This window comes from Pseudomonas sp. RT4P38 (assembly GCF_054897765.1).
Genome location: NZ_CM142703.1, coordinates 4523027 through 4751344, shown reverse-complemented (window position 1 = coordinate 4751344; position 228318 = coordinate 4523027). Strand labels below are relative to the sequence as shown.

Below are 228318 nucleotides of genomic sequence, written 5' to 3'. Positions count from 1 at the left end.
TATCTGCTGTTCGAGGCGGGGTATTGCAGCGAATTGATTGATTTGGGGCGGCGGGATGCGTTGGCCAAGCGGGATGAGTTGTCCCGGTTTTTGGGATTGTCATAAAGCAAAAGATCGCAGCCTTCGCCAGCACCTATCCCGGATGCGCACGTCCATAGGCGCTGGCAAAGGCTGCAATCTTTTGGTTTTACATCAGAAGTGGAGCTTCACCAGGAAGCTCGTAGTGCTCTGATCGGTCTTGAAGACTTGGCTGTCTTTGATCCCGTACTTGTCCGACCAGTAGTCGTATTCCACACCCACATACAACTGCTTCTCACCGAAATTCAGCGCTTTGCCCAGGTCGTATTTGACCTGCGGGTTGAAGTGCAGGTTGGCGTGGTAGTCGCCTTTGGAGGTGGAATCGTTGTCGACCACCCAATCCATGAAACCATCGATCAGGATGTTCGAGTCACCGACCGGAATGGTGTAGGACCAGACCGGGGTGATCTGCCACACGTTGTCACCTGGACGGCTGCCTTCAGTGTGACGCTGGTAGAAGTTCAGCTGGAAGTAGTCGAAGCCCGGGATCGCCAGGTCGAAACCGGGGCCGATCAGGTAGGACTCGGTATCGCCTTCACCGAACTCGTAGGTCATGGCCAGCAGGACATCTTTGATCGGGCCGAATTCGATTTTCTGATCGAGGACTTTGCCCAGAGAAATACGCGGCTGGAACTCACCGTAATAGGTGTTCGGGCCGACGTTGAAGTCCTTGTCGCCGTTGTAGAAAATCTTGTCGACGAAGAAGAAGTTGTCCCCATATTTCCATGCGTCGGCATGCTCGAAGGTGACGGTCTGCTGAATGCGTGGATTGACCTGGAAGTCCTTGCCATACAGGTAGGTCAGGCTGTTGTTCTGCCATTGCAGCAAGTCGCCGGCCATTGCCTGGCCCCCGGCCAGCAAAGATCCCGCCAGCATCAGGCTAGTGCACGTACGTTTCATTCGGTTGCTCCCAAAAAGTAGGTGGTTCCACATTATTTTTTTAAGGTCGGCGCTCTGGTGTGGCGCCTTTTTCTGTCGCTGTAAAAATCATCCAATCGGTCAGCTTCAGTGCTGTTAGCAAGAGCTGCGCCAAGGCTTTCTAAAAGCCAAAAAACGCCCGTTCGGCTGCTCAAGAGCAGTCGATTGAGAGAGGTTTTGGAGTGCCTTGGTACCGTCCAGAGCCGGGATAAGTTGGCTTTCTGGTCAGGAATTAAATCCGGGCTTTTTTTTTGTCCGGATTCGGGCGGCCGCGGAGAATACTGACTCCTTGGCCAGGTCTCAAGTGCCCCGCAACAGCGCACCGACGACAGGTTTGGAGCACGGTTGCGGGCCATCTTAAAAGTGCACCTTCACCAGCAGGCTGGTGGTGTTCTCATTAGTGTCGAGGTTGGCGTTGTTTTCGATGCCGTATTTGTCTTTCCAGTAGCTGTATTCGACGCCGACGTACACCTGTTTCTCCCGCCAGCCCAAGGCCTTCCCCAGGTCATATTTGATCTGCGGGTTCAAGTGCAGGTTGGCGTGGTAGGTGCCATGTGAGTTCTGGTCGTTATCCACGACCCAGTCGATGTAGCCGTCGATCAACAGGTTCGAGTTGCCCAATGGCAGGGTGTAGGACCAGGCCGGAGTGATCTGCCAGACATCGTCGCCGGGACGTGAGCCTTCGGTCTGGCGGTAGTAGAAGTTCAAGGTGAAAAAATTGAAGCCCGGTACCGCGAGGTCGAAACCGGGGCCGATCAGATAGGCCTCGGTGTCGTCTTCGCCATTCTCGTAGGTCATGGCCAGCAACACGTCCTTGATCGGGCCGAATTCGAAACGTCGGTCGAGAATTTTTCCGAAAGATAGGCGCGGACTGAACTCGCCGTAATAGGCGTGAACGCCTTTGTTCCGGTCTTTCTCGCCGTTGTAGTAAGTGCTGTCGACGAACAGGAAGTTGTCGCCGTACTTCCAGCGGTCGGCGTGTTCAAAGGTTATCGTTTGCTGGATCGACGGGTTGACCGCGAAATCCTTGCCATACAGATAGCTCAGGCTGTTGGTCTGCCACAGCAGCAAATCGCCGGCCATGGCTTGGCTGGCAGCCAAAAGACCACCGCCCAACAGCATGTTTGTCTGTGTCCGAATCATCTGTTGCTCCCTCTTGTTTTTATTGTTTGAGGCGCAGGTGTGGCGACTGTGGGAGCAACTGCTCCCACAGGTTGTATGGCTTTTAGTGTGTCAATGCGGGTGGGCGTGGCAGTCGTTGATGGCCGCGCGTTCGGCGCCGCCGAGGATGTTGAACAGCAGGTTCAGCGACAGCGCACTCAGCCAGAATCCGGCGGCGAAACTGGCGCCCATCATCACCGGCATGCGGATGCCCCTCGGGCCTATCCCTAACGATTGCACGATGGTAGCGACCAGGATCAGTTGCAAAAGGGGTAAACGCTGAATGGCGGGTGCGTCGGGGATGCGCGCTTCGGAGAGCTCAGACATGCAACACCTCGGATCTTTTTTATTCTTGTGATTTTGTGCGACAGGGGAACGCGGCGCGGCCAATCGCGAGCAAGCTCGCTCCCACAGGTCCTGCGTAATCCTGTGGGAGCGAGCTCGCTCCGGGCGGCGTTCCGACGATGCTTTTGCTACTTAATTGGTTGGAGCTCCGTGAACAATCCACGCGCCAATCAGGTCACGTTCCTGCTGGGTCATCTGGGTGATGTTGCCCAGCGGCATGATCTGGCTGGTGACGGCTTGAGCCTGGATGCGTGCGGCGTTCTGACGGATCTGCTCGGGAGTGTCGAACATCACGCCACCCGGTGCAGCGCTGAACAGCGGGCTGGTCGGTTTGGCGGAATGGCAAACCGAGCAACGTTCCTGAATCACGCTGTGCACCTTGTCGTAACTTGGTCCGGCGTTCGCAGCCTGAACCGGCGCTTCAGCAGGCTTCGCGGCGGCAGGTTTGGCACCTCCACCGAGGGCGGTTTCCGGCAGCGGCTGGTACTCGATGGTGCCAGGTGCCTTGGCTACTTCAGGTGCACTGGACATCTGCGCCGGGCCAGTCACGTACGCCAGGCAGATCATGCCCACTGCTGCGACGGGCATGGTCCAGGCGAACTTGTGGCTGTCATGACGGGTGTTGAAGTAATGACGCACCAACACCGCCAATACCGCGATCCCGGCCAGGATCAGCCAGTTGTATTGGCTGCCGTAAGTGCTCGGGAAGTGGTTGCTGATCATGATGAACAGCACCGGCAGGGTGAAGTAGTTGTTGTGACGCGAACGCAGCAAGCCTTTGGCCGGCAGCGCCGGATCCGGCGTGCGGTTCTCGGCAATCGCCGCCACCAGCGCACGCTGGGCCGGCATGATGATGCGGAACACGTTGCCGACCATGATGGTGCCGATGATCGCGCCGACGTGCAGGTACGCACCCCGACCACTGAACACTTTACTGAAGCCGTAAGCGGCGCCAATGATCAGCACGAACAGGATGAAGCCGAGCAGGGCAGGGCGTTTGCCCAGGGCCGAGTCGCAAAGGAAGGAGTAGACGAACCAGCCGACGAACAACGAGGCAATGCCCAGGGCAACACCTTCAGGGCCGGTCAGGCTGCTGCCCGGTGCCAGCAGGTAGAGCGTCGGGTTGGAGTAGAACACCACGCACAGCAGCGCGATCCCCGACAGCCAGGTGAAATAGGCTTCCCATTTGAACCAGTGCAGGTTGTCCGGCATGGTCGGTGGGGCCAGTTTGTATTTTTCCAGGTGATAGATACCGCCGCCGTGGATCGCCCACAAATCGCCCGCCAAGCCACTTTTCGGGTTGACCCGATTGAGGTTGTTTTCCAGCCAGACGAAATAGAACGACGCGCCGATCCAGGCCACGCCAGTAATCATGTGAACCCAGCGTACGCTCAGGTTCAGCCATTCCAACAGATGTGCTTCCACAGTCTTTACCTCTCGCCTGTCACTCTGTCGTCGAGTGATCAGACCTTCTCTTATTGGTGGGGGGCAAGGATCAAACGCTCATCCTCTTTGAAAAAATGCTCATCGCAGTTGTTGCCTGTGCCACTGCGATCAACCACCAGGAAGTCATCCCGCTTTTCGATCGTCAGCACCGGATGGTGCCAAACGCCGCGATGGTAATTAATGCCCTGCCTGCCGTTGGTGACGAAGGCGCGGACCAAGCCTGATACAGGTTCATCGCCAAGTGGCGCGACCACGATCAGAAAGGGGTTGCCGAGCAGCGGAATGAAAGCCTGGCTGCCCAGCGGGTGACGCTCCAGCATGCTGACGGTCAGCGGCATGTCCTGCGCGTCGGCGCGGAAGATGCTGATGATCGCTTTATCCTCTGGCGTGGCGGTTTCAACCGTCGCCAGTTTATGGAAGCGCATGGTCGAACCGTTGTTGATCATGAAGTGATCGCTACCGTCGGTTTCGATAACGTCACCGAAAGGGGCGAAGGCTTCTTTGGTCAGCGGTTCAATCGTCAATGTGCGCATGCTGGTCTTCTTTTCGTTGAGTTCTGTGTTGTCTGTTCTATTGCTATCGCGAGCAAGCTCGCTCCCACATTTGACCGCGTACCCCTGTGGGAGCGAGCTTGCTCGCGATTGGCCTCAGCGCTTATTTAGCGACCTTGCCCAGGACGCGCAGGCGGCTCACACCACCATCCGGGAACACATTGAGGCGGATGTGGGTGATCGGCCCCAGAGCCTTGATCTGCTCGGCGAAGGTGTGTTCGGCGTGCATTTCCAGTTTCTGCGCCGGCAGCAATTCGCGCCAGAACAGCGATTGGGTTTCGATCTGGCTGTCGGTGCCGCCCTTCACGAACGCGCCCTGGATCGAGCACGTGTCCGGGTAGTTGCCCTTGAAGTGCAGGGTGTCGACGATGACTTTCTCGATCTCGCCGGCATGACCCAGCGCGACGATGACCCAGTCATTGCCTGGCGTGCGACGACGTGCGGTTTCCCAGCCGTCGCCCATGTTGATGCCACGGCCCGGGTTGAGGATGTTGCTCATACGACCGAAGTGTTCGTCGGAGCAGGCGAGGGCGCGGCCGCCGTTCAGCGCTGCAGCCAGGTCAACCTGTTCGTTGTCGCCAACAGCGGACCAGTCGCGGAACGGAATACCGTAAACACGCAGGCGGGCCACGCCACCATCCGGGTAGATGTTGAAGCGCAGGTGACTGAACGCCTGGTCGTTGTTGATTTCGTGGAAGTGGTGGCTGTTGCCTTGCAGCTCGACGGCCGACAGCACTTCAGTCCACTGGGTGCTTTCGTCCGGCTCGCCCGAGGCCAGGAAGCACGCTTCCAGGGAGGCCGATGGCGGGAAGTTGCCGGTGAAGAATGAAGTGTCGATGTCCACGCCTTTGATCGAGCCTGGAACGCCTAGGCGGATTACCGCGCTGTCGTAGCCTTCGAAGCGCTTGCGGCGCGACTCCCAGCCGTCCATCCACTTGCCGTTGTCATCGAACACGCCCTCCTTCCACACAGCCGGGGTCGGTTGAAACAGGCGGTTGGCATCAGCGAACCAGTCATCGGTGACCGAGATGATTTTGGTGCCCAGACGGGCGTCGGCCAGGTTGACGAACTTCTCGAAAGGTACGGCGTAAGCTTTCATTCTTCTTGTCTGCCTTTAATAAGTTGGCTTGGGATGCTCTCAGGGCCCTGGGCTCGTTCTGCGTTCGGAAAACTTGCTCGGACCAAGGTCGCTATAGGGTCAGTAATCGGAACAACGCAATCTTGTTGATCTGCGCCAGCGCGCATTTGAATTCGGTATCCGCCGAATTGTGAATGCGCGTTTCGAACGCTGCGAGGATCTGATGCCGGTCGCTGCCTTTTACCGCCATGATGAAGGGAAACTTGAACTTGGCTTTGTAGGCGTCGTTCAGCTCGGTGAAGCGAGAAAACTCTTCGGCCGTGCATTGGTGAATACCCGCGCCAGACTGTTCTTGAGTGCTGGCTGCGGTAAGCTGGCCCTGAACGGCGGCTTTGCCGGCCAGGTCCGGGTGAGCGTTGATCAATGCCAGCTGGTTGACGTGATCGGCGCTCAACAGGATGTCGCTCATGCGCTGGTGCAGGGTTTCGATCTCGTCGATCGACGCGTCCTGCCCCAGGTCGAAGGCCTTCTCGGCCACCCATGGCGAATGTTCGTAGATGTCGGCGAAGGCGGCGACGAAGGCATCGCGGCTCAGGGTCGAGGGCTTCAGGGTTTGGAAGTGACTCATTTTGCGGCCCCTTGGTACGGGTGGGTTTCGTGCCAGTGGCGAGCGATGTCGACGCGACGGCTGAACCACACCTGTTCATGACTTTTAGCGTACTCGATAAAGCGTTTGAGCGAGGCCAGACGCGCCGGACGGCCGATCAGACGGCAGTGCAGGCCGATCGACAGCATCTTCGGTGCTTCGGCGCCTTCGGCATACAGCACGTCGAACGCGTCTTTGAGATATTCGAAGAAATCGTCGCCCTTGTTGAAGCCCTGGACCTGGGTGAAGCGCATATCGTTGGTGTCCAGGGTGTACGGGATCACCAAGTGCGGCTTGCCGGTCGGGTTGTTCGGTTCCCAGTAGGGCAGGTCGTCGTCATAGGTGTCGCAGTCGTAGAGGAAACCACCTTCTTCCATCACCAGACGACGGGTGTTCGGACCGGTGCGGCCGGTGTACCAGCCCAGCGGACGTTCACCGGTGATTTCGGTGAGGACGCGGATCGCTTCGAGCATGTGCTCGCGTTCCTGCGCTTCGTCCATGTACTGGTAGTCGATCCAGCGATAGCCATGGCTGCAGATCTCGTGGCCGGCATCGACCATCGCGCGGATCACGTCCGGGTGGCGCTGGGCGGCCATGGCCACGGCGAAGATGGTCAGCGGGATGTCGAACTCCTTGAACAGTTTCAGAGTCCGCCAGACGCCGGCACGGCTGCCATACTCGTAAAGGGATTCCATGCTCATGTTGCGCGCGCCTTGCAGCGGCTGCGCCGAGACCATTTCCGAGAGGAAGGCTTCGGATTCTTTATCGCCGTGCAGGATATTGCGCTCGCCACCTTCCTCGTAATTGAGCACGAAGGACAGGGCGATGCGGGCATTGCCCGGCCAGTGTGGGTGAGGAGGGTTACTGCCGTAACCGATCAGGTCGCGTGGGTAGTCAGCGCTCACTGCAGTCTTCCTTCTTATTCGTTCGACTTGTTCAAGGTCAGGGTTGTGTGGCGGCCTGGCAGTTTGATGACAGACTGGCGTCACAGCGATGGGATGATTGTATACAACTTTATATCGACTTTGTAAGCCTGATTTTTTGCATTTTTCACTGACTGTCATCTTCACATGTTATTGCAAGAAACCTGCCTGATTGGTCAGCTAATGGATGGAAGGTCCTTTGATCCTATGGTTCGACGCCAGATTCGGTACGAATCCATGAGTAGCGGACATTGCCGTAAAAATGTGATTTTTATTGTGTACAATTTTTTTGAAAAGTGTCTTAATTAGTCGCTCGCCGCAGCTTTTCGTGCTCCGAATCGGTGCGGTCTCCTTTCAACTGACTTCGGGAGGCGCGAGGTCTGACTGCTCTAAGCAGGCAGGCGCGCAGAATCAATGGGACGTTTGACTACACACGTTTTGGACGCTGCACATGGTTGTCCGGGCAGCTCGATCAAGGTCGAGTTGTATCGCGTTGAAGGTTCGCAGCTGGAACTGGTGGCCACGGCAGTCACTAACAGCGACGGCCGGGTCGATGCACCGCTGCTGCAAGGCGATGACTACCGTTCCGGGGTCTATCAGGTTCAATTTCATGCGGGCGATTACTACCGCGCCCGTGGCGTAAAGCTTCCGGAGCCGGCGTTCCTGGATGTGGTTGTGCTGCGTTTTGGCATCTCTGCCGAGCAGGACCACTACCATGTACCGCTGCTGATTTCGCCGTACAGCTATTCGACCTACAGAGGAAGCTAGGACTTTCCCCCCAAAAATCCTGCGCATATAGCTTCTTTGGTCTTTCGCCTGCTCACACTGCGGGCTTTTTTTCGTCCTTGAGAAAGTAGGTGCCTGGTCAGGCGCCATCGCGGGCAAGCCCGCTTCCACAGTGAGCTGTGGCGTTCACAGAACCTGTGGGAGCGGGCTTGTCCGCGATGCTTTTGCTCTTCAGCGGCTCAACAAGGAGGCCGTGCCCGCACCACTGAACAACCCCGCACTGATGCGGTTAAACCAGTTCTGGCCCTTGCCACTGCGCAAATACCGCGCCGCCCCGTGGGCACTCAGCCCATAAGCCAATTTGCACAACAGATCCAGCACGGTCCAGGTCACAATCATCACCAGCAACTGCGGCAGGAACGGATGCTCGGCGCTGAGGAACTGCGGCAGGAAAGCAGCAAAGAACAGAATGTCTTTCGGGTTGCTCGCGCCCAGCACAAACGCGCGACCGAACAGTGCACGAAAGCGTGGAGCCGGTGCAGCCTGGGGTACTTCAGCGCCGTGTGAGGGTTGACGCGATTGCTGCCAGCTCTGCCAGGCCAGGTAGAACAGGTACAGCGCACCGACGATTTTCAGCGCGCTGAACAGCTGTTCCGACGCCAGCAGCAAGGCGCCCAAACCCAACGCGGAAGCACTGAGCAAACAGATCGACGCAATCACGCCTCCCAGAAACGCCGGGTATGAACGGCGCAAACCGTAATTCAGACTGTTGCTGATCATCAGCAAAGACAGTGGCCCGGGGATCAGGATCACCACCAGCGCAGCGCCACTGAACAGCAGCCAGGTTTCCAGACTCATCACTTTCCTCCATTTGTGCAAAAGCCCCACCCGACGGGGTGAGGCTGTTTTGAAACACTGTTTTTGAAACGTAGACGGCTTACAGGAAAATGAACTTGGCGATGAAGATCGCGCAGAGCACCCACAGACTGATGGAAATTTCCTTGTGCTTACCGGTACAGGCCTTAAGTACCACGTAAGTGATAAAGCCCAGCGCGATGCCGTCGGCGACCGAGAAGGTCAGGGGCATCATGATCGCAGTGACGATCGCCGGAATGCTGTCGGTCGCTTCGTCCCATTCGATGTGAGCCATGCCGCCCATCATCAGCATCGCCACATAAATCAGCGCACCGGCGGTAGCATATGCGGGGATCATGCCAGCCAGCGGTGCGAAAAACATGGCGGCAATAAATAGCACACCTACGGTCACGGCGGTAAGACCAGTCCGACCACCAGCGGCTACACCCGCGGCACTTTCCACATAGCTGGTGACCGGCGGAACGCCGACCACCGCACCGAACACGCTGGATGCACTGTCGGCTTTGAGGGCGCGGGAAAGGTTTTCGATCTTTCCATCAGCGTTCACCAGACCGGCGCGCTGGGCAACGCCCATCAAGGTGCCGGCGGTGTCGAACATATGCACGAAGAGGAAGGCCAGCACCACGCTGATCATGCTGATGTTGAACACGCCGGCGACATCCATGGCCATCCAGGTCGGAGCCAGGCTCGGCGGGGCTGACATGATCCCTTCGTAATGCACCAGGCCCAGACCCCAACCGGCCAGGGTGACGGTGATGATGCTGATGAGAATCGCGCCGAACACTTTGTGGTAGCTGAGCACGGCGATCATCAGGAAGCAGATGGCGGCGAGCAGCGGGCCAGGCTCGCGCAGGGAGCCGAGTTTGATCAGGGTGGCCGGGCTATCGACGACGATGCCAGCGGTTTTCAAGCCGATCAGCCCGAGGAACAAGCCCACACCGGCGCCCATAGCGTAGCGCAAGCTGACCGGGATGCTGTTGAGCAGCCATTCGCGAATCCGCGAGAAGGTCAGGAACATGAACAGCACGCCTGAGATAAACACCGCGCCGAGGGCGGTTTCCCAGTTGTAGCCCATGGTGCCAACCACGGTATAGGTAAAGAAGGCGTTCAAACCCATGCCTGGCGCCAGGCCGACCGGCCAGTTGGCGTAAAGGCCCATCAACAGGCAACCCAGCGCGGCGGCGATACAGGTGGCGACAAACGCGGCACCGTGATCAATCCCGGCATCGGCCATGATGTTGGGGTTGACGAAGATGATGTAAGCCATGGTGATGAAGGTTGTCAGACCGGCAATCAGCTCGGTCTTCACCGTGGTGCCATGCAAGCTGAGTTTGAAGATGCGCTCCAGCCAGCCATTACGTAACGGCGGCGAGAGTTCCAGCGACGGGACTTCGGATTTGCGGCTTTCCACAGCGAGTACTCCTCAAGAGTTTTGTTTTTATTTCCAGGGCCGGACCCATGAGGGCGGCAGCGGCCCTTTGAGGCACTTGCGAATTTGTTGACCGGTTGGTCAAGAACTCGCACGAAGTGGATTATGCTTTTGTATACAAATAAAGCAAATAATGTTTTTGATTTTGTAGACGAAAAGTTTGTTGATCGGGATATATCGGCTATAGACGATCGTTCCCACGCTCTGCGTGGGAATGCATCCGGTGACGCTATGCGCCACTTTCAGGAGCGGACGCACAGCGTCCATGGCGGCATTCCCACGCGGGAGCGTGGGAATGAGAGTGACTCGGCTGGCACTTGGGTTTTTCCCAACGCCATGTCCATCGCCAGCGAAGGGCTGAAACGGCTGGCAGCAGTGGTGCGTCAGGCCCAGGCAGCGGAAGCGGTCTGAGGGCAGAGACAAAAAAACCGCGCAGGGGGCGGTTTGTTTTTGTCCGAGATTTTTGGTGCAAGGGCCGGCCTCATCGCGAGCAAGCTCGCTCCCACAGGGGATCAGTGTTGATCACAGATCTCCATCACCCCACACAACCACTGTGGGAGCGAGCTTGCTCGCGATGAGGCCATCAGCACCAGCACAAAACCATCAGGCCGCGGCAAACCGCTTGTCCAGATAATCAATGATCACCTTGGACTCGTACATCCAGGTGGTCTGGCCATTCTCTTCGATGCGCAGGCACGGAACCTTGATCTTGCCACCTTGTTCCAGCAAGGTCTGGCGATCCTGCTCGTTGTTCTTTGCATCGCGCAACGCCACCGGCACGTTCAAGCGGCGCAGGGTGCGGCGGGTTTTCACGCAGAACGGGCAGGCGTGGAACTGATACAGGGTCAGGCCCTTGGCAGCCGTGTTGACCTGAGCCTGAACCTCGGCAGGACGCTGTTTTTTGCCGGGGCGGGTGATGAAGTCGATGAAGATGATCAGTTGGCCAAGGCCGACACGAAGCGCTTTTACGAACACGGTATAAGCCTCACAGGGGCAAACGAAGGCGCGCAGCTTACCTGATTTTCGCGGTCGAAAAAAAACCGGCGATGAATGCCGGTTTTCTTCGTGCTGCAAATTACTTGATCAGGCTGAGAAACTCGCTGCGGGTGGCCGCGTTTTCGCGGAACTCACCCAGCATCACCGAGGTGATCATCGACGAATTCTGTTTTTCCACACCGCGCATCATCATGCACATGTGCTTGGCCTCGATCACCACTGCAACGCCCAGGGCGCCGGTGACTTGCTGGACCGCATCGGCGATCTGGCGGCTGAGGTTTTCCTGGATCTGCAGGCGACGGGCGTACATATCGACGATCCGCGCGACTTTCGACAGGCCCAACACTTTGCCGCTCGGAATGTAAGCGACGTGGGCCTTGCCGATAAACGGCAGCAGGTGGTGTTCGCACAACGAGTAGAGCTCGATGTCCTTCACCAGCACCATTTCGCTGTTATCGGAGCTGAACAAGGCACCGTTGGTGACCTCTTCCAGCGTCTGTTCATAACCGCGGCAGAGGTACTGCATGGCTTTGGCGGCACGTTTTGGCGTGTCGAGCAGGCCCTCGCGGGAAACGTCCTCGCCCAATTGGCCGAGAATCGCGGTGTAATTCTGTTCCAGGGACATGAAACTACCTGTGGGATTTTACGCAAAGGGCAAGGGTACGGTGGCGGACACGACGCTGCAAGCGTGACGCGACGGCTTTACTCGTCGCGACCTTCCATCATGGTCCGTTTGAGCATCACATAAACCGCTCCGGCGCCGCCGTGTCTGGCCTGGCACGAGGTGAAGCCGAGTACCTGTGAATGCTGGCGCAGCCAGGTGTTGACGTGGCTTTTGATCATCGGCCGCTTGCCGTCCAGACGCACGGCCTTGCCGTGGGTGACGCGCACGCAACGGATTTCGAATTTGGTCGCTTCGGCCAGAAACGCCCAGAGGGTTTCCCGGGCCTTTTCCACGCTCATGCCATGGAGGTCGAGGCTGCCTTCGAACGGAATCTGTCCGATCTTGAGCTTGCGCATCTGGCTTTCCTGAACACCGTCACGCGCCCACATCAGCTCGTCTTCGGGGCCAACATCGATGACGAACTGATCAGACAGCCCGTCAACGGTGGTGGCATCGGTGCGCACGGTGGCGGCCTGACGCAGTTTGGCGATGTGTGCGCGGTCAGCTTTGGGTTTGCCGGTTTCGGCGCGATCGTGTTTGATCGGCTTGACGCCTTGGATCGCGCTTTTGAACAGGGAAAAATCGTCGTCTTGCATGTCAGCCTCCGCGAAGGGCGGCCAGTTTACCCAACTCGAGACAAATCGGGGCGCGAGAAAACGCGAAGCGCACGGCTCAGTCGTGTTTTTTCATCAGGTGCGGGGAGATGTTCAGCTCACGCGACTGACGCGAGCGACGACGGCAGCGACGCCATAGCCACACGCCGATGTACAGCACGAACAGGCCAATCGCCAGAATCACTGCCGACCCGGCCGGGCTGGCATTCAGCTCGCCCAAGGCGGGCGCGTGGCCGAGCAGGCTGGCTATGCCTGCCATCGCCAGCAACACGCCGCACATCGCCAGCAAGGCAGCAAATGCCGCGCCGATTCGAAAACGCCAGTTGCGTTGGCCTTTAGGCCGCAGGCGGCGTGCGTCAAAACCATCGGATAACTTCATTCCGACCTTCCTCAATGGGTATCGGCCCTTCGACCGGGAGTTGACCGGGATGTTCCTGAGGCTAAGACAATTACAGCAAATGATAGGCTTTTGCGGATGAGCGGTGGCATGGACCGCTCATCGTAGGTCGATCAGATCAACTCTTGAGTCAGGGCAACGACCGCGAAATTGTCTGCCATGATCGCCATTTCGGTCTGATGAACATGCTCGGCACTGAGGACTCCGCCCTTATAGGGCAAATCGCGAGTGGCGCAGGCGTCTTCTACAAGCGTGCAGCGAAAGCCCAGGTTTTTTGCCGCACGCACGGTGGTGCTGACGCTGGAGTGGCTCATGAAGCCGCAAACGACCAGATCCACCGAGCCAAGTTCTTCCAAACGTTTTTTCAAATCCGTGCCATGGAACGCACTCGGCAGTATTTTTTCAATTTTGATTTCGCCGGGCAGCGGCTCCAACCCAGGAATGAACTGCCCGCGCTCGCCACGCGGGTCGAACAGTCCACCGACGGTGCCGAGATGGCTGACATGCACAATCGGCCGACCGGCTGCACGGGCAGCGGTCACCAGTTGCTTGATGTTCGCGACGGCAGCATCCATGCCGCTCAAGGCCAATGGGCCGCTGAGGTATTCTTTCTGGGCATCGATGATGACAAGGGTCGCATGGCTCAGTTTGGCTGCTGCGTAACCGCGGCCGCTGAGTTGAAACATCGTTTGTGTAACGGACATTCTGGGGCTCCTTCGGATGGGGCTTTTGCGACATTGTCCTCTGGCTGAGCGCTTCTGTGAATCGCTACCATCGCAGGCGCCGTCTTTGCTGGCTCGCAGCCTTGTCAATATGCGCGTTTTGTTCAATCACCAGCCGAAAAAATAGAATAGTCCTACATTTGCCCCGGTAGTTTTCCCGCGTCGTCGTGACGCGTTTTGGCTGTTAGAATCGCCAGTCGTTTTTCTTGGAGTTTGCCCCCCGTGATCACTTCCCGACTTCGTACCCTGCGTGACCATATTCGTTGGGCCGTCAGCCGCTTCCATGGGGAGGATCTGTTTTTCGGCCATGGGACCGACAACGCCTGGGACGAAGCTCGTCAGCTGGTGTTGGGTGCCGTGCACTTGCCGTGGGAAATCGCCGACAGCTACCTCGACTGCAATCTGGAAGAAGACGAGCTGGTCAACCTGCAACGCCTGCTCAAACGCCGTATCGAAGAACGCATTCCTACCGCGTACCTGTTGGGGGAAGCGTGGTTCTGCGGCATGTCGTTCATCGTCGATGAGCGCGTCTTGATCCCGCGTTCGCCGATTGGCGAACTGATCGAAAAGCGTTTCGAACCGTGGCTGGGCGCCGAACCTGCGCGAATTCTCGACCTGTGCACCGGTTCCGGCTGCATCGGTATCGCTTGTGCCTACGAGTTCCAGAACGCCGAAGTGGTGCTGGCCGACCTGTCGTTCGAAGCACTGGAAGTGGCCAACCAGAACATCGAGCGCCATGGCGTCGATGAGCGGGTGTACACGGTGCAGGGCGATGGTTTCGATGGTTTGCCGGGTCAGCGTTTCGACCTGATCGTGTCGAACCCGCCTTACGTCGATGCGGAAGATTTCGCCGACATGCCGGACGAATACCAGCATGAGCCGGAGCTGGGCCTGGCCTGCGGTGATGATGGCTTGAACCTGGTGCGTCGCATGCTCGCCGAAGCGGCGGATCACCTGACCGAGAAGGGCTTGCTGATTGTCGAAGTAGGCAACAGCCAGGTTCACGTTGAGGCACTGTACCCGGAAGTCGACTTCGCCTGGCTCGATTTCGAGCGCGGTGGGCATGGCGTGTTCATGCTGACCGCAGAGCAGTGCCGCGATCATCAGGCACTGTTCGCTTCCCGCGTCTGACTGAACTGGCTTCTGTGGCGAGGGGATAAATCCTCTCGCCACAAAAAGCCGTTAACGTTGTGTCGCAATCCAGATCAGCAACCCGGCCTGAAACACCGCAAACGCCACCAGACACGTAATGGTAAAGCGCAGCCCGGCGTCTTCGCGCTTGTACTTACTGACCTTTTCTTCGTGCTTCTTGAGTTTGACTTCCTGCTCGGCGAGATTTTGCTCGGCTTGCTGGAGCATCTGCGCCGCCTCAAGAATTTCCACGACCTGCAATTTTTCCGTGTTCCAGTCAGCCAGCAGGTCACCGACCTGTACCTCTTTGACGCTGCCCTTCAAATGCTGGGCATCGGCGTAGATCACATCGAAACCGTGCATGCGCAAAAAGTGATCGCGGCGCAGGCGAGTGTCTTCGTTCAGCGCATCCTTATTGTTCAGGTCGGTGCCGTCGACGGTGTAACCGGGCCAGCGCTTTTTCGCCCAGGTAATGCCCTGGGCCGCCATATAACGCCCGATGCCACGGTTCATCGGTTCGATCTGCAAACCGCTGTCAGGCCCGAAATGCACGCGCTTGGTGGCGTGATCGACCCACACGTCCAGATGATTCTGTTCCTTGCGCACGCGCTGGCCGGGCAGCGAAATGCTCATGCGCATCAGGCTGCGTTCCTTGTTATTGCGTTCGGCGTAACCGAACTCAACAAAGCGCAGCGGCCGTCCACCGGTGTTGCGGTCGGTCTGCAACGGCGCCAGACGGAGCATCTTGTGGTGCTCGACGTGGACGTCCGCCCATGGCAGCTCGACCGCTGGCGGTGCGTCTTTTTCAGCGGTGGTGTCGGGTGAAGTCTGGGTATCAGTCATAACGGCGAGATCCTGTCCAAGCTCTGCTTGCCGCCAGTCATAGCGCTGGCGACAAAGGCTTATCGGCCGTTTTTTTCAGGACTGGAGGGCAAACAGCCCTTAACTGGTGCGAAGTCCGTCAATAAACCCGAGGATTCGCGTGCCGAGTTCGGCCGCCAGTGGCAATTGCGGATCTTTGTAAGAGGCCAATTGCCGTTTTACATCGTTGGGCACGATGCGCATCACGTGGTTCATGCCTTCGATCAGCGCCAGTTCGGCATCCGGTTTGGCGGCTTTCAGCATCTTGGCGTCACCGACGCCGACCTGAATGTCGTTGCTGCCCTGAATGATCAGCGCCGGCATCTTCAACTTGGCGAACGCCGCTGCCGGGTCCTGGCGGAACAGTGAAATCAGATACGGCTGCACGCTCGGGCGGAAAATCACCTGCAACTGCGGTGGCACGTTGTCGTCGGTGTGGCCGGCCTTGAGGCTGTCGAGCAATTCATTGCTGCGCAGCATCAGCGGTGGCGGCAGGCGATTGCTCAATTGTTGGCGCAGCACCTGATCGATCGGCCGGGCGCTGCCGGACATGGAGATGACCGCGGCGGCATCAAGGCTCGGCGCCGCCAGGCTGGCGATCAAGGCACCTTCGCTGTGGCCCAGCAGGATCAGCTGGCCAAAGCGCGGATCGGTTTTGAGCTTCCGGCCCCAGGCCTCAGCGTCGGCCGCATAGGCTTCAACCGACAGATTGCGTTCGTCCGGGGTCGCCGCAAGGCTCGCCGCCACGCCGCGTTTGTCATAACGCACGCTGGCGATGTTGTGTTTGGCCAGTACCCAAGCGAGACGCTTGAGACTGTCGTTGCGTCCGCCGTCGGGGTTGTTTCCGTCACGATCCGTAGGGCCGGAGCCAGAAATGATCAGGACAACCGGTACCGGCGTGTCGGACTTGGGCAGCAATAACGAGCCGAAAAGCTCGCCGCTGCCCGTGTCTAAAGTGATCGGGCGTTGCAGGACAGTGGCCTGGACAAAGCCGGTAAACAGGGTAAGGCTCAAGGCTATAACTCGCAGCATCATCACGCCATCATGAACAAGATGCCGGTTGGACTCGCAGGCACCCATAAGGTTCGAGGATGAACTAGTTGGGTAGCCTGCGTATACTGGCGCGCATTACGTATTTGGTTCGATTTCACGGAGCGTCCTGCATGTCCGGCAATACCTACGGCAAGCTGTTCACTGTCACCACCGCGGGCGAAAGCCATGGTCCGGCGTTGGTCGCCATTGTCGACGGCTGCCCGCCGGGCCTGGAGATCTCTCTGGAGGATCTGCAGCGTGACCTGGATCGCCGCAAACCCGGTACCAGCCGCCACACCACCCAGCGCCAGGAAGCCGACGAAGTCGAAATCCTCTCCGGCGTGTTCGAAGGGCGCACCACCGGTTGCTCCATCGGCCTGTTGATCCGCAACACCGACCAGAAGTCCAAGGATTACTCGGCGATCAAGGACCTGTTCCGCCCGGCCCACGCCGATTACACCTACCATCACAAATACGGCGAGCGCGATTACCGTGGCGGCGGTCGCAGTTCGGCGCGTGAAACGGCCATGCGCGTGGCCGCCGGTGCGATTGCGAAGAAATACCTGGCCACTCAGGGCATCGTCATTCGTGGCTACATGAGCCAACTCGGCCCGATCGAAATCCCGTTCAAGACCTGGGATTCGGTGGAAGAGAACGCCTTCTTCAGTCCTGATCCGGACAAGGTCCCGGAGCTGGAAGCCTATATGGACCAGTTGCGCCGCGACCAGGATTCGGTGGGCGCGAAGATCACCGTGGTCGCTGAAGGCGTGATGCCGGGCCTCGGCGAGCCGATCTTCGACCGCCTGGACGCCGAACTGGCCCATGCGCTGATGAGCATCAATGCGGTCAAAGGCGTGGAAATCGGCGCCGGTTTCGCCAGCGTTGCCCAGCGCGGCACCGAGCACCGCGATGAAATGACCCCGCAAGGGTTCCTCAGCAACAACGCCGGCGGGATTCTCGGCGGCATTTCGTCGGGTCAGCCGATCGTCGCGCACCTGGCACTCAAGCCAACCTCGAGCATCACTACGCCGGGTCGTTCCATCGACATCCATGGCAACCCGGTGGAAGTCGTCACCAAGGGTCGTCACGACCCGTGCGTCGGCATCCGTGCCACGCCGATTGCCGAAGCGATGATGGCCCTCGTGCTGATGGATCACCTGCTGCGTCACCGTGGGCAGAACCTGGACGTGCGCGTGAGTACGCCGGTGCTGGGTCAGCTTTAATGGCTGACCTCATAGCCGCTGCGGTCTGGTGACTGTGGCGGCGCTCCCGTACTGGCGGCTCTCCAGTTTCTATCTGTTCTATTTCGCCTTGCTGGGTTCGACTGCGCCGTTTCTGGCACTGTACTTCGATCATCTGGGCTTTTCCAGCGCACGCATCGGCGAGCTGGTGGCGATCCCGATGCTGATGCGCTGTGTGGCGCCGAACATCTGGGGCTGGCTCGGCGATTACACCGGCCAGCGCCTGGCGATCGTGCGTTTCGGTGCGGTCTGTACGCTGCTGACGTTCTCACTGATTTTCGTCAGCAAGACTTACGCCTGGCTGGCGATGGTCATGGCCTTGCACGCGTTCTTCTGGCACGCGGTGTTGCCGCAGTTCGAAGTCATCACGTTGGCGCACTTGCAGGGCCAGACTAATCGTTACAGCCAGATCCGCCTGTGGGGTTCCATCGGGTTCATCATCACCGTGGTCGCACTCGGCAGGCTGTTCGAATGGCTCAGCCTCGATATTTATCCTCTGGCGCTGGTGCTGATCATGGCCGGCATTGTCGTCAGCAGCCTGTGGGTGCCCAACGCTCAACCGGTTCAGGGTGAGCGACCGGCGGGGGACGGTTTCCTCAAACAGTTGCGCAGTCCCGGAGTGTTGGCGTTTTACGGTTGTGTGGCGCTGATGCAGGTGAGCCACGGTCCTTATTACACCTTTCTGACCTTGCACCTGGAGCGACTTGGTTACAGCCGTGGGCTGATCGGCATGCTCTGGGCGGTCGGCGTGGTCGCCGAAGTTTTGATGTTTCTGGCCATGAGCAAGATCCTTGCGCGTTTCTCCGTGCGACGGGTGTTGCTGGCGAGTTTTCTGCTGGCGGCGTTGCGTTGGTTGTTGCTCGGTTCGTTCGCTGAATTTCTTTGGGTGCTGTTGTTTGCCCAGGTGCTGCATGCGGCGACTTTTGGCAGCTTTCACGCGGCTGCCATCCAGTTCGTGCAACGTAGCTTCGGCGCGCGTCAGCAAGGTCAGGGCCAGGCGTTGTACGCCGCACTGGCCGGCGTCGGTGGCGCATTGGGCGCGTTGTATTCCGGCTATAGCTGGAATGCACTCGGCGCCACATTGACCTTTAGTATTGCCAGCCTCGCGGCCCTGGCCGCTGCCGTTATCATTGCCACATGTATGCAAGAGGACAGGCCATGAGCCTCACCCGTGAACACCTCGCGCGCATGAGCGATGCTCTGCGGCAGATTGAAGCCTTTGAATTTTTCGCGTGCGAGTTGAAGGCGCGCTCGGTTTTTAACCTTGAAGCATGAACCGTTAAGGAGTTGCCCTGATGAGCAGCCTGTCCGTTTACCACGTCTCAAGCCCTGACTTGCCAAACAAGGTGCTGACGCATTTCGAAGACATCGCCTCGACTCTGGCCGAACAGGGCGTGCGTTTCGACCGTTGGCAAGCCACGGCGAAGATCCAGCCCGGCGCCAGCCAGGAGGAAGTAATCGCCGCGTATCAGGAGCAAATCGACACGCTGATGACCGAACGCGGTTACATCACCGTCGATGTGATCAACCTGAACAGCGATCACCCGCAAAAAGCTGAGTTGCGCGCCAGGTTTCTCGACGAACATCGACATGGCGAAGACGAAGTACGGTTTTTCGTCGCCGGTCGTGGCTTGTTCACCCTGCACATCGACGATTACGTCTACGCGGTGCTTTGCGAGAAAAACGACCTGATCTCGGTCCCGGCCGGCACCCCGCACTGGTTTGACATGGGCGAGCATCCGCATTTCGTCGCGATCCGTCTGTTCAACAACGCCGAAGGCTGGGTGGCCAACTTCACCGGCGAAGACATCGCCAGCCGCTTCCCGCGTCTTGAGGACTGAGCCCATGCCGATCAAAGCGATTCTCACCGACATCGAAGGGCGTATTACCCAAGCGGTCATACTCTGTAGGAGCAGAGCTTGCTCGCGAAAGCGGTATATCAGGCAACAGCAATATGGAATGGCACACCGCTTTCGCGAGCAAGCTCTGCTCCTACAGGGATTGCGCAACTCCACAAATAATTCAGGCCGTGAAGCGAAAGCTTTCACGGCCTGATCGTTTACAGCGTCGATACGGTTTTATACCGAGTGATACGTCGGCAGGGCAAACCGCTGCTGGCTTTGCAGCATGGAAATTTGCGGCAGTTCGCTGGCCTGTTCAGCAATGTCACGGCGAATCGCGCTGATCACCCAAGACAACTGATCACCGGCATGCAATTGCTGGTAGGAAATCGAGCGTTTGAAGACTTTGCCGTCGGTGCTGCTCAAGGTCAGCAGAATGCCGCCGTCCGGACGTGGCTGGGTGGTCACGTCGAAGTTGGAGAACAGGGACGAAAATTTTTCTTGGATCAGGTTCATGTCTATCAGCTCCGTTAGCTCTTGAATGGCAAGCATGCAGAGGTAGTTGCAGTGATTGTGCCAGCACCTGATTTTTTAAAAATCTTTACATATCAATTAGTTAGTTTTTCAGTATTTTTACACTTTCGTGCAATCTGCATGAAGGGCCATCGTGCATCCTGCATTTTGCGTGGTCGACATCGATTCGATGGAACCAATTGCCCGGCGCAAGCTCTCGATTTCGAATGCCGCAGACGTGGATACAAATCATTTCAAAAACCGCGTGTACAGCTCAGGAACCGCTGACGTATTTTCGGCCTCAATCAACGCCGCCCGAACAATAAAAAGATCGACCGGGAGCAACCATGAGCCGCACGCCGAACGACACAATTACCTGGGGCATGATGCTCCGCAAGCTGCCTTCCATTGCCAAAGCCATTCCTCGCGTGGTGAAGGGCATGAAAGTTGCCAACGTCAAGGACCCGACCCAACCGTGTGGCCTGGGCTGGTGCTTCGAGCAAGCGACATTGCGCAATCCCGATGGCCCGGCATTGCTGCAGGGCGAGAGGGCGCTGACGTATGCTCAGGTCAACCAGTGGGCGAACCGCATCGCCCATCATCTGATTGCCCAAGGCATCCGCAAGGGCGATGGGGTGGCGATCTTTATCGAAAATCGCCCGGAACTGTTGGTGACGATTCTGGCGGTGGCCAAGGTCGGCGCGATCAGCGCCTTGCTCAATACCTCGCAAACCCGCGATACCCTGGCTCACAGCCTCAACCTGGTGGCACCCGCGGCGATCATTGTCGGAGAAGAGCTGGTCCCGGCGTTTTCGGCGGTGCGCGAACGGGTGTCGATCGAGGCGGCGCTCACCTGGTTCGTCGCCGATCAAGACACCTTCACTCAACCGGGCATTGCGCCCGACGGGTTCGTTAACCTGATGACGGCCAGTGCCGACGCTGCCAGCGACAATCCTGACAGCAGCCAACAGATTTTCTTCGACGACCCTTGTTTCTATATCTACACCTCGGGCACCACCGGCTTGCCCAAGGCCGGGGTGTTCAAGCACGGTCGCTGGATGCGCAGCTGCGCAAGCTTCGGGCTGATCGCCTTGGATATGCGCCCGGAGGATGTCGTCTATTGCACCTTGCCGCTCTATCACGCCACCGGGCTGTGCGTGTGCTGGGGCTCGGCGATCAGTGGCGCCTCGGGCTTTGCCATTCGCCGCAAGTTCAGCGCCAGTCAATTCTGGAACGATGTGCGCCAGTACCGCGCGACCACCCTCGGTTACGTCGGCGAGTTGTGCCGCTACCTCGTGGATCAACCGCCCAGTGCCGACGACAGCAAGCACGGCGTGACCAAGATGATTGGCAATGGCCTGCGCCCCGGCGCATGGGGCGAGTTCAAGACGCGATTCGGGGTAAATCATATCTGTGAGCTGTACGCCGCCAGCGACGGCAATATCGGTTTCACCAACATCCTGAACTTTGATAACACCGTCGGTTTTTCCCTGATGTCATGGGAGTTGGCGGCCTACGACCACGACAGCGGCGCACCGATTCGGGATGCCAAGGGCTTCATGCGCAAAGTCGCCAAAGGCGAGAAAGGGCTGTTGCTGGCGAAGATTGACGACAAGGCACCGCTCGACGGTTACACCGATCCGCAGAAGACCGAAAAAGTTGTGCTCCATGACGTGTTCGAGAAGGGCGATCGCTATTTCAATACCGGTGACCTGCTGCGCAACATCGGTTTTGGCCATGCTCAGTTTGTTGACCGTTTGGGTGACACCTACCGCTGGAAGGGCGAAAACGTCTCGACCACCGAAGTCGAAAACATCCTTCTGCAACACCCGAATATTTCCGAGGCCGTGGCCTACGGTGTGGAGATCCAGAACACCAACGGGCGTGCCGGGATGGCGGCGATTACGCCGGCCGAGTCCCTGGCGACCCTGGATTTCAGTGAGTTGCTGGCTTTCGCCCGCGAGCAATTGCCCGCTTATGCAGTGCCTTTGTTTCTGCGAGTGAAAGTGAAAATGGAGACCACCGGGACCTTCAAATACCAGAAGACTCGCCTCAAGGATGAAGCCTTCGACCCCGGAAAAACCGGCGACGATCCAATCTATGCCTGGCTGCCGGGGACCCTGACTTATGTGCAGGTCACTCCGCAGTTGCTGGCGGATATTCACGGCGGTGCTTTTCGTTATTGAATGCAGCGCTATTGAATGTGGCTATGGCCGGCCATGAGAAAAAAGAAGTGACAGCCTCGGGGCGGCTCGGGAAACTGTCGGCTTTGCGATTAACAGAAAGTGGAGTCCCCAATGTCAGACCAAAGCCGCCAGATGACCCCCGAAGAAGCCGCTGAATTTGCCGAACAGGTATTCAACAAAGCGCGCGAGGGCGATGCGGCCATGATGGCTGCGCTATTGACCAAGGGCCTGCCGCCGAACCTGCGCAACCACAAGGGCGATACCTTGCTGATGCTGGCGGCGTACCACGGCCATGTGGAGACGGTAAAAGTCCTGCTCGAACACAAGGCCGACCCGGAAATCCGCAACGACAACGGCCAGAGCCCGATTGCCGGCGCGGCGTTCAAGGGTGATCTGGCGGTGGTCAAGGCGCTGGTCGAAGGCGGCGCGCAAGTGGAAGGCTCGTCCTTCGATGGCCGTACCGCGCTGATGATGGCGGCGATGTTCAATCGCGTCGAAATCGTCGATTACCTGATCAGCAAAGGCGCCGACCCGAAAGCCAAGGACGCCAATGGCGTATCGGCGCTGGATGCCGCCAAGACGATGGGCGCGGTGGACACCACGGCGCAGCTTGAGAAATTGCTTGGCTGATTGGGCGGATGGTCCCGGAACCCTTGTGGGAGCGAGCTTGCTCGCGATGGCGGCCTGATAGTCGACCGGTGTTTTGTGTACATATCCATTCCTGCGGTTACGGCAGAAACGGATATGTACAACAAACTCCGCCACTCAATACACCCAAACCTCAACCCGCCGATTCTTGATTCGCCCCTCATCCGCGCTATTGGCCGCCACTGGCATTTCGGCGCCAAAACCACGAATCTCGCGAAACACCACGCCGCTTTTCACCAGTTCCCGCCGCACCGCCATGGCTCGCAGTTTCGACAGCAGATCGGCCCGGGCCGGATCACTCTTGGCGTCGCCAAACCCCACCAGCGTCACCTGCCGATTGGTTTTGTCACGCTGCTTTATATAGTCGAGCACCCGCGACAGGTCCTGCCGGGCCTTGTTGTCCAGCGTCGCACTGCCTTCTTCGAAACGGAAATTCACGGTCAGTCGCTGGGCGTGTCGGCTGAGCGCCTGATAACCCTCCGGCATCAACGCATTCGGCGTGACAGTCATGGCTTGGACGGTCTGGGCGATAAAACCATTGGCCGCGACAATCGCCTGACCCTTGCTGCTTTGGGCGAACACCACCAATGCATCGGCCCAGGGATTCTTCCCATTGGGCGGCAGGTAAAAGAACAGCCGACGCGACAACGGATAGTCTTCCGTAGCAATAAGGCTATTGAGCGGCAACATGGCTTGGGATTGGCCATCGGCAATCGCCACGGCTTTGGCCTGACGCACATAAGGCAGGCCGATGAAGCCGATGCCTTGCGGGTCGAGGCTGACCGCGTCGGACAATTGCTCGCTGGATTCGAAACGTTTTGCAGCGCTACTCAGCGTTTTCCCACGACGGCTGAGGACCAATTCCTTGAACGTGTCGTAGGTGCCCGATTGGTCATCCCGCGCATAGAGATGAATTGTCCCACCGCTGCCGCCGAGTTCTTCCCAGGTTTTTGCCTCGCCGCTGAAGATTCGCGCCAGTTGTTCGGTGTTCAGTTCACTCAACGGATTTTGCGGATGAAGGATGATCGCCAGGCCATCGATGGCGATGACCTGCTCGGCGCCGGGGCTTTTAAAGTCGCCCAAGGGTTTGAGGTCCACGCGTTCGCTGTCCTTGATCGGGCGCGAGGAGGCGGCAAGATCGGCAGTGGCGGTTTTCAGGGCGGTGAAACCAGTACTGGAGCCGTGGGCCGCGACGTCCACCACGACCCGGCGGCCCTGAACGGTTTCGCCGACGACGCGCAATTCGTTGGCTTTGTCCGGAGCCTCGCTGTGAACCTTGAGTAGACCTTGTTCGCGCATCAACCCCTCAACCAGCGCCGGGCCCAATGCCGCGCCGATGGTATTGGAGCCCTGGATGCGCAGCAGCTGGCCAGATTCGGGCGTCGGCAAAGCGCCAGCCGACGCCGTCAGCGGCAGCCAGGCGCACAGCATCAACAGGAACAACACGCGCAGCGTCATGCCGGCACCTTACAAAGCCAAAGGGAGTGCCGGGAGAATAAGTCAGTAAGATTTCTGAAAGATGACAGTTACCAACAATGTGGGAGCGAGCTTGCTCGCGATGACGGCTTAACATTCAACTTGGATGTTGAATGTGAATCCGCTATCGCGAGCAAGCTCGCTCCCACAATAGATGGGCGCAAACCTTAGGGATCAACTCAACTCAAGCCAGATCGGCGCGTGATCCGACGGTTTTTCCATCCCGCGCAGTTCGTAATCCACACCCGCATCCTTCACGCGTGGCAACAACCCGTGGGACGCCATGATCAAGTCAATCCGCAGCCCACGCTTGGGCTCATCCTCAAAACCGCGGCTACGGTAGTCGAACCAGCTGAAACGGTCGGTCACCTGCGGGTTCAGGTGACGGAAGCTGTCCACCAGGCCCCAGTTCTTCAAGCGGGCCATCCACTCGCGTTCTTCTGGCAGGAAGCTGCATTTGCCGGTTTTCAGCCAGCGCTTCATGTTGTCCGGGCCGATACCGATGTCGCAGTCTTGCGGGGAAATGTTCACGTCACCCATCACCACCACCGGCTGATCGTTGCTGAACTGGCTTTCCAGCAGTTGCTGCAGATCGCTGTAAAAGCGCTCCTTGGCCGGGAACTTGGTCGGGTGATCGCGGCTTTCGCCCTGTGGGAAATAGCCGTTCATGATGGTCACCGGTACGCCATTGGCGTCGGCGAAAGTGCCCCAGATGAAGCGGCGCTGTGCATCTTCTTCATCGGTGGCGAAACCTTTGTGCAGCGCGATAGGTTCCTGACGCGAGAGCAGGGCGACGCCGTAGTGACCCTTTTGCCCGTGGAAATACACGTGATAACCCAGCGCCTGAACCTCGGCCAGCGGGAATTGGTCGTCGTGGACCTTGGTTTCCTGCAGTCCGATCACATCTGGCTGATGCTTTTCGATCAGCGCCGCCAGCTGATGGGGGCGAGCGCGCAGCCCGTTGATGTTGAAGGAGACGATCTTCATGGTCGGCAGTCCTGGCAAAAGGGCGATGCTAGCTGACATGTAGGAATGGGGCCAGCGTGGCAGTAGTCCGAATGCGCTGCTAATGTCTGGGGGCGTGGGAACGATCGCGACTGCGCAAGGCTCGTACCAATGAGAGCGCCGTCATTTGAACAGCGCCCCGGGGAGAACTACCGTTATGCCCGAAACCTCGACCGTCATCGCCGATATTCACATGCTCGACGGCGGCTATTCCCGCGAAGCACGTTCGCTGTTGTACCAGGCTTACCGGCATGAGCCGACGTTCGGCTACCTGTTCGAAGCGGAGCGTCCCGGTTATGAACAGCGGGTCCGCGCCACCGTGCGCGAACTGGTCAAACAACACTTTCTTCAGGACTTGCCGGCCATCGGCCTGCTGGTCAACGACCGGTTGATCGGCATCGCGCTGATTGCGCCGCCGCAACGTCGCCTGGGCATCACCGAAAGTTGGGCCTGGCGTCTGCGCATGGTGCTCAGCACCGGGTTTCGCTGCACCCGTCGCTATCTCGAGTATCACGATGCCGTAATGGCTTGCGTGCCGTCCGACTCGGTGCACGTGCTGCCGTTGCTGGGGGTTCATCCGCAATTCCAGGGCAAACACTTCGGCGAACAATTGCTGCAAGCGGTGCACAACTGGTGCGCGGTGGATGAGCACTCCGAGGGCGTGATTCTCGATACCGGGAATCCTCGTTATCTGGACTTCTATAAGCGTCAGGGTTATGAGGAAATCGGTGAGGTCGCCGTAGGACCGATTCGCGAACACGTGTTTTTCCACGCCAACCCGCAGGTGTTACAAACAGCAACGGCATAAAGGTAGAACTTTCACGGCACACCAGGCTCTATCACGCTCCCAAGCTCGTGATAGCATCCGCGCCTATGAAGTTTCCAGGAAGAATTACCAGTGGCGTGCTGATGCTGATTACCAGCTGCGCGGCGCTGGCGCAAAGTGAATTGGATGTTCGGATCAAACCGTCCAACGATGAACTGAAAGCCAATATAGAGGGCTATATCGGCAGCCTCGGCGATCGTGACGAGGAAGCCTTGCTGCGCTTCAGTCGTGGCGCCGAAGAACAGGCGCGCAAGGCCGCCCAGGCCTTGGGTTACTACCAGCCGCAGATCGACACGGAAGTGAAGGGCGGCAAGACACCTCGCCTGGTGCTGAACGTCGAGCCCGGCGAGCCGGTGCATTTGCGCAACGTCATTGTTCGCATCGACGGCCCGGCAGCCTCCTTCAAATCCTTTCGTGTACCCAAAAGCAATGCGCTGAAAACCGGCGCAGTGCTCAACCATGGCCATTACGAAGACGCCAAGCGCCTGATTCAGAATCAGGCCTCGCGCTATGGCTTTTTCAGCGGGCACTTCAGTAGCCAGAAATTGTCGGTCGACCCGCGAGCCGGCGTTGCCGACATTGAACTGATCTATAACAGCGGCCCGCGCTATTCACTGGGTAAGGTCAGTTTCGAAGGTGACACGCCGTTCGACGAAGACCTGCTGCGGCGCATGGTGCCGTTCAAGGCCGGCGCGCCTTATGACTCCGAACTGATCGCCGAACTCAGTCAGGCCATGCAATCGAGCGGCTATTTCGAAAGCGTGCGGGTGGATGCGGCGCCGACGGCGTCCAAGAACGACGTGATCCCGGTGGACGTCAAACTCGAAACGCGCAAACCACGGACCATGGGTCTGGGGCTGGGTTATTCCACCGACGTCGGCCCACGGGTCAAGGCCAACTGGACCCGGCACTGGGTCAACCCTCAGGGGCACAGCTATGGCTGGGAAACCGAAGTCTCGGCACCACGACAGAACGTCGGTGTGTTCTACGACATTCCCCTGGACCCGCCACTGACTGACAAGCTGCGGTTTGCCGGTGGCTATCAGAATGAAGAAATCGCCGACAAGGACTCCCTCAGCAAACTGCTGACCGTCGGTCCCGAGTGGCATAGCAAGCTGCCCAGCGGTTGGCAGAGGGTGGTGTCGCTCAAATGGCAGCGCGAGGAATACAGGCTCGGCGACGACTCGGGGCTCAGCACGTTGCTGATGCCTGGCGTCAGCTATTCCTACCTGAAAAGCGACAACCGCATCGACCCGCACAATGGTTATCGCCTGGAATTCGAGACCAAAGTGGCCAAGGAAGGCTTGGGTTCCGACACCAACCTGCTTTACGGCACCGCGCTGGTGAAAGGCTTGACCACGGTCTTTGACAAACACCGCTTCCTCGGGCGGGTGCAGGTCGGCGGCAGCGCCACCAACGGCTACAAATCGGTGCCGCCGTCGTTGCGCTTCTTCGCCGGTGGCGATCAGAGCGTGCGCGGCTACGACTACCAGAGCCTGTCCCCGGAAAACTCCGAGGGCGACCGCATCGGTGGCCGCTACATGATCGCCGGCAGCGTCGAGTATCAGTACTCCGTCGCCGAAAAATGGCGGGTGGCGACTTTCATCGACCAAGGCAACGCCTTCAACACCCTCGAACTGCCGAACCTCAAGACCGGTGTCGGTATCGGCGTGCGCTGGGTCTCGCCGGTGGGGCCGATACGCCTCGACCTGGCCCATGCGATGGACGACAACGGCGGCATTCGACTGCACTTTTCCATGGGGCCTGAGCTGTGAATCGTGGTTTGAAAATAACGCTGTCGGCGATTCTGGCGCTGTTGATGCTGGTCATCCTGGCGCTGGCCACGGTGCTGGGAACTGCAGCGGGCAGCCGCTGGGCGCTGGGGTTTGTGCCGGGGTTGACCGTGGACAATTTCCAGGGCCGTCTGGGCGGACAGTGGAGTGCCGACCATTTGGTGTGGCAGCAGGACAGCAGCCGGGTTGAGCTGAACAAGGCGATTTTCGCCTGGTCGCCGTTGTGCCTGACGCGTATGACCCTGTGTATCTCGCAATTGAAAGCCGATCAGGTCAGCCTGCAATTCCCGCCCGGTACGGAAGAAGAAAGCAGCGGGCCGATCAGTCTCCCGGATCTGAAATTGCCCTTGGCCATCGAGCTGGGCGATGTCCAGGTCGGCAGCCTGCTGTTCAACGGCAGCGAAGAGCTCAAGGGTTTGCAACTGGCGGCGCACTGGACGGCCAAAGGCTTGCAGATCGACTCTGTTCATTTGCAAAGGGATGATCTGAGCCTGAATCTTTCAGGCCTGCTGCAACCCAGCGGCAACTGGCCGCTGACCGCCGAAGGCAAACTGACCCTGCCGGCGCCTGGCACCGAGCCTTGGACGCTGACCCTGAAGGTCGACGGCGATCTGCTGAAAACCCTGAACCTGAAAGCCGACAGCAGCGGTTACCTGAACGGCCAACTGACCGGTGAACTGCAACCGCTGGTGGAAAACCTGCCGGCCAAGGTGCGGATCACCGCTGACGGCTTCAAGCCCAGCACCGATCTGCCGGACACCCTGCAGCTCAATCAACTGGAACTCACCGGCGAAGGCGACCTGAAAAACGGTTACCAGTTGCTCGGCAAAGCCACGTTGCCCGCAGAACTGGGCCCGGTTGCGCTGTTGTTGCAAGGCAAGGTCGACGCCAATGGCGCTCAGATCGCCGGGTTGGACCTCACGGCCAACGACAAGCAAAGCCTCAAACTCACAGGGCTTTTGGACTGGAGCAAAGGCCTGAGCGCTGATGCAAAAATCGACTGGCTGGATTTTCCGTGGCATCGCCTCTATCCGCTGATCGACGAGCCAGAAGTGGCGTTGCGCAGCTTCAACGGTGAAGTTTCCTACACCGACGGTAAATACCTCGGCAACTTCAAAGCCGCACTCGACGGCCCGGCCGGAGCGTTCAGCCTGACCAGCCCGTTCAGCGGTGACCTGACGAAAATCTACCTGCAACACATTCAACTCGAAGCCGGGCAGGGCAAGGCCGAAGGGCACCTGAACCTGCAATTCGCCGAGGGCATTGCCTGGGACACCGCGCTGGACCTGTCGGCAATCAACCCGGCGTACTGGGTCGCGGAGTTGCCGGGCACGCTGGCCGGACCGTTGCGCAGCAAGGGCGAGATGAAGAGTGAAAAACTCAGCCTGACCGCCGACCTCGATCTCAAAGGCAAACTGCGCGGTCAACCGGCTGTTCTGCAAGCAAAAGCCGGTGGCGGCGGCGAGCAATGGAACCTCAACGCGCTGCAAATTCGCCTCGGCGATAACAGCATCAATGGCAAAGGCAGCCTGCAACAGAAACTCGCCGGCCAGATCGATATCAAGCTGTCGCGCCTGGCCCAGCTTTGGCCGCAACTGCGCGGTCAGCTCAATGGTCGCATCGATGTCGCCGGGACGCTCAAGGCGCCCCAAGGTAAGCTCGGGCTGCAAGGCACGCAACTGGCGTTCGAAGACAATCGCCTGCAAAGCCTGAAACTGGAGGCAACCCTCGACAGTGCACAGCGCGCGAAAATCGATCTCAAGGGCAGTGGCATTCAGGCCGGTGAGACGTCACTGGGGACGCTGACTGCCAGCGGCCAGGGCGATATCAAAAACCAGAAACTCGCCCTTGATCTGCAAGGACCGAAGCTGAAACTTGCGCTCGGCTTCGATGGCAATCTGGACAAAGGCAATTGGCGTGGGCGGCTGGCCAGCGGCGATATCCAGGCCGGCGGTCAAGACTGGAAGTTGCAAGGTCCGGCAAAGCTTGAACGGCTGGCGGACGGCAAGGTTAATTTCGGCGCCCATTGCTGGACGTCCGGCCCGGCCAGCCTGTGCGGCGAGGATCAGCGCCTGATGCCTGAGCCGAAGCTGCGTTATCACCTCAAACAGTTCCCGATCGACAGCCTCGCGCAATGGTTGCCGAAAGATTTCGCCTGGAAGGGCCGGCTCAACGCCGACCTGCAACTGGACCTGCCGGCCAGTGGCCCGAACGGCCAGATCAGCGTCGATGCCAGCGGCGGCACGTTGCGTATAAAGGAAAAGGACCAGTGGCTGGACTTCCCGTACCAGACGCTGACACTCACCAGCAAACTTACGCCCAAACGCATCGACACTGACCTCAACTTCGTTGGCGGCAAGCTCGGTGAGCTCATGGTCCAGGCGCAGATCAATCCGCTGCCGAACAACAAACCACTGACCGGCTCGTTCCGCTTGAGTGGTCTGGACCTGTCCGTGGCGAGGCCGTTCGTGCCGATGGTCGAGAAATTGACCGGTCGTTTGAATGGCAGCGGCACGCTTGCAGGCACGCTGCTGGCGCCGCAGGTCAACGGCAATCTGCTGCTCAGCGACGGCGAGATTTCCGGGGCTGAACTGCCGATGGATCTCGAAGCGCTGCAACTTCAAGCCGTGATTGCTGGTGAAACCGTGCAGTTGAACGGCGGTTGGAAAAGCGGCAAGAGCGGGCAGGGCACCTTGAGCGGCAACATCGCCTGGGGTCAGGCGCTGGTGGTGGATCTGGCGCTCAAAGGCACGCAATTGCCCGTCACCGTCGAGCCGTATGCCAAGTTGGAAATGGCGCCAGACCTGAAGATCTCGATGAAGGACGATAAACTGGCGATCGCCGGCAAGGTGCTGGTGCCAAAAGGCGAGATCACCGTGCGCGAGTTGCCGCCGTCGACGGTCAAGGTGTCCGATGACACGGTGATCGTCGGCCAGCAGACCGAAGAGGGCAAGCCGCCGATGGCCATGGCAATGGACATCGATGTGGTGGTCGGGCAGGACAAGCTCAGCTTTGCCGGTTTTGGCCTGACCGCCAATCTGCAAGGTCATGTGCACATCGGCGACAACATGGACACCCGTGGCGAGCTCTGGCTCAACGATGGGCGTTATCGCGCCTACGGTCAGCGATTGACCGTGCGCCGTGCGCGTTTGCTGTTTGCCGGCCCGATAGACCAGCCGTATCTGGACATCGAGGCGATTCGCCAGACCGACGACGTGATCGCCGGCATTCGCCTGAGCGGCAGCGCCGAGCAGCCGACAACACAGATCTTCTCGGAACCGGCCATGAGCCAGGAGCAGGCGTTGTCCTATCTGGTGTTGGGGCGTCCGTTGAGCACCAGCGGTGAGGACAACAATATGCTCGCTCAAGCCGCGCTGGGGTTGGGGTTGATGGGCAGCTCGGGGGTGACCAGCGGGTTGGCCAAGGACCTGGGCATTCAGGACTTCCAACTCGACACCCAGGGCAGCGGCAACGCAACCAGCGTGGTGGCCAGCGGCAATATCTCCGAGAAGCTCAGCTTGCGTTATGGCGTTGGCGTATTCGAACCGGCCAACACCATTGCCTTGCGTTACAAGCTGAGCAAGAAGGTTTACCTCGAAGCCGCCGGCGGGGTGGCCAGTTCGCTGGACATCTTCTACAAGCGGGATTTCTAACCCCGTTCCTTCAGAAAAACCGAGTCGCTCCAATCGCGAGCAAGCTCGCTCCCACAGGAATTACACCGATCCTGTGGGAGCGAGCCTGCTCGCGAAGACGGCGGAGTGGTCGCTGCAAAATCCGACGCCATTGATCAACTAAATAGCAAGCAACCTAACTATTACGTTGACATTCGCTGCCTAGGCAGTAACATCTCGACATACATTCTCTGCCTAGGCAGCTAATCGGTGGTCAGATGAAACATTTCACCTCATACGATTTCCATAATTGCCATCTCGGCCTCCTGCTCGGGCGCGCTGCGCTGCTCAAGGACCGGATCATCGACACGCACATGGAACCCCACGGCATCACCGCCGCGCAGTTCAAAGTGCTGATCATCATGGCCCAGTTCGGCGTCGATACCCCGGCCGAGCTGTGCCGTCACCTGTCGCTGGACAGCGGTTCGATGACCCGCATGCTCGATCGTCTGGAACAGAAAGGTTTCCTTGCCCGCCAACGCTCCGAGGCGGACCGCCGTCAGGTTCAGCTGGTACTGACCAAGCAAGGCCAGCAGTTGACTGACCGCCTGCCGGAGATCGGCGCCGACGCCATGAATGAGCTGGCAGGCGCGATCACCCCGGAAGAATTGAAAACCCTGGAACAGATCCTCAAGAAGATTTTGGTGGCAGCCGGTGACTCGATCACCCTGCTGCGGGTAGGTGGCAAATGAGCAGTAAAACCCTGCGTACCGGCCTGAGCCTGGTGCTGGCGGCCATGACCCTCGCCGGCTGCGCCAGCTACAGCGGCCTGACCACCGAAGGCGTCAGCCTCGATGCGAAAAACCTCAAGGCCGGGCAATCGCTCAACGGCGTGACCCTCTCGCCCGCGGCCTGGCCGAAAAGTGACTGGTGGAAAAGCCTCGGCGACCCACAGCTCGACGGCTTGATCCGCGAAGCCTTGCACGACAGCCCCGACATGCAAATCGCCGATGCTCGCGCCCACCAAGCGAGTGCCGCCGCCTATGCAGCGGATGCCGCGCGGATGCCGACCCTCGATGCCAGCGCTGGCGTCAGCCGTTCGCGTCTGGCCCGGGATCAGGACCCGAGCGGGCAGGGTGGGACTTATTCCACCGTGCGCAACATCAGCGCCAGTTTCAATTACAACTTCGACCTCTGGGGCGGTCAGCGTGATGCCTGGGAAGCCGCACTGGGCCAGGTCCGTGCTGCCGAAGTCGATCAACAAGCCGCTCAGCTGACCTTGTCCGCCGACGTGGCTCGCGCCTACAGCGACCTGGGTCAGGCGCACATCGTCTATGACCTGGCCAGTGAAGACCTCAAGCGCACCCGGCAAATGCTCGATCTGAGCCAGCGTCGTCTGAGTTCCGGAATCGACAGTCAATACCAGTTCCAGCAGACCGAAAGCCTTGAAGCCACGTCCGAAGCCAGCCTGATTGACGCCGAAAAACGCCTGCAAAGCGCGAAAATCGCTTTGGCCGTATTGCTCGGCAAAGGCCCTGATCGCGGCAATGAAATCGCCCGGCCGAAAATCCTTCAGGCCAGCGCCGTCGCGTTGCCCTCGGTGCTGCCGGCCGAGTTACTGGGTCGTCGTCCCGATCTGGTGGCCGCCCGTTGGCGGGTTGAGGCGGCGAGCAAGAACATTGACGCCGGCAAAACCCAGTTCTACCCCAACCTCAACCTGAGCGCCGCGGCGGGTGCCGAGTCGTTGCTGGGCGATGCGATGTTCGGTTCGGCCAGTCGTTTCTTCAACATTGCACCAACGATCTCGGTGCCGATTTTCGACGGCGGCCGCCTGCGCGCCGACCTCGATTCCCGCGACGCCGATTACGACCTCGCCGTGGCGCAGTACAACAAAAGCCTGGTGAAAGCCCTGGGCGATGTCAGCGACACCATCAACCAGTTGCGCGATATCGGCCGGCAGCTCGGCGCCCAGCAGCGCGCCACCGACATTGCCCAGGATTCTTACAACACCGTGGTCCAGCGTTACGGTTCCGGCATCGGAAATTACCTGGACGTGCTCAGCATCGAGCAGCAATTGCTCCAGGCCCAGCGTCAGCTGGCCAACCTGAATGCCGAGCAGATCGACCTGTCGATCCAACTGATGCAGGCGCTGGGCGGTGGCTTCCAGGGCGAAACCCTGACCGCAGCCAACGCAACCCCAGCCACGCAGCACAACTAATTCAAGGTACTTGTCATGGCCACTGCCGAAACGACAACACAAACCCCTGACAACGCTCAAGACACGAGCAACCCGCGCAAACGCAAAGTCATGCTGGTGGTGTTGGCGATCGTGGTGATCCTCGCCGGTGTCGGCGTCTGGGGTTATCACGAATTCTACGGGCGCTGGAACGAAAGCACCGACGACGCCTACGTGAACGGCAACGTGGTGGAAATCACTCCGTTGGTCACCGGCACCGTGGTCAGCATCGGTGCCGACGATGGCGACCTGGTCCATGAAGGTCAGGTGCTGATCAACTTCGACCCGAACGACGCCGAAGTCGGTCTGCAAAGTGCTCAGGCCAATCTGGCCCGCACCGTGCGTCAGGTTCGCGGCTTGTACAGCAACGTCGACGGCATGAAAGCCCAGGTCAACGCCCAGCAGGCCGAAGTGCAAAAAGCTCAGGACAACTTCAATCGCCGGAAAAACCTCGCCGCTGGCGGGGCGATTTCCCAGGAAGAACTGTCCCACGCTCGCGATGACCTGACCTCGGCGCAAAATGCCCTGGCCAACGCCAAACAGCAACTCAAGACCACCAGTGCGCTGGTCGATGAAACCGTGGTGTCGTCCCATCCGGACGTGATGTCTGCCGCCGCGCAATTGCGTCAGGCGTACTTGAACAACTCTCGCAGCACCTTGATTGCGCCGGTCACCGGTTACGTGGCCAAACGCTCGGTGCAGCTGGGCCAACGGGTCCAGCCGGGTACTGCATTGATGGCCGTCATTCCGCTGGATCAGCTGTGGATCGACGCCAACTTCAAGGAAACCCAGCTGCGTGACATGCGCATCGGTCAGCCAGTGGACATCGAAGCCGACCTCTACGGCAGCGATGTGAAATACAGCGGCACCATCGACAGCCTCGGCGCCGGTACCGGCAGCGCGTTTGCCTTGCTGCCAGCGCAGAACGCCACCGGTAACTGGATCAAGATCGTCCAGCGTGTGCCGGTGCGGATTCACATCAACGCCGAAGAGCTGGCCAAGCACCCGTTGCGGGTGGGCCTGTCGACTCAGGTTGATGTGAACCTGCGCGACCAGAGCGGTCCGGTGCTGGCGCAACAGCCGCCGCAAAAGGCCTCGTTCAGCACCAACGTTTACGAGCGCCAGTTGGCCGAGGCCGACGCGATGATCACCCAGTTGATCCACGACAACAGCGCAGCGGTCAGCAAAACCGTTCAACGCTGATTCGCCATCACACCGACCCTGTGGGAGCGAGCTTGCTCGCGATAGCGGTGGATCAATCAACAAAGATGTTGAATGTTAATCCGCCATCGCGAGCAAGCTCGCTCCCACAGGGTCAGCGGCGCCCGTTAAAAGGCGCCGCGCCAGCCCAGTTTCAAAGGATTTGCGATGAGCAGTAACGCCTCTTTTACGCCGCCCAGCCTGGTGCTCAGCACCCTCGGCTTGTCGCTGGCGACCTTCATGCAGGTGCTCGACACCACCATCGCCAACGTGGCGCTGCCGACGATTTCCGGCAACCTGGGCGTGAGTTCTGAGCAGGGCACCTGGGTGATTACCTCATTCGCCGTCAGCAACGCGATTGCGCTGCCATTGACCGGTTGGCTCAGTCGGCGCTTTGGTGAGGTGAAGCTATTTCTCTGGGCGACAGTCCTGTTCGTGCTGGCCTCGTTTCTCTGCGGTATCTCGACTTCGATGCCGGAGCTGATTGGCTTCCGCGTGCTGCAAGGTCTGGTGGCAGGTCCCCTGTACCCGATGACTCAAACGCTGCTGATTGCCATCTATCCGCCCGCGAGGCGCGGCATGGCCCTGGCATTGCTGGCGATGGTTACGGTGGTCGCGCCGATTGCCGGTCCCATCCTCGGTGGCTGGATTACCGACAGCTATAGCTGGCCGTGGATCTTCTTTATCAACGTGCCGATCGGGATTTTCGCGGTGATGGTGGTGCGTTCGCAGCTCAAGGCGCGGCCGGTGGAAACCAGCTACCAGCCGATGGATTACGTCGGTTTGATCACGCTGATCATTGGCGTCGGCGCATTGCAGGTGATCCTCGACAAGGGCAACGACCTGGATTGGTTCGAGTCGAACTTCATCCTCATTGGCGCGGCCATTTCGGTGATTGCGCTGGCGGTGTTCGTGATCTGGGAAATGACCGACAAACACCCGGTGGTCAATCTGCGGCTGTTCGCTTACCGCAACTTCCGTATCGGCACCATTGTGTTGGTGCTGGGTTACGCCGGGTTCTTCGGCATTAACCTGATCCTGCCGCAATGGCTGCAAACCCAGATGGGTTACACGGCGACCTGGGCTGGGCTGGCGGTAGCGCCGATCGGGATTCTGCCGGTGTTGATGTCGCCGTTTGTCGGCAAGTACGCGCACAAGTTTGATCTGCGGCTGCTGGCCGGTCTGGCGTTTCTGGCGATCGGCCTGAGTTGCTTCATGCGCGCCGGATTTACCAATGAAGTGGACTTCCAGCATATCGCTCTGGTGCAGTTGTTCATGGGGATTGGCGTGGCGCTGTTCTTCATGCCGACCTTGAGCATTTTGATGTCGGACCTGCCGCCGAGCCAGATCGCCGACGGCGCGGGCCTGGCGACGTTTCTGCGGACCTTGGGCGGTAGTTTTGCGGCGTCATTGACGACCTGGATCTGGATTCGCCGGGCGGATCAGCATCATGCCTATATGAGCGAAAGCATCAGCACTTATGAACCCGCGACCCGCGAGGCGCTGAATGCGTTGGGCGGGCCGAGCAACCCGGCCTATGCGCAGCTGGATCATGTACTGACCAGTCAGGCGTACATGCTCTCCACCGTGGATTACTTCACGTTGCTGGGGTGGGCATTCATGGGCTTGATTGTGCTGGTGTGGCTGGCGAAACCGCCGTTTGCGGCGAAGGCGGGGCCTGCTGCCTCCGGTCACTAAGTAACCCCTGTGGGAGCGAGCTTGCTCGCGATGGCGGATTAACATTCAACATCTTTGTTGGTTGATCTACCGCTATCGCGAGCAAGCTCGCTCCCACAGTGTTTTGTACTCGGCCTTCAGATGCCGGGTGCCGCCAGTTGTGGCGGCGGGGCGAAGTCGAATGGGGCAAGCGCAAACCCTTGCTCATCCACCTGCAACGCCCACCCCTGACGATCCCAATCCCCCAACACAATCCGCTTGGCCGCTTGCTCGCCAATCTGCAACTTGTGGATCGCCGGGCGATGGGTATGCCCATGGATCAAGGTCTTCACCCCAAAGGCCTGCATGATCCGCGGCACTTCTTCCGGCGTGACATCCACAATGTCATTGGTCTTCATCCGCGTCTGCGCGCGGCTTTCACTGCGCAGCTTGCGCGCCAGTTTATGGCGAGTCCGCAATGGCAAGTGCCGCAGGATGAACAGGGTGATCGGATTACGCAGATAGCGACGCAGCTTCATATAGGCTTCGTCGCGGGTGCAGAGGCTGTCGCCGTGCATCAATAGCACCGGCTCACCGTAAAACTGCACGACACTCGGGTCTTTCAACAACGTACAGCCGGCCTGTTTACAGAAGGCCTGGCCGAGCATGAAGTCGCGATTGCCGTGCATCAGAAAAATGGCCGTGCCGCTGTCGCTGAGTTCGCGCAGGGCTTGGCAGATGGAACGCTGAAAGGGCGTCATGGCATCGTCGCCAATCCACGCCTCGAAAAAGTCGCCCAGGATGTACAACGCACTCGCCGAGCGGGCGCGTCTGGCGAGCAAATCCAGAAACGCCCGGGTAATGTCCGGGCGCTCCTCTTCCAGATGCAAGTCTGAAATCAGCAGTATCACTCAATGATCTCGGCTTTCTCGATGATCACGTCTTCTGCCGGTACGTCCTGGTGGCCGGACTTCATGGTGGTGGAAACACCTTTGATCTTGTCCACTACGTCGGTGCCTTCAACGACTTTGGCGAATACCGCGTAGCCCCAGCCCTGAGTGGTCTTGGCGCTGTGGTTCAGGAAGCTGTTGTCAGCGACGTTGATGAAGAACTGGGCGGAAGCCGAATGCGGTTCCATGGTGCGAGCCATGGCCACGGTGTACTTCTCGTTCGGCAGGCCGTTGTCGGCTTCGTTCTGGATGCTGCCGCGCTTGTCTTTCTTTTCTTTCATGCCTGGCTCGAAACCGCCGCCCTGGATCATGAAGTTACCGATGACGCGGTGGAAAACCGTGTTTTCGTAGTGACCGGCTTTGACGTACTCGATGAAGTTGGCAACGGTCAGCGGTGCCTTTTCAGCGTTGAGTTCCAGGACGATGTCGCCATGGTTGGTGGTCAGTTTGACTTGGGTCATGATCGGTACTCTTTATATGAATTCGTGGGTTTCGGGGCTTTGCAGCCCTCAACCGGTCCGGCCAATTTTGGCCAAGATGCGCAGTTTAGCGTGCCGGGCGCGAATTTCGAGGCTGTTTTTCATTTGCATCCGATTAAATGCAGCCGTTTTTTAGCCTGCTCTGTCTGCGACTTGACGGCATCGGCTATGATAAGCCCCTTTGATTTAACAGCCGCTTTGATTTGGCCAACTGGCCGCGCACTTGTACGTTCAAGGATCCTATGAGCAAGCCCACTGTCGACCCTACCTCGAATTCCAAGACCGGCCCTGCCGTGCCGGTCAATTTCCTGCGCCCGATCATCCAGGCGGACCTGGACTCGGGTAAGCACACGCAGATCGTCACCCGTTTCCCGCCTGAGCCCAACGGCTACCTGCACATCGGTCACGCCAAGTCGATCTGCGTGAACTTCGGCCTGGCTCAGGAATTTGGCGGCGTCACGCACCTGCGTTTCGACGACACCAACCCGGCCAAGGAAGACCAGGAATACATCGACGCGATCGAAAGCGACGTCAAATGGCTGGGCTTCGAATGGTCCGGTGAAGTGCGCTACGCCTCGCAGTATTTCGACCAGTTGCACGACTGGGCCGTTGAACTGATCAAGGCCGGCAAGGCCTACGTCGATGACCTGAGCCCCGAACAGGCCAAGGAATACCGTGGCAGCCTGACCGAGCCGGGCAAGAACAGCCCGTTCCGCGACCGCTCCGTGGAAGAAAACCTCGACTGGTTCGCCCGTATGAAGGCCGGCGAGTTCAAGGACGGCGCACGCGTGTTGCGGGCCAAGATCGACATGGCCTCGCCGAACATGAACCTGCGCGACCCGATCATGTATCGCATCCGCCACGCTCACCACCACCAGACTGGTGACAAGTGGTGCATCTACCCGAACTACGACTTCACCCACGGTCAGTCGGACGCCATCGAAGGCATCACCCACTCGATCTGCACCCTGGAGTTCGAAAGCCACCGTCCGCTGTACGAATGGTTCCTCGAGAACCTGCCCGTGCCGGCGCAACCGCGTCAGTACGAGTTCAGCCGTCTGAACCTGAACTACACGATCACCAGCAAGCGCAAGCTCAAGCAACTGGTCGATGAAAAGCACGTTCTCGGTTGGGATGATCCGCGCATGTCCACGCTGTCCGGCTTCCGCCGCCGTGGCTACACGCCGAAATCGATCCGCAACTTCTGCGACATGATCGGCACCAACCGTTCCGACGGCGTGGTGGACTTCGGCATGCTCGAATTCAGCATCCGTGACGACCTCGACCACAGCGCCCCGCGTGCCATGTGCGTGCTGCGCCCGCTGAAAGTCGTGATCACCAACTACCCGGAAGGCCAGGTCGAGAACCTCGAATTGGCGTGCCACCCGAAAGAAGACATGGGCGTGCGCGTTCTGCCGTTCGCCCGTGAGATCTACATCGACCGTGAAGACTTCATGGAAGAGCCGCCAAAAGGCTACAAACGCCTGGAACCGAATGGCGAAGTGCGCCTGCGCGGCAGCTATGTGATTCGCGCCGACGAAGCGATCAAGGACGCCGATGGCAACATCGTCGAACTGCGTTGCTCCTACGATCCGGAAACCCTCGGCAAGAACCCTGAAGGCCGCAAGGTCAAAGGCGTCGTGCACTGGGTGCCGGCCGCTGCCAGCGTCGAGTGCGAAGTGCGTCTGTATGATCGCCTGTTCCGTTCGGCCAACCCTGAGAAGGCTGAAGACAGCGCCAGTTTCCTGGACAACATCAACCCTGACTCGCTGCAAGTCCTCACCGGTTGTCGTGCCGAGCCTTCGCTGGGCAATGCACAGCCGGAAGACCGTTTCCAGTTCGAGCGCGAAGGTTACTTCTGCGTGGATATCAAGGACTCGAAACCAGGTTCTCCGGTGTTCAACCGTACCGTGACCTTGCGTGATTCGTGGGGCCAGTGATTCAAGGAAACTAAAGTGCTTACGATCTACAACACGCTCACCAAGAGCAAAGAAGTTTTCAAGCCGCTGGATGGCAACAATGTGCGCATGTACGTCTGCGGGATGACCGTGTACGACTACTGCCACATTGGCCACGGCCGCAGCATGGTTGCGTTCGACCTGGTAACCCGCTGGTTGCGGTTCAGCGGTTACAACCTGACCTACGTGCGCAACATTACCGACATCGAAGACAAGATCATCAATCGAGCCAAAGAGAACGGCGAGCCGTTCGACGTGCTGACCGAGCGCATGATCACCGCGATGCACGAGGACGAGGCGCGCCTCAACATCCTCAAGCCGGACATGGAGCCGCGGGCCACCGATCATATCCCCGGCATGCTGAGCATGATTCAGACCTTGATCGACAAGGGTTACGCCTACGCACCGGGCAATGGCGACGTGTATTACCGCGTCGCCAAGTTCATGGGCTACGGCAAGCTGTCGCGCAAGAAAATCGAAGACCTGCGCATTGGCGCGCGGATCGAAGTTGACGAATCGAAGCAGGACCCGCTGGACTTCGTGCTGTGGAAGGGCGCCAAGCCGGGCGAACCGAGCTGGGAATCGCCGTGGGGCGCCGGGCGTCCGGGCTGGCACATCGAGTGCTCGGTGATGTCGACTTGCTGCCTCGGCGAGACCTTCGATATTCATGGCGGCGGCAGCGACCTCGAGTTCCCGCACCATGAAAACGAAATCGCCCAGAGCGAAGCGGCCACTGGCAAGACTTACGCCAACGCGTGGATGCATTGCGGCATGATTCGCATCAACGGCGAGAAGATGTCCAAGTCCTTGAACAACTTCTTCACCATTCGCGACGTGCTGGAAAAGTACCACCCGGAAGTCGTGCGTTATCTGCTGGTGTCGAGCCACTACCGCAGCGCGATCAACTATTCGGAAGACAACCTCAAGGACGCCAAAGGCGCGCTCGAGCGTTTCTACCATGCGTTGAAAGGCCTGCCTAACGTGGCGCCGGCCGGTGGCGAAGCCTTTGTCGAGCGTTTCACTCAGGTGATGAACGACGACTTTGGCACGCCGGAAGCGTGCGCGGTATTGTTCGAGATGGTTCGCGAAATCAACCGTCTGCGTGAGAGCGATCTCGAGGCGGCGGCAGGTTTGGCGGCGCGCTTGAAGGAATTGGCCAGTGTCTTGGGTGTGTTGCAGCTCGAAGCTGATGACTTCCTGCAGGCCGGTGCTGAAGGGCGGGTTGATGCGGCTGAGGTTGATGCGCTGATCCAGGCTCGTTTGACCGCTCGTGCCAACAAGGACTGGGCCGAATCCGACCGCATCCGCGACCAACTCACCGCCATGGGCGTAGTGCTGGAAGACGGGAAGGGCGGGACGACCTGGCGATTGGCTGACTGAGTGCTTCGCTGACTACAAAACAAAACCCGCCTTGTGCGGGTTTTTGTTTATGCGCAGGGGCGAAAATGCGGCGGTGCCCCGACCGACGTCATCGCGAGCAAGCTCGCTCCCACCTTGGTCGGAGGTGGAATCCGGTTTTGTGTACCACACAAATCCCTTGTGGGAGCGAGCTTGCTCGCGATGGCCTCAAGCCGAACACCGCCGGTGCGGCTCGCTCGTCATTCGGTCTGGCGCAACCGCTTATAAAGGGTATTGCGGCTAACCCCGAGTCTGCGGGCCAAGTGCGAGATATTGCCTCCGGCCGCCTGCAGCTGCCGATTCAAGTCCTCAGCGTCATTCAAATCCACCGCCAGCGGCTCCGGCGAATCCACCCGCTCCATCTCCATATCCACAAAAAAATCATCCGGCAAATGCTCCGGCCGCACCGGTTGTTCCTCGGCCATCGCCAGCGCCACCTGCATCACGCTGCTGACCTGGCGCAGATTCCCCGGCCACGGATGGCGGCTGAACAATTCCATCACCTCATGGCTCAATCCAGCCCACTGGCTCGGCTCACGGTGTTGCTCCCACAAGCGATTGAACAGTGCTTGTTTATCGCTGCGTTCCCTTAGCGGCGGTAACTCCAGCGTCAAACCACCAATCCGGTAATAGAGATCTTCACGAAACCGCCCGAGCTGAACCTGCTCGCGCAACGAGCGGTTGGTTGCCGAAATAATCCGGATATCCACCGGGAACAACTCGCTGCTGCCCACCGGTTGCACGCAACGCTCCTGCAACACTCGCAGCAGTCGAGCCTGAGTCGGCAACGGCATGTCACCGATTTCATCAAGGAACAGGGTGCCTTTGTCAGCCTTGCGGATCAGCCCGATGCTGCCTTTCAGGTTGGCGCCGGTGAATGCGCCTTTTTCGTAGCCAAACAGCTCGGACTCCACCAGTTCGGCGGGGATGGCCGCACAGTTGACGGCAATGAAAGGTTTTTTGCTCCGAGAGCTGGCCTGATGCAGGGCTTTGACGAAGACCTCCTTGCCGACCCCGGTTTCGCCGTGGATCAACAACGGAATGTCTTTTTCCAGCAAACGCTCAGCCTGGCGCACGGCTTTTTCCACGCGACTGTCGCCAAAATGCAGGGTGTTCAGGCTGATCACCGTCGGAGCCGAAACGGCAGGTTCGACAAACACCCGCGCCTGAATCACCGCCTGTTTCGGCCGCTTCAACAGGCACTGAAAGCGGTTGCGTCCCGAGGTTTGCAAGGCGAAGGGCAGGTCGTCCGGCTGGTTCAGCAACTCCAGCAGCGAGACTTTGAACAGGCTTTCGACGCTGCCCCGCGACAGGCTGATGCCCAGCAGATTGTCGGCCCGGCGGTTGGCCGACAGCACCTGGCCAGTCTCGTCGAAGATCAGCAGGCCGGCCCATTGGCTGTCCAGGTTGTTCAGTCCGGTGTTGAAGGTCAGTTGGAAATGCTGGCCATGGAACAGGTTGAGGATCAGCCGGTTTTCCACAGTCTGACTCATCATTTTGACCATGCCGAGGGTGTGGGACGGCGGCAGGTAGCTGTCGCTGGACACATCGAGCACCGCGATGACCTTGCGCTCGGCGTCGAAAATCGGTGCGGCGGAACCGGTCATGAAACGGTTGGCCTTGAGGAAATGTTCATCGTGCTCGATGTGCACCGCCTGCTCGCAGGCCAGCGCGGTGCCGATGGCATTGGTGCCGCTGCAACGTTCCATCCAGCTGGCGCCGGCGCTGAAACCGCGGGTCAGGCTAGGCTCGATGAAGCGCTGAGTGCCCCACGAGGTCAGCACTTGGCCCTGATTGTCGGCGAGCATGATCAGGCAATTTGAGTTGCTGAGGATGTTTTCGTAATACGGCAGGACTTCCTGATGAGTGGTTTGCACCAGTGAATGCTGGCTCTCCAGCAATTGCGCGATGCCCTCGGCCGGCAGTTGGTCGAACGCCGGGGCGCTTTGATGATTGAGACCGAACGCGCGGCAACGGGACCAGGAATCCTGGATGATGGCGTCGTGGGACAAAACGGGGGCAGGTGCGGCCATGACAGTCAGCCTCTGAACAACGCTTTTATTGTTGTTATAGGTGTTCCCTTGTGGGAGCGAGCTTGCTCGCGATGGCGGAGGGTCAGTCGACATCAATTTTGCCTGACCCACCGTCATCGCGAGCAAGTTCGCTCCCACAGGTTTTGCAATTCTTGCTTTGCTTCATGGAAGGCAAGGAACCGTGAACAGTCCGTAGAGTGTTGTTCACTATTGTTCATTGTCAACCGCCGGATTGTTCAATTGTTCAACCGCGGTTGTTCATTTCTGTTCAGCAACGAACGCGGTTGCTCCTCCACTAGAAGGATTTTCAATTCGTATCAAAGGCTTGGAATTTCTGGCACGAATGTCGCTCTGTAGCTCCGGTCGCTTGACTCCAATAATAAAAAGGCCGAGCCATGTCATTAACCCTGGAGCACGTCAGCCGCACCGTCGAGGGCCAGACCTGGATCGACGATGCGTGCCTTAGTTTCGAAGCCGGATCCTTCAACGTTTTGCTCGGGCGCACGCTGTCCGGCAAAACCAGTCTCATGCGCCTGATGGCCGGTCTGGACAAGCCCGACAGCGGCCGAATCCTGATGAACGGTGTCGACGTTACCCAGCGCCCGGTGCGTTTGCGCAACGTGTCGATGGTCTATCAGCAGTTCATCAACTACCCGACCATGACGGTGTTCGAGAACATCGCCTCGCCGTTGCGCCAGGGCGGTGTGTCCAATGAGCTGATCCAGAGCAAAGTGCTGGAAACCGCGAAGATGTTGCGCATTGAGAAGTTCCTCCAGCGCCATCCCCTCGAACTCTCCGGTGGTCAGCAACAGCGCACGGCGATGGCCCGGGCGCTGGTCAAGGACGCCGAGCTGATCCTGTTTGACGAGCCGCTGGTGAACCTCGACTACAAACTGCGCGAAGAACTGCGTCAGGAAATGCGCGAGCTGTTCAAGGCTCACCACACCATCGCCATCTACGCCACCACCGAACCCAACGAAGCCCTGGCCCTGGGCGGCACCACCACCATTCTTCACGAGGGCAGGGTGATTCAAAGCGGCAAGGCTTCCGAGGTTTATCACCAGCCGCAAACCGTGCTGGCGGCGGAGTTGTTCTCCGAGCCGCCGATCAACCTGATGCCGGGGCGTATCGCCGGCAACGAAGTCAGTTTCGCCAATTTCGTGCACTTCCCGCTGAACGTCGATCTGCGGCCGGTGGGCGAGGGCGAGTTCCGCTTTGGCGTGCGGCCCAGCCATATTTCGCTGGTGCCGAGCAACGACGATGATCTGGAGCTGGCGGTGACCGTCGAGGTGGCCGAGATCAGCGGTTCGGAAACCTTCCTGCACGTGCGCAACGAGCATTTCTTGTTGGTGCTGCACTTGCCGGGCGTCCACGAATACGACGTCGATGCGCCGATTCGCATCTATATCCCGACCCATAAATTGTTTGTGTTCGATAGTCAGGGACGGCTGGTCCAGGCGCCCGGTCGCCGTATCGCGAGGGTTGCCTGATGGCCGAAATTCGTTTGCAACACCTCGCGCACAGTTACACCCGCACGCCGAGCGGCCCCGAGGATTACGCGATTCGCGAGATGGATCACGTCTGGGAACAGGGCGGTGCCTATGCCTTGCTCGGGCCATCGGGTTGCGGAAAGTCGACCTTGCTCAACATCATCTCCGGGTTGCTCAGCCCGTCTCAGGGGCAGGTGCTGTTCGATAATAAAGTGGTTAATGACCTGACCCCGGAAAAGCGCAACATCGCCCAGGTTTTCCAGTTTCCGGTGGTCTACGACACCATGACGGTGTTCGACAACCTGGCTTTTCCGCTGCGCAATCAGGGCATGGCCGAGGCGAAAATTCACAGCAAGGTGCAGGAAATCGCCGAAGTACTCGACCTCCAGGCGTTGCTGAGCAAGAAGGCGCGCAATCTCACGGCGGATGAAAAGCAGAAAGTCTCCATGGGCCGTGGGTTGGTGCGCGATGACGTCTCGGCGATCCTGTTCGATGAACCGCTGACGGTGATCGACCCACACCTGAAGTGGAAGCTGCGGCGCAAGCTCAAGCAGATCCACGAGCAGTTCAACATCACCATGGTCTACGTCACTCACGATCAGCTCGAAGCCTCGACCTTCGCCGACAAGATCGCGGTGATGTACGGCGGGCAGATTGTGCAATTCGGTACGCCGCGAGAACTGTTCGAGCGACCGAGCCACACCTTTGTCGGCTATTTCATCGGCAGTCCGGGGATGAACCTGATCGAGGTTCAGCCGCAGCCAGGCGGTGTCGGTTTTGCTTCGACCCATTTGCCGCTGTCGGACGCCCAGCAGAAACGTGTCGCCGAGTCCGAGTGGCACACCCTGAAGGTCGGTATCCGTCCGGAGTTCGTCCATGTGTGGGACGAACCCTTTGATGACGCGATGCAGGCACAGGTCGTACACGTCGAAGACCTCGGGACCTACAAGATCATGACCCTGAACCTCGACGGCGCGCCGCTGAAAGTGCGCCTGGCCGAAGACAAGCCAGTGCCTGAGGGAACCGCCTACATCAGCTTCCCGGCCCAGTGGTTGATGGTGTATGCCGACGATTACCTGCTGGAGACGCAGCCATGAACAAGGTGCAGAACAACAAGGCCTGGTGGTTGGTGTTGCCGGTGTTTTTGCTGGTGGCGTTCAGTGCGGTGATCCCGATGATGACCGTGGTCAACTACTCGGTGCAGGACATCTTCGACCAGTCCAGCCGCTACTTTGTCGGCGCCGACTGGTACCGGCAAGTGCTGCTCGATCCGCGCCTGCATGACTCGTTGCTGCGCCAGTTCATCTACTCGGGCTGTGTGCTGCTGATCGAAATCCCGCTGGGTATCGCCATCGCCCTGACCATGCCGACCAAGGGCCGCTGGTCGTCGGTGGTGCTGATCATTCTGGCGATCCCGTTGCTGATTCCGTGGAACGTAGTCGGCACCATTTGGCAGATCTTCGGTCGGGCGGACATTGGTTTGCTCGGCGCAAGCCTCAAGGCCATGGGTCTGAACTACAACTACGCGTCCAACACCATGGACGCTTGGGTCACGGTGCTGGTGATGGACGTCTGGCACTGGACGTCGTTGGTGGCGCTGTTGTGTTTCTCGGGGCTGCGGGCGATCCCGGACGTCTATTACCAGGCGACACGGATTGATCGCGCGTCGGCCTGGGCAGTTTTCCGACATATCCAGTTGCCCAAGCTCAAGAGCGTGTTGCTGATCGCGGTGATGCTGCGGTTCATGGACAGTTTCATGATCTACACCGAGCCGTTCGTGCTGACCGGTGGCGGGCCCGGTAATGCCACGACCTTCCTCAGTCAGACTTTGACGCAGATGGCGATTGGGCAGTTCGACCTCGGCCCGGCGGCGGCTTTCTCGCTGGTGTACTTCCTGATCATCCTGTTGGTGTCCTGGCTGTTCTACACCGCCATGACTCACTCTGACGCCAACCGCTGAGGTCCGCCATGAGCAAAAGAAAGCTGATCCCATTGCTGATCTACATCCTGTTCCTGCTGGTGCCGATCTACTGGCTGCTAAACATGTCCTTCAAGAGCAACACCGAAATCCTCAGCGGGCTGACGCTGTTTCCGCAGGATTTTACCTTCGCCAACTACAAGGTGATCTTCACCGATCCGGCCTGGTACACCGGTTACCTCAACTCGCTGTACTACGTGAGTCTGAACACGGTCATCTCCCTGAGCGTGGCGCTGCCGGCAGCCTATGCGTTTTCACGCTATCGGTTCCTCGGCGACAAGCACCTGTTCTTCTGGCTCTTGACCAACCGCATGGCGCCACCGGCGGTGTTTCTGCTGCCGTTCTTCCAGCTGTATTCCTCGATTGGTTTGTTCGACACCCACATCGCCGTCGCGTTGGCTCATTGCTTGTTTAACGTGCCGTTGGCGGTGTGGATCCTCGAAGGTTTCATGTCCGGCGTGCCCAAGGAGATCGACGAAACCGCCTACATTGATGGCTACAGTTTTCCCAAGTTCTTCGTGAAGATTTTCGTTCCGCTGATTGGCTCCGGGATCGGTGTCACCGCATTTTTCTGCTTCATGTTTTCCTGGGTCGAACTGCTGCTGGCGCGAACGCTGACGTCGGTGAATGCCAAACCGATTGCGGCGGTGATGACGCGCACGGTCTCGGCGTCCGGCATTGACTGGGGCGTGCTGGCGGCGGCGGGGGTGTTGACCATCCTGCCGGGCATGCTGGTGATCTGGTTTGTTCGCAACCACGTGGCCAAGGGCTTTGCCCTGGGCCGGGTCTGAGGAGCTGATGATGGAATGGATGAGTTGGACCACCCCCACAGCAGCGTTCTTTATCGTCATTGGCCTGATTCTGGTGGGCATGACGACGTGGGAATTGCGTTCGCCGAGCATACTTCGGCGTGGTTTGTTGCCGATTGCCACCACCCGTGGCGATCGCTTGTTTATCGGTCTTCTCGGCAGCGCCTACCTGCATTTGCTGGTAATCGGCGTCACCGACTGGAGCATCTGGGTGGCGTCCGCGTTGTCCCTGGTGTGGCTGTTGGCTGTGATGCGTTGGGGCTAGTCGAATCGCTCGGCAAAGTTGCTCCGAAACTCAATAAGGAGGTCTCTATGTTCGACAAAAACAATAAGCTGCGACATAGCGTTTCATTGGCAGCCATGCTGGCACTCAGCGGTTTGAGCGCTTCGGCCTGGGCCGATGCCTATGAAGACGCCGCGAAGAAATGGATCGGCAGCGAATTCAAGCCGTCCACGCTGACGGCCGATCAACAACTGGAAGAGCTGAAGTGGTTCATCAAGGCGGCCGAGCCGTTTCGCGGGATGAACATCAAAGTGGTGTCGGAAACCATCGCCACCCACGAATACGAGTCCAAAGTGCTGGCCAAAGCCTTTACCGAGATCACCGGGATCAAGCTGACTCACGACTTGCTGCAGGAAGGCGACGTGGTTGAAAAGCTGCAGACCCAGATGCAATCGGACAAAAACATCTATGACGGCTGGGTCAACGACTCGGACCTGATCGGTACGCACTTTCGTTACGGCAAGACCGAATCGATCACCGATCTGATGGCCAACGAAGGCAAGGCTTACACCTCGCCGACGCTGGACATTAAAGACTTCATTGGCATCTCGTTCACTACCGCGCCGGACGGTAAGATCTATCAACTGCCCGACCAGCAGTTCGCCAACCTCTATTGGTTCCGCGCGGACTGGTTCGAGCGGGCGGATTTGAAAGCAAAATTCAAAGAAAAGTACGGCTACGAGTTGGGCGTACCGGTGAACTGGTCGGCCTATGAAGACATCGCCAAGTTCTTCAGCGAAGACGTCAAGGAAATCGACGGCAAACGCGTCTACGGCCACATGGACTACGGCAAGAAAGACCCGTCTCTAGGCTGGCGCTTCACAGATGCCTGGTTCTCCATGGCCGGTGCTGGCGACAAAGGCATACCCAATGGCTTGCCGGTGGACGAGTGGGGCATCCGCGTCGAGGACTGCCATCCGGTCGGTTCCAGCGTGACCCGCGGCGGCGACACCAACGGCCCGGCGGCAGTGTATGCGACCACCAAATACGTTGACTGGATGAAAAAATATGCGCCACCGGAAGCGGCGGGCATGACCTTCTCCGAGTCTGGCCCGGTGCCGTCCCAGGGCAACATCGCCCAGCAGATCTTCTGGTACACCGCGTTTACCGCCGACATGACCAAACCGGGCCTGCCGGTGATGAATACCGACGGCACGCCGAAATGGCGGATGGCGCCGTCGCCAAAAGGCCCGTACTGGGAAGAGGGTATGAAGCTCGGTTATCAGGACGCCGGTTCCTGGACCTTCCTCAAATCCACGCCCGAGAAGCAAAAACTGGCGGCCTGGCTGTACGCGCAGTTCGTGACCTCGAAAACCGTGTCGCTGAAGAAAACCATCGTCGGCCTGACTCCGATCCGCGAGTCGGACATCAACTCGCAAGCCATGACCGACCTGGCGCCGAAACTCGGTGGGCTGGTGGAGTTCTACCGCAGCCCGGCCCGCGTGCAATGGACCCCGACCGGCACCAACGTGCCGGACTATCCACGTCTGGCGCAACTGTGGTGGAGCCACATCGCGGAAGCCGCCAGCGGCGAGAAAACCCCGCAACAGGCGCTGGATGGATTGGCCAAGGATCAGGACGCGATCATGACCCGTCTGGAACGCTCGAAAGCGCAAGCCACCTGCGCACCGAAAATGAACCCCGAGCGCGACGCGCAGTACTGGTTGGACCAACCGGGTGCACCGAAGCCGAAACTGGCGAACGAGAAGCCTAAAGGTGAAACCGTGAGCTATGCCGAACTGCTGAAATCGTGGGAGGCGGCGCGTAAATAACATCTGAGTTGTGAAACGCAAACGGCACCGCAAGGTGCCGTTTTTGTTTGTGCCTGTCCCGCCGCCTTCGCGAGCAAGCTCGCTCCCACAGTAGTTCGGTGTTGTTCACAAATAGTGTGTTCACAGCTGATCCACTGTGGGAGCGAGCTTGCTCGCGATGGGGCCATCCCAGCCACAAAACTTCTCCAGCTCGATCAAACAACTGGGTGTGGAGCAAAAGCACTTTTCCTTAAGTGCCTTCGAAAGCACTGAGCATGTCATCCGGCAGTGGCGCATCAACATCTTCAGGAAGAACCAGCTTGCCTTTCATCGCTCCGATACGCAGGGAGCGTGGATTTCCAACAGGTAACAGGCGCTCAGCGGCCAAAGCATCGAAGCCTTCTACCAATTCTAAAAAAATGTCACGTTTCATTATTCGTTCTCGCCTCGATTGCTTTATCCAGCAGTCACTCAAGATAGAGCCAAGTGCTCAACGCTGGCTGTAGGACGCGGCGGATAGTCCGGCGAGAGCTTTCGGGGATTGCGAGAGGAGGGGAGTGCAGCGGTAACAAATCGTACAGATGCAAAAACGGCACCCGAAGGTGCCGTTTCTGTTTTCTACCGAGTGTCGCTTAAGCGATCAACCCGCCAACCCCGCCTGCTGAACCAGGATCAGCAACGGCTGCGGATACAGCCCGAGGAAGAACGCCAGTGCAGCGATTGCCAGCAGCATCACGCCGCCTGCACGTTGTTCCCAGTGCAGTTGCGCATCGTGGCGACGCAGGTTTGGTTCGATCAGGAACAGGGTGACCATGACGCGCAGGTAGTAGAAGACGCCGATGGCGCTGCCCAGTACCAGGGAACCGACCAGCCACCATTGTTGTGACTCGACACCGGTAGCGATGATGTAGAACTTGCCGATGAAGCCTGCGGTCAGCGGGATGCCGGCCAGGGACAGCATCATCACGGTCAGTACGGCGGTCAGGTACGGACGGCGCCAGAACAGGCCGCGGTATTCGTACAGGGCATCCGCATCACGGCCGTTGTACGGCGAGGACATCAGGGTGATCACGCCGAACGCGCCGAGGCTGGTAATCACGTAGGTGACCAGGTACACGCCGATGGCTTCCACGGCCAGACCCTTGCTCGCCACCAGGGCGATCAGCAGGTAACCGAAGTGAGCGATGGACGAGTAACCCAGCAGACGCTTGAGGTTGCTTTGGGTCAGTGCCAGCAGGTTACCGAACAGGATCGACGCAATGGCAATGATGGTCAGCACGTCGCTCAGTACACCGCTGCTTGCCGCCGGCGAGATCTGGAACAGACGCACCATCACCGCGAACACGGCGACTTTCGACGCGGTGGCCAGGAACGCCGCCACCGGTGCCGGAGCACCTTCGTAAACGTCCGGGGTCCAGAGGTGAAACGGTACCAGCGACAGCTTGAACGCCAGGCCGATCAACATCATGCCCAAGCCCAGTTGAGCCAAAGAACTTGGCAGGCCGGTGGCCGCCAGGGCCTGACCGATGCCGTTGAAGCTCAGGGTGCCGGCATCGGCGTAGAGCAGGGCCATACCGAACAACAGGAACGCGGAACCGGCGGCCGACAGCACCATGTACTTGATACCGGCTTCCAGCGAACGCTTGTTGAAGAAGGCATAAGCCACCAGACCGTAGACCGGTACCGAGAGCAGTTCCAGACCAATGAACAACCCGGCCAGGTGCTGCGCGCTGACCAGCACCAGGCCACCGGCGGCGGCCATCAGGATCAGCAGGTAAAGTTCTTCACGGTTGCCCGGGTAACCCGAGCCGCCATCGCCGAGGTAGGCGTGGGCGAGGGTCACACAAGCGAGGGTGGCGACCAGGATCAGCGCCATGTACAAGCAAGCGAAGGTGTCGATTTGCAGCAATGGAGTCACGGCCAGAGGCGCGACTTTCAGGGCTGGCAGGATCGACAGCAACGCCAGGTTCAGACCCGCCACGGAAATCAGGAAGGTCTGCGAGTGGTTGCGGCGCCAGGCGATCGCCAGCATCACCACGATGATCGTGACGCTGGTGATCAACAACGGCGCAAGCGCGATAAAGTGTTGAGTCGTGAATTCCATAGCGCTCTTACCGGGCCGAAGCGAGTTGAGTGAAGGCGGTGCCGAGCCATTGCTGCACGCCATGCATCGTCGCAGCAGAGGTATCGAGGAACGGTTGCGGGTACACGCCGATGTAAATCAGCAACGCTGCCAGACCGACCACCATGATCAGTTCGCGACTATCCATGCCATGCAGCACCACGTCCGATTTGGACGGGCCGAAGTAGGCACGGTGGATCATGATCAGCGAGTAGACCGAACCGAACACCAGACCGGACGTCGCGATGATAGTGATCCATGGGGCGGCTGGGAACGTGCCGATCAGGATCAGGAATTCGCCGACGAAGTTACCGGTCGCCGGCAAGCCCAGGGAGGCCGCCGCGAAGAACATACTGACGCCTGGCAGGTAGGCGATCTTCGACCACAGGCCACCCATTTCACGCATGTCGCGAGTGTGAGTTCGCTCGTAGAGCTGGCCACACAGGATAAAGAGTGCCGCGGCCGACAGGCCGTGCGCGAGCATCTGCATCACCGCGCCCTGCAGCGCCAGTTGGCTGCCGGAGTAGATGCCGATCAGCACGAAGCCCATGTGCGAAACACTGGAGTACGCGACCAGACGCTTGATGTCAGTTTGCGCGAACGCCAGGAACGCACCGTAGAAGATCCCGATCAGACCGAGGGTCATGGCGATCGGCGCAAACTCGGCCGAGGCATTCGGGAACAGCGGCAGGGCGAAACGCAGCAGACCGTAAGCCGCCGTTTTCAACAAGATACCGGCCAGGTCGACCGAACCCGCCGTTGGCGCCTGGGCGTGAGCATCAGGCAACCAGGAGTGGAACGGCACGACTGGCAACTTGACCGCGAAGGCGATGAAGAAGCCGAGCATCAGGATGTACTCGGTGGTCAGCGACATCTTGGTTTTCAACAGATCGGCGTAGTTGAACGTAATCACGCCGGTGTCGTTGAAGTTGACCAGTACCAGACCCAGGATCGCCACCAACATGATCAGGCCGGAAGCCTGAGTGAAGATGAAGAACTTGGTCGCCGCGTAGATCCGGGTTTTCTTGCCGTCCGAAGAACTGTGACCCCAGAGCGCGATGAGGAAGTACATCGGCACCAGCATCATTTCCCAGAAGAAGAAGAACATGAACAGGTCGAGGGCGAGGAACACGCCGACGACACCGCCCAGGATCCACATCAGGTTCAAGTGGAAGAAGCCAACGTGACGCTGGATCTCTTTCCACGAGCAGAGTACCGAGAGGATACCCAGCAGGCCGGTCAGCAGGATCATCAACAGCGACAGGCCGTCGAGGGCCAGGTGCACGCTGATGCCGAAGCGCTCGATCCAGAGGTGCTTGAACTCAAGCACCCAGGTCGGATCGGCGCCAGGCGCCGGGGCAAATGAATAGTCACCGTTAGCCCACAGCCAGAGGCCGAGGGAGAGCAACAGGGACATGGTGATCAGCGCAATCCAGCGGGGGAGGGTAGCGCCGAAGCGCTCACCCATCCAGCACAGCAGGCCGCCGATGAAGGGGATCAGGATTAGCCAAGGCAGAATCATGACGGGCTCAATTCCTTTCGCAAGTTCGCAAGGTTCATATCAGACCGCTACCAGCACGATGGCGCCGATGACCAGCACGGAGCCGGCAGCCATGGATGCCGCGTACCAACGCAGTTGACCGGTTTCGGTACGGCTCAGGGCGGTGTGGCCGCCTTTGGCCATACGCGGGATCAGACCGATAGTCTGGTCGAGCGGGTCTCTGCGCAGTCCGTGGGTGATCGCAAGGTAGGGCTTGACGAACAGTTTGTCGTAGATCCAGTCGAAGCCCCAGGCAGCGAACCACCAGGCCGAAAGGAAACGGCCGATGCCGCTGTTGGCGATTGCAGTGGCGAAACGACGCTTGCCGAGGAACAGCAAGGCGGCCAGCAGGATACCGGCCAGGGCGATGGCGCCCGAGGCGATTTCCAGACTGTGCTTGGCTTCGCCGCCGGCATGGCCGACGCTTTCCGGCAGCACGCCGTGCAGTGGTGGAACGATCATCGCGCCAATGGCGGTAGACAATACGATCAGCACCGACAGTGGCAGCCAGTGAGCGATGCCGTGACCGGCGTGCGCTTCGGTCTTCACTTCACCGTGGAACGCGATGAAGATCAGGCGGAAAGTGTACAGCGACGTCATGAACGCGCCGACCAGACCTGCGTAAAGCAGACCGTGGTTGCCGCTGGCGAACGCTTCCCAGAGGATTTCGTCCTTTGAGTAGAAGCCGGCGGTCACCAGTGGCAGGGCAGCAAGCGCCGCGCCGCCGACGATGAAACTGGTGTAGGCCAGTGGCAGTTTCTTCCACAGACCGCCCATCTTGAAGATGTTCTGCTCGTGGTGGCAGGCAACGATCACCGCACCGGACGCAAGGAACAGCAGCGCCTTGAAGAAGGCGTGGGTCATCAGGTGGAAGATCGCGCCATCCCAGGCACCTACGCCCAACGCCAGGAACATGTAGCCGATCTGGCTCATGGTCGAGTAGGCGAGGATACGTTTGATGTCGGTCTGGACCAGTGCAGCAAAACCTGCGAGCACCAGGGTCACGCCACCGACGATGCCGACGAGGTGCAGGATGTCCGGCGCCAACGCAAACAGACCGTGAGTACGGGCGATCAGGTAGACACCGGCGGTCACCATGGTTGCGGCGTGGATCAGTGCCGAAACCGGAGTAGGACCGGCCATCGCATCCGCCAGCCAGGTTTGCAGCGGCAGTTGCGCGGATTTACCGACAGCGCCGCCCAGCAGCATCAGGGTCGCCATGACCATCCAGAAGTCGCCGGCCTGGAATTTCTGCGGTGCCAGCACCAGCAGTTCCTGGATGTTCAGCGTCCCCAGCTGCGCGAACAGGATGAACAGGCCGATGGCCATGAACACGTCGCCGATACGGGTCACGATGAAGGCTTTCAGTGCCGCGTTACCGTTGTTACGGTTGCTGTAGTAGAAACCGATCAACAGGTACGAGCACAGGCCCACGCCTTCCCAGCCGAAGTACAGGAACAACAGGTTATCGCCCAGGACCAGGAACAGCATGCTGGCGATAAACAGGTTGGTGTAGGCGAAGAAGCGCGAGTAACCGGCTTCACCGCGCATGTACCAGGACGCGAAGAGGTGGATCAGGAAGCCGACGCCGACCACCACACCGAGCATGGTCAGGGACAGACCATCCAGGTACAGCGCGAAGTTAGGCGTAAAGCCCTCCACCGCCATCCACTGCCACAACACTTGCGTGTAGTGACCGCCTTCAGGTAGCGCAACGTTGAACTGCCAGATCACATAAGCAGTGACGATGGCAGACAAGCCAATGGAGCCGACGCCAATCAGCGCCGACAGGTTTTCCGAAAAGCGGCCGCGTGAGAACGACAGCAGCAGGAAACCTATGAGAGGGAATACGAAAGTCAGATAGAGAAGATTCATCCGCGCATCTCGCTGGCAGCGTCGATATCGAGAGTGTGGAAGCGGCGATACAGCTGCAACAGAATCGCTAGGCCAATACTGGCCTCGGCGGCTGCCAGGCTGATCACCAGGATGAACATGATCTGTCCATCCGGCTGCCCCCAGCGGCTACCGGCAACGATGAACGCCAGTGCGGAGGCATTCATCATGACCTCCAGGCTCATCAGCACGAAGAGAATGTTGCGGCGGACCATCAGGCCGACCAGACCGAGGCAGAACAGGATGCCGGCGACCGCCAGACCATGCTCCATAGGGATAGCAGGCATCGTCATTGCTCCTTGGCTTCGTTGCGGCCCAAGTGGAACGCCGTGACGGCTGCAGCAAGCAGCAGCATCGAGGCGAGTTCGACCACCAGCAGATAAGGACCGAACAGGCTGATGCCCACGGCCTTGGCGTCTACGGTGGTGTGGCCGATGGCCTGACCGCTGGCGTCGCTGAACAGCACGTACAGCAGTTCAACCAGCAGCAGGGCGCCGAGTGCGACGGGGCCCAGCCAGATGCCGGGTTTGAGCCAGACGCGCTCTTGCTGTACCGAGGCCGGGCCCAGGTTCAGCATCATCACCACGAACACGAACAGCACCATGATGGCGCCAGCGTAGGCGATCACTTCCAGCACACCGGCAAACGGCGCGCCGAGGGCGAAAAAGGTCATCGCCACGGCAATCAGCGAAATGATCAGGTAGAGCAGGGCGTGCACAGGGTTGGTGTTGGTGATCACGCGAAGCGTGGACACAACAGCGATACCCGATGCGAAATAGAAAGCGAATTCCATCTTTCTTCCTTAAGGCAGCAAGCTCTTCACGTTGATCGGTTCGGCTTCATTCTGCGCGGCGCCTTTCGGCTTACCGGCAATTGCCATACCTGCAACGCGATAGAAGTTGTAATCAGGGTTTTTGCCGGGGCCGGAGATCAGCAGATCTTCTTTCTCGTACACCAGGTCCTGACGTTTGAACTCGGCCATCTCGAAATCCGGTGTCAGCTGGATCGCGGTGGTCGGGCAGGCTTCCTCGCAGAGGCCGCAGAAAATGCAGCGCGAGAAGTTGATACGGAAAAACTCCGGGTACCAGCGACCGTCTTCGGTTTCAGCTTTCTGCAGCGAGATGCAACCGACCGGGCATGCCACGGCGCACAGGTTGCAGGCTACACAACGCTCTTCGCCATCAGGGTCGCGGGTCAGGACGATACGTCCACGAAAGCGCGGCGGCAGGTACACGGCTTCTTCCGGGTACTGCAGCGTGTCGCGCTTGCGGAAGGCATGGCCGAAGATCATCACCAGGCTGCGAAGCTGGGTGAAGAAGCCATGCACGATGTCAAAAATGTACTTCATGATTCTCTATCCTCACTGAGCCGCGACGGCGGGCGTGTTGAGCAACACGATCGCAGCGGTCACCAGCATGTTGACGAGGGTCAGCGGCAGGCAGAACTTCCAGCTGAAATCCATCACTTGGTCATACCGTGGGCGCGGAATCGAGGCGCGCAGCAGGATGAAGAACATGATGAAGAACGCAGTTTTCAGCGCGAACCAGATGAACGGGATCTGCGGCAGAATACCGAACGGACCGTGCCAGCCACCGAAGAACAAGGTCACCAGCAGCGCCGAAATCAACACGATGCCGATGTACTCGCCGACGAAGAACATGCCCCATTTCATGCCGGCGTATTCAATGTGGTAACCGTCGGCCAGTTCCTGTTCCGCTTCCGGCTGGTCGAACGGGTGACGGTGAGTCACGGCGACGCCGGCAATGAAGAACGTCAGGAAACCGAAGATCTGCGGAATGACGAACCACAGGTTCTGCGCTTGATACTCAACGATGTCGCGCATGTTGAACGAGCCGACCTGGATCACGATGCCCATCAGCGACAGGCCCATGAACACTTCGTACGACACGGTTTGCGCCGAGGCCCGCAAGCTGCCCAACAGGGCGAACTTGTTGTTACTCGACCAGCCGGCGAACAACACCGCATAGACCGACAGACCGGCCATGGCGAAGAAGAACAGAATGCCGATGTTGATATCCGCCACGCCCCAGGTCGGGGTGATCGGGATGATCGCGAAGGCAATCAACAAGGAACTCATGGCAACCACCGGCGCCAACGTGAAGATCACTTTGTCGGCGAACGGTGGGGTCCAGTCTTCCTTGAAGAACATCTTGATCATGTCGGCAGCGATCTGGAACGCGCCGAACGGACCGACGCGGTTCGGACCGTAACGGTCCTGCCAGAGGGCGAGCAAACGACGCTCGACCCAGCTCAGCAGTGCACCGCACACCACCACGGCGAGCAGAATCACGATGGCCTGGATGACCGCGATGATCACGTCGATCACTTCAGGAGTGAACAAGGTCATAGAGCTGCCTCCTGCAGACCGTCAACGGATTTGCCAAAGATCGCTGGCGGAATGCCGGCGATACCGGCCGGCAATGCGACCAGACCGGCACCCAGCTCTTCGTTGATGCGCAGTGGCAGACGCAGGGTCTGGCCAGCCACATTCAAGCTGAGCATGGCGCCGTCATTGACACCCAGGCGGTCGGCTTCGGATTTGGCCAGCGACACGTAGGCGGCCGGGATGCGCTCTTGAACCGGCGCGGCTTTGGAAGAGTTCTCTTCGCTGCCAAACAGGTGGAAGAACGGCACAACCTGCCAGGTGCCCGGAGCCGGGTTGAACGCGCGAGGAACACTGGCGAACCAGTTCAGCGAGTCACCGGTGCTTTCGATCAGGCGGGTGCCCGGGTCGCCAGCGCGGATATGACCACCGACTTCGTCCTGGAACTTGTTCCAGGCTTGCGGCGAGTTCCAGCCCGGAGACCAGGCGAATGGCACTTGCTGACGCGGTTCGACCGAGCCCGAGTAACCTTCCATGGAGAACGAGAACGCGGTGTCGTTGTCCTGGGAAGTACGCGGTTCGTGCACGCTGATGTCGGCGCGCATGGCGGTACGACCGGAGTAACGCAGCGGTTCGCGAGCCAGTTTCAGGCCTTTGATGCGGAACGCGGCGGACGGTGCAGCGCTGACGATGCCGGCCAGTTGCGGAGTGCTTGCGGCACAGGCAGCGGTGACGTGGTCCAGTTGGGTCCAGTCGATCGGCTGGTTCAACAGGGTGGCGCGCAGGGCATGCAGCCAGCGCCAGCCTTCGTGAACCATGATGCTTGCGTCGAGGTAAGTCGGGTCGAAGACCTGGAAGAAGCGCTGGGCGCGGCCTTCCTGGCTGACCAGCGTACCGTCGCCTTCAGCGAAGCTGGCGGCTGGCAGAACCAGGTGCGCGCGATCGCTGGTGGCGGTCTTCTGATGGTCCGCCACGATCACCACTTTCGCGGCGTTCAGGGCAGCATCGACACGGGCTTTGTCGGTACGGGTGTACAGATCGTTTTCCAGCACGACGATGGCGTCAGCTTTACCGTCGATCACGGCTTGCAGCGCGGCATCGACCGAGTCGCCACCGAGCATGGCCAGGCCGAGGCTGTTGGCCTCTGGCACGATCAGGCTGATTGAACCGTTCTTCTCGCGCAGCTTCAGGGCCTTGGCGATGTTTGCCGCGGCTTCGATCAGCGCCTTGGAACCCAGCGAGGTACCGGCAATGATCAGCGGACGCTTGGCGGCGAGCAGGGCGTCGGCAATGCGCTTGGCCAGTTCAAGGGCTTCAGCGTCCAGACCTTCAACGGCAGGTGCGCTGGCGTCAAGGGCGTGAGCCACGGCGAAACCGATGCGGGCCAGGTCGTCTGGTGCCGCGTGAACGCATTCTTCAGCGATGTCGTCGAGCTTGGTTTCAGCCAGGCTGGCGATGAACAGCGGGTTCAGCGCGTTCTGACCGATGTTCTTCACGGCGGCGTCGAGCCAAGGCTGAACGCGCATCGCGTCGGCCATGTCTTCAGCTTTGCCTTTGACCGATTGACGCAGGGACAGGGCCATACGTGCAGCAGTCTGGGTCAAGTCTTCGCCGAGGACGAAAATTGCATCGTGGTCTTCGATGTCGCGCATGTTCGGGATCGGCAGCGGGCTGTCTTTCAGCACCTGCATGACCAGACGAATGCGTTCCAGCTCGGCAGCTTCGATACCGGAGTAGAAGTGCTCGGCGCCGACCAGTTCGCGCAACGCGTAGTTGCTTTCGAGGCTGGCACGCGGCGAACCAATACCGACGATGTTGCGACCGCGCAGCAGGTCGGCGGCTTTATCCAGCGCTTCGTCGAGGGTCAGCTTGGCGCCGTTGGCCAGCAATGCCTGACGCGGGCGATCCTTGCTATTGACGTAGCCATAGCCGAAACGGCCGCGGTCGCACAGGAAGTACTGGTTTACCGAACCGTTGAAACGGTTTTCGATGCGACGCAGTTCACCGTAGCGCTCGCCCGGGGAGATGTTGCAACCGCTGGAGCAGCCATGGCAGATGCTCGGCGAGAACTGCATGTCCCACTTGCGGTTGTAGCGTTCGGAGTGAGTCTTGTCGGTGAACACACCGGTCGGGCAGACCTCGGTGAGGTTGCCGGAGAACTCGCTTTCCAGGGTGCCGTCTTCAACGCGACCGAAGTACACGTTGTCGTGGGCGCCGAATACACCGAGGTCGGTGCCGCCGGCGTAATCCTTATAGAAGCGTACGCAGCGGTAGCAAGCGATGCAGCGGTTCATCTCGTGGGAAATGAACGGGCCCAGTTGCTGGTTCTGGTGAGTACGCTTGGTGAAGCGATAACGGCGCTCGTTGTGGCCGGTCATCACGGTCATGTCTTGCAGGTGGCAGTGGCCGCCCTCTTCACAGACCGGGCAGTCGTGAGGGTGGTTGGTCATCAGCCATTCAACGACGCTGGCGCGAAACACTTTCGCTTCTTCGTCGTCGATGGAGATCCAGCTGCCGTCGGTAGCTGGCGTCATGCAAGACATGACGATCCGACCACGCTTGTCGTTTTCGTCGGTGTACTGCTTGACCGCGCACTGGCGGCAAGCGCCAACGCTGCCTAGGGCTGGGTGCCAGCAGAAATAAGGGATATCGAGGCCTAGCGACAGACATGCCTGTAACAGGTTGTCTGCCCCATCGACTTCGAGCTCTTTGCCGTCTACGTGGATAGTGGCCATGGTTCAAAGTTCTTCGTTGGCCCGGTGTCAGCGGGCGTGGCTAATGGAATCTTGTTATCCGCGCGAATCAAAACAGCCGTTAAAGGCGTCATCGCGCGAAAAGCGAACGGCACGGACCGTTCGCTTTTTTTAAAGCGTTAAGCGCCGACTACGTTCGGCCTTGCCAGAGGCGGGACGGCGGCGCTGGTAGGCGCGATGCCGGCTTCGAACTCATGGCGGAAGTATTTAATTGCGCTGCCCAACGGCTCCACGGCGCCCGGTGCGTGAGCACAGAAGGTCTTGCCCGGGCCGAGGAAACCGACCAGACCCAGCAGGGTCTCGATATCGCCGGCTTGCCCTTCACCGTTCTCGATGGCGCGCAGAAGCTTGACGCTCCACGGCAAACCGTCACGGCACGGGGTGCAGAAGCCGCAGGATTCGCGGGAGAAGAACTCTTCCATGTTGCGCAGCAGGGACACCATGTTGACGCTGTCGTCCACCGCCATGGCCAGGCCGGTACCCATACGGGTGCCCACTTTGGCGATGCCGCCGGCGTACATTTGTGCGTCCAGGTGCTCCGGCAACAGGAAGCCGGTACCGGCGCCGCCTGGCTGCCAGCACTTGAGCTTGTAACCGTCGCGCATGCCGCCGGCGTAGTCTTCAAACAACTCGCGACCAGTAACGCCGAACGGCAATTCCCACAGGCCCGGGTTCTTGACCTTGCCGGAGAAGCCCATGAGCTTGGTGCCCATGTCTTCACTGCCTTCGCGGGCCAACGATTTGTACCAGTCCACGCCGTCGGCAATGATCGCCGGCACGTTGCACAGGGTTTCAACGTTGTTCACGCAGGTCGGCTTGCCCCACACGCCAACGGCGGCAGGGAAGGGCGGCTTGGAGCGCGGGTTGGCGCGGCGACCTTCGAGGGAGTTGATCAGTGCGGTTTCTTCACCGCAGATGTAACGCCCGGCGCCGGTGTGGACGAACAGCTCGAAATCGAAGCCGCTGCCCAGGATGTTTTTACCCAAGAGGCCTGCAGCCTTGGCTTCTTCCACGGCACGGTTCAGGTGCTTGGCGGCGGTGGTGTATTCGCCACGCAGGAAGATGTAGCCACGGTAGGTTTTCAGCGCGCGGGCACTGATCAGCATGCCTTCGATCAGCAGGTGGGGCAGTTGCTCCATCAGCATGCGGTCTTTCCAGGTGTTCGGTTCCATCTCGTCCGCGTTGCACAGCAGGTAGCGGATGTTGATGGATTCGTCCTTGGGCATCAGGCCCCACTTAACACCCGTGGGGAAGCCTGCACCGCCGCGACCTTTAAGGCCCGAGTCTTTCACGGTCTGGACGATGTCGTCCTGAGCCATGTCGGCGAAAGCCTTGCGCGCAGCCGCGTAACCGTTCTTGGCCTGGTACTCGTCGAGCCATACGGCTTCGCCGTCGTCACGCAGACGCCAGGTCAGCGGGTGAGTCTCGGCCGAACGCTTGATGCGGTTGGCAGGACCGAAGGAAGTCAGGGTCATACGTAGCCCTCGAGCAATTTGGCAACGCCGGCAGGCTGCACATCACCGAATGTGTCGTCGTCGATCATCAACGCCGGCGCCTTGTCGCAGTTGCCGAGGCAGCAGACCGGCAGCAGGGTGAAACGACCGTCGGCGGTGGTCTGACCCAGGCCGATGCCCAGATTGCTCTGGATTTCGCTGACTACCGATTCATGGCCGCCGATGTAGCAGACCATGCTGTCGCAGACGCGAATGATGTGACGGCCAACCGGTTGACGGAAGATCTGGCTATAGAACGTCGCCACGCCTTCAACGTCGCTGGCCGGGATGCCGAGGATCTCGCCGATGGCGTAGAGCGCGCCATCAGGCACCCAGCCACGTTCCTTCTGGACGATCTTCAGGGCTTCGATCGACGCCGCGCGCGGGTCTTCGTAGTGATGCAGCTCGTGCTCGATGGCCGAGCGCTCGGTTTCGCTCAGGGCGAAACGGTCTGTCTGGATAAGCGTGCTGTTCATGCTTAGCGGTCCACGTCGGCCATAACGAAATCGATACTACCCAGGTACGCAATCAAGTCCGCGACCATGCTGCCTTTGATCACCGAAGGGATCTGCTGCAGGTGCGGGAAGCTTGGGGTGCGAATCCGGGTGCGGTAGCTCATGGTGCCGCCATCGCTCGTCAGGTAATAACTGTTGATGCCCTTGGTCGCTTCGATCATCTGGAAGGATTCGTTGGCCGGCATGACCGGGCCCCACGAAACTTGCAGGAAGTGCGTGATCAGGGTCTCGATGTGCTGCAGGGTGCGCTCTTTCGGCGGCGGCGTGGTCAGCGGGTGATCCGCCTTGTACGGGCCTTCCGGCATGTTGCGCATGCACTGCTCGATGATCTTCAGGCTCTGGCGCATTTCTTCGACACGCACGATGCAACGGTCGTAGGCATCGCCATTGGCCGCCAGCGGCACTTCGAATTCGAAGTTCTCGTAACCGGAGTACGGGCGAGCTTTACGCAGGTCGAAATCGCAACCGGTCGAACGCAGGCCGGAACCGGTGACGCCCCATTCCAGGGCTTCTTTGGTGTTGTAGGCGGCGACGCCGATGGTCCGTCCACGCAGGATGCTGTTGTCCAGTGCTGCTTTCTGGTATTCGTCCAGACGCTTTGGCATCCACTCGATGAAGTCTTTCACCAGTTTTTCCCAGCCGCGCGGCAGGTCGTGAGCGACGCCACCGATGCGGTACCAGGCCGGGTGCAGACGGAAGCCGGTAATGGCTTCGATCACCGTGTACGCCTTCTGACGGTCAGTGAACGTGAAGAACACCGGGGTCATGGCGCCGACGTCCTGGATGTAAGTCCCCAGGAACAGCAGGTGGCTGGTGATCCGGAAGAACTCGGCCATCATGATGCGGATGACGTCGACCTTCTCAGGCACCTTGATGCCGGCCAGCTTCTCGACCGAGAGCACGTACGGCAGGTTGTTCATCACGCCGCCGAGGTAGTCGATACGGTCGGTGTACGGAATGAAGCTGTGCCAGGACTGACGCTCGGCCATCTTCTCGGCACCACGGTGGTGGTAACCGACGTCCGGTACGCAATCGACGATCTCTTCACCGTCCAGCTGCAGAATGATGCGGAACGCACCGTGCGCGGAAGGGTGGTTAGGGCCGAGGTTGAGGAACATGTAGTCCTCGTTCGCCCCGGAACGCTTCATGCCCCAGTCTTCAGGCTTGAAGCGCGCGGCTTCTTCCTCAAGCTGTTGCTTGGCCAGGGTCAGGCTGAACGGGTCGAACTCGGTGGCACGGGCCGGGAAGTCCTTGCGCAGCGGGTGACCTTCCCAGGTCGGCGGCATCATGATGCGGGTCAGGTGCGGGTGACCGGCAAAGTTGATGCCGTACATGTCCCACACTTCACGCTCGTACCAGTTGGCGTTCGGCCAGATACCGGTAACGGTCGGCACGCTAAGGTCGCTCTCGGACAAGGCGACCTTGATCATTACGTCACTATTACGTTCGATCGACATCAAGTGATAGAACACAGTGAAGTCGGCGCCGCTTGGCAGCCCTTGACGCTTGGTGCGCAAACGCTCGTCCACGCCGTGCAGGTCATAGAGCATGACGTACGGCTTGGGCAGGTTGCGCAGGAAGGTCAGGACTTCGACGAGTTTGGCACGGGCAACCCAAAGCACCGGCATGCCGGTGCGGGTAGGCTGGGCGGTGAACGCCTCGGGGCCAAAACGGTTATTCAGTTCGACGACCACATCCTGGTCGTCTGCCTTATAAGGCGGGATGTACAGAGCACTGCCTGTAGTCATGGTTATTTATCGCTTTCGGTCAACGTAAAGAATGAAGCCAGTTTCTCGTTCTATAAAAGAAGCAGATCTGGATCAGACTTCGTCGGGGCTGCGCAGGTTGGTGACTGCGATTCGCTGTTCGCGGCGCTGTTCCTTTTGCGAAGGCATCTCGGCGCGGTACACGCCTTGATCGCCGACGACCCAGGAAAGCGGACGACGCTCCTGTCCAATCGACTCTTGCAAGAGCATCAAGCCTTGCAGAAAAGCTTCAGGGCGGGGCGGGCAGCCAGGCACGTAGACGTCCACGGGCAGGAACTTGTCCACCCCTTGAACGACGGAGTAGATGTCGTACATGCCACCGGAGTTGGCGCACGAACCCATGGAGATAACCCATTTAGGTTCGAGCATTTGCTCGTAGAGACGCTGAATGATCGGCGCCATCTTGATGAAGCAGGTACCGGCGATAACCATGAAATCCGCCTGACGCGGCGATGCCCGGATAACCTCGGCGCCAAAGCGCGCGATGTCGTGGGGCGCCGTGAAGGCGGTGGTCATTTCCACGTAGCAGCACGAAAGACCGAAGTTATACGGCCACAGGGAGTTCTTGCGCCCCCAGTTGATCGTGCCGTTAAGCACGTCTTCGAGCTTGCCCATGAAAATGTTTTTGTGAACTTGATCTTCTAACGGATCGGAAACGGTTTCCCGTTCGCCAATCGGATACTGCTCGTTAGGAGCATCGGGGTCGATCCTGGTGAGATTGTATTGCATTGCCAAAGCCTCATTGTTTCAGCTTCGCCTGCCGCTTGCGACGAGCTTCCGGAGCCCAGTCAAGAGCGCCCACTCGGAACAGGTAGACAAGACCTGCCAACAGAATTGCTATGAAAACGAGAGCTTCGACGAATCCGGTCCAGCCGCTTTCGCGGACGGACACAGACCAGGCAAAGAGAAAAAGGGCTTCGATATCGAAGATCACGAAGAGCATCGCGACCAGATAGAATTTGGCTGAGAGCCGCAAGCGGGCACCACCTGTAGGTAGCATGCCGGACTCGAACGGTTCGTTTTTGCTGCGGCCCCAGGCTTTTGACCCGAGGAGGCTGGAGACGCCGAGCATGAAGGCGCAAAGGCCGACGACGCCCAAAAGGAAAATGGCAAAGCCCCAGTTGTGGGCCATGAGTCCTGTCGCTTCGGGCATGCTGGTAATCCTTAACAGAGAGCAAAGGTCTCTGAGCTTGAAAAGAAACAAAGCAGTGACGATATGTCGCAGCAATCAATCCCGCTGATTTTATGGCACAACACCGTGCAAGTAAAATTCCTATAGCGAAATTATTTATAGGAATAAGGACATAGCGCACCTCCAAAGCCCCTCAGCCCATGCGTTGCGGGCATTAGCCGGGATTTCATCAAATATGTTTTGTAGGGAATGTAACGAGCATAGTTGCGGCCAAATGATAATCAATATTGTTTGTGGCTGTTTTTAAACTGTTTAACGGGTGGGTGGCCGGAAAGATGTCTTATATGCGCGTTACTGCAAGTAGCGCACGGGGTCGTTTTACCTTCTTTTCCTGATCGAAAAACTGCTCTGGATCAATGATTTTCAGCGCTTTTTGTGGGAGCGTGCGCGTGAAATCGCGAGCAAAAAAACGCCCCGAACCAGTCGGGGCGTCAGTTGTGCGACGTTGCGGTTAGCTTTCTATCCGGTCCGCAACGGCCGTTTGCTCAGGCAAATCAGATCAGTGGAACTGCTCTTCTTCAGTCGAGCCAGTCAGTGCGGTTACCGACGACGAGCCACCTTGAATCACAGTGGTCATGTCGTCGAAGTAGCCGGTGCCCACTTCCTGCTGGTGAGCCACGAAGGTGTAACCCTTGGCAGCGTCAGCGAACTCCTGCTCTTGCAGCTTCACGTAGGCAGTCATGTCGTTACGGGCGTAGTCGTGCGCCAGGTTGAACATGCTGTGCCACATGTTGTGAATGCCGGCCAGGGTGATGAACTGGTGCTTGTAACCCATGGCGGACAGTTCGCGCTGGAACTTGGCGATGGTCGCGTCGTCCAGGTTTTTCTTCCAGTTGAAGGAAGGCGAGCAGTTGTACGACAGCAGTTGGTCCGGGTATTCCTTTTTGATCGCTTCGGCGAAGCGACGAGCCTCGTCCAGATCCGGCTTGGCGGTTTCGCACCAGATCAGATCGGCGTACGGCGCGTAGGCCAGGCCGCGGGAAATTGCCTGGTCGAGACCAGCGCGCACTTTGTAGAAGCCTTCTTGAGTACGTTCGCCAGTCACGAACTCTTTGTCGTACGGGTCGCAATCGGAAGTCAGCAGGTCAGCTGCGTTAGCGTCGGTACGGGCCAGAATGATGGTCGGAGTACCGGCAACGTCAGCAGCCAGGCGAGCAGCGGTCAGCTTCTGTACAGCTTCCTGGGTAGGAACCAGTACCTTGCCGCCCATGTGGCCGCATTTTTTCACGGAAGCCAGTTGGTCTTCGAAGTGAACGCCGGCGGCGCCTGCTTCGATCATGCTCTTCATCAGCTCGTAAGCGTTCAGTACGCCGCCGAAACCGGCTTCGGCATCAGCCACGATCGGAGCGAAGTAGTCGATGTAACCTTCGTCGCCCGGGCCTTTGCCGGCTTTCCACTGGATCTGATCAGCACGACGGAACGAGTTGTTGATGCGCTTGACCACGGTTGGAACCGAGTCCACCGGGTACAGCGACTGGTCCGGGTACATCGATTCGGCGGAGTTGTTGTCCGCAGCGACTTGCCAGCCCGACAGGTAGATCGCCTGGATACCGGCTTTAACTTGTTGAACAGCCTGGCCGCCGGTCAGGGCGCCCATGCAGTTGACGAAATCTTTCTCAGGACGGAAGGACGGCTTGGCGCCCTGGGTCACCAGGTTCCAAAGTTTCTCGGCGCCCAATTTTGCAAAGGTGTGCTCAGGTTGAACCGAGCCACGCAGGCGGACGACGTCAGCAGCGGAGTAAGCGCGTGTCACGCCTTTCCAGCGTGGGTTTTCAGCCCAATCTTTTTCGAGGGCTGCAATTTGCTGTTCGCGTGTCAGTGCCATGGAGATAAACCTCGTCGCGTCTTTTACGGAAAGTTGTTCTGCGGTGGAAAATTCATGCGCTCGCTGACCAGAAGCTTAGGTGGTCAAGTCGGATTCGGCGGGGATGGCGACGGGATGAACGATGGGCTCGAGGGGAAGTGAGCAGGTAAGGGCGAACTGGCGGGCGCATTCGGGCGTCGTGGGCCTTGGTGCGAACTTCAGTGTGGAGCCGGGTTACCTAATTACGCTTCCGTCCCTCGGGACAACTTCGTTCCAGTCGGCAACCTCGTCAAACACACCTTGTGGGCGGTACAGACACGAAGCGGCTCGCGGGGTGGGTGCGAACGGCGCCTCGAAGGCCCTTGCCAGGGCCCCTGATTAGCGGGAGCGAGGCCATCATGCCTTCGCTTTTTTGTATCGTCAAACGTTTTGTAGTGCTTTTTTTTAAGCACTACATCTTTGGTCTAATACGACTGGTCAGTCAGTTTTCGGTGGTTTAGTCCAAAGTATCGACTTTCACCCGCAGGGTCATGTCGTCCCGTCCCTGAGTCGAGTAGCTGCGGGTCTGGCCCTGTTTGTCGGCCTGTGTCTGGCGATTTACGCCCGCCAGGGTGATCCACTCTCCGAGCCGGCCCGTGACAGTTGTGTCGGTACTTTGCACATTCACTACATCGGGACGTTCCTGGCTCATGCGGTCACGATTGGTGCTGATCGCCAGGTGAACGATGTCGCCGGTGACGCTGGCGGTGACGTAGAAACCCTGGGTGACGTTACGGTATTCGGTCTGGCTTCGCAGGTCGCCGTAAGAGTCGGTCTGAGTGCTGGTCAGCGGCACGCTCTGGCCGACCTGGATCAGGGCTGGTGCGCCTTCGCTGGCCTGAACCTGTTGGATTCCGCCATCACGGCTGTCGGTGCTGCGATTGATGATGCGGGTCTGGCTCGGTTTGGCACCGTTCACCGAATAACCCTGCTCGCCCTGAACGTTGTTTTCGTTGTTTTCGTTGGTGTCGACGGTGATCAGCAGGCGTTTGGGTTGGGTGTCGAGTTGCGCAATCAGGGCTTTAAGTTCGTCGATCTTGCGCTGATCGGCATTAACGATCAGTTGGTTGCCGTAGGCGCTGACCTGACCATCCTTACCGATGAAATCCTGGGCCATCGGCAGCATGTCGGCGCTGGTGTGGTAGTTCAGGGGCACGATCTCGGTGGCGGCCATAACCGAAAAACTGCAGGCCATCAGCAGCGTGGTGAGCAGGGTGCGTAGGGACATATCCGTTATCTCCGACATCTTGAAGTGGTGATATTGCCAGTTTGTCGGCCCGGCGTGGGGCAAGTTGAATCGTAGACAGCAAAACGCCCCGGCATCCGGGGATGGCGGGGCGTATTGTGGTGTTCTTGCGGGCCTCATCGCGAGCAAGCTCGCTCCCACAGTGGATCAATGGTGTTGCTGCAATCTGTGGCAACACCTAAAACCCTGTGGGAGCGAGCTTGCTCGCGATGGGGGCACCTCGGTCTCAAGCGGAATGCCGCACCATGTCCACATGCGGAATGCCTGCTTCCAGGAACTCCTCACTGACCAGGCTGAAGCCCAGGCGCTCATAGAACGCCGTGGCTTGTACCTGTGCGCTCAGCATCTGCTGCTTCAGCCCGCGTTTCTCGGCTTCACCGATCACCGCTTTCATCAGTGCATCGCCAACCTTCAAGCCGCGCCAGTCTTTCAGTACCGACACCCGGCCGACGTGGCCGTCGGGCAGTAGGCGAGCGGTGCCAATCGGAAAGTCGCCTTCGAAGGCCAGAAAATGCACCGCAGTTGCGTCATCAGCATCCCATTCCAGCTCGGGCGGAACGGATTGCTCGGCGATGAACACCGTCTCACGAATGCGCCGGATCTCGGCGTTGTCCTTTTGCCAGTCTGCGACACGTACGTGAATTTTATTCATCAGCAAACCCCAGGCTTCCTTGCTTGATCAGTTCACACAGCAGGCCTCGACCGTCTTCGTCGCTCAGCCAGTCGCCGAGGTTGTCGGTGTGCAGCGCGTCTGCGGCGCAAATCAACTTCAGCAGCTCGCGCAGTTTGCCCGGCAGGTAACGGCTCTGGCCGCTGGCGAACAGCAGCAGGTCGTCATCGACTTCGGACCAGGCCATGCGCGCGCTCGGGTTGCGGATCAGTACTGCGCCTTGCTCAAGGCTGGCGAGCAGGTCGTCTTCTTCGATCTCTTCCGGACCCACCACAAGTTCCGGGTAGCGTGGCTCGGTCATGAACTGGCCGAACCAGGTCAGCAGCAGACGCTCGTCGCTCATGTGCTCGGCAAGCAGGCCTTTCAAGCGATCAAGGGCGTCGTGCTGGATCTGATGTGGATCAGCCGCAGGCAGGGCGTCGGCGTCGGTGTAACGCTCTTCGTCTGGCAGGAACTGGCTGAGGAAGTCGGTGAAGTGGGTCAGCACTTCAGCGGCGCTCGGCGCGCGGAAACCGACCGAATAGGTCAGGCAGTCATCAACGGCAACGCCGCAGTGGGCCAGGCGCGGCGGCAGGTAGAGCATGTCGCCCGGTTCCAGGACCCATTCGTCGGTGGCCTCGAAGTCGGCGAGGATGCGCAGGTCGGCGTGTTGCAGCAGCTTGCTCTCGGAATCGCACATCTGGCCGATTTTCCAGTTGCGCTTGCCGTGACCTTGCAGCAGGAATACGTCGTAGTTGTCGAAGTGAGGGCCGACGCTACCGCCCGGGGCGGCGAAGCTGATCATCACATCGTCGATGCGCCAGCTCGGCAGGAAGCGGAAGTTTTCCAGCAGTTCGGCGACTTCCGGTACGAATTGGTCGACCGCTTGAACCAGCAGCGTCCAGTCGCGTTCCGGCAATTTGCTGAATTCGTCTTCGGCGAACGGGCCGCGGCGCAATTCCCAAGGGCGCTCGCCGTGCTCGATTACCAGGCGCGATTCAACTTCTTCTTCCAGCGCCAGGCCGGCCAGTTCGTCGGCGTCGATCGGGCTTTCGAATTCAGGAATCGCCTGGCGGATCAGCAGGGGTTTTTTCTGCCAGTAGTCGCGCAGGAATTCGCGCGCCGTGATGCCGCCCAAAAGTTGAAGAGGAATGTCAGGATTCATGTGTAACCTATTGAAAAAAAGCACTTTTCAGACGGGAATAAAAACGCCCGGCGCTGCCGGGCGTCTCAAACGGGTAAAGCGGTCGATCAGATGCGTTTGGCTTGCTCTACAGCGTTACCGATGTAGTTCGCCGGGGTGAGCAGTTTCAGCTCGGCCTTGGCCGCGGCTGGCATGTCCAGACCGTCGATGAAAGTTTGCAGCGCTTCAGGGCTGATGCCCTTGCCACGGGTCAACTCTTTCAGTTTTTCGTACGGGTTTTCGATGTTGTAGCGACGCATCACGGTCTGGATTGGCTCGGCCAATACTTCCCAGCACGCGTCCAAGTCGGCAGCAATTTTCTGAGCGTTGAGCTCCAGTTTGCTGATGCCTTTGAGGCTTGCTTCGTACGCGATCACGCTGTGGGCGAAGCCGACACCGAGGTTGCGCAGCACGGTGGAGTCGGTCAGGTCGCGCTGCCAGCGGGAGATCGGCAGCTTGCTCGCCAAATGCTGGAACAGTGCGTTGGCGATGCCCAGGTTGCCTTCGGAGTTTTCGAAGTCGATCGGGTTGACCTTGTGCGGCATGGTCGACGAACCGATTTCGCCAGCGATGGTGCGCTGCTTGAAATAACCCAGGGAGATGTAGCCCCAGATGTCGCGGTCGAAGTCGATCAGGATGGTGTTGAAGCGCGCGATCGCGTCGAACAGCTCGGCGATGTAGTCGTGCGGTTCGATCTGTGTGGTGTACGGGTTGAAACCCAGGCCCAGTTCGTCTTCGATGAAGGCGCGGGCGTTTTCTTCCCAGTCGATCTCAGGGTAAGCCGAGAGGTGTGCGTTGTAGTTGCCGACAGCGCCGTTGATCTTGCCCAGCAGCGGAACGGCAGCGACCTGGGTGATTTGACGCTCCAGACGGTAAACCACGTTCGCCAGCTCTTTGCCCAGGGTGGTCGGCGAGGCCGGTTGACCGTGGGTGCGCGACAGCATCGGCACGTCAGCGAAACGAATCGCCAGTTCGCGGATGGCTTCGGCAGTCTGGCGCATCAGCGGCAGCATCACGTCATCACGGCCTTCGCGCAGCATCAGGGCGTGGGACAGGTTGTTGATGTCCTCGCTGGTGCAGGCAAAGTGGATGAATTCGCTGACCTTGGCCAGTTCTGGCAGCTTCGCCGCTTGCTCTTTGAGCAGGTACTCAATGGCTTTTACGTCGTGGTTGGTGGTGCGCTCGATCTCTTTGACACGCTCGGCGTGCTCCAGAGCGAAGTTTTCCGCCAGGGTATTCAGCACTGCGTTGGCTTCGGCGGAGAACGCCGGCACTTCGCTGATGGCAGGATGAGCGGCCAGGCGCTGGAGCCAGCGCACTTCAACCAGAACGCGAGCACGGATCAAGCCGTACTCGCTGAAAATTGGGCGCAGGGCCTGGGTTTTGCCGGCGTAGCGGCCGTCAACAGGGGAAACCGCAGTGAGCGAAGAAAGCTGCATGGGGTGTTCTCGGACAGTCGGGCAACGAAATGGGGCGCGTATCATACATGAAAAAATCCGCCGGTCCGTTGCCAACTGACCAGCGTCTTACGCGTTACAAATTACAAAAGGTCTTGCGGGCGCGGTTCAGCTGCTGCGCATCAGCGGGTAAAGCTCTTTCAGCAACTTGCGACGGCTGATCACCAACTGCCAGCGATGACCGCCCAACTGCCGCCACAGGCGCGCCGATCGAATACCGGCCAGCAACAGGGCGCGGATTTTCGAAGCGTTGCTCGGTTGTTGCAGGTTGCGCATGTCGCCATGGACCTGAATGCGTTGGCGCAAGGTGCTCAAGGTGTCCTGGTACAGCGCACCGCAGGCCGCAATCACGTTTTCGTGAGCCGGGCCGAAGTGCTCGACCTGGGACTGAATCTGCGGCAAGCGCTTGCCGATCTCATCCAGCATATCGTTGCGCTTGGCCAGTTGACGCTCCAGACCGAGCATCGCCAGCGCGTAGCGCAGCGGTTCGCGCTGAAGGGTGCTCGGGTCGCGTTCAAGGGCGCCGATCAATGCGCGATAGCCTTCACGCAGATTGATGTCGTCGCCGCCGTAGACTTCCAGCGTGTCCTTGGGATCACGAATCAGCAGGCTGCCGAGCATGCAGGTCAGGCCGGCTTCGGTGGTCTGGCCGGTCTTGGCGATCTTGTCGACCAGCACGGCGGCGAGGAACACGCCGCCCAGTGCCGTCAGTTGCTCCTGAGTCGGGCTCATTGCTGCTTGCCTTGAGCAGTGCCTTTGCTGGTCCACGGTTCCGCAATTTCGATCACGCCGCCGCCGAGGCAGATTTCACCGTCGTAGAACACCACGGACTGGCCCGGGGTGACCGCGCGTTGCGGGTCATCGAAGGTGGCGCGGTAGCCGGTGGCGGTTTTCTCCAGCGTGCAGGGTTGATCGCTCTGGCGATAACGGACTTTGGCGGTCAACTTGCGCGGCTCAGTCAGATCAATCGGGTTGACCCAATAGATGTCCGAGGCAAGCAGGGCGCGGGAGAACAGATACGGATGATCATTGCCCTGGCCAACGATCAGTTCGTTGTTCTCAAGGTCTTTGATCAGTACGTACCACGGCTCGTCACCCGCGTCTTTCAAGCCGCCGATGCCGAGGCCCTGGCGCTGGCCGATGGTGTGATACATCAAGCCGTGGTGACGGCCGATGACTTCACCTTCGGTGGTCTTGATCTCGCCGGGCTGGGCCGGCAGGTATTGCTTGAGGAAGTCGCTGAAGCGGCGTTCGCCGATAAAGCAGATCCCGGTGGAGTCCTTTTTCTTCGCGGTGGCCAGATCATGTTTCTCGGCAATCGCGCGCACTTCGGGCTTTTCCAGTTCGCCGACCGGGAACAGGGTTTTGGCGATCTGTTCGCCGCCGACGGCGTGCAGGAAGTAGCTCTGGTCCTTGTTCGGGTCCAGGCCCTTGAGCAGCTCGGTGCGACCATCGATATCACGGCGGCGCACGTAGTGACCAGTGGCGATCAGGTCGGCGCCGAGCATCATGGCGTAGTCGAGGAACGCCTTGAACTTGATTTCGCGGTTGCAGAGGATGTCCGGGTTCGGCGTGCGCCCGGCCTTGTATTCGGCCAGGAAGTGCTCGAACACGTTGTCCCAGTACTCGGCGGCGAAGTTGGCGGTGTGCAGCTTGATGCCAATCTTGTCGCATACAGCCTGAGCGTCCGCCAGGTCATCCATGGCGGTGCAGTATTCCGTTCCATCGTCTTCTTCCCAGTTCTTCATGAACAGGCCTTCCACCTCATAACCCTGCTCGATCAGCAGGAGAGCGGAAACGGAAGAGTCCACGCCGCCGGACATGCCGACAATGACGCGCTTCTTTTGTGTGTCAGAAGGGGCTGGATCACGCATAGGGATTCAATGAGTGTCTTTAAAAAGGACGCGATTCTAACAGGCCCAAGCCCGCAAGGCTAAAGAGAAGGGCGGATCAGTTCGAGACCGAAGTGTTGACCGTCCAGATAATCATCAATACAGCGGATGATCAGCTCACTGCGCCAGTTTGCGCGCTGTGCCAGCAATTCGTCACGCGTCAGCCACTTGGCGCTGACGATGCCGTCGTCCAGTTGATAGTCGGGGTGATGCTTGAGCGGTTTTGCGGTGAAACAGACCCGCTGGTAGGTCACGCCGTTACTCGGGGCGGTATAGAGGTAAATCCCCACCACGCCCGTCGGCTCGACGTCCCAGCCGGTTTCTTCGAGGGTTTCACGCACGGCAGCGTCGATCAGGGTTTCGTCCGGGTCAAGGTGGCCGGCGGGCTGGTTGAGCACCGTTCGTCCACCCTTGGATTCTTCGACCATCAGGAAGCGGCCGTTGTCTTCGACGATGGTGGCGACGGTGATGTGGGGTAGCCAATCCATGAGACTTCCTCGATTCTTGATGTTGAAATACGGTCCCTGTGGGAGCGAGCTTGCTCGCGATGGCGGTGGGTCAGTCAGTATCAGTGTTGAATGATAAACCGCTATCGCGAGCAAGCTCGCTCCCACAGGTCCGGGTTCTGATAGATAAATATGTGTGAACGCCAGAAACACAAACCCCGGCACGGGGCCGGGGTTTGCGATGCTCCCTTACAACCTTAAACCAGCGCAGCGATCGCGGTGTTGAAAGTGTTGCTTGGGCGCATGGCTTTGCTGATCAGCTCGGCATTGGCGTGGTAGTAACCGCCGATGTCCACTGGCTTGCCCTGAACGGCGTTGAGCTCGGCAACGATGGTTGCTTCGTTCTCGGTCAGGGTCTTGGCCAGTTCGCCGAACTGCTCTTGCAATGCAGCATCTTCGGTCTGGGCAGCCAGGGCTTGAGCCCAGTACAGCGCCAGGTAGAAGTGGCTGCCGCGGTTGTCGATGTTGCCGACTTTGCGCGATGGCGACTTGTTGTTGTCCAGGAACTGGCCGGTGGCCTGATCCAGGGTCTTGGCCAGCACCAGTGCCTTAGGGTTGTTGTAGGTAACACCCAGGTGCTCAAGGGAGGCGGCCAGGGCCAGGAACTCACCCAGGGAATCCCAGCGCAGGAAGTTCTCTTCCAGCAGTTGTTGAACGTGTTTCGGTGCCGAACCGCCGGCGCCGGTTTCGAACAGGCCGCCGCCATTCATCAGCGGAACGATCGACAGCATTTTGGCGCTGGTGCCCAGTTCCATGATCGGGAACAGGTCAGTCAGGTAGTCGCGCAGTACGTTGCCGGTCACCGAGATGGTGTCCTTGCCTTCGCGAGTGCGGCCCAAGGTGAAGGCCATCGCGTCGACTGGCGACATGATGCGGATGTCCAGGCCAGCGGTGTCGTGATCCTTCAGGTACGCCTGAACTTTCTCGATCACTACACCGTCGTGGGCGCGCATTGGGTCCAGCCAGAAAATGGCTGGAGTAGCGCTTGCGCGAGCACGGTTGACGGCCAGCTTGACCCAGTCCTGGATCGGCGCGTCTTTGGTCTGGCACATGCGGAAGATGTCGCCCGCTTCAACCGACTGTTCCAGCAAGGTGCGGCCAGCGCCGTCGGAAACCCGAACTACGCCATTTGCCTTGATCTGGAAAGTCTTGTCGTGGGAGCCGTACTCTTCAGCTTTTTTCGCCATCAGGCCAACGTTTGGCACGCTGCCCATGGTGGTTGGATCGAAGGCGCCGTGCAGCTTGCAGTCTTCGATCACCGCCTGGTAGATGGTGGCGTAGCAGCGATCCGGGATCACAGCCTTGGTGTCGTGCAACTGACCGTCAGTGCCCCACATTTTGCCGGAGTCACGGATCATCGCTGGCATCGAGGCGTCGACGATAACGTCGCTCGGCACGTGCAGGTTGGTGATGCCTTTGTCGGAGTTGACCATGGCCAACGACGGACGAGCGGCGTAGACCGCCTGGATGTCCGCTTCAATCGCAGCTTGCTGCTCAGCTGGCAGGGCTTTGATGCGAGCGTACAGGTCACCGATGCCGTTGTTCAGGTTGAAGCCGATCTGTGCCAGCACGTCAGCGTGCTTGGCCAGTGCGTCTTTGTAGAACTCGGCAACGATCTGGCCGAACATGATCGGGTCGGAGACCTTCATCATGGTGGCTTTGAGGTGAACCGACAGCAGCACGCCTTTTTGCTTGGCGTCTTCGATCTCGGCAGCGATGAAGCTGCGCAGAGCGTTTTTGCTCATGACCGCGCAATCGAGGATCTCACCGGCTTGCACGGTGGTTTTTTCTTTCAGGACGGTGGTGGTGCCGTCTTGAGCGATCAGTTCGATTTTGACGGCGTCAGCGGCGTCGATCAGGGCAGCTTTTTCGCTGCCGTAGAAATCGCCGGTGCTCATGTGCGCTACGTGGGACTTGGAGTCCGCAGCCCAGGCGCCCATTTTGTGCGGGTGCTTGCGCGCGTAGTTCTTGACCGACAGCGGTGCACGACGATCAGAGTTGCCTTCGCGCAGAACCGGGTTCACGGCGCTGCCCTTGATCTTGTCGTAACGCGACTTGGCGAGCTTGTCGGCGTCGCTGGTCACGGTTTCCGGGTAGTCAGGCAGTGCGAAGCCCTGGGCTTGCAGTTCCTTGATCGCGGCTTGCAGTTGCGGAACCGAAGCGCTGATGTTCGGCAACTTGATGATGTTGGCTTCAGGCGTAACGGCCAGGTCGCCCAGTTCGGCGAGGTGGTCGGCTACGGCTTTGTCACCCAGTTGCTCGGGGAAGCTGGCCAGGATGCGCCCTGCAAGAGAGATATCGCGGGTTTCCACGGCGATATCAGCGGAGGCGGTGAAGGCCTCTACGATAGGCAGCAGTGAATAGGTGGCGAGGGCGGGAGCTTCGTCGGTGAAGGTATAGATGATCTTCGAGCGGGTGGGCATATTCGGATTAACTCTCTCTTCTTTGCTAAGCGTGCGCGGAAAGCTCGAGGGGCGCCGTGTGAGCGCGTTCGTTCAAAGTCATCCATGAGCCGAATGTCGAGGTTTCTTCGCGGTGATGTTGGGTGCATCAGTCGAGCGTCAAGCGGGTGGACTGCGGTAACAGTCCGGCTTTTTCGGGCCTGGAGCCTCGTAGTAGAGAGGTTTGGCCGTCGTGACTCTGTGGTCAGCGGGCGGCATTATACATAGGTAGCTGGCAATCTGCCGATGGTTCATAGGTAACGAATATCGTCCATTGGTCTAAAGGTCGCAGGGGCGAGCGGGGCGTAGAGTCTTGCACCGTGCTTGAGTTTGGCGCTTTTCCCTTTGCTTTCAGGCTTGTAGGCCGCGAACTGTGCAGCTTTGCGGCAGATGAATGGAACATAGGGTTTGCGTGCCGATTTAACTGGGGTACGCTCGAACGAAGCCAGATGTTCAATCCAAACAATGGAGTTCAGCATGGGATACAAGAAGATTCAGGTTCCAGCAGTCGGCGACAAAATCACCGTCAACGCGGACCATTCTCTCAATGTTCCTAACAACCCGATCATCCCCTTCATCGAAGGTGATGGTATTGGCGTTGATATCAGCCCGGTCATGATCAAGGTTGTCGATGCTGCTGTTAAGAAGGCTTACGGCGGCGAGCGCAAAATTTCCTGGATGGAAGTCTATGCCGGGGAGAAAGCGACTCAGGTTTACGATCAGGACACCTGGCTACCTCAGGAAACCCTGGACGCGGTCAAGGATTACGTTGTTTCTATCAAGGGCCCGCTGACCACGCCGGTCGGCGGCGGTATTCGCTCCCTGAACGTGGCCTTGCGTCAGCAACTCGACCTTTATGTCTGCCTGCGCCCTGTGCGCTGGTTCGAAGGCGTGCCTAGCCCGGTCAAGAAACCAGGCGACGTCGACATGACGATCTTTCGCGAAAACTCGGAAGACATTTATGCCGGTATCGAGTGGAAAGCCGGTTCGGCGGAAGCGACCAAGGTCATCAAGTTCCTTAAAGATGAAATGGGCGTCACCAAGATCCGTTTCGACGAAAACTGCGGTATCGGCATCAAGCCGGTTTCGCTGCAAGGTACCAAGCGTCTGGCGCGCAAGGCGTTGCAGTATGTGGTCGACAACGACCGCGACTCGCTGACCATCGTGCACAAAGGCAACATCATGAAGTTCACCGAAGGTGCCTTCAAGGAATGGGCCTACGAAGTGGCGGCTGAAGAGTTCGGCGCGACCCTGCTCGATGGCGGTCCGTGGATGCAGTTCAAAAACCCGAAAACCGGCAAGAACGTTATCGTCAAAGATGCCATCGCCGACGCCATGCTCCAGCAGATCCTGCTGCGCCCGGCCGAATACGATGTGATCGCCACCCTGAACCTGAACGGCGACTACCTCTCCGACGCCCTGGCGGCAGAAGTGGGCGGTATCGGTATCGCACCGGGTGCCAACCTGTCTGACACCATTGCGATGTTCGAAGCGACCCACGGTACTGCACCGAAGTACGCTGGCAAGGACCAGGTCAACCCGGGCTCCCTGATCCTGTCCGCCGAGATGATGCTGCGTCACATGGGCTGGACCGAAGCGGCTGACCTGATCATCAAAGGCACCAACGGCGCGATTTCCGCCAAGACCGTGACCTATGACTTCCACCGTTTGATGGAAGGCGCGAAGCTGCTGTCCTCTTCGGCGTTTGGTGATGCGCTGATTTCGCATATGTAAGCGACAGGTCATAAAAAACCGCCCGACTCAAGTGATTGAGTCGGGCGGTTTTTTTATAACTGGAGGGTGGGTGCGAATTCAAGCCGTGACGGTTTGTTGTCCGGTGGGAGCGACCACATTCTGAGTGTCCTGAGGCGCGCCGATATTGATGGCGTGCAGGCCTTTGGGGCCCTGAATGATCTCAAAGACGACAGCCTGTCCGGCCTTCAGGGTTTTATAACCGTCCATCTGGATGGCCGAGTAGTGGGCGAACAGGTCTTCGCTCTTGCCTTCCTCATTGATGAAGCCGTAACCCTTGGCATTGTTGAACCATTTGACCTTGCCGCTGACCTTGACACCTGACATACCCATATCCCTCTGCAACAGACTCCATCACTGGAGTATCATCCAGTACATCCGCAGTCAGTTCTCAGAAATAAGATTGACTCCGCGGACCTTTTTTACCCACTGTGGGCTCTATTGGTTGTAACACCGTTTTGCCGATAGTCAAGGTGACCAGGCAGTCGGAGTTGAAATCGGCGATGGTCGCCCCCACCACTGTATTTGCACAACTGACGAACCTTTCTTTCCATGCATGCAATCAGCCAGATTCGACTAACATTCAATCAGGATCGCCCGACTCTCCAAAAAGATCATCCGGAGGAACACGACGACGATTCCGCAGGCATTGCTGTTCAGGAGGCCAAGCCTGCTTTACAGGCGCCGCCGATGTACAAGGTGGTTTTGTTCAATGATGACTACACACCGATGGATTTCGTCGTCGAAGTACTCGAGGTGTTTTTTAACCTGAATCGAGAGCTGGCGACCAAGGTCATGCTGGCCGTCCACACAGAAGGACGGGCAGTATGTGGAGTGTTTACCCGCGACATCGCCGAGACTAAGGCCATGCAGGTCAACCAGTACGCCAGGGAAAGCCAGCATCCGCTACTCTGTGAAATCGAGAAGGACGGTTAATCGCCGACCACTTGGGTATGAGGTGAAGCTATGTTAAACCGCGAGCTCGAAGTCACCCTCAATCTTGCCTTCAAGGAGGCCCGATCGAAGCGTCATGAATTCATGACCGTCGAACACCTCCTGCTGGCCCTATTGGACAATGAGGCTGCCGCCACCGTTTTGCGTGCCTGCGGCGCAAACCTCGACAAACTCAAGCACGATCTGCAGGAGTTCATCGACTCCACCACGCCATTGATCCCCGTGCATGACGAGGATCGTGAAACCCAGCCAACCCTGGGCTTCCAGCGTGTTCTGCAACGTGCTGTCTTTCACGTACAGAGCTCGGGCAAACGCGAAGTGACTGGCGCCAACGTACTGGTCGCGATCTTCAGTGAGCAAGAGAGTCAGGCAGTGTTCCTGCTGAAACAGCAGAGCGTTGCGCGTATCGATGTCGTCAACTACATCGCACACGGCATTTCCAAAGTGCCGGGGCATGGCGATCACTCTGAAGGTGAGCAAGATATGCAGGACGACGAGGGCGGTGAGTCTTCATCTTCAGGCAATCCTCTGGATGCTTATGCCAGCAACCTCAACGAACTCGCGCGCCAGGGTCGTATCGATCCATTGGTAGGCCGTGAGCTGGAAGTCGAGCGCGTCGCACAGATCCTGGCGCGTCGTCGCAAAAACAATCCGCTGTTGGTGGGCGAGGCAGGCGTGGGTAAAACCGCGATTGCCGAAGGCCTGGCCAAACGCATTGTCGACAACCAGGTGCCGGACTTGCTGGCCAACAGCGTGGTGTATTCCCTCGATCTGGGTGCCTTGCTGGCCGGGACCAAATACCGCGGCGATTTCGAGAAACGCTTCAAGGCGCTACTCAATGAGCTGAAAAAACGTCCGCAGGCGATCCTGTTCATCGACGAAATCCACACCATTATCGGTGCGGGTGCCGCATCGGGTGGCGTCATGGATGCCTCGAACCTGCTCAAGCCGCTGTTGTCGTCGGGTGATATCCGCTGCATCGGTTCGACCACGTTCCAGGAATTCCGTGGGATCTTCGAGAAGGACCGTGCCTTGGCACGACGCTTCCAGAAGGTCGATGTGTCGGAACCGTCGGTGGAAGACACCATCAGCATCCTGCGCGGCCTGAAAGGGCGTTTCGAAACGCACCACGGTATTGAATACAGCGATGAAGCCCTGCGTGCAGCGGCTGAGCTGGCCTCGCGCTACATCAATGACCGGCACATGCCGGACAAGGCCATCGACGTCATCGACGAGGCGGGCGCCTACCAGCGTCTGCAGCCGATCGAGAAGCGCGTGAAACGCATCGAAGTGCCTCAGGTCGAGGACATCGTTGCGAAAATCGCGCGGATTCCGCCTAAGCACGTCAACAGCTCCGACAGAGAGCTGCTGCGTAACCTTGAACGTGACCTGAAGCTGACGGTATTTGGTCAGGATGCCGCGATCGACTCGCTGTCGACCGCGATCAAGCTGTCCCGTGCCGGCCTCAAGTCGCCTGACAAGCCCGTCGGTTCGTTCCTGTTCGCAGGGCCTACCGGTGTCGGTAAAACCGAAGCGGCGCGTCAGCTGGCCAAGGCGTTGGGCATCGAACTGGTTCGCTTCGACATGTCGGAGTACATGGAGCGCCACACCGTATCGCGTCTGATCGGTGCGCCTCCAGGCTATGTCGGGTTTGATCAGGGCGGTCTGTTGACCGAAGCCATCACCAAGCAACCTCACTGCGTGCTGTTGCTCGATGAAATCGAGAAGGCGCATCCGGAAGTCTTTAACCTGCTGCTGCAGGTCATGGACCACGGTACGCTCACCGATAACAACGGGCGCAAGGCGGATTTCCGTAACGTGATCGTCATCATGACGACCAACGCCGGTGCCGAAACGGCAGCTCGCGCTTCGATCGGTTTCACCCATCAGGACCACTCGTCCGATGCGATGGAAGTGATCAAGAAGAGCTTCACGCCGGAGTTCCGCAACCGTTTGGACACCATTATTCAGTTTGGTCGCCTCAGTCATGAGGTTATCAAAAGCGTGGTGGACAAGTTCCTTACCGAGCTTCAGGCGCAACTGGAAGACAAGCGCGTGCAGTTGGAAGTGACGGACGCTGCGCGTAGTTGGCTGGCAGCGGGTGGCTACGACACGGCAATGGGCGCTCGACCAATGGCGCGTTTGATCCAGGACAAGATCAAGCGTCCGCTGGCGGAAGAGATTCTCTTTGGCGAACTGGCCGACCATGGTGGTGTGGTTCACATCGATCTCAAGGACGGCGAGCTGACCTTCGACTTCGAGACCACGGCAGAGATGGCCTGACGGTTGTTGCTGTAAAGCAAAAGGCGCCGAAAGGCGCCTTTTTGCTGTCCGCCGGATCAACACAAGATCCCTGTGGGAGCGAGCTTGCTCGCGATAGCGGTGGATCAGGTTGCATCAATGTTGAATGTACTGCCGTCATCGCGAACAAGCTCGCTCCCACATTGTCCGTGTGCGGCATAAAATCACGCGCACACAAAAACGCCCGGCATAAACCGGGCGTTTTGTATTGACTTGATTAGCGAGCGCGGTAAGTGATGCGCCCTTTGCTCAAGTCATAGGGCGTCAGCTCGACGCGCACCTTGTCACCGGTAAGAATACGGATGTAGTTCTTGCGCATCTTGCCGGAAATATGCGCGGTTACGACGTGCCCATTTTCCAACTCCACACGAAACATGGTGTTGGGCAGGGTGTCGACGACAGTGCCTTCCATTTCGAAGCTGTCTTCTTTCGACATGCAGTAAAGCCCTCGGTGTCCAATGAATGGCCCGGTGCAACTGCGCCAGGCAAAAGCGGCGTGCATTGTGCCCGAAAAATGGGGTTTAAGCCAAGGGGTTTACGGCTTGCTCTAGTTCAGGATGACCCAGCGCTGATTAATCAGCAGTTCGATAGGACGATATTGCGTCTTGTAACTCATCTTTTTGCAGTTTTTGATCCAATAGCCCAGATAGACGGCTTCCAGCCCCAGACGCTGAGCCTCGGTGATTTGCCAGAGAATCGCATAACGCCCCAGGCTGCGGCGTTCTTCAGCGGGCTCGTAGAAGGTATAAACCGCCGACAGACCGTTCGGCAGTAAGTCGGTGACGGCCACTGCCACCAGTCGTCCTTCGAGGCGAAATTCGTAGAACCGGGAGAACGGCAAATCACGTACCAGGAACGTCGCAAACTGATCGCGACTCGGCGGGTACATATCGCCATCGGCGTGACGCTGTTCGATATAGCGCTGATACAGGTCGAAATACTCCTCGCTGAACCCTGGCCTGGCGGGACGTATCTGCAAGTCGGCATTACGCTTGAAGATGCGTTTCTGCTGACGGTTGGGCTCAAATTGCGCCACGGGGATGCGCGCCGGTACGCACGCATTGCAATTCTGGCAATGGGGCCGGTAGAGATGATCGCCGCTGCGACGGAAACCCATTTCAGACAGGTCTGCGTAGACATGCACATCCATGGGCTGACTAGGGTCGAGAAACAGGGTCGTGGCCTGCTCCTCGGGCAGATAACTGCAAGAGTGGGGCTGAGTGGCATAGAACTTCAAGCGCGCCAACTCGGTCATGATCAACCCTCGGGAATAAGCTTTGAATTAAGTGTAAGCCACGCGCGCAAAAGTCGCTCAGCAAACCCAGGTTGCGCGGCTGGGTTGGTCCAGATGCTGCGCAAGGTAGTCGGCAAATTCACCGCGTGGAATCGCTCGGGCGCCGAGGCTGTGCAGATGGTCGGTAGGCATCTGGCAGTCGATCAGCACAAAGCCAGAGTCTTTCAGGTGTCGGACCAGTGTGGCAAAGCCATATTTCGAGGCGTTGTCCGCGAGGCTGAACATGGACTCGCCGAAAAACAGCTGACCCATCGCCAGGCCATAGAGCCCGCCGACTAGTTCGCCCTGGTCCCAGACTTCCACCGAATGGGCGTAGCCACGCCTGTGCAGCTCGAGATAGGCGTTCTGCATGGCTTCTGTGATCCAGGTGCCGTCGGCGTAATCCCGAGGCGCGGCGCAAGCGCGGATGACCGCGGCAAAATCCTGATCAAAGGTCACTTGATAGCGTTGCTGGCGCAACAGTTTGTTCAGACTGCGCGAGACATGCAGTTCGTCGGGAAACAGTACGGTGCGTGGATCCGGCGACCACCAGAGAATTGGCTGGCCTTCCGAGAACCATGGAAAACAGCCGTGGCGGTAGGCCTGAATCAGACGATCGGCGGACAAATCGCCGCCCGCGGCCAACAGCCCGTTGGGATCGCGCATGGCTTTTTCCAGGGGCGGGAAGGTCAGAGTATTGCGTTGTAACCAAGTCAGCATGGCATCCGGGCTTACAGAAGGAGTGGGCAGTGGCGGGCGGGTGGGCCCACCCTGAAGTGTGCCGTCAAACGACTGGAATGTCGTCGAGATACTTCTCGGCGTCCAGCGCGGCCATGCAGCCGGCCCCGGCGGAGGTCACGGCCTGGCGATAAACGTGGTCGGCGACGTCACCGGCGGCAAACACGCCTTTGATTTCGGTGCTGGTAGCATCGCCTTCGCTGCCGCCCTTGACCAGCAGATAGCCGTCACGCATTTTCAGCTGGCCTTCGAACAAGTCGGTGTTGGGCTTGTGGCCGATAGCAATGAACACACCGGCCAGCGACAATTCACTGGTTTCGCCGGTGTGGCTGTCCCGCAGGCGGGCGCCGGTCACGCCGCTGGCATCGCCCAGCACTTCATCTAGATTCTGGTTCCAGTGCAGGCGGATATTGCCGTTGGCGGCTTTTTCAAAGAGCTTGTCCTGGAGAATCTTCTCCGAGCGCAACTTGTCGCGCCGGTGAATCAGGTGAACTTCCTTGGCGATGTTCGACAGGTACAGCGCTTCTTCAACCGCCGTATTGCCGCCGCCAACGACCGCGACCACCTGATTGCGGTAGAAAAAGCCGTCGCACGTCGCGCAGGCCGAAACCCCTTTGCCGGCAAATGCCTCTTCCGAGGGCAGCCCCAGGTATTGCGCCGAGGCGCCGGTGGCGATAATCAGCGCGTCACAGGTGTAAGTGCCGCTGTCGCCGATGAGTTCGAACGGGCGCTGTTGCAACTTGGCGGTGTGGATGTGGTCGTAAACGATCTCTGTATGAAAGCGCTCGGCGTGTTTTTGCATGCGTTCCATCAGCACCGGGCCGGTGAGGCCTTCGACATCACCGGGCCAATTGTCGACTTCAACGGTGGTGGTGAGCTGGCCACCTGCCTGTATGCCGGTAATGACAACGGGTTTGAGGTTGGCGCGGGCGGCATAAACGGCTGCGCTGTAACCGGCAGGGCCGGAACCCAGAATGATCAGGCGGGAATGCTTCGCTTCGCTCATAAAAACACCTCATAAGCCTTTGTCACAAAAGAGAATGCATGCTCAAATTGAACCGCGAGTAATGCGCTGTTGGCTATGCTACACCTTGGGTTTCAAGCATGGCATCGGACGAACAAACCCGTACAATGCCTGCCTGTTACAGTGCTTGTAATAAAATAAGCGGTGCGCTCCGTGTTTATAAAAACCGCAGCGTAGTGTTAAAAGTAGTCTCAGTTGCGCCTGTTAACTTTTTTACCTGCCTGGATTGGGCAGTTTTTTTAAGTCATTCAACAGATGGACGCGCCATGGGCGCAGGAAAAGAAGCGTTTTGAAGAAATCCACCGCAGCACCCAAAACAGTCGTTCCGCTCTGGCGCCAGCAATTGCACTACCGGCTCAAGGAAGGTGCATTGATCGCCATTGGCGGCTTGTGCCTGTTCCTGATGATGGCCTTGTTGACCTATGGCAAGGACGATCCGGGCTGGAGCCATAACAGCAAAATCGACGATGTGCAGAACTTCGGCGGACCGGTCGGCTCCTACAGCGCCGATATCCTGTTCATGGTGTTGGGTTACTTCGCCTACATCTTCCCGCTGTTGCTGGCGATCAAGGCTTTTCAGATCTTCCGTCAACGCCACGAGCAGTGGGAGTGGAGCGGCTGGCTGTTCTCCTGGCGCCTGATCGGCTTGGTGTTTCTGGTGCTGTCGGGCGCCGCCCTGGCCCATATCCATTTCCACGCCGCGACCGGTCTGCCGGCCGGTGCTGGCGGCGCTTTAGGTGAAAGTCTTGGCGATCTGGCCAGGAACGCCCTGAATATTCAGGGCAGCACGCTGTTGCTCATCGCGTTGTTCCTGTTTGGCCTGACGGTGTTCACCGACCTGTCGTGGTTCAAAGTGATGGACCTCACCGGCAAGATCACCCTCGACCTGTTTGAATTGTTCCAGGGTGCGGCCAATCGCTGGTGGGCCGCCCGCACGGAGCGCAAGCAACTGGTCGCCCAATTGCGTGAAGTCGACGACCGCGTCCATGACGTGGTGGCGCCGACCGTCACCGACAAGCGCGAGCAGGCCAAGGTCAAGGAACGCCTGATCGAGCGTGAGCAAGCCCTGAGCAAGCACATGTCCGATCGCGAGAAGCAGGTACCGCCGGTGATTGCGCCAGCTCCGCCCAAGCCAGCGGCTCCCAGCAATCGCGTGGAAAAAGAGAAACAGGCGCCGCTGTTCGTAGACAGCGCCGTCGAAGGCACCTTGCCGCCGATCTCGATTCTCGACCCTGCAGAAAAGAAACAACTCAATTATTCGCCTGAATCCCTGGCTGCGGTTGGCCACTTGCTGGAAATCAAGCTCAAGGAATTCGGCGTCGAAGTCTCGGTGGATTCGATTCACCCAGGCCCGGTCATTACCCGTTACGAAATCCAGCCAGCGGCAGGGGTCAAGGTCAGTCGCATCTCCAATCTGGCGAAAGACCTGGCACGTTCCCTGGCCGTGACCAGCGTTCGTGTGGTGGAAGTGATTCCGGGCAAGACCACCGTCGGTATCGAGATTCCCAACGAAGACCGCCAGATCGTGCGTTTCTCTGAAGTGCTGTCGACGCCTGAGTACGACAACTTCAAGTCACCGGTCACCCTGGCTCTGGGCCACGATATCGGCGGCAAGCCAGTCATCACCGATCTGGCAAAAATGCCGCATTTGCTGGTAGCCGGTACGACGGGTTCCGGTAAATCGGTAGGTGTGAACGCGATGATCCTGTCGATCCTGTTCAAGTCCGGCCCGGAAGACGCCAAGCTGATCATGATCGACCCGAAAATGCTTGAGTTGTCGATCTACGAAGGTATTCCGCACCTGCTGTGCCCTGTCGTGACCGACATGAAGGACGCGGCCAACGCCCTGCGCTGGAGCGTGGCGGAGATGGAGCGTCGCTACAAACTGATGGCGAAGATGGGCGTGCGTAACCTGTCGGGCTTCAATGCCAAGGTCAAGGAAGGCCAGGACGCCGGCACGCCGTTGACCGATCCGCTGTACAAGCGCGAAAGCATTCACGACGAAGCGCCGTTGCTGACCAAGCTGCCGACCATTGTCGTGGTGGTGGACGAATTCGCCGACATGATGATGATCGTCGGCAAGAAGGTTGAAGAACTGATTGCCCGTATCGCCCAGAAAGCCCGTGCTGCCGGTATCCACTTGATTCTTGCGACCCAGCGTCCGTCGGTTGATGTGATCACCGGTCTGATCAAGGCCAACATTCCGACCCGTATGGCGTTCCAGGTATCGAGCAAGATTGATTCGCGAACCATCATCGACCAGGGCGGCGCCGAACAACTGTTGGGCCACGGTGACATGCTCTACATGCCGCCGGGCACCAGTCTGCCGATCCGTGTCCACGGTGCCTTCGTGTCCGATGATGAGGTTCACCGGGTGGTCGAAGCCTGGAAACTGCGTGGCGCGCCGGAATACAACGACGAGATCCTTGCGGGTGTCGAAGAACCCGGTAGCGGCTTTGAAGGCGGTAGCGGCGGCGATGACGACAGTGAATCCGATGCGCTCTACGACGAAGCGGTGCAGTTCGTACTGGAAAGCCGTCGTGCGTCCATCTCTGCGGTTCAGCGCAAGCTGAAAATCGGCTACAACCGCGCCGCGCGCATGATCGAAGCCATGGAAATGGCCGGGGTCGTGACATCCATGAATACCAACGGTTCGCGTGAAGTCCTGGCTCCAGGTCCGGTGCGCGACTGATTTGATTTGCTGACCTGAATTGAAAAGCGGCGGCGCAGTGATGTGCCACCGCACCCCCCACGAATGTTATGAGGACTCCCATGCGTCTTATCCGCATGCTGTTGCTGCCGGTACTGGCTTTGACCACGCTTTCGGCCCACGCCGATGACAAGGACGTGGCGCGTCTGACCCAATTGCTGGAAAAATCCCAGACCCTGACCGCGAGATTCTCGCAGCTGACCCTCGACGGCAGTGGCACCCGGTTGCAGGAAACGGCGGGTCAAATGTCCCTGCAGCGTCCTGGCCTGTTCTACTGGCACACCGACGCACCGCAGGAGCAACTGATGGTCTCCGATGGCAAGAAGGTTTCCCTGTGGGACCCGGACCTGGAGCAGGTCACCATCAAGAACCTCGACCAGCGCCTGACTCAGACCCCGGCGCTGCTGCTGTCCGGTGACGTGTCCAAGATCAGCCAGAGCTTCGACATCAGCGCCAAGGAAGCCGGTGGCGTGATCGACTTCACGCTGAAGCCGAAAACCAAGGACACCCTGTTCGACAGCCTGCGTCTGTCGTTCCGCAATGGCTTGGTCAATGACATGCAACTGATCGACAGCGTCGGTCAGCGCACCAACATCCTGTTCACCGGTGTGAAGGCCAACGAGCCGATTCCGGCGTCCAAGTTCAAGTTCGACATCCCTAAGGGTGCCGACGTGATCCAGGAGTAAGACGCAAAACCTGTGGGAGCAAGCTCCCTCTCCACAGGATTTCGCCAGACTTAAGAACTGCGTAATAAAGCGAGGTTTCAACCGCACGTGATGGACCTGTTTCGCAGTGCCCCGATAGCTCAACCCTTGGCAGCACGCCTGCGTGCAGCCAATCTGGACGAGTACGTCGGTCAGGAACACCTGCTCGCTCGCGGCAAGCCTTTGCGCGAAGCGCTGGAGCAGGGTGCCCTGCACTCGATGATTTTCTGGGGCCCGCCGGGTGTGGGCAAGACCACCCTGGCCCGGCTGTTGGCGGAAGTCTCGGACGCGCACTTCGAAACAGTTTCGGCGGTACTGGCCGGTGTAAAGGAAATCCGCCAGGCGGTGGAAATCGCCAAGCAGCAGGCCGGGCAGTACGGCAAGCGGACCATCCTGTTTGTCGATGAAGTGCACCGTTTCAACAAGTCCCAGCAGGATGCGTTCCTGCCGTACGTTGAAGACGGCACGCTGATTTTCATCGGCGCGACCACTGAAAACCCCTCGTTTGAACTCAACAACGCGTTGCTCTCACGGGCCCGCGTCTACGTGCTCAAAAGCCTCGACGAAGCGGCCCTGCGCAAGCTGGTGCATCGAGCCCTCACCGAAGAGCGTGGTTTGGGAGCGCGGCAACTGACCCTCAGCGATGAAGGCTTCCAGATGCTGCTGTCGGCTGCCGATGGCGATGGCCGGCGTCTGCTCAATCTATTGGAAAACGCTTCGGACCTGGCTGAAGACAACAGCGAGATCGGCGTCGATCTGCTGCAAAGCTTGCTCGGTGATACCCGTCGACGTTTCGACAAGGGCGGCGAAGCGTTTTACGACCAGATTTCCGCGCTGCATAAATCCGTGCGCGGCTCCAACCCTGATGGCGCGCTGTATTGGTTTGCGCGGATGATCGACGGCGGTTGCGATCCGTTGTACCTGGCCCGGCGCGTGGTGCGCATGGCCAGCGAAGACATCGGTAACGCCGACCCCCGCGCCCTGAGCCTGTGCCTGGCAGCGTGGGAAGTGCAGGAGCGCCTTGGCAGCCCCGAAGGCGAATTGGCGGTGGCCCAGGCCATCACCTATCTGGCCTGCGCGCCGAAAAGCAATGCGGTGTACATGGGTTTCAAAGCCGCGATGCGCAGCGCCACCGAACACGGTTCGCTGGAAGTGCCGCTGCACCTGCGCAATGCGCCAACCAAATTGATGAAGCAACTGGGTTATGGCGACGAATACCGTTACGCGCACGATGAGCCGGACGCTTACGCCGCTGGCGAAGACTATTTCCCGGAAGAGCTCGAGCCGCAACCGTTCTATCAGCCGGTGCCGCGTGGCCTGGAGCTAAAGATCGGCGAGAAGCTCAATCACCTCGCGCAACTTGACCGTCTCAGCCCCCGGCAGCGGAGAAAATAGTGATTCCTTTGATCGTTGCCGTTTCTGTGGGCGGTATCGCCGGAACGCTTTTACGCTTTGCCACGGGGAACTGGATCAACGCTAATTGGCCGCGGCACTTCTATACCGCGACGCTGGCCGTTAATATCGTCGGCTGTTTGCTGATCGGCGTTCTATACGGTCTGTTTTTAGTACGCCCGGAGGTGCCGATTGAGGTGCGCGCCGGGTTGATGGTCGGCTTCCTCGGGGGGCTGACGACTTTTTCATCTTTTTCACTGGATACGGTGCGTCTGCTGGAAACCGGGCAAATGCCGCTGGCTTTTGTCTATGCTGCCATCAGCGTATTCGGCGGGCTGCTCGCTACCTGGGCTGGCCTGTCCTTGACCAAACTTTGATAACGAGAGACCGACATGCTCGATTCCAAACTGTTACGTAGCAACCTTCAGGACGTAGCGGACCGCCTGGCATCCCGTGGCTACACGCTGGATGTTGCGCGCATCGAAGCGCTGGAAGAACAGCGCAAGACCGTCCAGACCCGCACCGAAGCACTGCAGGCTGAACGTAATGCACGCTCCAAATCCATCGGTCAGGCCAAGCAGCGTGGCGAAGACATCGCCCCGCTGATGGCTGACGTCGAGCGCATGGCGAACGAGTTGAGTGACGGTAAAGTCGAGCTGGACGGGATCCAGACTGATCTGGACTCGATTCTGCTCGGCATCCCGAACCTGCCACACGAATCCGTGCCAATCGGTGATGACGAAGACGGTAACGTCGAAGTGCGCCGCTGGGGCACCCCGACCGCGTTCGATTTCCCGGTTCAGGACCACGTCGCCCTGGGCGAGAAGTTCGGCTGGCTGGATTTCGAAACCGCCGCCAAGTTGTCCGGCGCCCGTTTCGCCCTGTTGCGCGGCCCGATTGCTCGTATGCATCGTGCCCTGGCGCAGTTCATGATCAACCTGCACACCAGCGAACACGGTTACGAAGAGGCCTACACGCCTTATCTGGTTCAAGCGCCGGCGCTGCAAGGCACGGGTCAGCTGCCGAAATTCGAAGAAGACCTGTTCAAGATCACTCGCGAAGGCGAAGCCGATCTGTACCTGATCCCGACTGCTGAAGTGTCGCTGACCAACATCGTCGCGGGCGAAATCGTCGATTCGAAACTGCTGCCAATCAAGTTCGTTGCGCACACGCCGTGCTTCCGCAGTGAAGCCGGTGCGTCGGGTCGCGATACCCGCGGCATGATCCGCCAGCACCAGTTCGACAAGGTAGAGATGGTCCAGATCGTTGAACCGTCGACCTCGATGGACGCGCTGGAAGGCCTGACCGCCAACGCCGAGAAAGTCCTGCAACTGCTGGAACTGCCATATCGCACGATTGCACTGTGCACCGGCGACATGGGCTTCAGCGCGGTCAAGACCTACGACCTGGAAGTGTGGATCCCGAGCCAGGACAAATACCGCGAGATTTCGTCGTGCTCCAACTGCGGCGACTTCCAGGCCCGTCGTATGCAAGCGCGTTTCCGCAACCCGGAAACCGGCAAGCCTGAACTGGTGCACACCCTGAACGGTTCCGGCCTGGCGGTCGGTCGTACGCTGGTGGCGGTGCTGGAAAACTACCAGCAGGCCGACGGTTCGATCCGTGTGCCTGAAGTGCTGAAACCGTACATGGGTGGCCTTGAGGTCATCGGCTAAATGGACTATCTGCCGCTGTTCCATAACCTTCGCGGCAGTCGTGTGTTGGTCGTCGGCGGGGGGGAGATTGCCTTGCGCAAATCCCGCCTGCTGGCCGAAGCCGGTGCGCTGCTGCGGGTGGTCGCACCTGAAATCGAACCGCAACTGCGCGAGCTGGTTGCCGGCAGCGGTGGCGAGTGTCTGGTGCGTGGCTATGTCGAAGCGGACCTGGACGGTTGCGGGCTGATCATTGCCGCCACCGACGACGAACCGCTGAACGCGCAAGTCTCCGCCGATGCCCATCGGCGTTGCGTGCCGGTAAACGTGGTGGATGCGCCGGCCTTGTGCAGCGTGATCTTCCCGGCGATCGTCGACCGTTCCCCTTTGATCATTGCGGTATCGAGTGGCGGCGACGCGCCGGTGCTGGCGCGGTTGATCCGCGCCAAACTGGAAACCTGGATTCCTTCCACCTACGGTCAATTGGCCGGTCTGGCGGCGCGTTTCCGCAGCCAGGTCAAACGCCTGTTCCCGGATGTGCAGCAGCGTCGGGCTTTCTGGGAAGACGTGTTCCAGGGCCCGATTGCCGATCGACAACTGGCCGGGCAGGGCGCCGAAGCCGAGCGCTTGATGCTGGCGAAAATTGCTGGAGAGGCACCGAGTGCAACGGGCGAAGTCTATTTGGTGGGCGCCGGCCCGGGTGATCCCGACCTGCTGACCTTCCGTGCCTTGCGCCTGATGCAGCAAGCCGATGTGGTGCTGTATGACCGCTTGGTGGCGCCCGCGATTCTGGATTTGTGCCGTCGCGATGCCGAACGGGTTTACGTCGGCAAGCGTCGCGCCGATCACGCCGTGCCCCAGGATCAGATCAACCAGCAATTGGTGGATTTGGCCAAGCAAGGCAAGCGGGTCGTGCGATTGAAGGGCGGTGATCCGTTCATCTTCGGTCGCGGCGGTGAAGAGATCGAAGAGCTGGCGGCCCATGGCATTCCGTTTCAGGTGGTGCCGGGTATCACGGCGGCCAGCGGTTGCTCGGCGTATGCCGGGATTCCGCTGACGCACCGCGATTACGCGCAGTCGGTGCGTTTTGTCACTGGGCACCTGAAGGACGGTTCCACCGATTTGCCGTGGGCCGACCTGGTTGCGCCGGCGCAAACCCTGGTGTTTTACATGGGGTTGGTGGGCTTGCCGATCATCTGCGAGCAATTGATCAAGCATGGTCGCGCAGCGGATACGCCGGCGGCGTTGATCCAGCAGGGCACCACCGTCAATCAGCGGGTGTTTACCGGAACCTTGGCGGACCTTCCACGGCTGGTGGCGGAGCATGAAGTACATGCGCCGACGCTGGTGATCGTTGGGGAAGTGGTGCAATTGCGCGAAAAACTGGCGTGGTTCGAAGGGGCTCAGGCGCAGGTCTGAAGACCGAGTCGCCTCCTTCGCGGGCAAGCCTCGCTCCTACGGTCGGTGAGAACTGTAGGAGCGAGGCTTGCCCGCGAAGGGACCCTCAAAAGCTGCACACACCTTAGGCCCTGCGCCAAACCCCTTTCCCGCTCAACCGCTCCCGATCATGCGGCGCCGTGAAATCCTGCGCCGGCCCTTTCGGCACAACCCCCGTTGGGTTGATGGTCTTGTGGCTGCCATAGTAGTGATGCTTGATGTGCTCGAAATCCACCGTCTCGGCAATCCCCGGCCACTGATACATTTCCCGTAGCCAGTTCGACAGATTCGGATAATCGGCGATCCGCCGCAGGTTGCACTTGAAGTGGCCGTGATACACGGCGTCAAAGCGAATCAGCGTGGTGAACAGTCGAATGTCAGCTTCAGTCAGGTACTCCCCCGTCAGATAACGATTAGCGCCCAACAGCTGTTCCAGCCGATCAAGCTCGCCAAACAATCCATCGAACGCCTCCCCATACGCCTTCTGCGACGTGGCAAACCCTGCGCGATAGACGCCATTGTTCACCGCTGGATAAACCCGTTCGTTCAGCGCGTCGATCTCACCCCGCAGCGGCGCCGGGTAGAAATCCAGATCATTACCCGTCAAATCATCGAAGGCGCCATTGAACATGCGGATGATCTCCGCCGATTCATTGTTGACGATGCGATTCTGCTGTTTGTCCCAGAGCACTGGCACCGTGACGCGGCCGGTGTAGTCGGCAGAATCGGCGGTGTAGCGCTGGTGCATGAAGTCGAAGTGATCGAGTTTGTCGCCGGTCGATCCGAGGTTCCGGTCAAAGGTCCAGCCGTTTTCCAGCATCAACCAACTGACCACCGAGACGTCGATGAGGCTTTCGAGGCCTTTGAGTTTGCGCAGGATCAGCGTGCGGTGAGCCCATGGACAGGCGAGGGACACGTAGAGGTGATAACGACCGGCCTCGGCCGCAAAGCCACCGACACCGGTCGGGCCGGGTTTGCCGTCAGCGGTCAGCCAGTTGCGACGCTGCGCCTGTTCACGCTGGAACGCACCGTCCTTGCTGCTTTCGTACCACTGGTCATGCCAGCGACCTTCAACCAACAAACCCATGTTCAAGACTCCTCAACCAATAAGCGTTGGAGAGGAGTCTATTCGCATAGGTTCGATAAAAAAGCGCAAAGGTTGGGCGCTTATGATCGGTTAAATCGATCTGTCCCGAGCATCCCAGTATTGCTGGGCGGTTTCGAAGGCGTGTTCGCGGGTTTGACCGAGGCCGCGCAAGGCCAGGGCCATGGTCGAAATCAGCGCCATTTGCGGGTAGCTGTCGACCACGTCACCACGCCACACGGCTTTCAGGTGCCCGGGATCGAGCGCGGCCGGTTTGACGTGGCGCTGGCTCGACAGTTGCGGCCATTCCTCATCCCAGCTTTCACCCCCCGTGGTCCCATACAGGTGACTGTCGGCGTCCGGGTTAATCTCGATTTCGCCGCCGTCGCCTTTCACCACGATCGTGGTGTCGCCGAGCAAGCCACTGGCATCGCGATGCACGGCCTGGTAACCGGGGTGGAAAATGCTTTGCAGGCCACAGCGAGCACCCAACGGATTGAGAATCCGCGCCAGGGAGTGGATCGGCGAACGCAGGCCCAGGGTGTTGCGCAGGTCGATCATGCGCTGAAGTTGCGGCGCCCAATCCACCAGCGGCATAAAGGCCAGACCGCCGTTATCGAGCGCCACACCCACCTGCTGCCAGTCGCGGCACAACGGTATCTTCAACTCATCCAGCAATTGTTCGCTATAGAGCCGACCCGCCGTGTGCGCGCCGCCGCCGTGCATGAAGATGCGCAGACCATTTTGCGCCAGGCACTTGGCCGCCAGCAGATACCACGGCAGATGACGTTTCTTGCCGGCATACGTCGGCCAGTCCAGATCGACGGCCAATGCTGGAGAATTCAGACGTTCGCGCAACGCTTCGGTAAAGCCCGCCATCTCCTCGGCGCTTTCTTCCTTGTGCCGCAACAGCATCAGGAATGCGCCGAGCTGGGTGTCTTCGACCTTGTGGTCGAGCACCATGCCCATCGCTTCGCGGGCTTCCTCGCGGGTCAAGTCGCGAGCGCCGCGTTTGCCTTTGCCGAGGATGCGCACGAACTGGGCGAACGGGTGTTCGGCGGGTGTTTCGAGGGTCAGCGCTGGGTAATCGGTCATAAGCAATTCGTCGGTTTGGGCAGGCCCGCCAGTTTCGCGGCGAGTTTGGCAGGGGTGCCTTTGAACAGTCGGTTCAGGTGCAGGCTGTTGCCCTTGTCCGGGCCCAGCTTCAATGCGGTGTACTTGATCAGCGGACGGGTGGCCGGTGATAGCTGGAATTCGGCGTAGAAACTGCGCAGCAGTTCGAGGATTTCCCAATGTTCGGGGCTCAACTCGATGTCTTCGGCGGCGGCCAGGGCGCTGGCCACGTCGGCAGACCAGTCGCTCAGTTCGACCAGGAAACCGTCCTTGTCCAACTCGATGGCGCGTGCGCCGACCGTCAGGGAGTTCATAGCCAACTGTTGACCTTGTCGTAGTGAATCGACAGCTCGACGAAGGCCGGGTAATCGATGGCCTTGGCCGTGTCAGGAATCTCCAGCGCGCGAGCCTGGGCGTCTTCGGCCAGTACGAACAGTTTTAGATTGCGGGTGTTCAGCGCATTGAACGGCGCGGTGCCTGGTTGCAAGGCATAGACCGCGTCGCCAGTCAGCAGCAGCGCATCGTCAGCGCCAATCACGCGCAGGCAACTGGTCAGGCGGTCGTCGCCGAACGGGGAATGAGACAACACATGCAAAGTCGGCATCAGAGGGTGATCACCTGGTCGTAACGGTCAATAAGTGCGGTGATTTCGTGGGCGGCGAGCACTTGGGCTTCTTCCAGCGCTAAACCGGCCGGGTCCAGACCCCGTTCTGCAGCACTCTCGCCACAGACGAAAAGGTCTTCGACACCGAACATCGGCAAGGCTTGCAGGTTGGCGCTCAGGTCCTTCTGCTGGAGGGCCTTGGCGTCCTGTTTCGCGGCGAGCTGGAACACCCCGTCATCGAGAAACAGCAGGCCGATCGGCAGGTCGAACGCACCACCGGCCAGCACGATGTCCAGCGCTTCCCGCGCACTCGGTCCGGACCATGGCGCCTGACGGCTGATAATCAGCAAGGATTTAGGCATCTCACGCGCCTCCGAAACAGATCAGGCGGTCAGCGTCCTGCACCGCATCATGCAACTGGCCGAGGCCGGACAATTCCCACGGCGCGGCTACAGCAACGGCTTCACGCTGATAGCGTCCGGCTTCTTCTTCGTTCAACACGCCACGACGCAGGGCCGCGGCGATGCACACGACACCGTCCAGTTGATGCTCGGTGACGAAGTTGCGCCATTGCTTGGGCAAATCCAGCTCATCCTGCGGCGTGACCACGCTTGCGGAGGCGTTGTAGACGCCGTCCTGATAGAAAAACAGCCGGACAATTTCATGCCCGCCGGCCAGCGCGGCCTGGGCGAACAGCAAGGCGCGGCGCGAGGAGGGTGCATGGGCGGCGGAAAACAGCGCGATGGCGAACTTCATGACGGACTCGATCAGCAAAACTGCGGCCATGATAATGCTTTATCGGCGGGGCGGCGAAGGGCGTTTTCCTCGAGACCGAGTCGCCCCCATCGCGAGCAAGCTCGCTCCCACAGGTTTTGCGGTGAAGCTACAATCTTCAGGATCACACAAATCCCTGTGGGAGCGAGCTTGCTCGCGATGGCGGACTGACCGGTGCCGCTCAGCGTGGCATGTACCCCAACTGCCAACGCCGCGGAATTTTCAGCGACAGCAGCCCGATGGCGCCGGCCAGCAGACCGCTGACAAACAAGGCCCTGAGCCCCAGGTGATGTTCCAGCACGGCGCCGATGACCGCGCCAGCAAACATCCCGGTCCAGGGGATCAGTTGCACGCGCCAACCGTTGCGACGTTCGCCGAGCATCCAGCGTCCCAGTCCACGGCCGAAGCGCGACAGGGCGCCGGTGACGTAGGTCAGGCCGACCGGCAGGCCGTTCACTTCTTCCACGGCGGCATTGAGCATGCCCATGGCGATGATGGCCGCCAGCAACGCCGGCAATTGTTCCTCATAAGGCCAGGCCGCCGCCCCACACAGCAGCGTGGCGATGCACAGCAGCAAGGGCAGCGCCCGGCGGCCGCCGAGGCGGCTGACGACGATACCCAAGGCGTTGCCGACGATGAAGGTGCCAACGAGTATCATCAGGCGCAAGGTCAGGCCCAGGTCGCCATCGCTGATCGCCACGGCGAGGCGGGTGGTGTTGCCGCTCATGAACGAGACGAAATCGCCGCTGGCCATGAAGCCGATGGCGTCGGTCATGCCCGCGAGCACCGAGAGGCTGGCCACCAGCGACATGCCGATGCGCCCGCGCCATTTGCGGGTATGCAGATGGCCTGGGCTGGCGCGGTCAGTTGAGTGGGATGGCAACATCAGCGAAGGTCGTCCTCAGGCAGCGACCGTCGTGGTCACTTACTCAATCCACATAACTCGCAATACTGTAGTGGTCAACTAATTCCGGACACCTCGATAGGTGGTTTTGATGCCATCACCCGTTCGTAAACGGTTGGTGGCAAATAGCCTAGTTTCGAGTGCAGCCGTTTGTTGTTGTAAAACCCAACGATGTACTCAGTAATGTCGCGGATTGCTTCGCCGTGGTTTGCGTAGTCACGTCGCCACACTCGCTCCATTTTCAAGCTGAGGAAGAAGCGTTCCATTACCGCGTTATCCCAACAGTTACCTTTGCGGCTCATGCTTTGCTGCATGTCATTTCGCGCCAGCAACGCTCGATAGCTCGCGCTGGCGTATTGGCTGCCACGGTCTGAGTGAGCGATCAGGCCCGGTGGCGGTTGACGTTGCGCGATGGCCAACTGCATTGCGCTACACACCAACTCCGCCGGCATGTTCGGGGCCATGGACCAGCCGACGATTTTACGGGAGTACAAGTCCAACACCACCGCCAGGTATAACCAGCCGCTGCGGGTCCGGATGTAGGTAATGTCAGCCACCCAAGCCTTGTTCGGCGCCACGGGGTCAAACTGACGGTTGAGCACATTTTCGGCAATGGGCAGGTCATGGTTGCTGTCGGTGGTATGGACAAACTTGCGCTTCCAGGCCGAGCGCAGACCGTTGGCACGCATCAATCGGCGGATTTTATAAAGACCCACCACCATGCCCTTGCCACGCAACGCATTGCGTAACGGGCGGCTGCCGAAGCAGCCTCCACTTTCCTCAAACGAAGCCCTGAGCTGAACCGTAACCGGACAAATAGATGCCGGCGCAGCAACACGCTTGCGAGCCTCATAGAAACCGGATCGACTGACGTTGAGTACACGACAGACATGCGCTACGGAGTAAGCCTTCTGTTGCAACTGTTTGACCAGCCGATAAGTCACTTCAGCTCGCGGGCAAAGAAGGCTGTAGCCTTTTTTAAGATGTCATTGTCCATCTTGAGCTGGCGGTTTTCCTGCTCCAGCTGGCGAATACGTTGTTGCTCGGCGGTCAATGGCTTACCGATGCCGGTCTCTCCCAGTATCTCCGCATCGTACTGACGCACCCATCGGCGCACAGCCGTCTCACCAAGATTGAGATCCAGGCAGACCTGCGGAACGGTCACGCCTTGGTCCTTGATCATCTTCACGACTTGTAGCTTGAAGCTCTCGTCGAATGTTCTGCGTTTGTCGGTCATGAAAAACTCCTCGGTAGATGTATTTTCCACCTATCGGGGTGTCTGGGGAAATTAGACCACTGCATACTCCAGCCAGTCCATGCCGGCCATCTCGGCCACTTCCTTGTGCACTTCCAGGCGTTGTGCCTGATAGTCCTCGGCCGTCGCCGCGGTCAGTTGCAGCGTCAGCTCCCAGGCAAACAATCCCAGGCGCTCGGCCTCGGCTTCAAACGCTTCATGCAAGCGCTCCTCGCGGTACTGCGCCGCGGTCTCGCCCTTGGCCTGAGCCAACAGAGGGTTGAGGTTGTCGAGTTCGACGCGCAGTTCAGGGCGCTCATCGAGAAACTTCTTCAGCGCTTGCTCGTGTTGCTGTTCGGTTGCCGCCATGGTCGCTCCTTGAGGCCGGGTTACGAAGATTGCTTCTTGCTGGCCTTGGCCGCTGCTGCCAGGCACTCAAGGGCAAACTGCTCGGGATACGTCATTTGAATCGGCGTGGTTTCACCTTTGACGGTTCTTTCGCCGTCGAGGATGTAACGAATCCGCTTGTCGGTGACGCCAATTCGCTTGGCAATCCAGGACGGCGTCTGACCGATCTGACTGATCAGCTTGTCGGCATATTCAGCGGTCGGTTTGTAATATTCGGCGTTGGGTGTCATGGCCTTTCCAAAAAATGAGCCCGGAAAAATGGGCGATGCGGTGTTAATGGCGCGACAGGGTGCGCGAATCGTCACTCGGTGTCGCGGTATAAATGAAGTAAAGCAGAACGATACGCCGTGCCGCGGTGATACAGTCCGCTTTTTCTTGATGAGCGAACGCAATGCGAATTCTGATGGTGGCGCTGGCCGTAACGTTGCTGGCGGGATGCGCCGGCTCGGCGATGAACGATGCCCGCACTGGAACCCCGTACAAAACCCTGACGTCGGACAAACCGGAAAAAGTCGTCGCCCAGTGTGTACAGTTTTCCTGGCAGGACGAGGCGGTATTTGGGGTCGATGCGGGTGCGTATTTGCAGCCTGGCAAGAAGGGTGGTTCCACCGTTTACACGCGCTCGGCGGAGTCCTTTGTGGACGTGACGACTGACGCTTCCGCAACCGTGCTGAATTATTACGCGCAACATGACGACTTTGTGGCCAAGCGCCGACTGGCGGCGTTGGCAACCTGTTTGTAAGCAGGCTGATGAGCTGACACAGTCCCCTGTGGGAGCGAGCTTGCTCGCGATAGCGGTTTATCATTCAACGTAGATGTTGACTGACCCGCCGCTATCGCGAGCAAGCTCGCTCCCACAGTTGTTCAGTATCGATCATCAAAATGGGGTCTGCTCCCACCGGGTCAGGTGTTGTTCATCAGGCGCTTCTGGAAAAAGAAGCGCTTGTGACCCGGCGGATAGTCAGCGATCTGCCCGAACTCGCTGTAGCCCAGTTTCTTGTAGAACTCTGGGGCCTGGAAGTCGAAGGTGTCGAGCCAGATTCCGATGCATTCCTTTTCCCGTGCCAGGTCTTCAGCCATCTGCATCAGCTTCGTGCCCATGCCCTGTCCCCGGGCCTGCTCCGGTACCGACAGCAGATCGATGTACATCCATTGGTAAAACACTCGACCGTGAAGCCCACCGAGGATCTCGCCACTTTCGTCACGCACCAGCAAGGCAATGGGCTCCTGCGTCGAGACGCCGGCCTTTGCGGCGTTGTAGGCGCGCAACGGCAACAGGATCGCCTGGCGCTCTTCATCCGTGGGGTTTTGCGACCGTTCGATTCGCAGGGTCATCAGCTATTTCCTTATGGCAGGGGTGGAAAACATTTCCAAGCCTATCGCGGCCCTTGGTCGATGTTCCAGTCCTCAAGTGGAACCGTCGTTCGCGCGCAGATGTCTAGCCTAAACAGCGTCATTCCAGAACGCGACCTATGAGGACACTCCGTGAATATTTTCGAAGCCTTGCGCGAAAGCCACGACCGCCAACGCACCTACGCCGATGCACTGATCCAGACCAGCGGCGACACCGCCGAGCGGGTCGAGGCTTACAAGCAGCTCAAGTCCGAACTTCAGGCCCACGAAACCGCTGAAGAGCGCCATTTCTACATTCCGCTGATGGAGTTCGATAACGGCGTCGACCTCAGCCGCCATGCTATTTCAGAGCATCATGAGATGGACGAAATGATGGAGGAACTGGACGAGACCGAGATGTCCAGCCCAGCCTGGCTGGCGGCTGCGAAGAAGCTCGCCGAGAAGGTCAATCACCACCTGGAAGAGGAAGAGCAGAAGTTCTTCCAAATGGCCGGCAAGCTACTCGACGACAAACAGAAAGAGGCGCTGGCGGGGCAATATGTGAAGGAATACAAGGCCCAGCTTTCTTAGCGCCAGGCTTTCGTTTTCGCCTAACATGTGCGCCTTCCGACGAAAAAAGGGATGCGTTGTCATGTCGAACACAGCCGAGCGGGTCAACCTCATCGAGTCCCAGGTGTTGTCCCACGACTGGTACCTGCTCAAGAAAATCACCTTCGATTACCTGCGCAATAACGGCGAATGGCAGCGCCAGACCCGCGAGGTCTACGACCGTGGCAATGGCGCGGCGATTCTGCTGTTCAACCGTGAAAAGAAAACCGTCGTGCTGACCCGGCAATTCAGATTGCCGGTGTTCGTCAACGGCCACGATGGGTTGCTGATCGAAGTGGCGGCGGGGCTGCTCGAAGGTGCGGCGCCTGAAGAGCGCATCCGCGAAGAAGCGGAGGAAGAAACCGGTTATCGCGTGCACCATGTGCACAAGGTGTTTGAGGCCTACATGAGCCCCGGCTCGGTGACCGAAAAACTGCACTTCTTCATCGCTGAGTACGATGCCGCTTCCAAGGTCAGTGATGGCGGCGGACTGGAGGAGGAGACCGAGGAACTGGAAGTGCTGGAGTGGAAATTCGACGACGCGCTTGAGGCGTTTTATCGCGGGGAGATCTGCGATGCGAAGACCATCATGCTGTTGCAGTATGCGGCGATGAAAAATATCTTCGCCGACGCTTGAGCGTTAAATCAAAACAACTCCCCCGTCCTGCTGAGGCCTGACCACTCGCAACCTTCAAGCATCAGCAGCCGCTCCTTTGCCTCAAGCCCCCCGGCAAACCCCGTCAACTTCCCCGAAGCGCCAATCACCCGATGACACGGCGCCACAATTGAAATCGGATTCTTGCCATTCGCGGCTCCGACCGCCCGAACCGCACTGGGATTACCGATCTGCCTGGCAATCTCGCTATAGCTGCGTGTCTCACCAAATGGAATGGTCAGCAGCGCCGCCCAGACCTTCTTCTGAAATTCCGTCCCGGCAAACGCTAACTCCAGGTCGAATCGATTGCGTGTGCCCGCAAAGTATTCCCGCAACTGCTGAGCGGTGTGCATAAGGATCGGATTATCCGGCGCCTCGCTCATCGGCCCAAGTCGCACCCGACCGGGTTTGTCGTTTTCCCAGAGGATGGCTGCCAGTCGTGAGCCGTTCGCGACCAGCTTCAATTCGCCCACCGGGGATGCGAGGGTGGTGAAGGTGTAACTCATGCCGGTGGACTCCGCAAAAGTGCTGAACTGAGGGCAAGCATACTGCCTCGACGGGGAGGCGCAATACGCAATCCCAGCCATACTTGCCTCTGCTCTTGAAGCCTTCCCTCTGTTTTTGTACAGAGCCTAAAAACAAAAAGAGACCGACTCATGAAGTTCGAACCTTTTGCCAAATCGCTGATTGCGGCCTCATTGGCGCTCAGCTGCCTCAGTGCATATGCGGCCTCCGTGGCGCCGGTCGCGGCCGAAAACGGCATGGTCGTCACCGCGCAGCATCTGGCCAGTCATGTGGGCGTCGATGTGCTCAAGAACGGCGGCAACGCCGTCGATGCCGCAGTCGCGGTCGGTTACGCGCTGGCGGTGGTTTATCCCGCGGCGGGCAACCTGGGCGGCGGCGGTTTCATGACCATTCAGTTGGCGGACGGGCGCAAGACCTTCCTCGACTTCCGCGAAAAAGCACCGCTGGCCGCCACCGCAGACATGTACCTCGACAAGGAGGGCAACGTCGTCCCTGACCTGAGCACCCGTGGCCATCTGGCGGTCGGCGTGCCGGGCACCGTGTCCGGGATGGAACTGGCGCTGTCGAAATACGGCACCAAACCCCGCAAGGAAGTCATCGCCCCGGCCATCAAGCTCGCCGAAGACGGATTTGAGCTGGAGCAGGGCGATGTCGAGTTGCTGGAGTACGCCACCGACGTCTTCAAAAAGGACATGCGCGATTCCGGCTCGATCTTCCTGAGCAACGGCGAGCCGATGCAGGTTGGCCAGAAACTGGTGCAAAAAGACCTCGGCAAAACCTTGAGGGAAATTTCCGAGAAGGGTGCCGACGGTTTCTATAAAGGCTGGGTGGCCGACGCCATCGTCACCTCCAGTCAAGCTAACAAGGGCATCATCACCCAGGCCGACCTCGACAAATACAAGACCCGTGAACTGGCCCCGATCGAGTGCGATTACCGCGGCTACCACGTCGTATCGGCCCCACCGCCAAGCTCCGGTGGCGTGGTGATCTGCGAGATCATGAACATCCTCGAAGGCTATCCGATGAAAGACCTGGGCTATCACTCGGCCCAGAGCATGCACTACCAGATTGAAGCGATGCGCCACGCTTACGTGGATCGCAACAGCTACCTGGGCGACCCGGACTTCGTGAAAAACCCGATCGCCCACTTGCTGGATAAAAACTACGCGACCAAAATCCGCGCCGCCATCGACCCGCAAAAGGCCGGTGTGTCCCGCGAGATCAAACCCGGCGTAGCGCCCCACGAAGGCAGCAACACCACCCATTACTCCATCGTCGACAAGTGGGGCAACGCGGTCTCGGTGACCTACACCCTGAACGACTGGTTTGGTGCCGGCGTCATGGCCAGCAAAACCGGGGTCATCCTCAACGATGAAATGGATGACTTTACCTCGAAAATCGGCGTGCCGAACATGTACGGCCTGGTGCAAGGGGAGGCCAATGTCATCGCTCCCGGCAAGGCACCGCTGTCGTCCATGAGCCCGACCATCGTCACCAAGGACGGCAAAGTCGTGATGGTCGTCGGCACCCCCGGCGGCAGTCGCATCATCACCGCGACCTTGCTGACCATCCTCAACGTGATCGACTACGGCATGAACATTCAGGAAGCGGTCGATGCACCCCGTTTCCACCAGCAGTGGTTGCCGGAAGAGACCAACCTGGAGACCTTCACCACCAGTCCCGATACGGTGAAGATGCTCGAAAGTTGGGGGCACAAGTTTGCCGGGCCGCAGGACGCCAACCATGTGGCGGCGATTCTGGTCGGCGCGCCTTCGCTGGAAGGCAAACCGGTGGGCAAAAACCGCTTCTATGGGGCGAACGACCCACGTCGTAATACCGGGTTGTCGCTCGGTTATTGAGGGTTGTGTTTTAAAGGAGACGGATCTAGTTTCCGTCTCCTAATCCACCGACTTATCAGGAGGGAACCCATGGCCACTGCATTGCTGATCATCGACGTCCAACACGCCCTGTGCACCGGCGAGTACGAATGTTTTGATATCACACGCGTCATCGAGAACATCAACAGCCTGAGTGTCAAAGCCAGAGCAACAGGGATCCCGGTGATCCTGATCCAGCACGAAGAAAAGGGCGGCCTGCTGCAACATGGCTCCGCGGGCTGGCAACTGGCCAAGAGCCTGGAAATTTCACCGCAAGACCTGCGCGTGCGCAAAACCACGCGGGACTCGTTCTACCAGACCCACCTACAATCATTGCTGCATGAACAGGGCACTGACCGCCTGATCATCTGCGGCCTGCAAACCGACTATTGCGTCAACGCCACCGTCCGCCAGGCCCTGAAGCTTGGTTATGACGTGGTGCTCGCCGCCGACGCGCATTCCACCGTCGACAACGGCAACCTTGCCGCTCAGGACATCATCGCTGAGCACAACACAGACCTGGCGCACTTGACGGGGCCCGTGGCGCGAATCGACGTAATCCCGACCAGCGAAGTCCACATTTAAATGCCGAAGATATCGATCAACTCCGTTAGAAAGGCGCTCACCACATCACGCTGACGCGCCGAATGCCTGACCGCCGCATGAAAGCCGACCTCATAGCGCAACAGCTCCGGATTCAGCGGATGCAACTGCCCCAGCTGTTCATGCTTCGCCGCATAGTGTTGCGGCAGAAACCCCAAATGCTGGCCCGACAGAATGAGCAGGGCGGCGCCGTCCATGCTGTCCGTGAGTACCGTCAATCGTTCAATCGAGGTGGGCGCCGGCATTTCCGGCAAAGGATGGCTGGGCCATACCCAGTCGTAATCGCTGACGTCATCCCGGGTCAGCTCGCCCACTTGCTCGAACAGCGGATGAGTGGGGGCGCAGTAGGCGATCTGGGTTTCCTGGAATAACGCAAAGTAGTCAATGTTGGGCAGGCGGTGCCAGAAATAGCCGATCGCCAGATCGATATGGCCGTTGATGATTTTCTCTTCCAGCAGTGATGACGACAGCTCTGTGAAATGGAAATACAGCCCTTCATGTCGGGACCGTAATCGCGCAATGGCCAAGGCGATTTTCTTGTTGGCCACCGGGTCGATTTGACCGAGCAGGCCGATGTTGATGTTGCCCGACACCTTGCGATTGATGTGCTGGACTTCAACCCGGAACCCTTCGGCAGCCGCCAGCAATCGGCGCGCAGCTTCGACAAACTGGCTGCCCTTGGGCGTCACCGAAAATCCGCCGCGCCCACGCTCGCAGAGACGAAATCCCACCCGCGCTTCCAGCGTAGCCAGTTGCGCACTGATGGTGGGCTGCGTGGTGTTCAGCGCCGTTTGAGCAGCCGAAATCCCGCCCGCCTCAACGACGGTCAGAAAGACCCGGATCAAACGCAGATCCAGCTCCGATACAGTTCCCAGCATGCGTGCTCCCGATGCTCAATCACATAGACGTGGATCTATGTAAACAGTGTGTCTGCGATATTTTATAGCCCTGACCAACGCCCTACATTGCAATGAAACCGGCGCTTTGCCCATAAAAACAACAATTACCAGCATAGGAACATTCGTATGTCAGGGTCTCCTCATTCTGCGCACGCCGTCGAGGCGAGTGGCGGGTTGGCCATCGAAGGCCACTCGATCGATTACATTCCGCAAAACGAACGTCACGCCAAGCTCAGTAGCCAGGGCCCTTTCTGGTTTCTAGGCAACTTTCACTTCTTCACCATCTCCATCGGTTTTGTCGGCCCAAGCCTCGGCTTGTCGGCGCTGTGGACGATGCTGGCCGGCGCGCTGGGCATTATGTTCGGCACCATTTTCATGGCGTTTCATGGCTCGCAGGGGCCCGAGATGGGTCTGCCGCAGATGATCCAGTCGCGTGCGCAGTTTGGTTATCGCGGGGTGATTCTGGCCTTGATGGCGACGATGTTTGTGTTCGTCGGTTTCAACGTGGTGAACATCTCGTTGATCATGAACGGTCTCGAGCATGTGTTTGGCATCGACCCGACCATCGTCGCCGTAGCCGTGGTGTTGATCGGCGCGCTGCTGTCGATTTACGGCCATGACCTGATGCACAAAGCTTTCAAGTGGGCGTTGCTCGCAACGTTGCCGCTGTATGCGCTGGTCACCATCGCGTTGATGTTCGGCGCAGGCCAGGAGGGCGTCACTCCGGCGACCGACCTGGGTTTCAGCTGGATTGCCTTTGCCACGCTGTTTGCCATCGGTGCGAGCTACAACATTTCCTATGCGCCTTATGTCTCCGACTATTCCCGTTACCTGCCGAAAAACACCAGCCGGCCGAAGCTGATCGCCGCGGTGTTCATCGGCGCCTCGTTGTCGGGCGGCTGGATGATCGGCCTCGGTGCCTGGCTCGCGCAGCAGCTGAAAGCGGCGGATGCGTTGGTCGCGCTGAATCAGGTCGGCTCTTCGATGATTCCAGGCCTGGGCAATGTGTTGGTGATCGTCTCGGTGGCGGGCTTTCTGCCGATCATCGCGCTCAACACCTACAGCGCCATGCTGACGTTGCTGACGGGTGTGGACTCGATCAAAAAAATCACACCAACACCCCGTGCCCGAGTGATGTCGATCTCCGTGATCAGCGTCATTGTGTTGACCTGTGTGCTGTCGATCAAAGGCGATGGCATCGCCCTGTTGAACACCTTCCTGGTGCTGCTCCTGTACTTCCTTGTGCCCTGGACCGCGGTCAATCTGGTGGACTACTTCTTCGTGCGCAAAGGCCGCTACGCGATCCCGCATTTTTTCACGCCGAAGGGCATTTACGGCGCCTGGCAATTTCGCGGCATCCTCTCGTACCTGATCGGCTTCGCCGCCATGGTGCCGTTCTTCTACATATTCAATGCGGCGGCCGGCAAAGAGGTGTTCGTCGGACCGCTGGCGCGGATGCTTGAGGGCGTGGATATCGCCTGGCTGGTTGGCCTGGTCGTCTCGGGCCTGACGTATTACCTCCTCAGCCGTTCGATAGACCTTGAATACGAACGCCGGATCATCGATTCGATTACCGAGAGCGACATCGTCGCCATGGCCCATCAATCTGTGGAGGAGGGGCGTTGAACGGCGCAAAAAACATTGTGGTCGCCTGCTGCCAACTGGCGCCGAAAATAGGCGACCTCGCTTACAACCGGACGCTGACCGAACGCGCGATTCGTTCGGCGGCCTACCAGGGCGCTCAAGTGGTGGTGCTGCCCGAACTGATCCAGAGCGGCTACGTGTTTGCCGACCGCAGCGAAGCCCTGTCCTTGGCGGAAACCACCGAAGGGCCGACCTTGCGTCTGTGGACGGCATTGGCCCGGGAACTGAACATCGTCGTGGTGGGTGGATTTTGCGAGCGGCTAGCTGGCGATGAACTGGCAAATAGCGCGGCGATGTTCGATGCCCATGGCCTGCGCGCCGTGTACCGCAAGGCGCACCTCTGGGATGGCGAGAACGAAATCTTCAGCGCCGGCAACGACGCGCCGCCCGTTGTAGAAACCGTTCATGGACGGATCGGTATGCTGATTTGCTACGACCTGGAATTCCCCGAGTGGGTGCGACTCCCGGCACTGGCCGGCGCAGACCTGCTCTGCGCCCCGGTCAATTGGCCCGATGGGCCACGACCGCAAACCGAGCGTCCGGCGGAAGTCGTGCGGGTGCAGGCCAATGCGTCGGTCAACCGGATGTTCATCGCCGCGTGTGATCGGCATGGTCATGAACGTGGGGTCAGTTGGGTGCAGGGCTCGGTGATCGTCGATGCCGACGGTTACCCGCTGGCGGGGCCGGCGGAGCAAGGGGGCGAGCAGATTTTGCTGGCGACGCTGAACCTTGCTGAGGCGCGGAACAAACGGATTAGTGCGCGTAATGATTTGCATCGGGATCGGCGGTCGGAGTTGTATGGGTAAACCTTTCAGGCTCGCCATCTAGTGTCTTCACGCTGGACGTAATCGCCGCGCCTATGGCATGGTCAAAAAAACAATACGCCACGTAGCAATCAGGGTCAAAACAATGGAGGAGGGTGACGAAGTCGGCGCCAATACGTCGATGGCAACGCTGAAAGCATTCAATCTGTGCGTGCTCCAGCTGGGTCGTCTTGCCCGAGAGCGCGGCGCCTCCCAATTCATCGCCGACGGCCTGCAAGCCTTTCGCCCACTGGTGCCGTTCGCGTCAGCCTGGTGGGGCGAGATGTCCGCATCAGGCGCCGATGCTCCGCCCAAAAGCTGGATGCACGGGCGAATCAATCTGCCGGAGTCGTTTGCCGCCGAATGGCACAAGAGTGCGGGCAGCGACAAATTCTCCCATGACACCTTGAGCCAACCCGGCGAGGTCGTGCGCGACAGCGGGTTCACCGACCCGGATGAAGAAGTGGATGCGTTCGCTCGGCGCCACGACCTCTACCACCTGATGTGCATCACCTTCGAGTTGCCCGAAAGCGGTTTGATGTTCTTCGTCTGTCTCTACCGCGGCGCTGATGCTGCGGCGTTCACTGACAGCGAGGCCGGGTTGTTTTCAGCGTTCTGCGACCATCTGTTGCAGTTGTGGCGCTTTCAGGTGCAGGACATGATCCGCTTCGACACGGGCAACGGGGCCACTGACTTCGGCGTCGCGCGTATGGACGGCAGTTTGCTGTACGTGGGAGCAAGGCTGTGCGCCGCCATTCAGCGCGAGTTGCCTGGATGGAGTGGTTCAACGCTGCCCGTTGATGTGATCGCGCAGCTGCAAAAGGCACCCTGCGTCATGCGTCTGGGTCGCTGCGCACTGACACTGAGCCCTAACGCCGAGCATGTCATCCTGTCGCTCGAAACACAGTCGCGCGGGGCGGTGCTGGCGCCTCGCGAGCGTACGGCTGCGATGCTGTTCGCTGCGGGCCATTCCTATAAAGAGATTGCCAAAATCCTTGCCTTGAGTCCTGCGACGGTGCGCACTTATCTGCGCAACTGCTACTTGCAGCTCGGTGTGAGGAGCAAGGTGGAACTGGGTTTTGTCCTGCGTTCGCCGACCTCGCTTGTGGAGGCTGCGCGCCGCGATTAACCCGCGATATTTCCAAATAATCGCCTTACCCCTCCTCATTTGTGGAGGTCCATCCGACCGCCGTGCTCTATAGGGTATGCCCTGCATATCAGGGGTTTGCACGGCAGTCTGTTCGGGCACTTCTAAAACTATAAAAACAGAGGTGAGGCATTTGAAATTTTCCAGGCTATTTATCGCCGTTGCCGCGACAACGGTATTTTCCTGCGTGGCGCTGGTGGGGTGTCAGACGCAGGGTTCGACACCCGCGGACATGGTGATGCGCAACGGCTATGTCTACACCGTCGACGGCAAGAACTCCGTGCAGCAGGCGATCGCCGTCACGGGCGGGAAGATCGTTTATGTCGGCAGCGATGAAGGCGTTTCTTCGTACATCGGCAAGCAGACGCAGCTGATCGATCTGGCGGGCCGCATGGTGATGCCGGGCTTCATCGATGCCCACATGCATCCGGGGGACGGCGGCCGCGCCATGACGCTGTGCGACCTGAAATACCAGACGATGACCCGCAAGGTTTTCCAGGAAACCATTCAGGCGTGCCTGGATGCCGACAAAGGCAAAGGCCCCGATGTCTGGCTGGAAGTGGGCAGTTGGGATCGCATAGGCATGGACGGACTTGACGGCGACCCGGACAAATCGACGCTGGACGCGCTCAAGACCCATCGACCGATTCAGGTTCGTTCCACCGACTTCCATACCGTGCTGACCAACTCTCGCGGCCTGGAAGTGGCTGGCATCAACAAGCACACGGCCAATCCCGGTGATGGCAAGTACGTGCGCGACAGCGCCGGCAACCCGACCGGCATCTGCGAAGACGGCGCTGCCGATGCCATGGCCGCCGTGGTGCCGCCAGCCACCGACGCAGAGAAACTCAAGCAGACCCGCGCGGCGCTCGACGCCCTGCGCCAGCAAGGCATCACCAGTTTCTTCGATGCCTTGTCGGGGCCTGAAAATGGCAAAGCTTTCACCACGTTGCAACAGTCGGGCGAGCTGACCGCCCGGGCCTTGCTGGCGATCAAACTGGACCCTGCCGCCGCGGCTGCAGACCCGGGGAAAACCATCGCCGAAGCCAAGGCATTGGCCACGACTTACGACCAGGGCGAAGCGAAACCCGCGCCGGGCGTGAGCATGCGTCACGTCAAATTATTCATGGATGGCATCATCAACGCGCCGGCGGACACGGGTGCAATGTTGACGCCGTACCTGCGCAATGCGGGAACCGATGCAGCGCCCCAATGGACGTCAGGCAAGAATGTCGGTGAGCTGTATTTCCCGCCACAGGTACTCAACCCGCTGCTGCTGAAGGCCGTCCAGGCCGGCCTCGATCCGCACCTTCATGCCACCGGAGACCGAGCGGTACGTGATTCACTGAACGGCATCGAATTCGTGCGCCAGCAACTGCCTGAAAATGGCTTTCGCCCAGCCATTACGCACAACGAGTCGGTGGACCCTGCCGACTACGCGCGCTTCAAGGCGCTCGATGTGACCGCCAACATGTCCTTCCAGTGGGCGCAGCAGGCGCCGTCCACGGTCGACGGCACCAGCGATCACCTCGGGCCTGCGCGTTTCGCCCGCATGGAGCCCTCGGGCAGCATCGCTCGTGCCGGCGGCCGCGTTGCGTATGGCAGCGACTGGCCCGTCGACCCGCTCGACGAATTCCTCGCACTGAAGGTCGGGGTCACCCGCTCAGGCGATCCACTGAACCCGCACAGCTACGGTCCCAAGTATGCGGGCAGGCTGAATGCCGACCCGGCGCTGTCGCGCACTGAAGTGCTGCGCACCATCACCATGAACGCGGCCGAGCAGCTGAAACTGGACGCTGTCGTCGGTTCGGTCGAGGTCGGCAAGTTCGCCGACGTGATCGTCCTGGACAAGAACTTCATGCAAGTGCCCGAGGATGAGCTGGCACGCAACGAGGTGCTGATGACCGTGGTCGGTGGCAAGGTCGTGTGGGCCAAGGCGCCGTTCGTGGGTCTTGATCAGCGGCCGGCTCAAGTCGCCGTGACTGAGCAACAATAAAAGCAACAGTCAGCCCCAATGCCCGTCAGTTAAACGCTATCCCTGTGGGAGCGAGCTTGCTCGCGAAGAGGGAGTGTCAGTCGACACTAATGTTGCCTGACACACCGCTTTCGTCGGAACGCCGCCCGGAGCAAGCTCGCACCCACAGGTTCCGCGCCCTCAGAAGAGAACACCGCAAATGACCAAGGTCAGCGATAGTCAGCAGCGAAGTCCCCTGATCGAGACACGTTCGATCGATTACATTCCCGAGGCCGAGCGTCATGGCAGCCTCTACAGCCAGTTCACTCTGTGGCTCGGCGCCAACCTGCAGATCACGGCGATCGTCACTGGCGCCCTGGCCGTGGTGCTGGGCGGTGATGTGTTCTGGTCACTCATTGGTTTGCTGATCGGCCAAGTGCTCGGCGGTGCGGTGGTTGCCCTGCACGCGGCGCAAGGGCCGAAGCTCGGGCTGCCGCAGATGATCTCCAGTCGTGTGCAGTTCGGGGTCTATGGGGCGGCCATCCCGATTGTGCTGGTGTGCCTGATGTACCTCGGTTTCAGCGCCACCGGCGCGGTATTGTCAGGGCAGGCCATTGCCCAGTTGATCCATGTCAGCGACAGCGCCGGCATCCTGATTTTTGCCTCCTGCATCGCGTTTCTGACGATCTTCGGTTACCGGGTCATCCACCTGGTCGGCAGGTTGGCCAGCGTGCTGGGCATCATTGCCTTCGTGTATCTGTTTACCCGGTTGATGACGCTCAACGATATCGGCCTGTTGCTGGAGAACCGCCACTTCGGCTGGAGCACTTTCCTGCTGGCAGTATCCCTTTCCGCGTCCTGGCAGATCGCCTTTGGCCCTTATGTGGCTGACTACTCACGTTACTTGCCGAGCAAGACCTCGTCCTGGAAAACGTTTGCTGCCGTTGGCCTTGGCACGGTGCTGGGCGCTCAGGCGTCCATGGTGCTGGGGGTGTTCGCCGCAGCGTTGGCCGGTGCGAACTTCCGCGGTCACGAAGTGGCGACCATCGTCGGGTTGGGCAGCACCGGTGTGATGGCGTCCCTGCTGTACTTGAGCGTGGTGTTCGGCAAGGTCACGGTGTCCACGCTTAACGCTTATGGCAGCTTCATGTGCGTGGCCACGATCATCAGTGGCTTTCGCAGTCGTCTCGAGATCTCCGCCAGGCAGCGCATGGTGTTTGTGTTGGTGATTGTCGCGGCGTCCACCACGCTCGCGCTGCTGGGCCAGCACTCGTTTCTCAACACCTTCAAGTACTTCATCTTGTTTTTGCTGACCTTCTTCACGCCGTGGAGCGCGATCAATCTGGTGGATTACTACTTCATCAACAAGGATCGTTATGACATCCCGGCGTTGTCCGACCCGGCAGGTCGTTATGGCCGCTGGAACATGCGCGGGATCAGCGTGTATGTCATCGGCGTATTGATCCAGTTGCCCTTCGTCGATACTCACTTCTACTCCGGGCCGATGGTCGCGCAACTCGGCGGTGTCGATATTTCCTGGATTGTGGGTCTGGTGGTGCCGGGCATCTTCTACTACCTGCTGGCCAGGACCTCAGCGCTTGCTGTGTTGCCTGAACAGGGCTCAAAGGCCTGAGATCCGGAACAACGCTCACACTCTTCGCCGGGTGTGAGCGCGCGCTGTCCAGTTGCCGGGACAATTGAATACGCGGTGCTAGACTTTCAGGCTGATCAGCCCCAGGCACTTTCGACAGCTTTCGTACGGAGACGACAACCATGGATATCCAGGCCCTACGCGGCGACGCAACCCACATCGATAAAATCGCCAGCCTGTTCGACGCCTATCGAGGCTTCTACGGCCAGCCGTCGAACCTGCCGCAGTCTCGCGCGTTTATCGCCGAGCGCATCGCCCGGGATGAATCCGCGATTTTCTACGCCCAGGACACCCGTGGCGAAGCGCTGGGTTTCGTGCAGTTGTTCCCGACGTTCTCCTCCATCGACGCACACCGCACCTGGCTGCTTGGCGACCTCTTCACAACACCCGCCGCCCGAGGGCAAGGGGTAGGAACGTTGCTGATGAACACCGCGCGAGCCTTTGCGCTGTTGACCGGTGCCAAAGGCATGGTGCTCGAAACGGCCACGGACAATGTCGGCGCGCAAAGGTTGTACGAATCCTTGGGCTATGTGCGCGATACGGGTTACTACACCTACTGCCTCGATTTGAAGCAAGGCTGAGCCAACCGCTGCCGGTTACCTCAGTTCGTGCAGGAATGCAGCTTGGGCCTTGGGGCACGTGAGGATGCGGTAACGCGTGCTCCGTGACAGCCACTGGGTCTGGAGCTGGATCAGGATCAACTGGGCAATCCATGACCAATAGCTCACCTGCGGCATTCGTCAGCGCGATGACGTGAAACAAATGCAGCGTTACAAGCCGCAATGGAAGGCGCTCAAACCGCGTTTTTGAGTTCAGTCAGCAGGCGCTCAATCTGCGCCAGCTCCCAGGTGCTGAGCAAACTGACTGGGTCGGTGCCGTAACGTTGCCAGCTGTCGAACACGCCCTCACGGCCGTCCGGGCTCTGGCAACGTTGGCAGTGGCGCAGACGAATGCCATCGAAGTCGAGGGTCAGGCGCCAGCCCTCGATATCGACTTGTAACTGGCCGGGCTCGGATTGTTCATCGAGGCGCAGCAAAGGGCAGATGCCCATCGCGGCGTCGCGCAGTGGCTGGTAAACCTCGCGGGCGGTCAGAGGCGGCACGTGTGTCTCCGGTGAGTTCGTGGCGTAGAAACGGGGTGCACAGGATAGGCGATCATGGTGAAATCTCCGCGAGCTTCTGCTCTGGACACCCACTGATCTGGAACCCTACATGAAGAAAGCCGCCGTACTCACCTTCGCCCTGGTACTCAGTACGGGGCTGTTCAGCACGCAAGCACACGCGGCCGGCGATGCTGAAGCGGGTGCGACACTGTTCAAGCGGATATGCGGTGGCTGCCATCAAGTCGGGGAGTCGGCACGGGGTTCTTTCGGTCCTGAGCTCAATGGCATTTTTGGGCGCCATTGCGGCAGCACGACCGACTACCAATATTCCGACGCGATGAAATCAGCTGGCATCGTCTGGACCCGCGAAACGCTGACCGCGTACCTCGAAGATCCCAACGCAGTGGTACCCGGCACTCGCATGATTTTCTGGGGGCTAAGCGATTCGCAAAAGATCGAAAATCTGTTGGCGTACCTTCAGACGTTTCAGCCGCAGTAGGACTTTGCGACATTCGTCAGGCGCGGAACACGCGGTGGTTCCGATCTGATTTACAATCCCCCCTTTTTACAGAGGGCAGCCGTTCATGGATGTTTTCGCGCGTCTATATGGCTACCTGATCAAGTGGGTGATCGGGCCTGTCACGGACCAGTTTTTTGGCATTTTCGATCTGAACGGCCGCTTCGGCGTCGTGTTTCTCTGCTTGTCCTACAGCATCGCCTACAGCCTTTACCGATTCAGACAGTCTCGCGGGCTGACCGACGCACGTTCTTTCTGGCAGTTCATCGGCGGACGCCGGGTTCATTTTCATCGCTCGGCGTTGCTGGATTACCGGTACTACTTCGTGCGGGCCATCCTGAAAGTCGCGCTGGTGCTGCCGATTGTTGGCCTGGTTGACCCGTACGTCCTGCGCTCCGGCGACTATATCTCGTTTTTCACCCATCTTTGGGGCGCACGCGTGCAGGTGGGGGAGAACCTCTCACTCTCCTTGCTCTACGGGCTGGGCGTGTTTCTGGTGCAAGACTTTATCCATTACTGGGTCCACCGCGCCTTTCATTCCCGGTATCTGTGGGCGTTCCACAACGTCCATCATTCCGCGCCCGTCCTGGTACCGGCGACGGCAAGCCGGATTCACTTTGTGGAAAAAATTGTCGAAAAACTGATAGACACTGTCTGCCTCGGCGCCTTTGCCGGGGTCTTTTGGTACGCCTGTGGCGGAGAGATCAGCCGGTATACCTTGTTCGGCGTGACCTATATGGTCTTCATCCTCAATGCATTGGCGGCCAACCTGCGTCACAGCCATGTCTGGCTCTCATTTGGGCCCGTGGTCGAGCATGTGCTGAACAGCCCCGCGCAACACCAGATTCACCACAGTGACGCGCCCCGACACTTCAACAAGAACTTCGGTACCAACCTGTCACTCTGGGACTGGATGTTCGGTACGCTCTACGTCACACACTCGACCCCCGAGCCCATTCAGTTCGGCACCGGCAAACAGGATCACGACCGTTACCTGACGCTCTATAGCCTGATCGTCACCCCCTTTGTGGACATAGCCCGCAAGATTCCCACCAGACGCGCCAGGGAATGGTTGTCGCGTCTTTCCGAAAAACTCCCTTTGACGTTTTTCCGCCGACGTTGGCGTTCAATCCTCAGGCCTTGACCCAGCGTTGGCGGCTCCAACTGCTCAGCGTATCGACGGCTAACACCAGTAACAGCATGGTCAGAATAATAGTGCTGGCTTGAGCTTCCTGGAACAGGCTGAGGCTGACATAGAGCATCTGCCCCAAACCACCTGCGCCGACGAAGCCGAGCACGCTGGCCATGCGGATGTTGTTCTCCCAGCGGTACAGGATGTAGGCCAGCAGCTGTGGCAATAGATTGGGCAGTGTGCCGTAACAGAAAGCCCACACGGCATTGGCGCCTTGCAGGCGGATAGCTTCGGCCGGTTCTGGTGGGGTGTTTTCCAGCGCTTCGGCGAACAGGCGGCCGAGCACGCCGGTGGTGTGCAGGGCTAATGCCAGGGTGCCGGCATTCGGGCCGAGCCCGGCGGCAAGGACCATCAACGAGGCCCACACCAGTTCCGGAATCGCGCGCAGGGCGTTGAGCACAAGGCGCGACGCGCTCTGCAGCGGCCAGCCGAATCGCCCGGCCGCGGGCAGTGCCAATAGCAGACCGAGCACCGCCGCGAGCAGGGTGCCAAGGGCGGACATGGCGATGGTTTCCAGGGCGCCATGGCCGATGGCTTGCAGATGACCAGTGCTCAGGTCCGGGCTGAGAAAACGCTGCGCATAGGCACCCATCTGGTTCAAATTGCCGGTGTCACCCAATTCGGTGAGGTCGATGCCCAGATAGGTGAACGAGGCGGCGACCGCTGCGCCAATGCACAGGACCAGTACCAGGTTGAACAGGCGATTCACGCCAGCCTCCAGCGCAGCAGGCGGCTGAGTTGATCGGCGAGCAGCACCAGCACGAGAAACGTCAGTAACAGACTGGCCACTTCACCGCCGGCAAACATGCGCAGCGACAAATCCATTTGCTGGCCCAGACCGCCGGCGCCGACGAAGCCCATCACCACCGAGGCGCGGATGGCGCATTCCCAGCGGTACACCGTGTACGACAGCAGCTCCGCAGCGACATTGGGCAGGATCCCGTAGCAAAACGCCGCGAGCCGACCACTGCCGGCCTGGAGCAGCGCGTGGGCCGGGCGCTGATCAACCGACTCGAAGATCTCTGCGTAGACCTTGCCCAGCATGCCGCTGTAAGTAATGGCAATCGCCAGTACCCCGGCAGTCGGGCCGAGGCCGACGGCACGCACGAACAGCAGGGCCCAGACGATTTCCGGCACGCTGCGCAGGAAGATCAGTAAACCGCGTACCGGCCAACGCAGCAGCTGGCCCCAATAGCTCGGATGGCCGGCACGGGACGCAGCAGACAGCGACAGAGCCCGGCTGACCAGCAGGCTGGCGGGGACTGCCAAGAGCAACGCCAGAGCCATGCCGGCCGTGGCGATGGCCAGGGTCTGCAAGGTGGCTTGCAACAACAGCTTAATGAACGCCTCGTCATGAGCAGGTGGCCAGAAGGCTGATACAAATTTGCCGATCTCGCTCTGACTGTCACTTGCTACCAGTACGCTCAGGTCCAACTCGCTGTAGTGGATGCCAGGCCACAGCAGGGCAAGGGTCAGCAGAATGAGCAGCAGACGGGGGCGGGTGGCGGGGTCTCGGGTATCGCGCGTCAGCATCGGGGAATCTGCACACTCATGGGTGCCGGAGGAATGGGCGAGGCTTGCAGCTGTTCGTTGGCGTAGAGCTTGTCGAGCAGCTCGCGGTCGACAGCGCCGGCGGGCAGGTCGAACAGGATCTGTCCATCACGCAGGCCGATGATCCGCGAAAAATGCACCAAGGCCAGTTCCACCGCATGCAGGCTGGCGACCAGGGTGACGCTCTGCTCCCGGGCATGGCGGCAGAGCACCGAAAGCGTGTGCTCGGCGAGCACCGGGTCCATGGCCGATACCGGCTCATCAGCCAGCAACACTTCGGGCGCTTGATACAACACGCGGGCAATGCCCACGCGCTGTAGCTGTCCACCGGACAGCTGCTGGCATTGCGCGAACAACTTGTCGCTCAGGTCCAGCCTGGCCAATGCCGCGCGTGCGCCCGGAATATCCAATGGGTGCAGCAGGTTCAGCAGGCTCTTGCCAAGACCCCACTGGCCAAGCTTTCCGGCCAGAACCGCGGTGACCACGCGCAGGCGCGGTGGCAAGGGGGGCGATTGATGTATCAGACCGATGCGAGCGCGCAGACGCTGACGCTGACGGGCAGAAAGCTGCCAGGCTCGCTCGCCGAGCACCTGCAGCTCGCCGTTGTCCGGTCGCAGGGCGGTGGCCAGCAGGTTGAGCAGGCTCGACTTACCCGCGCCGGACGGGCCGATGATGGCGACCTGTTCGCTTGCACCGATGTGCAGGTCCACGCCACGCAGCGCCTGGACGCCGTTGGCGTGGGTAAGGCTGACCTGGGTCAGATGCAACGTCATTTGAGCAGGTCGGCGGCGCGTGCGGCGTCCTCGATACCCTTGTAGTTTTCAGGCTTGGTTTCGATGAAGCGGCTGGCGGCCTGCAGATCCAGAATCTCCTTGTCCTTCGGGTTCGCCGGATCAAGCGCAAGGAAGGCTGCCTTTATCTTGGCCGCCAGTGCCGGGTCGAGAGTCCCGCGCACCGTCCAGTTGTAGTCGTAGTAAGTCGGGGTGGTAGCAAACACTTTGACCTTGTCGGTGTCGACCTTGCCGGCGGCGACCAGTTTTTCCCACACGCTGGCGTTCAGCACCCCGGCGTCTACCTTGCCGGTCTGGACCCAGGCGACGGTGGCGTCATGGGCACCGGAGTAGCCCACGCGGCTAAAGTACGTTTCCGGCTTGATGCCGTCCTTCAGCATGAAATAGCGCGGCATGAGACTGCCTGAAGTGGATGACACCGAGCCGAAGGCGAAGGTCTTGCCCTTGAGATCGGCGAGGGACTTGATAGCTGGGTCGGCAGTGATGAACTTGCTGGTGAACTGGGCGTCCTGTTCGCGCTGTACCAGCGGAATGGCATTGCCGGTTTTCAGGCGTGCCTGCACAAACGTGAAGCCGCCCAGCCAGGCCAGGTCGATTCGGTCGGTGGCCAGCGCCTCGACCACGGCCGGATAGTCGGTCACTGGCACGAACTCGACTTTCATGCCTGTTTGTTGTTCCAGATAAGCGCCAAGCGGCTTGAACTTGCGGAGCAGTTCGGTCGGGGCTTCATCGGGAATGGCGCTGACTTTCAGGGTGTCGGCGGCCTGCGCCAGCAGGGTACAAAAAGACAGGGTTAAGCCAATGGCCAATGCCAGGTTACGCTTGAGCATGTAAGTTCTCCGTTTCATTAGCGCAAAAATGTCGCTGCGCTAGGCACACGCTGATTGCTGAATGACGCTTTGTGAGGGTAGACAAAACGCAGCGAATATTGAGCTCCTGCGTCGTTGGCCTGCTTTGCCGTGAGTGGGCGGGATTGAAGCGTGTAATGCCCCAATCCCGCCATTACTATTTTTTGCCACGCGACAATGGAGGGGTGCGAGGCGGGATCAATCGTTTTGTCCCAATCGACTCGAACGCCGACGCCAAGTGCAGCAGCGTCGAATCGTCATAGGCACGACCGGCAAAGGTCAGCCCGACGGGCATGCCGATGTCCGGCATGATGCCCATTGGCACGGTGACTGTGGGAACACCCAAGTGCCGGATGGCAAGATTGCCGTTGGCGACCCATACGCCGTTACTCCACGCTATATCCGCAGACTTCGGATCGACATCGGCATTCGCCGGCCCAACGTCGGCTACCGTCGGGAATATCACCGCATCGAGCCCCAGCCGATCCATCCAGTCCTCAAGATCGAGGCGACGCGTCTGTTCAAGTCCGCGCAGCCCGTCAGGCAACGTGGTGATCTGGTCCCACGGTGTGATGCCGCGCTCGGCCATCCTCACATATTCGTCCATGCCAGCGGCAAGGTCGTCCTCCCGGTTGGGGAGCGTCCCGGGGTCGTGCGGGAAAATCAGCGATCCATCGACATCGGCCAGACGGTTCAACTTGGGATCGTCATTGGCCCGCAGAAAATCATCGAACGCCCAGGCCGACAGGTCCCACAACTCATGATGAAGGAACTCTTTGGACACCAGGCCTCGAGTAAACACGGTCGGTGCACCGGGACGATCACCTTCGCAATTGGAGACCAACGGGAAATCGACTTCGACCACTTCCGCACCGGCAGCTTCGAGTGCCTGGCGAGCGGCTTCCCAGAGCCCGATCACGCAAGGACGGGTGATGATTTGCTGCCCCGTCGGACCACCGATGCCAGGCGCATCGCTCGTACCGGCATCCGGATCCGCGTTGATGTACATGCGGGGAACGCCAAATCGCTTTCCGGCGAGCGCATCAGTATTCGCGGCAAGCGACGCATAAGAGGCGGGACGTACCGAGGCGACACTCGGAATCGGCACCCAGGGTTGCATCCGCCACAGATCGCCCCGGGTATCGGGATCATCCGCCACCACCACGTCGAGCACCTCGAGGAGGTCGGCCATGGATCTGGCGTACGGCACGACAACGTCCATCGTCGGCGTCAACGGCCAGTTCCCGCGCACCGAGATCACCCCGCGCGAAGGCGTATAGGCACACAAGCCATTGTTCGATGCAGGACCGCGTCCGCTCGACCAGGTTTCTTCCGCGAGGCCGAATGCCGCGAAACTGGCGGCGGTGGCAGTACCGGCGCCGTTCGATGAGCCCGATGCGAAAGGAGCGGTGAGATAGTCACTGTTGTACGGGCTCTCCGCACGCCCGTAGACCCCGCGCTGCATGCCGCCGTTTGCCATGGGCGGCATATTGGTCTTGCCCAGGCAGATCGCGCCAGCGGCGCGAAGCCGCTCGATCGTGAACGCATCACGATAAGCAATCAGGTTCGCGAACGCGGGACTTCCCGAGGCGGCGGTGAGCCCCTTGACCAGATAACTGTCCTTGGCTGTGTAGGGAATACCATCGAGCGGACCCAGCGTCTCGCCCTTGGCCCGACGGGCATCGGACGCCTGCGCCTCGTTGAGCGCCTCGGTGTTTCGAACCACCACTGCATTGAGTGCGGTGGACGTGTCGGGTCCGTCGTAGGCATCGATCCTGGCGAGGTAGGCCTGGACAAGCTCAACCGCTGTGGTTCGGCCAGACTCGAGCGCGGCACGCAGTTCGGCAATGGAAACCTCGGTGACTTCGATCATGCTGTTACCACCGGCGGCTGATGGGGGAGGGGGTGAATGTTCCATCTCGCTGGGTCTTGGGCTCAGGGGCATCACTTATCTCAAAATGGGTATTCATCGGTGTTCTCGTTGCGCGGCTTTACGCGTTCTATTTAACACCAAGCCGGGGTCATCAGGCTTTGCTGGCCGCCAGGTAAGCGCCAAGGCGTTGTCCCATTTGCTCGCCCAAGGCTTGCAGGCCACTCAAGGGACGGACCATCACCTCAAACTCAATGATTTTTCCTTGTTCGTTGAAGCGGATCATGTCGATGCCCTTCAGCTCTTTTCCGCCGACTTTGGCGCTGAATTCCAGGACGACGTTCAACCCGTCGGCCGTCGACAGTTCCCGGTGGTAGACAAAATCCTCAAATACCTCGATGACCGTGTTGAGAATCATCGATACCACGGCCGCTCCCGGGTAAGGCGTGTGAGCCATCGGCGAGCGGAATATCGCCTGTGGGTCCAACAAACCGGGCAAGGCGCTCAAGTCACCCTTGCTGATCATGTCGTGCCATTGGTTCAGGGATTGTGCGGCGTTGGGATGCAGTTTCAGTTCAGACATTTTCAACTCCTGTATTTTTGTTGTTTTGCAAACGCTCATCGAGCAGCGACACACAGTTCCCCGGTGGCGCGTATCAGTGCCTGACCATGCAGACTATCCTTGATCAGGCCGGATCGTGCCTTGGCCAGCCAGTTCGCGCATTCCGGGTCATGGCGATAGGGCGCGAAGTCAGCGTATTGCTGCAACAGACGGTTTTGCAGCGCATCCAGCTGTGGCCGGATTTGATTGGCGAGGTCCGGCCTTGGCGTGTCAGGCGCCTTGCCAGCCGCTCGCCAATGAGCGATCAGTCCGTACTGCACCAGCTTGCTGGCTTCTATCTGTGCCGCGATCAATTCGGCCACTTCGTCCGGGTCCAGTTTGCGGTCAACGGCCATCTTCCTGGCGTTGGCGATGACTTGCGTTTCCCGGGCACTGTCCTGGATCGGTTTGCCACTGTCCCACTTGGTCAGCGCCACAAGATCACCCATGCTCAGGCGCTCGTTCAACGTCACCAGCAGCGGTTGCAAGCTATCGGGCGCCGGGGAGGGCGCGCTGGCTTGTGCGCTGCAGGCAAGTAAACCGAGGATGGCGCAGGTCAGTAGTTGCGGTAAGCGTGAGGAACGGAGCATCGGCAAACCTCATTGGGTACGGGACTCACAATCAGGTGTTATGTATCACAGGTGTGGCAGAGGCATTAAGTGGGGATTGATTTATTTTGTTCACGAAAAAGCCCGGCTTGTCAGGCTGGGCTTTTCGTTGAGTACTTCATTGAGTTTATGGTGACTATTGACGCCGGCAATGATCCTCCTGTCGTCGGCTGTACCGCTCAGCCAGAACCGCGGGGGTATGCTGGACCTCTTAAACTGTCGAGGCTCTCCAGGTCCGCAAGGATTTCTGTGAGATTCCATGCTCTGGTCGAGAGGATAAACCGATGCATGACTATTACGATTTGGGCACCTACAGCCGTCCGGTGACGACCCACTCGTCCCAGGCCCAGCGCTGGTTTGATCGTGGATTGTTATGGTGCTACGGCTACAACCACGACGAATCCATACGATGTTTCCACAAGGCGATCGAGCACGATCGCGATTGCGCGATGGCCTACTGGGGCATCGCCTACGCCTCGGGCCCGAACTACAACAAGCGCTGGGATGCCTTCATTGAACAGGAGTTGAAAGAGGCCGTGGCCCAGGCCCGACTGGCGACGCAAGCCGCGCTGGCACATCTCGACGGCGCAACAGCGGTGGAACAAGCGCTGATCCGCGCTCTGGAGCAACGCTACCAGGACGATCAGGCGACCAGCCTTGAGCAACTCTTCACCTGGAACGATGCCTATGCGGCGTCCATGCGCGATGTCTACAAAGCCTTTCCCGACGATCCCGACGTCACAGCGCTGTTTGCCGAAGCGATGATCGACCGCACACCCTGGCAATTGTGGGACCTGAAAACCGGTGAACCGGCGCAGGGGGCTGACACGCTTGAAACCGTGGCCGTGCTGGAACAGGCACTGCGGCGGATGGAGCAGCACGGCGATGCGCCGCACCCGGGCGTGTTGCACATGTACGTCCACACCCTGGAAATGTCGCCCTATCCGGAGCGGGCATTGCGAGCCGGCGATGTCCTGCGTGACTTGGTGCCGGACGCCGGGCATTTGCGCCATATGCCGTCGCACATCGACGTGCTCTGCGGTGATTACCGTGGGGCCATGGTCACCAATAGTCGGGCGATCCTGGCCGACAGCAAATACCTGGAACAGGAAGGGCCACTCAACTTCTACACCCTGTACCGAAGCCACAACTATCACTTCAAACTCTATTCGGCGATGTTCCTCGGGCAGTACCAACCGGCCCTGGAAGCTGCCGATCAACTGATCTCGAACATCAAGGAAGAACTACTGCGGGTGGAACAGCCGCCGATGGCCGACTGGCTGGAAGGCTTTGTGTCGATGAAGGTGCACGTGCAGATACGCTTTGGCAAATGGCAGGACATACTCGCCACCCCGCTGCCGAACGACCAGGCACTGTACTGCGTGACCACGGCGATGCTGCATTACGCCAGAGGCGTGGCGCATGCGGCCACCGGGTACATAGCCGCCGCAGAAGCCGAACAGCGTCTCTTCCTCGAAGCCTGGACCCAAGTGCCGGACACACGCTACCTCTTCAACAACACATGCACCGACATTTTGGCAGTTGCCGCGGGCATGCTGCGCGGGGAAATCGAGTACCGCAAAGGCAACTACGACGAGGCTTTTGCTCACTTGCGGGAGGCGTTATCACTGGACGACAACCTGCCTTACGACGAGCCATGGGGCTGGATGCAACCGGTCAGGCATGCGCTGGGCGCGCTGCTTCTGGAGCAGGGCAGGGTAGAAGAAGCCTTGCAGGCCTATCGGGCCGATCTGGGACTGGACAACACACTCAGCCGTGCGTCCTGGCATCTGGACAATGTGTGGAGCCTGCACGGTTATGTGGAATGCCTGAAACGACTGGGTCGGGACGCCGAGACTGCTGCCGCCCAGACTCGACTTGACCTGGCAATGGCCCGCGCTGATGTGGAAATCACGGCATCGTGTTTTTGTCGGGTTGGAAAGCGTTGTTGCAACTGACGCCCGAAAGATCACGTTGCTGGGGTCCGATCGGAAGGACTTGCTGCTGACCCAGCCCAGTCTGATTTTTCTGCCACGCCCAAGCCGGCATTAACTGTTCGCCGGTGAGCTCGAGAGGGCTCAACTCTTGTGCGCGTCAATGGAGTTTGAGGGCGGGGTCGATAACCCGTTGTCTGCTTCGTTACCCGATATTCTGGTGCTGTCCCTGGATGAGCTACCGCAACTGGCCGATACACTGAAATGGATGTTCAGTGAGGCGGCCTGAAAGCATCGAACTGCTTCAGGCCGTCCCAAGAGGAAAGTCATCGGTTTAACGGTTTGCATTCAAGCAGGCTGTCGTGAGGCGTGCGAATAGCGTCGAGACTGTTGCAGGTAAAACTTCCTTCGATCGGAATCGCCCTACTGTTGGGGGCACGAAACGCCCAGTCGTTGAACCGGCTTTCAAAATTGAGTTTCAAGCAGGGATGGTCAGCGAGTTCGCAAGGTTCGGCAGGCACGCCATGTGCTTCGAGATAAGTCGGGGAGGCGCACACAAGTCGCTCGTTGGAACTCAGTTCATGAGCGACAAGGCTTGGGTCGGATAACACACCGCTTCTTATCGCCACATCAATGCGTTCGTGCCTGATATCGATAATGGCGTCGGTCAGGGTCAAGTCTATTTTGCTGTTCTACTACCGGTGGCCCACGGCTCTTGAAGCGATGGGTATCACACTGATTGTCGTGGGTGTCGTTAAAGCCATTGGTGCGTTCCATGGCAACTCTGGCAAAGTTGCTGTGGCTTTTTGAGGATGCTGAGCGGTGAGAAGGCGTGAGTCCGGGCATTAGAAAGGCGGCTTTCGACCCAATATAGACGGCCAAGCTGAAGCACCGAACCTGGACGATTCGTATTGGCCAGTCATTCACTCATCTAAATCGAAAGGCCAAACCGATACTCGTGCTCTCCCCTGGCAGCTATGGGTCGCACAGTTTCCGGGGATACTTCGACGTCGTAGCGTCGCCGCGGCAAGGAATTTTATTGAGTTGGCATGGCTGGGGAATAGCAGTTGCGAGAGAAATAAATCTCATTCGCCATTTATCTGGCGCTCGTCTGAAAATCGTCGGATAAATGGCGTTTCGTGTTGTGCTTTTACCCTCCTGACCTAGGCTCAAGCCATGTGGGGAGGAGGTGCAGTCCATGCGCAAATTATTGATTGGCTCGTCGATGCTGGCCTGTCTGGTGGTGCTGGGCGGCTGGTTGAGTCGACCACAGCCGTTGCCGGTCAGGCTGCTAGAGGTTGAGCGGGGGCCGGTGGAGACGCTGGTGGCCAACACTCGCGCGGGTACGCTGAAGTCCTGTCGACGCTCGCATCTGTCCTTCAATGTCGGCGGCCAGGTTGCCGAGTTGCTGATCGGCGAGGGCCAGCGGGTCCAGCCGGGTCAGGTGCTCATGCGCCTGCGGCAGGACGAGCAACAGGCCCGGCTGCAGGAGGCCGAGGCGCGGCTGGAGGCCCAACGCAACGCCCGCGAACAGCGCTGCCAGCAGGCTCATCTGGACCGGCGCGACCTCGATCGCCTGGGCCATCTGGCCGACCGCAAGTTGGTTGCCGCCGATCGCCTCGATCAGGCCGAGACCAAGGCTCACCTGGCGAAGCTGATGTGCAGTGCCAGTGCCGTGCTGATCCGCGAGGCCGACGCCAGCCTGCAGTTGCAGCGTTCACTGCTGGAGCAGACGACCCTGCGTGCGCCATTCGCCGGCATAGTCGCAGAAATCAACGGCGAACTCGGCGAGTTCGTCACCCCTTCGCCGCCGGGTATTCCCACGCCGCCGGCGGTCGACCTGATCGACGACAGCTGCCTGTATGTCGAGGCGCCGATCGATGAGGTGGACGCTGCCCGGGTTCGCCCCGGAACCGCCGTGCGGATCAGCCTGGATGCCTTCCGTGGCCAGCATTTCGCCGGCCGCGTCAGCCGCATCGCGCCCTATGTGCGTGAACTGGAGAAGCAGGCGCGCACCGTCGATGTCGAGGTGCGCTTCGACCAGCCGCCGACCGATCTGGTCCTGCTCACCGGCTATAGCGCCGATGTCGAGATCCTCTTGGAGCAGCGCGCACGTGCTTTGCGCATCCCCACCGAGACCCTGCTGGAGGGGCAGCGCGTGCTGCGATATGACCCGAGCGCCCGGGTGTTGCGCGAGGTGGAGGTGCAAACCGGGTTGAGCAACTGGCGCTGGACCGAGGTGCTCGCAGGGCTGGACGAGGACGCGCGTATAGTCGCCAGCCTCGAGCAGGAAGGGCTCAAGGACACCGTGGCGGTGATCCCGGTGGATGCGGCGGAGACTGAGCAATGATCCGCCTGCGCGGCGGCAGCCGCAGCTTCCAGTTGGGCGAGCAGCAGGTGATGGGGCTGGACGGCCTGGATCTGGACATCGCCGCCGGTGACTACATGGCGGTGATGGGCCCGTCGGGCTCGGGCAAGTCGACCCTGCTGAACATCCTCGGTTTGCTCGATGCGCCGAGCGCCGGCGAATACTGGCTGCAGGGCGAGGCCACGGCGACGCTGAGCGAGGCGCGGCGCGCCCAATTGCGCAGCCAACTGATAGGTTTCGTGTTCCAGTCCTACCACCTGATCGCACGGCTGACGGTGCTGGAAAACATCGAGCTGCCGATGGTCCTCGCCGGCATCGGCGCGGCGCAACGGCACAAGCGCAGCAGCCAATTGGTGGCGCGCCTGGGGCTGGGCGAGCGCATTGCCCACCGCCCGGCCGAGCTGTCCGGTGGTCAGCGCCAGCGCGTCGCCATCGCCCGGGCGATGGTCATGCAACCGGCGCTGTTGTTGGCCGACGAGCCCACCGGCAATCTCGATAGCCAGGCCGGCGCCGAGGTCTTCAGCCTGCTGGAAGAGCTCAACGGCGAGGGCCTGACCCTGATAGTGGTGACCCACGACGCCAGCCTGGGCGCCCGCGCGCAGCGCCAGTTACACATGCGTGACGGGCGGATCCACAGTGCTGCGCCGCAGCGGGCGCTGGCCTGATGCGCGCTGCCGATGCCCTGGGCTTCTGGCTCGGCGCCTTGCGTGGGCATCGCTCGCGCAGCCTGATGCTGCTGCTGGCCATCGCTATCGGGGTGGTTGCGGTCAATCTGCTCACCGGTCTGGGCGCGGGGGCGCGGGCCTTCGTCCTGAACGAGTTCTCGCTGCTCGGGCGCGACATCCTGATCGTTTTCCCGGGCCGCAAGGAAACCACGGGGCGCATGCCGCCGCTCACCGGCCTGACGCCGCACGAGTTGACCTTGCAGGACGTCCAGGCCATCGCCCAGTTGCCGGGCATCCGCCGGGTCGCGCCGCTGCAGGCCGGGCAGATGGAGGTGATAGTCGGCAACCGCAATCGTGAGGTGCTGACCCTGGGCACCACCCGGGACTTCTTCGCCATTCGCCAACTGACGGTCGTCCAGGGCCAGCCCCTGCCGGCGCTGGACCCTGAGCAGGCCGAGGCCGTCTGCGTGATCGGCGGCAAACTCCGGCGCGAGCTATTCGGTGCGCGCCCGGCCCTGGGTGAATGGTTGCGCGCCGGCGACCGGCGCTTCCGGGTGGTCGGCATCCTCGGTGAGCGGGGCGAATCCCTGGGGATGGATTTCGCCGAGATGTTGATCATCCCGGTGGCCAGTGCCCAGGCCTTGTTCAATCGCGAGGGGTTGTTGCGGGTGTTTGTCGAGGTGCGTGGTCCGAGCTTTCTCGACCGTAGCAAGCGGCTGATACTCGCCGCGCTCAAGGAGCGCCACGAGGGTGAGGAAGACATCACCCTGATCAGCCAGGACAGCCTGCTCAGCGCCTTCGACGAGATACTCGCGGTGCTGACCCTGGCGGTGGCCGGGATTGCCGCGATCAGCCTGCTGGTGGCAGGCATCCTGATCATGAACGTGACCTGGATTGCGGTGAGCCAGCGCAGCGCCGAGATCGGCCTGCTCAAAGCCATAGGTGTGACGGCGGCGCAGCTGCGCCTGCTGTTCCTCGGCGAGGCGGCGCTGCTCGCCCTGACGGGGGCGCTGGCGGGGCTACTTCTGGCCGAAACCTTGCTCTGGCTGGGGCGCCTGGCGTTCGATCTGCCGCTCTATGCACCCTGGTGGGCGCGGGCTAGCGCGGTGCTGCTGGCACTCGGCACGGCGCTGCTGTTCGCCTGGCTGCCGGCCGCTCGGGCCTCGGCGCTGGAGCCGGTGGCGGCGCTACGCCCGCCGGGAGCGCACTGATGCGCTGGCAAGATGGTTTCCGGCTGACCAGCTCGGCGCTGACCTGTCGACCCTTGCGCAGCCTGCTGACCCTGCTCGGGGTAGCGATCGGGATAGCCGCCGTGGCGCTGCTCACGGCCATAGGCGAAGGCGTGCGCGGCTATGTGCTGGAGAACTTCTCGCAGTTTGGTACGCGGATCATCACCGTGCGCCCGGGCAAGACCCAGACCAGCGGCCTCGGCGGTCTGCTCGGCAGCGTACGGCCACTGACTATCAGTGATACCGACGCCCTGCGGCGCTTGCCGCATGTCGAGGCGGCGGTGCCGATCATTCAGGGCAGCGGGGATATCCAGTTCGGTCAACTGAGCCGGCGCAGCGACATTCTCGGTGGCGGCCATCAGCTGGCGCAGGCCTGGCGCATGCAGCTGAGCCTGGGCGAGTTCCTGCCCGTGGCCCGTGACGGTCGTTCGCCGCCCTATGTGGTGCTCGGCCATCAGCTGCGTGTCGAGCTGTTCGGTGCACGCAATCCGCTGGGCGAGCTGATCCGTGTCGGCGGCGTGCGTTTCCGGGTGATCGGCGTGATGGCGGAGAAGGGCCAGTTGCTCGGCTTCAACCTCGACGATATCGCCTACATCCCGGTGGATTGGGCCGAAAGCCTGTTCAACCGCACCGGGGTGGTCAAAGTCCATGTGGTGTTCGGCACCGGCACCACTTCGCGGGCGTTGAGTCGGCAGATTCGCCAGGTACTCGGCGAACGGCACGGCGTGGAGGACTTCAGTCTGAGCACCCAGGACGACATGCTGCGCAGCTTCAACCGCGTTCTCGGCACCCTGAGCCTGGCCATCGGTGCCTTGGGGGGCATTTCCCTGTTGGTCGGCGCCGTCGGCATTCTCACCATCATGACTACCACTGTGGGCGAGCGCACGGCGGAAATCGGCCTGTTGCGGGCGATTGGTGCCAGTCCGCGGCAGGTGCTCGGGCTGTTTCTCGCCGAAGCGACGCTGCTGTCCCTGGCCGGTGGTCTGCTTGGTCTGCTGTTGATGGGCCTCCTGCTCGGGCTACTGCACCTGGCCATGCCGAGCCTGCCCTTGGCGCTGCAGCCGCTGTTTCTGCTGCTGGCGCTGCTGCTGGCGGCGGTGCTCGGCATTCTCGCCGGCCTGGCTCCGGCACTGCGGGCGGCCCGACTGCATCCGGTGGCGGCTCTGCGCAGTGAATAGCGGCCAGGCCAATGAGCCTGACGGGCTAGCTGTACGCTGCGTGACGATAACGAAAACGCCGGAGCTGGGCCGGTGATTTTAATTGGTTGGCGGCGGCAAAAACTGAGTGCAACACCTGACCGCTTCGGTAGGGTGTTGCCATGTCTTATCACGAACTCAGCGTTGAAGAGCGCGTCACGATCCAGATCGGCCAACTGCACGACATGAGCCAGCGCGAGATCGTCCGTCTGTTGAACTTTGGCCCGACTGGCGGGGCTTTCGTTAACCTGGGCGACATTTCCTATTGGTTTGCCTTGTGGTTCGCTTCTTCGCGCCAGTTGCTTTCAGCGCTAGCCTTGGTGGAACCACGGACATCTATTAGGCCACCGCGAAATTCCGCATACGCACGGTATGACTTCCCATCCTTAACTACCCAACCCTGGATCTGCTCACCGTCAATCATGATTGAAAACTCAACTGCTGCGCTCATAGCCTACGGCCTCATGTGGTTACTGATGAAGCCAGCATGCCGTCACGACAGTGAGCAACTAACTTCCGGTTGGGGAAGCGCTCATCGGTGAAGGCGGTACCGTAACCCCCAGACTTTTCGCGATTCGCGCCGAGTCTTCTCGACAGCCGTGGGCGAAAGCAGAGATCAGAAATTCAGCCCCCCGTGTTTTTGACTCGACATCGCCCGAAGCCATGGCCAGCCTGTAGTAACCTTCCGCTCGAAAATCTTCGCTGCTCAACGCTTGAGGGCTGGCATTGTCTATGACCCACTGTATTGCATCCTCGTCCGGCTTCAAGGCTGGTTTGTGCTTGGGAAAACAGTAAGGGAAGGTCATAGGTAACGGATAGTCTGTTTGATAGGGGTCCGGCTCTTCTATCACCGATTTGAGGACTTCCAGGCGTTGTCCATACTCTGCGGTGTAGGGATAGGAGGGTAAACATTTGACATGTTCTACGGCGCCTGCCAGCAAACCGAGTGCGGCCGATTGACCGTAGAGCGAGCAGGCTTCTTTCTTGCTTGTGAGTGGGTTTTGAGCCAAAAGAAGCCTGGCTTTCAAGTGAAGGGCGACCGCATGTCCGGATGCAATGGCCTTTTCCAGATGAGCGCACAGCCGATCATGTGCATTCGACATTTCAGCTATGACTGCTTGGCCTTGCATACGATCACTGTTTTGCTGTGCCGCCAACTTCAAAACCTCAGCAGTGTTCTGCGTAAGATTCTCCAAAGCCTGCTGGGCTGCATGATATTCAGCTGTAGCCTCTGGTCCTGGAGGCGCCGCGAAAATCGCCGTGGGAATCAACAATAGACCTAAGACTGGTCCGCAGCGGTGGCTCATTGAAAGCTCCCTGTAATCGCAAACTAAAATTTTGAGTCTGTCCTTGCCGGTCCCCGGCGTGAATCAATCCAGCGCACACCGCTTTAGAAACAGATATGAAAGATATCGTCCGGCAGTTGGCAAACATTAGTCGTCGGTCGAAGGGCGTTCACAATCATCGGTGCTCAAATAGAGGGAGAAGCCGTCATTGATGTCAGACCGCATTCGACCCTTTGCAGACATTCATAACGTCCCCTTGACGGAGGGGTTACCCACTCTGACTTCACGCTTAGATGATGGGGTGGTAAAAAAGATGCTGGTTACGGTGGCCGTTGCAGCGGGAACTTCAGGGTACTGGCCTGGTCAATTGGGGCCCTGTATTGAAAATGCCGAGCAGCGCTGTGGTCTGGTTTACGGCAGTGCCTCCGAGATCAGTCGAGTCCGTCCCCCTGATGCCAACCAAGAGTTTTCTGCCGGGTCTCATCCTGATGTTCTGCGCCGTCGCGTCGCTTTGTTCGGTTGCCGCTGAGCGAAGAGCGGCAGCGCAAAGTAACAGCGCATCAACCACCCTAATCGAAACCGCCTCGCGGCAGTATGGAAATGGTCAGTTGGACCAAGCCGCTGCCACGCTGGAGCGAGCCCTGCATATCCAGCCGAACAATCCCGCGACGCTGCATTACCTCGGTGTGTTGCGTCTTCAGCAGGGGCAGTACCAGCAGGCTGAAACCTTGGCGGCGCGCTCGAATATGCGGGTTGGTCGCAACGTCGAGTTACGCAATCGCAACTTCCAATTGATCCAGGTGGCGCAGCAGGCCCAGTCTTCGGGTACCCCGCCCAGCGCCAAGGCGGACCTGGTCGCAGTACAGAAGAGGCTGGAAGTGGAGACCCAAAGGCGCAGCGAAGCAGAAATGGGAGTTGCTGAACAATCCACTCAGGACACTGAGCGCGACGCTGGCAACTTCGCTCGCGCAACGGTAGACCGGGTATCGGATTCACCGACGATTGCCAGGCCTCGGCCCGAAGGAAAATTGCAAATGGCTTCCGTCGAGCCAGGGCCTGCGTACGATGAGGTTGAGATTCCCCGCGGACATTTGCCGCCACCGGGTAAATGCCGAATCTGGTTTCCTGATCGCCCGCCGGGGCATCAGCCCGCACCCGGCAAATGCAAGAAGCTGCGATATCGGGTTCCGTCAGGGGCCTACTTGGTGCACGGTTGAGTTTCTGAATGTCCACTTCTGGCCGATTGCTGACTGTCACCAAGGACTGCAATCGACCCAAAGTTGACGCTGGTGACAGGCAGAAAACGACACATAGCTGCCGTAGATGGCCGGATGCGTCCCCCGACGTCCCTAACGGTCGCGGCTTTAACAATAGGCCGCCTTGCTTATGGCCCCAGGGTAGCTTTAATAAATGGTGACAGCCTTGGGCAACATTTGTTCCGCTCGAAAGGAGCAGGAAATGTACAGATTAAGAGTCTTTGTGGTGTGCACACTCGCCGCATTCATGACGTTACCCGTGTCGAGCGCTGAGCAACCGATGGCGGGTCACATATCAGTTCTACCCTCCGATCTCAAATGGTCTGATGCGCCATCGGTCGCACCCGGCGCCCAAATCGTAGTTATTGAAGGCGACCTGAAAACTGTAGATCCGTTTACCTTTCGGCTCAAGCTACCTGCCAACTCTAAAATAGGTGTCCATACTCACCCGGTAGTAGAACGTGTCACCGTAATTTCCGGCACTTTTCACCTAGGAGTCGGCGACAAATTTGACCCCGCCAAAGCCAGGGCCTACACGCCGGGCGGTATCACGATCATGCCTGTTGGTATGCCGATGTATGTATTTACCCAAGAAGAAACTGTCGTGCAGATCCATGGGACCGGCCCGTGGGGTATCAATTTTCTAAATCCCGCGGATGACCCCAGGAAGAAGTGACCTTATCTACCTGGTATTCCGACCATCACGCAGGCGTATGGGCGAGCACACGCGTCTGCCCCTGCGACCAGTCCCTGATTGTGCGCAATGAATGAAATCAATGCTGCTTCTCTGGAGTTCGGTTGCAACACGAAACGATCGGAGCTCTTCGACCCAGACTGACTGTCGCTCCCGGAGCTTGGGCGGTGAGCAGACGTTCTCGGGTATACGCTAATGGCCGTTTTCTGCCTGTCGCCTAATCGCGCTGACTACGCCGTTTCACGCGGCGCCCGAGCAACCGATCAATCATCGCCATCGCACTTGATCTCTTTCTTGTACTCATCTCGCTTGGCTTCGATCTTGACCTTGCAGCCGTGCTCCCGGAATTCGTCATTCCACTCGCCGCGACGCCAACTGGCGCCGCGGCCATTCGGGCATTTGATCTCTTCCTTGTATTCATCGTCTTTGGATTCGATCTTTACCTTGCATGGCCCGTCCCTGTACTCGTCCTTCCACTCGCCACCCTCGCGTCCGCCTCGCCAGTGATCCGCTGACGCTGGCGTCAACATGACTGAGCTAATTGCAGCCACCACCCACATACCAAGCATGGTTCTCACGCTCATCTCACCACCTCTGCAATAAAAGAGACTACGCGGCCAAGCTTTCCCGTAGCTCACCGTATCAGCGTCTTGAAAGTAACGGTGTGCCTGCAGGTGATACGACAACGATCTGCGGCCGGTTTCTCCTATAGCAAGAAGAAACAGCGTGCTAATCGTCGGAAAGGAAAGATTGTAGGTAGAGGGCTGCGGTTGTGCGGCCCTCCTATGATTTTCGAATTCTGAGAATGACCGCTCTTGGCCGATTGCTGCCTATCGCGAAGGGCTGGAATCGACCCATTATAACGGCCTGTCGCGACTCAGAGGCGTCAGGCGCCAGCGCCGAGAATGTCGTCAAAATACAAGTGTTAGTGGTGGATCATAAAGAAGAATACGTCGGCTATATCCAGTCCGAGATAAAAAAACCGTTTGGGGTGCATCTCCCTGCCAGCACATTAATCTCTGTCCCTGGATTGGCCAGCAGCCGTTCAAGTCTGCCTGGAAAAGGTGACTCAATTCATCGCACCCGGCACCGGCCGCTCTTGCTCCAGCCAGTCGAGGAACTCGCAAAAGCCGCTTGAGCGCTTCACCCGCTTTGGATAGACCAGCGTGTAGCGTCCGCCGGTAATGATGCTGCCAGAATGCACTCGCACCAGTTGCTGAGCGAGCAACTCATCGCGTGTGAGAACGGCGTCGACGAGCGCTATGCCCTGACCACATTTCACGGCGACGATGGCGGATTCCAGCGTATCAAACGTCAGATGTGCGTTATCGGGGCCGGTTGAACCTGGGTAGTATTCTTCCCATCGGCGCCAGTCCAGGCGATCCATGCTTGAGTCCACAAGCCGAGCGGTCTTGAGTACTTCTTCCGGGGTTGTCCCGGCGAGCAATACCGGCGAGCACACCGGAATCAGTTGCTCTTCCCACAGTTCCAGCGCTTCGAAGTCGGGCCATGTGGCTGTGCCGTACGCGATCATGGCGTCGATCGACTCAAACGCAAAGTCTGGAAAACGGTGATACACCGTGTCGACACTGACCGTCACCTCCGGATGCAGGCGATAGAAGCCCGTAAGCCGAGGAATCAGCCACCGCGCCGCCATGGTCGGATGCGCGCGCAGGCTGACACTTCTTCCCACGGTTGCGAGCATGTGCGATGCATCCGACAGCAGGCCGATGACCTGTTCAGCAACTGGCACCAGTGATTTGCCTTCGTCAGTGAGCACGATCTTGCGCGTGTGGCGCTCGAACAGGCGGGTTTCCAGACGCGCTTCCAGTTGCGCGACCTGCCGACTGACCGCGCTCTGGCTCAGGTTGAGCTGCTCACCGGCCTTGCCGAAGTTTCCCATCTTCGCAACCGTCAGAAATGCCTGCAAAAGCTCGATGGATGGCAGTTGACGACTCATGTTTCTATGCGCTCCTCACATGGGATTTATGCAGATACATCACTGTTCTTTCAGCGGGTCGGGGCACATTCTTAGCCGAAATAAAGACGCTGCGCTACGCGTCATTCTCAACCTGACGGTTTTCCTCATGAACATTCCAGAAGCGGCATTGGCCAGCGTGTTGGCGTCCCGGGACAACCCTCTGCCTCGTGAAGTCGACGTGGCGATCATAGGTGGCGGTCTGATGGGTTGTGCGTGCGCGTATTACCTTGGCAAAGCGGGCGCGAAGGTTCTTCTCCTCGATAAAAGCGTGATCGCCGGTCAGCAATCGTCTCGCGCGTGGGGTTTTGTTCGCCAGCAATCGCGTGATGAAGCCGAAGTGCCGCTGATGCAAGCCAGCATCGAGATCTGGCGCTCGCTTGAGCACGAACTCCAGACCGACCTTGGATGGCGCAACGACGGCTGTCTTTTCGTCGCGGGCAATGAGGCCGAACGTGACGGATACGAATCGTGGCTGAGCGTCGCGCGCAGCTTTTCGGTGGATACCGTGATGCTTTCGCCGCGCGAGGTGGTTAAAAAACTGCCGGGTTACGCCGTTCCGCAAATGGGTGGCTTGTTCACCGCCAGCGACGGTCAAGCGGAGCCCACACTCGTGGCTCGCGCCTTCGCGATGCGTGCCCGCGAGCTTGGCGCGCACATCGTAGAGAACTGTGGTGCCAAGGGCATCGACGTCGCCGCCGGCCAGGTCGTGGGCGTTGAAACCGAGCGGGGCTACGTGAAGGCGAAAACGGTGGTGTGCGCCGCTGGCGTCACGACGTTCCGCCTGCTGAAGATGCTCGGCATTTCACTGCCGCAGCAGCTGGTGCGGGGAACGGTGGCGCGGACCACGTCCGGGCCGACGCTGAGCGGCATTTCCACGATCGCAAACGGCGTGGGATTCCGGCAAAGGCTGGATGGCAGCTTCAACATCGCCGACGACGCCCATGTCGACGTCGACATGACGCTCGGCCATCTGCGCGCACTGCATTGGTATGCACCTTCGCTTTGGGCGCATCGCAAATCGTTTCGCTTCAATCTGAACGGTGCGTGCCTGACGGATCTGCACCAGCGCATGCCGTGGTCGGAATCGTCGCGGCTGGGCGCGGGGATTCACCAGCGCAATCCCCTTATCCCACCGAATAACAGGGGTCTGGGAACGGCCATGGCCGCGCTCAAGGACGCGTTCCCCGGGCAGGTGGATACACAGATCGTCGACTGCTGGGCTGGCACCATCGATGTCTTGCCGGATGGCATTCCCGTCATCGACGCACACACGTCGCCGCGCGGCCTGGCAGTAGCCACCGGATTCTGCGGCCACGGCTTTGCCATGGGCCCGATCGTGGGCAAGACCCTGGCGGACTGGATTGACTCTGGCGATCCGGGACTGGATATGCACCAGCTCCGTCTGTCGCGATTCGCCGAGGGCGACGTCAAGCCGCCTTCTTCGCTGTTCTAGTCGATACCCACATGTCAACGCTCATGCGCCAGCGCTCACGCGCATACCTCACGGGGAAACACGGTGACCACACAAGACATCTACTACGATCCCGCCTCAGTGGCAGGCAAAACCCCGCCGATCAGTGACGAAACCGATGTTCTCATCGTGGGTGCGGGCCCGGCCGGGCTCGCTGCTGCATTGACCGCCGCCGGGCATGGCCTGCGCGTCACCCTGGTTGACGAAAACCCGGTCCCCATTGAAACCATGGGCGAAGAGGTGCCGCTGCATTTCGGAGGAAGGATGGGCGCTGCGGTTTCCAACCGCAACAGCGTGCTGCAGACCCTTCTTGATGCCCGCCCGGAAATTTCCGAGGCGCTTGAAGCCGGTGTCGACGTGCGACTCGGCACGGCGGTATGGGGCTTGTTTCCACAACGACCCACCGCGGCGTGGATCGACGGCGCCGTTGCTGGCCTCGCCGATGACCAAAACGCCTGGCTGCTGCGCTTCAAGCAGGTGATCGTCGCCGCCGGAAGGCGCGACATGGGCCTCGCGTTTGACGGTTGGGATCGCCCTGGCGTCATGGGCGTCAGCGCCGCTCATCGCCTTGCGATTGTTTACGAGGCGCTGGAATGCAAACACGCCGTGCTGGTTGGCAGTGATACGCAAGCACTGGTGTCGGCCCACGCGCTGATCGGCAAGGGCGTGCATATTGCAGCGATCATTGAACAGGCCGGTCAGGTGATCGGCGATCCAGCGCTGCTCGACCTGCTTGTCGAGCAAGGCGCTCAGGTTTTGACGGGGCATGTCATTCGCGAGACGACCGGGGATGCATTCGGCGTCAAACGCATTACCGCTGTCGCTGTAGACACGGCGGGCAGCCACGTTCACGGATCTTCGAAGGAGATCGAATGCGACACCGTGCTGCTTGGCGTGGCAGCGATTCCCGCGATCGAACTGGTCGAGGCAACAGGCTGTAGCACTTCATTCCAGGCCGAACGCGGTGGCCACGTCCCCGACACGGATTCTTTGCTGCGCACGTCGTTGCCATTCGTTTTGGTGGCCGGCGACTGCGCCGGCGTCTGGGCGTCGAAAAGCCTCGATGACAACATTTCCCGGCGCGAAGGCCGGATCGCCGCGCACACCGCGCTTGTCGCGCTGGGCGTCGACATCGCTCAGAGCGACAACGTTCAGAACGGCAAGGCGCCGATACCCGACGAACCTGTCTGCGATGTTGCCGCCAGTCGCACGGCTTGGGTGCGCGCGTCCACCGTTCATGCACAGAACGAACCTTTCGTTTGTCTGTGCGAAGAGGTGACGGCCAGCGAAATTCTGGCGCTCCAGCCGCCGCGTTATCTCGACTGGACACCCGCCGATGAAGCGTTGGAGAACGCGATGACGGCGCAGCAAATCGGCTCGCCCAACCCGGATGTGACAAAGCGTCTCACTCGGGCTTGCATGGGCCCGTGCCAGGGACGTCGTTGCCGCGAACAGGTGGCGACCTTGCTCGGCATCGGCGCGGGCGTGAGTGTCGACGACATTGCGCTGGCCTCGTTTCGTCCGCCTGTGCGCCCGTTGTCACTGCAACAGGCTGGTCAGATCGAGGAAACGGCGCAGATGCGCAGCCGCTGGGATGCATGGTTTGACATGCCGTCGCAGTGGACGCCGTTCTGGCTGTGCACCGGGCAGCAGACCGTCGCCAAGCGCCCGCAAGACACCGCCCGTCCAACCAACCCACCGCATAATGAGGGCTGACACCATGCAGGGACTCAAGAAATCGTCCACCCGTGCGTCCGTTGTCATCGTCGGTGGCGGCGTGACCGGATTGAGCGCCGCCTGGTGGCTGGCGCGCGATGGCATCGATGTGCTTGTTCTCGAAGCAGGTTTGATTGGCTGGGGCGCCTCAGGCCGTAACGGAGGCGGATGCTCGCATCACCACAGTCCGCTCTTTCTTGAAGAACAGCGGCTCTGGCCGATGATGGACGAACTGCTCGGTTATCCGACCGAGTATCGCCCGGATCGCATCAGTATCGATCTCGATGAACACCAGATTTCGCTCGATAAAAAAGTCGTGAATGAAGCCGCTTACTACGGATTGCGCGTCGACGAGCTGGACCCCCAGCAGGTTCGGGAACTCGTGCCCTTTGCCGGCGATAACGTGCTGGCTGGCTACTACTACCATTTCGGCGGCCACGCCAACCCGCACCGCACCCTGCAGGCCTATGCGTGGGCACTGCAGAACCTCGGCGGGCGCGTTCTCGAGCACGCCCCCGTCGTCGAAATCGTCCGGGACGGCGACCGGGTGACTGGCGTGCGCACCGCACAAGACCTGATCACCTGCGACCACCTGGTGATTGCCGCAGGCCCGCATACCGGTGAATTGGCGGCTAAAATCGGCGTAGATATTCCGCTGGTCACCGCGCGCGCCGAAATGATCGTGACCGAACCGCTGCCGTTGATCGAGGTCGGCGGTGTGGATGGCAATGGTTTGTATGGACGGCAAACCCTGCGCGGCAACCTGGCGTATGGTGGCGGCCCGCACGAATGGGTCGATCTCGCCGATCTGCGCGACACTCGTGCACAGTCGACACCCCTGCAATGCAACATCGCCAAGCGGCTCGCCGGGCTGTTCCCCAAGATCGCTCACAAACGCGTGATTCGCAGTTGGGCAGGGTTCATCGAAAACACGCCGGACGGTCGCCCCGTCATCGATCGCCCCGCCGGGGTGGATAACGTCACCGTCGCGACCATGTCCGGTGTCGGTTTCGGACTCTCGCCGGCGAGTGGTCATGCCATTCGCGATCTCGTCGTCGATGGGGCATGCAGTTTCGCCGACCTGTCCGTTTGCTCGCTCTCACGTTTTGCGTCCCTCGAGTCTGACTGGCAAGCCATCCAGGGATGGTTGCCGTTACCAGTATCCGGAGCGTAGAAAGGTTTATTTAATCCGCACGCAATCGGACCGAACTGTTTCCACCTTTCCTCCCTAATAAAAAGGATCGACCATGAAACGAATGCTCCGCAATCTCACTTTGCTGGCCTCTCTCGGTCTGACGTTGTGTTCCTTTTCGGCCCCCGCCAGTGCAGCGCAGGATAAGCTGCGTTTTGGTGTTGCCGCGGAGCCTTATCCGCCGTTTCTGGTCAAGACACCCACCGGGCAATTCACCGGCTTCGAGCCCGACCTCATCCGTGCGCTCTGCGAGCAGATGAAAGCCGAGTGCGAAATCAAGGAGGTGGCATGGGACGGCATTATTCCGGCGCTGATCGCCAACAAGTTCGACGTGCTCTTCAACTCGATGGGGATCAGCCCGGAACGTCAGAAGGTCATTGCTTTCTCGCGTCCTTATTATGAGACGTCGGGAATCTTCGTCGCCGCGAAAGACGTCAATCCGACGCTCACACCTGAAGGTCTGAAAGGTAAAGCAATCGGCGTGCAGGGCTCGACGACTAACGCCGAGTTCATCCGGACCGCTTACGGCAAAACCTCGGAAATCCGCATTTACAATACGCAGGACGACTGCAATGCCGATTTGGTGGCTGGCCGTATCGACGTCATGTTCCTCGACAAACTTGGCGACATAGCATTTCTGGAGTCCAAGGACGGGGCGACGTTCGAAGAAAAAGGGACGGGCAGCGTCAAGATGGACCCGTTGCAATATGGTCTTGGAGTAGGGGCGGGTATGCGCAAGAGTGACGCCGCACTCAAGGCGCGAATCGACCAGGCGCTCACGCAATTGCATGAATCGGGCAAGTACACGCAAATATCGCAAAAGTACTTCCCGATCGATCTGTGGCCACAATGAAGTCTGGATAAAGGCGTTAGGGGCTTGAGCTAATTTGCACAATCCCTGGGGGGGAGCGAGCCTGCTCACTCCCACAGGTTTGGTGTTAGCCGTCAAAGTCCCGGAGTATAAACAGCCTTAAAGCTCCCACGCGACTTTCAATCCTTCGTATATCGCTTCTTCAGCGGTGCGCGGTGCCAGGCAATCGCCGATGCGCCGAAACTCCACCAGCCCTTGCAACTCGGCGCCCAACGTGTCCACCGGCTGATGCCCCTGGCACAACACCAGCGTATCAATGTTTTCCAGCAGCATCGGCTCGCCACTGGCGCAGTGTTGCAGGTAGACGGTGTTGTCGTCGCAGCCGTACAAGCGCGCATAAGGGGTGATGGGAATACCGAGTTTGTGCAATTCGCCGGCCAGTTGATCGCGCACGTACAGCGGCAGGTTTTCCCCGCAATGGGTGCCATTGACCGCCAGTTGCACCTGATGCCCGGCGCGGGTCAGGCGCTCGGCTATGCCGGGGCCGATCCAGTCGCAACGCCAGTCCACTACCACCACGGAGCGGCCGATTTGCACCTCGTCGCGCAGCACCTGCCAGGCATCCACCACCTGCAGTTCGCCGCCGCGTTCGAAGTGCGGCCAGTACGGCTCAGCACCGGTGGCGACAATCACCATGTCCGGTTTTTCCTGTTCCACCAACGCGCGGTCGACCCGGGTGTTGCGCACCACGCGCACCCCGGCCAACTCCATTTCCCGTTGCAGGTTGGTGCTGGCACCGCCGAACTCGCTGCGCCGTGGCAGCAATTGCGCGAGCAATACCTGACCGCCGAGTTGCGAACTGGCTTCGTACAGCGTTACGTCATGGCCGCGTTGCGCCGCCACAGCAGCCGCTTTCATCCCGGCGGGACCACCGCCGGCAATCATGATGCGTTTGCGGTTTGTCGCCGGTTGCCGCTGGCCAAAGATCAGCTCACGACCGGTTTCCGGGTGCTGGATGCAGGAAATCGGCAAGCCCTTGTGGAAGTGCCCGATGCACGCCTGATTGCACGCAATGCACGCGCGCACGTCTTCGACGTTGCCGGTGTTGGTCTTGTTGGGCATTTGCGGATCGCAGATCAACGCCCGGGTCATGCCACACACATCGGCTTGGCCACGGGCGATGATCAGCTCGGCTTCCTGGGGCTGGTTGATGCGACCGGTGACGAACAATGGAATGTTCAGGCTGGCCTTGAACGTCCCGGCCTCCTTGGCCAGGTAAGCCGCTTCAATCGCCATCGGCGGCACGATGTGCACCGCGCCACCCAGCGACGCCGAGGTGCCGGCGACGATGTGCACGTAATCCAGTTGCGCTTGCAGCGACTGCACGGCGGCAAGTGATTCGTCTTCGGTCAGGCCTTCAGGGTCACGTTCGTCTGCCGAGATGCGCAGGCCGATGATGAACTGCTCATCGGTCGCGGCACGGATGGCGGCGATGATTTCACGCAAAAAGCGCAGGCGCTGTTCAAGTTCACCGTTGTAGCCATCGGTACGGCGATTGGCCCGCGGGTTGATGAATTGCGCCGGCAGATAGCCATGGCTGGCAACCACCTCGACGCCATCGATCCCGGCCTGATGCAGACGCCGGGCGGCAGCGGCATAGCCGGCGACAATCTCGTCGATCATCGTCTGATCCAGCGCTCGTGGCATCACCCTGAAACGCTCATTGGGTACCGCCGAGGCGGAGTAGGCCACGGCCAGCAAACCATCGCTGGACTCCATGATTTCCCGCCCCGGATGGAACACTTGCGACAGCACCAGGGTGCCGTGGGCATGGCAGGTTTGCGCCAGTTTGCGATAGCCCTCGATGCAGGCGTCGTCGGTGGCCATCAGTACATGAGAGGTGTACCGCGCGCTGTCATGCACGCCTGCCACTTGCAACACGATCAGCCCGGCACCGCCTTCGGCACGCGCACGGTGATAGGCGATCAACTGCTCGTTGACCAGATTATCAGTGGGCATCGAGGTGTCGTGACCGCTGGACATAATGCGGTTTTTCAGGCGCTTGCCTCGTATCTGCAAGGGTTCGAACAGGTGGGCAAAGGCAGGTGTCGAGTTCGACATGGTGCAGATACTCCAGGCAGGCTGACGCCGAAAGGTCGGGTCGTTATTATTATTGCCCTATAGAAATTTACCCTTAGTAAAAAATCAACTTGTTTTTTTACTGTGACGTGCACTAGTTGCGGTTTGCCCATGGTGAACATCTGGAAAACGCTGACTGGAGACTGACCACACTCTTGCTGTACAGTCGTTCAGCTCGCAAGTACAACGCGGGCCCCATGATTGAATCCAGGAGCGTGTCGTCATGAATCAGGAAGCCCGTTTTTCTCGCATGGAACCGGAGTTGCGCAAGGCCAATCTGATCGAGGCGACGTTGGTGTGTCTCAAGCGCCATGGCTTCCAGGGCGCTTCAATCCGCAAAATTTCCGCTGAGGCAGGTGTGTCGGTCGGCTTGATCAGCCATCACTATTCCGGCAAGGACGAACTGGTGGCCGAGGCCTACATGGCGATCACCGGGCGCGTCATGACCCTGCTGCGCGAGGCCATGGAACAGGCGGCTCCCAATGCCCGCGAACGGTTGTCGGCGTTCTTCCGTGGTTCGTTTTCCGCCGAATTGCTCGACCCGCAGCTGATCGATGCCTGGCTGGCATTCTGGGGCGCAGTGAAAACTGCCGAGGCGATCAACCAGGCTCACGATCAGTCCTATGGCGAGTACCGCGGCATCTTGCGCAAAGTGCTGATGGACCTGGCGCTGGAAGAGGGCTGGGAGAATTTCGACGCCGATCTCGCCGCGATCGGCCTCAGTGCCTTACTCGATGGCCTGTGGCTGGAGTCCGGACTCAACGCCGGCACCTTTACCCCGGAGCAGGGTGTCCAGATCTGCGAGGCTTGGGTCGACGGTTTGCAGGCCGGCGGACGGCAGCGGTTTTGTGTGCAGACGAGCAGCTGTTGATCACGTGTTCAACAGTGGATACTCTCTGGCGCAGATGCAACAAAACACTCTAATAAGAAATACGCGCCTTCGGGCCTGTGCAGGACACCAAGCAATGACTCCTCGGGTACTGATCGTCGATGACGATCCGCTGATTCGCGAACTCTTGCAGGCCTATCTTTCCCAGGAAGGCTACGAGGTGCATTGCGCCGCCACGGCGGAACTGGCCGAAACCTTCCTCGCCGGTCAGACCGTGGACCTGGTCATGCTCGATATCCGTTTGCCCGGCAAGGATGGCTTGACCCTGACCCGGGAGCTGCGGGTGCGTTCGGAAGTGGGGATCATCCTGATCACCGGGCGCAATGACGAAATCGACCGCATCGTCGGCCTCGAATGCGGCGCCGATGACTACGTGATCAAACCCCTCAATCCACGGGAACTGGTGTCCCGGGCGAAAAACCTGATTCGCCGGGTTCGGCATGCGCAATCACCGCAGCCCGTGGCGGCGGTGTCCAAACCGGTCAAACAGTTCGCCGATTGGGCGCTGGATACCGATCGCCGGCGCCTGATCGATCCGACCGGCAGTGAAACCCTGCTGACCCACGGCGAATACCAGTTGCTCAGCGTGTTCCTGCGCAACAGTGGTCACACCCTGAGCCGCGACCAGTTGATGGACCAGATTCGCAACCGCGAATGGGTGCCTAACGACCGCTCCATCGATGTGCTGGTTGGCCGCTTGCGCCGCAAGTTGCACGACGATCCCGCCGAACCGCAGTTGATCATCACCATCCACGGCGCCGGTTACCTGTTCACTGCCAGCCTGGCGGCGTGACGGTTGTGAGGCGACTGCTTTGGCTGATGCTGGCGCTGGTGGCCGGCAGTACCCTGGCGGCCGAGAAGGTCCGTTATTGCGATTACCCGGTATACCCGCCGATTTCCTGGAGTGACGGCAAACAAGTTCGGGGTCTGGCGCCGGGCGTGGTGAAAAAGCTGTTCAGTCAATTGGGCTACGAGGTCGAGATCGTGGTGCTGGGCAACTGGAAGCGCTGCCTGCTGGATGCCGCTGAAGGCAGGGTCGACGTGGTGCTGGCCTACAGCAACGCGCAACGGGAACAGAGCATGCTGTTTTCCACGGTGCCGGTGCTGCGCGAAGAAGTGGCCTTGTTCATCAATCGCCAGCACCCGGTGAAATTCGAACGGCTGCAAGATCTGGCCAAATACCGTGGCGGCTTGCTGTTCGGTGAAAGCTATGGCGTGGAGTTCGATAGCATGGTCGCGCAAAACAACAACATCGAATGGGTCTCCGACAACCGCCAGAACTTCGGCAAGCTGATTCGCGGGCGCATCGATTTCATTACCCAAGAGCGTCGCACCGGTCAGTTGTACGTCGCCAACCTGCCCGGCGCGCAAGACATCGTTGCCTTGCCCGATGTATTGAGCGTGGACTACCTGCGGGTGGCCGTTTCGCGTCTTTCGCCGCTGGCCAGGCATATGCCGCAAATCAATGCGCAGCTGCAGCGCATGGTCGATGCCGGTGATATCGAGCGTCTGCTCAATGAAAGCGAAGTCACCTACCGCGACATGATTAACCTGCCGGCCAACACACAATGATCCGCGCCCGCCCCGGTGGACTATTGCGGCGTCTGCTGCTGTTCATTCTGTTGTTCAGCCTGTGCTTCACCGTGCTGGCTAGCAGCGTGCAGCTGTATATCGAATACCGCCGGGAAATGCGCGAGATCGACTCGCGCATGGCGTTGATCCGCGCCGGTTATCTGGCGAGCCTGGAGCGCAGTCTGTGGGATCTGAACCAGGAGCAGTTGAACGTGCAATTGCGCGGTCTGGTGGGTTTTTCCGACGTGGCGCGGGTGCACCTGACCAGTCCGGACTACGACTTGCTACAAGGTAACCCCAACCCGGTGGGGCCGTTGCGCATCGAGCGTTTTGCCCTGCGCTATCTACCGCCATCCGGCCCGTTGCGCCAGCTCGGCGAACTGCAAGTCAGCACTGATCTGGGCGCGGTGTATGAGCGCCTGTATGCCACCGGGTTGACCAGTTTGTTGTGGATGGGCGTATTTCTCTGCGGTTTGGCGGTGGCGCTGTCCGGCTTGTTCTATCGATTGGTCACCCGCCACCTGCGCGTCATGGCCGAATTTGCCCGGCGCATCGCCGCCGGTCAATGGCACGAGCCGTTACGCCTGGACAAGCGGCGCAACGCTCAAGAAGATGAAATCGACACCGTGGCCAACGCCCTGGATGACATGCGCCGGGCGATCCTCATTGATATCGACCGCCGGGAAACCGACCGCCTGGCCTTGCAGGACAATCGCGATGAATTGCTGCGCAGGGTCGAGCGGCGCACCGCCAGCTTGATGCGCGCCAAGGACGAAGCCGAAGCGGCCAACCAGGCCAAGTCTCGGTTTCTGGCGACCATGAGTCACGAGCTGCGCACGCCGCTGAACGGCATTCTCGGCATGGCTGAGTTGCTGCGCGGCGCCAGCCTGAATCAGCAGGACAGCAAACGCCTGGATGCCTTGCACAAGGCCGGTGAGGGTTTGCTGACCATCCTTAATGAAGTGTTGTATTTCGCCAAGTTGGAGGAGGGCGCGAGCCTGCCAGAGCCGGTGGATTTCTCGATTCGCCAATTGCTCGACGAAGTGCTGACCCTGGTGGAACCCAAGGCGCTGAACAACGACACGATTCTCACTTGCCGGGTCGATCAGCGGGTGGCCGAACAACACCACGGCGCGGAACAATTTTTGCGACAGGTCTTGAGCAACCTGTTGGCCAATGCGATCAAGTTCACCGAAGGCGGCGAGGTCGGCGTGGAAGTGGCGTTGCTCGCTCAGGCTGAAGGGCAGAGGGGGCAGCACTTGCGGGTGAGTGTCACCGATGACGGCATCGGCATTGCCCCGGCGATGCAGGCGAAGATTTTCGAGCGCTTCACCCAGGCCAGCGAGGAAGTGGCGCAGCGCTTTGGCGGCACCGGGTTGGGGTTGGCGATCTGTAAACACCTGGTGGAGCACATGGGCGGTTGCATCGGTGTCAGCAGCGAAGTCGGGCGCGGTAGTTGTTTCTGGTTCGAACTGGCCCTGCAGCCGGCCAACGATGTCATCAATGTAGCGCCGCTTCTCGAGGTGGGCCCCGCACTGGACATTCTGGTGGTCGAGGATGTGGCGCTCAACCGTGAAGTGGTCGAGGGGCTGCTGCTACGGGACGGGCATCAGGTGTGGCTGGCCATCGATGCTGAACAGGCGTTGGTGCAGTGCGCGACGCGGACTTTCGATCTGATTCTGCTGGATGTGCATCTGCCGGGGATGAGCGGCGTCGAGTTTTGCTCACACATTCGTAGCACCGACGGGCCGAATTGCCAGACCCGCATTTTCGCCCTGACCGCCAGCGTACAACCGGCGTTGGTACGCGGTTACCTGGACGCCGGCATGGACGGCATTCTGGCCAAACCGCTGAAGCTGGACAGCCTGCGCCAGGTGCTGGCGGGGCAGACGATTGTCAAAAAACCCTTGGTGGCTGGCGGGACGATGGACTGGCGGTTGCTGCAAACCCATCGCACCTTGCTCGGTGAGCAAAAGGTGCAGGGCCTGCTGGCGTTGCTGCACGACTCGATCCTTCAGCACCGAGAAGCGCTGGACGAAGCAATCGAGGCCGACGATTGCACAGAGGTTGCGCAACTGGCGCATCGCCTTGCCGGCAGCAGCGATTCATTGGGTTTTCGTGGATTGGCCGAGGTATTGCGAAGGCTGGAAACAGCGGCGCTGGGCAACGACGAACCGGCGATCCGTGAGCTGGCGCCGACCGTTCAAGCGCAAATACAACGGGCGCAGCAAACCCTGGAAGATCTGTTGCAGCACAGATGAACAAGCCGCTCTTACAATATCGTTACGATTTTCTACAACTTAGATCGCGGCGTACAACGCGACCTTACATGGCGTTCCAATAATCGACGCAGCCGCTGCAGCGCGGCCTTCGAAGCTTATTGGAGATAATAATAATGAATTGCCGTAAAGCTGATCCTTCCCCGCGCCATGATCTCCTGTCATGCGCCGCACACCTCACTGACTGCTGAGGTGCCGACATGAACGAAAGCACTGATCGCAAAGGCATCCAACTGACCCGAGCCCTGAAAAGCCGGCACATTTTCATGCTGTCTCTGGGCGGCGTGATTGGCACCGGGCTGTTCATGGGCTCCGGGGTGATCATCAACCAGGGCGGTCCGGTGGGGGCGATTCTGGCGTACCTCGTCGCCGGTTTCCTGATGTACCTGGTGATGGTCTGCCTGGGCGAACTGTCGGTGCACATGCCCGTATCCGGTTCGTTCCAGACCCATGCCACCCAATACATCGGCCCGGCCACCGGGTTCATGATCGGCTGGGTGTACTGGATGAGCTGGGCCACCACGGTCGGCCTGGAATTCACCGCAGCCGGGATGCTGATGACCCGCTGGTTCCCGCAGGTGCCGATCTGGTATTGGTCGGCGCTGTTCGTGGTGGTGCTGTTCGGCCTCAACGCCCTGGCGACCCGCGCCTTCGGTGAGGCGGAATACTGGTTTTCCGGGATCAAGGTCGCGGCGATTCTCGGGTTCATCGTGGTCGGCGTGCTGGTGATCTTCGGTGCGATCCCGCTGAGCAGTGGCGCACCCGCGCCGATGATGAGCAACCTGATCGGCGACTCGTTGTTCCCTCACGGCCTGTCGGCGGTGTTCGCGGTGATGATGACCGTGGTCTACGCCTTCCAGGGCTGCGAGATCATGGGCGTGGCCGCTGGCGAAACCGACCAGCCGGAAAAAAGCATCCCGCGCGCCGTGCGCAACGTGGTGTTCCGGGTGCTGATTTTCTATGTGCTGGCGATTATCGTGCTGTCGGCCATCGTGCCGTGGCAGCAGGCGGGGCTGATGGAAAGTCCATTCGTGCAGGTGTTTGACATGGTCGGCATCCCGTACGCCGCTGACTTGATGAACTTTGTGATCCTTACGGCGATTTTGTCGGTGGGCAACTCCGGCCTTTACGCGTCCACCCGCATCCTCTGGGCCATGTCGAAAACCGGCATGGCGCCCAAAGGCCTGTCGGTGCTGAGCAAACGCGGCGTGCCGTTGCGTGCCCTGAGCATCACCTTGTGCTTTGCCCTGGTGTCGCTGATGACCAGTTTCGTAGCGGCGGACACGCTGTTCATGGTGCTGATGGCGGTGAGTGGCATGTCTGGCACCGTGACCTGGATTGTCATCGCCCTGGCGCAATACAAGTTCCGCAAAGCCTACCTGCGCGATGGCGGCAAACTCAGCGACCTGAAATACCGCGCCCCGTGGTTCCCGGTGCTGCCATTGATGTGCATCACGCTGTGCTGCTCGTTGTTCGTGTTCCTGGCACTGGACGAAACCCAGCGCCCGTCGCTGTATTGGGGCTTTGGTTTTATTGCGCTGTGTTATGGCGCTTACTTCCTGTTCCATCGCAAGCGCGAGGCGGTGTTGGCGCCGAGTTTGCCTAGCGCTTGATTCCCTGATTCAGCGCATACCTTGTGGGAGCGAGCCTGCTCGCGAAAGCGGTGTGTCAGTCAACAGTGATGTTGAACGGACTACCTATATCGCGAGCAAGCTCGCTCCCACAGTGTTCTGCGGCGGGCAGTAGATCTCCAACATGTCTTGTGGGCAGTTGTTCGAAGTTGTAACAGCGCCAACGATCCAGAATCCAATATCTATAAAAAAATAATATAAAACAGCTGCTTACAGAATTTATAGCCCTGTTACAGCTTATTCCATCACCAATTGCCGCCTTGCTGAACACTCGTTTAGTATGGCCTCAAGTCGCATCACCTCACGCCAACACAATAATTCGAGGACTCGCATGACTACTCACGATTCTCTGCTCAGTCAGGTCGAAGCAGGCGTTGCCTGGATCACCCTCAATCGCACTGCTCAGCGCAATGCGCTGGACATCCCGACGCTGAAAAGCCTGCACGCCTTGCTCGACACTTACAACGCCGATCCTGCGGTCCGCGTGGTGGTGCTGACCGGCAACGGACGCAGTTTCTGTGCGGGGGCCGACCTCGATGAATGGGCCGCCGCCGAAGCCCGTGGTGCGCTGGAAAGCTACGGCTGGACCGAAACCGCCCATGCCTTGATGACCCGCCTGTACAGCCTGGAAAAACCGACAATCGCCGCCATCAACGGCACGGCCGTCGGCGCGGGGATGGACCTGACCCTGTGCTGCGACCTGCGCATCGCCGGGCAATCGGCGCGTTTCAAGGCCGGCTACACCAGCATGGCCTACTCGCCGGACGCCGGCGCCAGTTGGCACCTGCCGCGGCTGATCGGCGCCGAGCAGGCCAAGCGCCTGCTGTTCCTCGACGAATTGTGGGGCGCTGACCGTGCCCTCGACGCCGGCCTGGTCAGCGATGTCTGCGCCGACGATCAACTGCAGACCGCCGCCAGCGAACTCGCCGCACGCCTGGCCGCAGGGCCGACCTTTGCCTTCGCCCAGACCAAAAAACTCATGCGCGAAGGTGCCGACCGTAGCTTGCCCGAGCAACTGCAAGCAGAACTGGCCGCCGGCCTGTTGTGCGGTCGCAGCGAAGACGGCAACGAAGCCCTGCGCGCGGCCATGGAAAAACGCCCGGCACGCTTTATCGGTCGTTGAGCCTCGGTACACCTCTATCAGCACATGAACAACAGGTAGGACCATGAATTTCCAACTTACCCAAGAACAAGAAATGTTGGTGGACGCAGTACGCAGTTTCGTCGCCAAGGAACTGCTGCCCTATGAAGATGAAGTCGATCGCGCCGACGAAGTCTCCCCAGAGCTGGCGGCGCAGATTTGCGGCAAGGCGATCGCCGCCGGTTTCTACGCCTTCAACATGCCGGAAGAGGTCGGCGGTGGTGGTCTGGATTACCTGTCCCAGGCGCTGATCGAGCGTGAGCTTTCCAAGGTGTCCTGGGCGCTGCACGTCTTCGTTGCGCGGCCATCGAAAATCCTCATGGCCTGCACCGGCGATCAGATCGACGACTACCTGTTGCCGTGCATCCAGGGCGAGAAGATCGACTGCTTCGCGTTGACCGAACCGGGCGCCGGTTCCGATGCCAATGCGATCCAGACCCGTGCCGTGCGTGACGGTGACGACTTTGTTCTGAACGGCAGCAAACACTTCATCAGCCACGCCGGCCACGCTGACTTCGCCATTGTCTTCGCTGTCACCGACACCTACGAACACAACGGCCGCAAGCGTAACGCCGTGACCTCGTTCCTGGTCGACCGCGACACCCCAGGCATGACCATTCGCCGTGGCCCCAAGTGCGTGAGCAACCGTGGTTATCACACCTTCGAAATGTTCTTCGACGACTGCCGTGTCCCGGCCTCAAAAGTGTTGGGCGAAGTCGGCAAAGGCTGGGAAGTGGCCAACGCCTGGCTGACTGCCGGCCGGGTGATGGTCGCCGCCAACTGCGTCGGTCAGGCGCAACGAGCGCTGGACGTGTCGCTGCAATGGGCGGCGGATCGCAAGCAATTCGGCCAGCCGATCGGCACCTATCAAGGGGTGTCGTTCAAACTGGCGGATATGGCCACGCAGATCCGCGCAGCGGAACTGCTGACCCTGCATACCGCCTGGAAAATGGACCAGGGCACCATGACCGATGGCGACGCGGGCATGGCCAAGCTGTTTGCCAGCGAAGTGCTGGGGCGCGCGGCCGATGAGGCGGTGCAGATTTTTGGCGGCATGGGCCTGATGGACGAAGGTCCGGTGGAACGTATCTGGCGTAATGCGCGGATCGAACGGATCTGGGAAGGCACCTCGGAAATCCAGCGCCACATCATTTCCCGCGAGCTGCTGCGGCCACTGCTGCGCTGATCACCCCGGAGAATTCCCATGTCGCCAACGATTCGTGACAACCTCAAACGCATGCTCGCCCCGCGCCACGTGGCGTTTGTCGGTGGCCGCAGCATGGCCCGCGCGCTCAAGCGCTGTGCCGACGGCGGTTACCCAGGGCAAATGTGGCTGGTCAATCCGCAGCACGACAGCCTCGAAGGCGTACCCTGCGTGCGCAGCATTGCGGACTTGCCGTGCGGCCCGGACGCGGTGTTCATCGCGACCAACCGTGAACTGACCCTGACCTGCGTCGCCGAACTCGCCGCCGTCGGTACGGGTGGCGCAATCTGCTACGCCTCGGGTTTTGCCGAGACCGGCGCCGAAGGCCAGGCCCTGCAACAGCAACTGCTCGAAGCCGCTGGCGACATGGCGTTGCTCGGCCCCAACTGCTACGGCCTGCTCGACTACCTGCACAGCTCCGCGCTGTGGCCGGTGGCCCATGGCGGTAAAGCGGTGGAGAAGGGCGTGGCCGTGCTGACTCAGAGCGGCAACTTCGCCTACAACCTGTCCATGAGCGACCGCTCGCTGCCGGTGGCCTACATGGCCTCGGTCGGCAATCAGGCGCAACTGGGCGTGGCCGAATTGATGGACGTGTTGCTCGATGAGCCACGAGTCACCGCCATCGGCCTGCATATGGAAGGCTTGAAAAACGTACCGGGTTTCGCCCGTGCCGCGCACAAGGCACTGGAGAAGGGCATTCCGATCATTGCTCTGAAAACCGGCGTGTCGCAGATCGGCGCCGAACTGGCCCTGGGTCACACCAGCTCGTTGTCCGGTTCCGATGCGCTGTACGACGCTTTGTTCGCAAGGCTCGGAGTGATTCGCGTCAGTGGTCCGGTGAGTTTTGTCGAAACCCTGAAAGCCGCGGCCTGCGGCAACCTGCCAGCGGGCAACAGCCTGATCGCGCTGGCCTGTTCCGGGGGCGACGCGGGGTTGATTGCCGATTACTCCGAACGCAATGAACTGAGCCTGCCAAAACTCGACGAAGGACAAGTCGGCGAGCTGGCCCAGGTACTGCCGAGCTACGCCAACCTAGTCAACCCGCTGGACTTCACCACGGCGATCTGGGGTGACGGCGAAGCCTTGAACCGCATGCTCGACAGCGCTCTGCGCACTGAAGCGGATGCGGCGATGCTGGTGCTCGATTACCCGGCGCAATTTACCGGCGAGCGCAAGGAATGTGACCTGCTGCTGGATCTGTACTGCGAGGCGCTGGTGCGTCACGGCAAGACCGGTTTTGTCACCTCGGCCTTCCCCGAGTTGCTGCCAGCTCATGCCCGCGAGCGTTTGCACGAGCAAGGTGTGGCGGCGTTACAGGGTGTCGAAGACGGTTTGGCGGCCTGGGGCCGTATCGCCGGTTATCAGCGCAATCGTCAGGCGTTGTTGGCATTGGGCGAATCGGCTCTGGTGCCACTCTGTCCGCAGGCGCTGGAAGGCGAAGGGCAGTTGCTCAATGAATGGGATTCCAAGCAGGCCCTGCGCGAGTTTGGCCTGCCGACGCCCAACGGTGTACTGAGCACGCCAGACAAAGCACTGAAGGACGCCGAAGCGTTGGGCTATCCATTGGTGCTCAAAGCGGTCAGCGCACAGTTGCCGCACAAGACCGAAGCCGGTGCCGTGGCACTGAACCTCAAGGACGGCGCCGCGTTAAGCGCTGCCCTGGAAAAAATGCGCGCCAGCATCGCCGCTTACGCGCCGGGCGTGCCTTTCGATCGGTTGCTGCTGGAACCGATGGCGAAGCCGCCGCTGGCGGAGCTGATTGTCGGCATCAAGCGCGAAAACGATTTCGGCCTGGCTTTGGTGATTGGCGCCGGCGGCATTCTGGTGGAGTTGCTCAAGGACAGTCGCAGCCTGTTGCTGCCGACCACCGACGGGGCGATTCGCCAGGCCTTGCTGAGCCTGCGCAGCGCCGCATTGCTGCAAGGTTTTCGTGGTCGCGAAGCGGCGGATCTGGACGCCTTGGTGGCGGCGATCGGTGCAGTAGCCGAATACGCCTGCGAGAACGCCGGACAATTGCTGGAACTTGATGTGAACCCATTGTTGGTCGGCGCCGATGGCACGACTGCGGTCGATGCGTTGATTCGCATCGCACATGCGTGAGGACCTGAACATGCAAAGCAAAACCTTGACGGGTGGCCAGGCGCTGGTGCGTCTGCTGGCCAACTACGGCGTCGACACTGTGTTCGGTATTCCCGGCGTACACACCCTGGAGCTGTATCGCGGCTTGCCCGGCAGCGGCATTCGCCACGTATTGACCCGCCATGAGCAGGGCGCCAGTTTTATGGCCGACGGCTATGCGCGGGTGAGCGGCAAACCCGGCGTGTGCTTCATCATTACCGGTCCCGGCGTGACCAACGCCGCCACCGGCATCGGCCAGGCCTACGCCGATTCGATTCCGATGCTGGTGATTTCCAGCGTCAACCACAGCGCCAGCCTCGGCAAGGGCTGGGGTTGCCTGCACGAAACCCAGGATCAGCGTGCGATGACCGCGCCAATCACCGCGTTCTCGGCGGTGGCGTTGACCGCCGAAGACTTGCCGGAACTGATCGCCCGCGCTTATGCGGTGTTCGACAGTGAGCGTCCGCGCCCGGTGCACATTTCGGTGCCGCTGGATGTGCTGTCGGCACCGATTGCCCGCGACTGGAGCAACGACGTCGTGCGTCGTCCGGGTCGCGGCACGCCAGCCGCCCCTGTGCTGGACGAGGCGGTAGCCAAGCTGCATGGCGCGAAACGGCCGATGATCATCGCGGGCGGCGGCGCATTGAATGCCGCATCGCAGTTGCAAGAACTCAGCACCCGCCTGGCCGCGCCGCTGTTCACCAGTGTCGCCGGTAAAGGCCTGCTGCCACCGGACGCACCGCTCAATGCCGGTTCGTCGCTGTGCGTGGAACCGGGCTGGAACCTGATCGCCGAGGCCGATGTGGTGCTGGCGGTCGGCACCGAAATGGCCGACACCGACTTCTGGCGCGAACGCCTGCCGCTCAATGCCCAATTGCTGCGGGTGGACATCGATCCGCGCAAGTTCAACGACTTCTATCCGAGCGCCGTGGCGTTGCACGGTGATTCGCAACAGACGCTGGCGGCGCTGCTGGAGCGCCTGTCCCCTGACGTGCGTGATGCCAGCGCGGCGATTGCCTCGGTAGCGGCGCTGCGTGAGGCAGTGAAAAACGGTCACGGTCCGTTGCAGTCGGTCCATCAGGCGATTCTGCAGCGCATTGCTGCCGAACTGCCGGCCAACGCTTTCATCAGCACCGACATGACCCAGTTGGCCTACACCGGCAACTACGCCTTCGATTCACTGGCACCACGCAGTTGGTTGCACCCGACCGGTTACGGCACCTTGGGTTACGGCTTGCCCGCCGGCATCGGCGCCAAGTTTGGCGCGCCGCAACGTCCGGGGTTGGTGCTGGTGGGTGACGGCGGTTTCCTCTACACCGCGCAGGAACTGGCGACGGCGGTCGAGGAGCTGGACAGCCCGCTGGTGGTGTTGCTGTGGAATAACGACGCCTTGGGGCAGATCCGCGACGACATGCTCGGCCTGGACATCGAACCGATCGGCGTGCTGCCGCGCAACCCGGACTTCGCCGCCCTCGGTCGCGCTTTCGGTTGCACCGTGAACCAGCCGCAAAGCCTGGCCGAGTTGCAAACTGATCTGCGCCACGGTTTCAAACGCAACGGTGTGACCCTGATCGAACTCAAGCATGCCTGTGCGAACTGATTTTCACCTTTGTTTAGCGGGGCTTTTTAAAGGGACTTCTTTTGAGGGACTTCTTTTGAGGAAACAGGACCATGCGCTTTTCCGATCTGACTCAACGTATCGCCGGTGACGGCGCTGCCGCCTGGGATATTCATTACCGCGCACTGGCAATGCGCGAGCAGGGCGAAGACATCTTGCTGCTGTCAGTGGGCGACCCGGACTTCGATACGCCGCCGCCCATCGTGCAGGGTGCCATCGACAGTTTGTTGTCCGGCAATACTCACTACGCCGAGGTGCGTGGCAAGCGCGCCTTGCGTGAAGCCATCGCCAAACGCCACGGGCAACGCAGTGGGCAACGGGTGACGGCGGACGAGGTCACGGTGCTGGCCGGCGCGCAGTGCGCACTGTTCAGTGTGGCCCAGTGCGTGCTCAATCCGGGTGATGAAGTGATCGTCGCCGAACCGATGTACGTCACCTACGAAGCGGTGTTCGGTGCCTGCGGCGCCGTAGTGGTGCCCGTGCCGGTGCGTTCGGAAAACGGTTTTCGCGTGCTGCCCGAAGACGTCGCCAGCCTTATCACCCCGCGTACCCGCGCCCTGGTGCTGAACAGCCCGCACAACCCATCGGGGGCGAGCCTGCCGCGCAGCACCTGGCGGGCCCTGGCCGAATTGTGCATCGCCCACGACCTGTGGCTGATTTCCGATGAGGTTTACAGCGAGCTGCTGTTTGAAGGCGAACACGTCAGCCCGGCGAGTTTGCCGGGCATGGCCGAACGCACCGCGACGCTCAACAGCCTGTCGAAATCCCACGCCATGACCGGCTGGCGCGTCGGCTGGGTGGTGGCGCCATCCTCGTTGTCCGCGCATCTGGAAAACCTGGCGCTGTGCATGCTCTACGGCTCGCCCGATTTCATCCAGGACGCCGCCGTGGTGGCGCTGGAAAGCCAGCTGCCGGAACTGGACGCCATGCGCGAAGCCTATCGCCAACGCCGCGATCTGGTCTGCGAAAGCCTGGGCGATTGCCCCGGCGTGCGCGCTCTGAAACCCGATGGCGGGATGTTCGTAATGGTCGATATCCGCGAAACCGGGCTCAGCGCCCAAGCGTTCGCTGATCGTTTGCTCGATCGCCATGGCGTCTCGGTCCTGGCCGGCGAAGCCTTCGGTCCGAGCGCGGCCGGTCACATCCGAATCGGGTTGGTGGTGGGGGCCGCGCCATTGCGTGAGGCCTGCCAGCGCATCGCCCGTTGTGCTCACGAATTGATGGAGGTTCAGGTACATGCTTAATCACCAATCGCTGTTCATTGACGGGCGCTGGCAAACCCCGTCCGGGCAAGGCGTCGCCGAGGTGATCAACCCGGCTACCGAGGAAGTCGCCGGCAGCGTGCCGCTGGGCGATGAACGCGATGTCGACCTCGCCGTGGCGGCGGCGCGCAAGGCCTTCGGGCCATGGTCACGGACGCCATCGAGCGTGCGCGCCGGGTACATCCGTGCACTTGCCGAACAGCTGCAAACCCGTGCCGACGAAATGGCGGCGGTGATCACCACCGAACTGGGCATGCCGGTGCAATGGAGCCGCTCGGTACAAGTGGACGGGCCGATCATCGGCCTGGAGCAGTACGTCGAACTCGCCGGTTTGATGGACGAAGTGCGCGAGGTCGGCAACTCGCTGGTGATCCGCGAAGCGGTAGGCGTCTGCGCGTTCATCAACCCGTGGAACTATCCGCTGCACCAGCTGATCGGCAAGCTCGGCCCGGCACTGGCCGCCGGTTGCACGGTGGTGGTCAAGCCAAGCCAGGACACCCCGCTGCATGCGTTTTTGCTGGCGCAGATGATCGAGGATATCGGCTTGCCGGCCGGTGTATTCAACCTGGTCAGCGGGCCGGGCGCGAAGGTCGGCGAAGCGCTGGCCAAACACCCGGACGTGGACATGGTGTCGTTCACCGGTTCCACCGGCGCGGGTGTGCGCGTTGCGCAAGCGGCGGCGCCTTCGGTGAAACGGGTATGCCTGGAACTCGGTGGCAAGTCGGCGCTGCTGATCGCCGAGGATGCGGATCTGGACGCCGCCGTGCGCTACGGCGTGCAGGACGTGATGATCAACTCAGGGCAAACCTGCACCGCGTTGACCCGCATGCTGCTGCCCGCCAGCCGTTATGCCGAAGCGGTTGAAATTGCGTTGGAGGAAACCCTGAGCCTGCGCATGGGCGATCCGCTCGATCCGCAGAGCTTCCTTGGCCCGATGTGTTCGGCGGGGCAACGGCGCACCGTGCTCGATTACATCAAGGTCGGTCAGGAGGAAGGCGCGCGTCTGTTGTGCGGGGGCGATTCGACGCCGGGCTTGGAGCGTGGTTACTACGTCAGCCCGACGCTGTTCGCTGACGTCAATAACAGCATGCGCATCGCCCAGGAAGAAATCTTCGGCCCGGTGCTGTGCCTGATCCCCTATGCCGATGAGGCGCAGGCGATCCAGATCGCCAACGACTCGCCGTTCGGCCTGTCCAGCGGCGTCTGGGCCGGCAGCACCGAGCGTGCCTTGCAACTGGGGCGGCAATTGCGGGCGGGCCAGTGTTTTCTCAATGGTGCGGCGTTCAACTATCAGGCGCCGTTCGGGGGCTACAAACAATCCGGTAATGGCCGTGAGTGGGGAGAAGAGGGGCTCAACGAGTTCGTCGAAGTGAAGGCGATTCAGGTGTGAGCGGCTCAAGGGCAAGGCCATGCGGGTGTGTGTCGCCAAACTGCTGGGAATGATCGAACACGCTGGAAAAAGTCTAAGGAATCGCCATGAAAGTACTGATCGTCCACGCTCATCCCGAGCCAAAATCCTTCACCGCGGCCCTGCGTGATCGGGCTGTCGCCACCCTTGAAGCCCAGGGCCACGAGGTGCAGGTCAGTGACCTGTACAAGATGAACTGGAACCCGGTGGCCAGCGCCGACGACTTCTCGTCGCGGGAAAATCCCGAGTACCTGGTGTATGCGCTTGAGCAACGTTTGGGCGTGAAAAGCCAATCGTTGGCGGCGGATATCCACGCTGAACTGGACAAACTATTGTGGGCCGACCTGTTGATCCTCAACTTCCCGATTTTCTGGTTCTCCGCCCCGGCCATGCTCAAGGGCTGGATCGACCGGGTGCTGGTGTCCGGCATCTGCTACGGCGGCAAGCGCTTCTACGATCAGGGTGGCATGAGCGGCAAGAAGGCGCTGGTCACCGTCACCTTGGGCGGTCGCGACCACATGTTCGGCGACGACGCGATTCACGGTCCGCTGGAGGACATGCTGCGGCCGATCCTGCGCGGTACCCTGGCGTACGTCGGGTTTGATGTGCTGGAACCTTTTGTCGCCTGGCATGTGCCGTACATCAGCGACGAGGCGCGCAAAGACTTCCTTATGGAGTATGCCAAGCGCCTGGACCACCTGAATGACGAGCAACCCTTGGTGTTTCCGAAGCTGTCGCAGTTCGATGAACAGCTTTATCCGCTCGTTTGAAAGAGCCGCACCGCAAAAGAAAAACGCCACGACTGTCGTAAAAACGACCTGTTTACGCTGAACGCGAACCCTGAGGATTTTTCTGTTGAACGAGTGTTCAGCTTGGTCTATGTTCGTTTCACATCTCTCTCCCGGTTGGTTGCGGGCTTGCGTTTCTTCACTTCGAACGAGGCACTGGCATGCGGTTTTCACCCTTTGTTGAGCGAATCTCAGGGCAAGGCGTTGCTGCCTGGGATATTCACTACGCCGCGTTTGAAGCACGACGCCGTGGCGAGGATGTCATCATTCTTAGCGTCGGTGATCCGGATTTCCCCACGCCCGACTTCATCACCGATGCCGCCATCCAGGCCCTGCGTGAAGGTGACACCCACTACACCGAAATCGCCGGTCGCATGGCCTTGCGCGAAGCCATCGCCGCGCGCTACGGCAAGCTGTTCGATCGCGCGTTGCAAGCGTCAAACGTCATCGTCGTGGCCGGGGCGCAAAACGCGCTGTTTGCAGCTTCGATGTGCCTGCTCAGTGCCGGCGACGAAGTCATCGCCCTCGATCCGATGTACGTGACCTACGAAGCAACGCTCAAGGCCTCCGGCGCCACGTTGGTGCGGGTGGCCTGCTCGGCGGATGATGATTTCCGCGTCGATGCCGCCGTGCTGGCCAAGGCAATCACCCCGAAGACCAAGGCAATGTTCTTCTCGAACCCGAACAATCCCACTGGCGTGGTGATGAACCGCGAAGAGCTGCAAGCTATCGCCGACCTTGCCATAGCCAATGACCTGTGGGTCGTGGTCGACGAAGTCTATGAAAGCCTGACGTTCGAGCGCGACCATCTGAGCCTGGCGGCGTTACCCGGCATGGCCGAGCGTTGCGTGGTGATTGGCAGTCTGTCGAAATCCCATGCCATGACCGGCTGGCGCATTGGCTGGATCGTTGCCGATCAGGCATTGGTCGCGCATGCCGAAACCCTGGTGTTGAGCATGTTGTACGGTTTGCCGGGGTTTGCCATGGAGGCCGCACTCAAGGCCGTGCAGGCCCATGAAGAAGTGACTCACGGCATGCGCGATATCTATCGTCGTCGACGTGATCTGGTGGTAGCAGGTCTTTCGGATTGCCCGGGGATTTCAGTGCTCAAACCCGATGCCGGCATGTTTGTGCTGGTGGATGTGCGCGGCACCGGTCTGACCTCGCTGGAGTTCGCCTGGCGGCTATTGCGCGAGGCGCGCGTCTCGGTGCTGGACGCGGCCGCCTTCGGCGAACCCGCACAAGGTTTTGTGCGCCTGTCGTTCACCCTCGGTGAAGAGCGACTGGCCGAGGCCTGTCAGCGTATCCGCGATTTCGTCCTGGTGCTCAACGGCGAAGCGCCGCGGCCCGTCATTGCACGCGTGACCCGTGAAGCCGTGGCGGCGCCCGTTGCGGCCCGGACCATGATCGAGGTCGAGCAACTGCACAAACGCTTTGGCAATATCGAGGTGCTCAAGGGCGTGTCCCTGACCGCCCGCGAAGGTGAGGTGATCTCGCTGATCGGCGCCAGCGGCTCGGGTAAAAGTACCTTGCTGCGCTGCATCAACATGCTCGAAGTGCCGGACCAGGGGCGCATTCTCGTGGACGGCGAAAGCATTCACCTGAACCATACCCGCCCCGGCGCACCGCTGGTGTCGGACGCCAAGCAACTGGTTCGTATCCGTTCGAGCCTGGGCATGGTGTTCCAGAACTTCAACCTCTGGCCCCATCGCACGGTGCTGGAAAACCTTATCGAAGCGCCGACCCAGGTCCTGCGTGAAAGCCGTGCCGAAGCCACTGAACGGGCCGAAGCCTTGCTCGAACGTGTCGGGCTTGCAGCCAAGCGTAACGAGTACCCGGCGTTTCTTTCCGGGGGACAGCAACAACGGGTGGCCATCGCCCGTGCCTTGGCCATGCGGCCCAAGGTCATGTTGTTCGATGAACCCACCTCGGCACTCGACCCGGAACTGGTCGGCGAAGTGCTGCGGGTGATCCGCTCTCTCGCCGAAGAAGGCCGGACCATGATCCTGGTGACCCATGAAATGGCCTTCGCACGTGATGTCTCTTCCAAAGTCGCCTTTTTGCATCAAGGGCTGATCGAGGAAACCGGTTCGCCGGATGAAGTGTTCGTACACCCACGCAGCGAACGTTGCCGACAGTTCGTCAACGCTCATCAGACTCGCTAATCCATCATAAAAAGACGGGAATAAAATCATGGGGAATCGACGATTTGCAAACTGGTTTACCGGCGTGGCCTGCGTATTGCTGGCCGGCATGAGCGCGGCACAGGCTCAGCCGATCAGGTTCGCGGTGGCGGCCGAACCCTATCCGCCGTACACCGAGAAACAGGCCAACGGTGAGTGGAAGGGCTTTGAGGTCGACCTGATCCACAAGCTGTGCAGTGAAATGAAAGCCGAGTGCGAGATCAAGGAAGTGGCATGGGACGGGATCATTCCATCGCTGCTGGCAAAGAAGATCGACGTGATTTTCTCCTCGATGTCGGTGACCGAAGAACGTGAAAAACAGATCGCTTTCAGCAAGGCCTACTACGACTCGGTGATTGCCGTTGTCGGGCCGAAGGATGCTTCGGTTAAGAAATACCCCGACGACCTCAAGGGCAAGACCATCGGCGTGCAGAACTCGACGGTGAGCGCCAGCTACCTGAAGACGTATTACGAAAAAATGGCCGACGTTAAGTATTACGACACCCAGGACTCGGCCAACGCCGACATGATTGCCGGTCGCATCGACCTGATGATGGCCGACGGCACGGCCATGGCGTCATTCGTCAAGACTGCTGACGCGAAAGACCTGGCCTACCTCGGCGCCGTCCCGTACGACCCGATCTTCGGCAAGGGCGTGGGCGCCGGTCTGCGCAAGGGTGACACCGAACTCAAGGCCAAACTCGACAAGGCGATCAAGACCTTGCTGGCGAGCAAGGACTATGACGACTTGTCCCAGAGCTACTTCGGTACCAGCGTGAAGCCGACGTTCTAATGACCTGAATGCAAATCCTGTGGGAGCGTGGCTTGCCCGCGATGGGGCCCTTGAGGCCGCCAAAATCATCACGGGCAAGCCACGCTCCCACAAGGTTCGGTGGTGCTCTTACTGGAGACTGAAATGCCAACGATGTTCGAGATGATCGGTTTCAGTGAACAAGGATGGGGCGGGGCGCTGCTGAAGGGGCTTCTGATGACCCTGCAGATATCGGCCGGGGCCTTTGTGGTCGGGCTGATCGTCGGATTGATCGTAGCCTGCCTCAAATTGGGTGCGCCCAAGCCGATTGCGGTACTGGCGCGTGGTTACACCACGTTGTTCCGCGCCGTACCAGAGTTGTTGATGATCCTGTTGCTGTTCTATGTCGGTTCCATGCTCCTCAATTCGTTGATGGAGTGGTTGGGTTACGACGCAGTGAATGTCAGCGGGCCACTGGCGGCGATTGTGGTGCTGGGATTGGTGCAGGGCGCGTACGCGTCGGAAATTTTCCGGGCGGCGATACAGGCGATTCCTTATGGCCAGATCGAAGCCGGGAAGGCGTTCGGCCTGCACGGCTTTGGACTGTTTCGGCGTGTGACGCTGCCGATCATGGCGCCTTATGCAATGGCGGGGATGTCGAACCTGTGGATCAACCTGATCAAGGACAGTGCGTTGATCAGCGTGGTCGGCACCAACGAATTGTTGTACACCGCCAAGCAAGCGGCGGGGTCGACACGCCAATATCTGTTGTTCTACCTCACGGCCGCGGCGCTGTACTACGCAGTGACTCTGGTGTCCAACTATCTGTCGGGACGGTTGGAGCGACGTATTCGTCGCTGGATGCCTCTTGTTGACTAAACCGGCTGAGTGAATGAAATGATTCCAGCGTGGACAGTTGAATACGCATCGTTGTTGATTCGAGGGTTGCAAACAACCATCGGAATTCTGGTGATTTCCTCTGTGTTCGGTTTCGCGCTGGCGGTGCTTGTGGCGCTGGCGCGGATTTCGAAAAACAAAGTGATTGCCAAGGTCAGTCAGTTTTATACCAGCGTGACGCGCGGTACACCGTTGCTGATCCAGATCTACATTTTCTACTACGGCCTGGGCAGCCTGTTTGCGCAGTTTCCGCTAATACGGGGCAGTTTTTTCTGGCCTTATCTGCGCGACGGTTACTGGTACATCGTGTTCGCCCTGGTGATATCGGTGGGTGCGTACGTTGGCGAAGTGATTCGCGGTGGCCTGCTGGCGGTGCCCAAAGGCGAAATGGAAGCCGCTTCGGCGTTTGGCATGACTGCGCGTCAGGCTCTGTTGCGGGTGCGTCTGCCCCGGGCGCTGCGCTTGCTGTTGCCGACCCTGGCCGGGGAAACCGTGATGCTGCTCAAATCCACGGCACTGGCATCGACCATCGCAGTGATCGACTTGCTGGGCGCGGCCAACGTGGTGCGGGCCCAGACGCTGCAAGTGTATGAGCCGTTGCTGCTGGTGGCCGGAGTGTACGTCTGCCTGACGTTCCTGATCGAGGCGTTGTTTGCGTTCGCCGAACGGCGGGGAACTCCAGTACGCAGGTCCGCATGATGAATAAGCCACGGGTTGACCGCTCGCTACAAGGCATTGGCCTGTGCACTTTGGGCTACGCGTTTCTGTCTTTGCAGGACGCGGGCATCAAGTGGCTGGTGGACGATTATTCGGTGTTCACGATCCTGTTCTGGCGCGCGGTTGTGGTGGCGGTCGCTTGTTTGCTGGTGGGCCGCCTGCAATTGGTCCAGCGAGCATGGCGCTCGTCCAGTCGGCGTTTGCTGGTGGTGCGCGGCTTGCTGTCGATCGCCGCATGGCTGATGTATTACACAGCGGCCAGGGACCTGACGCTGGCGGAAATGACCACCCTGTATTTCTCGGCACCGATCATGGTGACGGTGCTGGCGACGGTGATTCTCAAGGAGCGCGTCACCGGTTGGCAGTGGTTCGCCCTGATTATCGGGTTTGTCGGCGTGGTGATTGCCTGTCGCCCCAATAACATGGCCGATCCGTTGCCGATTGTTCTGACGCTGTTGGCGGCGATGTGCTGGGCGTTTACCTACATCCAGTTACGCCAGGTGGATGACCAGACCTCGGTGCTGGAACAGATGCTGATCACTAATGTGGTGTTTGTCATCTGCATGACAGTGGCGTTGCCCTGGACCTACACCCCGACACCGACTCCCGCCTGGTCAGGCATGATCGGCGCAGGGCTGATGGGCGGTATCGGGCAGTTCCTGTTGTTCGCCAGTTTCCAGCGCGCCACCGCGACCGTGCTGGCGCCGTTCGAGTACACCGGGCTGATCTGGGCGTTCCTGTTGTCGAGCCTGATCTGGGGCACGCTGATGGATGTGTCGCTGATGATCGGCGCCGGTCTGATCGCGGTCAGCGGCACCTTGGCGATGATCTTCGGTCGGCACCCGTCACAGGACGTCGTCGGCTCCGAATGCTCCGTGTCGCAGGCCCTTTATCCAGCAGCGGCAGATGTGGAGGCCGTTGGCGGGACTGAAGGTCTCGGGGTTCAGGCACCACTCGATCCAGAGGCCGTCAAGCATCGCCGATAAACCGATGGCGGCGAGGCGGGTGTCGTGGATCGTGAAGCATTCGCTGGCCGCCAAGTCATCGAGCAACCGGCGCAGCAGGTCGAGGTAGGCACCGTAGCTTTTTTCGTGGGACTGGCTGACGTGGTCGGAGTGGCGGATCAGGCTCCAGAACACCACCCAGGCACCCAGCAGTTTCGGGTCCATGACCCGCGGTGAAAAAGAACCGACCAGGAATGCATCCATCTTTTGCGCCGGTGTCCCGGCTTGGTGGATTTCGTGGAGCAGGGCAGTAGTGAGCTCACTGGCGAGCTTGTGGTAGGTGTCGGCGATCAGCGCATCGATGCTGCCGAAATGGTGATTGAGCAGGCCAACGGACACTCCGGCCTCGGTAGCGATGCGCCGCACGGAAATCCCGGCGTGACCATCGCGGACCAGACAGCGCAAGGTCGCGGCTACCAGCAGTTCGCGGCGTTCGTCGGGATCGGCGCGGCGGTTTTTCGGGGCGATGGTAGTCACAAAAAATTCCTTGAAGTAGCTGCTCGTTGGCGAGCTTAGTTGAACAGACGTTCAATCTCCAGTATCGGCAGCGACGATGTTTAACAGTCATGACGGGAGGGCAAACACATGGTCCAGGATGTTTCGTTCGACGTACTCAACAATAACGGCGATGCGGTGCAGGTCGGTGCCTGGCGTTTCGTGGGCGACGGCCATGGGCCGACGGTGCATTTGCAGGCCGGGGTGCATGCCGACGAAATCGCCGGGATGCTGGTCTTGCATGTGTTGATGCAACGTCTTCACGTGGCTCAAGCACAGGGCCGGTTCAAGGGCAGTGTGACCGTGGTGCCACAGGCCAATCCCCTGGGCATCGGGCAGCTTTCCCAGGGGCGGATCCTCGGGCGACATCACGATGCGACCGGACAGAACTTCAATCGCGGATTCGACCGGTCGGCGGCGATGGAACGACCTTCAACCAACGTTCAGCAGTGGCAAAAAAAACTGGTGCAACTGGCGGCGTCGGCGGACCTGATGCTCGACCTGCACACTGACGACGAAGCGCTGCCATACCTCTATGTACACCGCAGTTTCTGGCCCCGTGGCCGTGAACTGGCGGCGGCGATGAAGATGGACGTGGCGATCATCTGGGACGACGGTGACGATGGCTCCTTCGAGGAGACCATCATTGCGCCGTGGCTGCGCGACGGCACCACCGGTCAGCACATGGCCGCGACCCTGGAGCTGCGGGGGCAGGGCGACGTCAGCGATCGATTCGCCGAGCAGGATGCCGAGGGGCTGTATGCCTGGCTGTGCGCAAATGGGGTCATCGACGATGCGGTGTCACCGGCTGACTGGCCCGTCGAAGCCGTGGACATGGGACACATGGAGACCATTCTTGCACCGCAACCGGGGGTGCTGATCTTTGAAAAGGAACTGGGCGATGTCGTCGAAGAAGGACAGCGTTTTGCGCGAATCCTGCGTCGACCGGGTGATCCGAACTCCGAAGTGGTGCTGTTCGCCGAACAAACCGGGCGCCTGGTCACATGCTATCGGGATCGTTTCATTTCCCAGGGCATGGGGGTGGCGAAGTTCACTGGCACTCGCTTGTCGCGGAACTGGACCGGAGGGTTGCTGGACCCGAACTAGGGCCGGCAGCACCACCCTTTGTAGCAGCAGGCTTCGCCAGCTGCTAGGGGGGTGGGGCGACGTTCACTACGGTGAATCATACGCCCCGGTTTTTGCTCCTTTTACTGTCCGATCGAGAGGTCAGGAGGCACAATCGCACCACCCTTCATCACTAAGGGGAGGGTCTCAAGAATCGAAATATCAGCAATCGGATCGCCGTCGACCGCGATCATGTCGGCGTAGCGACCCGCACTGACGGCGCCTACATCCTCCTGCCAATTGAGCAAGTCGGCAGCAACCACAGTGGCGGACTGGATCGCCTGCATCGGTGTCATTCCGAACTTCACCATGTAGGTGAATTGTTTGGCATTCGTGCCAATTGGATAAACACCCGCGTCGGTGCCATAGGCAATTTTCACCCCAGCCTTGACCGCTTTGCGAAATGCCTGACGCTGTACGTCAGTGGTCTCGGTGTTCTTGCGCAAGTAATCCTCCGGCCAGTTTTCCTTGCGACCGACCTCATCGATGTAGTCACCGTTATAGATATCCATCACCAGGTAGGTGCCTTTTTCTTTCGCCATTTTGATGCCTTCGTCATCCAGCAGCGAGGCATGTTCAACAGATTTTACGCCGGCACGGATAGCGGCCTTGATTCCTTCCGCACCATGGGCATGCACGGTGGCATAGCTTTTGTGAATCTTGGCTTCCTCCACCACCGCGCGCATTTCTTCTTCGGTCATTTCCATTTGACCCGGTTCAGTCCCTTCGGCCAGTACCGAGCCGGTGGCCATCATCTTGATAGTGTCCACGCCGTGCTGGAACAGGTAACGGGTTTTCGCTTTCGCATCATTGGCATCACGATAAACTCCGACTCGCATATCCGCCGGAATCTCCACACCTGGCGCAAATCCCGTTACCTCCCCACCACCGCCCGCAACGGTGATGTACGCGCCGACCACGTTCATTCTTGGCCCCAGCACCCGGTTAGCGTTGATCGCATCACGAAGCGCGACATCGGTAAAAGCGCGGTAGGTGCCAAGGTCGTGCACGGTTGTGAAACCCGCGCGCAACGTTTGATAGGCGTGTTTCGCGCCAATCAGCGCGACATCCTGAGGCGAATGCAGGAGCGGCTCTGCCACGTTGTTGGTCATGTCCCAATCGGAGATATGCGTGTGCATATCGATCAGACCTGGCAACACGGTTTTGGTCGACCAATCGATGACTTTGCTATTGGCCGCTGGTGCACTCCAGGGCTCCACGGCCACGATGCGCTCGCCCTCCACCTTGATGCGTTGATCGGTCAACACCTTACCTCGCTCGACATCCACCAGGCGGCCGGCGTGAATGTAGACCGTGTCGGCTTGAGCAGTTAATGCCATCGACGAGAGTGTTACGGAAAACGCCATGCACTTTACTGAAAAATTTTTCATGTAAGACCTCTTGTTTTGAACGCAGGGACATCTCTTCAAAATAGATCCAGCGGAAACTCTGTGATTATTCTTAGTTGTTTCACGCTGTCGCCGGTAAATGCATGCTCGGCATAGCGTACTCGTACGGACAGATTCTTCAGCGCGCCCGTTTCAACAACGGTTTTCAGGTCGATATCTCGCTCTATCTGTTTATCTGCATGAGCGAAATAGGCGTATAGGCCATCCGGATCGACGTTCTCATTATCGATATCAAACCCATAGACATAACGAAGCCCAAGTGTTGTGCGCAACCCGCCAGTACTTCCGAAGTCATAGGCATAACCGAGCCCTACTGACTTTTCTCCGGGGCCATTGAAATCCCCATATTGCGAAGAGTTCGCCAGGTAGATGGAGTCCATGTAAGTGCCATCTGAACCCATCAAATAGTCGAACGGTTGACTGCCGTGTATTTTTTGTAAGGACAACGTGTAAGTGTGTGGGCCACTGCCATAAGCGGTCGCTAACGACCAGGCCGTGACGTTTATTGCACCGGCATTGGCCTGCCCTTCATCGAGTGAGCGATAGAGATTGAAATCAAAGCTCAGTGTTTGTTCTGCTTCCAGGGGGAAGGTGTAATTGGCATTGACGTAGAACTGACGCCACAGATCCTCTGCGCGAGACGCATAAAAGGCAACGCTACCCTCATCGACGGGCTGGTACGTCAACCCGACGTAGTCCACGTCGCCGGCGTCCACCCCAGCGTACCCGGCCATGAACCCCTCGTTGTGATTTGTGGTTGTATAACCTCGGGAGGAATAAAAATGCCCGATATCGATACTGACCTTGTCGATATCATCACTTAATAATTGAAAGCCCCTTGTGGTCATCGGCATCAATCTTAAGTCGGGCGTTGCGAACACAGGATTATAAGGACGCAGATCGCCATACTTTATAACCGTGTTCGACCATTTCATCTTTACCGACGCATTCAGCGTAGAGGACTCTGTTCTTTCTCCCTCACCTTCGGCGGGGAACATTCCCGTGCCCACCGTGCCACGCCCACCCTCCAACTTGTAAGCGGTGTAGGCACTTGCATCAACACCGAATCCGATATCGCCTGGGGTGAAACCGGATTGGTAGTCCAACTGGAAACCCTGTCCCCACCCTCGGGAATCGGGATAGTCAGACAATGAGTTTCGATTGAAATACATATTGCGCGCAATCAACTTGGCGGCTCCACCCTCGACAAAACCTTCTTGGGTTTCGTCAGCCTGCGCTTGCAAAGAACTTGCGGACATCGAAAATATAAACAGACCCAACAGTGGACGCTTCTTCATTGGAGGCCTCTGGGTTTTGATTCTTATTGTTTTATAGACGCGCCTGTACAGCTCAGTGGTCATCAGTCTCCTGAAATCAAGCCATACCGAAATGTCTAGAGTCAGCGATCATTTCTACGGTGAGCAATAGCGTGGGAATTTGGTGAAGTATCGAATTCCATGCCGCTTGCAGAAGCGAAAAAAGAGGGGTGAGGCCGGCCCGACAAAGGCTGGCCTCGTACCGGGCTTAAGCGGGTTTGAAGCAATAGGCAGCCAGTTTGTTGCCGTCCAGATCACGGGCATACGCAGCGTAGGCATTCGGTGCCCAGCCACGTGGCCCAGGGAGGCCTTCACACGTACCGCCAGCGGCCAATGCTGCGGCATGAAACGCGTCGATTGCGGCACGCGTCGGTGCCTCGAAACTGACGGTCACTCCATTGCCGACGCTGGCGGGTGCGCCGTCAGCCGGTTTTAAAACGAAAAAAGAAGGTGCATTCTCGCCCCAGATAGAACCGTTGTCTGCGAGGTCTGCGATACGTTTATGGCCAAGTTTGCCCAGCACGTTGTCGTAGAAGCTGCGGGCTTTATTCAAATCATTGGTGCCGACTGTAACGTGAGTAAAGACACTCATTTTTTAGCTCTCTTTGGTAGAAACGAGGTGGGTCGATGTTGGCGCTAAGAATGTGCTCCGTTCATCTGAAACTACAGTGATGTATCTGCATTAATCCCATGTGAAGAGCGCATAGAAAACATGAGCTGCCGACAGCTATCCATCGAGCCAAGGTTGGCACTATCAGAGGAGCCAGGTGCAGCGACTAGCTACGCGCGCCTCGGCAGATTTGAAGGACTGCTTTTGGCCGATTTCGGCCCGTCATGACTGATGGAAATCCACGACCCATAGCGATCAAGAGTTTGCTGTCGATCACTAGATTACACACAGCCACGTCCCGGGTTTTGTATGCTAGCTCAAGCTTCACTCGAATCGCCCAGGTATCCCTGAGCCGGAGTGGCGCTTTTTGCCCCACGAGCTTTCCTTTGTTCCAGGGCGCCCGGCTCGAATCTTGGTTACGGTCATGGTTCGTCCTCCGTCTGAATGAAGGACTAGAGTGCATGCCCAACGGAATCTGACCGCTGACCGCCCTAAGTGAGCATCACCGGGATCTGGCCCAGTATTTAAGCCGATATCATTCAAGAACTTACAAGCCGAGTAGAAAATATGAATCGTCGTAAAAAAATAAATCAGTTATTAAAGGCTCACGCCAAAAAGGCTAGTGCCAAATTGGCACCGCCAAGCAAGTCTAAATACATTAGTAAAGCTGACCGATTGAAGCTGGCTGCTGAATCCAGTCACGACTCAATCATTTCCTCTGAGAGCTGATCTATGTAGCTTAAGTACCGCCCCTGTCCTGATACCTAGCCCTGGGGCACTACCCGTGCTTAGCTACCAGTACCTTCAACGTAAACGTTCATGCCTTTGGTCAGCGACGGGTTGATCGGCTGGGGCACCGAAACCAATACGCCGCTGTTGGTCCGCACGATAATTTGCAGTGCGGCCTTCGGCTGATCATATTGTTTCTTTTCGGCATAGTTACCGCCCGCCGCGCCAGCGAGGGCACCGGCGATCATCGCCACATCCCGACCGGTGCCGCGACCGATCAAGCTTCCGAGACCGAGACCGCCAATCCCGCCCAATATGGCCCCTACGCCGCTGTCGTGGTTGGTCTGCATCTGAGTCTGCGTAATTTGCTCAATTTTCCCCGAGCGAATCTCCATCTCACCAGCCCCTCCGCTCCCGGCGTCGACCGCAACACAGGAGCAAAGCATCATCACTGCATCCTTACCAGCCTTTTACTCCGCTCATATCGGGCAGCTTGTGAGCGATGCCTTTGTGGCAGTCGATGCAGGTGGCCTCACCGTTGGCCAGAGACGTCGAGTGCATGGCAGAAGCTCGCTTGCTCTGGCGGGTGAAGTCCATGAACTCGAAGTTATGGCAGTTGCGACATTCGCGAGAGTCGTTGGCCTTAAGCCTGGCCCACTCGTGTTCGGCCAGTTCGCGGCGCAGGATGAGGAACTTGTCGCGGGTATCGATGGTGCCGAAAATCTTCCCCCAGACTTCCTTTGAAGCTTGCATCTTGCGCGCGATCTTGTGTGTCCATTCGTGGGGCACGTGGCAGTCAGGGCAACTGGCGCGTACGCCGGAACGGTTGGTGTAGTGAATCGTATCCTTCAGCTCGACGAAAACGTTGTCACGCATTTCATGGCAGGAAATGCAGAACTTCTCGGTATTGCTCAGCTCGAGCGCAGTGTTGAAACCGCCCCAGAAAATGATCCCGGCGATAAAGCCCCCAAGCGTCAGAAAGCCCAGGCTGTAGTAGAGGCTCGGGCGACGCAGAATGCCCCAGTAATCCTTGAGCAGGGCGAACAGTGCCTTCATGTTGCCTCCTCAGGGTTTCTGCGCGGCGTTGGCGTCGTCTTGCAGCATTTTGTCGATGGTCTCGAAGCTGTTCCCCACGAGGGGAAGCACGTCTGTTTGCGGCACGTGGCATTGGATACAGAAGTACCGACGCGGTGACACCGCCGCCAGAGCCTGGCCATCGCGGTCCATGTAGTGAGTGATGCTGATCATCGTCGCCTGGGTCCGTGCGCTGTTGGCACGGCTGTGACAGGACAGACATTTGTTGCCGTTCATGTCGATCTGATAACCGCGAATGCTGTGGGGGATGGTGGGCGGCTGGTCGGGGTAGTTGCGTTCTCGCTTGAGATCCTTGTTTTCTTCATTGGCGATGGGCGGGGCCGGCATGCTCTGGGTCAAGGTTCCACCGGGTCGGCGCCCGTCCGGCCCTGCCGCATCAAGCGGGTAGTTGACTTCCGCAGCGATCACCACGCCGATCACAGCGAGCAGGAGCAACGGCAGGTTTCGAAAAAGCATGACGGTTCTCCTCAGGCCACGCTGACCAACTCAATTCGGATCGCGCATTTTTTGTAATCGGTCTGCTTGGAGATCGGGTCGGTGGCATCGAGCGTGACCTTGTTGATCAGCTTGTTGGCATCGAAGAACGGTACGAACACCAACCCCTGAGGGGGGTTGTTGCGGCCGCGAGTTTCGATGCGCGCTCGGATTTCACCGCGTCGGCTGATCAACTTCACTTCACTGCCTCGCCGTGCCTTCAATGCTTTCGCATCTTCGGGGTGCATGTAGACCAGCGCGTCAGGCACCGCTTTGTAAAGTTCCTCGACGCGTTGGGTCATGGTACCGGTGTGCCAGTGTTCGAGGACGCGTCCGGTGCTCAGCCAGAACGGGTAATCGGCGTCCGGGGCTTCGGCCGGCGGTTCATAGGGGAGGGCGAAGATAATCGCCTTCTTGTCCGGGTATCCGTAAAACTGCACCTCGCTGCCTTTCTCCACGTAGGGGTCCAGCCCCTCGCGGTAACGCCAGCGGGTTTCTTTGCCATCTACCACCGGCCAGCGCAGGCCTCGTTCGCTGTGGTAACGGTCGAACGTAGCAAGGTCATGGCCGTGGCCGCGGCCGAATTGAGCGTACTCCTCGAACAAACCTTTTTGCAGGTAGAAGCCAAAGGCCTTGGCTTCATCGTTTTTGTAGCCGGCTTCCATTTGCTCGACGGGGAACTGATCAACCTGGCCATTCTTGAACAGCACCTCGAACAGGGTCTTGCCCTTGTGTTCAGGCGACTTGGTCAGTAATTCGGCGGGCCAGGTTTCATCGGTGGTGAAACGCTTGGAAAACTCCAGCAACTGCCACAGATCCGACTTGGCGTCCCCCGGCGCAGTCACCAACTGGTGCCAGAATTGCGTACGCCGTTCGGCGTTACCAAACGCCCCTTCCTTCTCAACCCACATGGCGCTGGGCAGGATCAGGTCGGCGGCCTGGGCGGAAACGGTGGGGTAGACATCGGAGACAATCACGAAGTTATCCGGATTGCGCCAACCCGGCAGGACCTCCTGCATGATGTTCGGCCCGGCGTGCATGTTGTTGCTGGCCTGAGTCCAGTAGACGTTGAGCACACCGTCCTTGAGCATGCGGCTCTGTTCTACCGCATGGAAACCGGGCTTTTCTTGTATGGTGCCGGCGGGCAGCTTCCAGATTTTTTCGGCGGTGGCACGGTGCTTGGGGTTGGTCACGACCAGATCGGCGGGTAAGCGGTGGGAGAAGGTCCCGACCTCGCGTGCCGTACCGCACGCTGACGGCTGGCCGGTCAACGAGAAGGGGCTGTTGCCCGGCTCGCTGATTTTGCCGGTCAGTAGATGGATGTTGTAAATCAGGTTATTGGCCCAGACGCCGCGAGTGTGCTGGTTGAAGCCCATGGTCCAGAATGACACGACCTTGCGCTTGGGATCAGCATACAACTCGGCCAGGTTTTTCAGCCGTTCAGCCGGGACACCGGTCTCCCTGGCGGTTCGCTCCAGCGTGTAGGGTTTGACAAAGGCGGCATACTGTTCGAAGGAAATATCCGTCCAGGTATTGGCCTTGTCGGCATTTTTCGCTTTCATCTCCCGTGGATCGTCAGGGCGCAGGCCGTACCCGATATCTTCAGCGCCTTTGGCAAACCGGGTGTGCTTGCTGATGAAATCCTGATTCACCGCGCCGCTTTCAATAATGTGATTGGCGATGTAGTTAAGGATCATCAGATCGGTTTGCGGCTTGAACACCATGGGGATGTCGGCCAGTTCGAAACTGCGGTGTTCAAAGGTGGACAGCACCGCCACTTTCACGTGAGGCTGGCTCAGGCGCCGGTCGGTGACCCTGCTCCAGAGCACCGGGTGCATCTCGGCCATGTTCGAGCCCCAGAGCACGAAAGCGTCGGTGGCTTCGATGTCGTCGTAGCAACCCATCGGCTCATCCATGCCAAAGGTGCGCATAAACCCCATGACCGCCGAGGCCATGCAATGCCGGGCGTTGGGGTCGATGTTGTTGCTGCGAAAGCCTGCCTTCATCAGCTTGTTGGCGGCATAACCTTCCCACACCGTCCATTGCCCGGAACCGAACATGCCTACTGATTCAGGACCCTTGCTCTTCAAGGCTTCCTTGAATTTCGTTTCCATGATGTCGAAGGCCTTCTCCCAACTGATCGGTTGGAACTCGCCCTGCTTGTCGTACTGGCCATTCGTCATGCGCAAGAGCGGTTGGGTCAGGCGATCGACGCCATACATGATCTTCGATAGAAAATAGCCCTTCACGCAGTTCAGTCCGCGGTTGACCTCTGCCTTGACGTCGCCATGGGTGGCGACCACTCGGTTGTCTCGAGTCGCGACCATCACGCTGCATCCGGTGCCGCAGAAACGGCAGGGCGCCTTGTTCCAGTCCAGGGTGACCATGTCCGCTTCGGTCACCAGATTACTGGCGGAGGTCACAATCGGCAGGCCGGCAGCGGCGGCCGCAATGGCGGCGGCCTGGGCCTTGACGAATGCTCGGCGGGTCATGCTCATTCGGTGTCTCCTTCGGGTTCGAGGAGTTCGTGATAGATCAACGCGGCGTTGAGTACGCCCGGCAGGTTGTTGATCTGTTCGATGCATTGAAGGATCTGGTTTTCGTGTACGGCCTCAAGGACCACCACCAGTTTCCCGGCAGGACTTTCCTGATGCAGCTCCAGGCCGTCCAGCAGGCGCAGGTTGGCTTTAACGGCGTCGAATAATTCAGGCCGGGCAAGTACTACGAGACTGGCAATATGCAGGGCTTCGTCCATGTGCTGACTCCAATAGGCCTCAGGAAAAGGCTATTAGTTGGGGGGTCCCGGTGGGCCGTACAGCATCTGGAAAAACCAGACGAGAAAGCCGTACCCGCCGACGATAGCAACCGACAGCAGCGGAAAGAGGCAGACGACAAGAAAAAGGAACAGCCGGGTCTCCTTGCGGCGCTCGGGTTTGTGTTCTTCAACCAATGGCATTGAGCAATCTCCTGCCGAACTTGCACTCAGACTAGATCACGAAGTTTTCGCAAGTTTGCTGCCGAGGGCTTTTAACGACCGGCGGTGATTCATCCATGCCTGGGTGTTATATAGGGTTATAACGCGTTACATTTTTATTTCATCGAGTGCGTTACATTGGCTTCTGTGCGTACGCGATCGACCATCGGCAGGACAAGTACATGGGGCTTTCCCATGTTGAACCAGGAGTCGACTATTAAGTCGGGATAGTCAGCTGCACTTCTCCTATGACGAGGATCCCACCATGCGTAAATACACCCTGGAATACCTGTTCAACGGCGAGCCCCGCACGCACATGTTCGAACTCAAGCAGCCTCAACTGCCCGTACATGAGGCGGCGATGCACCTGCTACAGCTGCATTTTGGGGATGGAGAGAACAGCCTGATCATGCCCACTGCGGACGCGACGCCGGAGGAGATTTTAGAGCAGGCTGAGCTGGTAGGGCTGACGCAGATTAAGGTCGTCGATCAACCCAGTTGATGCCAGGTCCAGCGACCAGCAACGCACGCTTCGGTAGATTTGAAGGGCTGCTTTTTGCCGTGATCTGCCTGTCGCGTGGGGCTGCACCGACCCAGTATTGAAACCGGCATGAGGTGAATACACCGTGCTCAGCCGGTGATTTAAGCGTTCAAGCAGCTGTACCACTCGGCGTAGAGAGTGTTTGTGACTTGATGCCTATTGAGGTCAGGGCGGCCATCATCCCACCACACGGGGCCTCGCTCCCCGAGCGCTACCTTGGCCATTTGGACGTTTGCCCTGGCCACCTTTAATTTCGCAGGATCGCCAGAGGCTTTCGCCGCTTTTACCTCACGTCGCGCTGCCATCAGTTCATCGACGAGGCGCTGTCGAACATCCTCACCCAACGACGGATTGCTGCAACGCCACAGCAGGCCTTTGACTACAAAATAGCGACCGTCAGGAGTCGTTGGATACACAGTGGAGACGCCTTGTATTTCGTAACTCGCCCCGACACCTTTGAGAAGGCGGTTAGCATCAAACGAATGCGTCAGTGACGTGCTCAGCAGTGAAGTCTATACAAGGCCGATAAACGACAAAATAACGAGGACGATCACAACTGCCCCGACGATGTAGATAATGTTGTTCATGAAAGCTACCTCTCTATCTGAATAGGATTTCGACACCAAGGCGTCTAATACAAACGACACCTTCGCACGCAATTCCGTTCCACAAATCAGTCTTAAAAGCGGCGTCATCGCAGCAAAATCCCTTATTTGTGATTTTTCAAACATTCTCTCGTCACCGCTTCATGCACATCGCTGTTTTTGGTGTAACGTTGGGGGATCGATCACATAGAGATTGCCCATGTCTAAGCTCGCAGAATTTCGTCAGCTTGAAAAACACCTGGCAGAACAGCTACAAGCGCTCGAAACCATGAAAGGTGATACTGGCCTCAAGCAGGAAATCGAATTCGAAAAGAAGCTTCGTGATCTGCTTGCCAAGTATGGCTACAGCTTGAAAGATGTGATTAGCCTTCTTGATCAACAGGCCGGCCGTCGTGCACCAGCGACCCAGTCGAAGAGCAGCTCTCGCAAGCCTCGCCAGACGAAGGTCTATAAAAATCCTGAGTCCGGCGAGGTAGTTGAAACCAAGGGTGGCAACCACAAAACACTGAAAGAGTGGAAAGCGAAATACGGTTCGGACACGGTAGAGTCCTGGCTCACCAAGTGATATTGGTTTGAGTACAAAGGGCCCTCAGGGCCCTTTTTTACGTTCAGTGGTAACGGCAAACTTCTCTAATTAATGGAGTAACCCCAAGTTGCTAGCGGGAACGCTCTCGCTGTCCATGACGATTAAGCGCGTAGAGGCGTCCGCCTACCAACAATGTTGCGCTTACTGCAACCAGCAAGGAAGGTCTGTGCTTGGCTGCACGCCATCCACCTTCAATTCGGCGTTCACCGCTTGGCGGCGTAGACAGGTTGCCTGAGGCGATGTCCTTCGCCGATCCACAGGGCCCCCCGGCGGGTGTTGGCATCCAGAACCACACTGGCGTAACGATGCCCCTTGTAGAGGGCGAATTCATCCATGATCAGACGTTTTGGACTCGCCTTGGGAAGTGCCAGTAAGACGTAACCGTCCGGCCAGCACCCTCTCCTGACCCCCGGTGTCAGGATAGTTGTCGCCTCTCCGAATTTTCCTGAAAAAGCATATCGGGGGCGGAAAGAGACTGGTCGTGCCGTACTATTCACCTGAACGCAAAGCCGCATTACTCAAGATGCTGCTTCCCCCGCTGAACCTGACGATGGCCGAGGTTTCCCGGCGTGAAGGGGTTAGCGAAATGTCTTTGTCCAACTGGCGCAAGAAGGTCAGTTCTGAAGGAAGCGCAGTGCCTGAAGACAAGCCACTCCCCGAGAACTGGTCTGCTGAAGCCCGGTTCGCTGTCGTCCTTGAAACCGCCGGTCTGTCGCAGCTCGAACTGGGTGAGTACTGCCGACGAAAAGGTCTGTACCCCGAACACGTCAGCGCCTGGCGCCAAGCCTGTATCACGGGGCAGCAGAGTGTTCAGAACCAACAAAAGGTCGACCGCGAACAATCTCGCAAGGACAAGAAACGTATTCAGCAACTTGAGCGCGAACTGCTGCGTAAAGACAAGGCGCTGGCCGAAACCGCCGCGTTGTTGGTGCTGCGAAAAAAGCTCAACGATTACTGGGGGATCGACAACGAGGACACCTGACCTCTTTGCCGGAACGGCAGTTGTTGGTGGCTTGGTTGATCGAAGCCATCGAGGCCGGTGCTCGAAAAATCAGAGCGTGCCAAGAGGTGGGGCTGTCGCTCAGAACCTTGCAGCGATGGACGCAGAGTGAGGATCTTCAAGCCGATGCCCGCACAACCACCGTGCGGCCCACGCCGCGTAATGCGTTGAGCGAGATCGAACGACAAGCGATCGTGACGCTGTGTAACAGCCCTGCGTATGCCCATTTGCCGCCGAGTCAGATCGTACCGAGGCTGGCTGACGAGGGGCGTTATCTGGCGTCGGAAGCGACGTTTTATCGCATCCTGCGTGCAGCCGGTCAGCAACATCATCGGGGCCGTAGCCAGCGACCCAGACGGCATGCGGCACCGACGACGCATGTCGCCAAAGCGCCCAATCAGGTGTGGTCGTGGGACATCACGTATTTGCCGTCGCCGATACGCGGCAAGTACTACTACCTGTATTTGATCGAAGATATTTACAGCCGCAAGGCCGTAGGCTGGGAAGTTTACGAAGAAGAAAGCGGCGAAAAAGCCGCTGCGCTGCTGCAACGCAGCGTGATCGGCGAGCAGTGTTTACACGAGCCGCTGGTGCTGCACTCGGACAATGGTGCGCCGATGAAATCGCTGACGCTGTTGAGCAAGATGTACGACCTGGGTATCACGCCGTCCCGTGGCCGACCGCGAGTGAGCAACGACAATCCGTACTCGGAGTCGCTGTTTAGAACGCTGAAATATTGCCCGCAATGGCCGCAGGAGGGTTTTGCCAGCTTGGACGCCGCACGCGCGTGGGTGAGAGATTTTATGCGTTGGTACAACAACGAGCACCGGCATAGCCGGATCCGCTTCGTGACACCGACGGAGCGGCATCGAGGGCTGGACCAGCAGATCCTGGCGCGGCGGCATGAACTGTACCAGCGAGCGCGCAAGAAAAGCCCGGAACGTTGGTCAGGCCAGACGCGGAACTGGGAGCCGATAGGAGCGGTGATGCTGAATCCGGATCGGGAGCAGCAGGACGAGAAAAGAGCGGCATAGTTGAACGGTTGACGCGACAACTACCTTGAAAAACGCCGCTGACAGCCCTCCAAATTGGCCAAGATAGTGGACACCATTTTTTAGTGGACACTATCTTGGATACAGTTGCCCCCGCTCGTCGAACCGGCCGCCGCCCCAACTTCCCGTTGGACTTCAAACGCCAGGTCGTTGAGGCCACGTTTCAGCCTGGCGCCTCCGTGTCGTTGATCGCTCGTGAGCATGACGTCAATGCCAACCTGGTGTTTCGCTGGCGGCACCAGTATCAGGAAGGAGCCTTCGGCCCGGTTAACCAGAGTGCAACATTTTTGCCTGTCCAGGTGATCGAGGCGTCGCCGGATGTCTCGCAAGCCGCCCGGCCTCAATTCGAGTTTCATTCCGAGCTGGTTGTTGAAGTGGGTAAAGCCACGCTACGCATCACTGGCACGCCAGAACCGCAGACCTTGCAACTCATCTTGCAGCAGTTACTGCGATGATTGCTCCTCCTGCTGGAACCCGCATCTGGATCGCCGCCGGCGTCACGGACATGCGCCGTGGCTTCGACGGTTTAGCCGCGCTGGTGCAGACTCAGCTTGAAGCCGATCCTTTCTCGGGTCAGATCTTTGCTTTTCGCGGACGGCGCGGTGACCGGATCAAACTGCTATGGTGGGACGGCGACGGGTTGTGCCTGTTTTGCAAACGGCTGGAACAAGGGCGCTTCGTCTGGCCGCAAGCAACCAGCGGCAGCGTGTCGCTGACGGCTGCGCAGTTGTCGATGCTGTTGGAAGGCATTGATTGGCGCAGGCCAATTCGTACAGCGCCCGTCCTCGCGGTCTGACTTGCCACGCTGAAAAAATCCCAAGTAACATTCGGTCATGACTCTCGCGACCGACTCCCTGCCTAACGATCTTCAAGCCTTGAAGGCTCTGGTCTCTGCCCAGCGGGCAGAGATTGAGCGTTTGAAAATGATGATCGCCAAGCTGCGTCGTATGCAGTTCGGTCGCAGCTCCGAGCAACTGGACGCGATGATCGATCAGCTCCAACTGAGTCTTGAAGAGTTGCAAGTCAGCCAGACTGAACTGACACCGCCAACCGAACCGCCATCTCGCCCTGTCTCTCGGCGCAAGCCATTACCTTAACACTTGCCTCGCGAAATTCACGTCCATCAGCCTGAATCAAAATGTTCTGGCTGCGGTGGGAAACTTCGCCATTTGGGCGAGGATGTGTCGGAGGTGCTGGAGTACGTCCCGGCGCGTTTCAAAGTGATCCGCCATGTTCGCCCGAAGCTGGTTTGCCGCTGCTGCGAGCACATCGCTCAGGTGCCGGCACCGAGTCGCCCGATAGCCCGAGGCCTTGCAGGCCCTGGGCTACTGGCCCACGTGCTGGTCTCCAAGTTTGTTGACCATTTGCCGCTGTATCGGCAATCCGAGATTTACGCCCGTGAGGGCGTGGAGCTGGAGCGCTCAACCCTGGCCGACTGGGTCGGCCAGAGCAGTCAATTACTCAGGCCGCTGATCAGCGCCCTTGAACGCCATGTCCTGAGCGGCCATAAAGTCCATGCCGACGACACGCCGATTGGTGTACTTGCGCCGGGCAACGGCAAAACCAAAACGGCTCGCCTGTGGACGTACGTGCGGGACGACCGACCTGCGGGCGACTCAACACCGGCAGCGGTATGGTTTGCCTACTCGCCGGATCGCAAGGGGCAACATCCCCGCGCTCATCTCAAGAGTTTCAGCGGGATCTTGCAGGCTGACGGCTACGCCGGTTTTGCTCAGCTTTATGCTAAAGGCACCATTCAGGAAGCCGCCTGCTGGGCTCACGCCCGCCGCAAGTTTTACGATGTCTACAAAGATCAGGCTTCACCACTTGCCAGCGAGGCGCTGCAACGGATTGCGGCCCTGTATGCCATCGAGAGCGAGATCCGAGGACAGCCGCCAGATCAGAGAAAAGCGGTTCGACAAAGCCGGGCCAGTCCGCTGCTGGAACAACTACACGCATGGCTTAACCAGACGCTGACTCAACTGTCGAAAAAATCGGCATTGGGCGGTGCGATCCTCTATGCCCTCAACCGGTGGCAGGCGCTGACGCGTTACTGCAATGACGGCCGAATCGAAATCGACAACAATGCCGCCGAACGCGCGTTACGCGCCGTCGCATTGGGTCGAAAAAATTACCTGTTTGCCGGTTCCGATGCAGGCGGAGAACGAGCGGCTGCGATTTACAGCCTGGTGGGCACTGCCAAGTTAAACGGGTTAAATCCACAGGCCTATCTGACCTACGTGCTTGAGCGCATTGCCGAACACTCGATCAATCGGGTGAGCGAGTTGCTGCCCTGGAACATTTCTTTGAACCACACTGAACACTGCGAGGCCGCCTGATCCATGGTTAAAACTGTCCGTTTACCCAAACCCGCCTCCGACTTGTTGCTGCTGCACATTGAGCTGAAGTGGATCACTCCGACGATCTGGCGTCGGTTCGCGGTGCCTGAAAATATTACCTTGGGCAAACTGCACCATGTCATCCAGGTCGTGATGGGCTGGAGTGATAGCCATCTGCATGAGTTTGAAATTGCCGGTGAGAATTACGGTATTCCCGATCCTGATGGCTGGGGGCCGACGGTGAACCCGGAAGCCCGTAAAACGCTGATCAAGGCGCTGAACGGAAAGCGGACATTTAATTATCTTTACGACTTTGGTGACAGTTGGCATCACCGTATCAAGGTCGAAAAAATGCTACCTGCTATTGCCTGTCCTCAGGTTCCGTATTGCATCGACGGCGCCAATGCTTGCCCACCGGAAGACGTAGGAGGCGGGCCTGGCTATGAGGAGTTTCTAGAAGCGATGGCCAACCCCGATCATCCAGAGCATGACGCGATGGTTGAATGGTATGGAGATGTTTTTGATCCAGCGGCATTTGAGTGCGAGCGCGTGAACCAGTGGTTTAAACGGATTAAGATTTGAGTTGCAAGACGGTGTAGCTCGGACGCTTACCCTTTAACTGGACGCTGTGCCCCAGAATCGGCAAGTCACGAATCGATCTCTCGCAATATTCGTGGATGGTTGTGCACGGTTGGGGCGCTCCGCAAGCGGGTCATTGGGTTGGATGAGGCGGTGTGAGCGTAATTTGAAGCGCATCACCATCAGGTTTGATCGTGATAATAGAAAAGCCCGCCCAAAAGGGAAGGAACGTATTAATATCGTGCATAAGAACGCCAGTTTTTAGATGTGTTTGCTCGCACGAACATCATCAATCAAATCGGCGTTCTTGTTTCTGTGTTTCCCGGGATTCCGTGAAGAACCTAAAAATTGTCCCACCGATCTATTGATTGATCCAAGTCAAGAATGCGCTAACTTTATGCTCTAGCATCGGGCTTGGGTTGGAGATTCGGTCTGCTGCAATGTCCTGCTGTCCTGCTGTCCTGCTGTCCTGCTGTCTTGCGGGGAATGCGGGGCACAGAGAATCTTGACAGTCTTTGTAAGCAGGATTGTTTGAAGAGTGACCAAAAAGGTCCTATCTTTAATACTGGCACAAATGCTAAGAGGCGCCGGCCACTCCTTCTTACGAAAGACTTCCCTATTTTGGAGATTGCTATGAAATCGATGAAATCTTTGCTGTTGGTTGGTTCGCTTCTGTTGTCGTCTGCTGTTTGGGCCGCAGACGGGAGTGATCGTCTGCTTAAGCAAATACAAACGAGTCGTGACAACGCCGAAGCCAAGTTGACTCAGATAGAGAAGGCACCCGCTTGCGGTCGACACGCCTCCATGACAGAGCATATGGGTATGCTTGATAACCTCATGGCTGAACTGCACAAAGCGCAACCGACGCCGGATATGTCCACTGAACAGCACCTCGCCTGGATGCAGGAGCATGACAAGCTGATGAAGGACGTTCTCGGACAGATGATGCGTGAGCACAAGCTGATGATGGGCGAAAAGCAGTGTCGTCAATAAGGCATTCCTCGACCTCGTGACCGGGGTGATGCTCCTTTAGCCTAAGGCGTCTTGATGGCGCCCTGCTTTTCCTTGAGCTTAAAGGTTGTTGTTTAAGCTCACGGCTGCTCAATCGCCCTTGGAACCGGCGGCGTAACATTATCGGGCAGATATTCGGCCGGCTGAAAGATATCCGGAATATAGGTGCAAACGTCGATAAGTTGCCACCATGACCTCGCTGGCTAACACACCGCGGCGCCTGCGGCGGTACCTATAAAGCTCCTAGGGAAGATGGTGGGGTGACGTAGCTGCGTTACTTGCTTGGGGCGTCTGGTTATGCAGCGACTTATTTTGATATTGCCAAGTTATGATGATGCGATCCGCATTGGAAGCAGGGTTACTGAAAAATTCGATTAGGTAACATCTTATTACCTTGAGATTAGGTCTACATTGTCCCTGTCTGAAAGAATCCTTGTCAGTCCGTTGGATTTCCCTGTATCCGTCAGTCTCAGTCAGCCGCTCCATTCTCTTCTGAACCATTGATTGATACAGGTCAATGGTGGAAAAAGTCTACGGCCGGTGGCGCAAGGTGGACAGCTTAATAGTCACGCAAATGTCGACACCGGTTGTCGGAAAAGTTTGCGCTGTTAGCTGTTGAAGTACTCTTAAGCTAAAGAAGCAGGGCGTCCCGTCAGTGGCATCTGGCCAAATGGGAAGCTCTCAGCCGAGAAAGGTACCTATGATGAAACTCAATCAGGCTGTGTTATCACTCGTGGTCGCTGCAGGAAGCGCATATGTACAAGGCGCACAGACCTATACAAGCGCACAGACGCATCCGCCTGCTCATCCACCGGAAGTGGCTGCGCAGAATTCGGCCAAGGCGGCGACCGATCCGATCGCTGAACTTCGCGAGAAGGTTACACGACTAGAGTCAGTAATGGCTCAAGGTCACACAGCCATGCCTCCATCCGAAGCCTCAACGATGCCAAGTGATGAGAGTCCCATGGGCAGAGGGCGTATGGACGCGCGGTCGCAGCAAGGCTCATCGGCCGGCGGTATGCAGGGTATGTCTGGTGCATCCGGCATGGACGATGGCATGGGCATGGGCGCAATGGAAAACATGGAGGACGGCATTACCGGTAAAGTCCCGACGGCAAAGATGCCCATGATGGAACGGATGATGATGATGGGTATGTCGCGGATGGGCGCAGGCATGCAGGGAGGTTCGATGAGTTCGGCGTTGCCAGGCTTTCCGGGTGCGTCACATATCTACCATGTCGGCGCGACCGGCTTCTTCCTTGATCACCCGGAGCACATCTCCCTTTCTGTAGACCAGCGGCAACGCCTTGGTTCGATCAAGGAGGCCGCGCTCTTGGAGCAGGCGACGATGCAGCGCAATATTGAACAAGCGGAGCAGGCGCTTTGGGTGCTAACAGGCTCTGACAAGCCGGACGCGGGCAAAATCGAAGGCAAATTACGTGAGATTGAGACGCTCCGGGCCGACCAGCGGCTTGCCTTTGTTCGTGGGGTCGGCAGCGCCGCCGAGGTTTTGAGTGAAGAACAGCGTAAGCAATTGACGGGACACCTTTCGCCAATAGTTCCCCCTGCGACCGGAACTGGTGCGGGTGCCGGGATGGAGTCCGACATGTGAGAATTTCGGTTAGGCGCGGAGTGGTGGCGGCCAAGATCACGCGTGGGTATTCCACGCGCCGGGACGTGGTAGAGCGCGTCATTTGGCCGCTGACGTTATGCCTTACCATTCTTGTAGGGGGGCACTACACGGCTGCAGTCGCGCAGGTTTCGCCTGACGAACATACTGAGCACCACCCCGGGCAAGCGGCCACAGCGCAACCGGACGCGCCACCCAGCACCTCAGGCTCGGGGAAGATGGAAGGGATGGGAACGATGATGCAGGGAATGATGGGGGCACCGCGTAAGGCGCTTTATCCATCGCTCATGGAGTTCCCGGACCTTCCGCTCAAGAAGCGGGTACAGGTGGAGTCAGCTGCACACGAACGGATGCAGAGCGGCACGCAAATGATGGCCGAGGGGCTGGATCGGCTCGTGTACACAACCCCAACCGACGACTATGAGGCAATGCAGCGGGCAATTGCCCTGCTTCGCGAAGGGGCCGCACGCTTCGACAGCGGCTTGGCGGCACATCGTGCCATAGTGGAAGGCCACTCCGGGCAGAGGGTCGCGCTACAATGGTTCAAACAGGAAATGAACCTCACGCAAGGCGCCGCTGTGCCTTCCACAACCGGTGTTCTGGGTGTCTCCTGGTTCCATTTTTTTAGCATGTTTGGGCTGGTGGTGTTCGCTACTGCAACGCTGTGGATGTACTTTTTGAGGATGCAGCGTGCGTCATTGCTTTTACAACATTTGGCCGGAGTGACAGGTCCGGGCATCGGATCTCAGCCAACAAGCAGTCAGGAACAGGCAGCCCCAGCCCTGACCGAACCGAATGTCCTCGAGCCTGTAGTCGGTCGCGGATGGTCGGGAAAACTGCGCGTCGGTCGCATCTTTCAGGAAACGCCGGATGTTAAGACGTTTCGGCTGATGAATCCGCAGGGCGGCGTACTTCCATTCAACTACCTTCCGGGTCAATACATCACGGTCGCCGCGCCAATCAATGAGAAACCGGTGCGGCGTAGTTACACGATTGCATCATCCCCGACGCAGCTGGATTACATCGAGATTACTGTCAAGCATGATCCCGGAGGTGTTGTATCGGGTTATCTGCATTCAGCGGCGTGCGAAGGCGAATTTCTGGAATGTTCGGGACCCGCAGGTTCACTCATTTTTACTGGCCGGGAATGTAAATGCATCCTGCTCATCGCCGGTGGCGTTGGTATCACACCGCTTATGAGTGTCCTTCGCTACCTGCTCGACCGAAGCTGGGTGGGTGAGATTTTTCTGCTGTACGGTTGCAGCACGCCTGAAAATATAATTTTCAGGGAGGAACTTGAATACCTCCAACGCCGCCATCCTAACTTGCGCCTGGTTGTGACTGTATCGAGTCATGAGGGCATCGATTGGCAGGGCCCGACAGGTCTAATTACGAAGGCGCTTATTGCAGAATCGGTGCCGGATCTTCCATCTCGATATGTCCATATCTGCGGTCCTGTTCCGATGATGGAGGCAACTAAACAAGCGCTTGCAGAACTCGGCGTGCCGCACGTGCGGATCAAGACTGAAGCCTTCGGTCCGGCGATCGGCAAGGTCGAGCGGGCTCCGCACGAATACGGGCTTAATGATGCGCAGGGAAGGGGGGATATCCCTCCGGTCACGTGGCCCGTGGTGACATTCGCGGATTCGGATAAGTCCGCGCCGCTGCCGCCCGACAGTGTTATTTTGGAGGTTGCAGAGGTCATTGGTGTCGATATCGACTACTCATGCCGCACCGGCCTATGCGGACTCTGTCGAATTAAGCTGCTCTCGGGCAAGGTCTTCATGGCCGTTGAAGATGGATTACAGCCAGGCGACAAGGAGAACAATATCATCCTGGCTTGCCAAGCCAAGGCCTTGGAAAATATATCGGTGAAAGCATGAAAGAGCGCCAACGCCTTATTGTCACCGCGTTGGTGGTCCTGATGCTCATCTTCTGGTTAGGTTTTTTTCTCCATCGCTCACCCCGATTCGCGGGAAGCCTAATGGGTGGTGTGCTTGGCGTATCCGGTGCAGTGCTGATGCTCGCGCCCTTGGCGTACCTTCTCGTGAAGCGCGTCAAGCGACTCAACCGCTGGGTAACACGACTGGTGTCGATGCGGACGTTGCTGACCTGGCATATATATGCCGGTGTGCTCGGTCCTATCCTTGTGATCCTTCATTCCGGCCATAAGTTTGACAGTACACTGGGCATCGTGCTCACAGCAATGACCTTGATTGTCGTCCTAAGTGGATTCACAGGGCGATACCTGTTGGCGCAAATCTCGGAGACCCTAAATGAAAAAAAGGAAATACTCGCTCAGTTGCAGATTGGCTACCGGAGAGTAGTTGCCGAATTAATTGCTGTCCCGGCACAAGCAGAAATGCTGCGCCCTTTTTTCGGAGTTTTCGCACGCTGGATCACCATTCCGTTCATGCGGCATGCAGGCGCGGATCGTGCGAGTTCGCCTATGCGTGGTCTCACACTGGCGGAATCCATTGCCGACGTGGAGTACGCCATCAAAATGCATGTATGGTTTAAGTCAGTGTTCAGATGGTGGATCAAGTTCCATATCACGATCGCCCTCATTTTATACGTATTGCTTGCGCTACATGTGTGGTCTGCAATCCATTTCGGCATAAGGTGGTTCTCTTGAAACGGTGGCCGTACATCATTGCGGCCATGGGAATAGCAACAGCATTTTTGCTTTATTCACTCTCTGAAAATTTCGCAGGTAAAACAATTGATGTCTTGGATGGAGCTGCCTGGCAGCGCATGGTCAGTCCAGGACCGCTGTCGCGAGCCCACTCCTTCCTTGAGCAGGATTGCGCGGCTTGTCACACCGCGGTAAAAGGACCAGAGGCGAATAACTGTATCGCATGCCACGCCACTAACGAAGCGCTTCTAGCAACACAAACAACCGCCTTCCATGCCACTGTAAGCGACTGCCGCAACTGCCATGTTGAGCATATGGGCATCGAACAACGACCAATTGCGATGGATCATATGGTGTTGTTCAAGCTCGGTGACGGGTTTTCACCTGCAGACAAGCAGGTACTCCTCAATCGGCGCCCGGTTCCCTCACATATTACCGTTCAAGAAGCTGCCCTGAATTGTTCAACCTGCCATTCGAATCAGGACCCTCATCGTACGTTTTTCGGCACAGATTGCGCATCCTGTCACTCCACAACGCTGTGGAGCATTTCCGAATTCCGTCATTCGTCGGCGCAATCAACTGACTGTGCGCAATGCCATCAAGCGCCGCCTAGCCATTTCATGGAACATTTCGAAATGGTTTCGACGAAGGTTGCAGGTGTTGAACATGCCGATGTATCGCAGTGCTTTCTCTGCCACCAAAACAATAATTGGAACGATATCAAAGGAGTGGGCTGGTATAAGCATCACTGACCCGTTAATGGCGTGGCCATTGTCTTCACCTTAAGCCCCCGGGCTCGGGTCAAACTCCAGTAATTGGCTTGGATAAACACTTGCAGCAGGGGCCGTGATCTTGTGTCGCAACGTTGCTCGGCCACTGCTGACTTCGACTGGATGGACTCCGGTTCGCTCTGGCAAGCGGCTTCCTCATTTTGCGAGCGAGCGCAGGCCGACCACACAACCCGGCCAGCTTGTCCGGGCCGTGGAGGACGGTACAGGATCTATCAAGGTGTTGATAAAGAGGTGGGCTCATCCCGGGGGGCTAGATAGTCCTCTCAGTCTCGTGTGGTCATTGCCGCCTCAAAGGTATTTCTTGAGCGTCGAGGCGGTAATGGTCACGGCGATGCCCAGCAGCAGCGCGCAGGCATTAGCACGAAGAGCGGATTGAGCTGGTCCTCTGCTGCAAGCGGCCAAGCGGCTGCTATTTATGCACGCCTCGATCCAAGGGATGTCGACAAGCAGGGCAAACCGTTTATGAGCCTCAAGATGAGCCATTGTCGCTCTCCACTCCGATAAATTATCAGTGTGTAGATGAAGGCCGGGACACAAGGGCGCGCAAGCCTTTGACGGGCTGATGGTCGAGAACTGAATTTTCCGTTACCGCTCGACCGAAACCGCTCGACTCATGTGGTGAGGAACCTCAGGTGAGGAAGGAGGGACGGGGTACTGCGTCATGATCGATCGCAAGTGCTCGATGGCGTCATGATACTTAAGATTGGCATAGCGTCTCTGCTCTTGGTACTGGGTGAAAATTTCCGCGTCCAGGTAGGGCCGATCGAGAAGATCAAGGGCGGCGCAGCTCAAGCTATGTGCTTCGCTAAACAGATGGTTGTTGCGTTTATGCCAAGCTCGGCTTACCAGGTGATCGTAGATAAACATCAGCGCGATACGCCCCGAAAGCTTTCCCATTGCACACACCGTGAACTGGTTGTGATGCTCGGTGAAGTTCATTACGTGCGCTATGACGAGACCACGGCGTCACGCCTATTGGCGTTGGCTCACAAACTCAACAACGAATACGCCGGGAAGGTGGGCAACATCGTGGAGGCGAGTACCGACCGCCAGGAGTTTGAGAAACGCCTTTTTGCTTTCGAAGGGATTGGCCCCAACCCCCGGTGTCAGGATAGTTGTCGCCTCTCCGAATTTTCCTGAAAAAGCATATCGGGGGCGGAAAGAGACTGGTCGTGCCGTACTATTCACCTGAACGCAAAGCCGCATTACTCAAGATGCTGCTTCCCCCGCTGAACCTGACGATGGCCGAGGTTTCCCGGCGTGAAGGGGTTAGCGAAATGTCTTTGTCCAACTGGCGCAAGAAGGTCAGTTCTGAAGGAAGCGCAGTGCCTGAAGACAAGCCACTCCCCGAGAACTGGTCTGCTGAAGCCCGGTTCGCTGTCGTCCTTGAAACCGCCGGTCTGTCGCAGCTCGAACTGGGTGAGTACTGCCGACGAAAAGGTCTGTACCCCGAACACGTCAGCGCCTGGCGCCAAGCCTGTATCACGGGGCAGCAGAGTGTTCAGAACCAACAAAAGGTCGACCGCGAACAATCTCGCAAGGACAAGAAACGTATTCAGCAACTTGAGCGCGAACTGCTGCGTAAAGACAAGGCGCTGGCCGAAACCGCCGCGTTGTTGGTGCTGCGAAAAAAGCTCAACGATTACTGGGGGATCGACAACGAGGACACCTGACCTCTTTGCCGGAACGGCAGTTGTTGGTGGCTTGGTTGATCGAAGCCATCGAGGCCGGTGCTCGAAAAATCAGAGCGTGCCAAGAGGTGGGGCTGTCGCTCAGAACCTTGCAGCGATGGACGCAGAGTGAGGATCTTCAAGCCGATGCCCGCACAACCACCGTGCGGCCCACGCCGCGTAATGCGTTGAGCGAGATCGAACGACAAGCGATCGTGACGCTGTGTAACAGCCCTGCGTATGCCCATTTGCCGCCGAGTCAGATCGTACCGAGGCTGGCTGACGAGGGGCGTTATCTGGCGTCGGAAGCGACGTTTTATCGCATCCTGCGTGCAGCCGGTCAGCAACATCATCGGGGCCGTAGCCAGCGACCCAGACGGCATGCGGCACCGACGACGCATGTCGCCAAAGCGCCCAATCAGGTGTGGTCGTGGGACATCACGTATTTGCCGTCGCCGATACGCGGCAAGTACTACTACCTGTATTTGATCGAAGATATTTACAGCCGCAAGGCCGTAGGCTGGGAAGTTTACGAAGAAGAAAGCGGCGAAAAAGCCGCTGCGCTGCTGCAACGCAGCGTGATCGGCGAGCAGTGTTTACACGAGCCGCTGGTGCTGCACTCGGACAATGGTGCGCCGATGAAATCGCTGACGCTGTTGAGCAAGATGTACGACCTGGGTATCACGCCGTCCCGTGGCCGACCGCGAGTGAGCAACGACAATCCGTACTCGGAGTCGCTGTTTAGAACGCTGAAATATTGCCCGCAATGGCCGCAGGAGGGTTTTGCCAGCTTGGACGCCGCACGCGCGTGGGTGAGAGATTTTATGCGTTGGTACAACAACGAGCACCGGCATAGCCGGATCCGCTTCGTGACACCGACGGAGCGGCATCGAGGGCTGGACCAGCAGATCCTGGCGCGGCGGCATGAACTGTACCAGCGAGCGCGCAAGAAAAGCCCGGAACGTTGGTCAGGCCAGACGCGGAACTGGGAGCCGATAGGAGCGGTGATGCTGAATCCGGATCGGGAGCAGCAGGACGAGAAAAGAGCGGCATAGTTGAACGGTTGACGCGACAACTACCTTGAAAAACGCCGCCAAGACCGTCGAAATTTTTATGCGGGAGGTGGGGGCGGTGATTTTTTGAGTGACCGAACGTTTTTATTGAATGTGCGGTCTGGATCGCGGCGAGCGATTCCCGCCAGTCGCCAGAGGCCGAAAACAACCCCATAGCACGCAGCTATGATCTCGGTACCCCAGGCACGTCCATGTTTATCTTGCGCCAAACGGATTCGGACAAGCTGTAAACCGCAAAGGCGATCAGCCCCAAGGCCATCACCATCAAAATCACACCTCCGGCCGGTAAGTTCTGGAGGGCATCAAGGGCGTCCTTCATGCCCGGTGGATCCATGGTCTTGTAATTCGAGCCGCTTATTATCAGCAGCAGGGCGATCTCGATAAAGACGACTCCACGGGCTAAAAGACCGAACCGAGACACCGGACGTACATATCGCATAACGTCCTCGTCGGCTTCAAAATATTTTTCGAACGACGACTTCCAGCCTTTGATGATGTGAGCGATGCCTACACCGAGTGGTATGAGTGCGACTAGGTAAACCAATACATTTGAGTGTTCCCAGGACAAGAGATACGCCAATAAATCCTTTGTTTGTTCCCCTCCGGAGTTGCCCGAGCTTCTGATGCCGCCAATGAGTAGGCCCGATGCAAAAAATGCTAGCGCGCCGTTGACTACGCCTCCCGCTAACAAACTTGCACGAATCACCAGGCCCTTGAGTTTTTTACCGTGGTGATCAACGTCCCGCGTTGCTTGCAACACTCGCCAACAGGCGAAGGCGAGCAGGCCAGCCACCACTAGTCCGACTAAAACATAACCGAATGGCTGGCTTAACAATGCCTCCAGGCTTTTGTGACTATCCTTCGGTTTTGTCGAATCTAGAGCCGCCAGCAGAGCGAAGATACCAATGATCAGATAAAGAACGCCTCGAGCGGCATAACCACCCCGTGCGAGTACAACGAGGCTCTCTTGCGCGGACATAGAATTTAATTCCAGAGAGGTAATACAGGAACAGACCTATCTAGTCAGGAGGGGTTCGATTAAAGGTAGGGTTTGATCAATTCTGAATTTCCACTACCGCATCAGAGCTCACTCCCACTGGACGCCTGTCAGGATTGACCAGCTGGCTGGAGTCAGACTTTAACGGCCACCCACCCATAATAGGAGGAGAAAGAACGTGCTGGAGATTAGCGGAGTTTGCAACGGCCGGTCGCGCATGAGGGGTGAGCAGGTCAAGACCTAACTATTCGTAGCCCTGCCCCCTGTTTTTTGGCTATCGCAGGCGTCAGCGCAACAAAAGTCCCGCAGCTCGGGCTCGCAAAGCCATCACAAGATTCGCTGGCATTTTTTTAATTTCGTCAGGCCAGAGCGCCAGGTGCCCACGAAATTCTTTCGATTCATCATCGTATTTTGAGATGTCAGCGAGCACAAAGCTGTATCGACTGAGGTAGGCCGCAGACAAATCATCTGCCAAAGCCCTGGCAGGCTCTCCGGCTAACGCCAGACACCATTGCGCAATTTCAATTATTTGTTCACTTGGTGCTCGCGGTGTTACACCAAGTATGAAATTCAGGATGTATTTGTTATAGAGCAGAGCGCCTTGTTCGGGTTCATCCGTAGGATTTCCCGGACAATGTCGTCGTTCCCAAGGAAGGATGTACACCATTTTGTCCATCATAGTCTGAAGAACATAATCCGACGGCTTCACCAATCGATGCATAATCTTCTCCTGAAAAAAAACACAGTCAAACTATGGTAGCTCATCCGTAGAAGCCAATAGCCTCTATGAGGAAAACATACCTGGATGTGTACCAGGCTCGATGAATCTCGATTGCATTGGCCAAAGCGCTGCCAGGTTTACCCAGCACGACCGTCAGGCGACCTGCAGTCCTCGCAGTAGTCCAGGCTGTCGCAGTCATTGAAAAGAGAGACCCGCATTCAACGACTCATGTCCACCGCTAAGCGTGTGCGCCACTTCCTCATTGGCAGACTGCGCAGAATTGGGCTTATGGAATGGGAGTAGAATTTGCTCTTCTGAATAGTGGCGTATTGTCCTAGACTTAGCCTGTTTTGTTGTTGCAAGCGAAGTCCGAAACCTTGCAAACGTTGAAATGCGTTACCACTCGAAAGGCTGAGATTTTAGCCCGAGCGCGATAGTTGGTGAGATCTGGCACGCAAGCAGCATGATAAGACAGGTACGAGACGCTATGGGGAGTAGGGATCCGAAAGGCTACTATGCCATTCTCAGGGTAGATAACGACGCTGATGGTGCGTTTATCAAAGCCGCCTATCGTCGGCGGGCAATGGAACTACATCCTGATCGGAACGCGTCAGCAGGCGCGACCAGCCAATTTCAGCACCTCAATGAAGCTTACGCCGTACTCTGCGAACCAGAGTCTCGAGCCGAATATGACACGATGTCGGTCGAGACAGCCAAGAAGGTCTGCGCCGAAGCTTTCGAGGCGCCCGAGCCAATCGTCTGCTCATGTTGCGGCAAAGTCTCTGCCCAGCCTCGTTACGTGATTTTCTTAAAAGCCAAGAGCTTCCTGGTTTTCACGGTACGCTCAATGACCCAAGGGGTTTTTTGTAGCCCTTGTGCCGAAAAAAAGGCACTTCAGGCCACCGCGATTACCTGGGCCCTGGGGTGGTGGGGTTTTCCGTGGGGCCCGATTTATTCCGTCCAGGCCCTATGGGTCAATATGCTCGGAGGCAAGCGACCGGTGTTGCCCAACGCGCGATTGGCTGCCCATCAGGCCCGTTTTTTCGCCGCCACAGGCCGCCCCGATATGGCGCGCGCAGTTGCCTTGGATGCGCTTAGCTTGGCGCAAAAAATTCCTCGCAGGAAAAAGTCCGACGGTCGTTACGTCGATGACGAAGGGGCCAAGTTACGCGCACACATTGAAGCGTTTTTAGACGCGCTCGGCGGCAGTAGTGTCCGTCTTAGGAACGCGTGGAAACTCACGCAGCGTCGGTTTTTTGTGCAAGTAGGGATAGTCGCTGTAATTGCCGCTGGCATCTCCTCTGTGATACTGAATGCGCAGCCGAACACTTATGCTCCGCCGCGAAGCCCTAAACCGTACGTAGCTGAAGCTGCGGCGAATGTCGACCACGGCAAGCAGACTTTAACTGCCGGGATACCTTCTCCGAATGCGGCTGGGACGAGCTCAACGCGCCAGCCTGTGGCTCAGGGGGACTCGACGATTGCCGGCACTCCGGTTGTCAAACAAGCCTGGGTCAGGCCACCGAAAGCACCAAACGGGCAACCTTGGCCGAAGTTGGCCTCTTATTTGAAGGGGTTCCCTCAAGCCAACTCTAAAGGGCGTTCGACCGTCACCATCGACAACGGACAGAACAATTCGGATGTCTTTGTAAAGCTAGTGTCCCTAAACGGAAATCACGCCAAGCCGGCCCGCTTCGTGTTCATTCCTGCACACGGACGTTTTACGGTCAAAGCAGTCACACCTGGTGGTTATGATGTGCGCTATAGAGATCTAGTTTCCGGCTATCTGTCGCGTTCCGAACAGTTCACGCTTGAAGAAGAAAAGACTTCTCAAGGTACGCTGCGGATTCCACGACACTTGGACACTCAGCCCACGATCATTTGGACACTCGTTCCATGCTCACTTGGACACCTGATCCACGTCCACTTGGACAGGCAGTCGGAGCGCAGCGACGCAGGTTTGCATTGTTAGTCTGAAGTCTCTGTCGCCGTCAATTTCGTTGCGCGTCTGCGCATCGATTCGCCCTTCAGTTCGATCCGGTAAGCGTTGTGCACCAGCCGGTCGAGGATCGCATCGCCCAAGGTCGGATCGCCGATCAGTGCGTGCCATTTGTCCACCGGCATTTGGCTGGTCACCAGTGTCGAGCGGTTGCCGTAGCGGTCGTCCAGCAGTTCGAGCATGTCGCGCCGTTGCGCAGCGGTAAACGGCGCGAGGCCCCAGTCGTCCAGGATCAGCAAGTCGGTCTTGGCATAACCCGCCATCAGTTTCGCGAAGCGGCCGTCGCCGTGGGCCAGGCCTAGTTCTTCCATCAAGCGCGGCAAGCGCAGATAACGCACGCTGTAACCGTCGCGGCAGGCCTTGTGAGCCAGCGCGCAGGCGAGCCAGGTTTTGCCTACGCCAGTTGGGCCGCCGATGATCAGGTTCAAGCCATCGCGCAGCCACTGGCCGCTGCCCAGTTGCAGGATCAAGGCCTTGTCCAGGCCACGCGGACTGCGATAGTCGATGTCTTCCAGGCAGGCGTTATGGCGCAGTCGTGCGGCTTTGAGGCGAGTAGTCAGGCGGGCGTCTTCGCGCTCGGTCAGCTCGCGGTCGACCATCAGACCGAGGCGTTCGTCGAAGCTGAGATCGTTGATGTCAGGCGTTGCGTGTTGTTCGCCAAGCGCCTTGATCATGCCGTGCAGGCGCAGGGTTTGTAGCTTGTCGAGTGTCGGGTTGGGCAGCATTTTGGTGCTCCTTTTTCAGGTCAGTGGTAGTAGCCAGGGCCGCGCAGGTTGATGTGTTCTTCGGGCAGTAACGGCAGGTTCTGCTGGGCCAGCGGTAGCCGTTCCAGTCCTTGGCGCAGGATCGATTCGAGGCTTTTGTAGCTGCACGCGCCCAGTGCCAGCGCTCGCTGGCAAGCGGCTTCCAGCCGCTCTTCGCCGTGCTGTTTGCTCAGGCGCAGAATCCCCAGGCAGGCGCGGAAGCCGTGCTGCGGATGGATTCGGCGTTCGAGGATATGAGCGATGACACCAGCGGTGTTCGGCCCGGTCTGCTCAGCCCAGTGGATCAGTCGCTGCGGCGTCCATTCGGCATGTTCGCGGTGACTTTTGGGCATGTGCTCGGTTTGGGTGGTGTGGCGGCCTTTGTGCGGCGAGCGCAGATGGCTGGCCACCCGCTGGTTGGCGTGGAAGCACTCGACGGTCTTAGCGGTTAGCCGCACTTCGAGTTGGTGCTTCACCAGCTGGTACGGCACCGAGTAGTAATGGCCGTCGACCTCGACGTGGTAGTCGATGTGGACGCGTACCTTTTTCCATTCGGCGTAGACGTAAGGGTGTTCCGGCAGCGCTTGCAGCGCCGGCCGGTCGATGGTCTCGAAGGCTGACCGGCGTGAGCCGGGCAGCTTCTTGAAGGGCTTCTGATTGAGGCGATCCAGCAGCAATCCGATGGCTGTGTTGAGTTCGCCCAAGGAGAAGAACTGGCGGTTGCGCAGCACCGCCAGGATCCACCGCTCGACTACCTGTACGCCGACTTCAACCTTGGCTTTGTCCTTGGGTTTACGCGAACGCGCGGGCAGCACGGCTACGCCGTAATGCTCGGCGAGGTCGCGGTAACTGGGGTTGATGTCGGGCTCGTAACGATGCGCTTTGGTAACGCCGCTGCGCAGATTGTCCGGTACCAGGATCTGCGATGTACCGCCGAGAAAGGCGAAGCAGCGCACGTGCGAGCCCAGCCAGTCGGGCAGTTTCTGCGACCAGGTGGCCTCGGCGAAGGTGTAGCTGGACGCGCCGAGGACGGCGACGAAGATCTGCGTTTGGCGGATCTCGCCCGTTCGCCGATCAATGACTGGCACGGTCTGGCCGGCGTAATCGACAAACAGCTTCTCGCCGGCACGGTGTTCCTGGCGCATGACCACATCGATCTTCGCGGCCCAGAGGCGGTAGTGCTCGCAGAACCAGCTGTACTGGAAACCTTGCGGGTGGGTGAGCCGATACTCTTGCCAGAGCAGGGCCAAGGTGACGCCGGGGCGACGTAACTCGGCATGGACATGAGCCCAGTCCGGCATCGGACGTTGATCGCTGGGCACCGTCGGCGCTGGCGGGAATAGACATCGCTCCAGTTCGGCGTCCGACAACTGCGTGGGCCAAGTCAGCCCGCAAGCGTTGAAGCGGTGCAGATAATTGCCGGCACTGCCGCTGCTGATGCGCAGGCTGGTGGCAATTTTTCGCACGGACAGGCCGGCGTCGAACTTTAGGCGTAGTACCTCTCGGATTTTACGCATGGATATACGCTCCACGACGACCTCTTCGCTTCGAGAAAAGAGGTCGATGGTAGTGAATAATCCTGCGTTGCTGCCTGCCTGAGCTTGGGTCGGATCAGTGAGAGATCACTGTCCAAGTGCTCGTGGAATCAGTGTCCAAGTGGCCGTGGAATGAGTGTCCAAGTTAGCGTGGAATGGGTGTCCAAGTGCGCATGGAATCCCCAGGTACGCGCTACAGTGACCTCACGCTGAAGCTGTATAAAGCCCAAAACGGCAATATGACCACCTATAATCTTGCCGAAGATGAGTTCTGATTATCGGGTGGCCGGTATATATCAGCGGACCCAGGCTTGTGAATCGTATGGATTTTTTCAGAAGTGGACGATTCTTGGCTGCTTCGTCATTACAGATAAAACACCTTTGGTCGGCCTTCATGAACCCACGGCAAATTTCGCAGATCCATTCAGAAATACTTCCAGGATTCATGCCGTCATGAACTCTTTTAAGAACCTGCTGACGCCAGCGCAAGAGCGAAGACTTTTTGCTCTGGATGTGTGGCATCGCGCGCTCGAGAACTGCTCTCTGCGTATGGACTGTCCAGATACCTATCATGAGGAACTGCTTCGACAGGCGGACGAGATGGATCGTAAAGGAATTGTTGATTGGGAGGAGTGGAGAGACTTACGAGTTCAGGCGGATCAGGCTTATTTGCGTGCAGTCGCGGGAGAGGATTACCACTCGGTTGATCCTTGTAAGACGATGTGTGAAACGTCGGCGCTGTCGACTGACCTGAATCTCGTTTAGGGGACAGGGAGGAGCAATGAACGGTCAGCTGAAGTTTGGTATAGAAGAAGAGTATTTCATAACCGACCTGGTCACCCGACAGATGCCTGGGAATCTATCCTGCGAGGTGAGTGACAAGTGCAAAGTTGAATTGGGGCAAAGCTTTGCGTACGAGATGTTCCAAGCACAGATCGAAGTAGCTTCGCCTGTTTTTACGAGTCTTGCGCAAGCAGCGGATTATCTCGCTAACGCGCGCGGCACGTTGCAGCATTCTCTCCAGTCTTTTGAATTAGGGTTGCTGTGTGCCGGTAGTCATCCCTTGGCGGACTGGCGTATGCAACACGCCACAGACCAGAGTCATTTTCAGCAGCTGTTCAAAGATTACCAACGCGTCGCACGGCGCAGTCTGCTATCGGGTTTGCACGTACATGTGGAGATTGCGAATCACTTGGATCGAATTCAGGTGATGAACGAGGTGCTTCCGTGGGTACCTTTCCTACTGGCCTTAAGTAGCTCCTCACCCTTTTGGGATGGTGCCGACAGCGGATTTGCAAGCTATCGCCAGACAGCCTGTGATGAATGGCCCAGGATGGGCGTACCGGAGTTCCTTGAGGATCATCTCGCCTATGACGCCTACATCGCATTTTTGATTTCAACCGGCTCGATGAAAATGCCAAGCGATTGCTGGTGGGGGGTGCGGCCCTCTGCCAGGTACCCGACGCTGGAATTGCGAATGACGGACGCATGTCCGCGTCTAGAGGACGCTTTGTGTATCGCCTCTTTTTTCCGATTAATGATCGCCTACGCTATCGATCAACCTCGTCCAGGATCGGACTACTCGCAAAAATCCAGATGGATGCTGATGGAGAATCGATGGAGAGCTAAAAGATATGGAGTCTACGCAGCGTTCCTGGTTGAGGGGTACGACCGGCCATTTACGATTGAACAATGGCTTTTCATGGCAGAGGAGATCTTGGGAGATACAGCTCGAGCACTGGGTGTAGAGAATGTTTTTTCTCAGCTTCGGCGAATTATCCGTGAAGGCACCAGTGCAGAACGGCAACGTTATGTCTACGAAGAAAGCGTTGGCAGTGGACGGAGTGTCTATGAAGCCCTCTCACACGTAGTCGATCAGCTGCTGATGGAAACAGCGGGAGCCAATCGCGAACTGAAGGGCTTGCCCCCGTTTTCCAGCACAAATGCATAACCTACGGTCGTTAGAAGTGATTTCCACCCTAGAATTACGCCACGTCATCGAGGGCACACCCGCAACGCCTGTGGCCTCCTTTTTGAGTTAATAATCGATAGGGTCGCGAATGATCGGGCAGGTCATGCAATGGCCGCCGCCACGTCCGCGAACGAGTTCGCCGGCGCTGATGGTAATGACTTCTACGCCGGCCTTTCTCAACAAAGTGTTGGTGTAAGTGTTGCGGTCATAACCGATCACGACACCCGGCTCCACGGCCACCACGTTGTTACCGTCATCCCACTGTTCGCGTTCAGCGGCAAAGCTGTTGCCGCCGGTTTCGACGACGCGCAAGGCTTTCAAGTTGAGCGCCTTTGCCACGGTGCGCAGGAAACTGGTTTCCTCGCGACGAATGTCGATGCCACCGGGTTTGCCCTCGTCCGGACGTAGGGAGAACGCGACGATCTGGTTCACCACTTCCGGAAAGATCGTCACTACATCGCGGTCACAAAAACTGAAGACGGTGTCCAGGTGCATCGCCGCGCGGGATTTCGGCAAGCCGGCAATGATCACCCGCTCCACGACGTTGTGCTTAAACAGGTTCAACGCCAGTTGGCCGATGGCCTGATGGGACGAGCGTTCGCCCATGCCGATCAACACCACACCGTTCCCGATTGGCATCACATCGCCGCCCTCCAGCGTGGCGTTGCCGTGTTCCTGGTCCGGGTCGCCGTACCAGATCTGAAAGTCGGCGTTAGTGAATTCAGGGTGGAATTTGTAGATGGCGCTTACCAGTAGGGTTTCCTGGCGACGTGCCGGCCAGTGCATCGGGTTGAGCGTAACGCCACCGTAGATCCAGCAAGCGGTGTCGCGGGTAAACTGGGTATTCGGCAGTGGCGGCAGAATGAAGCTTGAGTGGCCGAGGAAGTCGCGGTACATCTGGAGGGTCTTGCAACCGACGCTGTCCGGCAAGTCATCGGCTGATATGCCGCCGATAAGGAACTCGGCGATCTTGCGCGGCTCCAGGCTACGCAACCAGGAATCCACTTCATTGATCAGGCCAAAGCCAACCGAGTTGGCGGTGATTTTGCGCTGCAAAATCCAGTCGAGGGCTTCGGGGACACAGACGATGTCAGTCAACAGGTTGTGCATCTCCAGCACGTCGATGTTGCGTTCGCGCATTTTGGTGACAAAGTCGAAATGATCGCGTTTGGCCTGGGCGACCCACAGCACGTCGTCAAACAGCAATTCGTTGCAGTTATCCGGAGTCAGCCGCTGGTGGGCCAGACCGGGCGAGCAAACCATGACCCTGTGGAGTTTGCCGGCTTCGGAGTGGACGCCGAGTTTGAGCTTTGGCATGGCGGGATCCTTGAAATTATCGGCAATCGCGCGGAAAGGGGGTTCCCCAATCGGCACAAGCCAGCCGGTTAGCGAGAACCGGATTTACTCCGGCCATTTATGCCAAGCCATCAAACTTTTTACAGATGGAATCCAAGTCATCCCACGGATTATGCTTTTGTCCCGCGTGCCCACAGCCAGGACAGTGTTCAAATGTTGCACCTCGTTCAGCTTCTCGTTGTTGTGCTTCGCAAGTCCGGCAAGACACGACACCGTTAGAGATTCGCCAGTGGGTATTCCAGTCAATCAGATCCTCGTTTGCCGTCATAGATCACCGTCTCAGTCCTATACCCACCTCATATAAGATTGATTGGCGGGTACGGTAGAGGTTCCAGACAATAAGGAAGGGCTACGGAACATTCTGGTTTATCAAGGCTTGGGGCGGATCAGGCCATAGACAAACAGATTGGCGTGAAGCGGACATCCGACTGGCAACTGCTGTGAGGCTGGAAAGTCAGAGCGTTACAATAGCCGTTGACTACGCATGGAGAGGGATCCAGTGGCAAAGGCAGCGCCCTGTTCGACGCCCCAAAGTGCAACATGCTCCTCGGTCCCGTTCAGGTTGACTCAGCGAGCAGCGCTTTCTGCTCTTTCGATATGCAGTCAGTGAAGGCACAATGCGCATCCTTTTTTGGTTGGCCTTGCCGGAGGCGCCTCGAAATGATCAAAACGCCGTACTACCTCATCGACAAGCAAAAGCTGCTGGCGAACATGCAGAAGATCGCCTATGTGCGCGAACAGTCCGGGGCCAAGGCCCTGCTGGCACTCAAGTGCTTCGCCACCTGGTCGGTGTTCGACCTGATGCAGCAATACATGGACGGCACCACATCGTCGTCGCTCTACGAGCTCAAACTCGGTCGACAGAAGTTCGCTGGCGAGACTCACGCCTACAGCGTGGCCTGGGCCGACGACGAGATCGAGGAGATGCTCGAGAACTGCGACAAGATCATCTTCAATTCCATTGGCCAATTGCAGCGCTACACTGAGGCGTCAGCAGGCAAGGTCCGCGGTCTGCGGGTCAATCCGCAAGTGAGCAGCTCGGATTATCTGCTGGCTGACCCCGCGCGGCCGTTCAGCCGACTGGGCGAGTGGGACCCGGTGAAGATCGAGCAGGTCATCGACCAGATCTCTGGCTTCATGTTCCACAACAACTGCGAGAACGGCGACTTCGGCCTGTTCGACCAAATGCTGTGCACCATCGAAGAGCGATTCGGTCATCTGCTGCACAAGGTCGAGTGGGTCAGCCTCGGCGGCGGCATCCACTTCACCGGTGAAGGCTACGCGCTGGATGAATTTTGCGCGCGCCTCAAGGCCTTTTCGCAAAAATACGGCGTTCAGGTCTATCTGGAGCCGGGCGAAGCCGCCATCACACAGAGCGCTTCGCTGGAAGTCACCGTGCTCGACACCCTCTACAACGGCAAGCACCTGGCAGTCGTGGACAGCTCTATCGAAGCACACATGCTCGATCTGCTGATCTATCGCCTGAATGCCAAGCTGGCGCCCAGCGAGGGCGAGCACACCTACATGGTGTGCGGCAAATCCTGCCTGGCCGGAGACATTTTCGGTGAATATCAATTTGATCGTCCGCTGGCCATCGGTGATCGGCTGTCGTTCATCGACGCCGCGGGTTACACCATGGTCAAGAAGAATTGGTTCAACGGCCTGAAAATGCCGTCCATCGTAGTGAAACAACTCGACGGTACTGTCGAGGTGGTTCGTGAGTTTGGTTACAACGACTACATGTCCAGCCTTTCGTAAGCTGGCAGAGAAGGAGAGAGAGAAAAATTGAAGAAGAACGTGCTTATCATTGGTGCAGGAGGTGTCGCCAAGGTGGTGGCCCACAAGTGCGCGCAGCACAACGATGAACTCGGTCGTATTGCTATCGCGTCGCGCAACATCTCCAAGTGCCAGGCCATCATCGACAGCGTCAAGGCCAAGGGCAGCCTCAAAGTGCCCGCCGAAATCCAGGCCTTCTCGCTGAACGCCCTGGATGTCGAAGCGACCAAGGCGCTGATCCGCGAAACCGGATCGCAGATCGTCATCAACGTCGGTTCCGCGTTCCTCAACATGTCGGTGCTGCGTGCCTGCATCGACACCGGTGTAGCCTACCTGGACACCGCCATTCACGAAGAACCGGGCAAAATCTGCGAGACGCCGCCCTGGTATGGCAACTACGAGTGGAACCACCTCGAGGAGTGCAAAGAGAAGAACATCACCGCCATTCTCGGCGTGGGCTTCGACCCGGGTGTGGTCAACGCCTATGCAGCGCTGGCGCAGCAACAGTATTTCGACCGCATTGATTCGATCGACATTCTTGACGTCAATGCCGGTACCCACGGCAAGTATTTCGCCACCAATTTCGACCCGGAAATCAACTTCCGCGAGTTCACCGGACAGGTGTGGAGCTGGCAGAACAGCCAGTGGACGAGCAACACGATGTTCGAAGTCAAACGCACTGACGACCTGCCGGTCGTAGGGGCGCAGAACCTGTACCTGACCGGCCACGATGAAGTTCACTCGCTGTCGAAGAACCTCAACGTGCCCAACGTGCGTTTCTGGATGAGCTTTGGCGAGCATTACATCAATGTGTTCACCGTGCTCAGGAACCTCGGGCTGCTCTCTGAGCAACCGGTCAAGACCGCTGAAGGCCTGGAAGTCGTGCCGCTGAAAGTGGTCAAGGCCGTGCTGCCCGATCCGAGCTCGCTGGCCCCTGGCTACACCGGCAAGACCTGCATCGGCGATCTGGTCAAGGGCACCAAGGATGGCCAGCCGCGCGAGGTGTTCATCTACAACGTGGCCGATCATGAAGACGCCTACGCAGAAACCGACAGCCAGGGCATTTCCTATACCGCTGGCGTGCCGCCCGTGGCCGCAGCCCTGCTGGTCGCCCGCGGCGAGTGGGACGTGCAGCGTATGGTCAACGTCGAGGAGCTGCCGGCTGAGCCGTTCCTCAAGGCGCTGGATGTGATGGGCCTGCCGACCCGCATCAAGGATGAGAGTGGCGATCGTCCCTGGAGCTGCAACGTTTGAGGCGCCGAAATTACAGGTGAGTCTCGTTTCCCGCTCTAAACGCAAAAACGCCGCTCTTTGAGCGGCGTTTTGCTTTGTGCGTCATTTGTTGAGCTTGTTGAGGACGAGTTCAAGGTTGAGTGACATCCTCAGGGCGTGAAGCGGCAGCAATCAACTGTGAATTCAACCGGTCGTCAAGGACAGTAGCTGACCAAGCTCCGAGCTTAAGCTCATCGACTAACTCTCGCTCTTGCAGACGTTGAAAACTTGATGCTGGTCGATTTTTTCAACTCGCTGTCCATGTCCAGTCTCAACACGAGTTTACGTTTAAGAAATTAACGGTTGCTCGTAATATTAGCGCCAATAAATAGTTATTAAAAAATTGACATGTTTCATTCGCTTTACAGTGTGCGATGAATTTAAATAGTCACGCTTACAATGTTGTAACGTTGGCGTTGCACCGTGTCAGGGCTTTGGGCGTGTCTATTCAGCAGGTATCGTAAGTGCCTGCTTGTTTTTGGTGCGTGGATGTATTTTTTGTTCAAGTTGTCATGCTCGATAACTTTCATATCAATCTGATTTTATTAGTGTTTTTCTTAAGGGTTAACGTGATGTCGATGTTGGCACTCGCTTTGCTGATCTCGCTGCAAATGTTGTCGGCGCGAAGTGTTCGAAATTTTTTTTAAAAAATGACAGTGCCGAAGTGATGTTTGTCTACACTCCAGTTCTTCAAGTGTGGTCGAGAATCAAGTTGTACCTAACTGCCGGCTAGTTGGCGCGGTAGAGCGACTGTCGGTCTGCGTGGCATGCCGATGGCCTTCCTGAATCAGGGTATACGGGGGTATTCACCGATGCGTATCAGCATATTTGGTTTGGGGTACGTGGGCGCTGTCTGTGCGGGCTGTCTCTGTGCTCGCGGTCATGAGGTAATCGGGGTGGATGTCTCGCAAGTCAAGGTCGACCTGATCAACCAGGGTAAGTCGCCCATCGTTGAGCCGGGCCTGGAGTCGCTGCTCGAGCAAGGGGTAAATTTTGGGCTGCTGCGGGGTGGCGGTGATGTGAAGGCGGCAGTGATGGGCACGGATATGTCGTTCATCGCCGTCGGTACGCCCAGCAAGAAGAATGGCGATCTGGATTTGGTCTACATAGAGTCGGTCTGCCGCGAGATCGGCGAAGCCCTGCACGACAAGGACAGTTGGCATACGGTCGTGGTGCGTAGCACGGTGCTGCCGGGCACCGTGAAGAACGTGGTGATCCCGATACTTGAAGACTGTTCCGGCAAGAAGGCCGGGGTCGACTTCGGCGTGGCGATCAACCCGGAGTTCCTGCGCGAAAGTACCGCGATCAAGGATTATAACTGTCCGCCCATGACGGTGATCGGTGAACTCGACCAGCGCAGCGGTGACATGCTCGCCGCGCTCTATCAAGAGCTGGACGCGCCGCTCCTGCGCAGGAGCATCGAAGTGGCGGAGATGATCAAGTACACCTGCAACGTCTGGCACGCGACCAAAGTGACCTTCGCCAATGAGATCGGCAATATCGCAAAGGCCGCCGGCGTCGACGGTCGCGATGTGATGGACGTGATCTGCCAGGACACCAAACTCAACCTGTCGCGTTATTACATGCGCCCCGGCTTCGCCTTCGGCGGTTCCTGCCTGCCCAAGGATGTGCGTGCGCTGAACTATCGCGCCGGGCAAATGGACGTCGAGCACCCGCTACTGGCCTCGATCATGCGCAGCAATGCGGTGCAGGTACAGAGAGCCTTCGACATTATCAGCAGTTACGGCAAGCGGCGTGTCGCGCTACTCGGCCTGAGCTTCAAGGCGGGCACCGATGACCTGCGCGAAAGCCCGCTGGTGGAGTTGGCCGAGATGTTGATAGGCAAGGGATACGACCTGCATATATTCGACCGCAACGTTGAGTACGCGCGTATCTACGGGGCCAACAAGGAATACATCGAGTCGAAGATTCCGCACCTCGCTTCGCTGTTATGCGCTGACCTTGCGAAGGTGATCGAGCAGGCGGACGTGATCGTGCTGGGTAACAGTGACGAGTCCTTCGAAGCCATTGCGCTTCAAGTGCCCGAGGGCAAGCAAGTGGTCGACCTGGTGGGCTTCATGCCGCACGCCAGTGGCGATCGGCTTGAGGGTATCTGCTGGTAAGCGAGGCGCGCGAGCTGGTGCGCTCCAAGCAACATGGGTTTATCGAGTAGGGGTCATATCTATGGTTGATTCCAGGGTTTACTTGCGCGAAGCGGCGGGCTGGCTGTTCTACGTCACCGCGCTGATGGGGCTTGCACTGTTGCTGCCGCGCACAGTGTTCGATCCCGAATCCAGGGACTTTCTCCTGTTGCTGGGGGCGGTTGGTATCTGGCGTTATTCGATGGGCGCGATCCATTACCTGCGGGGGATGCTGTTCCTTTATCTGGTATTTCCTTATTACAGACGCAAAGTCACCAGGCTGGGCAGAAGTGCCGATCCGTCGCAAGTGTTTTTGCTGGTCACCAGTTTTCGTATCGATGCGTTGACCACGGCGCAGGTCTACCGCTCGGTGATCGAAGAGGCCATTGGTTGTGGCTACCCGACCACGGTGGTCTGTTCCATCGTCGAGCTGGCCGATGAACTGCTGATCAAAGCGCTCTGGGACAGCTATACCCCGCCGGAGCAGGTCAAGCTGAGCTTCGTGCGGATTCCCGGCACCGGTAAGCGCGATGGCCTGGCCCATGGTTTTCGGGCGATCTCCCGGCATTTGCCGGATGCCGATGCGGTGGTGGCGGTGGTCGATGGCGACACCGTGCTTTCGCCCGGGCTGGTGCGTCAGACCGTGCCCTGGTTCAAGCTGTTCCCGAAAGTCGGCGGGCTGACCACCAATGAGTTCTGCGAGGTGCGCGGAAGCTACCTGATGAGCCAATGGCACAAGCTGCGGTTCGCCCAGCGGCACATCAATATGTGTTCGATGGCACTGGGCAAGCGAGTGCTGACAATGACCGGGCGGATGTCGGTGTTCCGCGCCCAGGTGGTGACCGACCCCGGCTTTATTCAAGACGTTGAGAGCGATTATCTGCAGCACTGGCGTCTGGGGCGTTTCCGCTTCTTGACCGGTGATGACAAGTCCAGTTGGTACAGTCTGATGCGGCTGGGCTACGACACCTTTTATGTGCCCGATGCGGCGATCAACACGGTTGAGCACCCACCGGAAAAGAGCTTCTTCAAGGCCAGCCGCAAGCTGATGTTCCGCTGGTATGGCAATAACCTGCGGCAGAACTCGCGGGCCCTGCACCTGGGCGCGCAGCGGTTGGGCTGGTTCACCTCGCTGGTGCTGTTCGACCAACGCGTATCGATGTGGGCCAGCCTGCTCGGGCCGTCAATAGCGATCATTGCCAGCCTCAAATACAGCGCGGCCTACCTGCTGATCTATGTGCTCTGGATCGGCGTGACTCGCTTGATCCTGAGTCTGCTGTTGCTGGCTTCGGGGCACCCGGTCGGGCCGGCTTATCCACTGATTATCTATTACAACCAGTTGGTCGGCGCCATGGTGAAGATCTATGTGTTCTTCCGTCTCGACCGGCAATCGTGGACGCGCCAGAAAACCAGACTCGACCGCGGGCTGGCCAGCTATCAGCGCTGGTTCAATACCTGGTCGTCGCGGGCCATGACCTTTTCGGCCGGCAGTGTGTTTTGCGCGCTGCTGATGTGGGTGGTGTAGCGCAGGTTTCAGGGTAGTCCGCGTGCCGTGTCGGTCTGCTCAACGGTAAAGAATAAAGGTGAACACCGGCACTGACCTGCCGGATCGGTCTGAATCGTGGATGGGAAGGGGCGCGTTATGAACACAGCCGTTTTTGCTGTTGATGACAATGTCGTGCATGAGTCAGAGGTGCAGCGTCAGCATGCGCGGCTGAATCTACCGGCACGGATCAAGTTTAATGGGCCGGACCGGGAGAAGTTCGATTGCGAGCTGATCGACTTGTCGGCCGGTGGCTTCAGCCTGAGTCAGCCGGACACTCCACTGATCGCGGGCCGCCATCACAAAGGCAAACTGGTGTTCCAGGTCGATGCGCTGGGGTTTGCCATCGACGTGGAATTTGTCGTGCGCTCGGTATGCAGCGAGGGGCTGCGGGTGGGTTGCGAGTTCCACAACCTGCCTCCGCGCGCGATTTCCGCATTGCGTTATCTGATCACCTCCTACCTCTCGGGAGGGGTGATCAGCCTGGGTGACATGCTCGCGACTCAACAACGCGACAACTTCACCAAGCCGCGAAAGCACGAAAGCGGCAACGGCATGGGCTTTTTCGCACGATTGCGGGCGACCACGGTGAGCCTGCTGATGTTTCTGGTGGGACTGGTTGCCTTTGGTTATGTGCTGAACCAGTTGTATGGCATTTATTTCGTCACTCACGCCGAATCGGCGCGGGTCAATGTGCCCGGTCAGTTGATCGGCCTGCCGCGCGACGGCAGCGTCAAATCGTTGGTCAAGGTGGGGGCGGTGGTATCCAAGGGGGCCCCGCTGGCGACTTTTTCCGCCTCGCTGCTGGATGTAATGAAAGGCAACCTGCCGCCCGGGCAGGCGACCCCGGAAAACCTTGAGCGCCTGTTCAGCCGCACCCTGCAAGGTTCGCTGACCAGCCCTTGCGATTGCCGGGTGGTGGCGCAGCTGGTGCCGGACGGGCAGGTCGTCGGCAAGGGCACCACGGTGTACGAGTTGATGCCGATCGACGGTGTGGCAACCATCGAAGCGCGCTTCCCCTACAAGAATTTTGCCAAGATCCAGCCTGGCAAGTCAGTGAGCTTTCTACTGATCGGAGAAGAACAGCCACGCACGGGCAAAATCGCCGCCGTGGCGCTGGATAACGGTGGCCTGGCCTCCGACCTGCGGGTGACCATTGAGCCTGACAGCCCGTTGCGGACCGAACTGGCCGGACGTCCGGTGGAGGTCAGTGTCGAAGATCTGCAGGACAATGTCTGGGTGCAGAATGCCGTGGCGGCCAACACCTGGGTGAAGAACGCCTGGGAGAATAAAGTCATGGCGGCCGGAAAATGAACGGCGTATGGCGATCGGGGCTGCGGTTTTCTGCGCTGGCCGCTGCTCTGACGATGAGTCATGGGTGTGGCACCCTGCCGGATCAGGGGGTGGCGCGCGAGGCCATGTTGCGCGGCGATTATGAAACAGCACGCAAGCACTACGCGGCGCTGGCGGAAGACGGCTATGCCGATGCCCAGGCCGGGATGGGCGACTTGACGGCGTCGGCGGGTGACCCGACGAGCCTGAAAGAGGCGGAAGTCTTGTACCGGCAAGCCGCGCCGGAATCGGTCAAGGCGCAGTCACGGCTGGGCCGTCTGTTGCTGCGTCAGAGCCCGAGTGATCCCCAGCAAGTGCACGAGGCCCGGCAATTGTTGGAAGGCGCGCTGGATAAAGGCGAGTTCACTGCGGTGGTGCCGCTGACGTTGTTGTACCTGGGCTACCCGCGAATGGCACCTGTGGTGGAACCGCAGCAGAAGGTCGATAGCTGGCGCGCCCAGGGCATTGTCGAGGCGGACCTGGCGCAGATTCTGATATACCGCAATCAGGGCACTTATAAGGCTCACCTGCCGCAGATCGAGCAGATGTGCCGGGCGCGGCTGGCGGTACTCGATGCCTGTTATGTGGAGCTGGCCACCATCAACCGAATGCGCGCCCAGCCCAAGGCGCAAGCGGACTTGCTGGCACAGTTGCGCCAGGGTTTGCGTGAGGGACGAGTAGCGCCCTTGCGGGTCGAGTCAGTGGCGCGGGTTCTGTCGTCGCCAGCCCTCGAAGGCCCGGCCGATCCGCAAAGCGCCCAGCGCCTGCTCGAGGAACTGGCACCGGTCTATGCGCCGGCCTGGACCAGCCTCGCACGGTTGATCAACGACTACCCCGTGCAAGGCGATGCGCCGCAATTGCTTTCGGCCTTGCAGCGCGGGCGCGAGGCGGGCGACCCACGGGCGGAACTGCTGACCGGGCGGCTGTATTACCTCGGCAAATGGTTGCCACAGGATCCGCGCCTGGCTGAAGAGCATTTACTCAAGGCGGCCGCGGCCGGTGAAGTCGGGGCGCATTACTACCTGGGCCAGTTGTACCGGCGCGGTTATCTGGGCCAGGTCGAACCACAGAAAGCGCTGCTACATTTGTTGCTGGCAGCCCGCAACGGCTCGCCCAACGCCGACCTGGCCCTGGCCCACATGTTTTCCGACTCCCGTGGGATCAAGGTCAATCGGGTCAATGCTTTTGTCTTTGCGCAACTCGCGCAGCGCCAGGGCGTGGTAAATGCAGAGCCAGTACTGTCGGCCCTGCAGTCGGGGTTGACCCCGGCAGAAAGGAAAATCGCGCAGCCCTTGCTTGAGGAAGAAGCCCAGGCCCGTCTGACGGGCGCGGCTTTAGCTAGGTTGCAAACTCCGGAAAATGGACAGGACTTACTATGAAGCAAGCATTGTTGGCAGGATGTGGTCTTGGGGTTTCGCTGATGTGCAGCGTCGATCTGGTGCTGGCGGCGGAAGTGGCACCGAAGAACTTCGGTCTGGATGTGAAAATTACCGCTGAGTCGCAGGAGGACCGTGACCTGGGCACCGCGTCCGGTGGCACGGTCAACGGTATCGGCATCGACGTGCGCCCTTGGGCCTTTGGCCAGTGGGGTAACTGGAGTGCCTATGCGATGGGGCAGGCGGTAGCCGCGACCGATACCATCGATACCGATACCATCAACAACGGTGTCGACGCCACTAACGCCCGTGAGACGGATGACAGTTACCTCGCGATGCGCGAGTTCTGGGTCGATTATGCGGGCATCACCGCTTATCCGGGCGAGCATCTGCGTCTGGGGCGCCAGCGTCTGCGTGAGGACAGTGGCGAGTGGATGGACACCAACATCGAAGCGCTCAACTGGACCTTCGAAACCACTCTGCTGCGCACCCACCTCGGCGCCGCTCAACGCTTTTCCGACTACCGCACCGATGTGGACGACCTGGCGCCCGAAGACGAAGACCGTTCCCATGCCTTCGCCGACATCTCTACGCAATGGACGCCCAATAATTGGGTAGGCCTGCGGGTACATCACTCAGAGGACAGCGGCAATCTGCCCGACGCTGGCGAGCAGATCGATGCACTCGACAAGACCAACACCGGCAGCCTGACCTGGGTCGGCCTCGAAGCGAACGGTGACGGCTACAACTATCGCTCGACGATGCCGGTCAATTACTGGCTCAACGCAACCTGGCTGACCGGCGATCGCGACAACCTCACCACCGTGGTCGGCCCTGACGGCGATCGGGTCGCGACGGGCCACACCAGTGGCGACGTCAACGCCTGGGCCGCAGACTTGGGTTTGCGCTGGAACATCGATGAGAGCTGGCGCCTCGGTGCGGCCGCGGCCCGCGGCGACGGCGGTGGTCGCGACCAGGAGAATCAGTTCCAGCAAACCGGCCTGCAGAGCAACCGCTCGAACTACACCGGCACGCGTTCGCGCGTACACCGCTTCGGTGAAGCCTTTCGCGGTGAACTGAGCAACCTCCAGGTGGCTACCGTGTTCGGCTCCTGGCAGTTGCGCGAGGACTACGACGCCAGCCTCGTCTACCACCGCTTCTGGCGGGTCGACGACCAGCAGGACACTGGCGACGACGGGATCATCAATGCGGCTCTGGTGGACGGTGAGAAGGACTTGGGCCAGGAAGTCGATCTGGTCATGACCAAGTACTTCAAGCAGGGTCTGTTGCCCGCGAGCATGGTGGATTGGGTTGACGAACCCTCGGCACTGGTCCGCTTGCGCCTCGGCGTGTTCTTCACGGGCGACGCTTACGCCAGCGACACCGATTCGAGCATGCACCGGGCGTTCATTGATTTCGTTTGGAAAATTTAGGTCCGGGTTGTTGCCCGCAGTGATTCCATTGTGGGCAACAGCGCCTTGATCACACCAGATTGCATTTATTTTGATGGGTGAGACTTATGGACAGTGTCGTCAAGATCGCGCTGTTGCTCGCCGGACTGCTGTTGGTGCAGGCCGCGGGTGTCAGCGCGGCGGGTCTCGTCGAACCGCCGCGCTATACCATCAGCGAGGCTCCGGGAAAACCCTTGCTGATCAGCGAGCCGAAGATCCCTGACCTGTCCGGCTATACGGCCGAGGCAGCCATGGAGAAGATTTCCTACAAACCCGCCGGCCGTGCCTTGATCCAGCCGATGCTCAAGGAAAACTCGCTCGACGAGTTCATCGGCGGTAAGGAGCGTCTGAAGGAATGGGTGGTGCGCCAGCAGCGAATGCCGGTGGCGATCTTCATCGACCGTGGCTACATGAGCCTGACGCAACTGGCGCGCAGCCTGCCACCGACGGCCTTGCGCGAAACTGCGCCGGGGGTGTTTCTGGCGCGCTTGCCAATCGTCATACGTCCCGGCGGGACCCTGCATATCGACAAGTCGGTCAAGGAGTTGCGATTGTCCCAGGAGGGCGGTTCCTTCCTGGTCAATGACGGCAAGCTGTTTATCACCGACACCAAGGTCAGCGCCTGGAGCGAGAAGAACAACAGCCCGGCCTGGTACAAGAAAGAGGGGGAGTTCCGGCCCTTCCTGGTGTCCTGGGGCGGCACCGAGACCTACATCGTCAACAGCACCATCACCAGCTTCGGCTACACCGCGAGCAAGAGTTATGGCGTGAGTATTTCCCAGTACAGCCCGAGCATGGCGCCGAAGATGAAGCGCAAGCGGCCGACCGGCTGGCTGCTCAATTCCGAGTTCGTCGACAACTGGTACGGCTTCTATTGCTATGAGGCCGACGACGTGGTGATTCTCGGCAATGCCTATCGCGACAACATCGTCTATGGCATCGACCCGCACGATCGTTCGCGCCGGCTGATCATTGCCCACAACGATGCCTTCGGTACCCGCAAGAAGCACGGCATTATCCTCTCGCGCGAGGTCAATGACAGCTGGATCATCTACAACCGCGCCTACAACAATCACCTGTCGGGCATTGTCCTGGACCGTTCCAGCGTCAATAACCTGCTGGCCTACAACGAATCCTACAAAAACCACTCCGACGGCATAACTCTGTATGAGAGCGGCAATAACCTGCTCTGGCGCAACCGCGCAGTCGACAATAACCGCCATGGGATTCGGGTGCGTAACAGTACCGGTGTGCGGCTGTATGAAAACGAGCTGATGGCCAATGCCCTGACCGGCATCTACGGCCACATCAAGGATTTGCGCGGCAGCGACCGCGATCTCAAGGAAGACCCCTTCGAAGCCAAGCTGTCGCTCACCGTGGTCGGCGGCAAGCTGATCGGCAACGGTTCCAGTCCTATCACGGTGTTTTCACCCTCGCGTCTGGAACTCTACGACTTGACCTTTCTGGCGCCGCAGAAACAGGACGGCCTTGCCTTCACCGGTTTGCTGGGAGAGGTGCAGGGCGACTTGATGGACATTCTCCTGCGTCGCCGTGAAGCCGCATTGATTCTGCCGGTGAAACTTTGAGGAGCCTGCTGATGAAGACAATCCATGGGTATGCCGCGCTATGCATGCTGTCTGTGCCGGCGTGGGTCCAGGCGCAGCCGGAGTACACGGCCGAGGCCTGCTGCAAGCTGTGCCCGCAAGCGGCGCAGGCGGCTCTTTACGAGCAGCCGACGCTGAAAAACTACGCGACTCTGGTGGAGGCCAAGGACCAGTGGCTCTTTCGCACCCAAAGCGATTTCCGCACTGACTTCGGCCTCGATGAGAGCGGTTACAAGGCCCTCAAGCGCTTGCGCGACGGGCTGGCCCAGCGCGGGGTCGAGCTCGTGCTGGTGATGCCACCCAGCCGCGGCTTGCTGCATGCCGACCGCCTGATGCCGCTGGAACTGGCCAGCTTCGATCAGGCCAAGGCCCGGCAGAACTACGTGCAAACGCTGGTCCGGGTGCGCGACTTGGGAATTCAGGTCCCCGACTTTACCAACCTGCTGAGTGCGCCACAGCCAGCCGGGCAGCCCTTCTACTTTAAGGGCGATCACAACTGGACGCCCTATGGCGCCGAACGCAGCGCCCAGTTGGTGGCCCAGACGCTCAGGGGCAACGATGTGCTCAAGGCGTTGCCGCATCAGGTTTTTGCCAGCCAGCCGGCCGGCCTGCTGGGACGCTCTGGCACGTTGCAAAAAGCCGCCGCACAGATCTGCGGCAACGGTTATGCGGCGCAGTTTGTCACCCGTTATCAAACCCGGGCCCAGGGCGATTCCAAGCTCCCCGCCAAGGTCGCATTGATCGGTACCAGCGCCAGCGGCGAGGCGTTCAACTTTGCCGGTTTCCTCGAACAGTATCTGCAGACACCGGTCAGCAACTTCAGTGTTCCGGGCGGTGGCTACGATGATTCGTTGATCGCCTACCTGCTCGGCGACGACTTTCAGAAGCGCCCGCCGACGGTGCTGGTGTGGGAAACCGATAATCTCGACAGCATCCAGAAATCCAGCTTCTACCGGCAGGCGATGGCGGCGCTGAGCGATGGTTGCGACAACCAGGCGCCGCTGCTCAAAAGTCATTCGACCTTGCACAGCGGGCGCAATCAAGTGTTGTTCAACGGCGGTGGCGGCGCGGTGTATCCGATCAAGGGCAATCGTTATCAGGTCGATCTCAAGTTCGCCGATCCCGCCGTGCATTTGATGAGCGCGACCCTGACCTTCATGAACGGTCGCCAGGAAAACATCAACTTGAGCCGTGCGCCGACGGTCAATACCCAGGGCCGCTTCGCCTTTGAGCTGCGAGCCGATGCAGACTGGGACGAACTGACTTTTCTTTCAATGGACGTGCAGCCACCGCCTGGAACGGCCTCCATGGAACTCTCGGCCCGCTTGTGTGCCAAGCCAGTCATCTCTGCGGCACCTTCCCTGCGCACCGCGCAGATGGAGGGGCACTGATGCGTCAGGCGCACTGGGCCGCCGTTGGCGTGGCCTTCATTTTGATGGGGCCGATCGTGCAGGCGGCCGCTCAACTCCGCCCGCCGCAGGGCTATTACGCGCCGGCCGTGGACAAAAAAGGCGACGCTCCGAGCTGTCCGGCGGCGCCCAAACCCTATACCGGTGACCTGTTGATCCCCAGTAAGTACGAGGGCTCGGGCAAGGCACGTGATCAGTTCAACGTGCAATCCAACCAACGCTACAAGCAAATGTCAGCCGATATCAACGAACTGGAGAAAGGCGTCAACAAACAAGTCGCAGCCTATTTACGGCTCGGCCGCGCAGGCCACGTGGAATGCACCCTGAGCTGGCTGGGCGATTGGGCCAAGGCGCAGGCGCTGCTGAGTACCACCTACACCCATACCGGCAAGTCGATGCGCAAATGGGCGCTGGGCAGTATTTCTTCGGCCTATTTGCGGCTCAAGTATTCGCGTTCGCAGCCATTGAGGGGGCGCGAGGCGCAGACCCGGCCGATCGAGGTCTGGATCGGCCAGGTCGCCGATCAGGTGGTGCGGGACTGGCGCGACCAGCCGCTGGACCGGTTGAACAACCACCAGTATTGGGCGGCCTGGGCCGTCATGGCGGCCTCAGTGGTGGTCGACCGGGGCGACCTGTTCGACTGGTCGGTAGCGCAGTTTCGCATCGGCGCTTCCCAAGTCGATACCGACGGATATCTGCCCAACGAACTGAGCCGCGACACCCGCGCACTGGCTTACCACAACTACGCGATGGGGCCGCTGATGATGATCGCTGCCTTTGCCCGAGCCAATAACGTCGACCTGCGCGAAGAAAACCACGGCGCCATGCGGCGTCTGGCGGCGCGGGTGGAGGAAGGGATCAAGGATCCACGCTCGTTTGAACGCAAGACCGGCTACAAGCAAGAACTCGAGGACCTCAACGAGGACGGCAAGTTTGCCTGGCTGGAACCTTACTGCGCGCTGTACGACTGCTCGGTGCAAACCGACCGCTGGCGCCAATCGATCGAACCAATGAAAACCTACCGACTGGGCGGCGACATCACCCAGCTATTTGCTGACCAGAAAGAATAAGTACGACAGCCAACACGTCTCGGATACCCGGTGCGGCCGTCCTGAATTGCGCTTGTGTTTTAAATAACGGAAGGCAGTCCTTCGCTGTTCGAAGAGCCTTCATGTCGAGTGATGAAGGTGCGGGAGGAACGTAAAATGATTCCAGTCATTCTGTCCGGCGGCAGTGGTTCGCGGTTGTGGCCGTTGTCACGCAAGTTGTATCCCAAGCAATTCCTGAGTCTGGCAGGCGAGGGATCGCTGTTTCAGCAGACCCTGCAGCGCCTGGCGTTCGAGGGTATCGCCAAGCCGATAGTGGTTTGTAATCAGGAGCATCGCTTTATCGTCAATGAACAACTCGCCGCTATCGGCTGTACGCCGCAGGCGATACTGCTCGAACCTTTTGGCCGCAATACCGCGCCGGCGGTGGCGCTGGCGGCCCTCAAGCTGATCGCTGAGGGCCGCGATGAGTTGCTGCTAGTGCTTCCGGCCGACCATGTGATCAGTGACGTGCCCGCCTTGCGCGCCACGCTGTCACATGCGCAGGAAGAGGCGCTCAAAGGCAATATGGTGCTGTTCGGCATTCCGGCGACGCGTCCGGAAACCGGCTTTGGGTATATCAAGGCTGCCTGCGACGATGCTGGTGCCAGCGCCTTCAAGGTCGAGAAGTTTATTGAGAAACCTGACCAGCAAACCGCCAGCGAATTTGTCCGGTCCGGCGAGTACTTCTGGAACAGCGGCATGTTCCTGTTCCGTGCCAGCCGCTATCTCGACGAGTTGCGCACTCACGAACCCGACATGTACGACACCTGCGTGCTGGCCCTGGAGCGCAGCCGCAGCAGTGAAGGCGTGACCAGTATCGATCGGGTCACTTTTGAATGCTGCCCGGACAACTCCATCGACTATGCGGTGATGGAGCGCACCAGCCGCGCCTGCGTCGTCCCGCTAAGCGCTGGCTGGAGTGATGTCGGTTGCTGGTCTTCGCTGTGGGATGTGCATGACAAGGACGCCGAGGGCAATGTACTCAAGGGCGATGTAGTCAGCTATAACAGCCGCAATTGCTTCGTGCATGGCAGTAGCAAGCTGGTGACCCTGCTAGGGCTGGACGATTTGGTTGTCATAGAAACCAAGGATGCATTGATGGTCGCGCACCGCGATGCCGTGCAGGACGTGAAAAAACTGGTCAATGCGCTCGATGCCAAAGGCCGCTCGGAAACCCAGAGCCATTGCGCGGTGTATCGTCCCTGGGGTAGTTACGATTCGGTGGACAGCGGCACCCGTCACCAGGTCAAGCACATCACCGTGAAACCTGGCGCGCAGCTTTCCCTGCAGATGCATCACCACCGTGCCGAACACTGGATCGTGGTGTCCGGCACCGCCCAGGTGACGTGCAACGAAAAGGTCTTCCTGCTCACTGAAAACCAGTCCACCTACATCCCGATCGCTTCGGTGCATCGCCTGTCCAACCCCGGCAAGATCCCGCTGGAAATTATCGAGGTGCAGTCCGGCAGTTACCTGGGTGAGGACGATATCGAGCGCCTGGAAGATGTCTACGGCAGGAACCAACAGGTCAAGAGTTGAGCCCGTCGCACCTCGTACCTCACCAGGTTTTTGAAAAGCCTAGTGAGCAGCCACCGAATCCGCCCTCTACGACCGGGGGCGGGTTAGGGCTGCCTGCTTATTTCTTGTGCACGTCCAGGTAGTCCCTGTGCCAGGGGAGTGGCCTATTTCTGCGTGAATGACATGTTTATTACAAAAACCATATATGCATCCCCTCAAATATTCTGAAGTGGCCCGCTAAGCAATTTACGTTTATCACGCCATTGCGCGTGGCTTTAAGTGCAGGTGAACGGCGGAGCCCTATCGCTTCAAGGGTTAATCTGCCGCTGAGTCTTTACCTTGTATTTGGAAAAGCATATATTCGCCAAACCGCATATGAGCTGAGATTTCACTATGACCAGCAAATCCCGTGTCCTGTTCGTCTGTACCGCCAATGCTGCACGCTCTCAGTTGGCCCAAGCGTTGCTGCGGCATACCGATTCGGAGCATTTCGAGGCGTTCAGCGCCGGCACCGTTCCGACTCAGGTAGATCCGCGCACCTTTGAGGCGCTTTCACACATCGGTGTGAGCACCGAAGGATTACGTAGCAAGTCGATAGACGAGTTCCGTGGTGAGCGTTTTGATTACGTCATCACCTTGTGTGATAAATCCGCAGCGGAATGCCTGTCTTTACCTGGAGCCGGTGAGGCATTGGCCTGGAGTTTTGAAGACCCGGTGACCAGCATCAAACCCGATGCCTTCCGTCACACCCTTCACGAAATTCATGAGCGCATCAAGATGTTCGTCTTGGTCAAAAACAAACACTGAGAACGAATATGGCTGACCATCTGACACCGACCACTGTTTTCAAATGCCTGGCTGACGACACTCGGGTCCGCACGATGATGCTCATCACCCGTGAAGGAGAGCTATGTGTTTGCGAGCTGACCTGTGCGTTGAATGAGAGTCAGCCAAAAGTTTCCAGACACCTCGCGCAGCTGCGCGGTTGCGGTTTGCTGTCGGACCGTCGGCAAGGCCAATGGGTGTATTACCGACTGCACCCGAATCTCCCTGATTGGGTCCATCAAGTGCTGACCACTGTGCTCGAAAGCAACAAGCATTGGTTGAGCCCTGACGCCAAACGCCTTGATGAGATGGGTGACCGCCCCGAGCGGGCAGCCGCGTGCTGTGAAAGCCAGATCGCCTGATTCCGCCAGGCTTTGCCGCTATCCCAACTGAGTGCCGAACAGCTCAAGGCAGAGCTGGCCCTGATTGGCACGCTGTAACCACAGGAGCAATGACCATGAGTAAAAGCCGCCTTTCCTTCCTGGACCGTTACCTGACGTTGTGGATTTTTCTCGCCATGGCCTTGGGCATTGGTTTGGGGAGCCTGTTCGAAGGCTGGCCGCAGTGGCTCAACAGTCTTTCTGTGGGCACAACCAACATACCCATCGCTATCGGTTTGATCGTGATGATGTATCCGCCTCTGGCCAAGGTCCGTTATGAGGAACTGCCGGAAGTCTTCAAGGACAAGCGCATCCTCGTTTTGTCTTTGGTCCAGAACTGGGTCATCGGCCCGGTGTTGATGTTCGCGCTGGCGATCATCTTCTTGCGGGACCAGCCGGAATACATGACGGGTCTGATCCTGATCGGCCTGGCTCGTTGCATCGCGATGGTGCTGGTCTGGAACCAGATCGCAGGTGGCAACAATCAGTACGTCGCCGGGCTAGTGGCTTTTAACAGCATCTTCCAGATCCTGTTTTTCAGTCTGTACGCCTGGGTCTTCCTTGGGCTATTGCCGCCGCTGTTCGGGCTGGAAGGCAGCGTGATTGAGACCAGCTTTGTCAGCATTGCCGAGTCGATCCTGATCTACCTGGGTGTGCCGTTCCTGGCAGGCTTCCTGACCCGCAAAATTCTCATCGCCCGTAAAGGCGAAGCTTGGTTTCAGGAGCGCTTCATTCCGAAGATCAGCCCGCTGACGCTGGTGGCACTGCTGTTGACCATCGTGGCAATGTTCAGTCTCAAAGGTGACGTGGTGCTGCAATTGCCATTCGATGTATTGCGCATCGCGATCCCGCTAACTATCTACTTCGTGGTGATGTTCTTCATCAGCTTCTGGATGGGCAAATTGCTCAAGGCTGATTACCCACGCACCACTGCACTGGCTTTCACAGCCGCGAGCAACAACTTCGAACTAGCGATTGCCGTGGCCATTGCCACCTTTGGTCTGGCTTCTCCGGTCGCCTTTGCCACGGTGATTGGCCCGTTGGTGGAAGTGCCGGTACTGATTTCCCTGGTCGGTGTGGCCCTTTGGTTGAAACGCCGCTGGTTCGATGAATCCAAGAGCGCCGTTGCGCAGGACAAAGACTATGTTTGATGACCACATCCCCCAACTCGATACCGAACTGGTTGATCTCCCATCGACAGACAAACTCGGTATTGAAAAGACCTCCATCCATAAGCCGCGCATTTTGCTGTTGTATGGATCGACCCGAGAGCGCTCCTTCAGTCGACTGCTGGTTGAGGAGGCCGCTCGACTGCTGGAGCACTTCGGCGCCGAGGCGCGGATTTTCAATCCATCAGGTTTACCGCTGCCAGATGACGCTCCCGACGATCATCCCCGTGTGAAGGAACTGCGCGAGCTGATGCTGTGGTCCGAGGGGCAGGTCTGGTGTTCTCCAGAACGTCACGGTTCCATGAGCGCGGTCTTCAAGGCTCAGATTGATTGGGTGCCACTTGCGATGGGCGCGGTACGCCCGACCCAGGGCAAAACCCTCGCCGTCATGCAGGTGTGCGGTGGCTCGCAGTCGTTCAACGTGGTCAATCAGCTGCGAGTGCTGGGACGTTGGATGCGCATGTTCACCATCCCCAACCAATCCTCCGTGCCGAAGGCCTATATGGAATTCGACGATAACGGCCGGATGAAGCCTTCTCCGTTCTACGACCGTGTCGTTGATGTGATGGAAGAGTTGGTGAAGTTCACGCTGCTGCTTCGCGACCGTCAGGACTATTTGGTCGATCGTTATTCCGAGCGCAAGGAGTCGGCCGAAGAACTCATGAAACGTGTCAATCAGCGCTCCATATGAAAGGGGGAAACATGACTATCAAAGTTGGCATCAATGGTTTTGGTCGGATCGGTCGCCTCGCGCTGCGAGCAGCCTGGAGTTGGCCAGAGTTCGAATTCGTGCAGATTAACGATCCGGCAGGGGACGCGGCCACTCATGCGCACCTGCTGAACTTCGACTCGGTGCATGGTCGTTGGAGTTACCAGGCCGACTCTGAGGGCGACAGCATCGTCATCGACGGCAAACGAATCAAGGTAACGGCCAACAAAGCGATTGCAGGCACCGATTGGTCGGGCTGCGACCTGGTGATTGAAGCCAGCGGCAAGATGAAGACCGTCGCTGTGCTACAGGCTTACCTCGACCAAGGCGTGAAGCGTGTGGTGGTCAGTGCCCCGGTGAAAGAAAAAGGGGCGCTGAACATCGTCATGGGCGTCAACCATCAGCTGTTCAAACCGGCTGAACATCGCATCGTCACCGCTGCTTCGTGCACCACCAACTGTCTGGCGCCAGTGGTGAAAGTCATCCACGAGAATCTGGGCATTCGCCACGGTTCGATCACCACCATCCACGACCTGACCAACACCCAAAGCATTCTCGATCAGCCGCACAAGGATCTGCGACGTGCGCGTGCTTCAGGCATGAGCCTGATTCCGACCAGCACCGGTTCGGCCACCGCCATTGCCGAAATTTTCCCGGAGTTGCGTGGGCGCCTGAATGGTCACGCCGTACGCGTGCCGCTGGCCAACGCTTCGCTGACGGACTGTGTCTTTGAAGTCGAGCGGGCCACTACTGTCGAAGAGGTCAATCAGTTTCTCAAGAACGCTTCCGAGAACGAGCTGAAAGACATCCTCGGCTTCGAGGAGCGTCCACTGGTGTCCATCGACTACCGTACCGACCCTCGCTCATCGATTATCGATGCGCTGTCGACCATGGTCATCAACGGCACCCAGGTCAAACTCTATGCCTGGTACGACAACGAATGGGGTTATGCCAATCGCACCGTCGAACTGGCCAAAATGGTCGGCCTGGCAGTCTGAGGAGCGGTCATGAAAGCGTTGTCAGCCCTCGCTCCGCAAGTGCGGCAATACCTGCTCGTCACGGGTAACTACTGGGCCTTCACCCTCACCGACGGCGCTTTGCGCATGTTGGTGGTGCTGCACTTTCACGCGTTGGGTTACAGCCCCCTTCAAATCGCGGCGTTGTTTCTGTTCTACGAACTCTTTGGTGTTATCACCAATTTGGTGGGTGGCTACCTCGGCGCACGCCTGGGGCTGAACCGAACCATGAACATCGGGCTGGGCATCCAGGTCGCGGCGCTGTTGATGCTGACGGTTCCGGTAGCCTGGCTAACCATCCCTTGGGTGATGGGGGCCCAGGCGCTGTCGGGGATTGCCAAAGACCTGAACAAGATGAGTGCCAAAAGCTCCATCAAACTTCTGGTTCCTGATGGGCAGCAGGGCAAACTCTACAAGTGGGTTGCGATCCTCACCGGCTCGAAGAACGCACTCAAGGGTGTTGGCTTCTTTCTTGGCGGAGCCTTGTTGGCGTTGATTGGTTTTAAAGGTGCGTTGCTGGCTATGGCCAGCGTCCTGGCGCTGATCTGGATCAGTAGCCTGATCCTGTTGAAGAAGGACTTGGGCAAGGCAAAAGCCAAGCCAAAATTTCGCGACATTCTGTCCAAGAGCCAGGCGATTAATATCCTCTCAGCGGCCCGAATGTTCCTGTTCGGCGCCCGCGATGTCTGGTTTGTGGTGGCCTTGCCGGTGTACCTGAGCAGTGTCTTCGGCTGGGACTTCTGGAAGGTGGGTGGCTTCCTTGCGACCTGGGTGATTGGCTACGGCATCGTGCAGTCCTTCGCGCCCAACATCACTGGAAAGAAACGTGGGCACGTACCGGATGGTCGTGCGGCATTTCTGTGGGCGCTTGCACTGGCAGGTCTGCCTGCGGCAATTGCTCTCGGGCTGAACACAGGGCTGTCGCAACAGGTGGTGCTGTTGGGTGGGTTGATGGTCTTTGGCGCGCTGTTCGCGGTGAATTCGTCGCTGCACAGCTACCTGATCGTCTCCTATGCCAAGGAAGATGGCGTGTCGCTGGATGTGGGTTTCTATTACATGTCCAACGCCATGGGGCGCCTTATCGGCACGGTGCTCTCCGGCTGGGTTTATCAGGTATTCGGGCTGGGGGCGTGCTTATGGATATCGAGTGCATTCGTGCTGCTCGCAGCTTTGATTTCAATGGCATTGCCTCGTCACGGGCTTAGTGAATGACTGCCGATGAGGTACGTAGTCTCGTCTCACGCACATCACGCGCTGCCGACGACATTCGGCAGATGGTTGAAGGCCTGCAGAACGAAACGCAAAAAGCCGTCAGCTTCATGGAGGAGGGCGTCAAGAACGTCGATAACAGCCTGCGCGCGCAGAGATTAGTAATGTGTCCTATCGTGATGTCCTTTAAGCGACATCGACTGGGTTATTAGCGTTAGTGGGTAATCCGCAGGCGCGTTAGAGTCGTGATCACGTTCCTGGCAAACCCGGATGATCCTGATGACACGCCCTCGTTTCTTGCCCGACAACTTCACCCTGACCCTGATCGGCGTGGTCACTCTCGCAAGCTTGCTGCCCGCCAGCGGTCAGGTCGCGGTGGGCTTTGGCTGGTTGACCAGCATCGCCATTGCCCTACTGTTTTTCCTGCATGGGGCCAAACTGTCGCGCGAGTCGATCATCGCCGGGGCGGGCCACTGGCGTCTGCATTTGCTGGTGTTCGGTTTGACCTTTGTGCTGTTCCCGCTAATCGGTCTGGCGCTCAAACCGTTGCTGTCGCCCATGATCGGCGGCGATCTCTACATGGGCATGCTTTACCTCTGCGCGTTACCCGCAACGGTGCAGTCGGCGATTGCCTTTACCTCGCTGGCTCGCGGAAACATTCCTGCGGCGATTTGCAGTGCAGCGGCGTCCAGCCTGTTCGGTATTTTTCTTACTCCGTTGTTGGTGGCGATGCTGTTCAATGTGCATGGCGAAGGCGGCTCGACCCTCGATGCGATTGTGAAGATCAGCGTGCAGCTGTTGCTGCCGTTCATTGCCGGACAGATCGCGCGGCGCTGGATCGGCGCCTGGGTAGGGCGCAACAAGAGTTGGCTGAAGTTCGTTGATCAGGGCTCGATTCTGTTGGTGGTGTACGGTGCGTTCAGCGAGGCGGTGAACGAAGGCATTTGGCACCAGATCCCGCTGCGGGACCTGGCCGGGCTGGTGGTGGCCTGCTGTGTGGTGCTGGTGCTGGTGCTGGTGGCCGCCACCGTGTTGGGCAAAGCCTTTGGCTTCAATCAGGAAGACCGCATCACCATCCTTTTCTGTGGTTCGAAGAAAAGCCTGGCTACCGGTGTGCCGATGGCTCATGTGTTGTTCGCTGGCAGCACCATTGGTGTGCTGATCCTGCCGCTGATGCTGTTCCATCAGATTCAGCTGATGGTCTGTGCGGTGCTCGCGCAGCGCTATGCCAATCGCAAGGAATCGGTGGCCGAACTGATGGGGCAAGTAGATCCTTGATCACCAGGGCCCGCCGCGCTGGTGCGCACCTCTAATGCCCGCCCGGCTTATGACAGAACCTTTCAGTCGGGCAAGTCTCGCGTCAGTTATGGCAGGTAACGACCCAGGCTGTGTGAAAACGGTTTAGAGCAAGTTTGACAGTTGAAATCGGAGTAGAAATCAGCGACGCACCACTCGACTTATAGCCAGTATTCCCAGAGTCGCGCCATCTGCTCTTTGGCTCTCACAGCGAGCGAGCGACGCTGCCACTTTTCCAGCTTGATTTCGTTCGACTTGGCCAGATCAGCCATGAATGCCGCCTGCATCTTTTTTCCAAACCCGGCGCCCAGCACAACGACGTTAACTTCATCGTTGTGCAGGAAGCTGCGCCAGTCGAAGTTGGTGGAGCCGACAGTCGACCACACGCCATCGATTACTGCGGTCTTGACGTGGAGTAGCGCGCCACGGCGTTCGTAAAGCTTGACGTTGGCCTTCAGCAGCTCGCTGTAGTAGGCGCGTCCGGCATGGAGCACCAGCCACGAATCGGTGCTGCTAGGCAGCACCAGCTTGACGTCGACTCCACGTGCTGCCGCCTCCTTGAGTGCCGCCAGCAACTGAGGATCGGGCACAAAGTAGGCGTTAGTCAGCCATATCTCAGTCTGCGCGCTGTGCAGCGCCGAAATCAGCGTGGCATAGATCAAGCTAAACGGCTCATCTGGTGAGCTGCCGATGGCGCGCACCACCTCGCTACCTTTGCGCTCAGGTGACGGAAAGTAGTGGCGAGCCGCGAGTGGTTCACCTTTCTGGGTAGTCCAGGTTCCGATGAACAGCTTCTGCAGTTCCGCAACCACGGGTCCCTCGACGCGCAAGTCGGTATCGCGCCAAGGCAAATCACCATTTGGGCGAGTCTTCGAGTGAGAGCTGAACGAGCCCCCCGAATAGACGCTGCTGATGTTGATCCCGCCGAGGAAGGCAATACGGCCGTCCACTATCAGCAGCTTTCGGTGGTCGCGCTGGTTCACGTCCCAGCCCGCTTTGGCCGTCACCGGATTGATTGGGTTGTACTCCAGTACCTTGATGCCCGCGTCGGTCAATCGAGAGAAAAACGCTGATGGTGTTCCAAGGGTTCCGACGCTGTCACGGATCAGATTGACCTGTACGCCTTTTTGTTGCTGAGCGATCAATGCGGCGGCGAAACGCTGGCCGACTTCATCATCGTCGAGGATGTAGGTCTCCATGTTGATGTGGTCGCGCGCAGCTTCCACGGCTTTGATCATCGACTGGTAGGTGGTGGGACCGTCCTGCAGCAAGTCGACTTTGTTTCCTTCCGTTAGCGGGCTACCGGTGATGGATTCTTCGATTGCGAGGTGCACATCGAAGATGTTGGTTTCTTTGCCTGTGGACTTAAGTCGGTCGAGAATAGCTTTGCTGCGCTCGGCTGACAAAGGTCCATGTATCCCGTCGAGTTGCACGGGCGCAGAGGGAGCGCGAGCCATGTCGGGCACTATCCTCGGCAATGTACTGCAGGAAACCACAAAGGCCAGGAGCACAGCCACGCACAGCACCAGAGGAATAAAAATACCCTTGCAGGTGGTTAGAATATTCATACGCCTCCTCTCGGCGAGGACGGTGATAGCGCTCAGTCAGGGCGTCTTGCTTCCTACGCAAGGCGCCTTGATAGAGGGGCCACCCTTTAGAGCGTGTTTCAACGGCGCAGACGCGGTACGCTTCAAAAGATCAAAGCCCTTGAGGACAGGCTTTCAGCGCTTGATCAGGGAAATCTTCGTTCCCTCAATGCTGACTCCAGCCATTAACCCTTGCTGGTCGAATATGAACGCGTAGGCATCGTCCTTTAGTGTCGAGCTCGACAGATTCTTCGCGACCCCTTCGTCAACCACGACAACGGTTGGCCCCACGCCGACTTCCCAGCCCTTGGTCTCACGTACATAGTTCACGGCCTTTTCAGTCATCAGGAACACCGCATAACCGTACGATTGGGCGCCTGCCTGTAGCCCCCATGACCCAGTTACGGAGTTGTAATAACTCTCCACTTTCGAGCCCTTCATCAGCACGCCTTCGCCATAGCTGCCACCAAACACAAGGCCGGCCTTGATGATTTTCGGGAAGACAAGCACCGCTTTGGCATTGTGCAAAATGGTTTCGGCAAATGGAGTGGCCTTGTAAAGAGTTTGCAACGCTTGCCGGGAGTCGGCATTCAGATCCTCGGCGGTTGCCGCACTTGCATTGTTCAGCAGGCTCGCTGATACCAATGATGCTGTCGCGAGGAAGATCGATAGGAAAAACCGCATTGGCTGAGTCATTTGCGTACTCCGATAAGGGAGCATTGGATGGGAGCAGCAGTCAGCACCTGTTTCAGACAGGATCCGAACCTACTGAAGTTATCCGGTGCACCCTAAAGTGTGTGAATTGCAAGCTTCGCTTTTGAATGAAGCAGGCCCAAGGCCTTTGATCAGTCGCGATGCCATCACTTGCTTTGACCACTGTGTAAGGGCGGGGTTCGTCCTCATAGGCTGCTTTTGGTCCAGAGTGTGTAAAAACGCTTTCGCGAACCCTTGCTATGATTTCTGAGGATTTCATCGCTCTAAAGCAATCGTTTGAAACGGATATCTGCCGTAAAATTTTTACGCTTTCTTTACGGTAGGTGTTTTTGCCCGCAACGATACTGGCCGCGATTTTTTAGATCGTCCATGTGCCTTGCTTTTCCGATGGCCCTGGAAAAATGTATTGCCCAAGGATGGCGTGCAGTGACTCCCCGCTAATTGAGAGAAGCGCCCCTTGAGTGAGACAGCGACCGTTGCAAACGAAGACTCCCCATCCAAAAGCTCAGGAGTGGGCTTGCTCGTCGCTGCTGTCGGGGTGGTTTACGGAGACATTGGCACCAGCCCCCTCTACACGCTGAAAGAAGTATTTTCCGGCCACTACGGCGTTCAGGTAAACCACGACGGCGTGCTGGGCATTCTGTCGTTGATCTTCTGGTCACTGATCTGGGTAGTCTCGATCAAATACGTACTGTTCATCCTGCGTGCCAACAACCAGGGCGAAGGCGGCATCATGGCGTTGACGGCGTTAGCCCGCCGTGCAGCAGCACCTTATCCGCATATGAGCAAGGTACTGGTGCTGCTCGGCCTGTTCGGTGCGGCACTTTTTTACGGGGACAGCATGATCACCCCGGCCATTTCGGTGCTCTCTGCGGTTGAAGGACTACAGCTGGCGTTTGACGGAATAGAGCACTGGGTGGTGCCCTTGTCAGTGATCGTGCTGGTCGCGCTGTTCTTGATACAGAAACATGGCACGGCTCGAATCGGCATCCTGTTTGGCCCGGTCATGGTGCTGTGGTTTGTGGTGTTGGGTGCCCTCGGGATCTACGGTATTTTGCAGCGTCCCGAAGTGCTGCAAGCGCTTAACCCTGCTTGGGCAGTGCAATTTTTTGTGGTTCATCCGGGAATGGGTGTAGCGATATTGGGCGCTGTCGTGTTGGCATTGACTGGTGCTGAAGCACTGTATGCCGACATGGGCCACTTTGGTCGCAAACCGATTTCTCGTGCATGGTTCATTTTGGTGTTGCCGGGGCTGGTACTCAATTATTTTGGCCAGGGTGCCTTGATCCTGGAGAGCCCGGAGGCTGTGCGTAATCCGTTCTATCTGCTTGCGCCGAGCTGGGCACTGCTGCCGATGGTCGCGCTCTCCACCCTGGCCACCATCATCGCTTCTCAAGCCGTGATCTCCGGTGCTTTCTCCCTGACTCGCCAGGCCATTCAACTGGGTTACGTTCCTCGCATGTTTATCCAGCACACCTCCAGCCAGGAGCAGGGGCAGATCTACATCGGCACGGTTAACTGGGCGTTGATGGTCGGTGTCGTGCTGCTGGTGATCGGTTTCGAGTCATCCAGTGCCTTGGCCGCCGCTTATGGAGTCGCGGTGACGGGAACCATGTTGGTCACGACAATTTTATCCTCGGCCGTCGTCCTGCTCCTTTGGAAAACGCCGCGCTGGCTGGCCATCCCGATGCTGCTAGGATTTTTGCTGGTGGACAGTCTGTATTTCGCGGCCAATGCGCCGAAGATTTTTCAGGGCGGTGCGTTCCCGGTGATCGCTGGCATTGGTCTGTTCATCTTGATGACGACCTGGAAGCGGGGCAGGAAGATTATTGTTGAGCGGCTGGATGAAACCGCGCTTCCACTACCGCTGTTCATCGCCAGCATCCGTACGCAGCCTCCCCATCGCGTACAAGGCACGGCGGTTTTTCTGACGGCCAGGGCAGATGCTGTTCCGCACGCACTACTGCACAATCTCCTGCATAACCAGGTTTTGCATGAGCAAGTGGTACTGCTCACCGTGGTGTCCGAAGACAGTCCTCGCGTGAGTGCTGACCGGCGGTTTGAAGTTGAGGCCTATGGCGAAGGCTTCTTTCGGGTCAGTCTGCACTTTGGTTTTATCGAGGAGCCCGATGTACCCCAAGCGTTGAGTCTCTGTCACTTGTCTGAGCTGGATTTCAGTCCGATGCGCACGACCTATTTCCTGAGCCGAGAGACGGTGATCCCAACCAAACGCATTGGTATGGCACGCTGGCGGGAGATTCTTTTCGCGTTTCTGCTGAAGAACGCCAACAGCAACCTGAAATACTTCAATCTGCCGTTGAACCGAGTGATCGAGCTGGGTACACAGGTTGAGATGTAGAAACAAACAAGGCCGCATTTTGCGGCCTTGTTTTTTTAGGGGTTACTCGTGTGAATGGCCGTGCTCAGCGCTTTCGGAGGTTGTGCCTTTTTCACCGCCGCCGCATGCCGTCATCAGGCCGAGGAAGCAGATCAGAAGCATCGAACGGATCAGAGTTGTAGTGGTTTTCATGGGAAGACTCTTCATAAAACGGATGAAATAAATGGCCTGTGTTCAGGCTGAGCACCGCATTTTCGGCAGTAGGACAGCCATCGCTGCTTCGAACTACTGTTTGACGCCCAAGTAATTGCCAGTCGTTTTTAGCGAGATGGTCACGTCGTTGTTGCTGCGATTACGCCAAAACCAACCATGGGTGCCGTCAAAAATGGCGGTGAATTCACCTTTGTCACCTTTGACTTGCTTGCCTTTGGTGTAGCTGTGGAAGTAACCCTTTTCACCGTTGTAGGGCTCGCCATGGGTGTCATAGTTCACAGGCCCACCAGCTGCTGTCCATTCATAGCTGACAGTCTTGTTCTTCAGCACTTCCAGTTTGATTTCTGTCCCTTCACCTGGCTTGAGCGTGACGGTCATTTGATCCGTTTTCAAAGCAGGGGCAGGTGTCGCCACCGGTTGAGCAACCGGTTTCGCAATAGGTTGGACTTGCGCAACCTGCGGAGCTGGAGCTGCTGGTTGAGGTGGCGCGGCATCCGCCAAAGCCTCCTGGGCAAGGACGATCTTCAATTCGCCCATTTGGGTCAGTCCCAGTGCGCGGCCCACGCCCGTAGGATCAACGGCATATTCCGAAGGCATGACAACGGTCACCAGCAAACCGACCGCAGTCAGCAGTGCAATGACAGTCGAGCGCACCAGTTTGCGAGTGCTGGGCAATTCATTAACGGTTGGAAGCGGAGTATTGAACATGGTCAGAATTCCTTACGCGGAGACAAACAGGCCGGTGATCTGGTAACCCATCAGGAGGAAACCGGCACTCATCATGGCGACGTTGGCGGTATAGGCGTGGCGCCAGAAACTGCCGGTGCGCCGCCAATACCCCATCAGAATGAGAATCGCGCTAAGGGCCAGCAACTGGCCGATCTCGACACCGACGTTAAAGGCGATGAGGTTCGGAATCAGGCCGTCAGTTGAGATTTCGTACTCCTGGATCTTGGTGGCCAAACCGAAACCATGGAGCAGACCGAAGATCAGCGTGGCCACCTTGGTGTTGGGTTGGAAACCGAACCAGCGCTGGAATGCGCCCAGGTTATCGAGCGCCTTGTAAACCACCGAGAAACCGATAATGGCGTCGATGATGTAGGAGCTGATGCTGATCTCGGTCAGCACGCCCAGTAGCAGCGTGACCGAGTGGCCTACGGCAAACAGCGTGACGTAGAGCCCCACCTCTTTAAGGCGGTAGAGGAAGAAGATCACCCCGAACAAAAACAGCAGGTGGTCGTAGCCCGTCATCATGTGCTTGGCCCCCATATAGATGAAGGGCAACAACATGACGCCGGAGCTTTCCTGGATGAACCCCTTGTCACCTTCCGCGACGGCATGAGCCATCGCCTCGGGCATTGCGAGGAAAAGTGCAGCGACAAATAAAAACAACAGCAGTAGCAGGCGACGCGAAGGCGCAGTAAATGCGTCAACGCCGCTCATCGAGTGCGAATGCATAGATCAATCCTACGTTGCGGGGATCAAAGGCCGCAGTGCGGCCATGGTCAGGATGCGAACGAAGGACGGGGTGGACGCTCGATCAAGAAAATCGGCGGACGAGGAACGGAATAGGACGGGGCTTCGAGTCGCATGGACAGCTTCGGCTGCGCAGACAAAGTCAACACAGCACTGAGCTGTGGCGTTTCGTGCTGGTGGTCAGGGGTCAAAGGGGAGTGATAGTGATCCGAACAGCTCGCACACGACATCTCGGCTTGCTCTTCATGAGAGTGATGATCGTCTTGCGCAATCTCCCAGGCCGGCTGTTTCGACATCACTGACAACGTATAGGTATGCCCGGCCCAGGCCACAAACATGGCGAGAGCAAGCGCGATTACCACCGTCGTTGTCAGTGTTCTGCTGAACATAGCGTTCGGGTTTCAACTCGTTTTGTAGGGCTTTGATGCGTTTGACCCATCCTCCTAGGGGGGATAGGATGCCAGCGTAATTCATTGAGGCCTGAGGCTCAAGTCATGAGTGAGCACGAACACGAACACGAACACGAACACGAACACAGTCACCCCCACACCCACCAAAGTCACGAGGCGATCATTAAACGCCTCAAACGGGCGGACGGCCATTTACGCGGCATCATCACCATGATCGAAGAAGGTCGTCAGTGCGTCGACATCGCCCAGCAGCTGCATGCGGTTGAAAAAGCGGTGTGCCAAGCCAAGCGCACGCTCATTCAGGATCACATTGATCACTGCCTGGAAGACACGGTCTCGGCGTTGAACAATGGCGAGCGCGCACCACTGGAAGCCTTCAAG

Annotated in this window: 211 protein-coding genes and 9 pseudogenes (2 of these 220 only partly in view); 118 read left to right on the top strand and 102 right to left on the bottom strand. The window is 58.9% G+C overall.

All coding sequences use genetic code 11. The annotated features are described in order from the left end of the window. Positions 1-105, top strand: partial view of a patatin-like phospholipase family protein gene (locus ACYZT7_RS22005; RefSeq protein ID WP_462038209.1) — the 3' portion only. It extends 1050 nt beyond the left edge of the window; 105 of the gene's 1155 nt are visible here — the last part of the coding sequence; the start codon falls outside the window, past its left edge; the stop codon is at positions 103-105. A gap of 87 nt (positions 106-192) precedes the next feature. Here the strand turns inward: ACYZT7_RS22005 and ACYZT7_RS22000 are convergent, their stop codons facing one another. The 8 genes and pseudogenes from ACYZT7_RS22000 to puuE form a co-directional block, all read right to left on the bottom strand. Next, positions 193-978, bottom strand: coding sequence for an outer membrane protein OmpK (locus tag ACYZT7_RS22000; RefSeq protein WP_462038208.1), 786 nt, complete (start codon positions 976-978; stop codon positions 193-195). Positions 979-1353: 375 nt separating this feature from the next. Then, the gene (locus ACYZT7_RS21995) at positions 1354-2139 is read right to left on the bottom strand and encodes an outer membrane protein OmpK (protein ID WP_415767072.1); all 786 of its coding nucleotides are present in this window, start codon (positions 2137-2139) and stop codon (positions 1354-1356) included. A 189-nt stretch (positions 2140-2328) separates the two neighbouring features. After that, positions 2329-2484: pseudogene (locus ACYZT7_RS21990) on the bottom strand (purine permease); the annotation flags it as partial. A 150-nt stretch (positions 2485-2634) separates the two neighbouring features. Further along, positions 2635-3927, bottom strand: a complete 1293-nt coding sequence (locus tag ACYZT7_RS21985) for a urate hydroxylase PuuD (RefSeq protein WP_449645446.1) — start codon at positions 3925-3927, stop codon at positions 2635-2637. A 50-nt stretch (positions 3928-3977) separates the two neighbouring features. Then, positions 3978-4481, bottom strand: coding sequence for an ureidoglycolate lyase (locus ACYZT7_RS21980; RefSeq protein WP_007988150.1), 504 nt, complete (start codon positions 4479-4481; stop codon positions 3978-3980). A 121-nt stretch (positions 4482-4602) separates the two neighbouring features. Then, the gene (gene alc, locus ACYZT7_RS21975) at positions 4603-5598 is read right to left on the bottom strand and encodes an allantoicase (protein WP_131062432.1); all 996 of its coding nucleotides are present in this window, start codon (positions 5596-5598) and stop codon (positions 4603-4605) included. A gap of 91 nt (positions 5599-5689) precedes the next feature. After that, positions 5690-6205 (bottom strand): 2-oxo-4-hydroxy-4-carboxy-5-ureidoimidazoline decarboxylase, encoded by a 516-nt coding sequence (uraD, locus tag ACYZT7_RS21970; protein ID WP_462038207.1) that lies wholly within the window; start codon positions 6203-6205, stop codon positions 5690-5692. After that, positions 6202-7128 carry an allantoinase PuuE gene (gene puuE, locus ACYZT7_RS21965; protein ID WP_462038206.1) on the bottom strand — a complete coding sequence of 309 codons (927 nt, stop codon included), beginning with the start codon at positions 7126-7128 and terminating at the stop codon, positions 6202-6204. The genes uraD and puuE overlap by 4 nt, the downstream gene beginning before the upstream one ends. Positions 7129-7560: 432 nt before the next feature. Between puuE and uraH the strand changes: the two genes are divergently transcribed. After that, positions 7561-7914 (top strand): hydroxyisourate hydrolase, encoded by a 354-nt coding sequence (uraH, locus tag ACYZT7_RS21960; protein WP_007993084.1) that lies wholly within the window; start codon positions 7561-7563, stop codon positions 7912-7914. Between the two features lie 189 nt (positions 7915-8103). Here uraH and ACYZT7_RS21955 read toward each other — a convergent pair whose 3' ends face one another. Together ACYZT7_RS21955 and ACYZT7_RS21950 are read right to left on the bottom strand one after the other, a co-directional pair. Continuing rightward, positions 8104-8730 (bottom strand): LysE family translocator, encoded by a 627-nt coding sequence (locus tag ACYZT7_RS21955; protein WP_462038205.1) that lies wholly within the window; start codon positions 8728-8730, stop codon positions 8104-8106. 79 nt (positions 8731-8809) lie between these two features. After that, entirely contained in the window at positions 8810-10159 is a 1350-nt protein-coding gene (locus ACYZT7_RS21950) for an NCS2 family permease (RefSeq protein ID WP_462038204.1), read from the bottom strand. Positions 10160-10408: 249 nt separating this feature from the next. Here ACYZT7_RS21950 and ACYZT7_RS21945 point away from each other — a divergent pair, with 249 nt between their 5' ends. Then, complete coding sequence (locus ACYZT7_RS21945) at positions 10409-10588, top strand: hypothetical protein (protein WP_462038203.1); 180 nt, start codon at positions 10409-10411, stop codon at positions 10586-10588. 192 nt (positions 10589-10780) lie between these two features. Here ACYZT7_RS21945 and ACYZT7_RS21940 read toward each other — a convergent pair whose 3' ends face one another. From ACYZT7_RS21940 to ACYZT7_RS21920, 5 genes are all read right to left on the bottom strand, one after another. Further along, positions 10781-11152: a glutathione S-transferase N-terminal domain-containing protein gene (locus ACYZT7_RS21940; protein WP_449645452.1), complete on the bottom strand. Its 372-nt coding sequence runs from the start codon at positions 11150-11152 to the stop codon at positions 10781-10783. Positions 11153-11252: 100 nt separating this feature from the next. Continuing rightward, complete coding sequence (folE, locus tag ACYZT7_RS21935) at positions 11253-11798, bottom strand: GTP cyclohydrolase I FolE (protein ID WP_003204506.1); 546 nt, start codon at positions 11796-11798, stop codon at positions 11253-11255. 77 nt (positions 11799-11875) lie between these two features. After that, entirely contained in the window at positions 11876-12433 is a 558-nt protein-coding gene (locus tag ACYZT7_RS21930; protein ID WP_462038202.1) for a Smr/MutS family protein, read from the bottom strand. 76 nt (positions 12434-12509) lie between these two features. Continuing rightward, positions 12510-12830 (bottom strand): hypothetical protein, encoded by a 321-nt coding sequence (locus tag ACYZT7_RS21925; RefSeq protein WP_461970075.1) that lies wholly within the window; start codon positions 12828-12830, stop codon positions 12510-12512. Positions 12831-12961: 131 nt separating this feature from the next. Further along, a complete protein-coding gene (locus ACYZT7_RS21920; RefSeq protein WP_449645455.1) occupies positions 12962-13552 on the bottom strand; it encodes a cysteine hydrolase family protein in 591 nt (196 codons plus the stop codon). 240 nt (positions 13553-13792) lie between these two features. Here ACYZT7_RS21920 and prmB point away from each other — a divergent pair, with 240 nt between their 5' ends. Further along, positions 13793-14701, top strand: coding sequence for a 50S ribosomal protein L3 N(5)-glutamine methyltransferase (gene prmB / locus ACYZT7_RS21915; protein ID WP_462038201.1), 909 nt, complete (start codon positions 13793-13795; stop codon positions 14699-14701). Positions 14702-14752: 51 nt separating this feature from the next. Here the strand turns inward: prmB and ACYZT7_RS21910 are convergent, their stop codons facing one another. Together ACYZT7_RS21910 and ACYZT7_RS21905 are read right to left on the bottom strand one after the other, a co-directional pair. Beyond that, a complete protein-coding gene (locus ACYZT7_RS21910) occupies positions 14753-15544 on the bottom strand; it encodes a hypothetical protein (RefSeq protein WP_462038200.1) in 792 nt (263 codons plus the stop codon). A gap of 99 nt (positions 15545-15643) precedes the next feature. Beyond that, on the bottom strand, positions 15644-16642 hold the full coding sequence (locus tag ACYZT7_RS21905) for an alpha/beta hydrolase (protein ID WP_462038199.1): 999 nt from the start codon (positions 16640-16642) through the stop codon (positions 15644-15646). Between the two features lie 83 nt (positions 16643-16725). Between ACYZT7_RS21905 and aroC the strand changes: the two genes are divergently transcribed. The 4 genes and pseudogenes from aroC (at position 16726) to ACYZT7_RS21885 (ending at position 19676) form a co-directional block, all read left to right on the top strand. Beyond that, a complete protein-coding gene (gene aroC / locus ACYZT7_RS21900) occupies positions 16726-17817 on the top strand; it encodes a chorismate synthase (RefSeq protein WP_462038198.1) in 1092 nt (363 codons plus the stop codon). A 34-nt stretch (positions 17818-17851) separates the two neighbouring features. Beyond that, a complete protein-coding gene (locus tag ACYZT7_RS21895) occupies positions 17852-18997 on the top strand; it encodes an MFS transporter (RefSeq protein ID WP_462038197.1) in 1146 nt (381 codons plus the stop codon). Positions 18998-19017: 20 nt separating this feature from the next. After that, a pseudogene (locus ACYZT7_RS21890) lies at positions 19018-19110 on the top strand (methylthioribulose 1-phosphate dehydratase); the annotation flags it as partial. A gap of 20 nt (positions 19111-19130) precedes the next feature. Then, positions 19131-19676 (top strand): 1,2-dihydroxy-3-keto-5-methylthiopentene dioxygenase, encoded by a 546-nt coding sequence (locus ACYZT7_RS21885; protein WP_462038196.1) that lies wholly within the window; start codon positions 19131-19133, stop codon positions 19674-19676. A 237-nt stretch (positions 19677-19913) separates the two neighbouring features. On the opposite strand, the gene ACYZT7_RS21880 is transcribed toward ACYZT7_RS21885, so the two are convergent. Continuing rightward, the gene (locus ACYZT7_RS21880) at positions 19914-20192 is read right to left on the bottom strand and encodes a DUF3509 domain-containing protein (RefSeq protein ID WP_462038195.1); all 279 of its coding nucleotides are present in this window, start codon (positions 20190-20192) and stop codon (positions 19914-19916) included. A gap of 344 nt (positions 20193-20536) precedes the next feature. Here ACYZT7_RS21880 and ACYZT7_RS21875 point away from each other — a divergent pair, with 344 nt between their 5' ends. Both ACYZT7_RS21875 and ACYZT7_RS21870 read left to right on the top strand, forming a co-directional pair. Continuing rightward, positions 20537-22375: a long-chain-acyl-CoA synthetase gene (locus ACYZT7_RS21875; RefSeq protein WP_462038194.1), complete on the top strand. Its 1839-nt coding sequence runs from the start codon at positions 20537-20539 to the stop codon at positions 22373-22375. Positions 22376-22486: 111 nt separating this feature from the next. Continuing rightward, positions 22487-23005 (top strand): ankyrin repeat domain-containing protein, encoded by a 519-nt coding sequence (locus ACYZT7_RS21870; protein WP_201112685.1) that lies wholly within the window; start codon positions 22487-22489, stop codon positions 23003-23005. 135 nt (positions 23006-23140) lie between these two features. Here ACYZT7_RS21870 and ACYZT7_RS21865 read toward each other — a convergent pair whose 3' ends face one another. Beyond that, positions 23141-24481 carry a substrate-binding domain-containing protein gene (locus ACYZT7_RS21865; protein ID WP_462038193.1) on the bottom strand — a complete coding sequence of 447 codons (1341 nt, stop codon included), beginning with the start codon at positions 24479-24481 and terminating at the stop codon, positions 23141-23143. A 192-nt stretch (positions 24482-24673) separates the two neighbouring features. Further along, entirely contained in the window at positions 24674-25486 is an 813-nt protein-coding gene (gene xthA, locus ACYZT7_RS21860) for an exodeoxyribonuclease III (RefSeq protein ID WP_462038192.1), read from the bottom strand. A 175-nt stretch (positions 25487-25661) separates the two neighbouring features. On the opposite strand from xthA, the gene ACYZT7_RS21855 reads away from it, so the two are divergent. From ACYZT7_RS21855 to ACYZT7_RS21825, 7 genes are all read left to right on the top strand, one after another. Beyond that, positions 25662-26312 (top strand): GNAT family N-acetyltransferase, encoded by a 651-nt coding sequence (locus tag ACYZT7_RS21855; protein ID WP_462038191.1) that lies wholly within the window; start codon positions 25662-25664, stop codon positions 26310-26312. Between the two features lie 65 nt (positions 26313-26377). Then, entirely contained in the window at positions 26378-28105 is a 1728-nt protein-coding gene (locus ACYZT7_RS21850; RefSeq protein WP_462038190.1) for an autotransporter assembly complex protein TamA, read from the top strand. Continuing rightward, positions 28102-31776 (top strand): translocation/assembly module TamB domain-containing protein, encoded by a 3675-nt coding sequence (locus ACYZT7_RS21845; protein ID WP_462038189.1) that lies wholly within the window; start codon positions 28102-28104, stop codon positions 31774-31776. Before ACYZT7_RS21850 ends, ACYZT7_RS21845 begins: the two co-directional genes overlap by 4 nt. A 236-nt stretch (positions 31777-32012) precedes the next feature. After that, on the top strand, positions 32013-32486 hold the full coding sequence (locus ACYZT7_RS21840; RefSeq protein ID WP_462038188.1) for a MarR family winged helix-turn-helix transcriptional regulator: 474 nt from the start codon (positions 32013-32015) through the stop codon (positions 32484-32486). Continuing rightward, a complete protein-coding gene (locus ACYZT7_RS21835; RefSeq protein ID WP_462038187.1) occupies positions 32483-33952 on the top strand; it encodes an efflux transporter outer membrane subunit in 1470 nt (489 codons plus the stop codon). The genes ACYZT7_RS21840 and ACYZT7_RS21835 overlap by 4 nt, the downstream gene beginning before the upstream one ends. Before the next feature lie 15 nt (positions 33953-33967). Then, the gene (locus tag ACYZT7_RS21830) at positions 33968-35173 is read left to right on the top strand and encodes an HlyD family secretion protein (protein ID WP_462038186.1); all 1206 of its coding nucleotides are present in this window, start codon (positions 33968-33970) and stop codon (positions 35171-35173) included. 165 nt (positions 35174-35338) lie between these two features. Continuing rightward, positions 35339-36868: a DHA2 family efflux MFS transporter permease subunit gene (locus ACYZT7_RS21825; RefSeq protein ID WP_462038185.1), complete on the top strand. Its 1530-nt coding sequence runs from the start codon at positions 35339-35341 to the stop codon at positions 36866-36868. A 116-nt stretch (positions 36869-36984) separates the two neighbouring features. Here ACYZT7_RS21825 and lpxH read toward each other — a convergent pair whose 3' ends face one another. Together lpxH and ACYZT7_RS21815 are read right to left on the bottom strand one after the other, a co-directional pair. Beyond that, positions 36985-37737 (bottom strand): UDP-2,3-diacylglucosamine diphosphatase, encoded by a 753-nt coding sequence (lpxH, locus tag ACYZT7_RS21820; RefSeq protein ID WP_462038184.1) that lies wholly within the window; start codon positions 37735-37737, stop codon positions 36985-36987. Further along, a complete protein-coding gene (locus ACYZT7_RS21815) occupies positions 37734-38237 on the bottom strand; it encodes a peptidylprolyl isomerase (protein WP_462038183.1) in 504 nt (167 codons plus the stop codon). Before ACYZT7_RS21815 ends, lpxH begins: the two co-directional genes overlap by 4 nt. Before the next feature lie 260 nt (positions 38238-38497). Between ACYZT7_RS21815 and ACYZT7_RS21810 the strand changes: the two genes are divergently transcribed. Continuing rightward, entirely contained in the window at positions 38498-40195 is a 1698-nt protein-coding gene (locus ACYZT7_RS21810) for a glutamine--tRNA ligase/YqeY domain fusion protein (protein ID WP_462038182.1), read from the top strand. Between the two features lie 15 nt (positions 40196-40210). After that, positions 40211-41593, top strand: coding sequence for a cysteine--tRNA ligase (gene cysS / locus ACYZT7_RS21805; protein ID WP_462038181.1), 1383 nt, complete (start codon positions 40211-40213; stop codon positions 41591-41593). Positions 41594-41811: 218 nt separating this feature from the next. Here cysS and ACYZT7_RS21800 read toward each other — a convergent pair whose 3' ends face one another. Further along, positions 41812-43644 (bottom strand): sigma-54-dependent Fis family transcriptional regulator, encoded by a 1833-nt coding sequence (locus ACYZT7_RS21800; RefSeq protein WP_462038180.1) that lies wholly within the window; start codon positions 43642-43644, stop codon positions 41812-41814. 395 nt (positions 43645-44039) lie between these two features. Here ACYZT7_RS21800 and ACYZT7_RS21795 point away from each other — a divergent pair, with 395 nt between their 5' ends. Genes ACYZT7_RS21795 through ACYZT7_RS21770 form a run of 6 tightly spaced genes read left to right on the top strand, consistent with a single transcriptional unit; the run spans position 44040 to position 49976 of the window. After that, a complete protein-coding gene (locus tag ACYZT7_RS21795) occupies positions 44040-45134 on the top strand; it encodes an ABC transporter ATP-binding protein (protein ID WP_462038179.1) in 1095 nt (364 codons plus the stop codon). Beyond that, on the top strand, positions 45134-46231 hold the full coding sequence (locus tag ACYZT7_RS21790; protein ID WP_462038178.1) for an ABC transporter ATP-binding protein: 1098 nt from the start codon (positions 45134-45136) through the stop codon (positions 46229-46231). Before ACYZT7_RS21795 ends, ACYZT7_RS21790 begins: the two co-directional genes overlap by 1 nt. Then, a complete protein-coding gene (locus ACYZT7_RS21785; protein WP_462038177.1) occupies positions 46228-47094 on the top strand; it encodes a carbohydrate ABC transporter permease in 867 nt (288 codons plus the stop codon). Before ACYZT7_RS21790 ends, ACYZT7_RS21785 begins: the two co-directional genes overlap by 4 nt. A gap of 8 nt (positions 47095-47102) precedes the next feature. Beyond that, a complete protein-coding gene (locus ACYZT7_RS21780; RefSeq protein WP_017339615.1) occupies positions 47103-47903 on the top strand; it encodes a carbohydrate ABC transporter permease in 801 nt (266 codons plus the stop codon). 10 nt (positions 47904-47913) lie between these two features. Beyond that, on the top strand, positions 47914-48186 hold the full coding sequence (locus tag ACYZT7_RS21775) for a DUF2160 domain-containing protein (RefSeq protein ID WP_449644666.1): 273 nt from the start codon (positions 47914-47916) through the stop codon (positions 48184-48186). Between the two features lie 47 nt (positions 48187-48233). After that, positions 48234-49976: an ABC transporter substrate-binding protein gene (locus ACYZT7_RS21770; RefSeq protein WP_462038176.1), complete on the top strand. Its 1743-nt coding sequence runs from the start codon at positions 48234-48236 to the stop codon at positions 49974-49976. 229 nt (positions 49977-50205) lie between these two features. On the opposite strand, the gene ACYZT7_RS21765 is transcribed toward ACYZT7_RS21770, so the two are convergent. The 23 genes from ACYZT7_RS21765 to ACYZT7_RS21655 all read right to left on the bottom strand — a co-directional run bounded on the left by ACYZT7_RS21765 (position 50206) and on the right by ACYZT7_RS21655 (position 76772). Beyond that, a complete protein-coding gene (locus ACYZT7_RS21765; protein WP_462038175.1) occupies positions 50206-50388 on the bottom strand; it encodes a hypothetical protein in 183 nt (60 codons plus the stop codon). Between the two features lie 207 nt (positions 50389-50595). After that, positions 50596-52059, bottom strand: a complete 1464-nt coding sequence (gene nuoN, locus ACYZT7_RS21760; RefSeq protein ID WP_462038174.1) for an NADH-quinone oxidoreductase subunit NuoN — start codon at positions 52057-52059, stop codon at positions 50596-50598. 7 nt (positions 52060-52066) lie between these two features. Next, on the bottom strand, positions 52067-53599 hold the full coding sequence (gene nuoM, locus ACYZT7_RS21755) for an NADH-quinone oxidoreductase subunit M (RefSeq protein ID WP_462038173.1): 1533 nt from the start codon (positions 53597-53599) through the stop codon (positions 52067-52069). A gap of 39 nt (positions 53600-53638) precedes the next feature. After that, on the bottom strand, positions 53639-55492 hold the full coding sequence (gene nuoL, locus ACYZT7_RS21750; protein ID WP_462038172.1) for an NADH-quinone oxidoreductase subunit L: 1854 nt from the start codon (positions 55490-55492) through the stop codon (positions 53639-53641). Continuing rightward, the gene (gene nuoK, locus ACYZT7_RS21745; protein ID WP_133838688.1) at positions 55489-55797 is read right to left on the bottom strand and encodes an NADH-quinone oxidoreductase subunit NuoK; all 309 of its coding nucleotides are present in this window, start codon (positions 55795-55797) and stop codon (positions 55489-55491) included. Before nuoK ends, nuoL begins: the two co-directional genes overlap by 4 nt. 2 nt (positions 55798-55799) lie before the next feature. After that, the gene (gene nuoJ / locus ACYZT7_RS21740) at positions 55800-56303 is read right to left on the bottom strand and encodes an NADH-quinone oxidoreductase subunit J (RefSeq protein ID WP_095631557.1); all 504 of its coding nucleotides are present in this window, start codon (positions 56301-56303) and stop codon (positions 55800-55802) included. Positions 56304-56312: 9 nt separating this feature from the next. Then, the gene (gene nuoI, locus ACYZT7_RS21735) at positions 56313-56858 is read right to left on the bottom strand and encodes an NADH-quinone oxidoreductase subunit NuoI (protein WP_218192018.1); all 546 of its coding nucleotides are present in this window, start codon (positions 56856-56858) and stop codon (positions 56313-56315) included. A gap of 12 nt (positions 56859-56870) precedes the next feature. After that, positions 56871-57878 carry an NADH-quinone oxidoreductase subunit NuoH gene (nuoH, locus tag ACYZT7_RS21730; protein ID WP_449644675.1) on the bottom strand — a complete coding sequence of 336 codons (1008 nt, stop codon included), beginning with the start codon at positions 57876-57878 and terminating at the stop codon, positions 56871-56873. Further along, positions 57875-60589 (bottom strand): NADH-quinone oxidoreductase subunit NuoG, encoded by a 2715-nt coding sequence (gene nuoG, locus ACYZT7_RS21725; protein ID WP_462038171.1) that lies wholly within the window; start codon positions 60587-60589, stop codon positions 57875-57877. The genes nuoH and nuoG overlap by 4 nt, the downstream gene beginning before the upstream one ends. A 137-nt stretch (positions 60590-60726) precedes the next feature. Beyond that, positions 60727-62082: an NADH-quinone oxidoreductase subunit NuoF gene (gene nuoF, locus ACYZT7_RS21720; protein ID WP_462038170.1), complete on the bottom strand. Its 1356-nt coding sequence runs from the start codon at positions 62080-62082 to the stop codon at positions 60727-60729. Continuing rightward, positions 62079-62576: an NADH-quinone oxidoreductase subunit NuoE gene (gene nuoE, locus ACYZT7_RS21715; protein ID WP_008146039.1), complete on the bottom strand. Its 498-nt coding sequence runs from the start codon at positions 62574-62576 to the stop codon at positions 62079-62081. The genes nuoF and nuoE overlap by 4 nt, the downstream gene beginning before the upstream one ends. 2 nt (positions 62577-62578) lie before the next feature. Continuing rightward, on the bottom strand, positions 62579-64363 hold the full coding sequence (gene nuoC, locus ACYZT7_RS21710; RefSeq protein WP_008146037.1) for an NADH-quinone oxidoreductase subunit C/D: 1785 nt from the start codon (positions 64361-64363) through the stop codon (positions 62579-62581). A 72-nt stretch (positions 64364-64435) separates the two neighbouring features. After that, complete coding sequence (locus tag ACYZT7_RS21705) at positions 64436-65110, bottom strand: NuoB/complex I 20 kDa subunit family protein (protein WP_008146035.1); 675 nt, start codon at positions 65108-65110, stop codon at positions 64436-64438. A 10-nt stretch (positions 65111-65120) separates the two neighbouring features. After that, positions 65121-65534 carry an NADH-quinone oxidoreductase subunit A gene (locus tag ACYZT7_RS21700; RefSeq protein WP_003223812.1) on the bottom strand — a complete coding sequence of 138 codons (414 nt, stop codon included), beginning with the start codon at positions 65532-65534 and terminating at the stop codon, positions 65121-65123. A 538-nt stretch (positions 65535-66072) separates the two neighbouring features. After that, positions 66073-67398: an isocitrate lyase gene (aceA, locus tag ACYZT7_RS21695; protein ID WP_282377694.1), complete on the bottom strand. Its 1326-nt coding sequence runs from the start codon at positions 67396-67398 to the stop codon at positions 66073-66075. Positions 67399-67873: 475 nt separating this feature from the next. Next, positions 67874-68644 carry a secretin N-terminal domain-containing protein gene (locus tag ACYZT7_RS21690; protein ID WP_462038169.1) on the bottom strand — a complete coding sequence of 257 codons (771 nt, stop codon included), beginning with the start codon at positions 68642-68644 and terminating at the stop codon, positions 67874-67876. Between the two features lie 244 nt (positions 68645-68888). Continuing rightward, the gene (locus ACYZT7_RS21685) at positions 68889-69314 is read right to left on the bottom strand and encodes a GNAT family N-acetyltransferase (RefSeq protein WP_462038168.1); all 426 of its coding nucleotides are present in this window, start codon (positions 69312-69314) and stop codon (positions 68889-68891) included. Then, positions 69307-70476, bottom strand: a complete 1170-nt coding sequence (locus ACYZT7_RS21680) for a ribosomal protein uL16 3-hydroxylase (protein ID WP_449644680.1) — start codon at positions 70474-70476, stop codon at positions 69307-69309. Before ACYZT7_RS21680 ends, ACYZT7_RS21685 begins: the two co-directional genes overlap by 8 nt. A gap of 86 nt (positions 70477-70562) precedes the next feature. Next, positions 70563-71933 carry an adenylosuccinate lyase gene (gene purB, locus ACYZT7_RS21675; RefSeq protein ID WP_461970157.1) on the bottom strand — a complete coding sequence of 457 codons (1371 nt, stop codon included), beginning with the start codon at positions 71931-71933 and terminating at the stop codon, positions 70563-70565. A 126-nt stretch (positions 71934-72059) separates the two neighbouring features. Further along, on the bottom strand, positions 72060-72683 hold the full coding sequence (gene hflD / locus ACYZT7_RS21670) for a high frequency lysogenization protein HflD (protein ID WP_347805483.1): 624 nt from the start codon (positions 72681-72683) through the stop codon (positions 72060-72062). Continuing rightward, positions 72680-73825, bottom strand: coding sequence for a tRNA 2-thiouridine(34) synthase MnmA (mnmA, locus tag ACYZT7_RS21665; protein ID WP_462038167.1), 1146 nt, complete (start codon positions 73823-73825; stop codon positions 72680-72682). Before mnmA ends, hflD begins: the two co-directional genes overlap by 4 nt. A gap of 59 nt (positions 73826-73884) precedes the next feature. Further along, the gene (locus ACYZT7_RS21660) at positions 73885-74331 is read right to left on the bottom strand and encodes an NUDIX hydrolase (protein WP_449644682.1); all 447 of its coding nucleotides are present in this window, start codon (positions 74329-74331) and stop codon (positions 73885-73887) included. Positions 74332-74546: 215 nt separating this feature from the next. Beyond that, complete coding sequence (locus ACYZT7_RS21655) at positions 74547-76772, bottom strand: NADP-dependent isocitrate dehydrogenase (protein ID WP_462038166.1); 2226 nt, start codon at positions 76770-76772, stop codon at positions 74547-74549. A 495-nt stretch (positions 76773-77267) separates the two neighbouring features. Between ACYZT7_RS21655 and icd the strand changes: the two genes are divergently transcribed. Then, entirely contained in the window at positions 77268-78524 is a 1257-nt protein-coding gene (gene icd, locus ACYZT7_RS21650; RefSeq protein WP_131062372.1) for an NADP-dependent isocitrate dehydrogenase, read from the top strand. A gap of 78 nt (positions 78525-78602) precedes the next feature. On the opposite strand, the gene cspD is transcribed toward icd, so the two are convergent. Then, positions 78603-78869 carry a cold shock domain-containing protein CspD gene (cspD, locus tag ACYZT7_RS21645; protein ID WP_462038165.1) on the bottom strand — a complete coding sequence of 89 codons (267 nt, stop codon included), beginning with the start codon at positions 78867-78869 and terminating at the stop codon, positions 78603-78605. 225 nt (positions 78870-79094) lie between these two features. Between cspD and clpS the strand changes: the two genes are divergently transcribed. Both clpS and clpA read left to right on the top strand, forming a co-directional pair. Next, on the top strand, positions 79095-79478 hold the full coding sequence (gene clpS, locus ACYZT7_RS21640) for an ATP-dependent Clp protease adapter ClpS (protein WP_034146919.1): 384 nt from the start codon (positions 79095-79097) through the stop codon (positions 79476-79478). Between the two features lie 30 nt (positions 79479-79508). After that, positions 79509-81779, top strand: a complete 2271-nt coding sequence (clpA, locus tag ACYZT7_RS21635) for an ATP-dependent Clp protease ATP-binding subunit ClpA (protein WP_129436903.1) — start codon at positions 79509-79511, stop codon at positions 81777-81779. Between the two features lie 235 nt (positions 81780-82014). Here the strand turns inward: clpA and infA are convergent, their stop codons facing one another. The 4 genes from infA to trxB form a co-directional block, all read right to left on the bottom strand. Then, complete coding sequence (gene infA / locus ACYZT7_RS21630) at positions 82015-82233, bottom strand: translation initiation factor IF-1 (protein ID WP_002553999.1); 219 nt, start codon at positions 82231-82233, stop codon at positions 82015-82017. A gap of 111 nt (positions 82234-82344) precedes the next feature. Next, entirely contained in the window at positions 82345-83052 is a 708-nt protein-coding gene (locus tag ACYZT7_RS21625; RefSeq protein WP_449644686.1) for an arginyltransferase, read from the bottom strand. Positions 83053-83109: 57 nt separating this feature from the next. Continuing rightward, positions 83110-83790 carry a leucyl/phenylalanyl-tRNA--protein transferase gene (aat, locus tag ACYZT7_RS21620; RefSeq protein WP_462038164.1) on the bottom strand — a complete coding sequence of 227 codons (681 nt, stop codon included), beginning with the start codon at positions 83788-83790 and terminating at the stop codon, positions 83110-83112. 64 nt (positions 83791-83854) lie between these two features. Continuing rightward, positions 83855-84814, bottom strand: coding sequence for a thioredoxin-disulfide reductase (trxB, locus tag ACYZT7_RS21615; RefSeq protein ID WP_462038163.1), 960 nt, complete (start codon positions 84812-84814; stop codon positions 83855-83857). Positions 84815-84912: 98 nt separating this feature from the next. Here trxB and ACYZT7_RS21610 point away from each other — a divergent pair, with 98 nt between their 5' ends. The 7 genes from ACYZT7_RS21610 (at position 84913) to cysG (ending at position 92706) form a co-directional block, all read left to right on the top strand. After that, positions 84913-85125, top strand: coding sequence for a hypothetical protein (locus ACYZT7_RS21610; protein WP_462038162.1), 213 nt, complete (start codon positions 84913-84915; stop codon positions 85123-85125). Continuing rightward, complete coding sequence (locus ACYZT7_RS21605) at positions 85122-87524, top strand: DNA translocase FtsK (RefSeq protein ID WP_462038161.1); 2403 nt, start codon at positions 85122-85124, stop codon at positions 87522-87524. Before ACYZT7_RS21610 ends, ACYZT7_RS21605 begins: the two co-directional genes overlap by 4 nt. A gap of 80 nt (positions 87525-87604) precedes the next feature. Beyond that, on the top strand, positions 87605-88228 hold the full coding sequence (gene lolA, locus ACYZT7_RS21600; RefSeq protein ID WP_449644690.1) for an outer membrane lipoprotein periplasmic chaperone LolA: 624 nt from the start codon (positions 87605-87607) through the stop codon (positions 88226-88228). A 90-nt stretch (positions 88229-88318) separates the two neighbouring features. Continuing rightward, positions 88319-89641: a replication-associated recombination protein A gene (locus ACYZT7_RS21595; RefSeq protein WP_282377712.1), complete on the top strand. Its 1323-nt coding sequence runs from the start codon at positions 88319-88321 to the stop codon at positions 89639-89641. Beyond that, a complete protein-coding gene (gene crcB, locus ACYZT7_RS21590; RefSeq protein ID WP_046049410.1) occupies positions 89641-90015 on the top strand; it encodes a fluoride efflux transporter CrcB in 375 nt (124 codons plus the stop codon). Before ACYZT7_RS21595 ends, crcB begins: the two co-directional genes overlap by 1 nt. Positions 90016-90030: 15 nt before the next feature. Next, positions 90031-91311, top strand: a complete 1281-nt coding sequence (gene serS, locus ACYZT7_RS21585; RefSeq protein WP_462038160.1) for a serine--tRNA ligase — start codon at positions 90031-90033, stop codon at positions 91309-91311. Next, positions 91312-92706: a siroheme synthase CysG gene (gene cysG / locus ACYZT7_RS21580; RefSeq protein WP_462038159.1), complete on the top strand. Its 1395-nt coding sequence runs from the start codon at positions 91312-91314 to the stop codon at positions 92704-92706. A 103-nt stretch (positions 92707-92809) separates the two neighbouring features. Here the strand turns inward: cysG and ACYZT7_RS21575 are convergent, their stop codons facing one another. From ACYZT7_RS21575 to ACYZT7_RS21530, 10 genes are all read right to left on the bottom strand, one after another. Further along, positions 92810-93811, bottom strand: coding sequence for a glutathione S-transferase family protein (locus ACYZT7_RS21575; protein WP_462038158.1), 1002 nt, complete (start codon positions 93809-93811; stop codon positions 92810-92812). 90 nt (positions 93812-93901) lie between these two features. Then, complete coding sequence (locus tag ACYZT7_RS21570) at positions 93902-94903, bottom strand: glycosyl transferase family protein (RefSeq protein WP_462038157.1); 1002 nt, start codon at positions 94901-94903, stop codon at positions 93902-93904. Beyond that, on the bottom strand, positions 94900-95235 hold the full coding sequence (locus ACYZT7_RS21565) for a TusE/DsrC/DsvC family sulfur relay protein (protein WP_461999157.1): 336 nt from the start codon (positions 95233-95235) through the stop codon (positions 94900-94902). The genes ACYZT7_RS21570 and ACYZT7_RS21565 overlap by 4 nt, the downstream gene beginning before the upstream one ends. Next, positions 95232-95525: a sulfurtransferase complex subunit TusB gene (gene tusB / locus ACYZT7_RS21560; RefSeq protein ID WP_462038156.1), complete on the bottom strand. Its 294-nt coding sequence runs from the start codon at positions 95523-95525 to the stop codon at positions 95232-95234. Before tusB ends, ACYZT7_RS21565 begins: the two co-directional genes overlap by 4 nt. Further along, entirely contained in the window at positions 95525-95887 is a 363-nt protein-coding gene (gene tusC, locus ACYZT7_RS21555) for a sulfurtransferase complex subunit TusC (RefSeq protein ID WP_449644699.1), read from the bottom strand. Before tusC ends, tusB begins: the two co-directional genes overlap by 1 nt. Position 95888: 1 nt before the next feature. After that, a complete protein-coding gene (gene tusD / locus ACYZT7_RS21550) occupies positions 95889-96281 on the bottom strand; it encodes a sulfurtransferase complex subunit TusD (protein ID WP_462041844.1) in 393 nt (130 codons plus the stop codon). A gap of 199 nt (positions 96282-96480) precedes the next feature. Continuing rightward, positions 96481-97185, bottom strand: coding sequence for a YoaK family protein (locus tag ACYZT7_RS21545; protein WP_462038155.1), 705 nt, complete (start codon positions 97183-97185; stop codon positions 96481-96483). Between the two features lie 74 nt (positions 97186-97259). Further along, positions 97260-98440 (bottom strand): IS3 family transposase gene (locus ACYZT7_RS21540; protein ID WP_462037539.1). Its coding sequence is split into 2 segments (ribosomal slippage): positions 97260-98176 and positions 98176-98440, totalling 1182 coding nucleotides; the frame shifts between segments, so codons are not numbered across the junction. 51 nt (positions 98441-98491) lie between these two features. Continuing rightward, positions 98492-98806: a DUF6388 family protein gene (locus ACYZT7_RS21535; RefSeq protein ID WP_462038154.1), complete on the bottom strand. Its 315-nt coding sequence runs from the start codon at positions 98804-98806 to the stop codon at positions 98492-98494. Between the two features lie 20 nt (positions 98807-98826). Next, a complete protein-coding gene (locus ACYZT7_RS21530; protein ID WP_008154823.1) occupies positions 98827-99075 on the bottom strand; it encodes a hypothetical protein in 249 nt (82 codons plus the stop codon). A 161-nt stretch (positions 99076-99236) separates the two neighbouring features. On the opposite strand from ACYZT7_RS21530, the gene ACYZT7_RS21525 reads away from it, so the two are divergent. Further along, the gene (locus tag ACYZT7_RS21525; protein ID WP_283188462.1) at positions 99237-99587 is read left to right on the top strand and encodes a hypothetical protein; all 351 of its coding nucleotides are present in this window, start codon (positions 99237-99239) and stop codon (positions 99585-99587) included. A 161-nt stretch (positions 99588-99748) separates the two neighbouring features. Here ACYZT7_RS21525 and ACYZT7_RS21520 read toward each other — a convergent pair whose 3' ends face one another. Further along, complete coding sequence (locus tag ACYZT7_RS21520) at positions 99749-100180, bottom strand: GNAT family N-acetyltransferase (protein ID WP_462038153.1); 432 nt, start codon at positions 100178-100180, stop codon at positions 99749-99751. 150 nt (positions 100181-100330) lie between these two features. On the opposite strand from ACYZT7_RS21520, the gene ACYZT7_RS21515 reads away from it, so the two are divergent. Beyond that, complete coding sequence (locus tag ACYZT7_RS21515; protein ID WP_462038152.1) at positions 100331-100768, top strand: hemerythrin domain-containing protein; 438 nt, start codon at positions 100331-100333, stop codon at positions 100766-100768. 61 nt (positions 100769-100829) lie between these two features. Next, the gene (locus ACYZT7_RS21510) at positions 100830-101423 is read left to right on the top strand and encodes an NUDIX domain-containing protein (RefSeq protein WP_462038151.1); all 594 of its coding nucleotides are present in this window, start codon (positions 100830-100832) and stop codon (positions 101421-101423) included. An 8-nt stretch (positions 101424-101431) separates the two neighbouring features. Here ACYZT7_RS21510 and ACYZT7_RS21505 read toward each other — a convergent pair whose 3' ends face one another. Then, positions 101432-101947, bottom strand: coding sequence for a methylated-DNA--[protein]-cysteine S-methyltransferase (locus ACYZT7_RS21505; RefSeq protein ID WP_462038150.1), 516 nt, complete (start codon positions 101945-101947; stop codon positions 101432-101434). Between the two features lie 150 nt (positions 101948-102097). Between ACYZT7_RS21505 and ggt the strand changes: the two genes are divergently transcribed. Next, complete coding sequence (gene ggt, locus ACYZT7_RS21500) at positions 102098-103825, top strand: gamma-glutamyltransferase (protein ID WP_462038149.1); 1728 nt, start codon at positions 102098-102100, stop codon at positions 103823-103825. Between the two features lie 69 nt (positions 103826-103894). Next, complete coding sequence (locus ACYZT7_RS21495; RefSeq protein WP_462038148.1) at positions 103895-104428, top strand: cysteine hydrolase family protein; 534 nt, start codon at positions 103895-103897, stop codon at positions 104426-104428. On the opposite strand, the gene ACYZT7_RS21490 is transcribed toward ACYZT7_RS21495, so the two are convergent. Next, entirely contained in the window at positions 104425-105324 is a 900-nt protein-coding gene (locus tag ACYZT7_RS21490) for a LysR family transcriptional regulator (protein ID WP_462038147.1), read from the bottom strand. The two genes, ACYZT7_RS21495 and ACYZT7_RS21490, sit on opposite strands and share 4 nt — an antisense overlap. Before the next feature lie 147 nt (positions 105325-105471). Here ACYZT7_RS21490 and ACYZT7_RS21485 point away from each other — a divergent pair, with 147 nt between their 5' ends. The 7 genes and pseudogenes from ACYZT7_RS21485 to ACYZT7_RS21455 form a co-directional block, all read left to right on the top strand. Further along, the gene (locus tag ACYZT7_RS21485) at positions 105472-106971 is read left to right on the top strand and encodes a purine-cytosine permease family protein (RefSeq protein WP_462038146.1); all 1500 of its coding nucleotides are present in this window, start codon (positions 105472-105474) and stop codon (positions 106969-106971) included. Then, complete coding sequence (locus ACYZT7_RS21480; RefSeq protein WP_462038145.1) at positions 106968-107795, top strand: nitrilase family protein; 828 nt, start codon at positions 106968-106970, stop codon at positions 107793-107795. The genes ACYZT7_RS21485 and ACYZT7_RS21480 overlap by 4 nt, the downstream gene beginning before the upstream one ends. A gap of 103 nt (positions 107796-107898) precedes the next feature. Beyond that, positions 107899-108921, top strand: a complete 1023-nt coding sequence (locus ACYZT7_RS21475; RefSeq protein WP_462038144.1) for a helix-turn-helix transcriptional regulator — start codon at positions 107899-107901, stop codon at positions 108919-108921. A gap of 151 nt (positions 108922-109072) precedes the next feature. Further along, entirely contained in the window at positions 109073-110935 is a 1863-nt protein-coding gene (locus tag ACYZT7_RS21470; RefSeq protein ID WP_462038143.1) for an amidohydrolase, read from the top strand. Positions 110936-111113: 178 nt separating this feature from the next. After that, a complete protein-coding gene (locus tag ACYZT7_RS21465) occupies positions 111114-112526 on the top strand; it encodes a purine-cytosine permease family protein (protein ID WP_462038142.1) in 1413 nt (470 codons plus the stop codon). Between the two features lie 140 nt (positions 112527-112666). Next, on the top strand, positions 112667-113125 hold the full coding sequence (locus ACYZT7_RS21460) for a GNAT family N-acetyltransferase (RefSeq protein ID WP_462038141.1): 459 nt from the start codon (positions 112667-112669) through the stop codon (positions 113123-113125). A gap of 93 nt (positions 113126-113218) precedes the next feature. Next, positions 113219-113354 (top strand): annotated as a pseudogene (locus ACYZT7_RS21455) (glucarate dehydratase); the annotation flags it as partial. Here ACYZT7_RS21455 and ACYZT7_RS21450 read toward each other — a convergent pair. Then, positions 113338-113646 carry a DUF7693 family protein gene (locus tag ACYZT7_RS21450; RefSeq protein WP_462038140.1) on the bottom strand — a complete coding sequence of 103 codons (309 nt, stop codon included), beginning with the start codon at positions 113644-113646 and terminating at the stop codon, positions 113338-113340. The pseudogene ACYZT7_RS21455 and the gene ACYZT7_RS21450 overlap by 17 nt on opposite strands. A gap of 109 nt (positions 113647-113755) precedes the next feature. Here ACYZT7_RS21450 and ACYZT7_RS21445 point away from each other — a divergent pair, with 109 nt between their 5' ends. Further along, positions 113756-114145 carry a c-type cytochrome gene (locus tag ACYZT7_RS21445; protein WP_462038139.1) on the top strand — a complete coding sequence of 130 codons (390 nt, stop codon included), beginning with the start codon at positions 113756-113758 and terminating at the stop codon, positions 114143-114145. 85 nt (positions 114146-114230) lie between these two features. After that, entirely contained in the window at positions 114231-115307 is a 1077-nt protein-coding gene (locus ACYZT7_RS21440) for a sterol desaturase family protein (RefSeq protein ID WP_462038138.1), read from the top strand. Here ACYZT7_RS21440 and phnE read toward each other — a convergent pair. The 7 genes from phnE to ACYZT7_RS21405 form a co-directional block, all read right to left on the bottom strand. Continuing rightward, positions 115297-116064: a phosphonate ABC transporter, permease protein PhnE gene (phnE, locus tag ACYZT7_RS21435; protein ID WP_462038137.1), complete on the bottom strand. Its 768-nt coding sequence runs from the start codon at positions 116062-116064 to the stop codon at positions 115297-115299. The two genes, ACYZT7_RS21440 and phnE, sit on opposite strands and share 11 nt — an antisense overlap. Beyond that, entirely contained in the window at positions 116061-116888 is an 828-nt protein-coding gene (locus tag ACYZT7_RS21430; RefSeq protein ID WP_462038136.1) for a PhnE/PtxC family ABC transporter permease, read from the bottom strand. The genes phnE and ACYZT7_RS21430 overlap by 4 nt, the downstream gene beginning before the upstream one ends. Next, a complete protein-coding gene (locus tag ACYZT7_RS21425; RefSeq protein ID WP_462038135.1) occupies positions 116882-117679 on the bottom strand; it encodes a phosphonate ABC transporter ATP-binding protein in 798 nt (265 codons plus the stop codon). The genes ACYZT7_RS21430 and ACYZT7_RS21425 overlap by 7 nt, the downstream gene beginning before the upstream one ends. Next, on the bottom strand, positions 117676-118527 hold the full coding sequence (locus ACYZT7_RS21420) for a putative selenate ABC transporter substrate-binding protein (RefSeq protein WP_462038134.1): 852 nt from the start codon (positions 118525-118527) through the stop codon (positions 117676-117678). The genes ACYZT7_RS21425 and ACYZT7_RS21420 overlap by 4 nt, the downstream gene beginning before the upstream one ends. Positions 118528-118702: 175 nt before the next feature. Then, positions 118703-120418, bottom strand: a complete 1716-nt coding sequence (locus ACYZT7_RS21415) for an amidase (RefSeq protein ID WP_462038133.1) — start codon at positions 120416-120418, stop codon at positions 118703-118705. Between the two features lie 151 nt (positions 120419-120569). Continuing rightward, on the bottom strand, positions 120570-120998 hold the full coding sequence (locus ACYZT7_RS21410) for a nuclear transport factor 2 family protein (RefSeq protein WP_462038132.1): 429 nt from the start codon (positions 120996-120998) through the stop codon (positions 120570-120572). A gap of 35 nt (positions 120999-121033) precedes the next feature. After that, entirely contained in the window at positions 121034-121606 is a 573-nt protein-coding gene (locus ACYZT7_RS21405) for a chorismate mutase (protein ID WP_462038131.1), read from the bottom strand. 302 nt (positions 121607-121908) lie between these two features. Here ACYZT7_RS21405 and ACYZT7_RS21400 point away from each other — a divergent pair, with 302 nt between their 5' ends. Both ACYZT7_RS21400 and ACYZT7_RS21395 read left to right on the top strand, forming a co-directional pair. Further along, positions 121909-123582: a tetratricopeptide repeat protein gene (locus tag ACYZT7_RS21400; RefSeq protein ID WP_462038130.1), complete on the top strand. Its 1674-nt coding sequence runs from the start codon at positions 121909-121911 to the stop codon at positions 123580-123582. Further along, positions 123527-123844: pseudogene (locus ACYZT7_RS21395) on the top strand (cupin domain-containing protein); the annotation flags it as partial. The gene ACYZT7_RS21400 and the pseudogene ACYZT7_RS21395, both read left to right, overlap by 56 nt. A 40-nt stretch (positions 123845-123884) precedes the next feature. On the opposite strand, the gene ACYZT7_RS21390 reads toward ACYZT7_RS21395, so the two are convergent. Then, positions 123885-124235, bottom strand: coding sequence for a LysR substrate-binding domain-containing protein (locus ACYZT7_RS21390; protein WP_462038129.1), 351 nt, complete (start codon positions 124233-124235; stop codon positions 123885-123887). Between the two features lie 521 nt (positions 124236-124756). On the opposite strand from ACYZT7_RS21390, the gene ACYZT7_RS21385 reads away from it, so the two are divergent. The 5 genes and pseudogenes from ACYZT7_RS21385 to ACYZT7_RS21365 all read left to right on the top strand — a co-directional run. After that, on the top strand, positions 124757-125908 hold the full coding sequence (locus ACYZT7_RS21385; RefSeq protein ID WP_462038128.1) for an efflux RND transporter periplasmic adaptor subunit: 1152 nt from the start codon (positions 124757-124759) through the stop codon (positions 125906-125908). Continuing rightward, positions 125905-126591 carry an ABC transporter ATP-binding protein gene (locus ACYZT7_RS21380; RefSeq protein ID WP_090454543.1) on the top strand — a complete coding sequence of 229 codons (687 nt, stop codon included), beginning with the start codon at positions 125905-125907 and terminating at the stop codon, positions 126589-126591. The genes ACYZT7_RS21385 and ACYZT7_RS21380 overlap by 4 nt, the downstream gene beginning before the upstream one ends. After that, positions 126591-127802 carry an ABC transporter permease gene (locus ACYZT7_RS21375; protein ID WP_462038127.1) on the top strand — a complete coding sequence of 404 codons (1212 nt, stop codon included), beginning with the start codon at positions 126591-126593 and terminating at the stop codon, positions 127800-127802. Before ACYZT7_RS21380 ends, ACYZT7_RS21375 begins: the two co-directional genes overlap by 1 nt. Then, positions 127802-128998 carry an ABC transporter permease gene (locus ACYZT7_RS21370; RefSeq protein WP_462038126.1) on the top strand — a complete coding sequence of 399 codons (1197 nt, stop codon included), beginning with the start codon at positions 127802-127804 and terminating at the stop codon, positions 128996-128998. The genes ACYZT7_RS21375 and ACYZT7_RS21370 overlap by 1 nt, the downstream gene beginning before the upstream one ends. A 140-nt stretch (positions 128999-129138) precedes the next feature. Next, positions 129139-129246 (top strand): annotated as a pseudogene (locus ACYZT7_RS21365) (helix-turn-helix domain-containing protein); the annotation flags it as partial. Between the two features lie 279 nt (positions 129247-129525). On the opposite strand, the gene ACYZT7_RS21360 reads toward ACYZT7_RS21365, so the two are convergent. Next, complete coding sequence (locus ACYZT7_RS21360; protein WP_462038125.1) at positions 129526-130323, bottom strand: hypothetical protein; 798 nt, start codon at positions 130321-130323, stop codon at positions 129526-129528. 431 nt (positions 130324-130754) lie between these two features. Here ACYZT7_RS21360 and ACYZT7_RS21355 point away from each other — a divergent pair, with 431 nt between their 5' ends. Beyond that, complete coding sequence (locus tag ACYZT7_RS21355) at positions 130755-131519, top strand: tetratricopeptide repeat protein (protein ID WP_462038124.1); 765 nt, start codon at positions 130755-130757, stop codon at positions 131517-131519. Between the two features lie 241 nt (positions 131520-131760). Further along, positions 131761-132234, top strand: coding sequence for a cupin domain-containing protein (locus ACYZT7_RS21350; protein ID WP_462038123.1), 474 nt, complete (start codon positions 131761-131763; stop codon positions 132232-132234). Between the two features lie 281 nt (positions 132235-132515). Here ACYZT7_RS21350 and ACYZT7_RS21345 read toward each other — a convergent pair whose 3' ends face one another. Together ACYZT7_RS21345 and ACYZT7_RS21340 are read right to left on the bottom strand one after the other, a co-directional pair. Then, entirely contained in the window at positions 132516-132836 is a 321-nt protein-coding gene (locus tag ACYZT7_RS21345) for a hypothetical protein (RefSeq protein WP_462038122.1), read from the bottom strand. A gap of 485 nt (positions 132837-133321) precedes the next feature. Then, a complete protein-coding gene (locus tag ACYZT7_RS21340) occupies positions 133322-134212 on the bottom strand; it encodes a LysR substrate-binding domain-containing protein (protein WP_462038121.1) in 891 nt (296 codons plus the stop codon). A 127-nt stretch (positions 134213-134339) separates the two neighbouring features. On the opposite strand from ACYZT7_RS21340, the gene ACYZT7_RS21335 reads away from it, so the two are divergent. The 4 genes from ACYZT7_RS21335 (at position 134340) to ACYZT7_RS21320 (ending at position 139465) form a co-directional block, all read left to right on the top strand. Then, the gene (locus ACYZT7_RS21335; RefSeq protein ID WP_462038120.1) at positions 134340-135686 is read left to right on the top strand and encodes an NAD(P)/FAD-dependent oxidoreductase; all 1347 of its coding nucleotides are present in this window, start codon (positions 134340-134342) and stop codon (positions 135684-135686) included. 63 nt (positions 135687-135749) lie between these two features. Next, positions 135750-137420, top strand: a complete 1671-nt coding sequence (locus ACYZT7_RS21330) for an FAD-dependent oxidoreductase (protein ID WP_462038119.1) — start codon at positions 135750-135752, stop codon at positions 137418-137420. Positions 137421-137424: 4 nt separating this feature from the next. Beyond that, a complete protein-coding gene (locus tag ACYZT7_RS21325) occupies positions 137425-138594 on the top strand; it encodes an NAD(P)/FAD-dependent oxidoreductase (RefSeq protein ID WP_462038118.1) in 1170 nt (389 codons plus the stop codon). 73 nt (positions 138595-138667) lie between these two features. Beyond that, positions 138668-139465: a transporter substrate-binding domain-containing protein gene (locus ACYZT7_RS21320; protein ID WP_462038117.1), complete on the top strand. Its 798-nt coding sequence runs from the start codon at positions 138668-138670 to the stop codon at positions 139463-139465. 117 nt (positions 139466-139582) lie between these two features. On the opposite strand, the gene ACYZT7_RS21315 is transcribed toward ACYZT7_RS21320, so the two are convergent. Continuing rightward, positions 139583-141544, bottom strand: a complete 1962-nt coding sequence (locus ACYZT7_RS21315; protein WP_462038116.1) for an oxidoreductase — start codon at positions 141542-141544, stop codon at positions 139583-139585. A 241-nt stretch (positions 141545-141785) separates the two neighbouring features. On the opposite strand from ACYZT7_RS21315, the gene ACYZT7_RS21310 reads away from it, so the two are divergent. The 17 genes from ACYZT7_RS21310 (at position 141786) to ACYZT7_RS21230 (ending at position 163006) form a co-directional block, all read left to right on the top strand. Next, the gene (locus ACYZT7_RS21310) at positions 141786-142433 is read left to right on the top strand and encodes a TetR family transcriptional regulator C-terminal domain-containing protein (protein ID WP_462038115.1); all 648 of its coding nucleotides are present in this window, start codon (positions 141786-141788) and stop codon (positions 142431-142433) included. A gap of 94 nt (positions 142434-142527) precedes the next feature. Further along, positions 142528-143244, top strand: coding sequence for a response regulator (locus ACYZT7_RS21305; RefSeq protein WP_462038114.1), 717 nt, complete (start codon positions 142528-142530; stop codon positions 143242-143244). A 26-nt stretch (positions 143245-143270) separates the two neighbouring features. Next, positions 143271-144023 carry a substrate-binding periplasmic protein gene (locus ACYZT7_RS21300; RefSeq protein WP_462041843.1) on the top strand — a complete coding sequence of 251 codons (753 nt, stop codon included), beginning with the start codon at positions 143271-143273 and terminating at the stop codon, positions 144021-144023. Beyond that, the gene (locus tag ACYZT7_RS21295) at positions 144020-146284 is read left to right on the top strand and encodes an ATP-binding protein (RefSeq protein WP_462038113.1); all 2265 of its coding nucleotides are present in this window, start codon (positions 144020-144022) and stop codon (positions 146282-146284) included. The genes ACYZT7_RS21300 and ACYZT7_RS21295 overlap by 4 nt, the downstream gene beginning before the upstream one ends. Positions 146285-146502: 218 nt before the next feature. Beyond that, on the top strand, positions 146503-147915 hold the full coding sequence (locus ACYZT7_RS21290) for an amino acid permease (RefSeq protein ID WP_462038112.1): 1413 nt from the start codon (positions 146503-146505) through the stop codon (positions 147913-147915). 349 nt (positions 147916-148264) lie between these two features. Further along, on the top strand, positions 148265-149056 hold the full coding sequence (locus ACYZT7_RS21285) for an enoyl-CoA hydratase/isomerase family protein (RefSeq protein WP_449646121.1): 792 nt from the start codon (positions 148265-148267) through the stop codon (positions 149054-149056). Positions 149057-149099: 43 nt separating this feature from the next. Next, entirely contained in the window at positions 149100-150260 is a 1161-nt protein-coding gene (locus ACYZT7_RS21280; protein ID WP_462038111.1) for an acyl-CoA dehydrogenase family protein, read from the top strand. Between the two features lie 18 nt (positions 150261-150278). Continuing rightward, entirely contained in the window at positions 150279-152378 is a 2100-nt protein-coding gene (locus ACYZT7_RS21275; protein ID WP_462038110.1) for an acetate--CoA ligase family protein, read from the top strand. Positions 152379-152388: 10 nt separating this feature from the next. Next, a complete protein-coding gene (locus ACYZT7_RS21270) occupies positions 152389-153996 on the top strand; it encodes a 5-guanidino-2-oxopentanoate decarboxylase (protein ID WP_462038109.1) in 1608 nt (535 codons plus the stop codon). A gap of 71 nt (positions 153997-154067) precedes the next feature. Further along, positions 154068-155258: a pyridoxal phosphate-dependent aminotransferase gene (locus ACYZT7_RS21265; protein WP_462038108.1), complete on the top strand. Its 1191-nt coding sequence runs from the start codon at positions 154068-154070 to the stop codon at positions 155256-155258. Beyond that, the gene (locus ACYZT7_RS21260) at positions 155251-156666 is read left to right on the top strand and encodes an aldehyde dehydrogenase family protein (RefSeq protein WP_462038107.1); all 1416 of its coding nucleotides are present in this window, start codon (positions 155251-155253) and stop codon (positions 156664-156666) included. The genes ACYZT7_RS21265 and ACYZT7_RS21260 overlap by 8 nt, the downstream gene beginning before the upstream one ends. An 86-nt stretch (positions 156667-156752) precedes the next feature. Then, complete coding sequence (locus ACYZT7_RS21255; protein ID WP_462038106.1) at positions 156753-157454, top strand: NAD(P)H-dependent oxidoreductase; 702 nt, start codon at positions 156753-156755, stop codon at positions 157452-157454. Positions 157455-157633: 179 nt separating this feature from the next. Further along, positions 157634-159637 carry an aminotransferase class I/II-fold pyridoxal phosphate-dependent enzyme gene (locus ACYZT7_RS21250; protein WP_462038105.1) on the top strand — a complete coding sequence of 668 codons (2004 nt, stop codon included), beginning with the start codon at positions 157634-157636 and terminating at the stop codon, positions 159635-159637. Positions 159638-159665: 28 nt separating this feature from the next. Continuing rightward, positions 159666-160448, top strand: coding sequence for a transporter substrate-binding domain-containing protein (locus ACYZT7_RS21245; RefSeq protein WP_462038104.1), 783 nt, complete (start codon positions 159666-159668; stop codon positions 160446-160448). A gap of 123 nt (positions 160449-160571) precedes the next feature. Further along, positions 160572-161285, top strand: a complete 714-nt coding sequence (locus ACYZT7_RS21240; protein ID WP_462038103.1) for an ABC transporter permease — start codon at positions 160572-160574, stop codon at positions 161283-161285. An 18-nt stretch (positions 161286-161303) separates the two neighbouring features. Continuing rightward, the gene (locus tag ACYZT7_RS21235; protein WP_449646111.1) at positions 161304-162002 is read left to right on the top strand and encodes an ABC transporter permease; all 699 of its coding nucleotides are present in this window, start codon (positions 161304-161306) and stop codon (positions 162000-162002) included. Continuing rightward, complete coding sequence (locus ACYZT7_RS21230) at positions 162002-163006, top strand: DMT family transporter (RefSeq protein WP_462038102.1); 1005 nt, start codon at positions 162002-162004, stop codon at positions 163004-163006. Before ACYZT7_RS21235 ends, ACYZT7_RS21230 begins: the two co-directional genes overlap by 1 nt. Here ACYZT7_RS21230 and ACYZT7_RS21225 read toward each other — a convergent pair. Then, positions 162962-163390, bottom strand: a pseudogene (locus ACYZT7_RS21225) (TetR family transcriptional regulator C-terminal domain-containing protein); the annotation flags it as partial. The gene ACYZT7_RS21230 and the pseudogene ACYZT7_RS21225 sit on opposite strands and share 45 nt — an antisense overlap. A 219-nt stretch (positions 163391-163609) precedes the next feature. On the opposite strand from ACYZT7_RS21225, the gene ACYZT7_RS21220 reads away from it, so the two are divergent. Further along, positions 163610-164626, top strand: coding sequence for a M14 family metallopeptidase (locus ACYZT7_RS21220; RefSeq protein WP_462038101.1), 1017 nt, complete (start codon positions 163610-163612; stop codon positions 164624-164626). Positions 164627-164727: 101 nt separating this feature from the next. Here ACYZT7_RS21220 and ACYZT7_RS21215 read toward each other — a convergent pair whose 3' ends face one another. From ACYZT7_RS21215 to ACYZT7_RS21200, 4 genes and pseudogenes are all read right to left on the bottom strand, one after another. Then, positions 164728-166035: a Xaa-Pro dipeptidase gene (locus ACYZT7_RS21215; protein WP_462038100.1), complete on the bottom strand. Its 1308-nt coding sequence runs from the start codon at positions 166033-166035 to the stop codon at positions 164728-164730. 35 nt (positions 166036-166070) lie between these two features. After that, positions 166071-167414 (bottom strand): OprD family outer membrane porin, encoded by a 1344-nt coding sequence (locus ACYZT7_RS21210; RefSeq protein ID WP_462038099.1) that lies wholly within the window; start codon positions 167412-167414, stop codon positions 166071-166073. Between the two features lie 163 nt (positions 167415-167577). Continuing rightward, positions 167578-167961, bottom strand: coding sequence for a VOC family protein (locus tag ACYZT7_RS21205; protein WP_449646106.1), 384 nt, complete (start codon positions 167959-167961; stop codon positions 167578-167580). A gap of 277 nt (positions 167962-168238) precedes the next feature. Beyond that, positions 168239-168442: pseudogene (locus tag ACYZT7_RS21200) on the bottom strand (hypothetical protein); the annotation flags it as partial. 104 nt (positions 168443-168546) lie between these two features. Between ACYZT7_RS21200 and ACYZT7_RS21195 the strand changes: the two are divergent. Beyond that, positions 168547-168708: a DUF2986 domain-containing protein gene (locus ACYZT7_RS21195; protein ID WP_449644761.1), complete on the top strand. Its 162-nt coding sequence runs from the start codon at positions 168547-168549 to the stop codon at positions 168706-168708. Between the two features lie 59 nt (positions 168709-168767). Here ACYZT7_RS21195 and ACYZT7_RS21190 read toward each other — a convergent pair whose 3' ends face one another. From ACYZT7_RS21190 to napE, 6 genes are read right to left on the bottom strand one after another with little or no spacing between them, the layout of a single operon-like run. Continuing rightward, the gene (locus tag ACYZT7_RS21190) at positions 168768-169157 is read right to left on the bottom strand and encodes a glycine zipper 2TM domain-containing protein (RefSeq protein ID WP_462038098.1); all 390 of its coding nucleotides are present in this window, start codon (positions 169155-169157) and stop codon (positions 168768-168770) included. Positions 169158-169167: 10 nt separating this feature from the next. Continuing rightward, complete coding sequence (locus ACYZT7_RS21185; protein WP_462038097.1) at positions 169168-169764, bottom strand: cytochrome c3 family protein; 597 nt, start codon at positions 169762-169764, stop codon at positions 169168-169170. Between the two features lie 9 nt (positions 169765-169773). Next, entirely contained in the window at positions 169774-170259 is a 486-nt protein-coding gene (locus tag ACYZT7_RS21180; protein ID WP_462038096.1) for a nitrate reductase cytochrome c-type subunit, read from the bottom strand. Between the two features lie 11 nt (positions 170260-170270). Further along, positions 170271-172775, bottom strand: a complete 2505-nt coding sequence (napA, locus tag ACYZT7_RS21175; RefSeq protein ID WP_462038095.1) for a nitrate reductase catalytic subunit NapA — start codon at positions 172773-172775, stop codon at positions 170271-170273. Further along, positions 172772-173032 (bottom strand): chaperone NapD, encoded by a 261-nt coding sequence (locus tag ACYZT7_RS21170; protein ID WP_462038094.1) that lies wholly within the window; start codon positions 173030-173032, stop codon positions 172772-172774. Before ACYZT7_RS21170 ends, napA begins: the two co-directional genes overlap by 4 nt. A 33-nt stretch (positions 173033-173065) precedes the next feature. Beyond that, positions 173066-173233: a periplasmic nitrate reductase, NapE protein gene (napE, locus tag ACYZT7_RS21165; RefSeq protein ID WP_461978822.1), complete on the bottom strand. Its 168-nt coding sequence runs from the start codon at positions 173231-173233 to the stop codon at positions 173066-173068. A gap of 283 nt (positions 173234-173516) precedes the next feature. Between napE and ACYZT7_RS21160 the strand changes: the two genes are divergently transcribed. Beyond that, positions 173517-173753 (top strand): hypothetical protein, encoded by a 237-nt coding sequence (locus ACYZT7_RS21160; RefSeq protein WP_462038093.1) that lies wholly within the window; start codon positions 173517-173519, stop codon positions 173751-173753. A 140-nt stretch (positions 173754-173893) separates the two neighbouring features. Here the strand turns inward: ACYZT7_RS21160 and ACYZT7_RS21155 are convergent, their stop codons facing one another. Beyond that, positions 173894-174208: a hypothetical protein gene (locus ACYZT7_RS21155; RefSeq protein WP_462038092.1), complete on the bottom strand. Its 315-nt coding sequence runs from the start codon at positions 174206-174208 to the stop codon at positions 173894-173896. 388 nt (positions 174209-174596) lie between these two features. Between ACYZT7_RS21155 and ACYZT7_RS21150 the strand changes: the two genes are divergently transcribed. From ACYZT7_RS21150 to ACYZT7_RS21125, 6 genes and pseudogenes are all read left to right on the top strand, one after another. Continuing rightward, positions 174597-174962 (top strand): histone-like nucleoid-structuring protein, MvaT/MvaU family, encoded by a 366-nt coding sequence (locus ACYZT7_RS21150; RefSeq protein ID WP_462038091.1) that lies wholly within the window; start codon positions 174597-174599, stop codon positions 174960-174962. Positions 174963-175464: 502 nt separating this feature from the next. Then, positions 175465-177017, top strand: a protein-coding gene (locus ACYZT7_RS21145; protein WP_462037356.1) for an IS3 family transposase whose coding sequence is annotated in 2 segments (ribosomal slippage) — positions 175465-175927 and positions 175927-177017 — 1554 coding nt in all. Because the reading frame shifts where the segments join, the coding sequence is not laid out codon by codon here. 95 nt (positions 177018-177112) lie between these two features. After that, positions 177113-177490: an IS66-like element accessory protein TnpA gene (gene tnpA, locus ACYZT7_RS21140; RefSeq protein WP_158243614.1), complete on the top strand. Its 378-nt coding sequence runs from the start codon at positions 177113-177115 to the stop codon at positions 177488-177490. Next, on the top strand, positions 177487-177831 hold the full coding sequence (tnpB, locus tag ACYZT7_RS21135) for an IS66 family insertion sequence element accessory protein TnpB (RefSeq protein WP_020723502.1): 345 nt from the start codon (positions 177487-177489) through the stop codon (positions 177829-177831). The genes tnpA and tnpB overlap by 4 nt, the downstream gene beginning before the upstream one ends. Before the next feature lie 37 nt (positions 177832-177868). Continuing rightward, positions 177869-179374 (top strand): annotated as a pseudogene (gene tnpC, locus ACYZT7_RS21130) (IS66 family transposase). Between the two features lie 3 nt (positions 179375-179377). Continuing rightward, on the top strand, positions 179378-179956 hold the full coding sequence (locus ACYZT7_RS21125) for a plasmid pRiA4b ORF-3 family protein (protein ID WP_034112255.1): 579 nt from the start codon (positions 179378-179380) through the stop codon (positions 179954-179956). 34 nt (positions 179957-179990) lie between these two features. Here ACYZT7_RS21125 and ACYZT7_RS21120 read toward each other — a convergent pair. Further along, positions 179991-180200: pseudogene (locus tag ACYZT7_RS21120) on the bottom strand (ISL3 family transposase); the annotation flags it as partial. A gap of 386 nt (positions 180201-180586) precedes the next feature. Here ACYZT7_RS21120 and ACYZT7_RS21115 point away from each other — a divergent pair. The 5 genes from ACYZT7_RS21115 to ACYZT7_RS21095 all read left to right on the top strand — a co-directional run bounded on the left by ACYZT7_RS21115 (position 180587) and on the right by ACYZT7_RS21095 (position 185981). Beyond that, positions 180587-180946, top strand: coding sequence for a co-regulatory protein PtrA N-terminal domain-containing protein (locus ACYZT7_RS21115; RefSeq protein ID WP_462038090.1), 360 nt, complete (start codon positions 180587-180589; stop codon positions 180944-180946). 718 nt (positions 180947-181664) lie between these two features. Continuing rightward, on the top strand, positions 181665-182576 hold the full coding sequence (locus ACYZT7_RS21110; RefSeq protein ID WP_462038089.1) for a Spy/CpxP family protein refolding chaperone: 912 nt from the start codon (positions 181665-181667) through the stop codon (positions 182574-182576). 236 nt (positions 182577-182812) lie between these two features. After that, positions 182813-184477, top strand: a complete 1665-nt coding sequence (locus ACYZT7_RS21105; protein WP_462038088.1) for an FAD-binding oxidoreductase — start codon at positions 182813-182815, stop codon at positions 184475-184477. Then, entirely contained in the window at positions 184474-185229 is a 756-nt protein-coding gene (locus ACYZT7_RS21100) for a hypothetical protein (protein WP_462038087.1), read from the top strand. The genes ACYZT7_RS21105 and ACYZT7_RS21100 overlap by 4 nt, the downstream gene beginning before the upstream one ends. Further along, a complete protein-coding gene (locus ACYZT7_RS21095; protein ID WP_462038086.1) occupies positions 185226-185981 on the top strand; it encodes a multiheme c-type cytochrome in 756 nt (251 codons plus the stop codon). Before ACYZT7_RS21100 ends, ACYZT7_RS21095 begins: the two co-directional genes overlap by 4 nt. A 327-nt stretch (positions 185982-186308) precedes the next feature. On the opposite strand, the gene ACYZT7_RS21090 is transcribed toward ACYZT7_RS21095, so the two are convergent. After that, positions 186309-186503 carry a hypothetical protein gene (locus ACYZT7_RS21090; RefSeq protein ID WP_462038085.1) on the bottom strand — a complete coding sequence of 65 codons (195 nt, stop codon included), beginning with the start codon at positions 186501-186503 and terminating at the stop codon, positions 186309-186311. 312 nt (positions 186504-186815) lie between these two features. On the opposite strand from ACYZT7_RS21090, the gene ACYZT7_RS21085 reads away from it, so the two are divergent. Both ACYZT7_RS21085 and ACYZT7_RS21080 read left to right on the top strand, forming a co-directional pair. Next, positions 186816-187160 (top strand): hypothetical protein, encoded by a 345-nt coding sequence (locus ACYZT7_RS21085; RefSeq protein ID WP_462041842.1) that lies wholly within the window; start codon positions 186816-186818, stop codon positions 187158-187160. A gap of 32 nt (positions 187161-187192) precedes the next feature. Beyond that, positions 187193-188745 (top strand): IS3 family transposase gene (locus tag ACYZT7_RS21080; protein ID WP_462037356.1). Its coding sequence is split into 2 segments (ribosomal slippage): positions 187193-187655 and positions 187655-188745, totalling 1554 coding nucleotides; the frame shifts between segments, so codons are not numbered across the junction. A gap of 181 nt (positions 188746-188926) precedes the next feature. On the opposite strand, the gene ACYZT7_RS21075 is transcribed toward ACYZT7_RS21080, so the two are convergent. The 3 genes from ACYZT7_RS21075 to ACYZT7_RS21065 form a co-directional block, all read right to left on the bottom strand. Beyond that, positions 188927-189742 carry a DUF1206 domain-containing protein gene (locus ACYZT7_RS21075; RefSeq protein ID WP_462038084.1) on the bottom strand — a complete coding sequence of 272 codons (816 nt, stop codon included), beginning with the start codon at positions 189740-189742 and terminating at the stop codon, positions 188927-188929. Between the two features lie 304 nt (positions 189743-190046). Next, complete coding sequence (locus ACYZT7_RS21070) at positions 190047-190481, bottom strand: hypothetical protein (RefSeq protein ID WP_462038083.1); 435 nt, start codon at positions 190479-190481, stop codon at positions 190047-190049. Positions 190482-190618: 137 nt separating this feature from the next. Continuing rightward, positions 190619-190699 (bottom strand): DUF7693 family protein, encoded by an 81-nt coding sequence (locus tag ACYZT7_RS21065; protein WP_462041841.1) that lies wholly within the window; start codon positions 190697-190699, stop codon positions 190619-190621. 269 nt (positions 190700-190968) lie between these two features. On the opposite strand from ACYZT7_RS21065, the gene ACYZT7_RS21060 reads away from it, so the two are divergent. Beyond that, a complete protein-coding gene (locus ACYZT7_RS21060) occupies positions 190969-192453 on the top strand; it encodes a J domain-containing protein (protein WP_462038082.1) in 1485 nt (494 codons plus the stop codon). On the opposite strand, the gene istB is transcribed toward ACYZT7_RS21060, so the two are convergent. Further along, positions 192450-193205 carry an IS21-like element ISPsy14 family helper ATPase IstB gene (istB, locus tag ACYZT7_RS21055; RefSeq protein WP_024264899.1) on the bottom strand — a complete coding sequence of 252 codons (756 nt, stop codon included), beginning with the start codon at positions 193203-193205 and terminating at the stop codon, positions 192450-192452. The genes ACYZT7_RS21060 and istB overlap by 4 nt on opposite strands. Before the next feature lie 20 nt (positions 193206-193225). Further along, complete coding sequence (istA, locus tag ACYZT7_RS21050) at positions 193226-194740, bottom strand: IS21 family transposase (protein WP_462037595.1); 1515 nt, start codon at positions 194738-194740, stop codon at positions 193226-193228. Between the two features lie 471 nt (positions 194741-195211). On the opposite strand from istA, the gene ACYZT7_RS21045 reads away from it, so the two are divergent. Next, a complete protein-coding gene (locus tag ACYZT7_RS21045) occupies positions 195212-195523 on the top strand; it encodes a hypothetical protein (RefSeq protein WP_462041840.1) in 312 nt (103 codons plus the stop codon). Between the two features lie 16 nt (positions 195524-195539). Further along, positions 195540-196709, top strand: a complete 1170-nt coding sequence (locus tag ACYZT7_RS21040) for a carboxylate-amine ligase (protein WP_462038081.1) — start codon at positions 195540-195542, stop codon at positions 196707-196709. Positions 196710-196796: 87 nt separating this feature from the next. Here the strand turns inward: ACYZT7_RS21040 and arcA are convergent, their stop codons facing one another. Further along, positions 196797-198047 carry an arginine deiminase gene (gene arcA, locus ACYZT7_RS21035; protein ID WP_462038080.1) on the bottom strand — a complete coding sequence of 417 codons (1251 nt, stop codon included), beginning with the start codon at positions 198045-198047 and terminating at the stop codon, positions 196797-196799. Positions 198048-198746: 699 nt separating this feature from the next. On the opposite strand from arcA, the gene nspC reads away from it, so the two are divergent. The 18 genes from nspC to ACYZT7_RS20945 all read left to right on the top strand — a co-directional run bounded on the left by nspC (position 198747) and on the right by ACYZT7_RS20945 (position 221182). Further along, entirely contained in the window at positions 198747-199844 is a 1098-nt protein-coding gene (gene nspC / locus ACYZT7_RS21030; RefSeq protein ID WP_461970274.1) for a carboxynorspermidine decarboxylase, read from the top strand. Between the two features lie 27 nt (positions 199845-199871). Further along, positions 199872-201116, top strand: a complete 1245-nt coding sequence (locus tag ACYZT7_RS21025) for a saccharopine dehydrogenase family protein (protein ID WP_462038079.1) — start codon at positions 199872-199874, stop codon at positions 201114-201116. A gap of 830 nt (positions 201117-201946) precedes the next feature. Continuing rightward, positions 201947-203257 (top strand): nucleotide sugar dehydrogenase, encoded by a 1311-nt coding sequence (locus tag ACYZT7_RS21020; RefSeq protein ID WP_462038078.1) that lies wholly within the window; start codon positions 201947-201949, stop codon positions 203255-203257. 61 nt (positions 203258-203318) lie between these two features. Beyond that, positions 203319-204800 (top strand): glycosyltransferase family 2 protein, encoded by a 1482-nt coding sequence (locus ACYZT7_RS21015; protein ID WP_462038077.1) that lies wholly within the window; start codon positions 203319-203321, stop codon positions 204798-204800. Between the two features lie 117 nt (positions 204801-204917). Beyond that, positions 204918-206132: a PilZ domain-containing protein gene (locus tag ACYZT7_RS21010; protein WP_462038076.1), complete on the top strand. Its 1215-nt coding sequence runs from the start codon at positions 204918-204920 to the stop codon at positions 206130-206132. Further along, the gene (locus ACYZT7_RS21005; RefSeq protein ID WP_462038075.1) at positions 206129-207529 is read left to right on the top strand and encodes an alginate biosynthesis protein AlgK; all 1401 of its coding nucleotides are present in this window, start codon (positions 206129-206131) and stop codon (positions 207527-207529) included. The genes ACYZT7_RS21010 and ACYZT7_RS21005 overlap by 4 nt, the downstream gene beginning before the upstream one ends. Before the next feature lie 41 nt (positions 207530-207570). Further along, positions 207571-208959, top strand: coding sequence for an alginate export family protein (locus ACYZT7_RS21000; RefSeq protein WP_462041839.1), 1389 nt, complete (start codon positions 207571-207573; stop codon positions 208957-208959). An 86-nt stretch (positions 208960-209045) separates the two neighbouring features. Continuing rightward, the gene (gene algG / locus ACYZT7_RS20995; protein WP_462038074.1) at positions 209046-210563 is read left to right on the top strand and encodes a mannuronan 5-epimerase AlgG; all 1518 of its coding nucleotides are present in this window, start codon (positions 209046-209048) and stop codon (positions 210561-210563) included. Positions 210564-210574: 11 nt separating this feature from the next. Beyond that, positions 210575-211972, top strand: a complete 1398-nt coding sequence (locus tag ACYZT7_RS20990; protein ID WP_462038073.1) for an alginate O-acetyltransferase AlgX-related protein — start codon at positions 210575-210577, stop codon at positions 211970-211972. Next, on the top strand, positions 211972-213060 hold the full coding sequence (locus ACYZT7_RS20985) for a mannuronate-specific alginate lyase (RefSeq protein WP_462038072.1): 1089 nt from the start codon (positions 211972-211974) through the stop codon (positions 213058-213060). The genes ACYZT7_RS20990 and ACYZT7_RS20985 overlap by 1 nt, the downstream gene beginning before the upstream one ends. A 135-nt stretch (positions 213061-213195) precedes the next feature. Beyond that, positions 213196-214617, top strand: coding sequence for a mannose-1-phosphate guanylyltransferase/mannose-6-phosphate isomerase (locus ACYZT7_RS20980; protein ID WP_462038071.1), 1422 nt, complete (start codon positions 213196-213198; stop codon positions 214615-214617). A 372-nt stretch (positions 214618-214989) separates the two neighbouring features. Next, positions 214990-215403, top strand: a complete 414-nt coding sequence (locus ACYZT7_RS20975) for an arsenate reductase ArsC (protein WP_462038070.1) — start codon at positions 214990-214992, stop codon at positions 215401-215403. Positions 215404-215411: 8 nt separating this feature from the next. Next, a complete protein-coding gene (locus tag ACYZT7_RS20970) occupies positions 215412-215783 on the top strand; it encodes a metalloregulator ArsR/SmtB family transcription factor (RefSeq protein WP_462038069.1) in 372 nt (123 codons plus the stop codon). A gap of 95 nt (positions 215784-215878) precedes the next feature. Further along, positions 215879-216952 carry an ACR3 family arsenite efflux transporter gene (arsB, locus tag ACYZT7_RS20965; RefSeq protein WP_462038068.1) on the top strand — a complete coding sequence of 358 codons (1074 nt, stop codon included), beginning with the start codon at positions 215879-215881 and terminating at the stop codon, positions 216950-216952. Beyond that, positions 216945-217661, top strand: a complete 717-nt coding sequence (gene arsH, locus ACYZT7_RS20960) for an arsenical resistance protein ArsH (protein WP_277783829.1) — start codon at positions 216945-216947, stop codon at positions 217659-217661. The genes arsB and arsH overlap by 8 nt, the downstream gene beginning before the upstream one ends. 11 nt (positions 217662-217672) lie before the next feature. Then, positions 217673-218677: an ArsJ-associated glyceraldehyde-3-phosphate dehydrogenase gene (locus tag ACYZT7_RS20955; protein ID WP_462038067.1), complete on the top strand. Its 1005-nt coding sequence runs from the start codon at positions 217673-217675 to the stop codon at positions 218675-218677. A gap of 9 nt (positions 218678-218686) precedes the next feature. Next, positions 218687-219907, top strand: coding sequence for an organoarsenical effux MFS transporter ArsJ (gene arsJ / locus ACYZT7_RS20950; RefSeq protein ID WP_462038066.1), 1221 nt, complete (start codon positions 218687-218689; stop codon positions 219905-219907). A gap of 276 nt (positions 219908-220183) precedes the next feature. Continuing rightward, complete coding sequence (locus tag ACYZT7_RS20945; RefSeq protein ID WP_462038065.1) at positions 220184-221182, top strand: bile acid:sodium symporter family protein; 999 nt, start codon at positions 220184-220186, stop codon at positions 221180-221182. 179 nt (positions 221183-221361) lie between these two features. On the opposite strand, the gene cls is transcribed toward ACYZT7_RS20945, so the two are convergent. Beyond that, positions 221362-222768: a cardiolipin synthase gene (cls, locus tag ACYZT7_RS20940; RefSeq protein WP_462038064.1), complete on the bottom strand. Its 1407-nt coding sequence runs from the start codon at positions 222766-222768 to the stop codon at positions 221362-221364. Positions 222769-222921: 153 nt separating this feature from the next. Next, positions 222922-223482 carry a lipid-binding SYLF domain-containing protein gene (locus tag ACYZT7_RS20935; protein ID WP_462038063.1) on the bottom strand — a complete coding sequence of 187 codons (561 nt, stop codon included), beginning with the start codon at positions 223480-223482 and terminating at the stop codon, positions 222922-222924. 475 nt (positions 223483-223957) lie between these two features. Between ACYZT7_RS20935 and ACYZT7_RS20930 the strand changes: the two genes are divergently transcribed. Then, on the top strand, positions 223958-225859 hold the full coding sequence (locus tag ACYZT7_RS20930; RefSeq protein WP_462038062.1) for a potassium transporter Kup: 1902 nt from the start codon (positions 223958-223960) through the stop codon (positions 225857-225859). 42 nt (positions 225860-225901) lie between these two features. On the opposite strand, the gene ACYZT7_RS20925 is transcribed toward ACYZT7_RS20930, so the two are convergent. The 3 genes from ACYZT7_RS20925 to ACYZT7_RS20915 form a co-directional block, all read right to left on the bottom strand. Then, the gene (locus tag ACYZT7_RS20925) at positions 225902-226030 is read right to left on the bottom strand and encodes a hypothetical protein (protein WP_462038061.1); all 129 of its coding nucleotides are present in this window, start codon (positions 226028-226030) and stop codon (positions 225902-225904) included. 93 nt (positions 226031-226123) lie between these two features. Beyond that, positions 226124-226759 (bottom strand): transmembrane anchor protein, encoded by a 636-nt coding sequence (locus ACYZT7_RS20920; RefSeq protein WP_462038060.1) that lies wholly within the window; start codon positions 226757-226759, stop codon positions 226124-226126. Positions 226760-226771: 12 nt separating this feature from the next. Further along, the gene (locus ACYZT7_RS20915) at positions 226772-227509 is read right to left on the bottom strand and encodes a HupE/UreJ family protein (protein WP_462038059.1); all 738 of its coding nucleotides are present in this window, start codon (positions 227507-227509) and stop codon (positions 226772-226774) included. Positions 227510-228021: 512 nt separating this feature from the next. Here ACYZT7_RS20915 and ACYZT7_RS20910 point away from each other — a divergent pair. Further along, positions 228022-228318 carry the 5' portion of a metal-sensing transcriptional repressor gene (locus tag ACYZT7_RS20910; RefSeq protein ID WP_462038058.1) on the top strand. 21 nt of this gene lie beyond the right edge of the window, so 297 of the gene's 318 nt are visible here — the first part of the coding sequence; its start codon is at positions 228022-228024; the stop codon falls past the right edge of the window.

Coding starts and splice junctions, on each gene's coding strand:
- ACYZT7_RS21790 (WP_462038178.1), top strand. CDS start 45,134: ATGGCCGAAATTCGTTTGCAACACCTCGCGCACAGTTACACCCGCACG.
- ACYZT7_RS21410 (WP_462038132.1), bottom strand. CDS start 120,998: ATGTCTGAACTGAAACTGCATCCCAACGCCGCACAATCCCTGAACCAA.
- ACYZT7_RS21800 (WP_462038180.1), bottom strand. CDS start 43,644: ATGGCCGCACCTGCCCCCGTTTTGTCCCACGACGCCATCATCCAGGAT.
- ACYZT7_RS21210 (WP_462038099.1), bottom strand. CDS start 167,414: ATGACCACTGAGCTGTACAGGCGCGTCTATAAAACAATAAGAATCAAA.
- uraH (WP_007993084.1), top strand. CDS start 7,561: ATGGGACGTTTGACTACACACGTTTTGGACGCTGCACATGGTTGTCCG.
- ACYZT7_RS21825 (WP_462038185.1), top strand. CDS start 35,339: ATGAGCAGTAACGCCTCTTTTACGCCGCCCAGCCTGGTGCTCAGCACC.
- ACYZT7_RS20985 (WP_462038072.1), top strand. CDS start 211,972: ATGCGTCAGGCGCACTGGGCCGCCGTTGGCGTGGCCTTCATTTTGATG.
- ACYZT7_RS21380 (WP_090454543.1), top strand. CDS start 125,905: ATGATCCGCCTGCGCGGCGGCAGCCGCAGCTTCCAGTTGGGCGAGCAG.
- ACYZT7_RS21285 (WP_449646121.1), top strand. CDS start 148,265: ATGACTACTCACGATTCTCTGCTCAGTCAGGTCGAAGCAGGCGTTGCC.
- ACYZT7_RS20945 (WP_462038065.1), top strand. CDS start 220,184: ATGACACGCCCTCGTTTCTTGCCCGACAACTTCACCCTGACCCTGATC.
- ACYZT7_RS21440 (WP_462038138.1), top strand. CDS start 114,231: ATGGATGTTTTCGCGCGTCTATATGGCTACCTGATCAAGTGGGTGATC.
- mnmA (WP_462038167.1), bottom strand. CDS start 73,825: ATGCGTGATCCAGCCCCTTCTGACACACAAAAGAAGCGCGTCATTGTC.
- ACYZT7_RS21180 (WP_462038096.1), bottom strand. CDS start 170,259: ATGCTTTTTCGAAACCTGCCGTTGCTCCTGCTCGCTGTGATCGGCGTG.
- ACYZT7_RS21955 (WP_462038205.1), bottom strand. CDS start 8,730: ATGAGTCTGGAAACCTGGCTGCTGTTCAGTGGCGCTGCGCTGGTGGTG.
- ACYZT7_RS21195 (WP_449644761.1), top strand. CDS start 168,547: ATGAATCGTCGTAAAAAAATAAATCAGTTATTAAAGGCTCACGCCAAA.
- nuoN (WP_462038174.1), bottom strand. CDS start 52,059: ATGGAATTCACGACTCAACACTTTATCGCGCTTGCGCCGTTGTTGATC.
- ACYZT7_RS21420 (WP_462038134.1), bottom strand. CDS start 118,527: ATGCTCAAGCGTAACCTGGCATTGGCCATTGGCTTAACCCTGTCTTTT.
- ACYZT7_RS20970 (WP_462038069.1), top strand. CDS start 215,412: ATGGCTGACCATCTGACACCGACCACTGTTTTCAAATGCCTGGCTGAC.
- ACYZT7_RS21105 (WP_462038088.1), top strand. CDS start 182,813: ATGGAAGGGATGGGAACGATGATGCAGGGAATGATGGGGGCACCGCGT.
- ACYZT7_RS21830 (WP_462038186.1), top strand. CDS start 33,968: ATGGCCACTGCCGAAACGACAACACAAACCCCTGACAACGCTCAAGAC.
- ACYZT7_RS21840 (WP_462038188.1), top strand. CDS start 32,013: ATGAAACATTTCACCTCATACGATTTCCATAATTGCCATCTCGGCCTC.
- hflD (WP_347805483.1), bottom strand. CDS start 72,683: ATGAGCCCGACTCAGGAGCAACTGACGGCACTGGGCGGCGTGTTCCTC.
- nuoF (WP_462038170.1), bottom strand. CDS start 62,082: ATGACCCTGACTTCCTTCGGTCCTGCCAACCGCATCAAGCGTTCGGCC.
- xthA (WP_462038192.1), bottom strand. CDS start 25,486: ATGAAGATCGTCTCCTTCAACATCAACGGGCTGCGCGCTCGCCCCCAT.
- ACYZT7_RS21300 (WP_462041843.1), top strand. CDS start 143,271: ATGCTGGCGCTGGTGGCCGGCAGTACCCTGGCGGCCGAGAAGGTCCGT.
- ACYZT7_RS21190 (WP_462038098.1), bottom strand. CDS start 169,157: ATGATGCTTTGCTCCTGTGTTGCGGTCGACGCCGGGAGCGGAGGGGCT.
- ACYZT7_RS21310 (WP_462038115.1), top strand. CDS start 141,786: ATGAATCAGGAAGCCCGTTTTTCTCGCATGGAACCGGAGTTGCGCAAG.
- ACYZT7_RS21885 (WP_462038196.1), top strand. CDS start 19,131: ATGAGCAGCCTGTCCGTTTACCACGTCTCAAGCCCTGACTTGCCAAAC.
- ACYZT7_RS21020 (WP_462038078.1), top strand. CDS start 201,947: ATGCGTATCAGCATATTTGGTTTGGGGTACGTGGGCGCTGTCTGTGCG.
- serS (WP_462038160.1), top strand. CDS start 90,031: ATGCTCGATTCCAAACTGTTACGTAGCAACCTTCAGGACGTAGCGGAC.
- nuoC (WP_008146037.1), bottom strand. CDS start 64,363: ATGACTACAGGCAGTGCTCTGTACATCCCGCCTTATAAGGCAGACGAC.
- ACYZT7_RS21245 (WP_462038104.1), top strand. CDS start 159,666: ATGGGGAATCGACGATTTGCAAACTGGTTTACCGGCGTGGCCTGCGTA.
- ACYZT7_RS21360 (WP_462038125.1), bottom strand. CDS start 130,323: ATGAGCCACCGCTGCGGACCAGTCTTAGGTCTATTGTTGATTCCCACG.
- clpS (WP_034146919.1), top strand. CDS start 79,095: ATGCATGCAATCAGCCAGATTCGACTAACATTCAATCAGGATCGCCCG.
- ACYZT7_RS21680 (WP_449644680.1), bottom strand. CDS start 70,476: ATGAATCCTGACATTCCTCTTCAACTTTTGGGCGGCATCACGGCGCGC.
- ACYZT7_RS21355 (WP_462038124.1), top strand. CDS start 130,755: ATGCCAACCAAGAGTTTTCTGCCGGGTCTCATCCTGATGTTCTGCGCC.
- ACYZT7_RS21855 (WP_462038191.1), top strand. CDS start 25,662: ATGCCCGAAACCTCGACCGTCATCGCCGATATTCACATGCTCGACGGC.
- uraD (WP_462038207.1), bottom strand. CDS start 6,205: ATGAGTCACTTCCAAACCCTGAAGCCCTCGACCCTGAGCCGCGATGCC.
- ACYZT7_RS21010 (WP_462038076.1), top strand. CDS start 204,918: ATGAACACAGCCGTTTTTGCTGTTGATGACAATGTCGTGCATGAGTCA.
- napE (WP_461978822.1), bottom strand. CDS start 173,233: ATGCCATTGGTTGAAGAACACAAACCCGAGCGCCGCAAGGAGACCCGG.
- aceA (WP_282377694.1), bottom strand. CDS start 67,398: ATGGCACTGACACGCGAACAGCAAATTGCAGCCCTCGAAAAAGATTGG.
- istA (WP_462037595.1), bottom strand. CDS start 194,740: ATGCGTAAAATCCGAGAGGTACTACGCCTAAAGTTCGACGCCGGCCTG.
- ACYZT7_RS21535 (WP_462038154.1), bottom strand. CDS start 98,806: ATGGCGGCAACCGAACAGCAACACGAGCAAGCGCTGAAGAAGTTTCTC.
- ACYZT7_RS21045 (WP_462041840.1), top strand. CDS start 195,212: ATGAACTCTTTTAAGAACCTGCTGACGCCAGCGCAAGAGCGAAGACTT.
- folE (WP_003204506.1), bottom strand. CDS start 11,798: ATGTCCCTGGAACAGAATTACACCGCGATTCTCGGCCAATTGGGCGAG.
- ACYZT7_RS21400 (WP_462038130.1), top strand. CDS start 121,909: ATGCATGACTATTACGATTTGGGCACCTACAGCCGTCCGGTGACGACC.
- ACYZT7_RS21565 (WP_461999157.1), bottom strand. CDS start 95,235: ATGAACTCCCTGACGGTCGGCGCACGCGCCATCGAGTTGGACAAGGAC.
- nuoH (WP_449644675.1), bottom strand. CDS start 57,878: ATGACCTTGTTCACTCCTGAAGTGATCGACGTGATCATCGCGGTCATC.
- ACYZT7_RS21270 (WP_462038109.1), top strand. CDS start 152,389: ATGCAAAGCAAAACCTTGACGGGTGGCCAGGCGCTGGTGCGTCTGCTG.
- ACYZT7_RS21375 (WP_462038127.1), top strand. CDS start 126,591: ATGCGCGCTGCCGATGCCCTGGGCTTCTGGCTCGGCGCCTTGCGTGGG.
- ACYZT7_RS21350 (WP_462038123.1), top strand. CDS start 131,761: ATGTACAGATTAAGAGTCTTTGTGGTGTGCACACTCGCCGCATTCATG.
- ACYZT7_RS21495 (WP_462038148.1), top strand. CDS start 103,895: ATGGCCACTGCATTGCTGATCATCGACGTCCAACACGCCCTGTGCACC.
- ACYZT7_RS21280 (WP_462038111.1), top strand. CDS start 149,100: ATGAATTTCCAACTTACCCAAGAACAAGAAATGTTGGTGGACGCAGTA.
- ACYZT7_RS20980 (WP_462038071.1), top strand. CDS start 213,196: ATGATTCCAGTCATTCTGTCCGGCGGCAGTGGTTCGCGGTTGTGGCCG.
- ACYZT7_RS21925 (WP_461970075.1), bottom strand. CDS start 12,830: ATGAAGTTATCCGATGGTTTTGACGCACGCCGCCTGCGGCCTAAAGGC.
- ACYZT7_RS21290 (WP_462038112.1), top strand. CDS start 146,503: ATGAACGAAAGCACTGATCGCAAAGGCATCCAACTGACCCGAGCCCTG.
- tnpB (WP_020723502.1), top strand. CDS start 177,487: ATGATTGCTCCTCCTGCTGGAACCCGCATCTGGATCGCCGCCGGCGTC.
- ACYZT7_RS21995 (WP_415767072.1), bottom strand. CDS start 2,139: ATGATTCGGACACAGACAAACATGCTGTTGGGCGGTGGTCTTTTGGCT.
- ACYZT7_RS21700 (WP_003223812.1), bottom strand. CDS start 65,534: ATGCCCGAAGCGACAGGACTCATGGCCCACAACTGGGGCTTTGCCATT.
- ACYZT7_RS21220 (WP_462038101.1), top strand. CDS start 163,610: ATGGTCCAGGATGTTTCGTTCGACGTACTCAACAATAACGGCGATGCG.
- ACYZT7_RS21005 (WP_462038075.1), top strand. CDS start 206,129: ATGAACGGCGTATGGCGATCGGGGCTGCGGTTTTCTGCGCTGGCCGCT.
- ACYZT7_RS21875 (WP_462038194.1), top strand. CDS start 20,537: ATGAGCCGCACGCCGAACGACACAATTACCTGGGGCATGATGCTCCGC.
- nuoE (WP_008146039.1), bottom strand. CDS start 62,576: ATGAACAGCACGCTTATCCAGACAGACCGTTTCGCCCTGAGCGAAACC.
- ACYZT7_RS21345 (WP_462038122.1), bottom strand. CDS start 132,836: ATGAGCGTGAGAACCATGCTTGGTATGTGGGTGGTGGCTGCAATTAGC.
- ACYZT7_RS21795 (WP_462038179.1), top strand. CDS start 44,040: ATGTCATTAACCCTGGAGCACGTCAGCCGCACCGTCGAGGGCCAGACC.
- ACYZT7_RS21810 (WP_462038182.1), top strand. CDS start 38,498: ATGAGCAAGCCCACTGTCGACCCTACCTCGAATTCCAAGACCGGCCCT.
- cysG (WP_462038159.1), top strand. CDS start 91,312: ATGGACTATCTGCCGCTGTTCCATAACCTTCGCGGCAGTCGTGTGTTG.
- ACYZT7_RS21910 (WP_462038200.1), bottom strand. CDS start 15,544: ATGACTGATACCCAGACTTCACCCGACACCACCGCTGAAAAAGACGCA.
- ACYZT7_RS21575 (WP_462038158.1), bottom strand. CDS start 93,811: ATGGGTTTGTTGGTTGAAGGTCGCTGGCATGACCAGTGGTACGAAAGC.
- ACYZT7_RS21325 (WP_462038118.1), top strand. CDS start 137,425: ATGCAGGGACTCAAGAAATCGTCCACCCGTGCGTCCGTTGTCATCGTC.
- algG (WP_462038074.1), top strand. CDS start 209,046: ATGGACAGTGTCGTCAAGATCGCGCTGTTGCTCGCCGGACTGCTGTTG.
- ACYZT7_RS21570 (WP_462038157.1), bottom strand. CDS start 94,903: ATGACCGATTACCCAGCGCTGACCCTCGAAACACCCGCCGAACACCCG.
- ACYZT7_RS21340 (WP_462038121.1), bottom strand. CDS start 134,212: ATGAGTCGTCAACTGCCATCCATCGAGCTTTTGCAGGCATTTCTGACG.
- tusB (WP_462038156.1), bottom strand. CDS start 95,525: ATGCCGACTTTGCATGTGTTGTCTCATTCCCCGTTCGGCGACGACCGC.
- ACYZT7_RS21125 (WP_034112255.1), top strand. CDS start 179,378: ATGGTTAAAACTGTCCGTTTACCCAAACCCGCCTCCGACTTGTTGCTG.
- ACYZT7_RS21485 (WP_462038146.1), top strand. CDS start 105,472: ATGTCAGGGTCTCCTCATTCTGCGCACGCCGTCGAGGCGAGTGGCGGG.
- ACYZT7_RS21405 (WP_462038131.1), bottom strand. CDS start 121,606: ATGCTCCGTTCCTCACGCTTACCGCAACTACTGACCTGCGCCATCCTC.
- cls (WP_462038064.1), bottom strand. CDS start 222,768: ATGAATATTCTAACCACCTGCAAGGGTATTTTTATTCCTCTGGTGCTG.
- cspD (WP_462038165.1), bottom strand. CDS start 78,869: ATGTCAGGTGTCAAGGTCAGCGGCAAGGTCAAATGGTTCAACAATGCC.
- ACYZT7_RS21445 (WP_462038139.1), top strand. CDS start 113,756: ATGAAGAAAGCCGCCGTACTCACCTTCGCCCTGGTACTCAGTACGGGG.
- clpA (WP_129436903.1), top strand. CDS start 79,509: ATGTTAAACCGCGAGCTCGAAGTCACCCTCAATCTTGCCTTCAAGGAG.
- nuoK (WP_133838688.1), bottom strand. CDS start 55,797: ATGCCTGCTATCCCTATGGAGCATGGTCTGGCGGTCGCCGGCATCCTG.
- ACYZT7_RS21905 (WP_462038199.1), bottom strand. CDS start 16,642: ATGGGTGCCTGCGAGTCCAACCGGCATCTTGTTCATGATGGCGTGATG.
- ACYZT7_RS21660 (WP_449644682.1), bottom strand. CDS start 74,331: ATGGATTGGCTACCCCACATCACCGTCGCCACCATCGTCGAAGACAAC.
- ACYZT7_RS21255 (WP_462038106.1), top strand. CDS start 156,753: ATGAAAGTACTGATCGTCCACGCTCATCCCGAGCCAAAATCCTTCACC.
- ACYZT7_RS21115 (WP_462038090.1), top strand. CDS start 180,587: ATGAAATCGATGAAATCTTTGCTGTTGGTTGGTTCGCTTCTGTTGTCG.
- ACYZT7_RS21090 (WP_462038085.1), bottom strand. CDS start 186,503: ATGGCTCATCTTGAGGCTCATAAACGGTTTGCCCTGCTTGTCGACATC.
- tusD (WP_462041844.1), bottom strand. CDS start 96,281: ATGAAGTTCGCCATCGCGCTGTTTTCCGCCGCCCATGCACCCTCCTCG.
- ACYZT7_RS21320 (WP_462038117.1), top strand. CDS start 138,668: ATGAAACGAATGCTCCGCAATCTCACTTTGCTGGCCTCTCTCGGTCTG.
- ACYZT7_RS21595 (WP_282377712.1), top strand. CDS start 88,319: ATGGACCTGTTTCGCAGTGCCCCGATAGCTCAACCCTTGGCAGCACGC.
- ACYZT7_RS21040 (WP_462038081.1), top strand. CDS start 195,540: ATGAACGGTCAGCTGAAGTTTGGTATAGAAGAAGAGTATTTCATAACC.
- nuoJ (WP_095631557.1), bottom strand. CDS start 56,303: ATGGAATTCGCTTTCTATTTCGCATCGGGTATCGCTGTTGTGTCCACG.
- ACYZT7_RS21765 (WP_462038175.1), bottom strand. CDS start 50,388: ATGAAACGTGACATTTTTTTAGAATTGGTAGAAGGCTTCGATGCTTTG.
- ACYZT7_RS20920 (WP_462038060.1), bottom strand. CDS start 226,759: ATGTTCAATACTCCGCTTCCAACCGTTAATGAATTGCCCAGCACTCGC.
- nuoG (WP_462038171.1), bottom strand. CDS start 60,589: ATGGCCACTATCCACGTAGACGGCAAAGAGCTCGAAGTCGATGGGGCA.
- ACYZT7_RS21065 (WP_462041841.1), bottom strand. CDS start 190,699: ATGCGGGTCTCTCTTTTCAATGACTGCGACAGCCTGGACTACTGCGAG.
- ACYZT7_RS21015 (WP_462038077.1), top strand. CDS start 203,319: ATGGTTGATTCCAGGGTTTACTTGCGCGAAGCGGCGGGCTGGCTGTTC.
- ACYZT7_RS21770 (WP_462038176.1), top strand. CDS start 48,234: ATGTTCGACAAAAACAATAAGCTGCGACATAGCGTTTCATTGGCAGCC.
- ACYZT7_RS21835 (WP_462038187.1), top strand. CDS start 32,483: ATGAGCAGTAAAACCCTGCGTACCGGCCTGAGCCTGGTGCTGGCGGCC.
- ACYZT7_RS21425 (WP_462038135.1), bottom strand. CDS start 117,679: ATGACGTTGCATCTGACCCAGGTCAGCCTTACCCACGCCAACGGCGTC.
- ACYZT7_RS21690 (WP_462038169.1), bottom strand. CDS start 68,644: ATGTCCCTACGCACCCTGCTCACCACGCTGCTGATGGCCTGCAGTTTT.
- ACYZT7_RS21240 (WP_462038103.1), top strand. CDS start 160,572: ATGCCAACGATGTTCGAGATGATCGGTTTCAGTGAACAAGGATGGGGC.
- ACYZT7_RS21060 (WP_462038082.1), top strand. CDS start 190,969: ATGGGGAGTAGGGATCCGAAAGGCTACTATGCCATTCTCAGGGTAGAT.
- ACYZT7_RS21315 (WP_462038116.1), bottom strand. CDS start 141,544: ATGTCGAACTCGACACCTGCCTTTGCCCACCTGTTCGAACCCTTGCAG.
- ACYZT7_RS21335 (WP_462038120.1), top strand. CDS start 134,340: ATGAACATTCCAGAAGCGGCATTGGCCAGCGTGTTGGCGTCCCGGGAC.
- napA (WP_462038095.1), bottom strand. CDS start 172,775: ATGAGCATGACCCGCCGAGCATTCGTCAAGGCCCAGGCCGCCGCCATT.
- ACYZT7_RS21920 (WP_449645455.1), bottom strand. CDS start 13,552: ATGTCCGTTACACAAACGATGTTTCAACTCAGCGGCCGCGGTTACGCA.
- ACYZT7_RS21275 (WP_462038110.1), top strand. CDS start 150,279: ATGTCGCCAACGATTCGTGACAACCTCAAACGCATGCTCGCCCCGCGC.
- ACYZT7_RS21785 (WP_462038177.1), top strand. CDS start 46,228: ATGAACAAGGTGCAGAACAACAAGGCCTGGTGGTTGGTGTTGCCGGTG.
- icd (WP_131062372.1), top strand. CDS start 77,268: ATGGGATACAAGAAGATTCAGGTTCCAGCAGTCGGCGACAAAATCACC.
- ACYZT7_RS21385 (WP_462038128.1), top strand. CDS start 124,757: ATGCGCAAATTATTGATTGGCTCGTCGATGCTGGCCTGTCTGGTGGTG.
- ACYZT7_RS20915 (WP_462038059.1), bottom strand. CDS start 227,509: ATGCATTCGCACTCGATGAGCGGCGTTGACGCATTTACTGCGCCTTCG.
- ACYZT7_RS20975 (WP_462038070.1), top strand. CDS start 214,990: ATGACCAGCAAATCCCGTGTCCTGTTCGTCTGTACCGCCAATGCTGCA.
- ACYZT7_RS21610 (WP_462038162.1), top strand. CDS start 84,913: ATGGCATCGGACGAACAAACCCGTACAATGCCTGCCTGTTACAGTGCT.
- ACYZT7_RS21070 (WP_462038083.1), bottom strand. CDS start 190,481: ATGCATCGATTGGTGAAGCCGTCGGATTATGTTCTTCAGACTATGATG.
- ACYZT7_RS21775 (WP_449644666.1), top strand. CDS start 47,914: ATGGAATGGATGAGTTGGACCACCCCCACAGCAGCGTTCTTTATCGTC.
- ACYZT7_RS21465 (WP_462038142.1), top strand. CDS start 111,114: ATGACCAAGGTCAGCGATAGTCAGCAGCGAAGTCCCCTGATCGAGACA.
- ACYZT7_RS21235 (WP_449646111.1), top strand. CDS start 161,304: ATGATTCCAGCGTGGACAGTTGAATACGCATCGTTGTTGATTCGAGGG.
- ACYZT7_RS21865 (WP_462038193.1), bottom strand. CDS start 24,481: ATGACGCTGCGCGTGTTGTTCCTGTTGATGCTGTGCGCCTGGCTGCCG.
- ACYZT7_RS21260 (WP_462038107.1), top strand. CDS start 155,251: ATGCTTAATCACCAATCGCTGTTCATTGACGGGCGCTGGCAAACCCCG.
- ACYZT7_RS22000 (WP_462038208.1), bottom strand. CDS start 978: ATGAAACGTACGTGCACTAGCCTGATGCTGGCGGGATCTTTGCTGGCC.
- ACYZT7_RS21000 (WP_462041839.1), top strand. CDS start 207,571: ATGTGCAGCGTCGATCTGGTGCTGGCGGCGGAAGTGGCACCGAAGAAC.
- ACYZT7_RS21705 (WP_008146035.1), bottom strand. CDS start 65,110: ATGCAATACAATCTCACCAGGATCGACCCCGATGCTCCTAACGAGCAG.
- ACYZT7_RS21215 (WP_462038100.1), bottom strand. CDS start 166,035: ATGAAAAATTTTTCAGTAAAGTGCATGGCGTTTTCCGTAACACTCTCG.
- ACYZT7_RS21150 (WP_462038091.1), top strand. CDS start 174,597: ATGTCTAAGCTCGCAGAATTTCGTCAGCTTGAAAAACACCTGGCAGAA.
- ACYZT7_RS21430 (WP_462038136.1), bottom strand. CDS start 116,888: ATGCTGACGCGCGATACCCGAGACCCCGCCACCCGCCCCCGTCTGCTG.
- ACYZT7_RS21545 (WP_462038155.1), bottom strand. CDS start 97,185: ATGTTGCCATCCCACTCAACTGACCGCGCCAGCCCAGGCCATCTGCAT.
- purB (WP_461970157.1), bottom strand. CDS start 71,933: ATGCAGCTTTCTTCGCTCACTGCGGTTTCCCCTGTTGACGGCCGCTAC.
- ACYZT7_RS21250 (WP_462038105.1), top strand. CDS start 157,634: ATGCGGTTTTCACCCTTTGTTGAGCGAATCTCAGGGCAAGGCGTTGCT.
- ACYZT7_RS21930 (WP_462038202.1), bottom strand. CDS start 12,433: ATGCAAGACGACGATTTTTCCCTGTTCAAAAGCGCGATCCAAGGCGTC.
- ACYZT7_RS21980 (WP_007988150.1), bottom strand. CDS start 4,481: ATGCGCACATTGACGATTGAACCGCTGACCAAAGAAGCCTTCGCCCCT.
- lolA (WP_449644690.1), top strand. CDS start 87,605: ATGCGTCTTATCCGCATGCTGTTGCTGCCGGTACTGGCTTTGACCACG.
- ACYZT7_RS21205 (WP_449646106.1), bottom strand. CDS start 167,961: ATGAGTGTCTTTACTCACGTTACAGTCGGCACCAATGATTTGAATAAA.
- ACYZT7_RS21415 (WP_462038133.1), bottom strand. CDS start 120,418: ATGATCGAAGTCACCGAGGTTTCCATTGCCGAACTGCGTGCCGCGCTC.
- alc (WP_131062432.1), bottom strand. CDS start 5,598: ATGAAAGCTTACGCCGTACCTTTCGAGAAGTTCGTCAACCTGGCCGAC.
- ACYZT7_RS20990 (WP_462038073.1), top strand. CDS start 210,575: ATGAAGACAATCCATGGGTATGCCGCGCTATGCATGCTGTCTGTGCCG.
- ACYZT7_RS21525 (WP_283188462.1), top strand. CDS start 99,237: ATGCGAATTCTGATGGTGGCGCTGGCCGTAACGTTGCTGGCGGGATGC.
- ACYZT7_RS20955 (WP_462038067.1), top strand. CDS start 217,673: ATGACTATCAAAGTTGGCATCAATGGTTTTGGTCGGATCGGTCGCCTC.
- aroC (WP_462038198.1), top strand. CDS start 16,726: ATGTCCGGCAATACCTACGGCAAGCTGTTCACTGTCACCACCGCGGGC.
- ACYZT7_RS21880 (WP_462038195.1), bottom strand. CDS start 20,192: ATGAACCTGATCCAAGAAAAATTTTCGTCCCTGTTCTCCAACTTCGAC.
- infA (WP_002553999.1), bottom strand. CDS start 82,233: ATGTCGAAAGAAGACAGCTTCGAAATGGAAGGCACTGTCGTCGACACC.
- ACYZT7_RS20925 (WP_462038061.1), bottom strand. CDS start 226,030: ATGAAAACCACTACAACTCTGATCCGTTCGATGCTTCTGATCTGCTTC.
- ACYZT7_RS21075 (WP_462038084.1), bottom strand. CDS start 189,742: ATGTCCGCGCAAGAGAGCCTCGTTGTACTCGCACGGGGTGGTTATGCC.
- aat (WP_462038164.1), bottom strand. CDS start 83,790: ATGCTGACTTGGTTACAACGCAATACTCTGACCTTCCCGCCCCTGGAA.
- arsH (WP_277783829.1), top strand. CDS start 216,945: ATGTTTGATGACCACATCCCCCAACTCGATACCGAACTGGTTGATCTC.
- ACYZT7_RS21490 (WP_462038147.1), bottom strand. CDS start 105,324: ATGCTGGGAACTGTATCGGAGCTGGATCTGCGTTTGATCCGGGTCTTT.
- ACYZT7_RS21850 (WP_462038190.1), top strand. CDS start 26,378: ATGAAGTTTCCAGGAAGAATTACCAGTGGCGTGCTGATGCTGATTACC.
- ggt (WP_462038149.1), top strand. CDS start 102,098: ATGAAGTTCGAACCTTTTGCCAAATCGCTGATTGCGGCCTCATTGGCG.
- ACYZT7_RS21100 (WP_462038087.1), top strand. CDS start 184,474: ATGAAAGAGCGCCAACGCCTTATTGTCACCGCGTTGGTGGTCCTGATG.
- trxB (WP_462038163.1), bottom strand. CDS start 84,814: ATGAGCGAAGCGAAGCATTCCCGCCTGATCATTCTGGGTTCCGGCCCT.
- ACYZT7_RS21460 (WP_462038141.1), top strand. CDS start 112,667: ATGGATATCCAGGCCCTACGCGGCGACGCAACCCACATCGATAAAATC.
- ACYZT7_RS21085 (WP_462041842.1), top strand. CDS start 186,816: ATGTGCTTCGCTAAACAGATGGTTGTTGCGTTTATGCCAAGCTCGGCT.
- arsB (WP_462038068.1), top strand. CDS start 215,879: ATGAGTAAAAGCCGCCTTTCCTTCCTGGACCGTTACCTGACGTTGTGG.
- arcA (WP_462038080.1), bottom strand. CDS start 198,047: ATGCCAAAGCTCAAACTCGGCGTCCACTCCGAAGCCGGCAAACTCCAC.
- ACYZT7_RS20935 (WP_462038063.1), bottom strand. CDS start 223,482: ATGACTCAGCCAATGCGGTTTTTCCTATCGATCTTCCTCGCGACAGCA.
- nuoM (WP_462038173.1), bottom strand. CDS start 53,599: ATGATTCTGCCTTGGCTAATCCTGATCCCCTTCATCGGCGGCCTGCTG.
- ACYZT7_RS21230 (WP_462038102.1), top strand. CDS start 162,002: ATGAATAAGCCACGGGTTGACCGCTCGCTACAAGGCATTGGCCTGTGC.
- ACYZT7_RS21475 (WP_462038144.1), top strand. CDS start 107,899: ATGGAGGAGGGTGACGAAGTCGGCGCCAATACGTCGATGGCAACGCTG.
- ACYZT7_RS21815 (WP_462038183.1), bottom strand. CDS start 38,237: ATGACCCAAGTCAAACTGACCACCAACCATGGCGACATCGTCCTGGAA.
- ACYZT7_RS21295 (WP_462038113.1), top strand. CDS start 144,020: ATGATCCGCGCCCGCCCCGGTGGACTATTGCGGCGTCTGCTGCTGTTC.
- ACYZT7_RS21625 (WP_449644686.1), bottom strand. CDS start 83,052: ATGACCGAGTTGGCGCGCTTGAAGTTCTATGCCACTCAGCCCCACTCT.
- nspC (WP_461970274.1), top strand. CDS start 198,747: ATGATCAAAACGCCGTACTACCTCATCGACAAGCAAAAGCTGCTGGCG.
- ACYZT7_RS21370 (WP_462038126.1), top strand. CDS start 127,802: ATGCGCTGGCAAGATGGTTTCCGGCTGACCAGCTCGGCGCTGACCTGT.
- arsJ (WP_462038066.1), top strand. CDS start 218,687: ATGAAAGCGTTGTCAGCCCTCGCTCCGCAAGTGCGGCAATACCTGCTC.
- ACYZT7_RS21655 (WP_462038166.1), bottom strand. CDS start 76,772: ATGCCCACCCGCTCGAAGATCATCTATACCTTCACCGACGAAGCTCCC.
- ACYZT7_RS21170 (WP_462038094.1), bottom strand. CDS start 173,032: ATGGACGAAGCCCTGCATATTGCCAGTCTCGTAGTACTTGCCCGGCCT.
- nuoL (WP_462038172.1), bottom strand. CDS start 55,492: ATGAATCTTCTCTATCTGACTTTCGTATTCCCTCTCATAGGTTTCCTG.
- ACYZT7_RS21160 (WP_462038093.1), top strand. CDS start 173,517: ATGCGTAAATACACCCTGGAATACCTGTTCAACGGCGAGCCCCGCACG.
- ACYZT7_RS21685 (WP_462038168.1), bottom strand. CDS start 69,314: ATGAATAAAATTCACGTACGTGTCGCAGACTGGCAAAAGGACAACGCC.
- ACYZT7_RS21505 (WP_462038150.1), bottom strand. CDS start 101,947: ATGAGTTACACCTTCACCACCCTCGCATCCCCGGTGGGCGAATTGAAG.
- ACYZT7_RS21780 (WP_017339615.1), top strand. CDS start 47,103: ATGAGCAAAAGAAAGCTGATCCCATTGCTGATCTACATCCTGTTCCTG.
- nuoI (WP_218192018.1), bottom strand. CDS start 56,858: ATGAAGTACATTTTTGACATCGTGCATGGCTTCTTCACCCAGCTTCGC.
- istB (WP_024264899.1), bottom strand. CDS start 193,205: ATGCTGCCCAACCCGACACTCGACAAGCTACAAACCCTGCGCCTGCAC.
- tusC (WP_449644699.1), bottom strand. CDS start 95,887: ATGCCTAAATCCTTGCTGATTATCAGCCGTCAGGCGCCATGGTCCGGA.
- ACYZT7_RS21305 (WP_462038114.1), top strand. CDS start 142,528: ATGACTCCTCGGGTACTGATCGTCGATGACGATCCGCTGATTCGCGAA.
- ACYZT7_RS21110 (WP_462038089.1), top strand. CDS start 181,665: ATGATGAAACTCAATCAGGCTGTGTTATCACTCGTGGTCGCTGCAGGA.
- ACYZT7_RS21520 (WP_462038153.1), bottom strand. CDS start 100,180: ATGACCCTGCGAATCGAACGGTCGCAAAACCCCACGGATGAAGAGCGC.
- ACYZT7_RS21530 (WP_008154823.1), bottom strand. CDS start 99,075: ATGACACCCAACGCCGAATATTACAAACCGACCGCTGAATATGCCGAC.
- ACYZT7_RS21870 (WP_201112685.1), top strand. CDS start 22,487: ATGTCAGACCAAAGCCGCCAGATGACCCCCGAAGAAGCCGCTGAATTT.
- ACYZT7_RS21945 (WP_462038203.1), top strand. CDS start 10,409: ATGCGCCACTTTCAGGAGCGGACGCACAGCGTCCATGGCGGCATTCCC.
- ACYZT7_RS21185 (WP_462038097.1), bottom strand. CDS start 169,764: ATGAAGGCACTGTTCGCCCTGCTCAAGGATTACTGGGGCATTCTGCGT.
- ACYZT7_RS21265 (WP_462038108.1), top strand. CDS start 154,068: ATGCGCTTTTCCGATCTGACTCAACGTATCGCCGGTGACGGCGCTGCC.
- ACYZT7_RS21510 (WP_462038151.1), top strand. CDS start 100,830: ATGTCGAACACAGCCGAGCGGGTCAACCTCATCGAGTCCCAGGTGTTG.